The organism is Psychrobacter halotolerans (genome assembly GCF_039680845.1).
Lineage (GTDB): Bacteria > Pseudomonadota > Gammaproteobacteria > Pseudomonadales > Moraxellaceae > Psychrobacter.
In genome coordinates this window covers 519,044-699,397 of record NZ_JBDKWD010000002.1, presented here as the reverse complement: position 1 = coordinate 699,397, position 180,354 = coordinate 519,044, and the positions used below count along the sequence as shown (strand labels likewise).

Sequence of the window (180,354 nt, the reverse complement as noted above, 5' to 3'; positions counted from 1 at the left end):
TCTTCGTCATCAACCATGTCGCATTTGTTCATGAATACGATGATGTATGGTACGCCAACCTGACGTGATAGCAAGATGTGCTCACGAGTCTGTGGCATTGGGCCGTCAGTGGCTGATACGACTAGAATTGCGCCGTCCATCTGAGCGGCACCAGTGATCATGTTTTTAACATAATCGGCGTGACCTGGGCAATCAACGTGGGCGTAGTGACGGCTATCTGTGTCATATTCTACGTGTGAGGTGTTGATGGTGATGCCACGTGCTTTTTCTTCTGGTGCTGAGTCAATAGACGCGTAGTCTTTGGCTTCGCCACCAGAGGTGATTGCAGCAACGGTTGCGATAGCAGCTGTTAGGGTTGTTTTACCGTGGTCAACGTGTCCGATTGTACCGACGTTGACGTGTGGCTTGTTACGTTCAAACTTGGCCTTTGCCATGGGTAATTCCTCTTTTTTTAGTGAATCTTTATCAATCAAAGATCGGTGAATAGCTGTTTGACGGTCTATGATATATATAAAACCATCAAACCGTTGACGCTATGGCTTATCTATCTAAACTATTTTACAAAAATTACTTATTGCTCTGCTACTGTCTACGTCTTGAGCCAGTATTTTTGTGAACACTGACTTTATGAACATTATCTTTCTTTATGAACACTATCTTTATGAACACTGACTTTGTAAACACTAAATAGGCAGATACCGATATTATACGTGTTTTTTAATCTATTGAACAATGTAAGGCATTATACGCGATAGCAGTGATTATATTTGTCTTATCTTTCCATCAATATTAAAACTGTCTTACCAATCGGTTTACTATTTATTAATAATTTGACAGCACTAAAAGGCAACACCTCAGTGTCACCTTCGAATCATTACCTGCCACACTGTATTTATAATTTTCAATATTTTATGAATTCGATATCAACGCAAAGTATATATAAATAGCAAAACAAGCAAGGAGGGTTTGTATAATAAATGGAGCTCATATCGAGAATTGAACTCGAGACCTCTCCCTTACCAAGGGAGTGCTCTACCGCTGAGCTATATGAGCGTATATCAAACCTTTGAGCTGCACTAAAAAAAATATCACGATACAGCAATAATAACTGTGGTCGTGATGAATAATTGATAGGCTTTGCGACGGTGTATATATGGAGCGGGTGGCGGGAATCGAACCCGCGTCATTAGCTTGGAAGGCTAAGGTGTTACCATTATACCACACCCGCATTGGCTCTTATTCAGACTAACTCTAATCGAGAGTTACTAGCTATAAGGAGCATGCTTGGCGCTATGACAAACTTTAAAAAAATATGGTGGTGGGGGAAGGATTCGAACCTTCGAAGCTTTCGCGACAGATTTACAGTCTGTTGGGTTTGACCGCTCCCCAACCCCACCTTAGGTTGCTTTGAACAAAAATGACTTTCATTTAAGACAAATTCATAAAAAGCTACTTTGAGAGAGATGGTGCCGACTGCCGGGATCGAACTGGCGACCTACTGATTACAAGTCAGTTGCTCTACCAACTGAGCTAAGTCGGCTTGTTCTCTCAAAGTGGTGGCTATTCTATCAAATATTTTGAGAGACGCAAGTCCTTTTTTATCTTTTTTATGATTATTTTAATAAAAATTTTCAAGTATTTGATTACGCTGCACTTTTTTTATAATTAAAATAGCCTTTTTTAGCGTACTTATGGCCTAGCAGGTTTTTCTCTGTCACATAGCTAACGAATACGTAAACCATTACAAGCCATTTCGACTGCTTTTACCAGTGCCAGTGCTTTTTTATTGGTCTCCTCCCACTCTGCTTCTGGTATAGAGTCGGCGACCACGCCTGCCCCCGCCTGAATATGAATCTCGCCGCGGCGCATCACAGCGGTACGAATGGCAATGGCGGTATCCATATTGCCATGCCAGCCAAGATAACCAACTGACCCACCAAATACCGTTCGACGAACGGGCTCTATCTCATCGATGATTTGCATGGCACGAATTTTGGGTGCGCCTGATAGTGTTCCTGCTGGAAAGGTCGCACAGAACACATCTAGCGCATCTTTATCGGGCAATACGGTTCCTTCAACGTTAGAAGCAATGTGCATCACTTGTGAATAGCGCTCAACAAACATCTTTTCGGTGACCTTGACACTGCCATACTCGCAAACACGGCCAATATCATTACGACCCAAATCAATGAGCATCAAGTGCTCAGCGATTTCTTTCTCATCAGTCAGCAGCTCTTGCTCGAGCGCGAGATCTTCTGCTTCATCCTGTCCGCGTTTGCGAGTCCCAGCAAGCGGCCTTACCGTCACTTTGCCGTTTTCAATACGCGATAGTATCTCAGGTGATGCACCAATGATGTCAAAGCGCTTATGATCGTCAAGCGTATAGCCATGTACCAAAAACAGGTACGGCGATGGGTTTAAAAACCGCAGAGCGCGGTAGACTGCCAATGAGTCGCCCATATACTCAGCGGTCAAACGCTGGGCTGGAACCACTTGCATCACGTCCCCTGCGGCGATGTACGCTTTGATTCTATCAACATCATTGCGATATTTATCCGCGCCTGTGTGCGAAGTAAATGTCGGCGTTGGCATAATCGGCGCGTTCAAATTTGGCATCTCTGTCAGTTTGTCTTCAATTTTTTCAAGCTCACGAATGGCAGTCCCGTATCCATCTTCTGTCTGACAGTCGGCATAGACAATAATAGACAAGGTGTTCTCTAACGTATCAAAGACGATCACACTCATCGACAGCATGAGCCACATATCTGGCATCGACATAGTATTGGGCGCATCAGACAAACCTACCGTAGGTTCAATGACGCGCACCATGTCATAACCAAAATAGCCAACCAAGCCACCACTAAAACTGGGTAACGCATCGATGTCATCCACCGTTGGCATCTGGTACTGTACCATCAGTTTACGAATATAATCAAAAGGATCCTCTACCGAGACGACATCAGTATGATCATTTTTTTTAATAGTCATGTTGCCATCTGCATACTGCAAAATCAGCTCACTACCCAGACCAATCATCGAATATCGCGCCCAGCGTTCACCGCCGACGACGGATTCAAACAAATACGCAGAACCGTTTAAATCACGTACTTTAGAAAAAACGGATACCGGCGTTTGTGCATCCATCAACCGTTTTTTTATGAGCGGCGCATGACTAAATCCGCGGTCTTTAAACGCTTGATATTCTTTAAAGGTCATCATAGTAACGCTCTCTTAACAACATATTGGCAAAAGATAAGAACTGTAAAAACAATAGTAAAACGACAAACAAAATATAGCGTCAACACTCTACTGAATGTTGACGCTATAAAAAATCGTATGGGGCAAAACAGGTATCGGAAAAATACAGGTAACTGATGATACTAGGCTAGTATATCAAAGCCCATTAACGGTATTGTGATTCAACCCGACTACTCAGTTACCGATTTGTGCGTCTTTTTTATCCCTACTTAATCTGCCTTCGCTAGCCACAATACAATATACAGCTGACTTTTATCAGCGCTTGCTACTAAGCACCGGCGCCAGTACCGCCCATGTTAAACAACCATAGCGCCACACCAATAATAATCAAAGCAATAAATACCCATATAAACCAGCCGCCGCTTGGTTTTTTATCTGCTCGTCCACTTGTGGCTGGGTTATCAACGGCTTGATCCATTGCATTGTTGCCTTTGGTACCAAGATCATGCTCTTGACCTAGGTTGGCGGTGCCTGAAAACTGCGCCGTAGCGGCTTGCTTGGCGCGTAAGACTTCAGGGTCAGCCTCTTCTTGTAACTCAGTTTTGGTCGTTTTATCATGCTCTGCTTGAACCCTAGACTCGTCACTTAAAACTGCCTCGTCACTTAAGACCGATTCTTTAGGTGTCGTAGACTTTTCACTGATGACTGACTCTTCATGTACAAGGGGTTGCTCCACCGCCGCTGGCTCATTCTTAACAGGCGCAGTGGTGGTAGTCGCGGCGGCAGGCTCAACCGCTACCGACGGCTCCTCTGTCATAGGGTTTGTAGCCGTTTTGGTGGGTGCAGACGCTGCATTTTCTTCGGTAGATAGTATCTCTTCGATATCTGTTTTTTTCACGACAGGCTCCTTAGTCGTTGGCGTTTCGACGAGACGCTCAGTTGCTACCGTCTCCGTCTCCTCAGTATTAATATTAGTATCAGCATTCGTACGAGTATTCGTATTTAGGCTATTGGTTGAATCTCCAGTTACTGGATTCAGTGTTTCATCATCCATATCAGTAGCTGATGTATTCACCTGAAAGTTCAAACCAGCAAAACCAATCTTATCGTCTACCGTTAGCAGACTCGACTTGTTGCTTTCGATGCGCTCATCATTGATAAACGTGCCATTCGATGAGTCTAAGTCTTTTACGTACAACTGACCATCTAGCACACTTAATACTGCATGATTGCGCGATACTTGCTTGCTGCCGAGTACCACATCGTTGTCGCTACCACGCCCGATGGATAAGCTGTCACTGATCGTGACACTCAATTCACCCAATGCTTGGGTGAGGGCATTCAGCTCCCAACTGTCTGACTCTATTGTCTTGTACCCACTATCTATAGGATTTTCCATGTTGTGACTCCTTGTTTTTCTGTTAAATACCAAAAGATTCTAAATAAATACTGCCAATTTTCTAAAGATTTTACGATTATTTTAATAGGATTGACCACGTATTATAAACCGAGCCTGCAACTTACAAGCTGTCCATGCAAGCTACTTAGGAATAAAGCGAGGCTTTATGACACCATCGAGCTGGCTATAGGGGACACTCAATATGGGCATACCAGAGGCATAAGGGCCAATGGCATACGGCTGATAAAGAATATCAATCCCTTTGTCAGTCAACGTCACATTATCACTCAACGTAAACGGCCAGTTTTTCTCATAACTGCGTACGTTTGTGTCAAACGTTTTAACCCAAGCCTGATAAGCATCGTAAGCAAGTGTCTTAAAGCGTGATTTTTTTCCTGCTACCAGCATATCATCTAGCGTGATTTGTTTTTTAGCGCTTGGATCAAATATCAAATATTCGCTATACGACATGCCATGAGCGCCGCCTGTATAAAGGTAAGATTCTATTTCAAATAGCTCAACATCCCCAACATGACCCAAATATTTGGGAGTAACCATCAACTCATACGCCCATTGTCTGTCTTCGGGCGTATCTGTAAATTGTGAACGAACAAAATCATTGAGAGCCGCTTGCACGTCTGCCTGACTGCTTTTTGTTTTGATAGGGGCAGACTCGGTGGGCTTACTATTGACAAGTAAATAGTCAATACGAGCATTGGTAATCTCATTTATCCAAGTATGATTGGTTTTTAGATACTTGGCTTCAATCTTTGGACAGTTATCGCGCTCATTGCAGATGTCTTGTATTTTTTCGGGCAACTGATAATCAATATAAGTGGTACTGCTGATCACATTTGCTGCATTCGCGGACGCACTCATCGTCCCTGCAAGCAAGCCACTTGCCAGCATCACTATTAGACGCATACGACCTATCTTCTTTAATAAATGAATAGAATGGATGGGCAGCATCGATGCATCGCTATTAAATTGATTCGCAGCGTCCATATGTCCTCTGTCAAAAAATAGAAATATAAAATGTCATTCAACAGTCTAGCGTAACAATAGTGATGTATTGTAGGAACACTGTTGGAGTTTTTAGGATGTTGTAGCCAACTCATGCTCGCTTTGCCGTACCTTTTTATAAATGAGAGACAATAAAAAAGACACGGCTGGCGTGTCTTTTATTACAAACATTGCAATTAGTACAAACAGGGCGATAAAATAAATAATATTAATGCTCGCGCGTACTGCTAAACGTCACCTCTGGATAGCGATCTTGCATAAGTTGCAAGTTAACCCGTGATGGTGCGAGGTACGTTAAGTAACCACCGCCATCTAACGATAGCTGGTCATGGGCTTTACGCTTAAACTTAGCCAGCGCTACTTCATCATCGCAATGAATCCAGCGAACCGTCGCAATCGATACCGGCTCAAACACGCACTGTACTTTATATTCCTCTTTGAGACGATGCGCCACCACTTCAAACTGTAGTACACCCACTGCACCCAAGACTAAATCATTATTAATCTGCGGCATAAATACCTGCGTGGCACCCTCTTCACTCAACTGCTGCAAGCCTTTTTGCAGGGCTTTGGATTTTAGCGGGTCTTTGAGTACCACACGGCGGAACAATTCAGGGGCAAAATGCGGAATACCTGTAAAGTTCAGCGCTTCGCCTTCGGTAAAACTGTCACCGATCGAGATTGTGCCATGGTTATGTAGACCGATAATATCACCCGGATAGGCTTCTTCTAAGGCTTCACGGTCGCCTGCAAGGAATGTCAAAGCATCGGCAATGCGCACGTCTTTGCCCAAACGCACATGCTTGAGTTTCATGCCTTTTTCGTACTTACCTGAACAGACGCGCAAGAAGGCGATGCGGTCACGGTGACGCGGGTCCATATTGGCCTGAATCTTAAACACAAACCCCGTAAAGTCTGTCTCTGTGGCCGCTACTTCACGCTCTTGCGTGGGATGCGCTTTTGGCGGCGGCGCGTACTTCACAAGCGTATCAAGCACCATATTAATACCAAAGTTACCCAGCGCCGTACCAAACAAGACAGGTGTCATCTCGCCTGCCAAAAACGCCTCAACGCTAAACTCCTCTAGCGCCATTTGTACCAGCTCAAGCGACTCTTCAAAGGCGTCAAACATGAGCGTGCCCAAACGTTCGCGTATGTCAGGATAGTCATACCCTTCGCGCGTTTCAGCAACCGTCATTTTACCGCCGTTGCCTTTTTGATAAAAATACGTTTTATTTTCGGTCAAATGATACACACCGATAAAATCCTGCCCCATGCCAATAGGCCACGTCACCGGAATACATTTGATTTTTAAAACGGCTTCAATTTCGCTGAGTAGCTCAAGCGGCTCACGAATCTGACGATCAAGCTTATTGACGAAAGAAATAATAGGCGTGTCACGCATTCGGCACACTTCCATCAACTTGATGGTACGCTCTTCAACGCCCTTTGCACCATCAACCATCATGAGCGCGCTATCGACAGCGGTCAAGGTACGGTAGGTGTCTTCACTAAAATCGGCGTGACCTGGGGTATCTAGTAAGTTAACGATATGATCTTGATAAGGAAACTGCATGACGGACGTGGTAATAGAGATACCACGCTCTTGCTCCATGCTCATCCAGTCTGAGGTGGCATGACGATCTGTCTTGCGGCCTTTGACTTCCCCAACCATTTGAATGGCCTGTCCCCACAACAGTAACTTTTCCGTCATGGTGGTCTTACCAGCATCGGGATGCGAGATGATGGCAAAGGTACGGCGTTTGGCAACTTCTTTATTTAACTTTTTTGGATCTACGCTCATAGTTTTTGACTTCAACAGTGGTGATATTTAGACGTCAGTCTAAATAAATAGAATAAATAATGGACGTATTGTAGCGGATTTAGCGTCAGGGTGCAGAATTAGCGCATAAAAAAACACTCTCGAATTTTTGACTAGAGAGTGTCGTTGGTTTTTATATTGCGACGCTTATATCAATAGTAGCGACTGATTTGTTCTGCTAAAAAATCTGCTGCCACTTCATTGACGATGGTACAATCCACCACACCGCGAATACTATCCGTGTTCGGATTTGTGGTGCCAGAGGCGACATAATCTGCTTCATAAATGGCATTATCGCTGTTATTACTATTGAGATGCTCGACCCCATTGTATTGATAAGCGGGCTGATTTCTGTATTCAAAGAACGTTACTTGCGCCGCTTTTTGTTTGTTGTCAACCCCAGTCCCAAACTGGGACGTTCTATAATCCCTGTCATCTCTAAAGCGATCTTCGGCGGCTTCAATCCATCTATTAATCGAGGTATATCCGGTTCTGTTTTTTTCATTGAACGCCAAAAACGAACGATCGCTTTTGACAACTGGGATATAGCACACAGAGCCTGCTGGGAACTGGGCATCCACTGGTATACGGGAATAATTATTCAAATCTGTGATAATACCGCGACTGCTATCTATTGTCGTACCAGCGCTATAACTGTTCGCGCGCAATCCTGATAGGTTGAGCGTTTTATAAGTGGTTTCGTAGGTGAGTTTATTATTGCTGTTTTTTTCATAAATGGGACGTTCGACGGTGCGACCATTTACTTCTATGTCTTTGTTTTCGAGGCGTCCTTCAAAATTGTCCGCCAGTACTGTCTTGTCTAAATTATTCAAATTTTGATTGCTATAATTATTAACAATATTTTCTATTTTAATCTCATGCGCGCCAGTGCGGTAGATCTCATCAATACGAGCAGTCGCACTATCATTGGCTAGATTGTCATAACTGTTGGCAAAGCGTGTTAGTACGATCTTATTACTACCACCATCCGACCCATAAATATCCTCTTCTTCACAGCCGACCAGCGACAAAACGAGTATAGAGAAAATACTAGGTATCACAATCAATCTGTTCATCGAGCATGGTCCTTATGAGGGTAGAGTTTTTTATCGTCATTGTTACTAACGGTAGTAGGCGTCCATATATTATTAGTTTATATTAATACCGTGAGCGTTCATACCTAAAGCTGGGGCTAAATCTCACTTTATTAAGCTTATAGTTCACTTTAGAAAAATCAGTAAGAAACATTCTGCTTACAAAGACACAGTATATACTTACGACTGCTTTATACTAATAACTTAGTAGTTTGTTATGCTAAGTTTCTGACAACAAGTATCATATAAAAACTCAAAATAAAGGATGTGTTATGAAAACTCTATATTCTACTAAATCTACCGTTACTGGTGGTCGTATGGGTACGGCTACTTTGAGCGATAGCGATCTTGAAATAAAAATGTCTCCACCAGGTGGCAACCAAAAAGGCAACAATCCTGAGCAGTTACTGGCGATGGGTTACGGTGCTTGTTTTGATAGCGCCTTAGGTGTGGTCAAAAAAATGGAAAGCGCAAGCTTTGGTTCGACCACTGAAACCTCTGTTGATTTATTACAAGGTGACAACCACGAATATAAGCTGTCTGTGAAGATTCACGTGATTGCCGACAATACTGACTTGTCTGCTGACGATATTCAAAAATTGGTCGAAAAAGCACATGAAGTATGCCCATACTCTAAAGCCACACGTGGCAACATCGATGTCGAAGTCTCTTCAGAAGTAAAATAATAGAGTAGAAAGATTCTCATCGCTAATATTTTCTAATTAATAATAAAAGAACTCAGCTTATCTGGGTTCTTTTTTTGTTTTGGCTTTCAAAATAAGACCATGGACATAAGAACATCTCGTAACAGTCAAGCAGTTCGGCACACGCTGATTTTATCGTTATAATAAGCGTATATTTTATCTAATAGCTGATAAGTGACCTTTATGACTGACAACATGACCGATGCCATCACAGACAACGACCACAACTCTCACCAAGCCATAGACCCTAAAACCTTACCGAACTTTGACGCCATGCCCAACGTCGCGACAATGGACACCAGTCATGTGGACAAAGACCAGCCGCCGTTTATCTTGGTTGATGGCTCTTATTATCTGTTTCGCACCTATCACGCCCTGCCCAAAACCATGCAAAACTCGCAAGGGCTAATCACTAATGCGATTCGTGGTACGCTCAATGCCTTATTAAAGCTGATGCGTCGTTATCATCCAACCCATATGGCGGTGTGCTTTGATACCAAATCCCCCACTTTTCGTCATCACATGTCAACCGATTATAAGGCAGGGCGTCCCCCTATTGATGTAGAGTTGGTCGAACAGATTCCTTATATTCACCGTTTGGTGACTGCATTGGGTATTCCACTATTGCGTATTGAAGGCGCTGAAGCCGATGACATTATCGGCACCCTTGCTCACCGCGCGGTTGAACAAGGTCATCATGTGGTCATCTCAACGGGCGATAAAGACATGATGCAGCTCGTCAATGACTGCGTGCTCTTGGAAGACAGTTTTACGGGTAAAGTAACCGATACCCAAGCGGTCATTGATAAATTCGGTATCAATCCAAACCAGATGATCGACTTTTTGACCTTGATGGGCGATACCTCTGATGGTATCAAAGGCGTACCGGGTATCGGTAAAAAAACGGCCAAAGACTTGCTGGTTGAATATGGCACCATCGATAATATGTTAAAGCACATTGGCTTTATTAAAGGACGCGGCGCTAAAGGCTTGATTGAGCATGCGGACGAGATTCCATTTAATGCCAAGCTTGCCACTATCATCACGGATTTGGAAATCGGTCAAGATTGGAATGACTTAAAAATCAATACCGATCCTTGTGCCCACATAGATGAATTACGCGCGCTATATAATGAGCTTGAGTTTAAAAATGAGCTGGCATCGCTCGATCATCCAAACCATCCTGCCAATGCCAACGGCTCACAAAGCATCACTGACAGCCAAGCGGATGCTGAATCGCAAGCGCAAGTCGCTAAATACTTACAGTCAACCAAAATCACGGACACTAAAGACAGCAAAAGCCTTGAGAAAGCATGGCACACAGTCTTAGATGAACCCGCCTTTGACAACTTGCTCAAAGTTTTAGAATCTGCCCCGCATTTTGTCATTGATACGGAAACCACCAGCGTCCATTGGCGCGAGGCGCAAATCGTCGGCTTGTCGTTTGCCGTACAAGCGCATGAAGCTTATTACATACCGCTTACGCACCGCTTAGAAAGCGATGAGCTGACAGCCAAGCAGCTCGACTGCGATACGGTATTGGCGCGCTTAAAGCCTATTTTAGAAAACCCAAACATCGGCAAAATTGGTCAACATCTCAAATACGACGCGCATATTCTCAATCACTACGGTATTGATCTTGTCGGTGCCATTCATGAACGCCCTAATAACTGGGCCATGGATACCATGCTTGCCAGTTATGTGATTAATGCGGCAGTCACCCGCCATGGCATGGACGACTTGGCACGGCATTATTTGCAAACCCAAACCATCAGCTATGAAGATGTCGCTGGTAAAGGTGCCAAACAAGTCACCTTTGATCAGGTCGCTATCGACATCGCTATTGACTATGCCTGCGAAGATGCCGATATTACTTATCAGTTATTTGAAGTATTCAGCGTAGAGCTTGCCAATGACAGCAACAATGCTAAGTTGCTCCACGAGCTTGAGATTCCAACCGCCCAAATACTTTGCCAAATGGAAGCGCACGGTATTCTTATCAAGCGCCCCTTCTTAAACGAGCTGTCAAAACGCTTTGATGAAGAGATCATCGCGCTAGAAAAACGCGCTTATGAAGTCGCAGGCGAAGAATTTAATTTAGGCTCTCCAAAGCAGCTTGGTGAGATATTATTCGAGAAGCTCGGCGTTGCTGGCGGTAAAAAAACCAAGTCTGGTCAATACTCGACGGGCGAAGCGGTCTTGTCAAAGATTGACCATCCATTGGTGGAGATCGTCCTTGAATATCGCGGGCTGTCTAAATTAAAAAGTACGTATACCGACGCCCTTGATAATGTTGCCGATAGCGAAACGGATCGCGTTCATACCAGCTATCATCAAGCATTAACCAGTACAGGGCGCTTGTCTTCAACCGAACCCAATTTACAAAACATTCCGATTCGTACCGCGACTGGTCGTCTGATTCGCCAAGCCTTCATCGCGCCAGAAGGCCGCGTGATATTGGCAGCAGATTACTCGCAAGTTGAGCTGCGTTTGATGGCGCATTTTTCCGGTGATAATCACTTGACCCACGCCTTTAATGAAGGGCTGGACATTCACGCAGCGACTGCCGCTGAAGTACTTGGTAAAGACGTTGCGGACGTGACGCCAACCGAGCGCCGTAATGCCAAAGCCATTAACTTTGGCTTGCTTTATGGCATGAGTGCTTTTGGACTTGCCAAGCAGCTGCAAATGAGCCGCGGCGAAGCACAAGACTATATCGATATGTATTTTGAGCGTTATCCTGGCGTCAAAAACTATATGATCAATACGCGTGCCAGTGCTTATGAACACGGCTATGTCGAGACCATATTGGGCCGCAAGCTCTACACGCCTGATATCAATCACAGCAATCGCATGGTCAAGCAAGGTGCTGAACGCGCGGCAATCAACGCACCGCTGCAAGGCTCAGCCGCTGATTTGATTAAGCTTGCGATGATTGCGGTCGATAAAGTATTGCCCAAAGATCAAGCTAAGATGTTGCTACAAGTCCACGATGAATTGGTGTTTGAAGTGGATGCCGATAAAGTGGATGAAATCAGTCAATTGATCACTGATGCCATGCAAGATGTATTGACGACGACCGCGGTAGAGAAAGGCTGGAACGTCGACTTTGCGGTGCCGTTGCTGGTCGAGACTGATAGTGGTCAGAACTGGGATGAGGCGCATTAAAGATCATCGATGCCGTCAATGGGTTTGTTGACGGCATTTTAGTTCATTATATGACGTATTTCATCTTTATTATTTCTAATGACCCATTAGTGGCAGGAAGCGCATAACATAAGTATACAATTGGCGTTATAATACGTCTTCCTCAAAAGTCAGTACGATAAGTTTTGATATAAAGTGAGTCTTTGTGCTCACTTTTTTATTTTGAAAAGTTAGGAGGTTATTATCACAGGTCCCGAAAGCATGATTGAAATCCCCGGAAATATAATTTTACTGATCTGTTTGCTACGCTGCGGACAGTATCTGATGAAAAGTTCGCTCAAATACGCCCGTGCCTTTTGGTTGGCAGGGATATTGATATTCGTCGCCGTACTGCGTCGAGAGTTAAACTATCTACCTGATTTGTGGGTGCCAAGTGATTTCACTTTACTTAGCCAGTCTTATTATTGGTGGGAAGATGTGGTACTCACGATCATTTACTTGACGATCATTGGTCTGCTGGTTTACGCAAGGCGCTATACTTGGGCGATATTAAAAAAAGTCCCTTGGTACTTATACGTGAGTGTCGCTATATTGGCGGTATTACAGTACATGGGTGAACGCGCCATTGTCATCCCTGAAAGTATTGGAGAGCTGGTTGAAGAACTATCAGAAACGCTGATTTATACGATTGCGCTGGTGTATTTATGGCGGCTTTCTCTACCTTATTATGAGAAAAAAGTCCTTAATAAGCAACGTGATGAGTCGAACTTAGTATAGCACTTAAGTTTTTTGTACGCGGTTTGACTGAAGCGTTAAACGTTGAGTATGAGGCGCGCGGTATTAAAGTGATTGATGTCATGCCGCTGTGGGTCAAGTCGGATATGACCGAAGGGATAAGTGTCACCAGTATTGAGCGAATGGGCATTCGTCTCACCGTTGATGATGTGGCAAAAACCTTATGTAAACTCGCTGACCGTCCTAATCAAAAGATTTCTTTTACCCATTATCCTGTTGGCTTGCCAGCCAAATTCTTACATCGACTCACTCAGGTCAGCCCTGACCCGCTCGTGCGCTGGATCAATACCAAGATTGGTGCCAAATAGGCCTATACGTTTCTTGCCATCACTTTATTAGCATAAATTATTTCCCATAACGGCTACTCAATACGAGTGGCCGTTTTGCTTGCTTCTCGAACCTTTATCGCCTGTTCGGTTGTCTTATCGATAAAAACATTGTCTCTAACCACTGTCCCTTTTACCGCGCCTGCCTGACTCTCTTCACGTATCTCAGAGCCAATGCTGATAGGCGCGCTGACCGTTGCTGCAAACTGATTGCCGCTAATGAGCGTGTCGTCATCTTCGATAATAATCCCCTGCTCTACGTGCTCAAAACGATTATCGATAATCTGATTGTCTTTGGCACTGTCCATGTGATAACTGGCAAATGGGGTTTGTTTAATCAAATAAGCGCCGCATTCAAACCCTTTTAAATTGCGTGATTGTCTTGAAGCGACCCAAACCCCAACCGGCTCCTCTTGAAAAATATTGTGACGGATCATATTGTCACGGCTCGATTCAGTCCGCTTAAAATGATTGCTCCTCGATTCATCATCAGCATGCTCAAAACAATTGCGATATAAAAGTACGCCACCTGCGCCATTATGGATAAAACGATTGTGCTCAATAAGGTTGTTGCTAGAAGAATCAACCGCAATGGCCTCACGGTTGGGCTTAAATTTTCGAAAGCCATTTCCCACAAAGACTGAGTTTTTAATCACATTATCGCGGCTACCGAATTCTAAATATAATCCGACCGTACCTGCGTTTTGAATACGTATTTTATCAAAAGTGACGCCATGCACATGGTCACCCACGAACATACCGCTATTGATACTGTTGCGGCTAGTGACATTACTGATTCGAATATCACTTGGTGCAAGCGCTCGATTGGTAGCAGGCGCAATCAAACCACGCGCATAACGCTGGTTAGGATTGCTATATTGGCGAATATGGAGGGCATGACCATAGCCATCTATATGGCAATTGGCCACAGCGATATTATGTATCGCGCCATCGGTCTTAGGCTGGATGGTAATCGCACTTGCCTTTGACAAATCATCCTCCGCCGTACTAAGCCGCGCACCTTGGCAATCAAGCGAGCTGTCCGAGGTATCCAGCTCAAAACGTATTGATTTTTTTGTCAAGTCACAGCCTTGGCTAATGACACTATGACCTTTTACGGTCACTGTTTGATTAGGAACTAGCGCTGCACAATCTATCGTTGCACTGGCAGTGGGTAGTTTGGCATCGATGACAAGCGGCTGCTCTATATCAACATTACTGTTAGAGCCGCTATAGGTAAAGGGCAAACGCTCGCAAGCGCTTAAGCTCGCTACGCCGCCTATGGCTGACAATGTAATGAGTAATTGACGAACAGCTCGCATATTAGGCCTTCTTGGTTTTTTGGTTGTCTTACATTTTTTGAACATGCTGTGACACCTTACCACTATTAGCCATCATCATAACCCGTCAAACTGACCTTGATAAACAAAACAACCTATTTGCCATCAATAATAATAAGGACTCCAACATGGACAACACCAAGAACCCACTCCCAGAAGAGATGGATCGTATCGATAGTAACACTCGTCGTAGTGACAACTCTGACAATAACAATTCTGACAATCAGGACAATCAACTGGTCGATTTAGACAACCCTATGCTGCATACCATTGATAACGATGATGTGATTGATAATAGTGCTGGATTTGATAATTCAGAAGTGGGTACGGATGCGACTCAAGGAGCAACGCCTATGCATCGCCAAAATGTCGATGAAGCCCGCATTGATGAAGTGTTGGTTCAAGACAACCTCGATGATCCTGATTATCCAGACGTGGTCGATATTGCAGATACAGAAGCCGCCGAACGAAGTAACGATGATAATTTTTAACTTCTAACTTCTAACAACAGCCGCAACCTGTCCTAACGTAAAAAAAGCCTGCTCTCTTATTGAGCAGGCTTTTTTATGGTTAAATGACTTGCCGTATTACCAAAAACCAGCGTATCAAAATCTGTCTTAACAACGATTTTTTATACATCTGATAGTGGTTGGTCAGTCCAAACGTCTCGGTAGCTGGTGTAATAGGTAATCATCCCAATTGGCACCAACACCAATACAGCCAGTCCCAGCGTGAACAACGCACCCAGTAGTGCAAGAATAGGCCCTACCAAGAAGAAGATAGATAGGGGCCATATGTTTTTCAGTGACCCATCAAGGCTCATTTTCATTGCCTCAGTAGGACGAATATTGTGTAGCACGATTAAAGCAGGGGCAAACCAGATAGCCATCATTAGCGGAAAAAGAAGGATCATAGTGAATAGCAATGTCAGTAATAGAGTTGCGATTGTACCATTGGTCATTTGCTCGGATGCCAGTACCATATCGTCCGCACTGGGCATACCGTTCAATAAATACATGCCAATAAAAAATATAAAGATAATAAGCACAAAAATAATAATTAATTCGATGACGTAGAGTAACAACAAAACAATTAATGGCCATAAATGCGTACTAAATGCGGAAAAGAGATGATCGAATCTAAGCGCTTTGCCTGTGGCTTGTGCATCAGCGCCTTTTATTATGCCACCCACAAAGACAAATGAGAGAAGAGAAAAAACTAGGTTAAGAAAAGGGATAGCGCTCGCAATCGCCATAATAATTAAGTAGACCGTCCCAATGCCTATCCATAATAAAAAATGATCTTTAAAAATCGATAACGCATTGGTAATCCAGCTGACACCCCAGCCAGCGCTACCAGATCTAGGCGCGGACAGTAATTGTGGCAGCAGATTGCCATACTCATCCATTGGCGGTAGCTCTGGCGGTTGACCGCTTGGCTTTTGTAATGAGATATCGTGGGACGAGCTGTTGGAGACTGACATCTTAATCCTCAAAATGAATAACGGGAAACTGTGTCATAGTTTTGCACATTGCTAATGACAATCTCAACTTTTTTTCACTATAGCTATTTGGTCTATTTGCATCAAATCTCTTTAGACAGAAACTATTTAGACAGAAACCGTTTTGACAAAAACTTTTTAGACAAAAAAATACCGAACCCTAGGCAGGCTCGGTATTTTTACATCAGACTGGCGCTCATTTGACTGGTTTATGCCCAACCATCCAAGGTTCCCGCCCAGCCTTTAACCAACGGTGCACTTAGGGCTTCGAGCAAATCAATATGTATCTCATCCAAGTTCAATGCTGGGATATAGTGATATTCTTGCCCGCCTGCATTCAAGAAATTATCACGGTTTTCAATCGCCAGCTCTTCTAGGGTCTCTAAACAATCGGCTGAAAAAGCTGGACTAATCACTTGTACTGAGCGCACGCCTGACTGACCCCAGTCTTCTAACACCACATCAGTATAGGGCTTGACCCATTCTTGTTTACCAAAGCGTGATTGAAAGCTGATGATCCATTCATCCGCTTGCAAACCAAGCGCATGCGCCACTTGGGCTGCTGTACATTTACAACGCTTAGGATACGGATCGCCTTTGTCAGCATAAGGCTGCGGAATACCGTGAAAGCTAAACATCAACTTGTCAGGCTTGCCATGTTCCGCCTGATAACGGCGTATGGATTCTGCCAACGCCTGAATATATAGCGGATGGGCAAAGTAATCTTTGACAATGGTATAGTTTGGCAAATTGCGTTGCTTCAGCGTCCATTTCGTCAGCGCATCATACACCGCACCACCTGAAGACGCAGAATACTGCGGGAACAAAGGCAAGATGACAAAATGATCCACCCCTTCGCTTCGCAAATTATCCATCACATCCGGCAAACCAGGATTACCATAGCTCATCGCTGGATGCACAGAGACCCGAAACGGTGCGGCCGTATTGGCCAAACGCGGCTCTAATAGCTCCACTTGGCTTTTTAGAATCTTACGAATGGGCGAATCCCCTTCCCAAATACTGGCATAAGCTTTTGCCACACGTTTGGGACGACTGGGTAAGACAAACAGATTTAGAATAATCGCCCATAAAAATTTTGGAATTTCAATGACGCGAGGATCTGATAAAAACTGTTTTAGGTAACGACGTACGGCAGGGGCAGTCGGCTCATCAGGGGTACCAAGGTTGACTAATAGGACGGCAATACGTGGGGGCAATTCAGGTTTCATAGCAGCACTATTTCATGTTTGGGTTTATGTTTAGGTTAATGAGAAAAAAACACCCTAAGATGTCAGACGTTATCTGATCAGAGATGGTTAAAGCACGGTTGCATCAACGGTTTGTCAGTAAGGTTTTCAGTAAGGCTTGTTAGTGTAGCATTTTATCTATTAATAAGGCATGACGAAAGTGCCCTTATACAATTTGACACCCAAGGGTCATTAAGGTATTGGAGTATTGGGGCATTGTCCGCTCTTATATAACCATAATGAAAACTAAGCGTGAAAGACCTCGCGCGAAGGTTGTACTCATATGCGCATCACCATACAATAGGCTGATATAATTTGGTTAAAAGCCACTTACGTAAAAAACAATATCGGCAAAACAGTCTACCGATATATTATCCTCCTTATTTTATTCATGATTGTTGTCTTGCGAGGTAGTTTTGAACGCACGCCCTAATAATACCAGTAATCCTCTTTCCAAAGAGACAGCCGATTCGACTGAGGCTCACGATTTAGCGGGCTCAGTTGGCTCAGTGGGTATCGTCACGCCTCAAGTTTTTCATTTCGCCGAGCCACTAACTTTAGAGTGTAATCGAACTTTGCCCTCTTTCGATCTCATCATTGAGACTTATGGGACGCTCAATAGCGATAAGTCAAATGCGGTGCTTATTTGTCATGCCTTGTCAGGCAGTCATCACGCCGCCGGTTTTCATAGTAGCGACGATAAAAAAGCAGGCTGGTGGGACAATATGATTGGCCCCAATAAGTCCATCGATACCAATCAATTTTATGTCGTGTGTGTCAACAACATCGGTAGCTGCTTTGGCTCAACGGGCCCAACCTCAATCAATCCAGACAGCGACCATTCAGAAGGCAGCACCTCAAACAAGCATAGCGACTCGCCCGTCTATGGTCCTGACTTTCCTTTGGTTACAATTAAGGACTGGGTAAAAACCCAAGCCATGCTCTCAGACCGCCTTGGGATTGACGTTTGGCATGCGGTCGTTGGCGGCTCTATGGGCGGAATGCAAGCATTGCAGTGGTCGGTCGATTATCCAGATCGTCTCAAGCGCTGCGTGGTCATCGCCAGCACGCCTAAGCTATCGGCGCAAAATATCGCCTTCAATGAGGTCGCCCGTCAATCGATTCTCTCTGACCCTGATTTTAAGGATGGTCGCTACTTACAAGCTGGTACGTATCCTCGGCGCGGTCTTATCTTAGCGCGCATGGTCGGTCATATTACCTATTTGACAGACGATGCGATGAAAGCCAAATTTGGTCGCGATTTAAAATCGGGCAAATTTATGTATGGCTACGATGTGGAGTTTCAAGTTGAGAGTTATCTGCGCTATCAAGGCGAGCGCTTTAGCGAAAACTTTGATGCCAATACGTATTTGCTGATGACAAAAGCGTTAGATTACTTTGACCCCACGCGTGACTATTCATCCGCGCAATCTGAGGTGACAGAGTCATCAATTGACCAGCCACTGAAACAGCCACTTGATCAGTCAATCGCCGAATCATTAAACGCTACCAAAACGGTCTCTCAAGATGCGTTAGATGACGATCTAGCGGTTATCACTGACAATATAAATAATAGCGAACATAACCGCCAGCAAGAACTATCGGCGCTTAAAGCCGCTTTTGCTCATACACAATGTCAGTACTTGGTGGTGTCATTTACCACGGACTGGCGTTTCGCTCCAGAACGCTCGCAAGAAATCGTCGATGCCCTGATGGCGACGGGCAAACCTGTCAACTACATCAATGTCGACGCGCCGCATGGTCATGATTCGTTCTTATTTGATATCCCACGCTACATGGGCGCTGTCAAAGGGTTTTTAACCGCACCATTTATTACCGATAGTCAGCCAAGCAATAGCCATAAAAAAACAGGAGCGCGCTCATGAGAATGGATCATCAATTGGCTGAGCGCTGGATTGCCCCGCAGTCACATGTACTCGATTTGGGCTGCGGCAATGGCGAGTTGCTCGCGCATTTGCAGCAAAATCGCGGCGTGACAGGTTATGGACTTGAGATTGATGAAGAAAAAATCAATGATGGCATTGCCAAAGGCTTGTCTATTATTGAGCAAGATCTCAATGATGGTTTGGCGCGTTTCGCTGATAACAGCTTTGATACGGTCGTTATGGCGCGCGCCCTACAAGCCGTGAAATCGCCCGATGTATTGCTTCTCGATATGCTGCGAGTTGCTCGTGAGGCCGTCATTACCTTCCCAAACTTTGCTCATTGGCAAAACCGTCTGCATTTGGGATTAAAAGGATTGATGCCCGTCTCAGAAGCGCTGCCTTATGAATGGTATAACACCCCAAATATTCATCTTTGTACATTTAAAGACTTTGAACAGCTGTGCGCGCAGCACGACATACATATTATCAATCGCTTCGCGGTCAGTGATTCTGAAAAAGGTCATAATCCCTTGATGAAAACCTTAATACGGCAAGCACCTAATCTGTTGGCAGATGTTGCTATCTATCGCGTCACCAAACGCCAACCAAAATAATATCACCGCTTATTTAACTTTTAATAAAAGTGGTTTTGGCTCAATAAATAGTTTTGCAATATCTTGGTACAATTATTAACCTTAACGAAGTGTTATTTTATTTTTACAATTAAGTAACCTTTTGATTTTATTAGGGACAATGAGGTATAACTAAGGGCAACTTCGTGTAATTAGTATTTGAGTTTCGTAAGTATGGGTGTTAAGCTAGCAAAATAGTGTCGACCGCATCCCTAAAATGACCGTTCGTCGGATTCATTGGGATGAGCGCCACACTACCCCGACAAATTATATTGCTAACGATTAGGTAAGCTGGTATTGCAAGATTCCACCTAATTGTTATAACCGCCCAATCTGATCTGGCGGTACAATTTTTTATTTGCTTATTAACTGCCTAATTTTGGAGCTGCTATGAAATTATTAAAAGCCGCATTATTTACTGCTTTGTTCTCTTGTGCAGGTTTTGCCAATGCTGAGTTAATATCAAACGTGCCACTGGATACTTCACGTTTTGAGTTAATGCCTGTCAGCGAGTTATCTAGTCGTGCTGCTCAAGGTAACGATCACGCTCAGTTTTATCTGGCCAAACGTTTGCAAAAAGGTGAAGGCATTGCTCAAAATACTCAGCAAGCTGTCCAGTGGTACACCAAAGCCGCCAACCAAGGCGTAGCTCCAGCTCAGTTAAACCTTGCGATCATGTACTTACGCGGTGAAGGTGTCCAGCCTAACTTGCAACAGGCGCGCCTTTGGTTAGAAAAAGCAGCAATGCGTGGCGATAACCGTGCCAGCTATACGCTTGCCTTATTAGACGAGAAGCAAAAAAATCTGGTTGATGCTTATAAATGGTATGACTTGGCGGCTCGTGATGGCATGTTAGATGAAAAAGTTCGCAACAAAGCACGCGGTAAAATTGGTCAGTTAGCATTGAACTTATCAAGCGCTGATATTGCTAGTGCTCGCAACAAAGCAGATACTTGGTTCCAGAGTAAGTAAGCCCAGCGCTTACTTTACGCAGCGAACAATAAAAAAGCTCAGTATTTTACTGGGCTTTTTTGTTGTTTATTATCTAGGCAATCAGCTCAATATTTATAAAACATTTCAATACAACCCATTCAAAATACTATCAAAATTTGCTACACTACGCGCGCATTGGCGAATTCCACAATTGCACCAATGTTTTTATCACCTCAAAAAACTTAACGTATTGCACTGGGTTTGCGACCCAGCCAGCAGGAGAAAGACATGAGCACCACTCAAGATAGCAATATCCAAAATAGCGCTGTGACCGATAACAAATCAGCCCCCACTTACGACAGCATCACTAACAATATCGTGGTTGCCGCTTTATATAAGTTCACGCGCTTTGCTGACTTTGAGCAGTACCGCAATCCCATTTTAGACACCATGCTCGACAATGATGTCAAAGGCACGTTATTGATTGCTGCTGAAGGCATTAACGGGACGATTTCTAGCACACGCCAAGGTATCGACAATGTCCTTGAGTATCTGCGTAGTATCGAAGCCATAGGTACGTTTACTTTTAAAGAATCTTATACCGATGCGCAGCCGTTTTATCGCACCAAAGTAAAACTCAAAAAAGAAATCGTGACCATGGGTGTCGAAAATATCGATCCATTACAATCGGTCGGTCGTTATGTCAAGCCAAGCGAGTGGAATGCACTCATCTCAGACCCTGATGTTATCTTAATTGATACGCGTAACGATTATGAAGTGCAAATCGGTACGTTTCAAAACGCAGTCAACCCCAATACCGAGACCTTCCGCGAGTTTCCAGAATACGTTGCAAAAGAGCTAGATCCAGCCAAGCACAAAAAGGTCGCCATGTTCTGTACAGGCGGCATCCGCTGTGAGAAATCTACGGCCTATATGCGCGAACAAGGATTTGAAGAAGTCTATCATCTAGAAGGCGGTATCTTGAAATATCTAGAAGAAATCCCAGCTAGCGACTCTATGTGGCAAGGCGATTGTTTTGTCTTTGACAATCGCGTTTCGGTCAATCACAACTTAGAAAAAGGCAATTACGAGCAGTGTTTTGCTTGCCGTATGCCCATTACTAGCGATGACATGCAAAGCCCTGCTTATATTAAAGGCGAGTCATGCCCACATTGTATTGACAAAGCCACGGACGAGCAAAAGGCCCGTTTCCGCGAGCGCGAGCATCAAATGCAATTGGCAAAGGAGCGTGGTGAAGCCCATATCGGTAGTGACGTCATGGATGTGATAGATAAACGCAAAGCGGCCAAGATTGAAGCGCGTCGTCGTGCAGAAGAAGCCAATAAAAGCAAAGTAAAATAAATTTACTGCCAATCAAACAAAAAAGATGCCGCCATTAATTCGTTAATGGCGGCATCTTTTTTGTTTGTATAGTCGATTCACTATGAAAATACGGGAATAATGGCGTACATTTTGCGCAGTATTTGTCTGCGCAGGCACAGCAAGCAAGCAAGGGAAATGTATGCCAGTATCACATTCTCATGCGCGTCTCTTTTTATTTAGACTTGATTATATATTTGCTTATAGTACTGACATAAAGTATGGCAAAAAAATAGCAGGCTATTATATCAATGGCCTGCTACTGCTTTATGGACTACAAATTTTGAGTATAAATATAACTTAAAACAAAATACGTACGCGAATCGTTTCTTCTACGTCTTTGAGTTGGTCTAGTGCCGCATCTGAATCATTGTAGTCAACATCCATCACCAGATAACCGACATCGCCTTCAGTCATCAGACTCTGGGCTAAAATGTTGATACCTGCTTCTGCAAACAGACGGTTGATCTGCGACAGAACGCCCGGTACGTTTTTATGAATATGAAGCAGACGGTGTGAATTTTCTTTAAACGGTACAGAAACTTCTGGGAAGTTAACAGCGGTCGCTGTATCGCCTTGATCAGAGTATCTGACGAACTTCTCAGCAACTTCTAATCCAATATTGGCCTGTGCTTCTTGCGTTGAGCCGCCGATATGCGGCGTCAAGATGACATTGTCAAACTTACGCAGTGGCGATTCAAACTCTTCGTCAGCTGATTTTGGCTCTTTTGGGAACACATCAATGGCCGCGCCTAATAATCTGCCAGATTCAAGCACAGCGGCAAGATCGTCAATCTCGACGCACGTACCGCGAGCGGCATTAATAAAGTAACTGCCCTCTTTCATCTGAGCGAACTGCTCCGCTTTCATCATATAGCGTGTGCTTGGCACATCAGGTACGTGCAACGTCACGATATCAGCCGTTGACAACAGCTCTTCTAAGCTACCGACTTGCACCGCGTTACCAAGTGGCAATTTGGTCACAGCATCATGATAGATGACTTTCATACCGAAGCTTTCTGCCAATACAGACAACTGCGAGCCGATAGAACCGTAACCGACGATACCGATAGTTTTGCCACGTACTTCATGCGAGTTGGTCGCAGACTTACCCCAGCCGCCGCGATGTACGGTGGCATTTTTTTCAGGGATGCCGCGATACAGCATGATGGCTTCTGCCAATACCAATTCAGCCACTGAACGTGTGTTCGAGAATGGCGCGTTAAAGACAGGAATACCTAAGTCACGGGCGGCGTCTAGATCAACTTGATTGGTACCGATACAAAAGCACCCAATTCCGATAAGCTTTTGGGCATGCTCTAGGACTTCACGGGTCAGCTGAGTGCGCGAGCGAATACCGATAAAGTGAGCATCTTTGATCTTTTCGATCAGCTCGTCTTTATCAAGCGCGTGACTGATATTCTCGATATTGTGATAACCCGCGCCTTCCAATACTTTTAACGCATTGTCATGCAGACCTTCAAGCAATAAAAACCGGATTTTGTCTTTTTGTAGTGATAACGCCATGTGAGAACTGTCCTATAATTGTCTTATAAGATTATCTAAGGGATAATCTATGATGAATGAAACGAAAACAGTCTAGATATCTTACACAAAATCTAGCGTCGATGTTAGCTGATTAGATGAATTATTGATTATCAAGCCTGAAAACTTTTTATGGTATAGTGAACTATTATGTTCACAATTTATTAAGCGGCTCTTTACTGTTAGTGTCCTCTTAGGTCAGACTGTTTTGCCAAGCTTAGTTTAAATAGATATGATTGAAACGAATTATGATTGAAACGAATATAGTCATTTCACCTTATCACTATCCCAACAACCAACTTTCCGTTATATATACACAATTATATAAACATAGTTATATAGATTTCGTTATATCAATTTAGCGATATAATAATCCCCTTTATGCATAGCGCTTACGTTTTTACTGAGATTTGACCATGACTTCTTTATCTAGCCAAAGCCCATCTGAGACCAATACAGCCGCTGTCCAAACGATACTCAGCGCCCTACTTGATGCCCATCAGTTTGACCCAAGCCAAATAAAAACCGATGCCGAGAGCTTAGAGCATTGGGGCAAAGATTGGACCAAACACTTTCCGCCCAATGCCGCCGCCATCGTCTTTCCAAAGACCACCGAACAAGTACAGACCATCGTCCTACTTGCCAATGAGCATAATGTGGTTCTCACCCCAAGCGGTGGACGTACTGGTCTGTCTGCGGGCGCCGTCGCTGCCAATGGCGAAATGGTGGTCAGTCTCGATAAAATGAACCGTATCGGCCAATTTTATCCAGCCGATCGCATGGTTGAGATTGAAGCGGGTGTCGTAACTGAGCAATTACAGCAGTTCGCCGAAGCAAAAGGTCTCTACTATCCGGTCGACTTTGCCTCAGCAGGTTCGAGCCAAATGGGCGGCAATATTGGCACCAATGCTGGCGGCATTAAAGTCATCCGCTATGGCATGACCCGTCAATGGATCATGGGGCTGACGGTTGTCACGGGCAAAGGAGATATCTTGCACCTCAATCGTGGCATGGTCAAAAACGCCACTGGCTATGATTTGCGCCAGCTCTTTATCGGTGCTGAGGGCACACTTGGTTTGGTGACCCATGCCCAAATCAAACTTGAGCGTCAGCCGCAAGACTTGAGCGTTATGGTGCTGGGTATGGACAGCTTTACGGATGTGATGAATGTGCTATCGGCCTTTCAAGCACAGATCGATTTGACCGCGTTTGAATTCTTTGATGATGTTGCCATTGATAAGCTGATGGCGCATGGTCAAGTACAAGAGCCGTTTGAGTCGCGTACCAAGTTTTATACCCTGATTGAATTTGAGGCCTCTTACGAGCCTATCATGGATAAAGCCATGACCATCTTTGAGCATTGCCTAGAGCAAGGTTGGGTCGTCGATGGGGTGATGAGTCAAAGCCTGTCACAAGCGGCAGAGCTGTGGAAGCTGCGCGAATATATCTCAGAGACCATTTCTGTGTTTACGCCTTATAAGAATGATGTGTCTGTCCTGATAAGCTACGTGCCGGACTTTATCAAAGAGATTGATGAAATTGTCAGCAGTAACTATCCCGACTTTGAGGTGTGCTGGTTTGGTCATATTGGCGATGGTAATTTGCATCTGAATATCTTAAAGCCTGAAAATATGGACAAAGACGCTTTCTTTGCGGAGTGTCAGATCGTCAATAAATATGTGTTTGATACGGTGCAGAAGTATGGTGGCTCGGTGTCGGCTGAGCACGGCGTGGGTATGACCAAAAAGCCATATCTACACTACAGCCGCAGCGAGACTGAGATTGAGTACTTAAAAGCGGTCAAAAAAGTGTTTGATCCGAACAATATTATGAACCGTGGTAAGATTTTTGATATGTAATCGGCTGTTTTATAGCCAATTCCAAATAGAATTGATACATGAATAGCGAGGCTGACTATAAAACCTTGCAAAGGTGATTATAAAGCCTCAAAAAAAGACGCGACCTCAAAAAGGTTGCGTCTTTTTTTCATTTTATACAACATACAATTTATAAAAACATCAAGGCTGCTCTATTTGACTTACCAATAATACAGCAGCACCAGACCCATAATAAGCAATACACTTAAAAAGCCTTGGACGATTAAAAACGCTTGATGCGGTGCAGCGACATGACGAAACATATTACCCATCGCATTATAAGTAATACCTGCTGCTTGGATGTGCGGCGGGTGATCAAAAGTTTTGATAAGCTCTAAAAAGTGCTCAGTACGACTCGGCGACCAATCATGTGGAAAAAACGGCAAGTATGGCGATAACAGCGCGGCTTGCTTTTTGCTTGCAGGTGACCACAGCCAGCGCTCCAAAAATAACATACGCATACGCCAATCGCTAAAGCTGCGGTGCTCTATGGTACGCAGTAATAATGTCTCAACGTTTTTGTGACGATCATCAGCAAAAATACGCTCCTTTAATGCAAACACGTGCGCTTTTTGACCTTCGATGCATTGTAAAAATTGACCATTGCCATAACATAAGATACCAGTGATGCCATGCTGCTGATTATAATCGCGTGCATGACGTTCTACGTCCTCAAATATTGAGGCATTTAGACGTGAAACAAACGTCAGGCTACTGACGTAGACCAGTTGAATCAGCGCTGAGTCTTCTATCTCATCATCCATACTGATTCTATTATCATGATTTACGGGCATAACAAACCATCCTAAAAAGCCGCCGTTAAACGGTAAATTGAAACAAAAAACAAAACGATGCCCAAAAGAACAAAGAATACTGACTCACAAAATCGCAGCAAATAATTACCACGTTAGACTGTCATTGAGGAGGTAGCTTGTTATGATAGCGAGCAAAATAAAAGGCATTTGGAACGAAACGTACTGAGAAATGCTATGTAAAAGTTTTGCGATTCTAGGGCGTGTTTGATTATTCAACCATGGCACTGACAGAGACGATTTTTTAGACAATTCGAAGATAAACAGAGTAAGTATAGTCATTCTATACGTCTATTTTTATCAATGAAGTGGCAAAAAAGCGTTCTGTCCTTTTAGGCTGATGCTAAAATCATCTCATACTGCGTTACCACTCTTGCTAAGGCATGAGCATTATCTTCGATTGGTGCCTTGTCTGAAATGATTTTAGCAATCAGCAGTGCCTATTTGTGAATGATCAACACGCCCTAATATAGAGAAATGACAAAGACCATTCGTTTGAAAACAGCTATAAATATCGGATTATGTTAACCACGGCTGTCATTCGTCGTAAATTTTAAGGTCGATTTAATAATGATTCTGACCCATACATTCATCCAATCAGAGCCAATAACGCCAAAATCGATGAGCTAAATGAGATAGAATATCGTTATAACGTATTGTAAATGCAAAGATAAATCATTGTAACGATAATATTCAATCATTGAAATCTATTTATCGTATCTGTTACACAAAGACTTGCTAGCTCAAATCTTGTGACGCATTCACCTTTGATATCCCTACCACCAGTAAAGAGCCAAAACAGGAAGATTATGAGCAAAATAGAAAAATTAGATGACTTTCACCTAACAATCGCTGAAATCAAGAAAAAAGACTATCCGCAGTTAAAAGAGCTGATGGATCGTGTCTATGTCAACCTAGGCGGCGCTTGGTCAAAGACCACTATACACACCTTGATTGATGCTTTCCCTGAAGGTCAGATTGCCTTGTTTGACCATGATCAGTTGATTGGGATTGTCCTATCCATGCGCGTTGATTATGCCAAGTTTTCAAACCCGCATACCTATGATGATTTGATTGGTCAAAAAGAGATCATCAGAGACAATCCAGAAGGCGATGCCATCTATGGTTTAGATGCCTTGATTGATCCAGAATATCGCGGTTACCGTTTAGGTCGCAGGCTTTATGATGCGCGTAAAGAGTTATGTCGTCAGCTTAATTTCCGTGCCATTTTGGCCGGTGGACGCATTCCTAATTATCACAATCACCAAGATCTAACACCGGGCGAATATATCGATGCCGTCGCGTCACGTGAAATTCATGATCCGGCGCTGTCTTTTCAATTGTCGAATGGCTTTATCGTCAAACGTATTCTAACCGCTTATTTGCCTGATGATACGCAGTCGAAAGGATTTGCCACCCTACTTGAATGGGCCAATATTTATTACGAGCCAAAAGACTATAAGCCAAACACGCGCAAGTCAGAAGTGCGTATTGGTGGTATCCAATGGCAGATGCGTGAGGTGGAGTCACCTGAAGAGCTACTACAGCAAGTTGAATTCTTTGTCGATGTCATGGCGGATTACAACTCAGACTTTGCTTGTTTACCAGAATTCTTTAACGCGCCATTGATGGGTCTATGCGAATCCACCGATCAAAACATCGCGATTCGCTTTTTGGCAGGTTATACCGAATGGTTCAAAAACGAGATTTCGCATTTAGCCGTTAGCTATAACGTCAACGTCATTACAGGCTCCATGCCATTACTGGATGAAGACGATACCTTATACAATGTCAGCTATCTGTGTCGCCGCGATGGTACGGTTGAAGAGCAGCGCAAAATACATATCACGCCTCACGAGCGTAGCGCTTGGGTCATCGAAGGCGGTGACGAGGTCAAAGTATTCGATACAGATGCTGGTCGCATTGGTATCTTGGTCTGTTATGACATCGAATTCCCAGAGCTTGCCCGCCTACTAGCGCTTGATGACATGGATATTTTGTTTGTTCCTTTTTGGACCGACACCAAAAACGGCTACTTGCGTGTGCGCCACTGCGCCCAAGCACGAGCAATTGAAAACGAATGTTACGTTATGATTTGCGGCTCTGTAGGCAACTTACCACAAGTTGAGAGCTTAGATATTCAGTACGCGCAGTCTTCTATTTTCTCACCATCAGACTTCGCGTTCCCTCATGATGCGATTATGGCAGAAACAACGCCCAATACTGAAATGATCTTCTTCTCAGACTTGAATTTAGATAAGCTCACGCATGTGCGTAACGAAGGCTCAGTACATAACCTCATTGATCGCCGCGATGATTTGTTTAGCCTAAAATGGAAACGAAAAGCGAAAATTCCAGCCAGCAAATTGAGCGATGAAGAGCGCCTTGAAAACTCAGGTAGCGTATTAACAGGCGACCCATTACAAGATCGCGCCCAAAAGCCTTAATGGGTTTGAGTTTGTGTTAGTTAGTTAAGATTAACTGTCTAATACTATTAAGCTTGTATCACTCATATAGTAAGAGCGTCATATAAAACATAGTTCAATAATACGGCTGACCACTCAGCCGTTTATTTTTATCTGTTTAAAACATTTATTATGAAAAAGCGACTATCATGACGACCAATATGAGTAAGAAAAAACAGGCGATGACAAAACAGTCTGACACGAAGGCACCGACACAAAAAATGTGGTCTATCTTTAAAACGGTACTGCTATATGGTCTGATGTTTATCGTGATTTATACGGCCATTAACTGGTGGCGACAACCTGTCATGCCCGCCAGTCCGCAGCTGCAACTAACTGACTATCAAGGACAAGTGGTTGATTTGGCAGCCTTGAGTCATGACAAGCCAACATTGGTATATTTTTGGGGTACGTGGTGTTCTGTTTGCCGTATCACCTCTCCTACCATAGAAAAACTTGCCGCAGCGAATACTTATCCAGTCGTTACGGTTGCTGTGCAATCCGGCACGGATCAAGAATTGCATCGCTACCTTAACCAAAACGAGTATGGTTTTACCACGATAAATGACCAACAAGGGAGTATTTTTGACGATTGGCAAGGTCAAGTCACACCGTCATATGTGGTTTTGAAAGAGGGTAAAATGACTCAAGGTTTGACAGGTATCCAGCCACTTTGGTTGTTAAAATTACGACTATGGTTATCATCGGTTTTTTAGCGTTTTGCCATGGTATTACCCCTCATCCGTAACCACTTTTAGTCGGTTAAACATAGGTTTTTATCAGTGCGCGGCTGATAAGGTCAGCCATTAATTTAGGGTAAAGTAAAGGCAACACCGGTCAGCTCTTTTTACCCCATCCTTTTTGTCATATAATAGCTGCCCTTATTCTCATATTGTTTTACTGGGCTTTATGATAGCCCTTTATCACTGATAACGACATTTTAGGTTGCATTCGTCGCGTTAGCATTTATTATTGACGTAACCCTATTTGCAAACCACCGATATTCAGCTTGCGACTTGTAAATAAGATACGAAGCTGCAAAACATTCTTTTGACCCGCTTTTAAAGCGCTTTAACGTTATTAATAAGAACGCGATGATGAATGTCTAAGCGGTAAGCTGAGCCCTGTTTTAAATATTATCCCTGATGTTGCACCATTTTTCTCATCCACTTCTACCTTTTAAAAAGACACCTTTATGACTGATAAAAGTACTGATACACCAAGCCACGATTATAAAGACACCTTAAACCTTGCCGATACCCCCTTTGCCATGCGTGCAAACCTTGCCAAACGTGAGCCTGATTGGCTGGCGGCTTGGGAAGCGGACGACGTGTACGGCAAAATTCGTCAGGCACGCGCGGGTGCGCCCAAGTATATTTTGCACGATGGCCCTCCATACGCTAACGGTCAGATTCACTTAGGTCACGCGGTCAATAAAGTACTCAAAGACATTATTGTAAAATCAAAGACCTTATCGGGATTTGATGCGCCATACGTGCCTGGCTGGGACTGTCATGGTTTGCCTATCGAGCAAAAGGTTGAAACCAAAGTCGGCAAAGTCGGACAAAAAGTCTCGGCTACTGAGTTCCGTGGTCTGTGCCGTGAGTATGCCAGTACACAGATTGAGCTACAAAAAGCCGACTTCAAACGTTTGGGCGTGTTTGGCGATTGGGACAATCCTTATCTGACCATGAACTTCCATCAAGAAGCCAATATCGTACGCGCGCTCGCTAGAATTCATGACAATGGTCACGTGACTCGCGGTATGAAGCCTGTTAACTGGTGCTTGGACTGTAGCTCTGCCTTGGCAGAAGCCGAGGTCGAATATCAGGATAAAGTCTCTGATGCCATCTATGTCAGCTTTGATGTACTCGGTACTGACAAGGTTGCCGCTTTGGATTCGATAGAGGACAACATTGCCGCTGTTATCTGGACGACGACGCCTTGGACATTGCCTGCCAACCAAGCCATCTCAGTACATCCTGAGCACGACTATAGTGTAGTCGCCACCGAAAAAGGCAACTTGCTATTGGCGGCTGATTTGGTTGAAACCGCACTGACCGCTTTTAAATTAGAAAACCAAGGTGTTCTTGCGACCGTATCAGGACGTGAGCTGGAAGGTCTAAAGGCTCAGCACCCACTCATTGCAGAGCGTCAAGTGCCGCTTATCTTAGGCGATCACGTCACCACTGACAGTGGTACTGGTCTGGTTCATACCGCGCCCGGTCATGGTTTAGACGATTATATCGTTGGGCTGAAATATAACCTGCCAGTTGAAAACCCAGTCAGCGGTACAGGCGTTTATTTAGACAGCGCCGCGATATTTGCAGGCGAGCATATCTATAAAGCCAACCCAAAAATCATCGCCGCCCTGCATGATAACGGTCATCTAGTCAGCCATACCAAGATTGAGCACAGCTATCCGCATTGCTGGCGTCATAAATCACCCATTATCTTCCGTGCGACCCCGCAGTGGTTTATCAGTATGGAAGCCAAAGGCTTGCGCGAGCGTGCGCTTGCTGATATTCCTAAAGTCAACTGGACGCCAGCATGGGGACAAAACCGCATTGAAGCGATGATGACAGGCCGTCCTGACTGGTGTATCTCACGCCAGCGCACATGGGGTGTGCCGATTACTTTCTTTACGCATAAAGAAACAGGTGAGCTGCATCCAAACACGCTTGAGCTAATGGAAACGGCGGCGCAAAAAATTGAAGCTGGCGGCGTTGAAGCGTGGTTTGATGCCAGCTGTGAAGACTTTTTAGGTAGCGAAGCCGCTGACTATGACAAAGCGACTGATACGCTAGACGTCTGGTTTGATTCTGGCACGACACACTTTGCCGTTCTTGATCAGCGCGATGAGCTGACCAATCCTGCTGACATGTATTTAGAAGGCTCAGATCAGCATCGCGGCTGGTTCCAAACCTCTTTATTGACGTCTGAGGCCATCTATGAGCGTCCGCCGTTTAAGCAAGTATTGACTCACGGTTTTGTCGTTGATGAAAACGGTCGCAAGATGAGTAAGTCACTGGGCAATATCATCACCCCGCAAGAAGAGATCAACAAAACGGGCGCGGACATGCTGCGTTTATGGATCGCGTCTAGCGATTATCGTTATGAGATGAGCGCGGGTAAAACGGTCTTTAAAGGCGCGGTCGATATGTATCGCCGTATCCGTAATACTCTGCGCTTTTTATTGGCCAACACTGACGACTTTGATCCAGCGACAAACAGCGTCGATGTCAATGAGCTTGTGAGCTTGGATAAATTTATTCTTGAGCGTGCGCAAACGGTACAAGCACAGATCATCAGCGCGTATGATGCGATGGACTTTCACCAAGTCACGCAATATGTGACGGCGTTTTGTTCACAGGACTTGGGCAGCTTTTATTTAGACATCATTAAAGACCGTCAGTACACCACGCAGGCGGACGGTCAGCCTCGCCGCTCAGCACAAACGGCGATCTATCATATTACTCATGCGCTTATTCGCTGGATCACACCGATCTTGTCATTCACCGCGCAAGAAGCATGGGAAGTATTACACGGCACTGATAGCTATGTGTTTACGGAAGAGTGGTACACCTTCCCTGAATTTGAGCTAAGCGCGATTAGCAGTGACGACTGGCAACGTATCATGCTAGCTAAAGACCTAGTCAATAAACACATCGAAACAGCACGTGGCGAAAAAATCATCAATGCCAACTTATCTGCTGATGTAAGCCTATACGCAGATGGTGCGATGCAAGAAAGCTTAGCCAAGCTGGGTGAAGAGCTGCGTTTTGTCCTTATTACCAGTAAAGCCACGCTAAAGCCAATGAGTGACGCGCCTACTGATCCTGCCAAACAGGCAAATGAGCAAACGGACAGCGAGACGGAAGCATTGGTAGACTTAGTGGTAGAGGTTAGCGCGGCGACTGGTACTAAATGTGTGCGCTGTTGGCACATCCGTGATGACATCGGTATAGATAGCGCACATCCTGAAATCTGCGGTCGCTGTGTGACCAATGTCAGTGGTGATGGCGAGGTACGTCACTATGCCTAATTCAACAGACAATAACTTGCCGCCTGCTGACGTCGATCATTCGCCGAAGCCTGCGCATGCAACAACGGGTAGCTCGACCACGCCAAGAAGCCGCTTGACCAAAACGCCAAAAGTAATCGCTAACGGTCGTCACGCTTTTATGTGGTATCTGTTGTCGCTGGTCGTGATCATGATCGATCAGTGGACAAAATGGCTGGCGGAAACCAAGCTGACCTTTCACGACCCCGTACCCGTAATTGAACCGTTTCTTAACTGGACGCTTGCTTACAACTACGGCGCTGCTTTTAGCTTTTTGGCAGATGCAGGCGGTTGGCAAAAGTGGTTTTTTTCAGGCTTGGCGCTGGTAATGTCGCTGTTTTTGATTATCTATTTAATCAAAGCGCCGCGCAAAGCCACGCTGCTCTCGTTCGGTCTGGCGTTGGTGCTTGGCGGCGCAGTTGGTAATTTGATTGATCGTTTGCTACATGGTCATGTGATTGACTTTATCCATGTGCATAATGCCGACGTTTGGCATTATCCAATCTTTAATATTGCCGATATGGGCATTAGCATTGGCGTGGCACTCATTGTTATTGATATGCTATTTTTGGAGAAGAAACGCGGCGTTTAACGCTTATCGTTCTAGATATAGTGCTTCACTTTGAAAGCGATACAGAGCGACTGGGATGAATTTTTAGTAGCCTCTGTATTAGCAGCAAGCGAGGAAAATTGATACCAGTCGCTTGTGGCTATTAATGTATTGGTTTTATTTTGAACGACCTATAATGCTATTAATATAAAAGGCGAGTTACGTATAGGTAACTCGCCTTTTTTTGTCTATCATTTTTAATTAGAACTCTTTCTATTTTTAGTCTACTTTTAAAAAATACAGAGTAACGCTGTTTTAACTATAAGGTTTTACCATAGATGGCCTATAAAATCACTTCCTGTACCCCAATCTCGTGAGCAAAACCGCCCACTTTCACCTGACAAATATCTTTACCATTTAGTTCAACGGATGCGGTAATGATTGAAACACAATCCATTGCCCTTCCTTGCTCAAAGACAAAGCTTTTAGGCCGCTTGTCCCCAAGATGCTTAGTCAGATAGCACGCTAATGCCCCACTCGCACTTCCCGTCGCAGACTCTTCTGGAATACCAACCAAGGGCGCAAAATTCCGACAACTTGCTGTCAGCTCAGAGTCTTTTTCGCATAGCTCAAAAGCATGAATACCAATTATGCCATGCCTCTTACAAAACTCCGTAAGCAAAGGCTCATTTACTTGGAGTTGATCGAGATAGCCACGAGGCACAGGAACGATCATATCATGCAGCCCTGTTGAGACAACCTCAATAGGAAGCTGAGTGGATTCAAGCGTCGCAGCGTTAATACCGATCAACTCTGCTATCTTCTCGTACTCATAGCTACCGAGATATTCTGGTAATTTTTGTTCCATCACTATATGTCCGTTAGGCTCTATAGCGACCGTGAGCAGCCCTGCTTTTGTCCTCTGAACATACTCCCCTTGAGCAATAATCCCTTGTTGAAACAATGTTGAAAACACCGCTAAGGTTGCATGACCACAAAAATCCACTTCCTCTGTGACGGTAAAAAAAGACACATTAAAATCGACTTCATCGTCGCAACATACGAAAGCCGTTTCTGAATAGCCAACGGCTTTCGCGATTGCTAACTTTTCTTGATTAGATAGTTTCTCTGCGTCTAGTACTACGCCAGCGGGATTACCGCCCGTTCCATTCTTTGTAAAAGAATTAACTAAGTAAGCGTCGATTTTCATTATTACTACCCTTTTATTTTCTGTAAATTATTTCTTATGGGCTTATGTGACAAAGAAATGGCTTTTTCTGACCCATGTATATAAATCTCAACTTATTATACTCATACCATATACAAGTCACTGCCGAAACATCCTTTAGACTCTATCAATAAATGATTATTGAATAAATCAAAAAGGACTTTTTTATGTCAAGCAATCGCACAAACCCTATTTTTCAAAAGCAAATCCAATTATCTGATTCTGCAAACGATGAGCAGATGATTACTCTAACGGTATTAAAAGCAGATATTACCACGTTGAGTGTTGATGCCATCGTCAATGCGGCCAATTCAAGTTTGCTGGGTGGCGGCGGTGTGGACGGTGCGATTCATCGAGCCGCTGGCCCGAAGCTGGTTGAGTACTGCCGTACGTTAAATGGCTGTCAGACGGGCGATGCCAAAATCAGTCCGGCGTTTGATTTACCCTCTCAGTATGTGATTCATACTGTCGGCCCTGTTTGGCATGGCGGTAATAATAATGAAGAAGCCTTGCTTGCCAGCTGTTATCAAAAGTCTCTGACATTAGCCACTGAGCAAGGTCTGGCTAGCATCGCTTTTCCGTCTATTAGTACAGGCGTTTATGGTTATCCACTAGATAAAGCCACCGAAGTCGCTATTGAGTCGGTGTATCAATACGTAAAAGGCTATGGATCAGATGACAAAAAAATGTCTGAGTTCTCAATTCGTGAGGTCATTTTTTGCTGCTTTTCAGACATAGATGCGTCTATTTATAAGCAGGTATTAGAGCAGAAGTAATGAAAATCATCTAAGATTTTTCCATTTATGGTCAGTCGATGTAGAATCGATACATTAATAGCCACGTGCTACTGATATAAATTTTCCTTGCGTGCTGCTAAACAGAGGCGACAAAAAATTCATCTCAGTAGCACTATATTTGATTGTTCTTAAAGCAAACCTACTATTAAGTAGGTAACGTTTAATGTACTAAGAGTCTTATCACTCTACAATTAGGCTAAAGATAATTTTAACGTTAGCTTACAATGATTAATGCCTACAACAACTCTTCCAAAAACCCTAAACCGCCACCTGCTAAGACAAACAACAAACCTGCCATATTAATCACAACCGTCAGATAATAGGCCATTCGAAAGTCGGGCTTTTGTGATTTATGGCGTAAATAAGTCTGTGCCACCATGGCACCAACCCAGCCACCAAGCGCACTGAGCAAATGCAATGTGGACTCAGGTGTTCGCCAGTCGCCACTTTGCGCGGCGGCTTTGTCTTTGGCATACATCCCATAAGTAATGATGCCTAAAATTGCATACCAAGCAACGACCAGCCAGCTTAATTTATCGGTTAATACCAACAATATGAGAACGCCATAAAATCCTGCGCCAAGAAATAGCCGTTTCTTTTGTCCCGACTCAAAGCTCGCTTGGGCGCTACGTTTGGCATTACGCTGACGGATTTGCTGATTTTTCTGTGCCATTTTTTGTTGCACAAATTGCAGCTCTTGCACTTCTTTTGCCTGCGTGCGCCCTTGATTATCTCGCCCAACGGTAAAAACCACTTGCTCACCAACCTCAGGGCGACGGCGTGCTTTGAACTCATTAATATGAAAGAAAACGGACTCACCATTATCCGTTTCAATAAAACCAAAGCCTTTATCGTCTTGCCACTTTTTGATCTGACCTTGTTGCTTATTTGCCATAAATACGCTTATCCTCTTTTAGCCTTCAAATATAGTACACTATTTGCGTTACACTATTTACGCTTACAACGTTTTCCAGATGACTTATCATCTTTAGCATCACTGAAACCCTCAGTTTTTTACTCAAGCAATAGATGGCTTTTATTATGACCGACTCGCAATTTATTAACCCCAATGAAGACACACGTATCACTTATGGCAGCCTTGTTAAACTGCATTTTGAGGTCTCGCTAGAAAACGGCACAGTGATTGACTCTACCTTTAGCCGTGACGCGCCTGTGAGCTTGACCATTGGTGATGAGAGTTTATTACCAGGTTTTGAGCAAGTTCTGATGAATCTACGCGCAGGCGATACGCGTACGGCTCACCTTGAGCCAGAGCAAGCCTTTGGCGAGTGGAACCCTGACAATATCCAACACTTTAGCCGCCCGCAGTTTGCGCTCGTCGCTGACAACCCTGAGATTGGCATGATGGTTGAATTTGAAGACAAGGGCAAAAATACCTTGCCCGGTATCATTAGCGCCATCGATGACGACGAAATCGAGGTGGATTTTAATCACCCTCTCGCTGGACAAGACGTGCTATTCAAAGTAAAAGTCTTTAAAGTGACGCCACCTGGCGTTACGGGTATCAAGTTAATGTAATTAATTTAGTACCGTTATATCAACCATCCTCTATAAGCTATAAAAGAGACATAGTGCTACTAAAATGAATGTTGCGCAGCTTCTATCAACCACGGCGCAACAACGGCGCAACAACGGCACAGTAAGCAAGAAAAATTTGTTTTAGTAGCGCATTACAGTGTGCATTTTTACTTATAACGAATTGTATAGACGCTCCAATACCTTATTAACGATCACCAAAAAACAAAAACGAATTCAAAAAGGACAACCGTATGCAATATGAAACGCTGCCACAACTCGATGAAAAAGTCTCAAAAATCTGTCTTGGTACCATGACATGGGGACAGCAAAATACAGAATCTGACGCCCACGAACAAATGGACATGGCACTGAGCGAAGGTGTGAACTTTTGGGATACCGCTGAGATGTATCCATCACCGCCGGATAAAGATAAGCAAGGCGCGACCGAGCGATTTATGGGTACGTGGTTTAATAAGACCAAACAACGCGACAAGGTCATTCTGGCTAGCAAAATATCACCGATGGATTTTTTACGTGACGGTCAGACGCGTTTCAACGCTGATCATATCAGCAGTGCGATCGATAGCAATTTGAAGCGTCTGCAAACTGATCATATTGACATTTACCAGCTACACTGGCCTGAGCGTAAAACGAACTTTTTTGGTCAGCGCGGTTATACTGAAGAGATGGCGGCTCAATCGACTGATGATTTAACACCGTTTTTAGAAACCATTCAAGCGTTAAACGATGAAATCAAAAAGGGACGTATTCGTGCTTACGGCTTGTCAAACGATACCGCTTGGGGTCTGATGCGCTACCTTTGGGAAGCGGACAAAAACGGTTTAATCGCACCCATCACGGTTCAAAACCCTTATAGCTTACTCAACCGTCTGTATGAAGTTGGCATGGCGGAGATGGCGCATCGTGAAAATGTTGGTCTGCTTGCCTATTCGCCACTTGGTTTTGGCGTCTTGTCTGGCAAATATCTTGATGGTAAACGCCCAGCTGGCGCACGCCTAACCATGTATGATCGCTTTGCCCGTTATACCAATGGTCAAGCCATATCAGCCACTGAGCAGTACGCCAAAATCGCAGCCGATGCAGGGTTGGACATGGCGCAGATGGCATTGGCTTTTGTCAATACACGCCCGTTTGTCACCAGCAATATTATTGGTGCAACCACGACCGAGCAGCTTAAATCTAATATTGATAGTGTCAATGTTACGTTAACCAAAGACGTATTGGATGCCATTGAAGCCGTGCACACACAGCACCCAAATCCGTCACCTTAGGTTGTTGTCTATCAAATATTTATAAGTTGGTTCTAACCTACTTATGGTTAGTTCATAATAGAACCGATACGTGACGATACGTGACGATACGTGAATAGTCATGTGCGACTGGTATAAATTTTCTTTGCTTACTGCTAAACAGAGGCTACACAAAATTCACCCCAGTCGCACCGAATCAAGTAGATAGTCACATAAAAAAAGCGCCGATCGCGAGCATTAAAACTGCGATTAGCGCTTTTTTTTATGTCTGCTTACTTTCTAATGAAACGATCAGCTCTATAATTTCGGAGCTGTTGTTAACACGCGTGAATGCAATTTGGTCAACCCTTCTTGCATACGCGCTTGTAATAAATTGGTCAACTCGCTTTTATTCAATCCTTTAGGATCTATCGGCTCAAGTGGCAACACATAAGCGGTAACGTCTTTACTATCGAGCACTTTTTTTAGGCTCTCTTTCATCGTAAGTTTGCCGTAATATGGTAACGCTTCGCTTAACGTACCATCTTTATTGACGTAAGAGAGAACGAGCGGGCGAATAGGCACGTTAGCATCGATGGCGGCTTGTAGCAAGGTACCGTGAATACGTTTGATCTTTTTGCCATCGGTCGTGGTGGCTTCTGGAAAAAAGATCACTGAGAACCCTTCGGTTAAAAAACTGGCAATTTGCGCGGCAACCGAGCCTGCATCACCGGAACCACGCTCAATAAATACGGTACCAGCGGCTTGAGCGAGCTTACCAAATATAGGCCACTCACCGATTTCCGCTTTGGATAAGAAAAAAGCGGGACTGAGCGTACCCACCACAGGGATATCCATCCATGACACATGATTAGAAACCCATAAGCCATGATGCTGCTGTACGGGCTCAACGGCGACAACCTTTACGCCAAAGGAACCTGCCATTTTGCGACAAAAGGTTTGAATGTAACGGGGTAAGGTTTCGCGTGGCGGTTGCTTGAACGCCCCAATACGTTGGGCGGCGCGCATGCCACCAGCGATGGTTGTGGTCATGCCTGCAATTTGTCTGCCGCGACCCAATTGCTGTTTGAGTGAAAAGCCTGACTTAGATTGGCTCATCTGTATCCCTCGTGATTAAAAACGTATGATTATATAGCTTAAACAAGCGTCATAAGTATAACAAAATTCAGTCAGCCAGTGATGAATTGTACACTGAAATTATGGATTGCCTTTGTTACGCTATAAATGCTTTATCTGCCTTTCCCTGTTTACTTTTTCATCAATAAAAAACTCAATCATGCTGGTAGTTTTTTTGACCCTAGATTATTTAATCATCATCTTTGTAACATAAAGCCATTACTAATTATGCCGATACCCTTTAATATCAAGTGATAAGACCACATATATATGGTCATATGAACGCTGCGTTAAGAGCTGACTTGATACGGTTAAAAGTTTATTAGTAAGTAACATTCTTTTAGGCAATCAAAATGGCATCGTGGCGATTTATTTACTTTATAGAATAGGTGATACTCTTTGGATTATTTTGAAAGACATGAAGGTGGCGAGCGCGCCATTATTGTACATTTAGACATCCGCCAAATCCAAGATCCAGATGATCTTAGCGAATTTGAGCTACTGGCCGACTCAGCGGGTGCTGATCGTTTGGCATTGGTGACAGGCTCGCGTCAAAGACCTGACGCCAAATATTTTGTGGGTAGCGGTAAAGCCGAAGAAATAGCCGAATTGGTGCGCGAGCACGATGCCGACATCGTCCTTTTTAACCACAGCTTATCGCCTTCACAAGAGCGTAATATTGAAGCGCTGGTCAAATGCCGCGTCCTTGACCGCACTGGTTTGATTTTAGACATTTTTGCTCAGCGCGCCCGTACCTATGAAGGTAAGCTACAGGTAGAGCTGGCGCAGCTTAATCATCTGTCAACGCGTTTGGTACGCGGTTGGACGCATTTGGAGCGTCAAAAAGGTGGTATTGGTTTGCGTGGACCGGGTGAAACCCAGCTTGAGACCGATCGCCGCTTATTGCAGACTCGTGTCAATCAGCTAAAAAGCCGACTAGAAAAGGTGCGTCAAACCCGTGCTCAAGGCCGCGCCCGTCGTCAGAAATCTGATGTACCGACCATCTCGCTTGTGGGTTATACCAATGCGGGTAAGTCCACGTTATTTAACCGTTTGGTCGATGAAAACATCTACGCCGCTGACAAGCTATTTGCCACGCTTGACCCTACCTTACGCCGCTTAGACTGGCAAGGGGTTGGCCGAGTTGTCTTGGTCGATACGGTAGGTTTTGTGCGTCATCTGCCCCATGAGTTGGTTGAATCGTTTCATGCAACGCTTGAAGAGACGTTAGAGGCCGATTTATTGTTACATGTTATTGATTCTTCTAGCGAAGACATGCATGAACAAATTCAGGCGGTCAAAGACGTGTTGGCTGAAATCGATAATGATGTGCCAGTGCTCAATGTTTATAATAAGATTGATTTGACCGATGAGCCTGCCCACATTGGTTATGCTAGCGAAGGTCAGCCTAACCGTGTTTATGTTTCCTCTAGACAAAACCTCGGTATGGAAGGATTGACACTCGCCGTCCAGCAGTTACTAACTGGTAAATTGACTACGTTTGATTTAACCTTGCCTTATAGCGCTGGGCAATTCAAGAATACCTTGTACGAGTTGGGTGTTATTTTAGAAGAAAGCTATGATGATAACGGGCATGAGTGTTTGACCATTCGTTTGCCAAGCGAGCGCCTCAGACAACTACTTGGTCAAGCCAACTTAAATCCGCTCGATGTATTGCCATTAGCGCAAGCTACCTTGCTGATGCCCGTTCTTGAAGAGTTTGAAAAGTCCGACGAAGATGTCGAAGAACAAACCATGACCGACGCAGAAGAGCAAGCATTTGATGAATTCAATGCGCTACATGCGGCGAGTGCAACTACTGATACTGCTGCCAAAGAAGCCCCTGTATCTGACTCACAGACGTAAATTAATCTTCTTTTTTAAGTCACTTATTAAGTAACTCACTATTTAAAGCAGCTTTTTATCTATGACAAATGAGCGATATCAAACGATATCGCTCATTTTTTTATATGGCGTATCCCCTTGGTTTGCTGTAATCTTTTTAGGGTCACAAAAAACGTTATTATCCTATGGTCTTTATTAGTTTGTCTGCTCTATATATAATCGCTTGTAGTATTCAATAAATATCGACTATAGGACGTGATTAGAACGCCCTAGCCCTCTCCGACTTGGCCACAAACTTTATGCAAGCTACTCCTTCTTCCTCCCTCCCCTTATGGCTGGCGTTAATTCTAACGCTGGCGATGGTAATCTTTGTTCGTGAGTCTGCTGTCATAGTTTGTCAGTGGGCGGGTATAGAAAAAGCGGCCAATATCGTTGGATTGGTCGCGATGTTCTTTATTTTAATGGCATGGCGATTGCTAAAAGGGTTACCCAGTTGGCTGACCAAGGCCAGTAATACCTTGCTGGTCGATAGCGGCTTTGCTTTTTTGCCTGTTTCGGCAGGTGCAGGTTTGCTACTGTTTGCTCTAGGCGATGAGCTGTGGGGCGTGATGCTAACCATGATTATCAGTACCTTGATTCCACTTTGGGGACTGGCGCTACTCGCCAATCATTGGTTAAATCACAAGAATAATAAAGCCACCATTGATGAGCATAAGGGACAGCTGTGAGCTGCTGGGAGATGTCATGATTTTTGATAGCGTATTGATGGCGACCCTTGCGGCAATACTATTAACATTGGCGGCACACGTCATTGCTCGCGTATTGGCACGTAAGCTCTCATGGCTACCCATGGTGATTACTGCCCTAATCTTAGTCCTTTTGTTCTTATTCATCTTACAGTGGGATTACGATAACTATTACCGTGTGGCCAAACCTGTGTTTGATCACCTGCTCGGGTACGTCACCGTATTATTGGCTGTACCATTGGCAGCGATGAACTTCAAAGGGTTACCTATAAAGAAACTCACCCTTATCGTGATCATTGCGAGTGTCGTTGGTGCCCTGCTTCCTATGTCGTTGGCGTATTTATTTTCATTGAGTCATGACACCATACTGGCCTTTGCAACTCGTTCCGTGACCACCCCCATTGGTCTGAGTGTGGCAGATTTGATCAAAGCGCCATTAGCGATGGCAAACTTGATTATTATTGTCTCAGGATTGCTCGGTGGTATGTTAGCGCGTTTCTTATTCCGCGGTATCGATGATGACCGGGCCAAAGGTTTAGCGCTTGGCTTGGCCGCTCACGCTTTTGGTACAGTAGAAGCATGGCAGATTAGTCACACTGCTGGCCGTTACGCCGCTTTTGGACTAGCCGTTAATGGTCTGGTCACTGCCGTGTGGGTACCGATTTTTATCAGTACGTTTGGCATTTAGGTATGTGATTATCCATAGCTGAATGAGTGAGCTTTTTTCACAATTTTTATAGTAATCTTATTATACAAATACATAGCCGCTAAGTACCCTATTTGAACCGCTTTAAATACCATCGTATTGATTTGTTTGTCATTATTTAAAAATTAATTCAATAATTTCATGCTTAATGCCACAATCAAATGTGTTGAAAAGGTATTGTATGTTATAGTAAGCAACTATTGTTTTTTGTATCTATCGCAAGTGGTTTTTAGTTAGACGTGGTTTTTGCTAGGTCGCTATGTCTCTCATGGCTATAAATCCTACGAACACAATGACCGCTTAAATGCGCCAAATAACACGCCTATAAGCAAAGCAATTTGCTACTACTAGAGAAAAAGTGATAACCCTATGATAAATATTGTAACCTTAGTTAATCGCTGCTTGTCTCCTGTCCTACTCACCACACTCGCCCTCTCAGTCACTCCTTTTGCTGCTCAAGCTGGCAATATGTATATTTATAAAGACAAAGGTGGTCAGGTGCTGCTGACGAACGTCAATCCCAGTGGTAACTTTGATAAATTTACCAAAAAAGTAAAAGTCACTTATTATAAAGACTCAAAGATGTATGACGGCAGTAGTAGCAGTAATGACTACGGTGGCAGCGCGGCCAGCAATAGCGCGAGTCGCAATGCTTATGACAGTTATATTCGCGCCTCTGCTGCGCGAAATGGCGTGGATCCAGCGCTCATGAAAGCCATGATGCATACCGAATCGGCGTTCAATCCAAATGCTCGCTCCCCTGTTGGGGCGCAAGGTCTCATGCAGCTGATGCCAGCAACGGCGCGCCGCTTCAATGTGAGCAATCCTTGGAATCCTGCTGATAATATCGAAGGCTCGGCCAAATACATCGCTTGGCTCATGCGCCGTTTCAACAACAATGTAGAACATGCAGTCGCCGGTTATAATGCAGGTGAAGGAAATGTCGATAAATACGGCGGTATCCCACCTTTTAAAGAAACCCGCAATTACGTCCAACGCGTGATGAGTCGCTACCACAGTTTGTACAAGAATGACGCTGGACTTTCTGATGCTAGTATCAATGCCAATAACCAAACGTCCAATGCCAGCATCAATAATGGTCTACAAAATGTCAGTTACGGTACTGCCAGCTATGGGACTACCAGTAACATCAATAGTGCCAGCTATACCAATTCAGCTTATGCCGCATTACGCTAAAATAAGAATCTGAGCAGCAATTGACTTAAAGCGCCAAACCTCAGACATAAAAAAGCCCGTTAATAAATTAACGGGCTTTTTTATGCAACTGCATTCAGTATCATGACTTGTTTAAGTCAATATTTACTTGTTAGCAGCCTGAGTGGCAGCAACTTCAGCAGCGAAATCTTCTTGCTTCTTCTCGATGCCTTCACCAACTTCTAGACGTTTGAAACCAAGTACTTTTACGCCTTCAGATTTTAGTACATCACCGACTTTTTTCTCATTGTCCATGACATATGGCTGACGTAGCAAAGTTACTTCGTCTAGGTACTTACGTAGGCCACCTTCGATCATTTTTTCAACGATATTGTCAGGCTTGCCAGACTCTCTTGCTTTAGATTCAATGATGTCTTTTTCACGTGCCAATACATCAGCAGCAACGTCTTCATCATCAACCGCAACAGGGTTGAACGCAGCGATGTGCATAGCAAGGTTTTTACCAGTGTCAGCGTCGCCACCTTCATAAGAAACGACCACACCGATACGTAGACCGTGACGGTATGAAGCGATGTTAGTGCCTTCTAGTGTTTCAACACGGCGAATCTGAATGTTCTCACCGATTTTTTGTACCAATGATACGCGTGCTTCTTCAACGGTTTGACCATCGCCATAAGGCAATTCAGAGATAGCAGCAACATCAGTCACATTGTTTTCTAGTGCAAGGTTCGCCACTTTTTCTGCAAACGCAGTGAAGCTGTCATCTTTTGCAACGAAGTCAGTTTGGCAGTTAACTTCTAACAAAAATGCTTTGTTGTCGCCTTGAGCGATGATGATAGCGCCGTCAGCTGCGATGTTACCCGCTTTTTTAGCTGCTTTTGCTTGACCAGACTTGCGTAGGTTGTCGATGGCAACTTCAACATCACCGTTTGACTCTTCTAACGCTTTTTTACATTCCATCATGCCAAGACCAGTACGGTCACGCAATTCTTTTACCATTTTGGCAGATACTTTTACTTCTGACATAAGAGTTACCTTAGTATTGTTATGTATGGGAGTGCTTAACTGATATTTGATGTTTTTTACGGTCTATGTTTGCAAATTCAAAATACAACGAAGAAAAATAAAAACAACAATGCCCGTTTATTTACGAGCTGTCTATCAATAAGAAGGCATGACGAGTAATACTACATCATGCCTATTATAAGCTTACTTATACGCTGTTAATAACCTTGTATGAATTAAGACGGCCAAGCCATCAAGATATTCTTACAAGGTTAAAACCGTTAGGTCAGCCATTACTCTGCTGGAGTTGCCGCTTCTTCTGTTTCAGCTGGCGCTTCTTCAGTAGTAGGTGCTTGTTCTTGCTCAGCTTTACCACCAGCTTGAGTCTGTGCGTACTCTTTACCAGCGATGATCGCATCAGCCATAGAAGTTACATACAAAGACACAGCACGGATAGCATCATCGTTAGCTGGGATGATGTAATCAACGTTGTCTGGGCTTGAGTTTGTATCAACGATACCGATAACTGGGATACCCAAGTTCTTGGCTTCTTTGATAGCAATCGCTTCGTGATCAACGTCTACAACGAAGATTGCGTCAGGTAGGCCGCCCATGTCTTTGATACCGCCCAATGAACGCTCAAGTTTTTCCATATCACGAGTACGCTCTAACGCTTCACGCTTAGTTAGCTTAGCGAAAGTACCGTCTTCTGATTGCTTCTCAAGCTCTTTTAGACGGTTGATTGACTGGCGAAGAGTTTTCCAGTTAGTCAACATACCACCTAACCAGCGATGGTCAACGTATGGCATGCCAGCGCGAGTCGCTTGCTCACGAACGATACCGCTTGCAGCGCGCTTAGTACCAACAAACAATACTTTGTTTTTCTTAGCAGCTAGGCCGTTTACGTAAGTCAACGCTTCGTTAAACGCTTTTACAGTGTGCTCTAGGTTAATGATGTGAATCTTGTTACGGGCACCAAAGATATATGGACCCATTTTTGGGTTCCAAAAACGTGTTTGGTGACCAAAGTGAGCGCCAGCTTGTAATAAGTCGCGCATCTCGATTTTGGTTGGATTCTTTGTAGCCATGTGAAAATATCCTATTGGTTGGGTTATGCCTCCACATCACAAAAACTGCCTATCTGGTGACACGCATTTGCTAACGGTTAATGTTTATTAAAAACAACCTTTTGCAAATTAATCAAGTCACCAAACACCCAGCAATTTTTTGCCATGATGTGTGTGTCATTGGTTGGTTTAAAAAAAGCTATTGTCAGATATGAGCGAAAGGCTCGTATCCAGACGATAAATAAAACGATAAAAATAGCTGTGCCGTATTTTATCATACAATGGATTGAAACCTCCAGCAGTTTATCGCTCTAAAAACAGGCACATAGCCCTAAAACGTGAAGGCAGCAAATGATAAAAGGCGATACTCATCGTATCGCCTCTTTTGGTTCATCATCAATGCTTAGCTAACCAAGCTTCAAGCCATTTGACTGGCAAAAACCTGTCATCTTTTAGAGTGGCTTTATCTTTAGCTTAAGCAATACAAATACCGATTAAGACTTTACAATCAATTTGTGCCGTTTTTTGCTAATAACACTCCAGCACTAATCATTAAACCACCAGTAAGACGATCCCACCATTGACGCACTAAAGGTTTTCGCAAAACACCTGCGACTTGCTGCATTATTGCCACTACACCCCACCACCATACAACGCCGATTACTACATCCAGCACCCCTAGAACCAGTATCTGACGTACAGCATCAGCAGCAGGATTCATAAACTGTGGTAGAACACTAAGAAAAAATACAATAGCCTTGGGGTTCAGAAGATTGGTCAAAAACCCATTGACGAAAGCGCGACGGTAATTATTTGAAAAATCCTCTTTTTGAACCTCGTTTGAGGCTATCGGATGACGACTCTGCCGTAGCACATTTATACCCATCCAAACGAGGTAGGCTGCACCTAACCATCGTACTATATTAAAAAACTCAGCAGACTGCGCAGCAATGGCAGAAAGACCGACAGCAGCTATCAACATATGTATACATAAACCACTTTGAGCGCCGAGCGCTGCTATTAATCCAAGGCGCCTTTCCTGTACAGCGTACCGACTAACAAGTAGAAAGTCCGGTCCTGGGATTAGATAGGCCAGCAGGACAACAGCGATAAATCCGACAAATTCAATTTCCATTTAGTGCTCCAAATCTTCTAATCTTTGTTCAGCGTAGATTTTAGTAACAGGCGCCAAAAATATATGGACACACTTTTAAATTCTTTTTAGCTATATAATAATATTTTATTGACTAGGTTATGTATTCTCTTCATAAAGATCGACTACTTGGTAATACGTATTCAATAAAGGTTGATAATTATACTATCATCACCTCCTATCGATTGAAACCTCCAGCAGTTTATCGCTCTAGAAACAGGCGTCAGATAGCAGTGGCTAAAGCTATTAAACGACAAAAAGCGACACAGATTGTGCCGCTTTTTTGAGGTGTTATTTGGATTTAGACAGGGCGTACCAAATCCCTCAATAGCCAAACAACCAAGACTTAAAAACGCTACGTTAATTGATACAAATGCCTATCACTGCTTTATAACCACGCCACGTAAATGGCGTAATGTAGCTTTGACGATCTTTTGGTAAATAAGACACACTTGGTGCGCCCTCAACAATATGCGGCGGAGAAATAATAAATTCCGAGCCAAAATCAGTACGAGCATTACCAGAAATAGTGTTGGCCATCTCACCCAACAAATCTTTCATCATCGTGATTGAAGAATCAGGCTCTTCCATCACTTTTATAACCTCTCGCAACATGGCGCTAGGCGCGCTCACATAGACACAGCCTTCAAGCGGGCCTGATATTTTGATGATACCGCTATAGTCAAAACCAATAGCACTTTTATTATTACTCAAATAAGGGGTGTCAATAGACACTTCTGAGCCTTCAATCTGTGCAAAAAATGCGTTGATTGAACTCAAAAACACGCCCAATTTTTCTACTTTAACCATGATATATTAGTATCCATCTTTATTACGCGACAGGTTTGTTAATCCTGCAAACAAACCACAATTTCGCCAACTTGATCATGCCAAGTGATAGGAATGATAAAGGAGCGCTGATCGTTCGGCAATACAATACTTTGCGGTGAGCCTTTGAACACAAAGGGTACAGAGATATGAAACTCTGAACCAAATTCTTTACGCGCATTGCCCGCAATGGTATTGGCCACTTCACCCGCCAAATCTATGTAGTTCTCTTCACTCTTATCAGTTTCGCCCATTTTGTCTAAAATAAATGACAATAGCGCATGGGTTGCTGAAAAATACACCACCCCTTTTTGCTCACCAGAGATACCGATGACGCCAGTATAGTCATGAACTTTTGGCTGTTTGTTTTCCAATAAGTAGGGAGTATCAGCGATAAGCTCCTCTCCCCCAAACTGATTGAAATAATGACTAATAATACTTAAAAAAATCTGTAGCTTTTGTTCTTTCATAATGACATCTACTTAAATCGTTGAATAGTATTAGTCTTGCATCAGCTCATACAAAGACTCAACAAGCTCCTCTTCTGAGAAGGGTTTGCATAAAAACCCGCTGGCACCCAACGACAATGCTTCAATACCAGTGGCTTTATCAGACAAGGCTGAGACCACTAAAATACGGACGTCGGGATCAATAGCAATGAGTTTTTCAATACATTCAAGTCCATCCATTTGCGGCATGGTTAAGTCCATAGTAACCACATCAGGACGATGTATATTGAATTTCTCAATGGCTTGCACACCGCTGGTGGCCGTAGCAACCAACATGAACTTACCTGAGTCGTATGCGCGCTGAATACGATTTCTAATAATATTTGAGTCATCAACAATCATTAACTTATGCATAATTTATCTATTACCTTTAATGAAGTGCTTGTCGTCCTTGACAAATATACCTACGGTTTCTAATTAAGCTTTTGGTAACGTAATGACAAACCGTGTCATCTGACCCAGTTTACTATTTACATTAAGCTTGCCATTATAGTCTTTTACTTTTGCTTTAATGATATCGAGACCAACGCCGCGGCCGCCATCTTCATCTGTCTGCTCTTTAGTAGAAAAACCTGAAGAAAACAGATGTTTAAGCAGATCATTCTCACCAAGCTGATTTGCCTCTTCCGTACTAAAGCGACCTTCTTTGCTCAATTTTGTACGGATACTGTCATAGTTAATACCTTGACCATCGTCTTGTACCATCAGTACGATGTCTGACCCATTGTCTTTCACTTCTAAGTCAATGGTTCCAACCGCATTCTTATCAGTCGAATGACGAGTCTCTGGGGTTTCAATACCATGGACGACTGCATTACGTACTAACTGAATGCTAATCTCTTTGATTGGCTTAATAAGGTGATCAGGTATCTGCACTTGCGTCAACGACTCGCTCTTGAGCTGTACTTGCTTGCCCTGTCTTACGGCGATGTCTTTTGCAAAATCTTTATAAAAAGACAATTGCTCATCATTTGCATCACTATCCAAATCGATACTCTGACCAATATCAGTATCCATACCACCGATTGCATGGCTTGATGCTGCATTGTCAGTCATGATACTTTCTGAAGCACCCGTTTCTGAAAAGCCAGCTTCTACAACTTCAGTTTTTGCAACTTCGGTTTTTGCAACATTAGTATTCAATGCCGCTGACGCTTGCGCAGGCTTTGCACTTTTCGGTGCAACGCGGTTGATACGCTCACCCAAGGTCGAAATAGTATTTGATAAGCTTAGCAAGTCATCTAAGTGAACCGCCAACGGTAAGAAATCATTACCGGATAGCTGACCTTGGTTTTGTAATGTATGCAACTTGTCTTCTGCTTCTGATGCAATTTTGGTAAAGCTGTGCAGTTTTAGGGCAGAAGCTTCGCCTTTTAAGCTATGCATTTCACGGTAGATGGCTTTTAGCTTACCTTCAAGCTCGTATTGTGAGCTACCAGGGTTTTTCAAGATGTTGTTCATCTTTTCGATGTGCATCTGAGTATTGGCAATAAACTCGTTAATGATTTTCGGGTTTACATTCAAAATAGTGGTTAGCATCTCAATCTGCATGTCATTTTGCGAACGCTCTTTCTCTAAACGCTGCTCTAAATAAACCGCATCCGATACATCGTTCACGTTGACCAAAATACGGGCAATGTCTTTATTGTCATAAACGCGCGAGAACTTAAAGTCCAAGAAGCGATCATTCAATCCTTTGTTATCAGAAGTGTTGTGTAGCATGACTTTGTGCAATGGATTGAGAGAGTCCACCAGTTTTTCTTTGACGCGTGGATTATAGAGCTGCTCAATGAACTGCTGGGTGGTCTTTAGATCTTTATCAGAGATACGGCCACGTAGGACGTTGGTAAAGTTTTCTCCAGCCAAATTGTCCGCACCAATAATGTTGTTCAGTGCTCGAGAATGCTGTTGACCAATACGTAAGTCTTTATCAAGCAAGAATAGACCAGTATTGACCGTTTCCATAATTTCTTGCGTCTCACGACGAGCCGCTAGCGCCTCAGCATCCGTCTCACGCAGACGGCGTACAAAGAAGAATACGAAGATCAAGAAGTAGGCAAAGATTGCGGCAACCCCTAGCGCCTGAATAAGACGAATGGTGTCAGCTTCACGCTCTGCGGTGTTAAACACATCATTAGTCAAATTGTCTAACGAGTCGTTGATCAATAGACTTGATGTCTTTGCTTGCTCAACGGCTTGCGTCAAGTTATCTGCAGAAGGCACCATGATATTATCAGCATCTTTCAGATACGTCTGAATTTTAGGCTCTAACGCTTCCCATTGTTCGTTAGCAGCAGCGATATTTGCTTGGGCATCACTATCAATTCTTGGCAAAGTATAACTTCTGCCTTCGGTATCAGTAATCTCTCCACCTTGTTCAATCGCCGCGATAGAGCTGGTAATTGACGCGGTATTTTCCTCTAAACGAGTCAGTACGCGTTGGATGTGAGGAGAGTTGGTATCTTCACCATAGCTGGCATCTAAGTCAAAAAGATCTTTAATAACCGCTTGCGCGTCATTCGCCACTTTGTTGGTTTGGTCGATGAGAGCGGTGTTTCTTTCTAAAAGACTTGAGGTATAAAACGTAAACGCAAGCAAAGCACCAATCAATGTTAAAAATAGTGCAATTGAAATGATGAGACCTTGATAGCGCTTGTTGTCAATATTCGGTGTGGTTGCCATCTTCAGAATTCCTTAGTTCAATTGCTTAGTAGTAGTATCAGAAGCGCTCACATTAGCAGAGGTATCTCCACTGCCAAGCCAGCGATTTTCAATCTCTTTAAAAGTCCCTTTTGCTTTAAGCTTGGCAATACCTTCGTTGACAGTATTGATAAGTTGCGTGTTTTCTTTGGCCATCAATATGACTTGCTGCGCTGAAGGCGCATCTGCCGCTTCATAAGGTACAATCTTAACTTTATGTTCTGGATAGCCTTTTACAATATATTGTAAAACTGGCAGATCATATAAGAACACATCGGTATTGCCTTGCACCAAGTCCTGATACGCTAAGAATGCCGTCGGTGTTGAAACGAGCTCGACCGAATCGCCCATCTCTTTTAACGTATCTTCTTCTTTAGAGCCTTCCAGCGTACCAGCTCTTAAGCCTTTGATATCTTCCAAACCATTGATGTCAAACTTACCATCCAAATACATGATAGTCGCTGGGTTAAAGAAGTAAGGCGTTGACAGACCATATCTTACTGCCCGATCGTCTTTATAAGAAATACCAGAAATCGCTAAGTCACGTCGTCCTGACTCCACACTATCAAACATGTTTTGCCAAGTTTCTTTATAAAACTCGACTTTAAAGCCCTGCTCTTCACCAATGGCACGAATAGAATCGACATCGGTGCCTTGCATATTGCCATAATCGTCTTGGAACGAGAACGGTGGTAAATCACCAGTCATCGCAACCTTAACAACAGGCGCCGTATCAGGCAGTTTACTAACGAAAGTGTCTGTGTTTTCTGTTCCTTGTGTACCAGTTGCACTCGCATTTTCTTGAGTGGGTGAGTTACCGCAACCAAATAGGCCAACGCTCAACAAAATGGGTAACGCTCGATATAACTGCATCATAATCTATCCTTGAAGCTTAACGTTGTTGTACATATTGATAAATGACAATCTAGCAAGGTTAGGTAATATTTTAACAATATTATCTTACAGAAAGTTACGTAGATAATACTTATCTGTCTTTACGATTGCAATAATTATGTTGGGTTATCGTACAAAATTTACGCTATCTAGTCGTTTTTGCATACAATTTGTCTATATAAATTAAGATTTTCTAATTTATGGCTATTTAATAAATAATTTCATAAGGTTATAAGGTAGGAAGCTCAAAAAGTGATAGACACAAAAAAAGCATTCATACATCGAAAATGTATAAATGCTTTTAAAATTACACTATAAAGCTATTGGATTTTGGATTTTGGATTTTGGGTTTTGGATTTTGGGTTTAGCCTGCTTCATCAAGATTGAGATTGCGATCGATTTTCCAAACTAAAAAAGTACCAAGGCTCATCAGCGCAAACATAGCAATACCGACCTTAAGGACGGGGTTGACCGGAAACAGATTTAATAATAAACCGCCAAAAATACCCACAGAAAACATAAGCGAGCCTTGCAGCGCGCTTGCCATACCAGCGCGGCGTTTTTGGAAGGCCAATGCAATCGCAGAAGCGTTCGGCTGAGTCAAACCCAAACCTGCAATGCAGAAGAAAATACAAGCCAGTACCAGCGGCAGCCATGCGTCTGTACCCAAAAGCAAACCGATGACAAATAACACGCCAGCGGAGATAACCTGCATCATCGCACCAAAGCGTAGAATGCTTAAAATACGAAAGCGATTGGTGAGCCACTGGTTTAATTGGGTTAAGGCCACAAAGCCTGCCGCATTCATTCCAAACAGCCAACCAAAGTGAGTAGCTGATACACCGTAAGTATCCATAATCAACTCAGAGGCGGAGCTGATATAGACGAACATCGCCCCCATCAATAAACCACCGCCAATCGCTGGGTAATTGAAGGTAGGGTCTTTTAATAAATCCCAATACTGGCTCAATACTTCTTTGGCTGGACGTACATTGCGATTTTCTTCGGTTAAAGTTTCAAAAAAGAAAAACTTAGTCAGTAGTAAGTTAAGCCCCCCAAAGGCTGCCAAAAACCAGAAGATAGAGTGCCAGTTAAAAAACTGTAAAAATAACGCGCCAAGTGACGGTGCCAAGATGGGTGCTAAACCCATGACCAAAATCATGATAGAAAAGGCTTTGGCCGTTTGTTTGGCCGTTAAACGATCGCGAATGGCCGCGCGTGTTACCACCGCACCCACACAAGCACCAAGCGCTTGCAGCGTCCGTCCAACAAATAACACATATTCATTGTTCGTTGTGGCACAAATAACCGAGGCGATGACATATAACGTCATACCCATATATAAAGGCTTCACGCGACCAACACGATCACTAAATGGTCCATAAAACAGCTGCCCAAATACCAACCCTAAAAAGTAAGCGGGGACAGAGTTAGCCATAAAAGCGGTTGATACCCCAAAGTCATCTGCCATAGACGGTAATGCTGGCAGATACATATCAATAGACAATGGCCCTACTGCGACAATAAGTCCAAGCATCATAATCCATGCAACGGGCAAATCAGCAGAACGTACGCGCTCAGAGGCAATCGGTTTATTGGGTAGAGAAGATTTTGGAGCAGACATATTCAGACCATTTTCTATAGTGAGTATTTTATTCTTTACGCGTGCGGGATGGCTAACTTCGCTTTAATATTGAAACAACCACCCTCAATAATAGTGCATAGTTACATGTATCTGCGTAAGCGAACACTGTTATATTGTACTTTTCGCTTATATTTCAATAGCGGTATGATATGAACAAAACAAACCCGAGCAACAATAGGATCATGACATCGAAAACTTAATCCATTTCATTAAAAAGGTTATTAGTTAAATTGACGCTTGGCAAACGCGGTACTCGCTTGCTTGGCTTTTCTTAGCGCAAGCTTACGGTTATGTCCGAGCATCATTTTTAGCTGCCAGACTTTTTCTTTATATAAGGTCGTTGTTGGCTGCTGGTACATGGCGTTGATAATACGCTTGCTTGCCAGCACGGCATCAGGGGAGCGCTCTGCAAATTCGGCTGCTAGCGTTTGTGCGTGCTCAAGGGGCGTATCGCTACAGTGGCTGATCAAACCCAAGGTTTTCCCTTCCTCGGCATCAATGATACGCGCACTCATTGCCAGCTCTTTTAGCGTATCTGCTGGCACAACGCCAAAGGCAGATTGGGTCAATCCCATATCTGGCACCAGACCCCACTTAGCTTCCATGATGGACAGCTTACAATCAGAACGACTGATACGAATATCACAAGCCAGCGCCAGTTGTAATCCTGCACCAATACAATAGCCTTCTAAAACCGCAATAACAGGTACGGGTAATTCGCGCCACACAAGACAGACACGCTGAAAGGCGCTCTGCCATGGTTTTAGCAGCTCCCACATTGCAAATACTTTGTTTTTTGGATGATTTAAGTCACTGAGGTCGATACCAGCACAAAACGTCGCTTCTGCTCCTTTTAAGATAACCGCACGTATGGTTTTATCCTTGCCAATACGCCCTGCCAACACGATCATCTCATTTATGAGCTCAAAGCTCATGGCGTTTTTTTTGTGAGGACGATTTAGGGTAACCGTTAGTATTTGGTTGGTGATACTCACTTGTAATGTCTCATACTGATAAGCTGCAATCGCGTTCATAATCGTCCTTTTCAAAAATTAATATTCGTCCCGCTGTCTCGTTTTTATACTGAATTCACTATATCCATGAAGCAGACATAACCTTTTCTTAATAAAAAAAGCAAAGCCTTTTATCCGCCATTCAATGGGATACCTTGAGATAATAGGAAAAAGCGCTGCTAATAAGCTAGCTTATATCATCTTCCACGTCATGTCGTTTTCACTTAAACGGTGATAGTTCAGCTGAGGATAGGCTGACAGATCCAGCATTTGTAAGTTATTCAGAGCGCTCAGTAGCGCTACATAATAAGGCTCAAGCATAGCAAACTGAGCGGGTGTGGTATGTTGGATATTCAATAAACATTTATCTTCCAAGTCCTGACTGGCTTGACGCAATTGCGGTACGCCTGTGTATCGACTACCGCCCAAGATACGGTGGGCGATTTGCGCTAACATAGGACGATCGCGCGCCTCCCATGCTTGGGTTAGGGCCTGTTTTTCATCATTGATGGTATCGATCATCATAATGATCAATTTGGCCGCCAGATCTGGCTTGTTCGCTGAGCGCGTGAGCGCATCTTGCCAATCTAAAATAGCTAACGGCTTGCCGTCTGAGTCTTGTTTATTTTGCTCATAAGGTGCTGACTCTATATTTACTGCGTTCTCATTGCGGGGGCTGTCAGCTCTATCATTTGCAACCCTATTATTTGTAACCTTGTCATTTGCTGGATATAGTAAGGGCATTTCTTCTTGATTTTGCAAACGAAAGTTTTCGTAACGCGGCTGGGTGACACGCGGTGTTTCTCGTCTATAATCCTCACGCGGCTGACTGTCACGCAAATAATCATCTCGAATTTTTTTGAGCGACAAAGGACGAGTGATTTTTCGCGGGTTCACTGTGTCAGACATATCATCCCTACCACTTTGCTCACCTTTAACGATAGGATAGGCCATGATGGTGGAGTCTGACGGCCACGACGAATATTCTTCAGTGTTTTCATTTGGCGCATAGCCGCTTTGTACATCTGTAAACGGCGTCTCTTCTTCTTGCAAGTTCGCACTTTGTAGCGTCGTATCTGGCAATGCCGTTAACTGCGGCGTGGTCGTTGTGCGCCCAAGCCATTTTTGCAATACTTGTAGCAATTGTGGCTGGCTAATGGGCTTACCCACATAGTCGTTAATGCCGCTTGCGATAAGCTTGTCCCGTTCATCAGCCAATCCATGCGCGGTCAAGGCGATAATAGGAATACGGCTGTCTTCATTTTCGATATTGCGAATCTGTCTTGCGGCTTCATGCCCTGACATACGCGGCATCTGAATGTCCATAAATATTAAGTCAATGCTGCCTTTATCGTGCACAGCGCCTTTGTCTTCAGTACCCACCTCTTCGGTATAAAGCCCATTGTTTGACTTTTTGCCAACCTCACGGCGTGCCTCTGCTTTGGAGCGCTGCGTTTTATTCGATAGACTTTGTTTGTCACCTTTGGCCGTTTTGAGCGTTTTGGTTTGTTGCTTACTGATAATCTCGATGGCATCAAAACCGCTACTTGCGGTAATAACTTGAATACCAAGCTCACTTAGTAAGGCGTCTAGTACCAACAGGTTTGGCAGATGATCGTCGACCGCCAGCACTGTTACTCCTTTCCAGCGCGGTTCTTGCAGACTCTTTGGCATACTGCGATTTTGCGTATCAAGCATGGCATAGAGCTGTCTTTTATCCAAAGGCTCATACAAGACATTGGCATGATAGCGGTTTAACAAGGCTTGGTCAGCCGCCACTTGATAGCCAAATACCGCAAGCTTACCTTGATAATGCAGACGAATTTGCTTGAGAAGCGCCATCATATCGTCTTGGGTATCGTCGTCAACGATCACCCAATCCCAATAATTGCCGCGCTCTTTTAGAGACTCAAGAACACCCGGTAAAGAGTTGGCTTGCGTCAATTTAATCGGTAAGTATTGCAAACTGGCCTTGAGCACTTGGATAGAGGCGGTATGATTGATCCATACCAATACATTAAACTCATCGGTGTCACTTGCCAGCGGCGCTAATACGGGCAGCTCAATCGTCTGACCTGTGGCCGCTTCCAACACATCCACATGCGCTGGCATGCGGAACCAAAACGTCGCCCCTTGATTGGCAATATTTTCTTGAGCATTGTCATGAAAACCAATGTCACCGCCCATCAATCGGGTCAATTGCTTGGAGATGACCAGTCCCAATCCTGTGCCGCCATACTGACGCGTGATGGATGGATCGCCCTGACTAAAGCTTTGGAACAGCATTTTTTGATCAGCAAGTGAGATGCCTTTACCACTGTCTTGCACGCTAATCATCAGATAATTGTCACGGTGATCATCCAAACTGACGCGCACCACTACATCGCCGCTGTCGGTGAACTTAATCGCATTGCCGACGATGTTGGTCAGTACTTGCTTGAGGCGTAGCGCATCGCCATTGATACGCATCGGTACATCGTTATAAAACAGCACCGCCATACGCAGGCCTTTTTCTGCGGCCACCGGTGAGAGCATATCAACCACATCATAAATAGTGTCATAAAGATCAAACTCATGACGATCAAGTACCAATTTCCCCGCTTCAATTTTCGAAAAATCGAGAACATCATTCACAAGTGCCAGCAGGTGAGCTGAGGATTTGCGTATGGTCTGTACATACAAGTCTTGTTCGGGGTTCAATTCACCATGGCGCGCCAGCAGATTGATAAAGCCATCGATACTGTTTAAAGGGGTGCGTAGCTCGTGACTGATATTCGCCAAAAATGCTGACTTGGCTTGGCTGGTTGAGATAGCCGCATCACGCGCGTTACGAATAGAAATGTTTTGCATTTCCATCTCATCAAAAGCGAGCCGCAAATCATCCTCGGTTTGCTCGGCATGGTCTTTTAGATCTTGAAAACTTCTGTGCAGGCGGCGCAATGTTTTGACAAGGTCTTGCTGCAATAAGTTGAGCTCACCGTCCGACTCCACGGGAATAGGCTGGTACAGATTATCGACATCGGTACGTTGTAGCTGCAAACGTAGCTCATAAATGGGCGCTATCCAGCGTTTTGAGTAGATATTTAAGCTTAGTAATAAGATTAAAATAGTAAATAAACCAGTAATCACCAGCGCCATGGCAATACGATAGCGGGCAATATAGAGCGGCTCATTGTCCATATCCACCAACAACCACAGCCGTTGCCCTTCAAACTCTCCTAATAAACGTCCATAAGCCGTTCCGATAGGCGTGGGTTTTTGTGATAACGACATCTCTTTTACATTTATGTCTAGGGGTGGCCACTCTTCATTCAGTCCGTAGCCCACTGCCATGAGCACTTGATTGTTCTCATCGATAATGGCGATACGCTGTACATGTTGCTCAGACTGTATGCGGCCAAGCTTATCTCGAATACCTTCAAGCTCCATCGCCGTCTTATCGGTATTGGCGTCGCTATCATCTTGCTGACCTGCTTGCTCTAATAGTTCAGGAATCAGCTCAGCAATGGCTGGGGTATGACGAATCAACACCGCTTCAGCCAATACTTCTTGTTCGGTATTGCTGGCACGCGTGGTTTCATAGAAGACCAAAATACCGCCCACGGCCGCCAACACACAGATTGGTAAAAAAACCAATATAATGAGCTGTCCATACGCGCTACTGGTATCAAAACGTTTTTTGTATGCCATGCAATCTCTACTCTCTACTGGGTTTTTTGCTGTGTATAAATAGTCGTACTCAGTTGCTTTTGCTCGTATTACTCTATCTATTGTCAGTATTTTAGCAGCATTTATAAACGCGAATGCCATCATTGTTACTCATGACTGATAAATGAGAGTGAATCATGGTTTTAAACACGGTTTTAGATAGAGTTTTAAATAAGGTTTTAGAGACAGTTTTAGACAAGGTATGAAACGTCTCGTATTTATCAAAATCTCTTGATGCCTCAGCGGAGCCAAAAACAAAGTGATATAATGAGACAACCTCTTACCAATTAGCAGATTTGCACGTCTATCATAATGTAATTACTCGTGAAATCCTTGTATTGCCTCTATTTTCACTGTATTAAAGTATAAAAGCAAAATTACCGTCAAAAAACTAATGACTATTTTAAAAGTTATTTTAAAAACCAATAAGGATACTGTATGTCCACTACGGCCATGTCGAACGCTAACTTTATTACCCAAGTCACAGTCCTCGCCGATTGCGTCGGTCAAACGCCATTGGTCAGATTGCAACGCTTACCTGAGCAAGCGCACATTACCAATGGAGCAACCTTACTGGCGAAGCTAGAAGGTAATAACCCTGCAGGCTCCGTCAAAGATCGTCCCGCTTTTAATATGATTTATCAAGCAGAACAACGCGGTGATATCAAGCCTGGCGATATGTTGATAGAAGCCACCAGTGGTAATACAGGGATTGCGCTGGCCATGGTAGCCGCCATGCGTGGTTATCCCATGACATTATTGATGCCTACCAATTCTACTCAAGAACGTAAAGACGCTATGATTGCTTACGGCGCCACTTTGATTGAAGTAGATGAAGGCATGGAAGCGGCACGTGATTTGGCATTACAGATGCAAGCGGATGGCAAAGGGATTGTATTGGATCAATTCAACAATCCTGATAACAGCCAAGCGCACTACCTGACCACAGGGCCTGAGTTATGGGCGCAAACGGAAGGTAAAATCACTCATTTTATTAGCTCAATGGGCACCACAGGCACTATTACAGGGGTGTCACGTTACCTAAAAGAGCAAAACCCAGACATCAAAATCATCGGTCTACAGCCGGATGAAGAGGCTTCTATCGCTGGTATTCGTCGCTGGCCAGCCGCTTATATGCCAGGTATTTTTGACGCAGACTTGGTCGATGACATTATGGATGTCGATCAAAGTATTGCTGAAGTTTACATGCGCAAATTGGCAAAGAACGAAGGTATTTTCGCAGGCGTCTCTTCCGGCGCAGCAGCATGGGCGGCGATACAGGTTGCTAAAGAAAATCCTGATGCCGTCATCGCTTTTATTGTGTGCGATCGCGGTGATCGTTATTTATCAACCGGTTTATATAATGTCGATGACAGCGTAGCAGTTAATTAACGCACAAACCGTTAGGATTATCTATGTCACAAGCTCTACCATCTGACCCCATCTTAGTCTTTGATATCGAGACAGTCGCTGATATTCAAGCGGCTCGCCGTATTTATCCGCAATTGGCCGATCTCAATGATGCGGATACGCTCAGCGCCTTAACTGCGATACGCACACAAGAAGCAGGGCATGATTTTATGCGCCTGCCTTTGCAGCGCATTGTTTGTATTTCTGCCTTGTATATTAAAGACGGCAAGTTGTCATTATTTTCATTGACGGCAGATAAGTTCAGTGAAAAAGACATTCTTGCCAAATTTTTTCGAGCTTTCAGTGACCTTGAAAAACTGCCGCAGCTTATTAGCTGGAACGGCTCAGGTTTTGATATACCTGTATTGATATATCGCGCCATGCAGTATGACTTATCAGCGCCGTGGTTGTTTGAAGAAGGCGAACGTATCAAAAACATGCGCTTTGATAATTACGTCAATCGCTTTCATACTCGCCACCTCGATTTGATGGATAGATTTAGCCAATACGGTGCCAGTCGCCGCGAAGCCATGGATGTGGTCGCCAGCTTATATGGATTACCCGGCAAGACGGATGTCGATGGCAGCATGGTCGGTGATTTGGTTATGAATGGCGATTGGCAGACCTTGTCCATTTATTGTGAGTCTGACGTCATGAATACTTGGCTGATCTATCTACGCTGGTTACGTTTAACGGGGCAATTATCCTCACCAGACTTTGAGTCTTGGCAACAACGAAGCCATGATTACTTGGTCAACTATACCCACGTCGATGGCAGTGCACGTCATCAAGAATTCATTGCTGATTGGTCTACTGCACCCAAATTATAGTATGTATCGTCGGTTCTAAATAAAATAGATACGTTATTTTATGACGCGGAACGTATATAAATTTTTCTACCTTACTGTGCCTTCGCAGGTAAGGGCTGCAAAAAATTCATATCCGTCCCGCTGTATCGTTTTTATACCGAACTCACTATAGTAGAGCAAGTAATGACTTTTACTCTTATTTTTCAGTTATTTATTATTTATTAAGGCAGGTTTATGCAACCCACCGATTCAAAAACGTCTACAACACTTGATGCGGCGCAAAATGTCAGCGAGACCCAAACCATTGCGATTCCCCCCAATAAGAAAAAATCTAAACCTTCATCAAAGACGCGTCGTCGTCTAAAAGATGCTGAGCCATTGCCTTTTACAGTAGATGGCTTATCGCATGATGGTCGCGGCGTTGCCGTATATGGTAATGGCTTTGGGACAGCAGACGGTCATGCCGAAGACAAACATGGCAAAAAAGTCTTTGTGAGCTTTGCATTACCCGGTGAAAGTGCGATGGTCAGATTGACCAATGTGCGCAATAGTTTTGAAGAAGGTGACGCTATCAGCATCACTGCGAACCCAAACCCTGAGCGTGCTGTACCGCCCTGCCCGCATTTTGGCGTCTGCGGTGGTTGTAACCTGCAACATTGGGAGCCTGCAGGACAAATCAATTTTAAACAATCGGTACTGGCTGAAATGCTCATGCATCAAGCCAATGTAGCACCTGATCATTGGCTTGAGCCAGTCGTTGGCGACCGCCTTGGCTATCGTACCAAAGCTCGATTGGGCGTGCGTTATGTTGTCAAAAAAGAGACGGCCCTAGTTGGCTTTCGTGAGCGCTCAAGCAATTTTTTAGCAGAATTGAATGAATGTCATATTTTAGATCCGCGTATTGGTTTTGAAATTGAAAACTTAAAAACGCTCATCGGTAGTCTAGAGAGCCGTGACAAAATTGCTCAGCTTGAATTGGCGATGGGTGAGCAAATCCCTGAGCTACCAGATGGCAATCAACCCGTTGCTCTGATCGTGCGCAACTTAGAACCCTTATCAGACGCTGATATCGATAAATTAAAAGCATTTTTTGCTGCGCGTAATTGGCAGTTATATCTGCAATCTAAAGGCATTGACAGTATTGAACGTATCGCCTTAACAGACGCTGACGATATGAGTCAGCAGTTTGGGCGTCTGTATTATCAGTTGCCAGAATATGATCTGACTTTTGAATTTATTCCGACTGACTTCACTCAAGTTAACTTGTCTGTAAACCGCCAAATGACGAAGCTTGCTTGTGACTTACTGGATTTAAAAGCAGGCGAACGCGTACTGGATCTATTCAGCGGTCTTGGTAACTTTAGCTTGCCATTAGCACGCCTTGTTGGGGAAACCGGCTCAGTTGTTGGGGTTGAAGGCAGTGAAGCGATGACGTTACGGGCAGCCGATAATGCTCGTCGTAACGGTATCAGTAATACAGAGTTTTATAGCCAAGACTTGACGCAAGACTGCACCGACAAACCTTGGGCCAATCAGGGCTTTGATGCATTATTGATTGATCCACCGCGTTCTGGTGCTTGGGAGATTATGCAGTATTTACCCAAATTCAACGCCGAGCGCATTGTTTATGTGTCTTGCAACCCAGCGACACTTGCTCGCGATACCAAAGCTTTATTAGAGCAAGGCTATCGCTTGACTCATGCGGGCGTGATGGATATGTTCTGCCACACAGGTCACGTTGAATCGATTGCTCGTTTTGAAAAAATAGCTATAGTTGATCCTAAATAAACTGGATACAAGAAAGGATAGAGCGAGACTGGAACCAATTTTTCTGGCTTGCTGTGCCTCCGCCGACAGAGGCATCAAAAAATGAGTCCCATTCTCGCTGTGCCTTTTTTATATTGGATTGACTATATTTGATATTCTTTCAAACAATGTTAGACGATAAAAGATTCTAATCAACAAACAGTCACATTTTTACGTAACTTATATTCTTTTAAAACTTGGATTAAGTTTTACTAATAAATGACGACTGTTTATCGTGATTCACAACAGACACTACACATAGCCTCGCTTGATTTGTCTCCTTAAAATGAGATAATAACAAACAATCTTCCTATATTTGTTTATACAAAAAATAATGAATATATGCACCCCTAGCTTTGTATATTGCACATGCATTTTATGACTGTTAAGAGCGGAAGCTTTTAGCAGTTGTCTTACTTTATAGTTGATATTTTTTGTCAAAAATAAATGTAAAGTGTATACATGATAGACGAAGCTATACCCAATTTAGGATCGCTAAAAGGAGTCGGCTATGGTAAAAATTCGAGAAGGATTGCCGCTAGTGGATGGGCAGACCACGCAAGCCGATAGTGCTGCGCTTGCCGCACAACTGGTCGCAAACCAACGCTCTCATCAGTCTGCCAATAGCTATGCTCAAATTCCGCTCGATATCAAATACCAGCTGTCAACCAACAAGCTACACACTACATTCGATCGCTCAGCGTTGCATTCTTATCACAGTGACGATCTCAAGCTTGAGAATGACTACGCTGATAACCCGTTTTTAAGTAAAAAGCTGACACTCACAGAAAAAGATCTTGAAACGGTTGATTTAGATCAAGTCAATATCGATGTGCCCACTTGGCTCGACAACGTAGCCAAACGCATCGGACAAGATTCTGTACCCAACCTAAGTAATGCCTGTGAATTTATTCGTGATCATATGAATACCAGTGAGTCTGAGCGCTCGGGTGCCTATGTCACTGGTATTGGCATGACCGATATATTGACTTATCTATACCAAGATGAAGATGCGCTAGTGGCGGCCATGCTCTATCGCAGCGCCCGCAAATCCATCATCAGTCTGACTGATATTGAAAAAAAATTCGGTGCTGATATATCAACGCTGGTCAAAGATACGCTGGCAATGGGTAAATTGTCAGAAATTATTGAAAATAATAAGCGTTTAGAAGATCACTTCGTCAATAATCAGCGTGACCAGCTCTCCAATATCTACAGCATGTTGATCTCTGTCACCAATGATGTGCGCGTGGTATTGATTAAGTTGGCTGAGCGCACCTTTGCCATGCGTGAGTTGACCTTTTCTAATGAGGAGCGCCAAAGCCGCGTGGCCCGTGAAGTCATGACGATTTATGCGCCATTAGCACATCGTTTGGGAATCGCGCAACTTAAGTGGGAGCTTGAAGACTTGGCGTTTCGCTATCTTGCGCCTGAGCGTTACAAAGAAATTGCCAAACTATTGTCTGAAAAACGTAGCGAACGTGAGTCTTATATCCAGCGTGTGCAAGACAAGTTAAATGAAGCCTTGGTCGCCGCCAATATCGAAGGTGAAGTGTCTGGACGCGTCAAACACATCTACTCTATCTATCGAAAAATGAAGCTCAAAGGTCTATCCTTTGATCAGCTCTACGATATTCGTGCGCTGCGGGTGCTCGTGAACAATCCTTCTGACTGTTATCATGTGCTTGGCTTGGTACATGGTTTATGGCGCTATATCCCTGAGCAGTTCGACGACTATCTTACCAATCCCAAATCCAACGGTTATCGCTCCCTACATACCGCCGTGATTGCCGAAAATAAATCGCTAGAGATACAGATTCGTACGCATGAAATGCACTTCGAAGCTGAGCTTGGTATGTGCGCGCATGTCAATTATAAAGAAGGTTTGAAGAATAAAAAAGACAACTACCTCAACCAAAGAATCAGCTCGCTACGTCAGTTGTTGTCTATCAATAACGAAACACGAAACCAGCCGCGCTCGTCTTTATTAACAGGCGAAGACATCGATGAGATGGGATTCGATGAAGAAGAGCAGCTTGTTGATTTTGATGAGCTTGAACGCATCTACATTTTCAGTCGCGATGGGGATATTACTGAGCTACCAAAAGGCGCGACGGTCCTTGATTTTGCCTATTACGTGCATACGCAAGTGGGTAATCGGGCGCAAGCGGCGCGAGTCAATCAGCGTTATGTACCCCTGACCTACCAGCTCAAAACCGGTGAACAAGTCGAAATCATTACCAAGGCCTCACGTGAGCCCAACCGAGATTGGCTGGTCGCCTCATTAGGCTACATCCATACCAATCGAGCGCGCTCAAAGCTGCGTCAATGGTTTAACAAACAAGATCGGGATAAAAATATTGAGATTGGGCGCCAAATGCTCAGCAAAGAGCTTGAGCGCTTATCCGTACATCCAAACAGTATTGATTTAAACGACTACACTCAGCATTTTAATGTCAATAATACCGATGATATTGTGGTTGGATTGGTGACTGGCGACATTGGCCTCAACCAATTGACCAGCCACATTTCTCGGCAACTGCATTTAGAACCTGAAAGGCCACAAGATGACTTTGTGCTCAGTGTGGATACCAGAGATGTCGGTAAACTTGATGCTTATAAAATCCGTATTGATGGTTTGGACAATATCGAAATCAATTTAGCAGGCTGTTGTCATCCTGTGCACGGTGAGCCTATTGCTGGTTATATCACCTTATCACGAGGTGTCAGTGTCCATAATCGTGGATGCCCTGAGTATTTGCGCTTGATCGAACGTGACCCTGAACGCGAAATTCCAGCATCATGGCGGGTTCAGTCTGGTCGCTATCAACCAGTCGATATTCATGTAGAAGCGTATGACAGACGTGGATTATTGCGTGATTTGACCCAGATTATTGATAAAGAAAACGTCAATATTCGTCAAGTTGAAACGCTGAGCAACGATGATAATATTGCCTTTTTAAAATTTCATATTGAAGTTTCCGGATTGGCGCATTTATCTAAGCTTTTGGCTAAGTTGGAGCAGCAGCACGGCATATTGCACGCTCGCCGTGCTGTCGCCTAAGCCTTAGTCAACACCCATTCATTTAATAATAGAGTCACCATAAGATATCATGCCTGAATTACCAGAAGTAGAAACAACGAAGACCAGCCTGACCCCATTGTTAGGACAGAGAATCACTGACATTAAAGTATTTCAGCCAAAGCTACGCTGGGTCATGCCAGACGATCTAAACACGTTAGTTGATTATGTATTAGACAGCGTCGAGCGACGAGCAAAATACTTGATACTTAATTTTTTGCCACGGGTGCCTGAAGACGGGCGTTTTGATGCTCAAGATGAAGCGCCCGTATCGCGGCAACTATTGGTGCATCTCGGTATGTCGGGCAGTTTGCAGCAGCTCAGCTATGGCACTGAAAAACGCAAACATGATCATTTGCTAATTGAATTTATTGATAACAACGACAAAAAATCACAGCTACACTACTATGATCCCAGACGTTTTGGCTCAGTATTGTGGTATAGAGATTATGGTGTAAAGCTACTCGATCATCTCGGTCCCGAACCGCTTTCGGATGACTTTACAGCAGATTACTTATATCAATTTATTCAACGTACAAGCCTAGCTGATAAGAATAAATTAAGCAAACAGCGCCAACCTATTGCCCGTCCCATCAAATCGGTCATTATGGAACAACAAGTCGTGGTTGGTGTTGGCAATATCTATGCAACAGAAAGCTTATATCTTTCTGGTATTCACCCAGCTACCCCCGCGCACCAGTTATCCTACGACCAGATAACCATTTTGGTTGGTCACATTAAAGTTATTCTACAAAAAGCCATCAAGCTAGGTGGCTCAACGTTAAGAGACTTTACGGTAGCGGATGGTCAAACGGGTTATTTCCAACAAACCTTAAACGTTTATGGTCGGCAGGGTGAAACTTGCCTAGAGTGTGAAGCGGTGCTAGAAAATATCAAGCTTAATGGTCGAGCCAGTGTTTATTGTCCCAGTTGTCAGCCACTTATATAAACAGTAGCGGCGCGCTAGTAATCTCTTCTTACCAATAAGCGCAGCAAGATAGCGATAAGATGTTGTTAATTAAACTTCCTACATTTTTTTCTATCGACGCTACATCTTGCGTATTTTTATTGCTTATTTATACACATATTGCTTTAATAGAGGGAATATTTATATAGACAGCATATACTGCTGATTTGTCTGTACTGTCTTCTCTGTTTATCAGTGCTGTCATATTTCTGAGTAGAAATAGCACCAGCCAGTAATCATACTCATTATGAATTTTAGGATATCGTTATGATTGTTAAAGCCAAGAACCAACGCACGGTAAAACAGAGATTGTTTACTGTTGCTGCAAGTTTAAGTTTACTGGCCGTTAGTGTGAATCCTGCCTTGGCAGCAATAGAAATTGATGAGTCAGATTTCGGGCCTTCCTACGGAACAATGGTCGTGGATACCGTCGTGGGTAAACCTCTACAATTGGTCAATGCTGTTGCTGGTACGGCTGCCTATTTGGTTAGTCTGCCCTTCTCTCTTGTCGGTGGCAATGCAGATCAGGCACAGCAAAAGCTGTTCGTGGAGCCTTGGAATGCTATGGGTCGCTGCCTTGGGTGTACGGTCGCGGAAGACAACTATTATAAGTCGCAAGTCGTCAGCAATGACAACCTAGTACGTATCGTCGTCGATCGACCATCAGAGATTCTAATCAATACCAATGATAATGTCGTAGTGACGCCTGTAGTGAATCCTTAACTCACAAATAAATACTTAAAGTGTCATCTAACGCACTTATAGCTGCACACTGACTGTTTGAATAGACAAAAAAAAGGCTAACATCGCGTTAGCCTTTTTTGTTGCTTGACTTTAATTAAGCCAAACGATTAAGCACCTTTCTTACTACGACCATGACGCTTACGCTCGCTTTCGGTTAGATAGCGTTTGCGAATACGAACGGCTTTTGGTGTTACTTCGACCAACTCATCGTCTTGAATAAACTCAAGCGCTTGCTCAAGTGTAAACTTGACTGCTGGTGTCAACGTTAGCGCTTCATCAGTACCACTAGCACGAACGTTGGTTAACTGCTTAGCAGTGGTAGGGTTGACAACCATATCGTCGTTACGAGAGTTAAGACCGACAATCATACCTTCATAAACTTCAAGCTGCGGCTCAGCAAATAGCTTACCGCGCTTTTGTAGGTTAAACAGGGCAAAGCCTAGGCAAGTACCGTTTGCCATAGAAACCAATACGCCGTTTGAGCGACCACCAACATCACCGATCTTTTGTGGACCGTAATGTGAGAAGCTTGACGTCATGATACCACTACCTGAGGTCAGCGTTAAGAACTCTGAACGGAAACCAATCAAACCACGAGCTGGTATCGTCGCTTCAATACGCATACGACCTTTACCGTCAAGTTCCATGTTAGTCATTTCACCTTTACGAAGGCCAACCTGTTCCATGATAGAACCTTGATGCTCTTCTTCAATATCAAAAACAACATTCTCATACGGCTCTTGAAGTTTACCATCCACTTCTTTTACGATAACTTCTGGACCTGATACACCAAGCTCAAAACCTTCACGGCGCATGTTTTCGATTAATACAGATAAGTGAAGCTCACCGCGACCTGAAACTTTGAATTTATCAGGAGATTCAGTATCTTCAACACGTAGTGCTACGTTGTGAATCAGTTCACGCTCAAGACGCTCACGAATATTACGTGACGTCACAAACTTACCATCACGACCAGCAAAAGGTGAGTTGTTTACTTGGAAGTTCATCGAAACTGTTGGTTCATCTACCGTTAGTGCGGGTAATGCGTCAACATGATTAGGATCACAAATCGTGTCTGAAATATGAAGCGCATCAATACCAGTGATACAAACAATATCGCCTGCCTGTGCATCTTCTACTTCGATACGATCAAGACCATGGTAACCCATAATCTTAAGAATACGGCCGTTACGCGTTTTACCATGCTTATCGATGACAGTCACTTGGGTATTTGTCGAAATCTTACCACGTTGAATACGACCAATACCGATAACGCCAACGAAGCTATTATAATCCAAGCTTGAGATCTGCATACGGAATGGTGCATCTGCATCAACCTGTGGTGGCTGTACAACATCAACGATAGTTTTGAAAAGCGGGGTCATGTCATCAGCCAAATCGTCAGCTTCTAGACCTGCAATACCGTTCAATGCTGAAGCATAAACAACTGGGAAGTCCAACTGCTCATCACTTGCGCCTAGATTGTCAAACAAATCAAAGATTTGATCCATTACCCAGTCAGGACGTGAGCCAGGACGGTCAATTTTATTGATAACAACAATCGGCTTTAGACCTTGCTCGAATGCTTTTTGCGTTACAAAACGAGTCTGAGGCATTGGACCATCAACCGCATCTACAACGAGAAGTACGCAATCTACCATCGACATTACACGCTCAACTTCACCACCGAAATCGGCGTGACCTGGGGTATCAACAATGTTAATGCGATATTCAGTTTCTGAAGTCTGATCTGTCCATCGGATGGCGGTGTTTTTCGCCAAAATAGTGATACCACGTTCTTGCTCAATATCACCTGAGTCCATTGCGCGTTCAGCAATGTTTGCGCGGTCACCAAAAGTACCAGATTGATGTAATAGCTTATCAACCAAAGTTGTTTTACCGTGGTCAACGTGGGCAATAATTGCAATGTTACGCAGGTGTTTGATATCGTTCGCCATATAAAATGCTCGTTTTGTCTTAAGAAGGTGCAGTAGCAATAAGCGTCGCTGGATAAACGTTTGTCATAAATCAGATAGAGATTGAATGTCTACTCATCATATGACCTACAATAGATAGGCCTTCAGAATAGAATAAGTTCAATACAATCATATATCTATATAGATAAAGTCATCATACAGATAGCTATGCTAATGTACATTCTGTCAATCTACAGAATGTTTCGGGAGGTAGTATAACATTATTGTTTCATCTATTTATGTAATAACTTACTTTTCTCAAGCTATAGACAAAAAAAAGCTACCCATTGGGTAGCTTTTTTTGTAACTTTATATTTTATAATATAATCAATCAGTTATTACTTACTGAACAACCATATCTTTAGTTTGTTCAACAGTCATTGTTTTGTCACCAGTGATGATGGCATAAACACGACGGTTCATAGCGCGACCTTCTTCAGTATCGTTTGGCGCGATTGGTTGGTCATAACCATAACCAACAGTTGATAAACGGTTTGGAGCAATACCGAATTCGTTAGTTAGCATAGATTTAACTGCAACGGCACGAGCTTCAGATAGACGTTGGTTATAACGTGCTGAAGGACCAGTTTTAGAAGCATGACCTTCTACGCGTGCTGTAGAGTTAGGATACTCGCGCATCTTCTCAGCTACTTTAGCGATTTCTGGTTTGTATTGGTTTTTGATAGCCGATTTGTCGTTATCAAAGAATACACGCAATTCCATTTTTAGCTCATCAGTGATGTCTACTGGTACTGGGCAACCAACTTCATCAACAACAACGTTCATTGGAGTGCCTGGGCACTGATCGATGCTGTCAGGTACGCCATCGCCATCAGAATCAAGATCAGATTCAACGATTACGACTGGAGTATTGTCAACTACTGGCTCTTGCATTGGTGGAACAGCTACTGTAGGTGCTAAATGGCCACCAAGAACTACTTCTAGGCCAGCCAAAGCCATGCCTTCCCACCAGTTATTGTCAAAGTTGTGAATCGCACGAGCTTCACCACGTAGGCTTAGTGCATCGTTGATACGATACATAGCACCTAAACCTAGGTTACCGATAGTGTCTTTAGAGCTTGATACTTCAGTACCAGCGCTTACTGTCTCGCCTGTAACGTCAGAAACATAAGTTTCTTGGTTTTCTACTTTGATCTTAGACTGACCAGCACCAACCAACACATATGGCTTAAGTGCATTATCAGTGTAACCAGTAAATTCTTCAGTTCCGATTAAGAAGTTACCAGAAAGCATGGTTTGTTCTACGTCAAAACGGTTAACACCAGCATCAGCTGAATCTTCAGAAGCTTCGCCATTGGTGTTTGTAACGCCATACTCTACTTGGAACTGAGTAGAAGGAGTCAATTCGATACCTAGCGCAGCACCAGTATATAGACCACTTTCTTGAGCGACGCCGCCATTAGGATTACCAACACGGTCGCCAATTTGCTGACCATTAGCATTTTCATACAGGTTTTTACCAGTACGAAGGATATCGCGCTGCTTATCAGATGTATCACTGAATTCTTCAGTCATGTGATAACCAAGTAACAATGGGCTGATCGTTACACCAGCGTTAGCTGCTACCGGTACAGCTGCTACAGCAACTAGGGCTAGAGCAATTTTATTCAATTTCATGGACTTCCTCCAAAGGATAATTTTAGTGATGCGTTAAGCAAAACCGATTTTCAAGACGCTCTAAATTAGACATCTTTTACGCATTTCAAGTTACAAAGCAAAACCAATTAAGGAGTAGCTTAGCGATTATCAATTCAGTTTACAACTTTTTTCGTTAACCAGCTACACATTATTACACGATAATGTTGTAACTAAAACACAATAATCAGCTGAAGTTACCTAGAACTAACACACCTTACGCTTTTTATCTTTTGTATGTCAGTTCGCAATAGATAGTGAACGTAACTGTATCTATTGTTTGATCATATTTTAATACAGTTATTATTTTTTCTCTATTGCTAAAATACTTCTTTCACTAATTGAAACATTTTTTGACAATAGACACATATTGTGTTTATATTATATTAGTCAACATTGTTTCATTTATAAGAAAACTTAGTTTAACTGACCCTTATTAAACTATCACCGTTATAAGCCAGATAAAGAAGCGCAGATTGTGGCAAAAAACTATAGGTGATAAAGCCATAAACCGTATGTCCCTACTTTCTAGGAAGTTGTCATGTTTTAGAAAGTTATTCAAGACTGTTTACGCTTGTCTCATTTTATGAAAATTACCTTGAGCAGCGCTAAGTTATTTTTTACCTATACCAAGACTTTATTTTCTCTTTTCAGATTGCTCATCTTTGGGACGTTATGCTTTATAGGAATTTATTGAGAAATGACAGCGGTGTTAGAAGGGGTCGTGAACAAGGTTTTACACTGTTTGAGCTTATTATTACGGTATGTGTATTGGCCATTATTACGACTATAGCGACCCCAGCGATTCAAACACAACTGGCACGTATGGAAGCCAAACGCATTAAGAACCAAATAGAAAATGCTCTCTCCTTAGCAAAGGCTGAGAGTTATATCAGAAAAAAGAACGTGGTCGTTTGTCTGTCTAATGCTAAGAGACGCTGCCATAGAGATGCGGATAAAACGCTTTTGGTATTTATCGATAAAAATGACAATAAAAATTTTGATTCTCAAGTAGATGTATTGATAACCCAAAAATCATTGAACCCTAAATACGGCAAGCTGAGCTTGCGAGTAGGAAACAGACGTCATTACACTAAGTTCTGGGGCGATAGCGGTACGCCGCGGGGTCACTTTGGTCATATCAAATATTGCCCCACTGTCACCTACAATAAAGCCATGTATCTTATCTCTTTTAACCAAGGGGGCATTGTTAGGCAAAAACTCAACGAGAATCATCCCACTGAATGTGATAAATAACTTGGTTTATTCTATTGTGATTTCCCTTCATGCATAGCATTTTTCAGCATAACAACCGCTTGTTCAAGTCCGACGAATATAGCATCGGCAATAAGGGCATGTCCGATATTCAACTCATAAATACCATCAATTTGTGCGATGGCATTGACGTTATCACGTGTCAGACCGTGGCCAGCATTAATCAATAATGTATGATTAAGACGTTGCGCGGTGGCAACAGCTTGTTTAATCCGTACAAGCTCCGCATCTTGCCTCTCCACCTTGTCCGCCAAGCCTGCCTCTGCATAAGCACCTGTGTGCAGCTCAATGGCATCGGCACCGCATTCTATAGCCGCAGAGATTTGTGTTTCTTCTGGATCAATAAATAAAGAGACTTTGATGCCTGCTGCTTGTAGCTTATGAACATACGCTGTCAATTCACTTACCTGTCCTGCAACATCAAGCCCTCCTTCTGTGGTGAGCTCAGCGCGCTTTTCAGGTACTAAACACACCCAAAACGGTTTTACTTTGCACGCAATCGCTAGCATTTCTGTGGTCGCTGCCATCTCCAAGTTCATTCTAGTGGTCAACTGATCGGCCATCTCATATACATCAAAGTCTTGAATATGACGACGGTCTTCGCGCAAGTGTATGGTGATGCCGTCTGCACCCGCCTTCTCGCACAACAAGGCGGCGTCCAAAGGACTTGGGTAATTAACCCCTCTTGCTTGACGCAATGTGGCTACGTGGTCAATATTGACGCCTAATAGCGGTAGTTTCGACGCATTTTCTGATAAAGAGATGGTCATAAGAAATCCTTTTGATAACGAAACCTATTTGACGACTAAGTAATAGTGAAAGGTAATACTATTTGTGGCTTTTTATCTACAACGATGGCAAGGAGCGCCAGAGTTCTATTGGTAACGTTGCTGCTGCTGCCATAACAATCGACTTTGCAATGGTTGATAATCAAGCAAGTGATCAATCAGATGACGATGTAACTTTGACCAATGATTCAATGTCACCTCGGTAATACCCAACTGTGCCATTGCAATGATATCAGCACCTATAAAGACGCTCTGTCCCGTCGCGCTTTCTAAGTGTTCAGACTGTATATTATTTTGCAAAACAGGTACCAAACCGACGTCTGGCAAAAACCGATAATAACGGTCAGGCTCAATAGTCTCTTGCATATTGTCATGTGTCAGTGCCAACGTAAAACCTAACTCCTTGAACAAGTATTGCTCAAACTGGCGCAAACATAAACGCAGGTCATTGGCACTCAAAGGCTGCCTAAGTTGTTGCAGGCTGTTTTGATAGTGCTGCCATAATATAGGCATTGGGTCTTCAGTAGGCAATAATCGCCAAAGAATTTCATTTAAATACAATGCCGAATATTGATGTTGGCCAGTGATATTTTCATAAGGTAACGACGTTATAGCCGCAGCATCCGCTTCTTTTATCCCACTCTCGTACACAGGATACTGCGAGGCAATACCGATTTGGCTGAATGTTTTGAGATCACGTTTGCCTGTGGCAAAGAGTTGTAACGGCATAAATAGAGGCGCACCTTTTTTCCCAACACCATGTATGACACCATGCTGCTGGGAAAACAAATAATATAAGGCACGTTTTTCTTGATAAGGACGCTGATGTAATAAATAACCGACTAACGCTTCATTACGCATGGTTTGTTACCTCAGCATCGAACATTGTGAGCATTGATACAATTTTCGAAAGACTGTAATCCAATCGTTATTAGTATCCTAGACTGGTCAATGCACGCTCATCATCAGACCAACCACGTTTGACTTTCACCCATAGTGTCAGCATGATTTTTTTATCAAAAAGTTGCTCCATATCTTTACGCGCATCCATACCAACTTGTTTGATACGTTGACCTTTATCGCCAATAACAATGGCTTTTTGACCACCGCGCTCCACATAAATAGTCGCATCGATAAAGGTGCAAGCCTTACGTGGGCGACCGGTTTTTGGATCAGTATGTGCAGGCTCATCTTTGAAGGCATCGATCTGTACCGTTAAATCATAAGGTACTTCGTCACCCGCACTGCGCATGATTTTTTCGCGGATGATTTCACTGGCCAAAAATCGCTCTGAGCGGTCAGTGATTTGCTCTGTATCGTAGATAGGATCAGCAATGGGTAGATGAGAAGCAATCACTTCTTGCAGACGATCTAAGTTTTGATTTTTTAGAGCCGATACAGGTACGATATCCGCAAAATCAAAGCTGTCGTTAAAGGTTTCAATAAGCGGCAACACGCTACCTTTGTCTTTTAAGGTATCCGATTTATTGATGACCAATACCACCGTCAAATTCGTTTCACCAAGTTTTTGTAGGGTTAATAAGTCATCCTCACGCCATTGATCTGAATCAACTACGAATAGCACCAAATCAACGTCGACTAAGGCCGACACCGCTGCTTTATTCATGCGCTCATTGATAGCACGCACTTCATTGCGATGAATACCTGGCGTATCAACAAACACCGCCTGCATCTCATGATTGGATAAAATACCATGAATGCGGTGACGAGTCGTTTGCGGCTTACGTGAAGTAATGGACAGCTTTTGACCCAATAAATGGTTCATCAAGGTTGACTTACCCACGTTTGGACGTCCAACAATCGCCACATAGCCCGCTTTGAAATCGTCAGCAAGGCGTTTATTACTACTAGGCGCGAAAAACTCTTCAATGGCTAGATCGTTCTCTGAGGTAACGTCTTCTAAATGAGTGGTATCGGTATTATCTTGATTTTGCATCATATCTGTATTTTCGGTCATGTCGTTGGCACTGTCTTCATTGTTTGAGGGCAAATCAGTACGATTGTGCATAGGTAAATCCTATAGGGTTTATAGTAGCTGCATATGGTCTTGGTTATACCAGCCATCAAAAGGCGAAACCAATATCAGCTGGAGAATTTGTAAACTTTAAAATAAGCGGTATGTCAGATAAGTAGAATAAGGGTAACTTAATTAAAGGCCGCTTAAACTATATCGTCATTTACCTATCTATTTGTAGCGAATCTGATACCTATTAAGACCGTTTTTTGGCGGAATTAGGCAGTTTATGCAATTGATTGATCATAAGCTCTGCCGCTTTTTGTTCAGCGATACGGCGGCTTTCACCAGATTCAGTAATATCCGGACAGTTATGAATATTCACATGACAACGCACGACAAAAATCTGATTCGGCGCGTTACCCCGTGTTTCCATCAGCTCATAGGTTGGTAGATCGAACTGCTTAGATTGTAGCCACTCTTGCAACCGACTCTTGGCGTCTTTCAATGCCTTTTGATCATTGACACTATCAATCAAATCACCATACCAAGACAGCACACAATGGCGCGTAATTTCCATATCTTGGCTGTCTAAATAGATGGCACCGATGAGGGATTCTACCGCATCAGCCAATATAGAGGCTCGATTGCGACCGCCGCCTTTACGCTCACCCACGCCCAATATAAGATGATTGGACAGCTCTAAATTTTGAGCAATGATCACCAACGACTCTTGGCGAACCAACGTTGCCCGCATACGAGTCAGTCGCCCTTCATTCTGCGTGGGATAACGATGGTATAAGGCTTCCCCAACAATCATCCCTAAAAGAGCGTCACCCAAAAACTCTAAGCGCTCATAATTTTTTTTGCTATCAAACGATCGATGCGTCAATGCAAGTTTTGGCAGGCTCAAATCATTAAAAACATAGCCCAACTTGCGCGTTAATACCGCTAACCGTTGAATAAACTCTGAGCTAACAACAAGCGTGTCAACAGACGTGCTATTTTTTTGGGGAATAGGAACCGCTTGGGAATGTTGCGAAGTTGGTTTCATGCGTGGCTTATGGTTATCCCTTCTGTTTTGCTGGCTGAGTATGATGGTATCTAAAAAGTGGGTTTATCAAAGAAATTTAAGCTTCGTTGGAAAGAGTATGATCAGCTCTAAACGAAATCGGTACGTGAGTAGATAGATGCTACTGATAAAAATTGTGCTTAATGGCTATTAAACAAGGTCTACGAAACCTTGTTGTCATTAATACTGTTATTAAAGTTGTCATTAAAATAGCATTTTAGTCGCCCGCTACCTTTTATAAAATATATCGACTATAAAAGGGGCATCACGCCCTGTTGTCTATTTGGTAACTGCCATATCGATATTGTCCTCAAAACGATTGAGGATATCCACATTACCAAAGAAATTTTTGGTAACCGTATACTGTTTACGAATGGCCAGTTGTCCCGTTTTTTTATCAGTAAAGGTAATGACATCTTCAGCTTTCGTATCATAATCAGCGTTGATAGACAGCTGTTTATTAACACGCTCAATAAACTGCTTGGCTGTCTCGTTATTGTCGTTCGCTTGTCTGAGCTGTGAACTCAGGGTTTTGGTCAATTGATAGTCGCCAATTTGAGCAGGTACAATTGCAATCATCAGCTTAATCGCAATGCCTAGCACTATAATGATTAACACGATACTTGTCACACTAGCACCGCGTTGTGTGCTCAATCCAAATAACTGCTGCATTACCGTACCCTTCTGCTGATCAGTGACTGTTTTTTTAACCGTCATCTAAGTGCTAAGCTAACATAACTATTTAATAAATAGTCATAATATTATCATAAAACTATCTTCGATAAATCAATCAATAGAGACGCTTGCGGTCTTAATTAATAGCACCTTTTGATCCGTAGTACTTTTCAATCAAGAATACTCTTCAATCAAGAATACTCTTTAATCAATCGTTCCATTGCGCTCAAAGGTAGGTAAATTCAATCCTGGTGGCTTATGCATCCAAATATAAACCGCTTTGCCCGCTAAGTTCTCATCCGGAACAAAGCCCCAAAAACGACCATCAGCACTGCGATCACGGTTATCACCCATCACAAAATAATGGCCTTTTGGCACTTGAATACGCCACTCAGTACCTTCTGAGCTCACTACTTCTGGTGATTGCTGTTGTAAAAATGGTGCATATTGCGAGCTATTCATACCGTCTAGATAACGAACAAAGTGCGTATTATCCCCTTGTGTTTCCTGAAAGTATCGTGCCTGCCCTTCTTCTTGTTGACCCATCGCTGCAGCACTTTCTTCTGTAAGCACTTGTCCCGGACCCATTTGTCCTGGTAAATACAGCTGTGAGGTCAATTCAGGATTTGCTGAGAAATCGGCGGGACTGGTTTCAACCGGAACATCATTAATAGCCAATGTGCCTTGATCGTAGCTTACGGTATCGCCCGGCAAGCCAATAACCCGTTTGATATAGTAAATGCTAGGATCCTCAGGATAGCGGAACACAGCAACATCGCCATGTTCAGGCTCGCCTGTATCCAATACTTTATTGTAAGTTAGCGGTAATCGCACGCCATAGGCATATTTATTAACAGCGATAAAATCGCCTGTATATAACGTCGGCACCATGGAAGAGGAAGGAATATTAAAAGGCTCGATCAAAAACGAGCGCACGATCAATACCACTGCCAAAACTGGGAAAAAATCATAGGCCCAGCGTACCAATAAGCTTTCTCGACCAGGGCCACGTGTTTTACGCTGTTTGAGCGCCAGTTTATCTAATAGCCAAACAATACCTAAGCCTATAGTTAACGGCACTAAAATTAAATTAAAATCAAAATCCATACCAAATTGCCTATTAACGTGCGGCTTATCTCACTGCTTTGAAAGCACTACTGTGAGAATAAGGCCAGCTAAATTTGACGTATTATGTGCAAAAATCAAATAAAACGAGTGTCACCACTAGCTATCCGCTTTTATTCTCTAACTATCGGCTTTCAACACTGCCAAAAAGGCCTCTTGCGGGATTTCTACATTGCCCACTTGCTTCATACGCTTTTTACCAGCTTTTTGCTTAGACAATAGCTTTTTCTTACGCGAGACATCGCCACCATAACACTTGGCTAGTACGTCTTTACGCATGGCTTTGACCGTACTGCGACCAATAATCTGACTGCCAATCGCGGCTTGAATGGCCACGTCAAACATCTGACGCGGAATCAGCTCTTTCATCTTAATCACCAGCTGATTGCCACGGAAACGGGCTTGGTCTTGATGCACAATCATCGCAAGCGCATCCACCTTGTCACCGTTGATCAGCACATCTACTCTGACCAGTTTATCGACTTGATAACGCTCAAAGTTATAATCCAATGACGCAAAGCCGCGAGAAACCGATTTTAGGCGGTCAAAGAAATCCATGACCACTTCACCCATGGGAATATCAAAAACCAGTTGAACTTGCTTGCCCATGAATCGCATATCAACTTGCACGCCGCGACGCTCGATACAAAGCGTCATAACGTTACCCAAGTAATCTTGCGGTACCAAAATCTGACAACGTGCTATCGGCTCGCGGAACTCTTCGATATTATTCGGTTCAGGCAATCTTGATGGATTATCAATATGAATCACATCGCCATTTTTCTTTTCAATCTCATAGATAACGGACGGTGCAGTGGTAATTAAATCCAAATCATACTCGCGCTCTAGGCGCTCTTGGATAATCTCCATATGCAGCATCCCTAAGAAACCGCAGCGAAACCCAAAGCCCAAAGCGTCTGAGGTATCAGGTTCAAAGAACAATGACGCATCGTTAATCTGTAACTTTTGCAGCGCTTCACGGAATTTTTCGAAGTCATTAGAATCGACTGGGAACATGCCAGCATAAACTTGCGGAGTAATCTGTTTAAAACCCGGAATGCGCTCAACGTCAGGCGTTTTAGAATGGGTAATCGTATCACCAACGGGCGCGCCAGCAATGTCTTTAATACCAGCAATAATGAAACCCACTTCACCTGCTTCTAACACACCTGTATCTAAAGGCTTGGGCGTAAACACACCGATAGAGCTAACCGGATGCGCTTCTTTGGTCGATTTGATATAAATTTTATCGCCTTTTCTGACCGTACCTTGGCGCACGCGTACTAAAGATACCACACCCAAATAGCTGTCAAACCATGAATCAATGATCAGTGCTTGCAGCGGTGCTTCGCGGTCGCCAGTCGGTGCTGGAATAAACTCCACCAAAGCTTCCAATAATTTGTCAACGCCCAGACCTGATTTGGCAGACACGCGCGGCGCATCCACAGCATCAATACCAATGATGTCTTCAATTTCTTGAATCACGCGCTCAGGCTCAACTTGCGGCAAGTCAATTTTGTTAAGTACCGCCATGACTTCTAAGCCCTGATCGACAGCGGTGTAACAGTTGGCCACGGACTGAGCTTCTACGCCTTGTGCGGCATCGACGACCAAAAGCGCACCTTCGCAAGCCGCTAATGAGCGTGACACTTCATAAGAAAAATCGACGTGTCCTGGGGTATCAATAAAGTTAAGCTGATAACGCTCACCATTTGGGTGATCGTAGAACAAAGTAACTGACTGCGCCTTAATAGTGATACCGCGCTCACGCTCAATATCCATGGAGTCCAGTACTTGCGCCTGCATCTCGCGATCTTGTAAGGCACCGCACATTTGAATAAAACGATCAGCAAGTGTCGACTTGCCATGATCAATGTGGGCAATGATTGAAAAGTTACGAATATTGGCTAATGCAGTCACAAAGCGCCTACTAATTTAAGGGTGATAGAAAAATAAAACCAACGGGTATTCTAGCAGTTTTCCACTACAAAGTAAGGCGATTTTATTAGGAGAGGTGTGATTGGTCAATGCAACACTAAGCTAATGCGGCGTCTTGGTTTCAGAGAGCTCAATAGAATCACTTTCAGCTTGCTGTAGATATTTATACATCCATGGCGAGCGACCGTAAAAAGCCCCATTTAGCTGTGTTTGTTCTATCAAATACTCACGAAACCGTAGATAAAACTCATTGTCTGGCTGGCTAGGTTGCTGCCAGAAATCCTTGAGTTCTTTTTGGTCTATCAATTTAGGCGTATCGTAAATGGCGCGGCCCATGACTTTGGTGGGTTTTTTATGATAAACCGACTGTAGACCTGTTGTACTATTAATGGTGACCATGCCAATACTGTGCTTCATGAGCGTTGGTAGATGCATATCACACCCATAAAAAACACGATGCGTAACGTGGTAACGTTCGGCTAGACTCATGACCAGTTCACGATAATCTCGGTGCCCGCGGTCTAATGGATGATGCTTAAACACCAGTAAGTGCTTCTTGTCAGCATGATCTGCAAAACTTGCTATAGATTCATCAATGAACTGTACCACATCGCGATAATCACTGTGATGGGTAATCTGAGAGTCATTGTGTACTTGTAAGCTAACCAAAAAATAATTGTCGCTGTCTTGATTGGTCAATCTATTTTGCAGCTGTTTATCAGGCAAATAACCACGCAGCTTGCGCCACGGTGCTTTTAACCAAGCGATGGCTTCTTGCCATGCCGTCATACCGCGATGATGCGAATAATGGGGATAACGACTTTTATATATCCATGCAATGATGTAGTAGACAATGGCAGCAATACTTAATCGATAAAAACGATTGTGAGTGTAAAGCGGCTTATCATTGGCTTTTTTAAGCGCTTTAATATCAGCCGTATTTAAGCGTGAATAGCCATTGATACCATATTCTTGCAAGGTAACATAATCAGGGCGCAAATATCCTTCTTCAAATACGAAAAAAGAGATGCCTAGTTGCTCGCTGATACAAGCAGCTTGCGTGTGATGGGGACGACAATCACCAAAGCAAACAATCCCATCAATACCATGTTCTTCAATAAAGGCCTGCAACCAAGCAGAGAACTGCGCCAACGTATCGGTATACTCGTAGGTATTAGGATGATGATAAAAAAATGCATCGCCAGCATTAAAGTTAATCTTGCTTACCTTAATGTCTTGCGTTTGCAAAAATGCTGAAAAACGGTTAAAAAATCCGCCCATCTTTCCTTGAAGCAGTAAGACATGTCGATGAGTAAGCAAGTGAGACATCGAAGCTGCCATAGAATTGGGTTACCATTAAATGAAGGATAAAAAAGAGAGCCGTGCGTAATTATGAGCACGCAAAAAAATGCCAAGTATTTGATTATACCGAAAAAACCCTTGTTTGTCGCAATGGATTTGCGCGGCTAATGTAGAATTGCTTAGCGAGGCGTTTTACGTAAACGTTGTTGCAGGCGATGACGTTGCTGCATAAAGTTTGTGGCCATTCGGCGTTTAAACTGCGCGGGTTTCAAGAAAGCAAACGGCGCCGATTTTGACGTATTATCTGTACGAGTAGGCGTTCCGAGTTGAGATGTTTCTTTAACAGTTTCTTCAAGCGGATACAAATAATCAATCACCTGCTCTACTTGCGCAAGCCCATAACCATTTGGTAAACGATAAAGTGGATAACGGATTAAAGCGCAATAGATTAATTGCTCAAGCGTCAACGAGGTGTCGCGTTTTCGTCTTTCTAAATACATATTGTTGGGTGGTAGTTGCGCATCAATATCCGTCGTTAAGCCCCACCCTGCATAAAAAGGCAAACCATAGCAAGTCACCTTTAAACCGCGAAGTAATGCCTCAAAACCAGTCAATGAGCTGATGGTGTGTATCTCATCAACGCAATCTAAACAATCAGGCATGGCCGTATTATAAGCAACGGCTTGTACTTGGTGCAGACACGCATCGGTTACCTTGCCTGCTCGTAGCCCTGCTTCCACATCAGGATGCGGCTTATAAATCAAATAAGCATTGGGATTATCTTGGCAAACACGCTCAATCAGTGCGCTGTTGGTTTTAATTGCTGAGCCACAATACTGCACGGACAAATCATCTTCTACTTGACCGATAATGAGTATGCGAGGTTTGCCAGATAACTCGGCTTCTTGCATCCACGAGGTCTGTTGACTATTATCAGCACCCTCTTCACTTTCCCCAACATTGTATTTGCTTACCCGCTGAGTCAGTAGTTTGGTCTGAAGGTTTTGCACCCGTGTCTTTTGTTCTGCGCTCAGTGACTCACACTGACACAACAGCGTTTCCAAATCTGAGGGCTTGGTAGCATCATAATAAATGCCTTGCTCGTCTATCACTACAGACAATGGCGCCAATAACGTCGCACCCAAGCCATTTGAGCGAATAAATCCATCTTCCATACAATAGATAGCAGGCAACGCTGCAGGCGAATTAACAAACTGACTCTGTCTTTTTGTCTCTAATTGCTGACGTTTGGCTAAGCCCCAGACCAGTAAAGGCTGCTGATAATTGACGCGAAAATGATCTGGGTGCAGTAAGTTTTTTAGACGCGGTTTTGGTTTAATAAATAACGCGGTGCGCGGTAGCTCGACGAACGCTTTAACAAAGGGCAATTTCCAGCGACTAAACTCAAATACGGTCAGACTGCCTTCAAGACGGGATTGCCAATAACGATTGGTCATTAGCCACTCAATCGCCGTTTCAATATCACATGCCTGTTTGGTTGCCGGATCCACATAGCGGCTATAATCAATATAAGCACTATAAAACAATGTCTCTAGCGTTGCATCAATACGGTTGGCAGAGGACAACGCAAACAACGCCGCCTTTGTTTTCGTAGGACGATTTTGTGTGGTGGTTGCAGTGACAAGGGATTGACGGCGTTTTTCAACCATTTTTAACAAGCGCTTTGGTGCGCCGCTGTCATCGGTAAGACCCCAACCACTATACCAATTGACCCCAAAACAGTGGACGGTCTTACCAAGCATCAAGGCTTCAAAACCCATATGCGAGCTGACGGTATAAACATGATCTACTTGCGCTAGCAATGCAATAGGATTAAGCGCTTGGCTCAATAAACGGACGTTTTTAGGAAGGTTTAGAGAAGTGAGATATCCTGATTTTGCGGCAGGGTGTGCTTTTATCCAAATATGAGCATTTGGATGATTGCGACAAGCCGCTTTTAGCATACGTCTAAACTGGCCTTTGTTTGCACCAGCGCCTTGAACAGAAGCATCGCCAGCGACCTGATCAATCAATAAAATATGGGAATTTTGAGCCGTTTTTTTCTTATCCCCATTGTTGGTATCAACCAATGTGTCTAACGACGGACAGTCCTCTACTGCATTATATTTACTAAGTCGCTCTTTACAGATACGTCTCATTAATTGCTGGGCATGTTGGTCATCTAGTACACGTTGTTCAGATTTGGCATAACTGTTAGCACGGGCAATGATTAATTGCTCTAGACGTGAACGTTGCGTCAAATCAAAATAAATCCCAATATCATCGACGACCACGCTTAATCCATGACGACTACTCATACCTGAATCTAACGACCGCAGAAACCCATCTTCGAGACTCAACGTATTAAGTTTCTGATGTGTGGCGGCTTTATTGGCTCGTTGATAGCTTTTTTTGTGGCCCCAACCGATAAAGGCATCAGGTTGCTGCTTTGATAGATGAGCCATTTGCTGAGGTAGGAAACTCGATGACAAGCTTTGCTGCAAACGAGTCCATGGATACCAGCGCTGGATATCCGCTTGTAATACTTGGGATAGCAGTACATTATTGCGGCGCATCCCTTTACCAACGACCGCTAAGCGCTTCGGCAATCGATACTGGTCTGATAGCAAAAGTGTTGCATTATCAGAATTGGGTCCGGCTGCTCCCTTCATTCCATCTGCGCCGCTTTTTGCCATCTTTACCACCTGTAGTCACTGTGTTTGCATCAATCAATAGAGCTGCTATTACTCGTTAGAAATCTAAGACAACTTTCGCGGCCACTGCCAACTGATAAACAATCTGTGCTAAACCACGGGTAATTTCTACGCGTTTGGTTTTGACTTTCGGTAAGACCATAATCTCATCACCCTGCTGGATCCGATAGGCGGTATTAACCACCTCACTCGCGCCATTTTGATGAATAATTAAGATATCTTCGTCATCCGCATTATCAGAGAAACCGCCAGAATTGGCAATGTAATCACCAACGGTATAATCTGGGTTGAAGGTCAGCGCTCCTTGCGCTCGTACTTGACCATTGACCGAAATGACTGATGTTTGGGCTGGTATCTCAATGATATCGCCTTGCTGTAAAATAATATCCTGCCATGAGTTTGGCACAACGACGATTTGACCATCAGTCTGTACGTTACGAGCTTTGGCCACAAATTGTTTGACCAAGTTGGCATCATCCTGACGAAGGGCGGCTTCTTCACGAGTGGTCGACTGAGTGGCAAGCGTTAGCTCTTCTAAGCGATCAAGCGACTCGTTAATCATACGTTTTTGTTGTTCAGCAACGGACTGACGGTAAATAGTCAGATGATCCATTTTTGCCAATGGACCCGGTTGCAATTGCGGAACGATGTCTTTGAGACGTGCGCCATATGGTACTACCATCGCCCCATTACCCGTATGAGCACCTTGTACCTGTACCGCAATGGTGCCAGCATAACGATCTGAGGTCACGACCATCTGATCACCGTTATAAACGGGGACGTTTTGGGCCTCACTTAGTGAGTAATATTCTGCTGTTTGTGCACGGCCTGCACTACGCGTAATGCTAACGTTGGTCGCATTTGCGGCTGGACTAGCAACTTGTAGCACATCACCAATGGTCAGATCATTCACATCAAATTCAAACGTATATTCATTTTGAACCTCTCCGCTCACTTCAAACGTTTTTTTCTGCGGCGCAACGGTAATGACATCACCATCACGGAATGAAAACGCCTGCAATTTACCGGCTAGCAAAAAATCATATAAATTGACTTGCTGTAACATCTGCCCGTTACGTTTGATTTGAATATCAATATAGCTACCGCGAGTTGGATCAACACCGCCCGCTCTATCTAAATAAGACAATACCGAGTCTGCTGCAAGCCCACCATAATAACCTGGCTGTTTGACAAATCCTGTGACGAATACCTTGACAGGTTGCGCTTGTTCTAAAGACGCATATACGCCTACGTTTGAGCGATAAATACGACTGACCGCATTTTTGACCACGTTTTGCAAATTGCCATTCTGTACACCAGAGATGCGTACTGGTCCGACATTAGGCAAGAAAATATTACCTTGCGGATCAACCGTCATGGTCGCTGCATATTGATAAGCGCCCCACATTCTGACTTGTACATTGTCGCCTGGGTTGATCACATAGCTGTCATTAAACGTAGAGCCTGAAGTGGTCGAAAATGCACCGCGAAACAACTGCTCACCGAACATCATATCTTGCGTATTAATATCTTGATAAGGGCGGGTGGTATTGATGACCGATTGACTTGGCAAACTTGCCGCATCAACAGCTTCTTGCGTCGTGGCCTGACCTGGCACACCGCCCGCAAACGCTTGCGTTGAGACGTTAATATTGTTGCGGTTTTGGTCCTGACTCATATTATTATTGCTAGTGCCAAATCCCGTCCCTGATACTTGGTCAGCGTAACTGGTGGCTGCCATAATCGGCATACTCGTCGCAGCCATTGCCAAGCTTATCATTGTCACGATAGCACGTGGTTTCATATTCATGCGTTGTATTCCTTTGCTGATCTATCGATCATTACTGAAATCTGGTTGAAAACTAGCTGCGATGGTCACGAACAACCGCCATCACCAAGCGCACAAATCCATAGAATATCAATAGTAAAACCAGTGATGTCCAGATTATATAAGCACGACGTGGATATAAGGCTTCTTCAGCTTCATAAGGGGTTGAGATCACAATTAAGTTCTTCATCTTTTTGAAGGCTTCTAAACGCGCCTTTTCAAGCGACGATAAAGACAACTTATAGAGCTCAGTGGCAAACTCAACATCGGCTTTGATGGTTTCAAACTGTACCGCTTGACGGTTTAGCTTAGTCGTATTAGGTGAGGTCAGTTTGGTTTGCTCTTGCGCAATCTGTTCTTCAACCGCTTTAATCTGACTTCTTAAGGAAACCACTTGCGGCGCGTCTGGATTTAAGTAACTAAGCAGTTGCCGCTCTTCGGTACGTAACGAGCTAAGCTGCGCTTGTAAGCTACCAATCAGCTGATTAACAACTTGAGCATTCGATTCTGGATCATAGATCTCGTTTTCGTTTTGGTAATTTAATAGTTGCTCTTTGGCATCATTTAGACGATCTTCTGATTCATCCAATTGAGTCTCAGCAAATACCAACTGGTCACGCGCAACTTCCTGAGAAATTCGGTTTACGAACTGTTCTGACTCATTCAAAATCGTTTTGTTCAGCTCAAAAGCATATCTTGAATCAAAAGCTTCTGTTGACACTGAGAGCACATAACTTTGTTCATCTAAATCAATGTGAACGCGTTTTTTGAAATACGCCAGTAATTCTTCTTGGGTCGCATCAGGATCAATCTCATTAAAGGGATCTGAGCCATCGACATGGTAAGCTTCACGAAACTTAAATTTGTTATCAAGGCGCTTCACCATATCATTGGATAAGATGTACTCTGTCAGATACGTCGCATCTTCTTTACTGGTGCTATTGACGCCCAGTAATGCTGATAGGCCACCACCGGATGGTACACTGGTATCACTCACTTGTTTGACCACCACATCAGCGGTTGAAATAAAACGTGGATGTGCAAGCGTCATGACATAAAATATGACAAGAACCCAAGGAAGGATGACCAAGCCGATAAACAGCGAGAAGTTAATTACCTTACTTTTTTGCTTTGTGGATATGCTTTTCATAAACCTCAATCGCTTCTGTTGTATCGTCAAAGACGTGTGCTGTTTGATCCATTAATACGATACCAATATCGCAATTACGCTTAATATCGCCAATATTGTGCGATACGATTAAAAATCCTGCTTGTGCACGGCGTGCCGCTAAAATCTCTTCGCTACGCTTACGAAAAGCAGCATCACCAACCGCACCTGCTTCATCGAGCATATAGTAATCAAAATCAAAGGCCAAACTCAAACCAAAGGTTAGGCGTGCTTTCATGCCCGAAGAATAGCTCTTGACTGGCATATCAAAGTAACTACCGATATCAGCAAACTCTTCTACAAATCTGATTTTTTCATCAATATAAGGACCGCTTGAATACAATCGGCAGACGAAACGGACATTTTGTCTGCCCGTAAGACTGCCTTGAAAGCCACCTGCCACGCCCACTGGCCACGAGATGGTCGAATCAGTGATAATTTCACCCTGATCTGGTTCATCAAGTCCGCATATGATACGTAGCAAAGTCGATTTACCCGCCCCATTACGACCTAATAAACCCACACTTTTTTTATCACCAATGGTCAGATTGAGATCTTTAAACAGATAGTGCCGACCTTTTTTGGTCATAAATGACTTAGAAACATTTCTAATTTCAATCATTTATTCACCTTGTATGTTATGTCTTGTGTAGTCACATTTAACGAGAACGAATCATGTCACGTTCAGCATATTTATAGAGCAACAATCCTAAAAAATTTACCGCAAACATCCATTTCAAAAAGTAGCTTATATCAATATGATAAGCAGGGTAGTTAGGAGCAAATGCATGACGCATTAATTCAATATTATGAATAAACGGGTTATAAAGCAGATAGCTAAAGTAAGGCTCAGGAATGATATGTATGGGGTAGATAATCCCAGAGGTAAAGTAGAGTATAGTAAAGAATATCGTGATTACTTTGCTTATTTCACCACCGTAAAATCCAATAACCATCATAATTAGAGCAATACCAAAGCTAAATATGAAAAAGGTTACCCAGCAAAATAAAACGACGTGCAGACTTTCTAGATTGGCATAAATATCAAAGAAGGCCAGACCCACTAACAGTAGTATCGATGTAAAAAAGTAAATAACCAATTCTAGGAAGGAACGGGCAATAATCACATCAATGTGCTTGATGGATCGGTACATCAGTAGTCCTTTATTGGCATCAGCAGCCCCTAACGCTCTTGTGGCTATTTTCTGAAACATACGGAACGGGACCATACCGGCAACTAGAAATAAGGAATAGTCCATTCCCGGAACTAAACGTTCGCGAATAGCACCAAATATCACTAAAAATATTAATACCTGAAGAAGAACTTCCAACGGTGCCCATAAATAACCCAAACGATACCCACCAAAGCGCGTTTGCAGCTCACGCATCAGTAATGCATGAAATGCTGCGCCCATGACTTTAAGGCCACTGCGGTGCTTAATAGGACGATAAGGAGGAAGTTGTACAGACATAGCGTTACAGGACTTTACCGAAAACAATCCCTATGATAAGTAAGCGGGACATAAGTTACAACAATTAATCTGTTCCTAAACAGATAAACCTATAATTGAGCAAGGAATCCGTAGGGAATGAACACTTAGCACGCCGATATTTTAAAAGTGTTTAACGATACTACCTAGGGTTCACTCTTTTCTTAAGGCAAAAAAAAACCAATCTCAAAGGATTGGCTTTTTAAATACTACCGTCTTACTATAAATGGTGGCGATGAAGAGACTTGAACTCTTGACCTCACGATTATGAGTCATGCGCTCTAACCAGCTGAGCTACATCGCCATTTTAGGATGCACATTATGCCCAAGCTGTTGAACATCGTCAACCCCTAATTGGCACATTTTGCAAAAAACGTCATTTTTATTCAATATAAATGCAATTATCACTATAAAGAACAAGAAAAAGGTTTGGTAAACCGATAAGCCGGGTTCTGTCGTGGACAATCATTCCTCTAGGCGTATCATCGCTGATACGCTCAAGCAACCTACCCGCATCGAACGCGGGCCGCGCCATGCCGATGCCTATTTGGTCTTGCTACGCGTGGAGTTTACCATGCCGTGAGATGTTGCCATTCACGCGGTGCGCTCTTACCGCACCCTTTCACCCTTACCGATGACATTGACGTCTTGCGACAATCAACTACGTCAAAGGCGGTCTCCTCTCTGCTGCACTGGTCGTCAAGTTACCCTGCCCAGCCGTTAGCTGGCACGCTGCCCTATGTAGCCCGGACTTTCCTCCCCTACTCAATCTGTTGCCAGTGAGCAGCGGCGATTGCCTAGTCTACCAAGCGCGCTAGTATAGCAAACCTCACGCTTGGCTGGGAATCTCTTTTTGGTTTATTTTTTATATGAGCGTAGATCAGTTGAGAAAGGATTAAATAGCATCTCTGTAGGTAGCGTTTCTGCAAGATAGATACTGGCCGGATATGGGTTCTAAGATGTTTTATACCTAGCCTACATTGGTATATTTTAAACAACTTATTGACCCGTAATGCGTTTGTATTTAGCCAATAAATCATTTTCGGTTTCGACATGGTTTGGATCGTGAGGAATACAGTCAACAGGGCAAATCACCACACATTGCGGTTCATCAAAATGACCCACGCATTCGGTACATAAATCAGGGTCAATGACATAGATATCATCGCCTTCTGAAATCGCCTCATTTGGGCAGGCAGGCTCGCAAACGTCACAATTGATACATTCATCAGTGATTAATAGCGCCATAAACTGCTCCTTTTATATGGTGTATATTATCGATAACAAATAATATATGACGGTTTTAGTCAGTATTATTAGCAAAAATCCTATATCTATTCAGAAACTGAATTTACAAGACCCAGACCTACTTAAGGTTCAATTTTTCCACAAAAGCTTGCGACACACAGGAAGGAACAAATTTATTGACATCGCCGCCAAGCTTGGCAATTTCGCGAATCATGGTAGACGAGATAAACGAGTAGTTCTGAGAAGGCGTTAAAAAGACTGCTTCAAAGTTTTCATCCAACTCACGGTTCATATTGGCCAGCTGAAATTCATACTCGAAGTCTGACATGGCGCGTAGTCCGCGTAAGACGGCGGTGGCATTTTTTTCACGCATGAAATCGACCAGTAAACCCTCAAAGCCAATCACTGATACTTGCGGTAAGTCAGCAAATACGGTCTCAACTAGGTCGACACGTTCCTCAAAGTTAAACAATGGCTTTTTGTGATGACCCAAAGCGACTGCGATTACTACCTCATCGAACAGTTTGGTGGCTCGCGTGACCAAGTCCACATGACCATTGGTGATGGGATCAAAAGTACCAGGATACAAAATCTTGGTATGTAGCTTTGAAGAATTGGCAGAAGTGGAATGGTTCATAGCGTGACTATTCATAGAGTGACTAGTAAGATCGATAATATTAGGGCATATGCTAGCAAATTTTGCTCAAACTTAATACTTATCTGCTACATTTGTCCTAACAGCTCACTTACCTTTTCACCAGCGACTTTGCTACAATACTTGGTTCGACTCATCCGTCTTATCAAGCAACGGTAAGACACTCCAAATCATGGAATTAGGATGAGGAATTAGTAGGACTAGTCAGATAAGAGCATGGTATTTTTCACCCTGTTCTTATGGAGAAATTATGTCAAAAAAATCAAAAAAGCCTGACAATCAAATCTGTGCCAATAAAAAAGCGCGCCATGAGTACTTTATCGAAGAGACGTTTGAAGCTGGTCTGTCGCTACAGGGCTGGGAAGTCAAAGCCATTCGTGCCGGAAAAATGACCATTACCGAAGCGTATGTCATCTTCCGTAATAATGAAGCCTTCTTATTTGGCGCGCATATCCAGCCGCTACTTAGTAGCTCAACGCACGTCAGCCCAGACAGCATTCGTACGCGTAAACTGCTACTCAATCGCCGTGAGATTGAAAAACTGTTTGGCGCGGTCAATCAAAAAGGTTATGCCTGCGTGCCTTTGTCTTGTTACTGGAAAAACTCATTGGTGAAATGCCAAATTGGCTTGGCACTGGGTAAAAAGCAACATGACAAACGTAAAACGCTAAAAGACCGCGACTGGGAGCGTGATAAGCAGCGCGGCTTTAAGCAGCATTTGGGTTAAATGCGATTGATTATAAGTCGAAAAATTAAACCCATCTATAATTACAATACTTTAAAAGCGCTACAGTACTGCTGATACCAATTTTCGCAGCCTCTTTTTAGCAGCATGCAAGAAAAATTTATACCAATAGCACTAGGCGATTAATGTATCGATTTTATTTCGAATCAACGATAACGTAAAAAGGACGACTCAATTTAATTGGATCGTCCTTTTTTATTGCTATGTCTTAAACAGCCTTAGCCATTTTTGTCATTTGTATATTTTTACGAGCGCGGCACAATTGACGTATACCATGGGTCATCAAGCAAGCAATGCCAAGCCAAATCAACCCATAACTATAAATCATGGCAGATTCAAAAGGATTACCCAGCACGGTTATTGCCAAAATAAACAATAACGCAGGTTCCAAATAACTCATCATGCCGTAAAGGTTCACAGGCAGCATTTGACTGGCATCAATATTGGTTTTCATGGCCAAAACGCTGAGTAACCCCAACCCTGCGAGCATCATGATAAAAAAACCAGAACCGGTCACCAACACTAGACTGCTGGGCGCAAAGAAACACAAATACCCCAAGGCAAATGGGGCAAAAATAGTCAGATCAACCAACAATCCAGTAATCGCGCCGATGTCTTGCAAGCGGCGTAAGATATAATAAATAGGATACGTACCGCACACCCAAAGCGTGGCCCAAGATACGCTTTGCGTACGCACAATTTCACTACCCACGCCCAGTACAGCCAACGCCACAGCCAGCCACTGCAATCGACTGAGCTTTTCGCCAAACAAGACGCAGCCAAATATCACCATCATCAGTGGAAATAAAAAATATCCCATCGCTGTTTGAACTCCTTGCCCATTCACAGGCGCCCATACAAACAACCACAGCTGACTGAGAAATATTGGTGTCGGTAGCAGCAGCCAAGCCCATTGCTTGACCGTGCGCAACGCTTTTAGCTTACTCAAGTGCAAACCAAAGCTGCCACTCATCAATAAATAACCCATCAGCACCGCCCACATGGCCAGCATTCGCCAAATGAATACTTGCGTACCGGATAACGGTGCTAAAAAGCTGCTATAAGCATAGAGCACACCGAACAAGACATTTGACAGTACCGCCAGTATTACGCCTAGTATCAATGTGCGTTGCTGAGTACTGCCTGCTGTCCAAATCAAAGGCAACGGTAAGCGCGAGACTGTGTTTGCTAGCGTGTTAGTAACTACTTGGGACAACATTGAGGTAGACATACAAGCACCATAGGTTTGAGATAGGTATTAAAATGCGTATTAAAAAGATCAGTGGTTATTTTTACAACCATGCGTCCTTTGTTAATATCTATTCTACGGCAGTGCTTTGATAAATTTTCTCTAGATATGAGTTTTTTAGAATCTATTTATCAGAAAAGCTATTAATAAATGAACTATTTATCATTTTTAAAGTTATAGTGATAATAACGACTAAATTCGCTAGCAGCGATAGCCTTTGGAGAACCGATGATGAGTCATGAATTAGATGATATCGATAAAGCCATTTTAAACTTACTACAAGATGATGCGACTCTACCGTTGAAAACAGTTTCGGAACGTGTGCATGTCTCTGTCGCAACCGCGCAGCGCCGTATTCAAATGCTACTCAGCAATGGGGTCATCACCAAGCAAGTCGCTATCGTCAATCCCAACAAAGTGGGTTACGGTTTGACTGCTGTGGTTATGATAGAAATGGAGCGCTCCAATACCTCGATGCAGCAGCGGTTTGAGCGCTTGATGGATGCACAGCCGCAAGTCATGAGCTGTTATGAAGTATCAGGCGACTTTGATTTTATGTTGATGGTCAACGCCAAAAACATGAGCGACTATCATCGGTTCACTCGCCGCTTACTGACGTATGAAAACAACGTGCGCAACTTTAAAAGTCAGTTTGTGATGAACTTTACTAAAAGTGGCACAAAGATTACGTTAGATTGAATTTATTTATGAACTTAAATCCATTTTTAATGTCAATAATGAGTAGATATATATCGATCAAACGAGTTACGATAGGCATGAAAGTCTGGTCATAAATACTAGATAGTAGATGAGTCATCCATTAATAGTCGTCAACAATTTTAGACATAGACAAGGAAACCTGCGATGTCCCAGAATCATAAAAACCCTTTGCAAGTAAAAGTTAGTTTTAAAGCTGTGATAATAAGCGCCTCACTGACTGCATTATTGGTCAGCTCAGGCTGTGCCACCAGCTCTCTTTTAGAGAGCAGTAACCGAGTCAGCACGACAAGCGTCAAAACTCCCTTGTCCGAAGATCAGATTGTCGCCTTTGGTCGTCCTGCGCAAGCATTACCCAAAATGCCAAACGCGACAATGGTCATTGTGGGCGAAAAAAACAGTTGTGTGTTAAGCCAAGGTGGTACGGAGATGGTCAATTTATTGAGCAACTTAACGCCAAAAAATATCCAAGTCAGTAATGATATGAGCTTTTATGTGCCCAATAACGACGGTTATTTTCAAGGCGAAATGAAGCTTTCTTATGCCAAACTAAAGGATGAGTTTAAGCGCTCAGATTATCAATTCTTTTTGCAAAATAACGGGCGTGACTGCACAACCGACAGTGATGAACGTATTAACGCCCAGCGCTTTTGTTTTAGTGTTCCTGTGAAAGGGGCTATTTATCCGCAAGTCAGTAATTTGAGTATGATTCAGTCGCAGTATCGCGCTTTGAGCAAACCTTATACGGTGAGCTTTTATACGCAAATAAAGCAAGATGAAGTGATTCGTAGTGGTAAAAGTAGCGCAGAAAAACTGGTGCTACTGCCCTTTGCACTTGCCTTCGATGTTGTCACCTTCCCCTTACAATTATTAGATAACTAGCAGATTAATTATGACTTCCAATTTTTACTAGAACTTAGTCTAATGTAGGAGCGGTTTTTGAGCAAAAATTCCGTTCCTACATCTATATTATCTTACGCTATCAATAACTTATCCGCCATCCTTATCACATCGTGAGTTGAATTCATGATAAAATGAGCGCTTTTAAATTAGCCATTAACTTTAGCATTAATACAATCGTTAATAATGGCTGTCTTTTTAGTACATTTTATCTAATCAACAGGTCCGCCCATGTCTGCCGATACCATCGCCCGCACCGCCTTTAAACAAGGCACTAAAGCCCTTTACGACTACGACAAACACTGGGCGAGCTGCTACGAGCCTGCCCCTTATCTGCCCATGAGCCGAAAAGAGATGGACGATTTGGGCTGGGATGCCTGTGATGTGATTATCATCTCAGGCGATGCTTATGTCGATCACCCAAGTTTTGGCATGGCGATCATCGGTCGTTTGCTCGAATCACAAGGCTTTCGTGTGGGTATCATTGCTCAGCCAGATTGGAAGAGCAAAGACGCTTTTATGGAGCTTGGCAAACCCGTTTATGCTTATGGCGTGACCGCGGGTAACATGGACAGCATGATCAACCGCTATACCGCGGACCGCAAGATTCGTAGTGATGATGCTTACTCCCCAGGTAATGTGGCGAATAAACGCCCCGACCGCGCCGCTATCGTCTATAGCCAGCGCTGCCGCGAAGCCTATCCTGATGTGCCGATTATCTTGGGCGGCATCGAAGGTAGTCTGCGCCGTATCGCGCATTATGATTATTGGTCGGACAAAGTGCGTCGTAGTATCTTGATGGATGCGCGTGCCGATGTTTTATTGTACGGTAACGCTGAGCGTGCCATCGTCGATGTGGTACACGGTCTATCAAAGGGTTATACCTTTGAGCAAATGAGCAAATTGCGCGGCACGTCTTATCTATTGACCCCAACGCGCCGTCATTGGCAAGCAGGCATGACTGAGGTTGCGAGCAACGATGTCGATACCGTGGGCCGCGTTGATCCTATTATCAACCCGTATGTCATGACCGAAGACGTCGATAGCTGCAAAATCGAACAAGAAAAACCGTCTGATTCGCCGGTTGGTCAAGCGATGCCAGCGCTATCGTCAATGTCGTCACAGTATCAGGGCTTTGTGGCAGAACCCGTGAGCAATAAAGTCATCAATGCTGACCAAGTCGATGAAGAAACCCAAGTGGTGCAAATGCGCGGCTTTGATAAGCCCATGACCGCCCGTAAGCATAAAATCAAAATGCCACCACGCGAGCAGACCGTGATTCGTTTGCCAGACTACGAGCACGTTAAATCTGATCCGGTGCTTTATGCCCATGCCAACCGTATCCTACATCTAGAGACCAATCCGGGTAACGCGCGAGCACTTGTCCAGCGTCATAGTAGCGGTGCGGGTAACTCTCACACTTCTATCGATGTCTGGCTCAATCCGCCACCAATTCCGCTCTCAACTGAAGAGATGGATTACGTGTTTGACTTACCATATGCGCGTTTGCCGCACCCAAGTTATGGCGATGCGCGCATTCCTGCTTATGACATGATTAAGTTTTCGGTTAATATCATGCGCGGCTGTTTTGGCGGTTGTACCTTCTGCTCAATCACAGAGCATGAAGGTCGTATTATCCAAAACCGCTCAGAAGATTCAATCTTGCGTGAAGTAGAAGCGATTCGCGATACCGCGCCGAACTTTACAGGCGTTATCTCTGATCTTGGCGGACCCACTGCCAATATGTATCGTCTGAGCTGTAAAGACGAGACGATTGAAAAGAACTGCCGTAAGCCCTCTTGTGTCTATCCTGATGTCTGCGAAAACCTGCTGACCGATCACAGCAATTTAACCAAACTCTACCGCAAAGCGCGTGATATCAAAGGCGTCAAAAAAATCCTTATCGCATCAGGCTTGCGTTATGATCTAGCGGTGAAAGACCCTGAATACGTCAAAGAGTTGGTCAGTCATCATGTCGGTGGTTATCTAAAAATCGCGCCTGAACACTCAGAAGATGCGGTGCTATCGAAAATGATGAAGCCGGGCATGGGCAGCTATGACCAATTCAAAGCCATGTTTGAGCAATACAGCCAAGAGGCTGGCAAAGAGCAATATCTGATTCCTTACTTTATTGCTGCCCATCCCGGTACCAAAGATGAAGACATGATGAACCTTGCGCTTTGGCTCAAAAGTCATGGCTACCGCGCTGACCAAGTACAGGCATTTTATCCAAGCCCAATGGCGACCGCGACCACCATGTATCACACGCACAAAGACCCACTACACAAGATTAGCCGTAGTGAAGGTGACATGGACATCGTTAAGTCCGGCAAACAGCGTAAACTGCACAAAGCCTTCTTGCGCTATCACGATCCCAAAAACTGGGTCATGCTACGTAAAGCATTACAAGATATGGGACGCAGTGATTTAATTGGTAAAAACCGTGGTTGCTTGATTCCACCATTTAACGCCAGTCTAGAAGGTCGCGATGCGGCGCAAGACAGCTATCAATCTGCGCGCAAAAAGAACAGTCGTCAGGGCAATGACTCGGTCAAACGTAGTAATAACTCAGCGAGCAACAATGGGTCAAATAATACGAGCAAAAACGCTGCTAGCAAAAACACCAAAAAGCGCGTGAGTAAAGGCAACTTTCAGACTCAGCATACGGGCCTACCACCGCGTAAAACCAAATAGGTAAAACGTTTTAATTTACTTAACAAAAGCGCCTATCGACCAAGTAATCGATAGGCGCTTTTTTATTAACTGTATTTTATGGCTTATTTAAAGTTCTCATTTCTTAAGTACCATAACAAGTCAGATCGCACGTTACATTAGATAGCGATTAAGTAAGGAAGCCAACAGGTAACAAACAATTTCTAACATTCTCCGATAGCCGTTTTGATTACCATATGTGACATATGCTTAATGCATCATTAAAAAGAAATACATTATCATCTCGATATTTTTGGAGAAAATTATGAAAACATTGACTAAAATTGCTACTGCCTTGCCTGCTCTTGCCTTACTGAGCGCTTGTGCCACGACCGCGCCGACTGCCCCAAATGCCTCAGACACGCCAGTTAAAGACAGCATGCCAGACGCCGCTTATGACCGTATGGCAGCAGCGCCTTATACCTGTACTGACAACAGCACTCTGCAAGCCAAACAGTCTATCAATAAAAAACAAGCCATGGTCAATGCCACGTTGCCAAAAGTAGGCTGGAACGAGCAACCTATTACCTTAAATGGTGGCGTACAAGGCGATACCGCAAGCTATGTCAATGATTCAAACCCAGAAGCAACCTATGCTTGGCATATGAAAGGCGACAAAGGCATTTTTGCTATCAAGTGGGCAAATGGTAAAGAATACCAAGTAAACTGCCAAATCTAATAAGCAAATTGTTTGAAAAAACCTCTATAAATGCAAAACAGTCGTCTTAGCACGGCTGTTTTTTTATGCATGATTAGGGCGTGTCCTCATGTCAAAAATAGTGGTAATCGATGGACTAAAATGAACGGTTTGGCGCTTTTATCTAGAGAAGCATTGGGAAACCTGTCAAAATAGCGCTTACACAAAAGAATTTATGACGAATGATACAGAGGATACCTCGATGGCCAACCGCCTCATGACTACGATAATAATCGCGACTGCCAGCATGTGGTTACTAGCTGGATGTGATAACCAAGCTGAGACGACTGACCAAGCCTCTGAGCCAGTGCCAAAAACCATGACAGCAGAGACATCACAGACAGACACTCATGCGATCGATTGGTCATTGGTCGCTAGCGGCGAAACGCCTGTTGACCGCGCCAATTATAACTATCCGTTCGCACTTGATAGCCAAAACGTGCGCAATTATGCCGATTATGTCGGGGTAGATAATGCCACTGCTCAGCATAACATCACCATTAGTATGGCCAGTAATGAGGCACTATCGAAAGTTTTGGATCAACTGAGCGAAAAATACGTATCGCATGAGCTGACTGATGGCAACGATATGGAGCTTATCATTCATACCACGCCCGATGTCACGGCCAGCAGTTATGATTATGTGATATCCGATGACTTTGCAAAAGGGCTGGTATTACCTATCGTCATTCAACCAGACGGCAAAAAAAGTGAAGCAAAAGCGCATGGGGAAATGGCAGAGTAGCGCAATCTACAAACTTACTTAAATACTCTGCATACTCAAACCGTATTCACATTGAAATGTAGATTAATAGACATCGCGCTAAGTAAATAACGTCTTTTATTCGCGCTACGAAACCATTATTTATAGCAAAGCGCGAATGAGCATATAACCACCCATCCCAAACATCATGACATTTTCTGTTAAAGAAATAGCGCCCAACGGTACGTTACTGTCACCGCCGACACAGGCACACTTTAGCTCGCGCTTATCGATGTATACGGCCTTAATAACAGATATACCACCGATTAAGCCAATAGTAAAGGCGACGATACCCGCAATCGGATTGAGCCAAGGTTGATCGGCAAGCATAGCGATACCCGCAAAGGCCTCTAAAAACGGATACACATAGGCATAGCGTACCACGCGGCGTGCCAGCAAATCATAGCCCAAAAACCCAGTGGTAAATCCTTCTAAGTCTTCAAGCTTTTTAATCGCCAATACACACATAGACAGCGCGACAAACCACATGAGCGCTTGTATCGACAAGACGCTGACGGCAAACGCCCAGCATAATGCCAGTGTCATCAGTGCGGTGACAGCAAATATCGCAATGATGGGCGCGTAGGTCTTATCGTCTTCTTTTTCAGGTTCGCTGTTGCCTAAAAATACCTGTAAATCGTCATTACCGCCAACACGTTTGCCATCAATAAAGGTCTGCGGCGTGGTCTTCATCCCAAGCGTTTCTTTAACCAGTTTGTTCTCATCTTGGGTGGTAATGTGGCGATCGATGATGTCATAGCCTGCGTGCTTGAGCGCATCGATTGATTTGAGGCCAAACGGGCACAGATGGTCAGGCATCACCATACGAAAGATGATGGCAGACTGTCCGCCTTCTTTGCTGATATGCTCACCTTGTAGGGTATCGATGAGATGCTGTACTTGTTGGCTTTGGCTATTGTCGATGGTATCAGAATCAGACTGATGATTGGTATGGTCTGCCATGACGCGCTCCTTACGTGTTGCTTATTCACTTTTTTCTAGTCATCTTACTGATAACTATGACTATTATTTTATAAGCATTGGTAAGGGCAATCTGAATCAATCTTGTTAACTTTGTTAGGTTTAATGATAAAGTAAAATTATTCTTTAACGAGATATTCTTACTTATTGATAAAGGCTAAACACTTAAATACTCCAAGCATGATTACCAATAGTTTTATATTGAACGATGAATTTGCTAAAGAGTTGATACTTCCTATCTTGTTCAGATATCTTACAATAAACATGAAGTAAAAACTTGTTGTAAGATATTAGACTAAAATTTAGTAGAATAAATATTCAAGAAAGTTAATATCTCTGAAGATCAAGTAAATAAGGAATTCAATGTTTAAATCATATTATCAGCAGCATTCTTTGCTTAGCTCAGATGAAATTTACGAGGGTTTATTAAGTTATGGAATGTTTAGCGACAATTTACCATCCTTCTTACAATCTGTTGATTTTTTTGCTTGGTGCAAAGTACAGAAGCAAGCTACTTTTCAGAGAACAGAAACTATTCCCGTTTACTATGAAAGTATAAGAAATATAAATATACCAAGAATTATTACAATTCCAAACCCTATAGCATATAGAAATCTATGTTTCAATTTGAAGAATAATTGGAATGATATTCTATTACACTTTCAAACCTATACAAGTAATCAAGATTGGAAAGTAAGTAGAATACACATAAGAAAAACTAAAGAAAATAAGAAGATCTTAGTTTTAGGAAAGTATGACACACTAAAAATTATAAACCGCCAAATAGATAAAGAACAACTGTTCGATATGGGTTTTTCAGACTATAAAGAAGACGATGATCCATTATTAAAGTTTAAAATAAAATCGAGATTTCAAGCACATGCCGATATATCTAACTGTTTTGGAAGCATATATACACACTCTTTAACTTGGGCAGTTGCTGGTAAAGCCAATGCAAAAGTCAATCGTAGCGGATTTTGGTTTAATGAGTTAGATACACTTTTGATGAATACAAATAATGGTGAAACACACGGTATTTTAATAGGTGCACATGCATATAACTTAATTTCTGAAATTATATTAGTAGTAGTCGACTATCAACTAGCTAAAAAAGATTATAAATTTATAAGACATATTGATGACTATGTTTGTTTAACAGAGAACTATGAAACGGCAGAAAACTTTTTAGCTGACTTGTCTAATGAATTGCGAAAATTCGGTCTAATCCTTAATGGTAAAAAAGTTTCTATAGAAGACTTACCAGCGATAAGAAGCTCAAGTTGGATTGTTGACATTTCCAATCATCCAGTAAGCTTAGTAGATTATCTGAATTATAATTTAATGGTTAATTATTTAGACTTCCTATTGAGTTTGCTTAAAAAAAACAACGATGATGCTACTATATTGAAATATGGCATAAAGGTTATAACTGGAAAACGTGCTTCTAATAATGCTGTTCAATACCTTATCGATACGGTGCATCATTTAGTTATAATTTACCCATACCTTGTAGGTTTACTTGAAAACCAGCTATTTGAAAGGTATAAAGTGAATGTTTCCACAATCAAAAATATATCTGTGAATCTTCTTCACTATGGTACTGAGCGTAATAGTTATGAGCTTGTGGCATACTCAATATATTTTTCATTGAAATATGACTTTGAATTCGACATAAACTCATCTCTACTGGAAAAAGTTGGTAATTTAGATGACTGCTTAACGTTGTTACTTGCCTACTTGTATGACAAAAAGAAATATGGAGCCCGCAGCAATGTTGTTAAACAGCATAAAATAGTAGCTGAACACTTATATGACAATAATGAAGATGATTATTGGCTATATTACTATGAAGTACTGCCAGCTAACAATTTGAAAAACTATTGGAGTAAAATGAAAAAGGATAAAATTAGTTTCTTAAAGCAAGCTTTCAATAACTAGGATAGTTGTTCATTAGAATACAATGTTGGTGGGTTCTACTCTCATAAACCCACCATTCATACTCTACAGTTTTACACTTTTTCCAACATCGCCAAAAACTCTTCCTCAGCTACAATTTTGACACCCAGCTTCTCCGCCTTTGCCATTTTCGAGCCAGCCTTTTCGCCTGCCAGTAGCGCAGTCGTTTTTGCCGAGATGCTACCTGAGACTTTTGCGCCTAGCGCTTGTAGTTTGGCTTTGGCTTCATCGCGTGCCATGCTACCAAGCGCACCTGTGATAACCCATGTTTGTCCATCAAGGGGCAAACCCGTTGTCGCTTTTTGCTCGACTTTATCCCAATGCACTCCCGCTTCTCGTAATGCGGTGATGACTTCGATATTGTGCGGTGCACGGAAGAACTCATAGGTCAGCTCAGCAGTGATTTCTCCGACATCAGGGGTTTTTATCAAGGTCTCAATACTAGCATTCATTAAGACGTCAAGATCACCAAATTGCTGCGCAAAGTTCTGTGCCGTACCTTCACCGACACCGCGAATACCAAGCGCATAGATAAAACGTGCCAGCGTGGTGTGTTTACTCGCTTCAATGGCACTGACAATGTTTTGTACTGATTTTTCGCCCAGTTTTTCAAAGTTAATCAGCTCGTCTTGATGCTCATGCAATTTATAAATATCAGCGACCGTCTTGACCAAGCCATGCTCAAAAAAGCTAATGAGCCAGCTTGCGCCTAAGCCATCGATATCCATCGCTCGGCGCGAGACAAAGTGAATGAGCGCCTCGGTCTGCTGCGCGGGACAAAACAACCCGCCCGTACAACGTGCCAGCGCTTCGTCTTCAGGTAAGACCACAGGTGAGTCGCAGACAGGACAAGTCGATGGCAATGTGACAGGTGCAGAATCCTTTGGACGCTGATCTGTCCAGACGCGGGTGACTTTGGGAATGACGTCGCCTGCACGGTGGACGCTGACCATATCGCCTGCGCGTACATCCAAACGCTGAATCTCACCAAAGTTATGCAAGGTGACATTGCTGACAGTGACGCCGCCGACCTTGACCGGTTCAAGCTTACCGACTGGAGTGATTTGTCCTGTCCGTCCGACTTGCCATTCGATAGAGTGCAAGCGCGTCATGACCGTTTCGGCAGGGAATTTATAGGCGGTTGCCCAGCGCGGTTCACGCGATAAAAAGCCGAGCTGCTGTTGTAAGGCGAGGCTGTTGACCTTAATCACCATACCATCGATTTCAAACGGCAAATCGCTGCGCGTCTCAATCACCGACTCATAGTAAGCTTGCGCCTCGCGTGGATTTTTTATCACCTTTATGGCACTGACGCTAAAACCTAGCGTCTCTAGCCATGCAAGCGCGTCTGATTGGGTAGCGATATTTTCAGGCAAGCCTTGATTGACAGAATACACATAAAACGCCAGCGGGCGACTGGCGGCCACATTTGAGTCTAGCTGGCGCAAGCTACCAGCAGCGGCATTGCGAGGATTGGCAAAGGTCTTGTCACCACTGTCGGTTGCTAAGCGGTTCAGACGCTCAAAGCCTGCCTTGGGCATCAACACTTCACCGCGCACTTCTAGCAGCTCGATGTCAGCAGCATCAGCCAACCAAAGTGGCAGATTGCGAATGGTTTTGGCATTTTGAGTAATGTCCTCACCCGTTTGCCCATCACCGCGCGTGACGGCTTGGACAAACTTACCGTACTCATATTTTAGTGACACAGCCAAACCATCAAGCTTTAGTTCCATCTCGTATTCAGGACTTTGCTGGGCAGCGCTTAGACGGTCATTGACGCGGCGCATAAAATCTTGCAGATCATCGTATTCAAAAACATTGCCCAGCGATAACATCGGAATGTCATGCGTGACTTGGGTAAAGGCGGAGAGCGGTACATCACCGACTTGATTGATCGGACTGTCAGGCTGTACCAAATCTGGATAGGCTTCTTCTAACTCAAGCAACGTGCGCCGCAATTGATCGTATTCGCTGTCTTCTAACATGGGATTATCGAGCACATAATAGTTATAGTTATTCGTCTTAATGGTCTCAATTAGCGTACGCATTTGCGCCACGATATCGTTTTGAGAATTGGGTTCATTAGAAGGGTCTACAGTCGTTTTTTGACTGGTATTGTTTTGCATGGCAGTCGGTAAAATAGGATCAGTCATAGTCGGCGTCTTTGTCATTCAAGATGACGATATGATAACAAGTTTGACCGATGCTCAGATAATAAAATTTATAATATTAAACCCACACGAAAAGTACATAACACTGTTCAAATTATCATAGTTACAACACAATATTTTTTGTTTATTTCTATACTGTTAGTACCTAAACACAATTTAAATGGAGAAATTATATGAGACTTAATACGATTGACTGGATTGCCTATGCATTAACCATTATTGGTGGCTTAAACTGGGGTTTAGTGGGGGCCTTTGATTTTAATTTGGTTGCAGCTATTTTTGGTGACCAAACTCTTTTATCACGTATTGTTTATATTTTAGTTGGTTTGTCAGCAGCCTATCTAATTTATATGGCTACCAAATTACGTGTAAACCACACCAATATCGCACATTAATACTATAAAGTTTTTAAACTCTTCAACTGTGTCGTAAAATTTTGGTGGCTAAATTGCAACCCTTGTAAATAGCCACCAAAAGTTTAGGCATAGTTAATCAACTTCTTGTCCGAGCTGTTATAATCCTTTCTTTGACCCGTTGGTGGATAATATTACGTTTCATTCTAAGAATGTGTAACTGTTCATCAATGACTCCGTGAAGTGCACTACAATTATCTAAACAACTCAAACTATTGCTATTATTAGCCGATACTTGAAAAGTAAAAAAAAGCAAATAACGTCAATCGCTATTTGCCTTTTAGAATATGGTTAACATTAAACAGTCTTTAACGCTTAGCCTTTAAGCGCTTAACCCTCATAATCGCGAACTTGGTTACGTAGCTGCTGCTTATATTCCGACGTGATTGGTTCGTTTTCTTCATCGAGCATAATGGCGTCCAAATCGCTTGCCATCATGTAAGCAATGCTCATCATACTATCAAAGCTACGCAGAGCTTGGGGATGCGGCAGAGACAAGAACACCACGACGCCATTGTAATTATTGGTCGCCACGCTGTGCGGATCAAAAGGCGCAATACCATCGTCAGTGATGCCCATCATACTGAACCATAACATGCCTGTGCCGTCTTTTTGCTCATAACGATGGAACATGTTCATCGCGCCATAGCGCAGACCGTATTTGTCAATCAATGCCAATAAATCACGACCGCGAATGATAGACACTGGACGATCACGATATTGATGCGGCAGGATGGTGATATTGATATTGTCTTTGGCGTTAATCAACGGACCATTTTGGGCTTCATCAACTGGCTCGGACAAATGCTGATCGAGGATCGGGCTGTTGTTATCAAAACTTGGCTCTTCTGCAGTGTCAATTGCTGGCATCAAGCTGTCGGTCGCTGACATCAAGCTTGAAAACGCATCCGGCTCTTGCTCACTATGCATTTGCTCAGCGGCTTCTACAAACTCAGCATTATCAGCACGCTGTTGCTCAGCCTGCCAGCGCGCATAATCAGCGCTTTCTGCCCCATCGTTATCATGACTGGCTTCACCGCGCCCAGCTGTGAGCTGTGCATCGACGTTCGTATGCGCTTGCGTCAGCGGCTCTTCTTCAACAACCGCATTCAAATAACTGCGGTCAGGGCCAATACTCGTCTCACCAGCGACTGCATCATCCAAGTCTGGCTGATCGATAAGATTGCGCTCATGACGCGGTATGATAGGAATACCGTTTTTATCATAATTGACCGCTGCCCTTTCAACGTCTTTGCGGCGCTTAAAGCTACGAATGACCATAAATAGCCCTGCAAGCACGATAAATGCAGCAATGGCAATCAATACAAACTGAATAGCGGTCATGAGAAATACATCCTAATATATGACAAAAGAGAATACACAAGAGAGGATAAATGGCAATAGTCTAGCATGGCTAAATCCTATCGTCACCATATAGTCATCGTTTATCATCAGCCCGATACACTTGTGTGACGTTGTCCTCTCAGCCTTTACCCTATAGTCGATACTAAGGCATGTCCTCAATTCAAGCGATAGTCATCTAAATGGGCTAAAAATGGCTAAATCTTCCTTGCTTGCTGTAACTTTGTAGACAGAGGCTATGAGAATATGTCGTTGGCAGCACTGTATTTATTTTCTATTGGGTTGACTATATTTATTGCTTTTATTTAGAAATGTAGCGTTCGGCCTCGTCGAGCGAGACACTGACTAAGGTAGAAATGCCAGCGCTTGGCATGGTCACTCCTTTTAGCTCATCGGCAATCTGCATCGTCAGCTTATTATGACTGATAAAAATAAACTGCAAGTCATCCGCCAATTCATGAATCAAACTGGTAAAGCGAGCGACATTGGCATCATCAAGTGGCGCATCGACTTCATCGAGCACACAAAATGGGGCGGGATGCTGCTTAAAGATCGCAAAAATTAAACTCAAGGCGGTCAGGGTTTTTTCACCGCCTGAGAGCACCGCAAGGCGGCTATTGCGTTTGCCTTTTGGCTGTGCCATCAAGGTCAGACCTGCCCGCCACTGCTCTGACTTGTGTTTGTCCGCAGGGATATTGGCTGGCATGTCATCGATGTTTAAGGTGAGACTCGCTTGCCCACCGCCAAAAACTTTGGCAAACAAATTGGACAGTTCCTGATTGACGGCATCGAGCGTTTGCATAAACAGCGCTTTGGTCGTCTCATCAATCGATGCAATCGCTTGGGTCAAGGTTTCCATACTGGCAGCGATGTCTGTCGTTTGTTGCTCAAGCGGCTCTAGGCGCTCGTTGACCTCTGCCAATTCTGCCACTGCCGCCAGATTGACTGCACCAATTTTACCCAATTGCTGCTCAAGCGTTGTCCGCTCTTTTTCAAGCTCAGCGATTTTATCGGGGCGCACACGGCGATCATGGGCAATAAAATCTGCCAGTAAGTTTGAGACACTCACCTGTTGTTGCGGCGACTGTTGTGAGTTCGGCGGTGCTTGATACTTATTACTTGCAGCATAATAAGCGGCTAGCGCTTCTTGCGTCTGATGACTGGCATCTTCCAAACGCGCCGCGCTTAGTGCCAGTTCGGTGGCGTGCTGCGCAAGGGCGCTTTGTTGGCTTTGTAGCGTGTCTTGTCGTGTCTCAAGCTGACTTTGCTGCCCAGCATAATCTTGTTTAAGCGCCGCTAGCGCTGTTTCGCATTCTACTACTATGGCTTGCTGCTCATCTCGCGCGCGCTGTGCGGTTTGTAATGCTGCTTGCAAGGCGGGCAGTTTACGTTGCTGCTGCTCATGACTGACGGTTAGATCTTGTTCGCTTTGCAGCGATTTATCATATTGCTGAGTTGCGCGAGTAAGACTGCTGACGCTATGCTCCAAGCGTATCTCGCTTTGTTGAATACGCAGCTGTAATGCTTGCCACGCCTCATCGTTTGCTTGACGCGTGCGGTTAAGCTCACTGCGCTCAGCCTGCAATTGCTGACTGATTACTCGCGCCTCGGCTATTTTAGGTGTTAGCGCTGCCATCTCGCTTTGAAGATGCTGCTGCTCATGATTGAGCGTTTGCTGCTCTTGCGCCAATTCTTGCTGCTCTTGTTCAAGCGCGGCTTTGTCGCTTGTGAGACGTTGACTGTCCGCTTGTAAGCGCTCGGCATTGGCCTGCTGGGTCGTGAGCTTTTGCTGACACTGATGTTTATCACGCGTCAATTGCGCCATTTGAGCGCGCGTTTCTTCGACATTGACTGTCAGGGCATCGTAGTCGCGCTGGTTTTTAGCGAGGGCAGTTTTTTGATCTTGTATAATTGTTTCAAGCTCATCAAGTTTCTCTTCTAATGCTTGCAGACGGGTACGCTGCTGCAAACGTTGCGTTAAAAACTGACTGCTTTGATCGTTTTGCGTACCAGCAAATTTGCCAAGATTAATTGTCCCTTGACGACTGAACAACCAACCATCAGTGGTCAGCAAAATAGCGGAAGCGGGTAGTATTTTTAACACGTCCGCAAGCACGTCTGGGGTTTGCTTATCATATTCCTCAGCCGATGCAGCATACAAATAACAATGCTGAAAAAGCGCCAATGTTGGCCGTGTAATTAGCTCAGATAAAGGCCACACTTTATCGACCAAGGTATCAGGTAAAGTATGAGTGAACGAATCTACTTTACGCTCGCTATCCTCATTGTGCTTAGTAGCTGATAACCACAAGCTATGGCCTGTCTCTATTGCTGATTTATTTTTTGTATTGGTGAGCTGGTTTTGCGCCGCTTGATATGTCAATAAATCGCTCACATCATGCTTGAGCGCTTGCCATAAGCTATTTGCTGGTTGAGACTCGCTAATATCGCCACTATAGTCTTTATCACTTTTAACACTCGATTGATCGGTTTTATGGGTAGTCAAAACATGACTGTCTAACCACAATGCCAAGACGTCATCGAGCAAGGGGGCATACTCTCGCCCTGTTGCGCTCAGCTCAATCTGCTCACGCAACGTTGTAATGTTCAGTTCATTGTAATCGCTAGCGGCGTTATGTGTTGACTCAGTCTCAGTCGTTGCAATGGCTTTTTGCTGGGATTGCGGTGCAGACTTAGGGTGCAATATTTGATGCAGCGTGTCGTACTCACCTGCCAGTAATGCATGGCGTTTTTCGTTCTCGCTTAACTCGCGCTGCTGCACTTGTAGGCGTTGTTGTAAATGATGCGCTTGCGGTTGCAACTCGGACAAACGTTCATCGACGTTATCTTGTTGCCGCTCAATCTGCTGCAATTGTTGGTTTAGCTCAGCAACTTGCGCTTGTAATGTCTGATTTAAGACTCGGCTATCTGACTTCTCTGGCGATTCGGTATTATCGGAAGGCGACACAGACTGCTGCAACTGCTGCCATAGAGTCTGCCAATGTGATTGACGGCGTTGCCATTTATCGTGGCTTTGCTGGTAGCGTTTTTGCGACTGGGCGTTAATCGCTTGCTGCTGTTCAAGCGCGCGCGCATGATCCTGCAAGCGGTTTAACTGGTTTTGCGCCTCATGCCACGCACGCTGCAATGGTTGCTCATTGCGCTGATGCGCGTCGCGTCTTTCTGTCAGCTCAGCCAGCTGCGGGCGTAATGTATCTAATACATTCTGCTGCTCAGATTGCTCGGCCTTTAAACTATCCATCTCGCTTATTGCTTGCTTGCGCTGCTGATCTAAGCTGGCCAATTGCTGCTCGATAGCGGTCAGCTGCGAGGTGGCATCACTTAATTGATGTTCGGTTTTTTGATAAGCAAGCTGCTGCTGATAATGCGTACTTTGCGCCTCATCTTTTAGCCATTGCTCTTGGTTGATATGAGCGGCAAGCTTATCTTGTTTGGTCTTTAGCATCTCATATTGCGCTTGCAAGGTTACGACTTCGGCTTCGCTACGCTCATGAGCGATTTTTTGCTGCTGTTGATTGTGTTTGGCTTGATAGAGCTGTTGAATGGCGAGCTGCTGTTTGATATCGGCTAATGTCAAAGCCAGCTCTTCATAACGCTGGGCACTGGCCGCTTGCCTTGATAAGGTTTTTTGTTGGCGTACCAGCTCGCTTTGCATATCGTGCAGACGTGCCAAGTTTTCTTGGGTTCTCTCTAACTTTTTTTGCGTCTCTTCACGACGTGCTTGATAGCGCGAAACGCCAGCCGCTTCTTCGATAAATTCGCGCAGCTGCATGGGACTGGACTCAACGATGCGACCAATCATCCCTTGCTCAATGACCGCATAACTGCGCGCGCCAAGCCCTGTGCCTAAGAACACATCGACCACATCGCGGCGGCGACAGCGCGTACCATTGATGAAATAATCCGAGCGTCCCTCCAGATTTACCTGACGACGTACGGACAGTTCTTGGTAGAGATTGAACTCATGGCGAATGCCATTCTGCTCATCTTGTGTGTGCTCAAAGGTTAGCTCAACGCTGGCAACGCTTTTGGCCGCTTTGTCTTGCGTCCCTGCAAAGATGACATCGCTCATCGCCCCGCCGCGAAGTTGCTTGGCAGAGGTCTCGCCCAGCACCCAGCGAATGGCATCAATCACGTTGGATTTGCCGCAGCCGTTTGGCCCGACAATGGCGGTGATGCCATGGCGAAAGGTGAAAGTTGTGGGATTGGCAAAGGATTTAAAGCCTGCCAGCTTAAGAGATTTTAAACGCATGAATAATCAATGAACTTAGCGAAAACAGGCGGCTATTCTACCTGAAATTGTGGCAGGTTTTTAGGGTTAAAATTATAAGTTCATAAACGATTTCGATTGAAGCGCTTGATTGAATCCTTGGAGCAGTTTTTGTTCAACTTGGCAGATGTCATTTTCTTGTAAATAGCGATTATTAAACGTGACCAGATCCGCCCAAGTCATGCTCATAACCTCTGAACGCGCAACAATCTCCAGCAACTCTTCTCTCAACAGATTTTTATACTTTTTAGGTTTTCTTTGACACATTGTAATTTCTTGACTTACAAGAGATTGTTTGTCTTTTTCTAACGTGCTATTGCCAATAAATAGTAATAGAAATTTTGCGCCCTCATCAATAAAGCCTTTTTTTAATAAATACTCATACATCAAGCAGTACTTTAAAATTTGATCAGCGTTTTTCTTACCGTTGAGCTTTAGCTCATTAGCAACCAGTATATTTGCTTGATGGTTATAGGCTAAATTGTCCATATACATAACTTTTAGTTCTGTACTAAATTCAAAAATACCGCTGTTACCGTGTGTTGACCATGAACCACCTTGAACAAAGGTTATAAATTGCCCATAAAGCTGATCTAGATAGTTATCACTACACAAACTTAAAAAAATATCGAACTCTTTGTTCAGATAATCTTCAGAAAAAAACTTTACTCGACGTACGGCTTCTCTAGCATTGCAGATACCTATCGTTTGCTTTGAATAAGGGTCTAATTGCTCAGACTCACTCATTTTTTGATTCAGCTTTTTACTAATATCTTTTTCCATTTCTTCTAAGCTTTTGCCTGCCAGTTCAGGAAGTGTAGCCCATTCAATGATTTGTCTTACATACTGTTTTTTACTAATACCAATAACACGCTGCGGCTCCCATACCAGAAACTCCACCATGTTGGATAAACCAGTCGTCCATGGCAATGGCTCTTTTAGATGTTCAATTGAGCCAAAAACACGACGATACTTTTCTGCAGCCTTCATACCAATAATCATTCCAATTTAATAGTTTAGTCTGTATGACAATCCGATTGCGCTCAATAGTGTCTAACCGCAAACGCCATTTTGATCACGAGCCTTATCTATAAGACCAATGAATTATATTTGCCAAATTATAACCCGACCTTTATGCTGTTGACTCTATATTCTCTACCACTCTTAAATCAATCACATCGACCACATTTATGCCGTCAATTAATCATTTATCTGAATCTGAGTCACTCACCCTTAACCATCTGCCCGAGCTCAATCACCGCCATCTTGTCAGCAGTGGTTCTACCAACAGCGAGCTCATCAGCGACATACAAGCTGGCACGTTAGATCCTACTCAGATGCATCTATTGACCGCTGAAACTCAACGCTCAGGTCGTGGTCAGCATGGGCGCTCGTGGCAATCGCCGCGTGGTAATGTCTATCTGTCGTTATATCACCCAGTGCATACGCCCATTAGCGGATTGCTGTCCTTAATCATCGGTGTAGAGCTGGCAAAAATGCCTGTCATCCAAATGTTGAACGAGCAATTGCAGGCGCAAAGTCTAACGCCTATTGGCATAAAATGGGCGAATGACTTGGGCTTTTATCAGCGTTCAAACTCGTCCAAAAGCGCGCTGCAAGATCCGTCTGCTATCAACGAAAACACAAGAGTCGAACAAACGCGACCCTTTCATAAACTGGCGGGCATTTTAATCGAGCCGGTCACGCAAGCTGGTAAATTGGTTGGCATCGTCATAGGCGTGGGTCTCAACGTACAAACCACGCCCACACTCACCGTGCAAACCTGCGAAGGCATGAGTTATCAAGCCATCAGCTTACAAGATATCTGTAAAATATTAGCGCCACAAGCACAGGCTACCCCTCTACCAAGCTTGCGAGTGCTTTATCAACAAATGAGCAAAGCGCTGATGGCGGCAATGGCACGCTTTGAGCATTTGGCGTTAGAAGTACCCACAGGTCATACCTATTATGTAGACAGCTTTTTAAAGCAGTTTGATGCGATGGACGCATTGAGCGGTCTGCGCTTGTGTGTCACTCAGGACTATAATAATAAAGTGGACGTGGTAACGGGCCTTGCTTGCGGTATCGATACACATGGATGTTTGCAATTGCGTCAAGATAACGGTAAGATTTCTGCGCTTTTTACGGGACGCGTTGACGTTATTCAGTAGGCTCAGACAAAAGAATTGACGAGCACTATATAAAGGGACTTTTATGCTCTGGCTTGACCTTGGAAACACCCGCCTAAAATACTGGCTGACCGATGACATCGGACAGATAGTCGCTCACGATGCCAAGCAGCATCTGCAAGCACCTGCCGAATTATTAATGGGTCTGACTGATCGCTTCGAGCGTTATGCGCCCGACTTTATTGGTATCTCCTCTGTGCTAGGCAATGACCTTAATCTTAAGGTCTCTGACACCTTGGGTCGTTTGAACACGCCGTTTGAGTTTGTCCATGTCGATGCCGCGCATACGCTTATGAAAAGCACCTATAATGACAAACAATTAGGCTGTGATCGCTGGTTACAGATGCTGGGCGCGGTTGATAAGAAAAAACGTCAATGCGTTATTGGCTGTGGCACCGCTGTGACGATTGATTTGATCGATCATGCGGAGCATTTGGGTGGTTATATCTTCCCCAGTATCTATCTACAACGTGAATCCTTGTTTTCAGGCACCAAGCAAATCACCATCTCTAATGGCACCTTTGATAGTGTCGGTCAAGGCATGACCACACAAGACGCTGTCCATCGCGGAATCCTATTATCAATTGTTGGTGCGATCAATGAAATCAGCCATCGTCATCCCAACTTTGAGCTGATTATGACGGGCGGTGATGCAGCCATTATTGCTCAGCACATCAATCGTCCAGTACGCTTGCGTGATGATTTATTATTAAATGGGCTGGCACGGTATTTTGATCATACCAAGCAGTCTTAATACTCAAAAAACACTTTTACATTGAAAATAAAAAAAGCAGTACGTTTTGAGCGTGCTGCTTTTTTGTTGTTTAAGCTTTAGTAATACTTAAAGCTTATTGGAATGGTTACTTTACCTACTACTGTTTTACTATCTTTTCTAAATGGTTTAAAAAGACTTCGGCGCAGTTCTCTTATAAACTCACTATCAATTTTCTCGGAGCCACTACTCTGCAATACGGTAATATTTGCAACTTTACCTTCCTGATTTACAGTTAATAGAAATTTCATTTCCACACGTTTGAGTTTGCAAGGTTCTTCCGGATCACAATTACCCCCTAAGTTACGAATGTGACGACTATCAAACTTTGGTTGATGTACCCACTTCGCATCAGAAGTTGCAAACTGAATGACGGGTTGCGATGGTGACATGTCTGCTAACTCAGCACTTGCTGAGTGTACTGCAAATATACTTAGTACAAGTAGCGCTTTTGTCAGCACAGAAACAATGGTTAATCGAAGTTTTATTTTTAAGCGTATTTTAAGTGCGGTCGGCATCATAAGCGGTATCTTATAAATATGGCTATAAAAAAGGCTAAGGAGTGGCTTCATTAATCGATTATTGTTAATCAAAAAATAAAACCATACCTTAGCACAATTGTTCATCATTAACTAGCGCTTGTTCTAAGCTAGTATAGTTGAACCACATTCAAGAAATCACTAATAAGACCGTCTTACTTTAATACTACTTAGTCTCATTAAACAGCTCACGACCGACCAGCATACGACGAATCTCGCTGGTGCCAGCGCCAATCTCATATAGCTTGGCATCACGCCAAAAACGTCCAAGCGGATATTCATTGGTATAGCCATTACCACCAAAGATTTGAATGCCCTCACCTGCCATCCATGTGGCTTTTTCAGCGCACCATAGGATCACGCTGGCACAATCTTTACGCACTTCTCGGCTATGACCGGCACCACGCGCATCCAGCATATCGAGGTTTTTGCCTACCGTGTATAAGAAGCTGCGTCCTGCCTGCAGTATGGTATACATGTCGGCGACTTTACCTTGAATCAGCTGGAATTCACCAATCGCTTGGCCAAATTGCTTACGGTCATGGATATAAGGCACGACATTGTCCATGACCGCTTGCATGATGCCAATTGGACCTGCGGCCAATACGGCACGCTCATAGTCTAGCCCGCTCATCAGCACCTTAACGCCTTCATTGAGACCGCCCAAGATATTGTCTTTAGGCACTTCAACATTGTTAAACGTCATCTCACCTGTATGACTACCGCGCATACCGAGTTTGTCGAGCTTTTGCGCCGTACCAAAGCCTTCCATACCTTTTTCAACGATAAAGGCGGTCATGCCTTTAGCACCAAGCTCAGGATTGGTTTTAGCATAGACCACCATCACATCGGCATCAGGGCCGTTGGTGATCCACATTTTGCTGCCATTTAGCACATAATGTCCGCCTTTTTCTTCGGCTTTAAGTTTCATACTGACCACATCTGAGCCTGCGCCCGTTTCACTCATTGCCAGCGCTCCGATGAACTCACCGCTGATGAGCTTTGGCAAGTATTTTTGTTTTTGCGCCTCAGAGCCATTACGTTTGATCTGATTGATGCATAAATTAGAATGGGCGCCATAGCTCAACGCCACAGAGGCTGAGGCACGGCTAATCTCTTCCATTGCGACCATATGGGCGACATAACCCATATCAGAGCCGCCGTACTCTTCAGGGACGGTGATACCGTGTAGACCGATTTCGCCCATTTTTTGCCATAAGTCCATTGGGAATTCATCACTGCTATCAATCTCGCTCGCACGCGGAGCAATCTCATTGGCGGCAAACTGCTGGACGACGTCACGTAACGCGTCAATATCTTCGCCAAGCTGAAAGTTCAATCCGGGTAAACTCATAACCATTCCTTGTTTTTAATGTTTCATCTTTGAAATTTGAATTCTTATTTATTTAGCGCTATTTTATAGTCGATTGTAAATAAAGAAGCACAATTATTATGACGTACTGCTAGGATAATTTTTCTTGCTGGCTGTGCCTTCGCAGACAGAGGCTGCGAAAACTCATCCTAGCAGCACTGTCTATCTTTTCTAATAAATGTAATTAAGAATAATTATAATTAAGACTGGCGCTTATTAATTAAAGCACGCGCCACGTTTGAGCCATTGGTGCGACCTAAAAATTCACTAATACGCTCGCCTGCCACGACCAATTTGTCCAAATCAATTCCCGTACTAATTCCCATGCCATGTAGCATGTACACCACATCTTCAGTGGCGACATTGCCCGTGGCACCTTTGGCGTATGGACAGCCGCCAAGCCCAGCCACTGATGTATCAAATTCGCTGACGCCCATTTGTAGCGCTGCCAAGGTATTACTCAAGGCTTGCCCGTAAGTATCATGAAAGTGCCCTGACAACATGGCAATATCAGCATACTCTAACGCTGCTTGTAGCGCTCGCTGCACTTTGAGCGGTGTGCCAACACCGATGGTATCGGCAATACCAATTTGCTCTGAACCAATCTCTACCAAACGCTTGGTCACATACGCCACTTGGCTCGGATCAATTTCGCCTTCATAAGGACAGCCGACTGTGCAAGAGATGACGCCGCGTACTTTGATGCCTTGGGCTTTTGCCGCAGCAGCAACAGGCGCAAAACGCTCAATGCTTTCATCGATACTACAATTGATGTTCTTTTGGCTAAAGGTTTCGCTGGCTGAGCCAAAGATAACGATTTCGTCTGGGCGGTGGAGGATGGCATTATCAAACCCGCGCATGTTGGGCACCAGTACCGAATAACAAACCTCTGAATGACGCGTGGGTGCAAGCGCTTCAAGTAACGCGCTATTGTCACCCATTTGCGGCACCCACTTTGGCGACACAAAACTGGTCGCCTCAAGCTTTTTGACACCAGCGTCAATCAAATCATTAATCAATGCTTGTTTGACCGCGGTCGGCACCGTCATCGATTCGTTTTGCAAGCCATCGCGTGGACTGACATCGACGATTGAAACGTGGTCTGGGTACGAAATACTCATTTTTATGATCCTTTTTACTAACGCTTATTACTCACTGGCTTCGCTGTCAATACGCAGTAACTCATCACCATCAGCAACCACATCGCCCGCGGCAAACAATAGCTCTGCTACCACGCCATCGGTCGGCGCAGTAATGGTGTGCTCGATTTTCATCGCTTCGATGACGGCAAGCGGTTCACCTTTTTTGACCGTATCTCCAACAGTGACTTTAAAAGCCACCACCTGCCCCGGCATGGGTGATTTTAAGCTGCCAACGGCTGCTGTATCCTCCCCCACATGCGCCATAATATCAATCAAGGCAATCTCATCACGACCAGCATCTGTAAACACATAGACCGTCTCATTATTCACCCAGCTTTGCGCACTGATACGAGCACCATCTAACCACAAGGTATGAGTATTAGCATCCCGACTGTCATAGCTTACCTGCCCTTCATAGACGGTGTTTTTTGACGCCTTTGTACTGATCGTTTGAGTATCTATATTGCTATCATCATTGGCTTTCTCAATGATAAGATCAAAATGACTGAGCGTTTTTGCGCCTTTTTTACTGTCAGAACAATTTGCATTATGCCAGTTGCTGATACGTGCGTGATAAGCCTGCTCATCGTAAACTAAGCTAAATGCGCGGGTATAATCACTATAGGCACGAAAGCCCGTCGCTTTACTAAATGGATCGTTGTTTGTCTTTTGCGACATGGCCTCACCAGCTAGTTGCTGAGCAATTGCTGTCACCACCAATGTTGATAAACCCACAGGATGCTGGTCAAAAAGTACGTCATGCTCGCGTTCAATCAATGCGGTATCCAGATTAGCCCCGCTGAACGAGTCGGTATTTAGAATATGACGTAAAAACGCCACGTTGTTTGGCAAACCCACGATACGCGTCTGCGCCAAGGCGCGATCAAGCTTTGCCAACGCTTGCGCGCGTGTGGGCGCATGTACGATGAGCTTGGCAATCATAGAATCGTAGAACGGACTAATCACATCACCCTCGCGCACGCCATCATCGATACGTACGTCTGCGCCATCTTTATCAATGACAAAAGTGCTGTGCTCAGGCTTTTGATAAGTGAACAATGTTCCCGTCGCTGGCAAGAAGTTATTGTCAGGGTTTTCAGCACAGATACGCGCCTCAATCGCATGACCGTTAATCGTCAGCTCATTTTGCGTTTTTGGCAAAGGCTGACCTGCTGCCACCAACAATTGCCACTCAACCAAATCGACACCTGTAATAGCTTCGCTGACGGGATGCTCAACTTGTAAGCGCGTATTCATCTCCATAAAATAAAAATTCATCGCGCCCGCGCGCTGCTCAACGATGAATTCAACCGTGCCAGCTCCCACATAATCGACCGCACGCGCCGCTTCGATGGCGGCTGTACCCATTGCTTGACGCATCGTATCATCGACACCGGGTGCGGGCGCTTCTTCTAATACTTTTTGATGGCGACGCTGCACGGAGCAATCACGCTCAAACAGATGTACGTAGTTGCCATGTGTATCGCCGAATACTTGGATTTCGATGTGACGTGGTTTTAGGGCGTACTTTTCGATCAATACTTGATCGTTACCAAAGCTGGTAATCGCTTCACGGCGGCACGAGTCTAATAGATCAACAAAGTCACTGCTTTGCTCAACGATACGCATACCTTTACCGCCGCCCCCAGCGCTCGCTTTAATCAAGACGGGATAGCCAATGCTATCCGCTTGCGCTCGTAAAAACGCTGCGTCTTGGTTGTCACCATGATAGCCCGGTATTAACGGCACGCCAGCGGCTTGCATCAAACGCTTGGATTCTGACTTACCGCCCATCGCTCGAATGGCATCGGCAGATGGCCCGATAAACACCAAACCTGCATCCTGACAAGCTTGCGCAAAATCCGCGTTTTCACTTAAAAACCCATAACCAGGGTGAATGGCTTGCGCCCCTGTTTCCTTAGCAATTGCAATGATAGCATCGGCTTTAAGATAGCTATCTTTGGGTGCTGAGCCGCCCAAATAAATCGCTTCATCACAAATCGCCACATGTTTGGCGCTGCGATCCGCATCAGAATAAACAGCGACGGTATTGATACCCAGACGCTTGGCGGTCGCTGCAACACGGCAAGCAATTTCACCACGGTTGGCGATTAGAATTTTAGAAAACATAACGATCCCTGTGTCTTGTCGTTTTTATCCATTATCAATAATAAAAACAAATCCTGATGGTGGCGTATGACTGTTTTATCTAAAACAGTATTTATTGCTCATACATTTTGAATTTACCAAACGCTTTTTTTATGATGCATCTGTCGTTAACCAATCCGGCTTACGCTTTTGCAAAAATGCTTGTACGCCCTCTTTACCTTGAGTGGAGGCGCGAATATCCGCAATTCCTTTAACCGTATCCGCAATCAGCTCATCAGTGATCGGCGCACCTGCGATGTCATGTAACAACTGTTTGCAGGTTTTGACCGCATCAGGACTGTTTTTGACCATTTTGGCACAAAGCGTCGCCACCTCATCCTTTAGCCATTCTTCACTAACGCGTTCATGAATAAAACCGAGCTGACGGGCCTTTTTGGCATCAAACACCTCAGCACTCAGGAAATAACGCTGCGCGGCACGAGCGCCCATCGCTCTGATGACATAAGGGCTGATGGTGGCAGGCGCGAGTCCCAAACGTACTTCGCTAAGACAGAAGTTTGCAATCTTGACCGCGATGGCGACATCACAAACGGCGACCAATCCCATACCACCTGCATAAACATCGCCTTGAATGGCAGCAATCGTTGGTTTAGGACAGTGATAAATGGTCTTGAGCATTTGCGCCAGTTTGTCCGCATCGGCTAGGTTTTCTTCATAGCTGTACTCTGCCATGGCGCGCATCCAATTAAGATCGGCACCCGCGCAAAACACTTTGCCAGCAGCGGCTAAGACAATGACGCGCACATCGTCATCCTTACCTAGCTTGGTAAATGCATCGGTCAATTCACCAATCATTTCATCGTTAAAAGCATTACGTATTTCAGGACGGTTCAACGTCACCGTAGCCGCGTGCTCCTCAATAGTAACCAATAAACTTTTATAATTGTTTGTTTCTGTTTGCATGACTCTCTCTTTCTTTCACATTATTATGTTTTTTTGATAAAAACTTTATGACTGAGAAATGTTAGGTTCTCAGCCCCATTTGTCGACCACACGTCACTATAAACATAAATTCTGACTTTTTGATGACGGACATAGCTTAATCACTCACATAGCCAACTGACATAGCCAATTGTAATTTTCAGACAAGCCTTCCTATCGTCGATTCTAAATAAAACAGATACACTACATGTCAATGCTGAACTGAAATAAATTTTTCTTGCTTGCTGTGCCTTCGCAGACAGAGGCTACGAAACATTTATTTTAGTCCCGCTGACTCGTTTTTATACTAAACTCACTATATAAACCGCTACATTCTAAAGACACCAAAAGTCGTCTCTTCTATCGGTGCGTTGTAAGCGGCACTTAGCCCTAACGCCAGTACATTGCGTGTGTCAGCAGGATCAATCACTCCGTCATCCCACAGTCGCGCGGTCGCATAGTATGGATGACCTTGTTCTTCATACATCTCACGAATGGGCGCTTTAAAGGCAGCTTCGTCTTCCTCACTCCACGCCTCGCCTTTACGATCAAAGTTATCACGTTTAACCGTTGCCAACACCGAGGCTGCTTGCTCGCCGCCCATGACAGAGATACGGGCATTTGGCCACATCCATAAGAAACGCGGACTATAAGCGCGGCCACACATGCCGTAGTTACCTGCCCCGAATGAGCCACCGACGATAACGGTAAATTTGGGCACTTTGGCATTGGCCACTGCCATCACCATTTTGGCACCATGACGAGCGATGCCTTCGTTTTCATATTTACGGCCAACCATAAAGCCTGTGATATTCTGCAAAAATATTAGCGGAATTTTGCGCTTACAGCACAGCTCAATGAAATGCGTGCCTTTTTGGGCTGACTCGCTAAATAAAATACCATTATTGGCAATGATACCGACTGGCATGCCTTCGATATGCGCGAAGCCGCAGACCAAGGTTGTCCCAAAACGCGCTTTGAATTCATCAAAAGCACTGTCGTCAACGATACGGGCGATGATTTCTCTGATATCAAATGGCTTGCGCTTGTCTGTGGGAATAATGCCGTACAGCTCTTTAGCATCATAGCGCGGTGGACGCGGCGTAATTTGATTGGGAATATTTTTCGCAGGGCGATTGAGATGACTGACGATATTGCGAGCAATCGATAATGCGTGCGTATCATTTTGCGCCAAATGATCGACCACGCCCGACAGACGGGTATGCACATCGCCGCCGCCCAAATCTTCTGCCGTGACCTCTTCACCTGTGGCGGCTTTGACGAGTGGCGGCCCGCCTAAAAAGATGGTGCCTTGGTCTTTGACAATAATGGACTCATCGCTCATTGCTGGCACGTATGCCCCGCCAGCGGTACAGCTGCCCATCACCACCGCGATCTGGGGAATGCCTGCCGCACTAAGATTGGCTTGATTAAAAAAGATACGGCCAAAATGTTCTTTATCAGGGAATACGTCATCTTGATTGGGCAAATTAGCGCCGCCCGAATCAACCAGATACACGCAAGGCAGATGGTTTTCTTGGGCAATTTCTTGCGCGCGTAGATGCTTTTTGACGGTCATTGGATAATAAGTGCCGCCCTTGACCGTGGCATCATTACAGACAATCATGCACTCAGTGCCATTGATGCGGCCAATACCCGCAATCACACCAGCCGCTGGGATATCTTCACCGTACATGTCGTGCGCCGCCATTGGCGCTACTTCTAAAAACGGCGTACCGACGTCAAGCAGACGCTCAACACGTTCGCGAGGTAAGAGTTTGCCGCGTGCTAAATGCTTGGCTCGTGCCCGCTCTGATCCACCCTGAGCGACTTTACGCAAGTGCACATACAAGTCATCAACGATTGCTTGCATCGCAGCACTGTTTTGCTGAAATTCAGTAGAGTTCGGACTCAGTTTACTGGTGATAATAGTGCTCATGATATCCCTTTCTGTCATACATAAATGCGAGTAACTTTTTTATTTTAATCTTTACTCATCGTGTTAGTTTTTACTTGTATCGTCAGTCCAAAATGAAAAAGAGACATAAAAATTGTTATGCTGGTATGAATTTTTCTCGCTTGCTGTGCCTACGCCGACAGAGGCTTTGAAAAATTCATACCAGCAGCACGGTACTCTTTGTAAATTAAATCGACTATATAAAGTCTTCAAGAAGGTAAAGTAGATAATGGATCTTTTACAATCATATTTCTACAATCCCAGCTCTTCTTTCATTTGCTCAATAATTTTATACTTTTGGATTTTGCCCGTGATGGTCATGGGATATTCGGTCACGAAGCGATAGTAGGCGGGCACTTTATAATGGGCGATGTGCTCACGGCAGAACTCACGCACTTCGTCCTCAGTCAAACAGCCTGGCTCTTTTGGAATAATCCAAGCAGCCAACACTTCGCCATAACGCTCATCTGGTACGCCCACGATTTGTACGTCTCGAATTTTGGGATGACGATATAGGTAATTTTCGATTTCTACTGGATAGATGTTTTCGCCGCCGCGAATGACCATGTCTTTGCTGCGACCAACGATTTTGACATAACCGTCTTCGTCCATGGTGGCCAAATCTCCCGTCAGCATCCAGCCATCTTGTATCGCTTCACGCGTCTTAAAACGACTGCCCCAATAGCCTTTCATCACTGAATAACCTCGGGTTAATAGCTCACCCGTCTCGCCCAATGGCAAAATATCGCCCGTGTCAGTATCGACGACTTTTACCTCAAGCGCTGGCTGCACCAATCCGACAGTGGATACTTGTTTTTCAAGTGGCGTGTGCTCGTTGGTCTGACAAGAAACAGGACTGGTCTCGGTCATGCCATAGGCAATAGTAACTTCCTGCATGTGCATCTTATCAATGACGCGGCGCATGACTTCAATCGGGCAGCTAGAGCCTGCCATGATGCCGGTACGCAAGGTTGATAAATCAAAATTTTCAAATTCAGGATGGTCAAGTTCGGCGATAAACATCGTGGGCACACCATGCAAACCGGTACATTTCTCATTTTCAACGGCTTGCAAAACGGATAACGGCTCAAAACCATCGTTTGGATAAACGATACAACCGCCATGCGTTAAAATAGCCAAGTTACCAAGCACCATCCCAAAACAATGATACAGCGGCACAGGAATACAGAGTCTGTCCTCCTCAGTAAGGTTCATGGCCTCACCGATAAAGTAGCCGTTATTTAAGATATTGCGATGACTTAAGGTCGCGCCTTTTGGTGTACCCGTTGTGCCACTGGTGAACTGTACGTTAATGGCATCGGTATTTTTAAGCTGGGCTTGACGCTCCGCGACGCGCGGATCATTGGCATCGCCTTCACTCATCCACGCTGAGAATTTTTGCATAAAACCAAATTCTTCATCGCTACCCGGCTCATCAATCCAAATAATGCGCTCAATCGTTGGAATCTCGACCAAATCAAGCTGCGTATAGTTTTTATGATAAATCTCAGGACACAATTCTCGAATCAAGCTGGCATAATCACTGCTTTTAAAATGGCGCATAAGTACCAGTGCCGAACAGCCCAGTTTGTTCAACGCATATTGCAGCTCAAAGGTACGATAAGCAGGATTGATATTGACAAGGATCACGCCAACTTTGGCAGTGGCCAATTGCATCAATAGCCATTCTGCATTGTTGTGTGACCAAATACCGATACGATCACCAATCTCAAGTCCCATCTCGATCATGCTGCTGGCCAACTGATTGACCTGTTGTTGTAGCTCACGGTACGTCCAGCGGATATTTTGATGACATGATACCAGTGCTTCACGCTCAGGATACTGAGATACGATGGCATCAAAGAAGTCCCCGATCGTCGCTTCAATCAGCGGTACGTCAGGACCTTTATCATAGCTTTGGGTGAGAGGCGCGTTTGCTGAGCGCGCGCCCATATTGACACTCGGAATATTTTTGAGAATGGTATCGAAATCAGGGGTATACGTCATAACGAGTCCTTTCGTTGTGCTTTTTATGGTGCTAATTGACGGCCTGTAAACACATCGCTCTTCCTTGAACAGACCTGACATAGCATTAACTACTATAACGCCATCAATGAAAGCCTGTCAATAATATCAATACACTGCGTATCATTTAATTGAATTTAAAAAATAGGGTTAACTCTAAATAAAATAGATACACGACATTATGACGCTCAACTGGAATAAATTTTTTCTCGCTTGCTGTGCCGTTGCCAACAGAGGCGACAAAAAATTTATTCCAATCCCGCTATATTGTTTTTATATTGACCTGATTATTTAAGCTCAATTAAAGATAGCACAAAAGTATGGCAAGGATTTGACACAAAAAAGCCAGCTATACTATGCCTAGTATGGCTGGCTTAACGCTAAAACTGATTGGAAATCATTTGATTAACATATGACTTATAGTCAGTTTAAAAGATGAAAGTAATACCAAAAACGCGTTCTACTGCTATAAATTTTAGTGTTTACGCTTTAACAGCTGGCGGCGCTTTGATTGTTACGGTGGCGCAGACATCATTGTTATCGTCCAGCAATTCCATAATCAGCTCATCATCGCTTTCGCTGGTGACTTGCCAATTGCCATTTGCTTGTGGCGTGCCTGTTGCCATCACCGAGATGGCTTTGTTTTTCAGGCGAATCATCGGCGGCTTATGATCATAGCCGCCGTGCTCATGACCCAAGATATCATCAGCGATGGTGGCAGCCTGTGCACGTAGCGGCGCAACATAACGACAAGCCACCCCATTGATCGACATACAGTCGCCAATGGCATAAATGTTGTCCGCCGTGGTACGCAGCGTTGGTGCATCCACCGCGATACCAGTACGACGGTTATAATCAATACCCGCGGCAGTTGGCAAGGTATCATCGACGGTCAGACCCGTACTGGCAATGACATGGTCAACGATTAAGGTATTAGCCTGACTATTAGCATCAGCATTGACATTAGAAGATGAAGCGACTGGTGCATAGCTGACTTGTAGCTGACCGCTGTGCTCGCCATTACTAATACGATTGACGCCAGATACCTGATAGCCACCTAAGAAGTTAATGCCTTGCGATTGTACCGCTTTGGCGATACGAGCAGTCGCTTTTGCTGGTAGCATTTGCGAGAGTGGCGCGTCATTGAGATCTATCAATGTGATCTGATGACCTGCTTTGAGTAAGTCTTCGGCAATCTCAGTCCCCACCATGCCTGCGCCTACAATAGCCACATGCTGACTGCCAGTCGCGAGTTTCTCTTGCAGCTGCCCAAAGCGCTCGATATGGTTAACATGCCAAACTAAATCCTCTGGCAAGCTTTTTGGAAAAATAGGATGAGCGCCCATCGCCAATACCAACTTGCCATAACTGATAGTCGCATAATTCGTGTTGGCTGGATCTGGCCTGTTAGCAGAGATGAGCTGTAACTGTTGAGTGGTCGTATCAATATCTGTGACCTGTGTATTGGCAAGCAAAGTCACTTGCGCCGCCTCTGCCGCATCACTACCTGTCGCGCGCACCAAGTCGGAGGCGCGTTTGTTTTGACTGATCGCCATGGTCAGCATGGGCTTGTGATAACGATCGCCGTTATCGGTCGTGACTAACGTGATTGGAATGTCTTTATCTTTTGCACGAATGGCATCAATGACGTGCCAACCTGCCAAGCCCGCCCCGATAATGACCACACCTTTTGTCACTGATGTCGTCGATGCTACAGATGAATTTTCTACGCTCATATTCGCTCCAGTATCAATAAGGAATTATTTTAATTATCAAAAATCATAACAGCCATTGTACCAGTAAACAGACATTCACTCACCTCAACAGTGAGATGTACTCAGTGCAAATAGTGAGTCACACAAAAAAGCGCCTATAAATAGACGCTTTTTATTAGGGCGTGTGGAATATTCTCAAATAGACACTGCAAATATCAACGTATAGACAATCCACTATAAAATAAGTACAGCGCTACTGAAATGACTTTTTCGTCGCCTCTGTCTGCGAAGGCACAGCAAGCAAGAAAAATTTGTTTCAGTAGCGCGTGTTAATGGGCGCACTTTTTCTATTTAGGACTGAATATAACGCAAGTTATTAATGATTGAGAATCTTCGATAAGAACATCTGCGCGCGCTCACTTTTTGCGCCTTCAAAGAACTCATCTTTACTACAGTTTTCAACGATATTGCCTTCATCCATAAAGATGATTCGATTGGCTACCTGACTGGCAAAACCCATTTCATGCGTCACACACATCATGGTCATGCCGTCACGAGTCAGCTCCACCATCACATCCAGCACCTCTTGAATCATCTCAGGATCGAGCGCCGACGTTGGCTCATCAAACAGCATCGCCACCGGATCCATTGCCAGCGCACGGGCAATGGCGACCCGCTGCTGCTGACCACCAGATAACTCTGCTGGGTATTTGGCGGCTTGTACCGTCAGACCGACGCGATCTAGATATGCCATGGCTTTTTGCTTGGCTTCAGACTCTTTACGTCCCAATACTTTGACCTGCGCCACTGTCAGATTGTCGATGATGGTCAGATGCGGAAACAATTCAAAATGCTGAAACACCATCCCGACGCGGCTACGCAATTGAGGCAAATTGGTTTTTGGATCGCCAACAGAGATACCATTGACCATGATTTTACCTTTTTGAAAAGGCTCCAGTCCGTTGGCCGTCTTAATCAAGGTTGACTTACCACTACCAGAAGGACCACAAACGACAACCACATCGCCTTTATGAACGTGGGCGGTACAGTCCTTTAGCACTTGAAAATCGCCATACCATTTGCTGACTTCACTCATTTGAATGACGATCTCGTCGCTCGCATGACCATTGTTGGTGACCAGTCCACCAAAAGCGTTTGTATACGTATCAGCATTACTCATCACTGGCTCCTAACCACATTATTTTTGATAATTGTCATTGATAGTCGTTACTCAATAAAAGTTTTACACTAAAAAGCTGGTACAAAAACACTGTTAAAACCTCAAGCGTTTTTGTAGCTGCTGTACACCAATAGAAGCGCTCAAACTGATGACAAAGTAAACCGCACCAGCGCCCAAAATATAAGGCGTCAGTAAACCCATCAGCTCACCGCGAACATAGGCGGCGCGGAAGAAATCCGTCAAGCCAATGGCAAATACCAATGTCGTGTCTTGGAATAAAATAATACATTGCTGCAAAATCAGTGGCAGCATTTTACGAAACGCTTGCGGTAAAATCACCAGACGCATGGTCTGACCGTAAGTCATGCCCAAAGCTTTTGCGGCATTGACCTGCCCACTACCAATCGACTGAATACCCGCTCGCACCACTTCTGAGAAGTAAGCGGCCTCAAACATCATAAAGGCAACCACACAAGACGCAAAAGCGGCATCAAGTTGCAGATATTTACCCGCTATCCAAAAATAAATCATCGGTACGGCAAAATAAAACCAAAGCAATACCAGCAGCAGCGGTACTGAACGAAAATAATTGACGTAGAGCTTAGCGGGTACTTCGAGCACTTTGATACCAGACAAACGCATCAGCGCCAGCACTGTCCCTAAGCTAATACCACCAATAATGGCCAAAAACAGCACTTTCAAGGTGGTCATCATACCGCCCATCAAGCCTGGATAGGCGGTTGCCAATTCGGTCATCATAGTCATTTGCGACCTCCTGCAATCAGTCCAGGTACGCGCAGCTTACGTTCAATGAAACCCATAATCGCAATCAAAGACAGATTGAAAACCAAATAGATAATGGTCGCGTACGTATAGATCTCAATACTATTTTGCGTATACTCACTAATGGTTTTGGTTTGACTAATCAGCTCCATCACCCCAACCAGCGATGCGACAGACGCGTTTTTAAAGCAGTTGGTCAACTCCGAGCTGAGCGGTGGCAAAATGATACGAAAGGCTTGGGGTAATAGCACTTCCTTATAGACTTGCGGAACACTAAAGCCAAGCGCATAAGCAGCATTGAGCTGCCCTTTAGGTAATGACTCGATACCCGTACGTACCTGTTCAACGATACGAGCAGCAGTAAACAAACCAAGACCAATACTGGCCGATAGCATGGCTGATGTATTTGGCGATAAGTCTTTGTACCACCAGTCTTGAATCGCAGGCGTGAGCCAGCCTGGGGCAATATAAAACCAAAAAAACAGTTGAACAAGCAAAGGAATATTACGAAAAAATGTCACATAAGCCGTACCGATTGCACGAGCTGTCTTATTGGGTAAGGTGCGCATGATGCCAAAGATCGTACCCACGACCATGGCGATTGCCCATGCGATACTACCAATCAACAACAGCCAGCCAAGACCGGTAATTATCCAGTGGATATAAAGCTCATTACCGATACCAGTTTGCTCAAAGAGCACACCCCAGTTCCAGCTATAATTCATGATTGTCTCTCCGAACAACGTTTAAAAAGCTTACGTGCCAGACTGACGATGCTGTCAGGCTGACACGTAAGCGGCGCTATAGTGAAGGACAAAGAAATTATTGGGCGGTCGCCGTTTGTGGCTGCGCACCATCATGCGGATTGGCAATCAACGCTTTTAAGTTGTCTGACATCTCAAAGTTTAGATTGACGTTTTTCGGTGGCACTGGGTTTAAGAACCACTTGTCATAAATGCTGTTGATCTCGCCTGAGCTAAAGACATTATTTAAGGCTTCATTGACCACCGCTTTAAATTCAGGATCGTCTTTACGCATCATACAACCATAAATCTCGAATGATTGCGGCTCGCCTACGATGACCCACTCATCTGGGTTTTTGGCTTTGGCTTTTTCGCCTGCTAGTAGTACATCATCCATCATAAAGGCATCAGCGCGGCCATTTTCTAGCATCAAGAATGCTTCGCCATGGTCTTTTGCTGAGATGATATTCATACCCATCTTGTTGTCATCATTGTACTGACGGATGTAGCGCTCTGACGTTGTACCTGCGGTTGTAACCAACGTCTTGCCTTTTAGATCAGCAAAATCTTTAATGCCTGAGTTTGTGTTAGTCAGTAGACGTGTGCCAATTTCAAAGAAACCATTAGAGAAGGCCACTTGTTTTTGGCGCTCTTCATTATTGGTGGTTGAACCACACTCAAAATCTACCGTACCGTTTTGTACCAACGGGATACGCGTTTGTGAGGTAATCAAGTTATAACGGACTTTTAGATCTGGCATGTCAAGCTTTTGCTTAACGGCTTCGACTACCTTCATTTCTAAGTCGTGGGCATAACCGATAGGCTGATTCGGGTCATCAGCAATATAAGAGAATGGAATAGAGGAGTCACGGTGACCGACAACGATGGTGCCAGAATCTTTGATTTTTTGTAGCGTACCGTTAGTACTTGCTGCAGGCTCTGTTGTAGCGGCAGCGTCATCAGCTGGTGCTGTTTCAGTCGCAGTCTGGCTGCTATTATTACAACCTACTAAGCCTAGCGCCATGAACGCAGCTAGAGTCAACGGCTTGGAGAGTAAATAGCTCATTAAACACATCCTTTTATCACATTACACAAGATTGAATGAGTGAGTGCTTTGACGACACGGATCTCAGTTTCCGACCCTATGGTCACGCATCCCTGTGGTTGTTGCTGCTGTTTATCACAATGCAACTTAATGTTACTGTACAACAAATTGGCTCAGGTGGGTAAACTTTTTTTAATGATACTGTCATTTTATCGATTATTTATTTTAATGAATAAGAAATGAAACAAGCATGATAGTTAATAATGGCAATCTTTAGACAAAGCTTTTCAATTACAATTATCTTTTAAAATACTCTTTTAGCTACCGAGCAATCGCTCAGTGTCAATTAATAAGTACCAATTGATAAATGCCAATGAATCCCCATAAAGTTAACAACTTCCCAATAGTAAAAAATACCTATGACACAAGATACGCAAGTTCCAAATACCGATAGCCAAACCGCTGCTCACCATGGCGACAACGATGTACGCCAACGTTTCTTTATCGAAGATTCACCGGTACGCGGGGACGTGGTGCGCCTGTCACGCAGCTATGCCAGCACCATTGCGCAAAAGCCCTACCCTGAAGCCATCAAACGCCTATTGGGCGAGATGCTGACCGCAGCCAGTTTGCTCATCAGTACGGTCAAGATTAATGGTCGCTTATCGATTCAACTGCAATCATCAGACAGCGACAGCTTGCTCAATTGGGCGATGGCAGAATGCGATCAAGACGGTATCATTCGCGCGCTCGCCAGCTGGAAAGCCGACACCGATGAGCAAGTACAAGCGTGGAATAATATGATCCATGCCAAAGACGCATTTAGCGAGCTGGGCGCACCCGGTCAAGGCGTGTTGTTTATCAATATTCAGCCTGAAGGCGGCGAGCCGTACCAAGGTATCGTTGAGCGCAGCCATGACAATTTGGCAGATTGCTTGGCGCATTATCAGAAGCAATCGGCGCAGATTCCAACGCTGATTAACTTGGCCTCTGATGGCTTGCAAGCGGGCGGTATACTGGTACAGATGTTGCCTCGTACCGCTGAAGAAACGTATGAAGTCGAGCAAAACGAAGATGCAGGTATCGATGATGATTTGTGGATACGCCTAAGCGTTTTGACACGCACGCTCAAAGCAGAAGAGCTGACCACGCTGGATACCAATGAGATTCTGTATCGCTTATACCATGAAGAAAACGTGGTCGCACCCGATTCTGTGCCGTTAGCGTTTGGTTGTACTTGCTCACGCGAGAAATGTGAGATGGCCATTGAGCAAATCGGCGAAACCGAAGCGTTAGAGATCGTGGAAGAACAAGGCGGTACGTTTGAGATGGACTGCGGATTTTGCGGTGAAGTCTATAAATTCGATAAAGACGATGTGGCAGCGATATTTGCTGAATAATGTTGTACAAATAATTTAAGTATAAACGTATATTGAAAAACCCCTAAGTGTGATACTTGGGGGTTTTTTGTTTTTGCAATTTTAAAAAGGTGAAACGACTTTACGCTGAACTACCTTTATTCTTGGTGCCATTTTTTCATATAATTAATAGCCATCGTATTAATTGCCTGCCAAAAGATTTTTTGCGAACTGCGATCAAACGCACACTTACAACACCAACGCCAAACTCTTAGGATAAGAATAGATGCGAGATCTGCCCGCATAATCACTGCGTCCATTGTCTAATAACCACTCCACCACTTGCCCGCGTACTCTTCGACTGTTGATTAAGTTCATATGACTCACGCCATAAAACACTGCTTTGTGACCGTCTGGCACGAATAACGAATGCTCGTCTTCGTCCTCACCGAGTGCGGATGCGACCGACACCAAACCATCTCCCAATAGGCTTGTCATCTTAGAATCATAGTGCGTTTCAATTAAAGCACTGGCGGCAAAGTAGGTTTTGATACCACTAGGCAAACTTGCCGGATGGCGAAAATCTTGCGGCAGCACGCTACGACCTTCTAGAGATTTCCAGTCAGCATCACGAATACTGCCATGACGCAGATCGATAATACCCGCACTCCGCATATCACCGAGCTTGGCGAGTGAGCCTGCAAACGGCAACTTGGCAATAATCTCTTGTACATGATTGCCAATACGCTCCAGTACTGCCCCATGATGCGGTGAGCCAAGCGTGATCAGATTGCCCACGCGCATGATCCAATCGAGGTGTTCTTGCTCGGCATAAAACAGCGCACTACGAGACACCAATCCGCCCATACTGTGACCGACCAAATCTATCTGACTGATATCGGGATTGTCATCGACCAAATTTTGCAGCAAGTGCGAGAGCTTATGCCCGCTACGCGAGATACGTCGACCCGTATTATAATCCAGATATAAAACTGTCGTATCAGGCTGGCTTTGACTGATGGCATCGCCTAACCCATGACCGTCGGTTGATTGCCAGCTCAAGTGACTCATACACAGACCATGACATAAAATGGTGATACGACCTGACAGCGTATTAGATTGCGTATTGCCGTCTCTATCATAGAGCGTCATCGGCACAGCAAGCGCATTTTGGTGAGTGACCAGATGATCGCCCATGACGCCATTTAGGACATTCACCAGTTTTTTAAGCGAGTCCGGTAGTGGTTGAGCGGGTTTTTGACTCACATAGTTTTTATATAGGCGTAGTACGGATGCTAGATTGTTGCCCACCATCAGCATGAGTTGGCGAATCGTACCGTAAATACGCCCTGTAAATCCGCGCGGCCAGCGGTTAAGATAACTTTCGTTAAAATGACCCAAAGGCCGCAAAATCACTTCGCGGTGGATGGCCTCTACAATGTCGGTCACCTCCACCACGCCCATCGTGGCAAGCTGCGCCAAGCCTTCAAAAAAGTCAGCAAACGTGACAGGCTTAGTGGTTATGCCGTTACCATCATCGGCCATTAGTCTGACCAGCTCATCCACATTGATGGCCTCGAGCTGGTCTATTTGTTCATATAAATCGCTGTGTAGCGGTACGCTCGTGTCTCGAGCGAAATGCGCCTCAAGCTCATGGCGATCAGTGGCATTACTGCGAGCGCTACCATGGTTAACACTGTCGTTATAAAATAAGTCTGTACTGCTCATAGTGTTCATCATGTAGGCACAGTTATCAAAGAGAATAGTTGCCTATACTATCCTGTAAATACAAAAAATAGAAGAGAAGGTTTTGACGCGTAAGTAGTTTATTATCAAGGAGATTTTAAAAACCGCTTAGCAATTTTAATCCTAAAAGAAATCAAAGATACTCACAACAAAAATCCCAAGCGAGCACTTGGGATTTTTAGTAATTGGACTAAACCAGCTTAAACATTAAGCCACTTTTTAGGTCGTACTTTCTGCTGACTCAAATGACTCTGCCAGTATGACACCACCATCTTCTTTAGTAATCATGACTGTTGCTGAGCGCGGTGTACTGCCTCCTGCGACTGCACCCCATGTATTACCTGGATGCTGAATGTTGATAAAGAGGGTTTTAAAGTCAGGCGTCAAAGTAATGCCCGTCACTTCACAACCTTCAGGACCGACAAAGAAACGTTTGATATTGTCGTTGCTGGCAGGCATACCAATACGCGTTTGTTGCCCGGCTGAGGTGGTGATGGTTGTGCCGTCGCTGACTTTACCAGGTAGTGCTGCCAATAACATACAACTAGTAGTATCAGTATAAGCGCCGTCATCCGTCTGAATCCACAACACGCCACGTGGATCAAAGTACAGACCGTCCGGAGAAGACAGATCATTGCTGTCAGTCAACTGCGATAAGTTTTCTGCGGTTAGATCAGAAGGCGCGGCAAACAGATAGATATCCCACTCAAAACTGGTGGCTGCATGATCGCCGCCCGTTTCTGCCCAGCGAATGATGTGACCGTTGTCATTACCGCTTGGTCTGCCATTGACGTCATAACTACGCGGGTTGGCCGCAGACAGCGGTTGACTCTCTTTCACACCGCGATTGGAGTTGTTGGTCAAGGTGACATACACATCGCCTGTGATCGGACTGACTGATACCCATTCAGGTCGATCCATTTTGGTTGCGCCAAGTACATCCGCCGCTGCACGAGCAAAGATCAATACTTCATCTTGTCCACTAAAAGGCAGGTCACTATTAGACGCGTCCAAACCGTTTTGACCATGGATCAGTGGTTTCCATTCACCGCTACCATCTTCATTGAAAATAGCCACATATAGCGTACCGTCATTTAAATATTTGTCACCCGCTTTTAGGCCGCCACCGATATCGTTATTTGACCACATGGCTTTAGACACAAACTTGTAGATATATTCCCCTTTAGCATCATCACCCATATAAAAGACCACAGGCTTGCCTTGCTCGACTGGGGCATAGGCACAGTTTTCGTGAGCAAAACGTCCCATGGCTGTACGCTTTTGAGAGATAGAGTTTTGATCGAACGGATCGATTTCTGTGATATAGCCAAACGTATTGAAGTTATTACGGTAGTCCTCAGCAGCGTTCGCGCCAGCCGCGGTCATGTCCCAACGTGAGAACTCATCAGTGATAATGGCATCCGTCGCATTAGGAGTGTGCCATAGATATCTTGAGCCTGGAGAGTTTTCTGGTGCGCCGTAACGCTCGCGACCATAGTTATGCCCAGCGCTTAACTGACTGGCGTCTTGTCCACGTGCGAATACACCTAAGAAGTTCTCTTCTGTGGTTAAGTACGTACCCCACGGTGATAAGCCTGCGCCGCAGTTATTATTGATGCCGCGCGTCTGGTAGCCTGTTGGGTCAAATTTGGTTTTTACCAAATCAGAGCCTGCCACAGGGCCAGTCAATTGCGCGGTCGTACTACTGGTGACGCGGCGATTGTATTTTGAATTGGGCACCATCTCATAGCCTTTGCCATCAGCGCGGCGAGTCATCTCAACCACGGCCACACCGTGACAGTTGACTTCACGGCGCACATCGCTGGCAAGACGACGGCTTTGGAATAAAGGCGCGGCATCAGCATCTTCGATGACATAATAACCAAATGGGCTAAGCTCTTCACTATTGACATACTCGTGGTTCATTACTAGCAAACCGTTCTCTGAGGCTTTTGGATCATAGTTGCTGCCTTTTTTGCCAAAGAACCACATGCCGTCATGGTTATCACCCATACGCCATTCAAACGACTCGGCTGATTGCTCACGATTGTCTTTCCAATCCTCAATGCCAGACATAAGCGGCGTGCCAAGTGGCAGTATTATTTCTGCGTTGTAGCCCTCTGCGACGCTCATGGTTTCAGCAGTTGAGTGTGCTACTGCCGTGAAATTTAAGGTTTCAGGACGTGCTAGATCGCCCTGCGCTGGAATAGCCGCATTGTTGCCATTGTCTACAATTGGGCTGCTGCTATCATCATCGTCGCTACAACCAACCAACGGTATTGCCCCAAAGAAGGCGGCAGCCGTCAATCCTGTACCGCCTTTTAAAATACTGCGGCGGTTGAGACGACGACTAACAATGGTTTGAAATTCAGTGTTGTTGGTAGGGTTTGAATCTTCAACGATCTCGTGAGCATGTTCTGGCTTATTTAATAGTGTCATTATCAGTCACCTTGCTATTAGGCTGGATTGGCATGAAAAGTTAGAGTGCGGCTGAATCCTTCTGACCGCCAAAGTACGAACTATGGCTAAGTCTACTCACGCTTTGTGACAGTTCGTTGAAATTTTGAATGTGATTTAACAAAAAATACTATCTTTAGAAACTTATAGGCATAAAAAGTCCCAAGCCATGGCTTGGGATTTTTGCGACGCTTACTCTAAGAATCGATTTATTAAGAAAGGAATACGTAAAGCTAAGGCAGAGTGCTTAGCGAACTTTTACCTGCCATTCGTGCGCACCAAGCGTTAATTTGAGTACATCGTTCTCATGCAAGATGCCCACGCCGCTTGGCGTACCTGTCATAATCACATCACCTGCTTGTAGGCTAAAAGCATGGCTTATTTCTGCCAATAAGTCATAAACGGAAAACAACATTAAAGCACTATCGCCATCTTGTCTCAGCTCATCATTGATAACAAGCTGATAGCTCACCTGACTAAAATCGCCAAACGCTTGTGGCTCAAGCCAATCAGCAAGGACACAGGCGCCATCAAAGCACTTGGCACGCTCCCACGGATGACCTTTTTCTTTTAGCTTGCTTTGAAGATCACGTAAGGTCAAATCAAGCCCCACCGTCACACCGCCAATCGCTTGCTGCGCTTGTTCAGGCGTTGCAGCAGATAAATCCGCCGCCAGCTGAATGCAAAGCTCCGCTTCGTAATGCGTGTCACCATATACTGCTGGATTAGGACGCACAATATCGTTGCGTACACTCACCACTGAGGAGGCCGGTTTCATAAACAAAATGGGTGATTTTGGTACTTCGTTACCAAGCTCACGCGCATGCTCGGCATAATTGCGACCAACGCAGACCACTTTACCAATAGAGGCACGGATGCTGTCATTCATGTTGGCAGAGTCCGCTTCATCGTTGACGTTCGCGGCAATGGCATCGACCAAAGACATGTGTGGAGATTGACTCATATTAGGTACTCACCGTAAATTATTGAGAGGGCAATGAAAGAGACGGACTACCCTGTCTGTCTCTCTTGGTCTGTGACACAGTCTGACACGACCTTTTTTGGATTGGTATTAAAATCAAATACTAAGGGATGGTATTGGTAATCACATCTGGCGGCACATAGCTTGCGTGGCGATTCATTCTTTTTTCAAACAATCTAAAGCTAAATAAAATCACCCACGACAATAAGAGATACACGATACCCGCGGCAAAAAACAACTCCATCAAGGTATAAGTACGCGCACTGATCGTACGAGCAACCCCTGTGATATCCATCAATGCGATGGTCGAGGCCAGCGCGCTGCCTTTTAGCATAAAGATCACTTCATTGCTATAAGCGGGAATCACGATACCAAAAGCACGCGGTAACGTCACGCGAGTGAGTTTTTGCCACTTTGACATACCAATAGCATCAGCCGCTTCTAACTCACCGACCGGAATCGTCTGAATGGCGCCGCGAATGATTTCTGCCAAATAAGCGCTGGTATTCATGGTAAAGGCAATAATAGCACACCAATACGCTTGGCTTAGTACAGGCTCCCATAAGAACGAGTTACGCACGGCCTCAAACTGTCCCAAACCATAATAAATCAAAAAGATCTGTACCAGTAGCGGCGTGCCTCGAAAAAAGAAAATATAGGCAAATGGCAACGCTTGCACCGCCCAGCTTTTCGATAACCGTAGCTGCGCCAAAATCAGACCAAAAAATAATCCAATAATCCCTGAGACCACCACCAACTGCGCGGTCAATACCGCACCGCCTAGTAAGTCAGGAATATGATCAAAAATAACCTGCCAATTCCAATCCATAGTAGCTCTCCTCTATCCTATGGTCGATTGACGATGGGTTGATTGACGGCTTATTTTTTTGGCATAGCGCGCGGCCGGATTGGCACGCCATTCAAGCCACATCATAAAACCAGTAATCAGCATGGTCAAACCCAAATAAATAATCGCCGCTGCCATATAAAAGGTAAACGGCTGCTGCGTTGATTGCGCCGCACGCGATGACTGATACATGATGTCTTTTAGACCCACAACCGATACCAGCGCCGTATCTTTGAGCAATACCAAAAACAGGTTACCAAGACCGGGTAGCGCAATTTGCCACACTTGTGGCAAGGTGATGCGAAAAAACGTCTGCAAAGGACGCATCCCAATCGCTTGCGAGGCCTCACGCTGCCCTATTGGAATCTCTTGAATCGACATGCGAAAGATTTCAGTCGCATAAGCGCCAAAGGCAATAGACAGCGCCATCACGCCGCCCCAAAAGGCACTGATCTCAACGTATTCGTTATAACCGAATTTTTTGAGAATCGTCATGAGCAGTATAGAACCGCCATAATAGATAAATAGTACCAATAGTAATTCTGGAATACCACGCATGGTCGCTGTATAGACAGTCGCAATCTTACGCAGCAGCCAAATATTAGACAGCTTTGCTGTGGCACCGAGTAGTCCCAACGCCATACCGATGACTAAGCTGGTCATGGCAAGCTTGATGGTGACGGTAGCGCCGCTCAGTAATAGCGCGCCAAATCCTTGTAAATCAAACACAATTATCCACTCAGTCTCTTTATATTAGCAATTTGCAAAATATGAGTTAAAAGAATCAGCATCAATGGCTGAGCGCTGCTAACAATCGTATTGATACCAAATAGACCTTGGCTCTTCTAAATATTGGTTCATGGCGTCATAGAATGACGTCAAACCCATACGATTGTGGCGGCGAAAATTGACACAGTAGAAATGAGCGCTGATTTTATCATAATCGCTACGCGCTATGTTAATACTCAAATATAAAAGCCGTGTTTAAATGCACACTCATCCGCTTAAAAACGAATCAAATCAGCCATATCGCGACAAACTAAGCCGCTAGTATTACCCCATCAAACGCTGACATGAGACATCAAAAAAGGATACCGCCACGAAGACAATATCCTTTTTCACCAACCAGCTTCAGTATTGTGGTTCGTTCGTGCTGGCCAAGCAGATTAGTTGGTCGCTGTTTCGACAGGTGCTTCTGGAGTGCTCGGTGCAGTCGTATCAACAGCCGTCGTACCGGCTGGTGCTACCTCAGTGGTTGGCGCTGCTTTTTGAGCGGCAGCCGTTGAGCTGGTACCAAAGTAACTGCCTGTGATTTGGTCATAAGTACCGTTGTCTTTTAGCTCAGCCAAGGCTGCATTGAACTTAGCAATCAGCGGATCACCTTTACGGAAAGCGATACCCATGGCATCTTCGTCCGTGCTGATTTCCTCACCTTTTACTTCATAGTTCTTGCCAGCGTCGGTTTTTAACCAATCAATACCAGTGACTTTGTCAGACATCATGGCGCGTACACGACCTGACGTCAAATCTAAATACGCGTTGTCTTGGGTGTCATATAACTTGATATCAGCATCAGCGTGCTCATCTTGCAAGTACTGAGCAGAGACGGTTGAACGCTGTGAAGCAATAGGTTGACCTTTTAGGTCTGAGACACTGATGTCATCGCCTTTTTTACCGATTAAGATAATACCAGTATGGAAGTACGGGTCACTAAATTCGACCACTTCTTTACGCTCAGGCGTGATCGACATGCCAGCGATAATCGCATCAAATTTTTGGGCGTTCAAGCCTGGAATCAGACCGTCCCAATCTTGTGAAATCAATTCACATTTGGCCTGCATTTGCGCACATAACGCATCAACCAATTCAATCTCATAACCAATCAGCTTGCCATTTGCATCGGTATAACTAAAAGGCTTATAGCTTGATTCGGTAGCGATTTTGATGTTCATTGGTGCGTCGGTACTGGTATCAGTGGCCGCTGCCTCTTCTGGTGCTGAGCTGTTATTACAACCCGCCAGCATAAGCATAGCGGCACTTAGCGGCGCCAGCCATAGCGTTTTGTTTTTTAGCGCTTTATTCTTTAGTAACGGTGTCATAGATATTGTCATATTTGCTATTCCTTCATTTTTTAATAAGAATATTATGAATTAATAAAAGTTATTGACTAAAGTTCGCTTGCTCAAGACGGGCCAGCTCACCGTTACTACGGATTTCGCTAAGCGCTTTATTAAAGTCGTCTCTGAGTGCATCACCTTTACGAACAGCAATGGCAATATTATCGTCATTGTCAATTTCATCGCCCACAATACCAAAGCCTTCAGGATTGTCTGCAAGCCATGAGTTGGCAGATACTTTTTCGGCCAGTACCGCATCACTACGACCTGATTTTAGATCCAAATAGGCGTTGTCATAGTTGTCATACAACTGCACGGTGTTGCCGTTTTTGCCTTCATAGTTGTCTTGTAGATAAGCACCAGGCGTGGTTGAGCGCTGACCGCCTAGGGTCAAGTTACTAATCGCCGTCGGATCAAATTGGTTTTCGGTGTTGGTCAACCAAACCATGGTGTTAGCAAAGTACGGTTCAGTAAAATCGACCTTTTCTTGGCGTTCAGGGGTGATCGACATACCAGCCACCACCGCATCATATTTCTGTGCCAATAGACCGGGGATGATACCGTCCCAATCTTGAGCAACGATTTCACATTTGGCTTGCATCTGCTCACACAGCGCGTTGGCTACGTCAATATCGTAACCTGCCAAGCTACCATCAGCATTGGTATAGTTAAACGGAGGATAAGCGCCCTCGGTGGCAATACGGATGGTTTTGCCTGATGTATCAGCGGCTGCAGCATCAGCATTGGTATCGGTGGCGTCAGTCGCAGATTGATTACAAGCGCTTAGCATTAACGCTGCGGTCATGGTCACTGATGACCACAGTAGGCGAGAATTCGACATCATACATTCCTTAAATTCTGATGGGTTTTAGTATGGGGTTCTGGTATTTCGTTTTCTGACGTCCTTGCCAGACAAGCAATATAGAGGGTAAAAGCATATAGTGTATAACAGCAGCCGTGATGATTGGCTGTCTATCAGCTTTCTGATAATACCTGAGTAAAATACCAAAAACAAACATTTTGCATACCGACTGTCATTAAAGTGTAATAAACAGTGAGCCTGACTTGTTGAGCGCTGATTGACAGATTTTGAATGGCGATAGGATGATCACTCTTGGGTCATCCTATCTGTTTGAAGCGGAATTAGTGTTGACGGTGCGATGCCATAAAATCTTTGACACGCTCAGAGGTAGGATTATCAAATACTTGTTCAGGGGTGCCGATCTCTTCAACCACGCCTTGGTGTAAGAAGACGACTTTGCTGGACACTTCGCGGGCAAAGCGCATCTCATGAGTAACGATAAGCATGGTACGCCCTTCTTCTGCCAACTCTCGCATGACAGCAAGCACCTCATTGACCAGTTCAGGATCTAATGCTGAAGTTGGCTCATCAAACAACAGCACTTGCGGCTGCATTGCAAGTGCGCGCGCAATAGCGACACGTTGACGCTGACCACCAGACAAGTTGGCTGGATAGGCGTCTTTTTTGTCCAGTAGGCCCACTTTATCAAGTAGCTTTTCAGCGTCACTAATGGCTTGGTCTTTTTTGATCTTTAAAACTTGGGTTGGCCCTTCGATGATGTTTTGCAAAATCGTTTTGTGCGGCCATAAGTTAAAGTTTTGGAACACAAACCCCACGCGCGCGCGCAAGCTTTCTAGTTGTCTCGTATCTGCTGCTTGTAGCTCGCCTGACTTGGACGGTTTTAGGATAAGCTCGTCATTGCCGATGATGATCCGACCTTGATTGGGATTTTCAAGCAGATTGATGCAGCGCAGCAATGTGGATTTGCCGGAGCCAGATGAGCCCAAAATGGAGATAACATCGCCGTCATAGGCGGTGAGCGATACCCCTTTTAGGACTGCTAATGAGCCGTAGCTTTTATGGACGTCTTGTAAATCTAAGGCGATTGGCCGAGTCGGATTTTTTGCAGTATCAAGCATGGTTTAGCAGACTTCCAATAAATATGAGTGAAAACATGAATAAAAAATAGTGGTATATGCTGTCTATAGAATAAAATCATTTGGCGCAGCATAGTGATGATACTGCCATGATTTGTAAGACAAATACAAAAATGGCATATTGTCTCTTATTCCGCGTCCAAAAGGCAAATCTTGTATAAGCTTCATCAATAATCAAGACGCTTGTCCGTCTCTAAAACCATCGACACAAAAAAGCTCAGACTGTCTTAACAGCGCTGAGCTCTATTTTATCACTTAAATGTATAAGGCGTGGTTTTATCTGAGCAGTGACCTGCTAACCCGTGAATGGCTAAAGATTAACTTAATAACCAGCAGTTTGCCAAGCAACAAATTAGTAGGTTGAGATGTGCTCTGACTCTTCCGTCCCATCTAGGACTTCTGCATTGTCCTCTGTACCGACTGCAACCGCATCGTTGTTAGTCACATCCATAGCATCAGCGCTGGCAACCGCCACATCTTTGTCGCCTACCGCTCTGCCATCATTGGCACTAGCAACCGCTACATCGTCGTTATCACCTACTGACATGGTACTACCGGGGCCAACATCGACATCATCAGCACCGCCTGTAATGGCAGAATTACTGGCCTGCTCTTCTACTTCTGTCTGCGCATCAACAGGCGATTCTGTTTCCATTGGCGCTTCATCTTTTTTACCACAAGCACCCAAGGTTAATGCTGCTGCGACCAGTCCAACGGTAAGCCAATTTTTTTCGATAGCCATTTTTATTCTCCCTTAATAACACTTTATACTAGATTGGTATTTAAATAGGTTGATATTTTAATGAGAAGTTATTTTATGAGTTAACCTATTATCAATTAACAGTGTTCCCTCATAACATCTCCACGGATAGTATTTTCACTAGGAATGTTTTAGCTAACAATGTTCTAACGAATAATCTTTTTATTAACACTATTGGTCTCTACTATAATCATGATTGCTCATGGCTACCTTAGTAGTTACAGCGCAGTTCTGTTAAGGCACGTAACGACAAATTGCTTTTTTATTGGTTTTTTCAAGACCACGTGTGCTCCAAAAGACTGGCAATACAACCAGTCAACCCGCGCTTAGAAAATGCGGCTGCATACTTTTTAGAGCAGTTACTGTTCACAAATTCGTCTTTACTATCGCCTCAATCTCCTCTATGTTAAATAGCATAATGCCTTTATAACCAATCAAGCTTTATAACGGTTCAAGCTTTATAAATGTTCAAGATAGGATAGATATCCAACATCGGCATTCAAAAATTTTGCAACATTTTCGCCTTTTTGGCGTTTTTCTGTTTTAAACACTTCTTCATTATAAGGAAAAAATTTATGAGTCAATCGAATGACACAGATGTGACCGCATATATGCAATCTGTCGGCAAGCAAGCAAGAGCGGCCTCGCGTGCACTCGCTGCTGCCAATACGGGTGATAAGAACGCCGCGTTAATGGCGATTCACGATGTGTTAAAAAATGCCAAGTCAGATATTTTGGCGGCCAATAAAATCGATATGGATAAGGGTCAAAAAAACGACTTAGATGCCGCCCTACTCGACCGTCTTGAATTGAACGACGCACGTTTCGATGGCATGCTCCAAGGTCTCAAAGACGTGGCTGCGTTACCAGACCCTATCGGCGAGGTCACTGACATGACTTACCGCCCATCGGGTATTCATTTAGGCAAAATGCGCGTGCCACTCGGTGTGGTCGGTATGATTTATGAATCGCGTCCTAATGTGACGTTAGAGGCGGCCTCTTTGGCGTTAAAATCTGGCAACGCCATTATTTTGCGTGGCGGTTCTGAAGCGTTTGAATCGAACCAAGCGATTGCCAAGTGCATCTTAGAGGCCCTACAAAAAGTCGGTCTGTCTGAGCATAGTGTCCAAGTATTACAAACAACCGATCGCGCCGCCGTTGGTGAACTAATCACCATGACCGACTATGTCGATGTCATCGTGCCGCGCGGTGGTAAAGGACTTATCGAACGCATTAGCCGTGATGCCCGTGTGCCTGTCATCAAACATTTAGATGGCAACTGTCATACCTTTATCGATAGCGACGCCGATGCCCAAATCGCCATTGACGTCAGCGTCAATGGCAAAACCCATCGCTATGGTACTTGCAATACGATGGAGACATTATTGGTCGATGAGCCAGTCGCCAATGAGATGCTACCAAAAATTGCTGAAGCCATCGTAGCCGCTGACGATGCCATGCAACTGCGCCTTGATGAAAAGTCACAGGCCATCTTAAAAGACAATGTAACCCTCAACGGTCATTTATCTGACGCGACTGCCGAAGACTGGGACACAGAATACTTAGCGCCTATCTTAGCGATCAAAGTCGTATCAGGTATCGATGAAGCGATTGAGCACATTAACACGCATGGCAGCCATCATACGGATGTCATCATCACGGATAACTACACCAAATCACAACGCTTTATACGCGAAGTGGATTCGGCCAGTGTGATGATTAATGCTTCTAGTCGTTTTGCCGATGGTTTTGAGTATGGGCTTGGTGCTGAAATTGGTATTTCAACCGATAAGATTCACGCCCGTGGCCCTGTCGGACTTGAAGGTTTGACCTCACAAAAATGGATCGTCTATGGACATGGTGAGACACGGGCTTAACTCACGGCTTATTCATTTTGTTTTGCATTCTATGACATCGTCTCTCACTTACCGTATAATTCACAAAAAACGTCGGCTTAATGGCTGGCGTTTTTTTATTGAAGTTATTTACTATGTTAATAAAAACCGTATGTACCCAATTCATATTAGCCAAAATCATATTAGCTAAAGTCTCATTAACCAAAACGGTACAGCACTGAGCGCAAGCGTTCCAGCACAGGCTGTTAACATACCTGTAGGTAAAGCACTGAATAAAAAAAGCTTAATCACCAATCAACACCCCAACCTGAATTCGAGATAAAACCATATTTATCCCGAATTCAGGTTCATTCATTTGTATAGAAAGGATTGATATATGGAAATTACCTTAAACGGTTATTACACGCTGATATTGGCCACTCTGGTGCTACTGCTTGGACGAGTTTTGGTAAAAAGGGTTAAGTTTTTAGAAGACTTTAACATTCCCGAGCCTGTGGCTGGCGGTTTGGTTGCCGCGATTGTGGTTTATGCGCTCAATATTATTTGGGGATATAGCTTTAACTTTCATCAAGGATTGCAGACAGCGACCATGTTGATGTTTTTTGCGTCCATTGGCTTGAGTGCTGATTTTAGCCGATTAAAAGCAGGCGGCACACCGTTATTGATCTTTACCGTGGTGGTATCCATATTTATCGTGCTACAAGATATCGTTGGTGTGGCAATGGCAAGCGTATTGGGGCTTGATCCATTACTGGGACTGGTGACAGGTTCGATTGCCTTGACTGGTGGTCATGGCACGGCTGGTGCATGGGGCATTACGCTAGAGCAAGAGTACGGTGTGGTTGGCGCGACAACGCTTGGTATTGCTGTGGCGACGTATGGTTTGGTCGCTGGTGGTATTGTCGGTGGCCCTGTGGCGAAGCGTTTGATTCAAAACCTTGGTCTAAAACCAACCCCTGCTAACCCAAATCCTAGCGACATCGAAAAAGTGGCCAATGCACAGTCGCTGTATAGCACCAAGCACGACGAAGATAGCGCCCACAGCAATAAAGAAATCTTTGAAAGACCGGATAGTATGCGCTTTATCACGGCCTCCTCTACGATTGAGACGTTGGCATTGTTTGCAGGCGCATTGGCATTTGCTGAAGTAATGACGCTGGTGGCTGAAGGCACATGGTTTGAGCTACCCACCTTCGTTTGGGCATTGGCAGGTGGCGTTATCATTCGTAACGTCTTAACCACGGTATTCAATTTTGACATGTTTGACCGCTCTATTGATGTATTCGGCAACGCCTCTTTAAGTCTGTTTTTGGCCATGGCGCTATTGTCTTTAAAACTGTGGCAATTGACTGATTTGGCAGGGCCTGTACTGGTTATCCTACTCGTCCAAACTGTCATTATGATTATTTACGTCTACTTTATTACTTTTAAAGTCATGGGCAAAAACTATGATGCCGCCGTTTTATCAGCTGGTCATTGTGGGTTCGGCATGGGCGCAACGCCAACAGCGATTGCCAATATGCAGGCAGTCACTGACCGTTATCTGCCCTCGCCCAAAGCGTTTTTGATTGTCCCGATGGTTGGTGCATTCTTTGTCGATATCGTTAACGCTACGGTATTGCAGATATTTACCAAATTGCCGTTTATGTAAGATTCAATCACTTTACAGCCGCTGTCGTTGAACCCCATAAGCCCCGATCATCTTGTAGATGGTTGGGGTTTTTGTTTGCTAACATTTTTATTTACAGGTATCGGCGCTAGTGTATTGGTTACGCAACTTATAATGACATAAAAGCTTCCGCATCATTAATATCAACGCTAAAAAATAAGGAACAAATTATGTTGATGTTTGCAATTATTATTGTGGTCTCAGGCGCACTTATTATAGGAGCGCTTTGGGGTTTGTATGGTCATCTACCGGCTTGGTTAGAAGGTAACCTATTGGCCATCGCGGGCGGTGCGCTGATGATATCGGTCGTGATAGAGCTGGTACAACCCTCCCTCGCCGATAGTGGACTTTGGCTCACAGCAGCTTTTACTTTACTCGGCGCTTTGGTGTTTGCAGGCGTTGATTACCTGATCGACGAAAAACTAAATTCGGGCGGTGGCGGCGGACTATTGGCTGCCATCACGCTTGATGGTGTACCTGAAAACCTAGCGCTGGGCGTGTCACTCATCAGCGGAAATGTGATGCAAGTTGCCGCACTGGCAGGTTCTATTTTGCTGTCCAACTTGCCGGAAGCTGCAGGCGGCGCCAAAGAGATGCGTGAAGGCGGCAACAGTCATAAGAAGATATTGATGCTTTGGATTGGAGCTGCCATTTTATTATCGCTTGCAGCCATCTTGGGTAAGATGCTACTTGCGGACGTCGATAAAGGGATACTAAGTGCCATCAATTGCTTTGCCGCTGGTGCTGTCATTGCCTCACTTGCGACCGAAGTCTTTCCGACAGCGTTTAAACGCGATAACCATTGGGCTGGCATCAGTACTGCTATTGGTTTGATTATGGCGTTGGGCTTAAGTCAGCTTGGGGGTTAGTATTCATTCGATAAACTGACTCTTATTGAACTAATACATTGGTCAGTTTTCGTTAGAATAACAGTGAACCGTCACAATCATTTAGGAGAGTTCGTTCAGGACGGTTCGTCTAAAACAACCGCTCCCGTTGAATGACACCTCGTCTGAGTGATCATAATAATGTCTCAACCCATTCCACATACTTCGTGCCATTTTTGGTATCAAACGATGATTTTTTTGGTATGTAATAACAAAGCTGAGTTTTGATCGATTGAGTTTGAAAGCGCTTCAGTAAACCTGTTTTTAAAAGCCGTGCAACCAATGTTGAAGAGCAAAAAACAAGACACCCCTCTGCCATAGCCTGTTGAATAGCAAAAAATTCCTGATCAAATTTTTTTATCATAACCCTAGTAAGAGGAATATTATTCAAAGCAAGCCATGCTTCTAGCGATGGTAAGGGTAATATATTGTTTTTCCATTCAGTGGTGTATATGGTTATTTTTCCTTGAGTATTCCAAGTATCAGCAACCTGATTCGCACCAAATACATCAAAATATTCTTGTTTGATAACATCTTCAGGCGCTACAGTTGCTACATTACCTAAACGAATGGCAATCACATAAGGTTGATTGTTTAGAGTCTCACCTGTCGAAATTTCAACGCCTATTTTTGGATAAATTCTTGAAAACTCATGCTGATAAGGAATGAGTAACATAGCAGCCAAAGATGAGGTCGTTGTCACTCGTACCACACTCGCAGTGTTAGCAACTTGATCTAAAGCGTTATTGATTGTCGTAAACCCTTCCGTTGTTGCTGTTGCCAAAAATTGTCCTGTGTTTGTCAACACAATACATCGATTCTTGCGATGAAATAAACTCACTCCCAATCTGCTCTCTAAATTGGCGATGTGGTGCGACACTGTGGTCGGTGTAAGCGATAATTCTTCTGCTGCTTGTTTAAAGCTACTCAAACGGGCTGCGGCTTCAAACGCTCTTAGCGCCTGTAGTGAAACTTGCATGCTTGTCTTCCCTTTACTGCGTCAAAAAAAATACCTTATTGATGAATTAAACACATCTATAGATGCAATCTATCCGTTTGTAAGCCCCTTATATAATCAGACAAAATAGTCCTCGTTATCCATCAAACAACAGGAAAAAACATGACTATTTTACTGCATATTGACGCAAGCGTAAGAGCACTGGAAAATGAAAACGCCAGTCATAACTCCATATCTAAAGGTATTGCCAAAAGCTTTGTCGATACGCTACTGGATAAAAATCCCGACATAGCCTATATCTATAGAGATGTTGGAATCAATCCGCCGCCATTTATAAACCAAGAATGGATTGGTGCTGTATTTACCCCAGAGCATAATAGAACAGGGCAACAACGCAATATATTATCGATATCTGATGAACTTATTAATGAAGTGACAGAAGCTCATATTATTCTGATCTCCTCACCCATGTACAACTATGGTATGCCAGCTCAACTCAAAGCTTGGTTCGATCAAATTGTCAGAATCAATAAGACTTTTGACTTTGATTTAGCTCGCGGTGATTTCCCACTACAACCTACGTTATCAGGAAAAACATTAGTCATAGTAACTTCAAGTGGTGAGTTTGGCTTCGATCCTAAAGGTATAAGAGCAGAGGCAAATCATCTAACCCCTCACCTAAAAACGTTAAGCAAATATTTAGGAGTTGACTCTATATATGAGATCCATTCAGAGTATCAAGAGTTTACAGACGAACGTCATTTTCAGTCAGTAGCCAACGCTCATAGCCGTGCTATAACAGTGGCAGAAAACATCTCTAAGGTATCTGCTAATGTTTCTTTAGATATGATTGAGTAGTCAACACTAAACAAGATATTAGATTTAACATTACTTTTTTCTTGAATACTGCCTTTTTGCTGTTCATTGTCTAAATTTTCAAAACACCTATGCTTATACAGGTGTTTAGTTATCCAGCTCAACAAGCAAATAAGGAAAAATCAATAAAAAACCGCCTAGTAAATGCTAAGCGGTTTTTTTGTAACTCTAAGTCACTTACTTTTCTGTCATTCTTCCCATGCTTTTATATTGAAAATACTTTCTTCATAACTCATTGATATCATTTTGCCAAGTTATCTAGCATTGTCGAGAGCCATGCATTGTTATCCTCGATGTAATTATTACCCAGTTCTAAGATCTCATCGGGCGCTTGCACAGAGTCAGGATAATCAACCTTGGCATCTTGTATATAAGCCTGTCCCGGCGCCACCATATCAACCATACTTTTTGCAGTCACTTCAAAGTGACATTGCCAACCAATTACCCAAGTATCTAGCTCGGCATGTTTTGGTGTTTGATAAATAAAACCCTGATTTGCCCACGCTTTTGACGTTGCGATTGGCGTAGCATTTTGAGGACATTCAAAACCATCACCATGCCAATGGAACACGGTAAATGCCTCTTTTGGTAAGTCTTTTAACAATGGATGCGTTAGTCCTTGTTTGGTTAATTGAATAGGCATCCAACCAATCTCTTTCACACCTGATGGCGCAACTTTTGCGCCCAAACGGTCTGCGACTAACTGCGCCCCTAAGCAAACACCAATCACCGTTTTTCCTGCATCAATACTTTGCTGAATGAAGTGTTTCTCGTCAACAAGCCACGGAAACTCTGTTTCATCATGAACGCCCATTGGGCCACCCATAATAACTAGCCAATCAAAACTGTCTTGAGCGGGCAATGAATCATTTTTATAAAATCGAGTCACCGTAATGCTATGATCTTGACTGTCTGCCCATTGTTTAATATAGCTAAGCTCTTCAAAATCGACATGATACAAAGCATGAATACGTAAGCTCATCAAATTATCCTTTTATTATACTATTAATAAAGTAAAAAACCGCCTAGCCAAAGCTAAGCGGTTTTTTATACAACTTTTAAAAGAGCGAATTAAAAATTACTGATTTTTTGCGTACACTGGCAGCTCTTTGCAGATCGCTTCTACTTTTTCGCGTACTTCATTAGCCACTTTTTCATCACCGCGGCTGTCTAGCACGTCACAGATCCAACCCGCCAAATCACTTGCTTGCGCTTCGTTGAAGCCGCGAGTGGTGATCGCTGGCGTACCGATACGAATACCAGAGGTCACAAATGGAGATTTTGGATCATTTGGTACCGCGTTTTTGTTGACCGTGATGTGTGCATCGCCAAGCCATTTATCCGCTTCTTTACCCGTCATTTCTTGCTTAACCAAGCTGATCAGCATCAGATGGTTTTCAGTGCCGCCAGAGATGATTTCATAACCGCGATCTTGGATGACTTTTGCCATTGCTTGCGCGTTTTTGACCACTTGCTGCTGATACGATTTAAAGTCGCCGTCTAATGCTTCTTTAAAGCACACCGCTTTGGCAGCGATGACATGCATGAGCGGGCCGCCTTGGTTGCCTGGGAATACGGCAGAGTTTAGCTTTTTGGCAAGTGCTTCATCACGCGCCAAAATCATACCTGAACGCGGCCCACGTAAGGTTTTGTGCGTTGTCGTCGTGACCACATCAGCGAACGGTACTGGACTTGGGTAAACGCCACCAGCGACAAGGCCAGCTACGTGCGCCATGTCTACCAATAGGTAAGCGCCGACTTCATCAGCGATATCACGGAAACGCTGCCAATCGACCACTTGCGAGTACGCTGAAAAACCTGCAATAATCATTTTAGGCTTGTGCTCACGCGCTAAGCTGTCCACTTGATCATAGTCGATAAGGCCAGTGCCATCGACCAATCCGTACTGTACCGCATTGTAGTTGATACCTGAGAAGTTGATGTGCGCGCCATGCGTCAAGTGACCACCTGCGTCTAAGCTCATGCCCAGTACGGTGTCATTTGCTTCTAGTAAGGCTAAAAACACCGCAGAGTTTGCTTGGCTACCTGAATGCGGCTGGACGTTGACATACTCAGCACCGAACAGCTCTTTTGCACGGTCAATGGCCAATTGTTCAATCACGTCAACATGCTCACAACCACCGTAGTAACGCTTACCCGGATAGCCTTCAGCGTACTTGTTGGTTAGGTCTGTGCCTTGGGCTTCCATTACTGCTTGTGAGCAGTAGTTTTCAGAAGCAATCAATTCGATATGGTTTTCTTGGCGAACGCTTTCTGCCGCCATCGCTTCAGCAAGGGCAGGATCAAAATCTTTGATAGAAATATCTTTAAACATAGTGATGTCCTAGGTAATGATTGTCATTGAAAAACGGTCATTGAAAAGAAGCTGATAGCCTGCCCACAATAAAATAACGACGGTAACAACCTCGCCCAAAGTACGATCAATACTTTGAGCGAGGTTTTGTGGCATTACATTATTGTGAATGAAGTCTACTAGCAAAAATGAATGGGAGTCAGCGCAGGCAATTGGCCTGTCATCAACTGGTTCAATTCGGCAATAAACCCGATACGCATTTGCACGTTGGCATTTACACCACGTTGGCATCTACACATTGGCATCGAAATCATCGCTAAAGATTAAGTGTAACATGAAAATTTGTACGGCGAGCGCAAAAAAACCTCACCGTAAGCTGAGTGTATTAAATCCTCTTATAATACAAATAAATAGCCTATAAAAAAGGTGGTGTTTTGGATAATACGGCGATACAAACCATTATTTATCGCATAAAAAGGCCATCCTAAGATGACCGTTTTTAATTGATATTTTAATCCATAAAGGTAAGCACTAACCATAAGTCCAATGGACTGCTGAATATCGGTGTTGATGAAATACGCAGTCATTACTTACTTGTTTGTCAGTAAAATTTTTTATTTTGTTCACCGTAATAGCGATTTTTTAGAGTCTACTGGCCAAAAACTCAGGCAAAAATACCTCGCTAATCATAAAGGTTCGGCCATACCAATCATATCGCGTTTGCCGCTGCCACCCTTCGCTTGTCTGCTGTATAACGCGTTGATTGGGTAAGGTACGTTTGCGCTTAAACAATACATAGCCGATGGGCGTGCCTTTGAGCTGCTGCAAGCGCCGCGCCCGCCCTATCAAACTGGGTAGTGGAAAGAGGCTTTGCGCTTTTACCCATGGCTCCTCATCATTGCCATATAGCTGCACTTCACGCACCCAAGCCAGCATGGGACGACCCAGCATCGCCCCTTGTACGCCTAACTGCTTTTTTTGCGTTAATGATAAGGGGCGATAGCCTTCAAACACACGTTCAACGCGCAATGGCTGTCCTGCTTTGACCTCTAGCGCCGCGGTTAAAGAGCCTTCGACCTGTAACCAAGGGAGTAATGCTGCTGGAGGCGGTAAAAGATGAGTAGAAGAAACGTGGGTGCTGGACATAGTTAGTGACTAATTAAGAAACGTTAAAAAAGAGATTTAAAAATCAGGCATATTATCGGCGTTAAATGGCAAGGCTTCAAAGGCTTGCTGGCGATACTGCGCCATATGCAGGCGATCTTGGGTACAAAACTCACTAATCGCAGGTACAAAACGCGGATCATAAATGCGATGCAAAGAATGCGTTGCCGTTGGAATAAACCCACGAATCAGTTTGTGCTCGCCTTGCGTCCCCGGATCAAAATAGGTTAACCCTTGCTCAATGGCAAACTCAATGCCTTGATAATAACACAGCTCAAAGTGCAAGCTATCGTACTCACCAAGTGCGCCCCAATAGCGTCCGTACAAGGTCGCACTATTATCAACATTACCATCAACACTGTCGTTGTCGCTATTACTGGCAGGCGTATCATATAAGAACAAACTGCTGGCGATAATCTCGCCCTGCGCGTCGAGCGCTTGTGCCAACATAAGATGCTCAGACAGGGTTTGCGCCAATGCCATAAAAAAATCAATCGTTAGATATGGCTGCTGACCGCGCACTGCATATGTCATCACATAACAATGATAAAAGGCTTTCCAGTCCTCATCGGTGATGGCATCCCCGCATTTGCGCTGGCAAGTAATGCCTTGTTCGGCAACTTTGCGGCGCTCAGCACGAATGGTTTTACGCTTCTTGGCTTTTAACGTCGATAAAAACGCCTCAAAGTCGGCAAAAGGCTGACTGTCTTTGAGCAAGTCTTTATTTTGCCACAAAAACTGACAGCCTTGGCGCTCCATTATCGGCATCTCAATAGGCACAGGCTCCATTCCTTCGTCATGAGCAGCTATAGCAAGCGCTATGTCCTGCCCCGTCGGCATAGAGGAAGTAGTAATAGAGGCCAGCTCAGGCGTGACAAACAGTCCATGCCAGCTCGATGCGCCCACTTGCTGCGCAATGTCATCAACCCCTGCAATCGCGGTTTTGACAATATCTTCATTTAAGGTCTCACCTTTCGCCAACCAAAAACGCTGACCCGTAATTGGCGTATAAGGAACGCTGGTAACCAGCCGCGGATAATAATCAAGGCCGTAACGCGCATAAGCTTCTGACCAAGAATGATCAAATACAAACTCACCGCGATGATGACCTTTTATAAATATGGGCATTACCGCAATCGGTTTGGCATCGCCTTGCTCTGTGTCGTCGGTTTCGTTGCTAATTGCATCACTGAATTCACCGTCAGTTGCATTATCTGCTGAGTGATCGGCAACGCGGTACACCAAAATAAATATCGGCAACCAACCAGCTTTCTCCCCTATCGCCCCCGTATCGCTGAGCGCCTGCCAAAAGGCAAACGACATAAAAGGGGTGTCTGGTGTTTGCCAGTCAGTCTCATTTTGCCAACTGGTGTCATTAATCAATGCGTATTCTAGATTCATACTGATGGTCACTGTAGTCGCTATAGGGTTGCCGAGCGTCTATCGTTTGATAAATTCTATCGTTTAATAAAGTCTATCGTCTGATAAATCTTATCGGCTCATCACCTAGCCTAGCAAATTTTTGCCAGTTTGCTGTCACAATTTGCAAAAACGTTTTTCAGTGAAGCAAAGAGCAGATTCAAGATTGACTATAGTAAGATTACTATAAAAAAGCGTCAGCGTGGCTGGGATGAATTTTTTGCCGTCTCTGTCGGCACAGCAAGCAAGCAAAATTGTTACCAGTCACATATGATAATGTCGTGTGCCGATTTTATGGAGTATCGACTATAGAAGTGACTAAAAGATTGTGCCGTAAGATTAAAGCAACGCGTCAATCCAAAATAGGCAGTCAACCCAAAAAATAGTTGTAAACAAGATAACGTAAAGCCGATATCAGTGTATCGCGCTTACTACGTGCTTTTCACACAAAAAACTGGCGGGATTTTGTCTTAATAGAGGGGTATTTTTTTCACGCAAAAGCAGAGTAGTTGTATGGAAAAGATGATATCGAAGCGGATGGCTGGTAGAATAACGTTGTTGTTAGCTTAATATAATTCAAATACATAGGATATGAGCGAAAACAGTATACTTAGTTCACTATACGAGATTGACATCAACGCTGCTTTATAGTTGATGGATGGCTAGTGAATTGACATCTAAATAATATCAGCATCCGGTCTTATAACGCTGTTTCGATGAAGATTAACAAAAAAAGCGTTAAACCATTATAAAAGCGCTTAAGAGACCAGATACGAGAGAGTTAACGACATCGCTTATCATCGCATAGTACTATTTATCTATACTTAACATCATATTTGAGCCTTATTTTAACTCTAGCCTAAAGGAAGACACTACTAACATGTCAAAAATTATTTATACAAAAACTGACGAAGCCCCAGCGCTTGCCACCCTATCATTTTTGCCTATTGTTAAGGCATTTACAAAAACAGCTGGCGTCGATGTTGAAACCAGTGATATCTCAGTTGCGGCGCGTATATTGGCAGAATTTCCTGAGTACTTATCTGAAGAGCAACGTGTGCCTGACAACTTAGCTGAGCTAGGTCGTCTGACCCAAGACCCAAACACTAACATCATTAAATTGCCTAACATCAGTGCCTCTGTACAACAGTTAAGAGCCGCTATCAAAGAGCTACAAGGCAAAGGTTATGCGATCCCTGATTTCCCAAGCGATCCTAAAACGGATGAAGAAAAAGAGATTCGTAAACGCTATGGCAAAAGCTTGGGTAGCTCTGTTAACCCAGTTTTGCGTGAAGGCAACTCAGACCGCCGTGCACCAAAAGCGGTCAAAAACTACGCGCGCAAGCATCCACATTCAATGGGTGAATGGAAACAGTGGTCGAGCACGCACGTATCGCACATGCATCATGGCGACTTTTACGATGGTGAGCAGTCTATGACCCTAGACAAGGCGCGCACTGTCCGCATGGAAATCTTGACTGACGCAGGCGAAACTAAAGTATTGAAGCCTAAACTTGCTTTGTTGGACAAAGAAGTTATCGATCTTATGTACATGAGCAAAAAAGCGCTGCTTGAATTTTATGAGCAAGAAATGGAAGATTGCCGCGAAGCGGGTATTCTCTTCTCATTGCACGTAAAAGCGACGATGATGAAAGTATCGCATCCTATCGTGTTTGGTCATGCGGTTCGCATCTACTATAAAGATGCTTTCAAAAAGCACGCAGCACTGTTTGACGAGCTAGGCATTAACGTCAATAACGGTATGGCAAGCTTGTACGAAAAAATCGCCGAGCTACCAGCCAGCAAACGTGAAGAAATCGAAAACGACTTACATGCTTGCCAAGAGCATCGTCCACGTCTTGCCATGGTTGACTCAGCCAAAGGCATCACCAACTTCCATTCGCCAAGTGACGTCATTGTTGATGCTTCTATGCCAGCCATGATCCGCGCAGGCGGTAAAATGTGGGGCGCTGATGGCAAAATGTATGATTGTAAAGCCGTCATGCCAGAGTCTACCTTTGCCCGCATTTATCAAGAAATGATCAACTTCTGCAAATGGCACGGTAATTTTGACCCAACCACCATGGGTACCGTACCAAACGTTGGCCTAATGGCTCAAAAAGCAGAAGAGTATGGCTCACACGATAAAACTTTTGAGTCTAATGATTCAGGTATCGCTCGTATCGTTGATGTTGATACCGATGAAGTATTGATGGAGCAGCGTGTTGAAGAAGGCGATATCTGGCGCATGTGTCAGACCAAAGATGAGCCAATCCAAGATTGGGTAAAACTTGCGGTCAGCCGTGCACGTGAGTCTAACACGCCAGTTATCTTCTGGTTAGACCCATACCGTCCACATGAAAACGAATTGATCAAAAAGGTGCAAACTTATTTAAAAGAGTATGATACTAAAGGTCTACATATCGAAATCATGTCTCAGGTTCGCGCCATGCGTTACACCCTAGAGCGCGTTGCTCGTGGTCTTGATACGATTTCTGCCACCGGTAACATCTTACGCGATTACCTCACTGATTTATTCCCAATTTTAGAATTAGGAACCAGTGCCAAAATGCTGTCAGTCGTACCATTAATGAAAGGCGGCGGTTTGTTTGAGACAGGCGCTGGTGGTTCTGCACCGAAGCATGTACAGCAGCTTATCGAAGAAAACCACTTGCGTTGGGATTCGCTAGGTGAATTTTTGGCCTTGAACGTATCTTTGGAGCATTTGGCCAAAAACGACAACAATGCCAAAGCCCAAATTCTAGCGGATACGCTTGATAAAGCCACTGAAAAATTACTGCTAAATGATAAGTCACCATCACGCAAAACGGGTGAGCTTGACAACCGTGGCAGTCATTTCTATCTAGCGATGTATTGGGCAGAAGAGTTAGCTGCTCAAGATCAAGACGCTGAGCTAAAAGAGAAATTCTTATCGTTGTCAAAAGACCTTGAGAGCAAAGAAGCGGCTATCGTTAAAGAGCTGAATGATGCGCAAAACAAATCAGTAGATATCAAAGGCTACTACTTGGCTGATGAAAAAATCGCTGAGCAAGTCATGCGTCCAAGCACCACCTTTAATAACGCTTTGGCCTCTTTATAATGGTCTGATTGTACTGGATATAACTCGTTGTTGAAGCTCGCTTTAATGACGAGCTTTTATACCCAATCAAGTCAGAATGAATAAGAAACACCTCACAGTTCTTAGAGCTGTGGGGGTTTTTTTTGGATGATAAAAAAGTCTCCATAACTATCATAACCGCTGCGATAGTCGATGGAAAATCATATGCATACCTCATTCTTGAACACCCGTTTTATATAAACGGTTGCTATATAAATGGTTGCTATATAAAAAGTCGCTTTATACAATAGTGTCAGTCCTAAATAAAAAAAGCATACGCATTATCAAATGCTACTGACACAAATTTTTCTTACTTGCTGTGCCTTTACAGACAAAGGCTACGCAAAATTTATGCCAGTAGCACTGTCCTCTTTTTAAAATGGATCGCCTATATGTCGGTTGTAGTAGTTTCAACCTGACCGCTTTTGCTATATTTATAGCTTCATTGACAGCTTCAACGACTGCTTGCTTGATTGTCTGATTTACCCACGATTTGCCTTAGGAAACCCTGCATTATGTCGACCTCTAGTCTCGTTTTATTTAATAAGCCTTATGGGGTACAAAGTCAATTTCGTGATGACAGTAACAATGACCATACTACCCTGTCTGACTACTTTACGGACAAGTCACTACGTGTTGCTGGTCGGCTCGATGCTACCTCAGAAGGTTTGCTTATTTTGACCGATGATGGACGAATCAATAAAGCCATTACCCATCCACCCAAAGCCAATGCGGGTCGTAAACAAGGCAAAACCTACTTGGTGCAAGTGGAAGGAGTCCCTACGACTGAGCAACTTAATCAGCTTCGACGTGGCGTGATTCTCAAAGACGGCAAAACCCTGCCCGCCGATGTCACACACGTCAGTGAAGAGACATTACCCATGCCACTGTGGCCGCGTAACCCACCGATACGCGAACGGAAAAGCGTGCCAGACTCATGGCTGATGCTCACGATTTATGAAGGCAAAAACCGTCAAGTGCGACGTATGACGGCGCATGTTGGCTTGCCTTGCCTACGTCTTATCCGCTGGTCGGTTGCTGAGTTTGAGCTGGGAGATTTGGCCGTTGGCGAGTCTGTGCGTATTCAATTAAACAATGAGCAATACCAGCAATTGGGAATTACCCAATAGTTTACTTGGCTGTTTATTACGGGTTGTTGCATGATAAAAAAGGGAGCGTTCCATGGAAATAAAAGAAATAAGCACGACCTCGGGTCTGGTCGAGCAACTACGTGCATTGCTAGTGGATTGTATCGAGAGTGGCGCATCGGTTGGTTTCTTAACGCCAGTCGATGGGCAAGAAGTGACATCATATTGGTCGTCGGTAGAAACAGAGCTTGCCTCCGGTCTTAGAAAATTATTTGTTGCCTATGACGACGAGAGGATCGTGGGTGCCGTCCAACTCTCACTCTGTGCAAAGCCTAATGGCTCACATAGAGGGGAAGTTGAAAAGCTCATGGTTCATACGAGTGCTCGCGGTAAAGGCGTCAGTAAAAAGCTAATGGCATTCATGGAAGGTGTGGCTGCTGAAATCGGTTTGTCCTTGCTTGTACTTGATACTCGTCTGGGTGACGTTGCATCGATACTATATCGCTCCATTGGTTACAACGAAGCGGGGCAAATTCCGCAATTTGCCCGTAGCTCTACCGGAGAGCTTGAAGCTACTGTCTATTTTTTCAAGTTATTATAAGTTAGACAGTACTAAAAGACAGATTCGTTAAGGCCAGTTATATCAGAGAGAGTTATGTCAAAAGTAATATTGAAAGGGTTTATCTTAGTTCCTGAATCGGCGCTTGAAATAGTCAAAAGTGAGCTGGCAAACCATAAACGCCTGACCCTCGAAGAGCCTGGTTGTATAACGTTTAGTGTCACTGAACATCCAGAAAACCCACTTCGCTTTGATGTTTACGAAGAATTCATCGATAAATCGGCATTTGAATATCATCAGAATAGAGTCAAAGCCTCTCATTGGGGCAAAGTGACAATGGATGTTGAACGTCATTACGAAGTCACAGCGTGAATGACTAACAATTAAACGGTAAACGAGTGAATATGGATCCTATCATCGGGCTGGTAAAACAAGACCCACTGAGAATCAAAGCGTTGCATTAATTTATGTGCCGTCCTACACGATAAATATCCTCCCGTTACGAAGTTTTAAACACTGCGTCTCGAACTGGCAAGATTTATCTGATAAGATTCAAACCCTTATTACCTACGTGTAAATATGCGCCCTTCAGTTTATACGGTTTGTTCTAGCTAGGGTTTTAGTTAAGGATAAAGGATACCTCATGACTTGCTCTCACCGTTTTGCCCTTCTTGCCATTTGCACGTCTGCTGCATTGACGCTGAGTGCCTGTCAGCCAGCAACAGAGGACGATCAACCCGTTCCTGTAGAAGAAACCTCCCCGCCAGTGACTGAAATGACGCATGCCGAGCATGAAAACATGTCTGACGATGGATTGGCAGAGGGTGACGATGTTGCCGATGAGTCTCAGATGTCTGATATGCTCAGAGACTATACAAGGTCAATGACAAGAATGCATGACGAGATGATGATTGGCATGGGTTATAACGATCCCGATACTGCTTTTGCTAAGGGCATGCTAGGCCATCATCGCGGCGCGGTAGACATGGCAAAAATCCAGCTGAAATATGGTAATGATGAAACCATGCGCCAGCTTGCGCAAGAGATTATAGACAATCAGCAAACTGAGATTGATATTTTGAACAAATGGCTTGCCAGCCATCCTGATACCGCCAAGCCTAAGCCCAATACCGAAGCAATGCAGCAAGCATACGCTAGAAGTATGGATGTCTTGCATGGCGATATGGTACTTGGTATCGCTGATCCTGTGCCTGATGTTGCCTTTGCACGTGGTATGTTACCGCATCATATGGGCGCGGTAGACATGGCAGAGATTGAGCTCAAATACGGAACAAACGAAGAGATGCGTAAGCTGGCGCAAGAGATTATTGATGCTCAGCAACCTGAGATTACATTGATGAAAAATTGGCTGGCAGAGAATAAGACAGAGGATAACCTCGATACAGATGGCAACTCTAGCTCAGATGATAAGCTCGGCAATGCCCATGATGAGCACATGAGTCATACCGATAACGCCCAATCGCCAGCCTCTTAGAGACTTATTTGCTTTTAATTGATTGCCCAAATCCTCTCGAAACCGCCAGTTTAGATTGTCAGTTTAAAATCATTGTTTTAAAAATGACAGTTTAGAACAGCGCCACGAAATCAATGAAAAAGGCCATATCAAAGAAAGTTCAGCGTCATGGTCTTTATCCATTTTCAATAAAAACCCCCTGCTAAATAATTTTTAGCAGGGGGTTTACGTTTATGAGTCGCACGCGATTATTAATCTAACGATTGTTACTTACCCTTGATGACGATCCATCGCGTTGAGCCATATCTGTGATAACTCGTCATTGTCTGCTAAAGCGCTCTCCTCCTTGATATGCAAACTGACTTTATACGGTGTACTTTCTTCATCATACGGTACGCTTTCTTCATCAGTATTGCTCGCGGCCTTAGGCTGCACTTTGACAGACATTAGCTCGTCACGGCGAAACAGATGACACGCAACATCGCGTTCAGCTTGGCTAAGCGAAACCAGCTGTTTATTGGTGGCTTTGATACCATCAATTGCGATAATAACATCGTGCGCCGAAATCCCAGCGTTAGCCGCAGCACTATCGCGCAGTACGCGATTGACTTTGAGTCCTAATGGGGTTTCGGTACAGCGCAGTCCCCAAGGCACATGCTTGGCAGCCGTCTCTTTGGTATTGGACCGCAACTTGACGCCATTTGCTGCCAGCAGCGTGTCAATAGGCAACTCTTCAACACCATTGACATAACGACGTTCAAAATCTTCCCAATCTGCGAGTGGCATAAACTGCCCGATTACCTCACCCATATCAGCACTGCTGATACCGATGCGTTTATTGTCGTTTTGTTTGGCTCGGCCATAAAAAGCTTTTACCACGTCGAACAAACGATAGCGACCTGCGCTTTTTTGTAGCAGGGTCAAATCCAAACATAGCGCGACCAGCGCCCCTTTATTGTAGTAACTGATACCTGCATTGCCCGTATTCTCGTCACTGCGGTACAGCTTAATCCATGCATCAAAGCTTGACTCTGACACACTTTGTTGCGCGCGGCCTGGTGTTTGATAATAGCGGTTGATCTGTTCAGAGAGCAATTTAAGGTAACTGGCTTGATCAATCACCTTTGAGGCCTGCAACATAAAATCATCGATATAAGACGTAAACCCTTCAAATACCCACAGCAGTGGCGTAAACGCTTCACGGCGCAAATCAACGTCAAGCATCACATCAGGACGGACTGTTTTGACCCACCATGAGTGAAAATACTCATGGCTACAGAGTCCTAAAAACCGCTGATAATCAGCGCTTGGTATGTTTGGTTCGTCAACCTTTGGCAAGTCAGCGCGCGGCGTAATCAGACTGGTAGAGTTGATATGTTCAAGACCGCCATAATCTTGGCCGCTGGCAAACGTCATAAAGGTGTAATCATCAAAAGGCGCGTCACCCAGCCAATCTAAATACGTCTGGCAAATCTGCGTCACATCTTGTTGTAATCGGCCCATGTTGGCATGGTGCTTTCCTGAGAGATAAAACTTGTGCGGCAATGTCTGATGCGTCTCGTCATGGACGATAAAATCGGCAATGTCTTGTTCTGCAATTTCAAAGGGATAATCGATAAAATCGTGATAACTGCTGGCTTGTAGTCCATAGCTGTGGTGCCCGTCATTGTTCGCATCATCGGAACGCAAATGGGTCGATGTTAGGCCACAGGCTAAGACCACACGGCTGTCATCGATATCAGTCAAAAATGCAGCTGGAACCATCAAGTTTGCTTTGATTGGTGCCGTTTCCTGCCCTTCTACGGCAAGCGCTAGGGACGTAAAATTTCCATATAGGCGCTGCTGATCGACATAAGCGGTACGCACTGATAAATCGTAACAGTAGACTTCATATACCGCTGTGACGGTTTGTCCTGCCTGCACCTCTGGCAATCGCCATGTGTTTTTATCTATTTTTTGAGCGCGATATCTCTCAGATTGTTTTTCGCCATCCGTTATTTGATACTGCACCGCCGTAATGTTTCGAGCAAACTCACGCATCAAATAGCTGCCCGGTATCCAAGCTGGTAACCACAGTTCAGGCGCATCAGTACTTGCTGTAAAGCTGAGCGTCACATCCACCAAATGCTCATAAAAACGTTCAAAATCGAATCGATAATGGATAGCAGCCATAGGGCTGGTATTTGTATTGGTCGTCGTGTTGGTAAGAGAAGCCATGTTTTTTTGATCCTTATTTTTATTATTATGGTAGAAGTACTGACGCAAAAACGCAACCGACAAACCGTAAACCATTTATCTCGATTATTAAATCGCAAAAAAATGGGTTTATTTTTATAAGATAGGACATTTATTGGCATTAAATAACATTTTTTCTGTTTCTTGCCTTGAAAGTTATATGACCCATCGCAATTAAAGAGGCTAACTGCTAAAGTTACTTTAATAAACTGATGATAATTGACTAATGACGTGCCTATTGGGCTTGCTGATTGGGTTTTTTAGGTTTATTGCAACCGCATTTAATTTTTTACACAGATATATTTAGGATAATTTATGACTACTATCGCAAAAGACACCGCCGTCAAATTCAATTACACACTAAAAGACGACGAAGGCAACATTCTTGATCAATCACCAGAAGGTCAACCACTTGCGTATTTGCATGGCCATAGCAACATTATTCCAGGCCTTGAGCAACAGCTAGAAGGTAAATCTGCAGGCGAAAAAGTCAACGCCGTTGTAGAGCCTGCTGACGGTTATGGCGAATATCAAGAACAAGCAGTACAACACGTACCACGTGAAAACTTCCAAGGCGTTGATGACATCCAGCCTGGTATGCAATTCCAGTCAGAAGCTGGCGGTCAAGTGATGCTAGTGACGGTGACTGACGTTAACGATCAAGAAGTAACCGTTGATGCAAACCATCCATTGGCTGGTAAGCGTTTGACTTTTGATGTTGAAATCCAAGAAGTACGTGCAGCAACTGAAGACGAGCTAAACCATGGCCACGTACATGGCGCTGGTGGCGTTGAGCACTAATCTCTAACACAGTATTAGAGAATGAATTGGATGACGCGCTATAACTGAGTGCATCATCTGATTCAAAAAAGGTCAGTGGCTATGTCTGCTGGCCTTTTTTTATGGGTGCTTTTTATGGACACTTTTTGCTGAAGCAATTTATGCGCTTATAAACTTGCTCTGGTATACATTTATTTTTTGATAGACATAACAAAGCCGCATAACGACAAGCATTATGCGGCTTTTATCACTAACCATCCATGTTAACGTTACACGATACCTAATCCCGAGATATCTTATAACTGGCGGGCATCTTGCCCTATCATCCTTGATCTATAAAACACCTATCCCTGATTCGACTTTGTAGATACCAATCCCTAGTACCAATGAACCATTTCGTTCATTCATGTCGTGCATTTATAATCGCAGATTGACCGAGTGTTAGTAAGAGGTCTAAGCGTCAATTCGTGTAAGCATATGCTTACACTGATTAATAAAATGCTTTTTATCACCCATCATGCAAGAGTTACAGCTTTTCGCTAGGACTTAATAATGTTTCAGGCTCAGCACTTAGCATCAGATAAGCGGCTTCATTAATAAAGGCTTCGTCTTCAGGCAGCTCTGGGCGCTCATTGGCTTTCATGCGACTACGCTCCTCGAACTTGGCATCCATGGCGGCTTGGTAGGTATTCCAATTCGCATACGGGCGCTCGCCTGTGGCAATCAAGCGTCTGTTTTCAGCTTCTAACGAACGCTTTTCGATTAGCTTCATTTTTGCGCGGCGACTATTGATATCAAGAAGGATAGGCTTTTTCTCATCTTCCATATCTCGAATGTCATTTAGTGCGGATAAATAGACAAACTGAGGGTTTTTCTCTTGACGAATTTTAGACTGCTGATTGAGTGTCGCAAGCGTTGAATCAGTGAATTTGCCTTCAGGCTTGTAAGGGGCAGTTTTGATGGTATCCCAAGGTAAGGCATTCTTTTGCGCACGCTCACCAAAGGTGGCGTCATCATAGATGTTGACCAATTCTACATCAGGCACCACGCCTTTGTTTTGCGTACTACCACCAGTGACACGGTAGAATTTACGCTGCGTCAATGTCGCTGAACCCAATGCCAAACTGTCGAGCTGAATCTGAGCAGAGCCTTTACCGGTCGTCGTACTACCTACAATCAAACCACGACCATAATCTTGGATTGCAGCGGCAAAGATCTCACTGGCTGAGGCTGACGCTAAATTGGTAATCACCGTCATCTTGCCATCATACAGTTGCTCACCACCATCGTCATCACGGTAGACTTGTACATTACCGCGATTGTCACGGATTTGAACCATAGGTCCACCTTTGATGAAGAAGCCGAGCATTTTGGCCACTTCATCTAACGAGCCACCTGGGTTGTTACGCAGATCCACCACGAGTCCATCGATGTCTTCTTTATTCAATGCTTTTAGCGCATTTTCGGTATCGATACTGACGCTGCGATAATCCTCTCCATTGCGGCGCGCACGATAGTTCAAATAAAAACTTGGTATCTCAAGTACCCCAATACGTTTTGGTGTCTTATCAATATTGGGACGCTGCACTTCTACCACGCGATGAGAGACACCCGACTCTTCTTGCTGAATGATGTCACGAACCACGGTAACATTACGAGCACTGGCATCAGGCGTATTGGGTTGACGCACCTTGATTGTCACTGATGTACCACGTTTGCCGCGAATCAAGCTGACAATTTCACGCGTTGACCAGCCGACCACATCGGTCATATTCTCGCCGTCTTTTGCGATACCAATGATTAGATCATTGGGTTTAATCTGACCCGACTTAGCCGCTGGACCACCATCTACTAGAGTGACAATGCGAGTGTAATCTGGGTTTTTACGGTCAGGACGAATAGAGACGCCAATACCTTCTAGTTGCAAGCTTGACTGGATTTGCAGCTCGTTGGCTTGGATGGGTGCATAATAATTGCTGTGTGGGTCGTAAGTCAGCATCGCTGTGTTTAAGATAGTCTCCATGATCTCGTCATTGGTGAGACGCGTAAACTGCTCATGCTGGCGTGATAAACGGTTTTGTAAAATCTCACTGGGTGTGCGTTGATCGTTACGCACCAAATCCTGTCCGCGCGTGATGTCTGGATTGCTTAAGAACACCTCTTCTTTGGCCTTTTCGTCTTCTTGGCCTAAAGTGATACTCATTAACTGAAACTTAAGCTGACGTGTCCAATAATCGCGCTGCTCTTTTTTGGTTTTAAAATGATTGAGCTTTTCACGGTCAAGTACGATCGTCTCTTTGCCCGTCAAATCAATCTTTGTTTTTAGCATTTTATTTGCCATCGTAAAATACTCGTTCGAGCGCGTGCGGTAGCGCTCAAACACGTCTACGCCGGCGGACAGATCACCACGTTTGAGACGAGCACCGAAGTCGTCGGCGTATTTTTTCTTAAACTCATCGACATCAGATTGCAAAAACAGCGTATGGTTTGGATCAAGGCTGTCGATATACATAGATAAAATCTCGCTGCCAGTCTTGCTGTCTAGCGGCTGATTAAGATAATGACTACGATCCAGCAAAGCCGCTACTTGACGAGTAGTGATTTTTTGTTCGGGAGTCTGTACAAAGCCTTCCGTATTGGTATCCGCTACGGCTGTGCCATAGCTTTGGGTAAGAATAATACCGGCGATGCCCACTGACGCGGCACTGAGTAACCACTGTGCTGGTTGTTTTTTCATCGTATTTACCTAGTTGTCTTAAGTTAATAATGTTAATAATGTGAGTTACGTTGGTAGGTTAGTTATTTGGTTAGCCTTACAAATTAGTGAGTCAGCTGTTATGGATGAATATAAGCTTTGTTTTTCTACTTATAGTCGATACTAAATAAAATGGATACACAATATTAATGCGTAATTGGTAAAAAAATTTTAAAGCCTTTAAATGGCTGTTTTCTAAGCTAATAGATTTTAGAATCTATCGCCTCTCAATTTTATTGGTGACAGTTAATATAGCGTCAAAAATCAAGCAATATTATCATGAGTATCAACGGCAAACTGTCTCAAACTGTATAAGCAATCTTACACCCTACGCCTGCACATACCAAACTTTCTATCATATTTATTGTGGCTATCATCATCAATATTTTGGTTATGATTATTGTGCTGAGCTTACTTATGCCAGCGACCATTTTTATCTCATTGCCCCATCAGATTATACGCATGCCCTAATAACTGTCATAATAAGCCAATCGCGACACTGATATGGCGCATTGGTTTTATTCGCGCGTGTCCATAAACTTATAATACAACACGACATAACACAATAAGGATTACGCTATGTATGGCGTTTTAATGATCGATATCGGTAGTACCACCCTGACGGCTGAAGACGTCAGTTTAATCAAACAAGCACAAGTTGGCGGCGTGATATTGTTTGCGCGTAATGTCATCGATGCCGCACAGGTGCGAGCATTGTGTGATGATATTCGCTACCACAATCCTGATATATTAATCGGCGTCGATCAAGAAGGCGGCCGCGTTGCACGCTTGCGAGAAGGCTTTACACCGTTGCCTGCGATGGGCAAGCTTGGGGATTTATTCAACAAAGACCCAAATCGAGCGCTCAGCTGTGCTTATGACTGTGGCTATCTGATGGCAGCAGAAGTACTGGCCGTGGGTATCGATTTAAGCTTTGCCCCTGTGCTTGATAGAGATGGTATTAGCCAAGTTATCGGCGATCGCAGCTTTCATCACGAGACACCCACCATCGCAGCGTTGGCAACTCAGTTCATGCGCGGCATGAAAACGGCGGGCATGGCAACCACTGGCAAACACTTTCCCGGTCACGGTGCCATCGCGCCTGATTCACATGTGTCAGAGGCCGTTGACACACGTAGCTTAGATGACATTATTAACAGTGACATGCAACCATTTGTACAAACCCTGCCATGGCTAGATGCACTCATGCCAGCGCATGTGATTTTTTCGCAAGTGGATAACCAGCCAGCAGGGTTTTCTAAGATTTGGTTAAAAGACATTCTTCGTAAACAGCTCAAGTTCGATGGTGTGATTTTCTCTGATGACTTATCGATGGCAGGCGCAAAAGCGGCTGGTAATATCAGCGCCCGTGTCAACGCGGCCATTAAAGCAGGCTGTGATATTGCACTGGTTTGCAACGACCGTGTTGCCGCCCACGAAGCGGCAGAAGCAGCGCAAGAGCTGCCTTATCCACATCAAAGTCGCATTAAAACCATGTGTGGCAATATTCCTCTATGGCAAGGCGACCTTGCCTCTACTTGCCAGCAGTTCGACTATTGGCAGCAAGCCAAACAAAACGTCACTCAGACTTTTTTTGAGACACAAACCTCAGAGCAAGCAGATGATAAGAAGGATGAAACAGCAGATCCTACCAATTATAAATAATAGTTGATTGGTTTGGATCAACGCTAAATCCATACCTATCCTCTGGCATTTGCAATATCATGCTTGTTGCCTATTCAATCCTAAATGAAAAAAGGTCATTTATTATCACGCGCTACTGAAACAAATTTTTCTTGCTTGCTGTGCCTTCGCAGACAGAGGCAGCGCAAAATTTATCTCAGCAGCGCTGTATTTATTTTATAGTGGATCAACTATAGATTTACCCACAAAAAAACCGCTCCTTTATAAGAAGCGGTTTTTTATCATGGATAAACGGTTAATACCTTAAAACGAACAACAGACGTTTAGTTGGTTGGATCTAATGCTGTGCCTTGAGTGGCATCATCACCGTCTGGTAATAAATCATCGTTGTTATTATCCAGTGGGTTCAAATCTGGATCCATTACCGTACCATCATCTGAGGCAGTATCACTACCTAACGCATTATTACTAATTACCGTATCATCAGTGGCATTAACATCTTGGTCATTAACAATGAACTCAATGCGGCGGTTACGGAAGCGGCCCTGCTCGGTTGAATTGTCTGCAACAGGTTCAGTCTCACCCATGCCTTTGGTAGACAGTTTGCTTGCATCAATACCTTGAGATACCAAGTAGTCTTTTACAGATTCAGCACGCTCTTGTGATAGCTCCATATTATAAGCATTCGACGCTTGGCTATCTGTGTGACCAACGATCATCAAGTTTAGATCTGGTACTTCGGCCATTATTTTGGCAGCACGGTCAAGGAATGCTTTATTAACATCAGGAATAATCGCTTTATCCAACTCGAAGTTAATGACCTGTATGCTCAGAGCGCGAGCGACATCACGTGGATCTGGATTTTCTCCAAGATTCATCATCGCAGCATCAGCTGCTGCTAAGCTATCATCGATCTCACCTTGTAAGTCTAGTGGACCTTCTGCTTGTACCGTCATAGCTGGCGCGGCTGCTTGTAGATCAGCCACCAGTTGCTCTAATGCCGCTGCATCTAGCGCATTAACAGTAATGTTGTCGCCTTTGATAATCATGCTAGCATTTGGTACGTTTTTGACGATAGGTAGGATAGTGGCAAGCTGCGCTGCTGCTGGCATATCAACGGCAAAGTTATCATCGACATCCGCACGGCATTTATTGGCTTCATCGCCAAATGCACTGGTTAATGCGTCCATCACGTTGGTTTGTAGCGTTTCATCACCCACGTTCATGCGGCAAGCGTACAATTCGTTGTTTTCGCCTGTCGCAATGCTTAATGAGGCAGCTTCGACGTCTGATGCCACGGCTACTTGTTCATTATCGTTATTGGCTTGTTGCTCAGTAACAACTGGCGTCGCTACAGGTTCTGGGTTGTCTTGGCAACCGCGTAATAGTGCCCATGCGAGTGCACCTAAGATAATCAAACCAATGATGGGCAATAAAGCTTTCATAAAGCTGCCTTGCTTTTCTTCTTCATGCTGTAGTGGCGCGGTGCTCACAGTATCAGATATGCGCTCACCCGCAGGTGCAGCAGCCAACATACCAGCGGGTAGCACTGTACTTGCCCACGCAGGGATATGATGTTGATAGCTATTGAGGTTGTCATTTAGAAACTGTGGTACTGGCGTATTGCCTGCCAAGCTTTTGATTTCGTGAAAGGCAAGCGGCGCTGCCATCGCAATCAAACCACGAGCAGCGGTCTGATCAACGTTGTGTTTGGCCGCCAACTCGCGGGCGATCTGATCACGGTGAGTATCGTCTGTCCAAACGCGATCGTAGAATTTTTGATCGTCACGGGCGATATTTTCGTGACCAAAGCGGTCGTATGTCTCTTGATCAGACAAGCGAGCCGCAAAAATAGCATAAAACTGCTCAAGCAAGTTTTGTTTGGCTGGACTGCTATCGTCCCCTAATACGGCTGGACTAACCGTTCGAGTCAAATGATTGATAATATCCATAATAGGTGTTCTCCATTACTTATAAATATAATTTGGATGATGAAAAATAAAATCACACCACAAAATTGTGGTGAAAAAGCGTTTCTACGTTTCTATCTACGTTCCTATCTATCTACATTCCTATAAGATAAGAACAAGATAAAAACTATAATAGTTAGAGCTCTTAGAGCCTATGTTTCGACTGTTGTTATTATAGGAATTTTAAGCTCAAGTTCACAATCCACACGTTGTTGTGCAAATGATACGTTAAGTAATGTTTCAGTTATGACACGTAACCAAAACCGAGAATAGGTACAAGTCCATAACATATTCCCTACTCATTATGAGGGATAAGTCTCAAAGTACATTGTGAGGCACCGCAAATAAAAAATAAAGGCAGGACGCGAACCCTCTCGTACTGCCTTTATGGTTACCAAAAGGGTTGGCTAAATTAAATAACCGCTATCTTACTTGCGCTGGTTCAACGACAATGACGCTATTGGCCATGTCATCGACTTCTGATAACGAGATAGGCCCAGAGGGTCTGGTCGGTGCATTATTAATTGGCCTATTGTTGTTGGGTACATTGTTATTCGGCAAATTATTATTCGACGAATTGCTATTTGGTGAGTTATTTGGAATATTATTCGCTGCATTATTTGAGTTATTGGTTGGGACATTATTGCCGTTATTATTAAAGCTGCCATTGTTGGGCGCAGGCAGGTTCGGTGCAGGTATGACCCTATCACCCGTATTGTCATCAGCTGCTTGGTATTGCGCTGATCCGCCATTATAGTCGTTGTTGTATTGATTATTTGACCGATCCCCTCCGAACTGACTGCTGTCTCCATTCATACCTACTACATTGTTCACCGCATCGCCACTGCCGCTGTTAGGCAAAGGTAAGGGCGCATTGGTATCAATCGCCATGGTCGGTGCTAAAGTGCGTACGTCTGTAATCAGCCGTTGTAGCAACTGGCTGTCTGGCGCCTCTAAGGTTAAGCGATCATTTTGTAAATGTAGACGCGCAAAGGGTACGGATCTGAGTGAGGTAAAGACATTGGACAAAATCTCTGTTGGCATGCCAGCTATGCTACTCGCCACGCCCTCTCGTATCGTCAATTCACAAATACTCGCTTGTTCACCAAAGCTGGTATTGAGCGCCTGCTGTAGCGAGCTTTGCAGCGCGGCATCGCCAATGGTTGCGCTACAGTTGTATAGACTGCCTGTATTGTCTACCGCAACGATGAGCTCAACTGGCGTCGTCACTTGAGCGGGCGGTTCAACCGCTGGCGTTACGACTACAGGCTCAGCCGCAACTGGTTCTACTGGCGGCACGGCATTGGGTCTAAATAGTAGCGCCCAAGCCGCCAATGCAAGCGCCGCTAGGGCTACTATCAATAAAAATACGCGTATCAATAGATCGTTTCGTTGATTACGAGTGCGTATCTTTTCGTGCTTCATGCTGCTGTTTTCGGCCCAGTGATGCGCCGATGGATTGACATGAATGGCATCAGTATTGGTTTCAAGGTGAGTCGCTGGACTGTCTATATAAGTACGTTCTATATCAGGGTTTTCTACAAAAGGCGGAACAATTTTATTTTTAGCGAGATTCGGCTTAGAAGGATTGGCAACAGAAGTATCCACGGGCGTGGTAGTGCCATCTGCTGCACGCCCTTCTGCTGCCCTTCCTATGGTGGGATTTGGATAATTGGAATTGAGATAGTTTGAATTTGGACGGTTTGAATGTGGCGTCAAGTCCGATTCCAGACTGGGGTTTTGGGTTGCAGCGATAGCTGTGATAATAGGGGCTGACCATATTGGTAGATAAGGACGTAAGGCTGCCTGCTGACCCTGTAAAAACGCTGGTAAAAACTGTCCATCCGCCAGTATTTTGAGCTCACGATAGGCCAAGGGTGCCGCATTATTGAGCAACTGCGAGGTTGTCAATGGGTCAATGTGATGGGTGGCTGCCAACTCGTTGATGATCGTCTGCTGCATGGCTTGGTCTTGCCACAACTGTTCGAATAGAGGCCTGTCTACCGCGCTATCAGCAGTGAGCACATCATCACTACGAATAAGGTCTGAGTAAACGTGCGGCAACGCCAGACGCGCCGCTAAAAGCGCATAAAACTGCTCAAGTAAACTGACGTAAGCCACGCTATCCTGACTGTCACTATCGCCGACAATAGCGGGCGTTACGGTTTTCTCTAATTGCTCGATAATGCTCATAAACTATTGCCTCTGCCGGCTGTCTTTTTAATGCTAAAAAAAGGAGGTATCTATCTTATTTAACATAAATAAGTACGGTTCATTAATATGGTACTCTGAGATACGTCTGTTATTTATCGTGACCGTCAAAGTACGACGCCCGACTTATTTTTTATCATATTGCTATATTATTCACTATAAAAGCCTATAAGTGCACTGTTTTGTCACATAATAAATTTTTATGGGGTTCTAACTGCTGTTAGTATTACTCTATTATTAAGGCGTAAGGTTTAGTAATTCGTCATTGGTTATGTTTATTTTTCATTCAGCCGTAACGCTCAGGCGTTGAACATTTGTCATTTGTAACCATCTCTAATATTGCCACATATCAGGCGCGGCCTAAGGATTTTCCTTTGTTTAACCATACGACTCTTATCATTATTATTACTGTTATAGTCAGTTTATTGGCGTGGCAAAATAAGGCGTTATTTAATCGACTTATTTTTTACCCACCCGCTGTCAATAATGGTCAGTGGGATCGTTTTGTCACGCATGGCTTCATCCATGCCGATAGCATGCACCTGCTTTTTAATATGTTTACCTTATACTTTTTTGGGCGCGCTATTGAAGGCCTATATCAACCATTTTTGTTTGGTTATGGTTTTGTGGTTTTTTATGTGTTGGCAATCATTATTGCGATGATTCCAAGTTATATTCACAATAAAAATAACGCCAGTTATTTAAGCCTTGGGGCATCAGGCGGTGTATCAGCCGTGTTGTTTGCGTTTATTTTGCTAGCACCGTGGGAAAAAATCTATTTATTTGCCATTATCCCTATTCCGGCGATTCTGTTCGCTATCGCCTATGTCGCTTATAGTATCTACGCTGACAGACGTGGTGGCTCAAACATCAATCATATGGCTCACCTCTGGGGCGGCGCATTTGGTGTTATTGCCACTATTATATTAGAGCCAAGGGTATTGCCACACTTTATCAATGCGCTGTTGTCGCCTGGTTTTTAGATCAGTTGCTTTTGACAGGCTACTTTTGATAAATAGTTTTTAATAATACAACACTCAATAACCCGAGTATTTAACAACATTGAGATTTAATAGTTCATTATGATTATAGATATTATTGGTGATATTCACGGTTACGCAGACAAGCTGGTGGGCCTACTAACACAATTGGGCTATCACCATAATGGACAGCATTTCGTGCCGCCAGCGGGTCATCGAGCGCTGTTTATTGGAGATTTGATTGATCGCGGACCACAGCAACTAGCGACGTTAGAAATCGTTTTTGCCATGTTGGATGCCGACGTAGCCGATGCGGTAATGGGCAACCATGAATACAATGCGTTGGCCTTTGCCACACTTGATCCCAATGACAATACCCAGTATTTGCGCTCACATAGTGACGCTCATGTACGCCAGCACGAGGCATTTTTAGCCGAAGTACCGTTTGGCTCAGAGCTGCATCAGTACTGGTTACAGCGTTTTTATGAGATACCTTTATGGTTTGAAAGTGAGAATGCGTGCTTTGTACATGCTTGCTGGGATGTCGATAGTATGGCTATATTAAAGCCGTTACTGACAGAAGATAACTGTCTGACACCTCATGGACTGATCGCCACCGCTCACGAACCAAGTGCGCCGTTTGATGCGCTAGAGCGCGTGCTAAAAGGCGTCGAAACCCCGCTACCTCATGGTATGGCCATGGTTGATAAAGAAGGCACTAAGCGCACGCGAGTACGGGTTCGCTGGTGGCTCGATGCGCTCAATACACGCACGCTTTATGAAGTGGCGCGCGCGCCTGTCTCTGCTTTGGCACAAATTCCAAGCGATGCGCTCGCTGAAAACATCGACTTTGCACTCAAAACTCATAAACCTGTGTTTGTCGGTCATTATTGGCTGACGGGTACGCCTGAGCCGCTAAGTAATCAGGTAGCCTGTACCGATTATTCGGCAGCGGTAGACAGTGGCTATTTGACTTGCTATCAGCTTGATACTGAGCAGCCGCTGCCCTTACAGCCTAGCAATTTTGTCCAGTATCGCCATGATCTTACTAGCGATAGCGATCAGTAAATCTCGTGCTATTCTTACTACTTTGTGACTAAAGCGCAAACTTGGCTTTACGAACGCGTCAAAATTTTTGTATGATGGTCTTTTTGAGGATATGAGCGCATGAGCACAACATCGGCTACCGTCAATACTGCTGAGCAAAATGGACCTATCACCTCCCCTACGGGCCAACCAAAAGTTGGCATTATCATGGGCTCACAATCTGATTGGGCCACCATGAGCGCCGCTGCACAATTGCTAGTAGACTTTGATATTGCCTTTGAGTGTGAGGTAGTCTCAGCACACCGTACGCCTGATAGATTGTTTGATTATGCCAAAAGCGCCAAAGATAATGGCTTACAGGTCATCATCGCGGGCGCAGGCGGTGCGGCTCATTTGCCCGGTATGTGTGCCAGTCAAACCCCCTTGCCTGTCTTTGGCGTTCCGGTCAAATCCTCTATGCTCAGCGGTTGGGATAGCTTATTGTCTATCGTACAAATGCCTAAGGGCGTTGCGGTCGGAACGTTGGCCATTGGAACGGCAGGCGCATATAACGCCGCGCTGCTAGCGATTCAGGTATTGGCATTGCATGATCAATCGATTGCTACTAAGCTCGATGATTTACGTACCACGCAAACTGACACGATTCTTGCCAGCCCAACACCCGGTATTATCAATCACTAACACGCATTGAGTGAGGGGTAATAGATGTCGGGCATAGGTAAAAAACCGAGATATCTAACAGAGACAGTCCCAACTATCTGACTTTGATTGGTTTGGTTAGAAAACTATCATTAGAAGACAATGATTAGGAAACTAAGATTAGATAGGTTTTGTTTAACCCAAGGTGCATACAATGCACCTTTTCCTATTTCAATGACTGAACCTTCCCATCTTACTACACTAGAAACGTCACTCACTATAAACGTCACTCATTTTCAACTTAAAGAGCCTACCATGACTACAGCAAACGCTTATCCTATTACCCAAACCATTCGTACCATCGGTATTTTAGGCGGTGGTCAGCTTGGTATGATGCTTGCCGAAGCCGCCATGCCACTTGGCTATCAGTGTGTGTTTTTAGAAGACAACGCAGATTGCCCCGCCAGCTTATATGGGCGCGTCTTTCATAGCGAACAATTAGAAGATTTTATTAAAGCGGCAGATGTTTTTACGCTCGAGTTCGAAAACACGCCGACAGCGACGGTCGAGCAGCTGACGCACTTATCCAAATCGGGCAACAAACAAGGCATGTTTCCGCCGCTGGTGGCCCTTGATATCGCCCAAGACCGCTTAAAAGAAAAGCAGATGTTTCAGGCGCTTGATATTGCTACTGTGCCTTTTATGGCCGTTAACTCTGAAGCTGAGTTGCAGCAGGCGTGTCAAGAATTAGGATTGCCCATTGTCCTCAAAACCAGTCGTGGCGGTTACGACGGCAAAGGCCAGTTTGTCATCAAACAAGACAGTGATATCAAAGCGGCGTGGCAAGCGCTCAAGGATGCCGTCAGTGGCAAAGGGTCATTGACACCCACGCCTGCTCCCTTGATTGCCGAAGGCTTTATTAATTTTAGCCGTGAAGTATCCATCATTGCGGTACGAGGCCAAAGCGGTCAGGTACGCTGTTATGATTTGGTCGAAAACCACCACCATAATGGTATTTTGGCCAAGACTCAAGCGCCCGCCATTGGTACGAGCCATTTGTTTGAGCAAGCAACTGACGCCATTACCACTATCATGAATCACTTAGACTATGTTGGGGTCATGGCGCTCGAGCTGTTCGTCGTCAAAGACGCGCGCGGTCACAATACCGTACTGGCCAATGAGATTGCGCCGCGCGTGCACAACTCTGGTCACTGGAGTATCGAAGGCGCTGTCACAAGCCAATTTGAAAACCATATTCGTGCCGTCGTTGATTTACCATTGGGTGATACCGACAATGTCCATCCAGCCATTATGATCAATGTACTGGGCCAATATCCAGACATCAGTGCGGTGCTCAATATCGATGGCGCGCACTACCACAGTTATCACAAGGCTGAACGTGACGATCGAAAGATTGCTCACATTACCTTGATGCCCAATGACGTGGCCGATTTAGAGCCTGCGCTTGCCAAGCTGGTCGCCGTACTACCGAATAAAGTGGGTCTTGATAAAAAAGTAGCGGCTGTTGATATCCAGTCAGAAACTGCAAACAACGCTACTGACCCTGAAACGGAGCTCGAATCTAATACGTTATCAGACAGTACCAATATCAAGGCTACAGAAAATAAAATAAATGATGAAGTCATTAGCAAAGCCCAAACCGACAACGCTCAAATCGACAACGCTCAAATCGACAACGCTCAAATTGATAAGGCTCAAAAATAATGCAAATTTGGGTAGATGCGGACTCAGTGCCCTTGATTGCCAAAGATTTGATTATCAAGACCGCTGAGCGTACGCAAACGATGGCGATATTTGTTGCCAATCAACCGATTAAACTACGCAAATCGCCGCTACTTATCATGACAGTGGTTCCATCTGGATTTGATAAGGCTGATGACTATATCGTGGAACAAATACAACCGGGTGACCTTGCCATCACCAGCGACATTCCTTTGGCCAATGATATATTGGATAAAGGCGGGCTGGTATTGACAACGCGCGGTATGATTTATGACAAAAATAACATCAAGCAAAAGCTCAACATGCGTGATTTTATGGACACCATGCGTGGTACGGGTGTGCTAGAGCTACAGGAAATGAGCGGACAAAAACCTTATGGCGACCGTGATAAAAAAGCATTTGCCGATGGTTTAAACCGCTTGGTTCGCTAATATAGTGAGTTCAGTAAAAAAACGAGTCAGCGGGACTGGCGTAAGTTTTTTGTAGCCCCCTGTCTGCAAAGGTACAGCAAGCAAGAAAAATTTGTACCCGTTCAGCGTTGGAATATAACGTATCTGTTTTATTTAGTATTCACCATACGTTTTTCACTGATCACGTGACTTATCTCTAGTTTTAGTCTGCTTAAATTTTCTGTTTTTTGCTTCCTTGCAAACGGTATACACTCTATAACCAAACATCATGCAATCGGCACGTATCATAACGAAGCGTGTCGTTTATTCTTGTTACGCTATGGACAGTTTTTAGAACAACGATACTTTTTAAAATACGGTTCTCTTTTTAAAACAAGACTCTCTTTTTAAAATACCTGTATCTTCTAGAAAAACTCTCTATAAAAATAGGAATGACTATGAAAATTTTAGTGATTGGTGCAAGTGGCCGCGTAGGCACAGAACTGGTTAAGCAATTATTAGCCGATGACCATCAAGTTATTGGTACGACTCGTCAAAAGAAAACCTTATTTGATGCTGACAATTACAGCCAACTTGATTTAGATATCACTGCTGAAAAAGACGCCATTCAAGCACAAATGGATCAAGACATCGAGGCGGTCTATTTTGTGGCAGGTTCTGGCGGCAAAGACGTGTTAGAAGTTGATTTGCATGGCGCGGTTAAGACCATTCAAGCCACGCAAGACAAAGGCATCAAGCGCTACATTATGCTTAGTGCTGCGTTTTCTTTAGATACTAGCAAATGGGACAGCCCCGGTATTGCGCAGTTAAAAGAATACTATATCTGTAAGCATTATGCCGATCAGTGGTTGGTCAATAACAGCACGCTAGACTATACGATCGTGCAACCAGGCGCATTAAAAGAGCGCGCTGGCTCAGGCAAAATTGCCATTGACGAAAGTGCGGGTGAAAACTCTATTGAGGACGTGGCTACCACATTGGCCTCTGTTCTTAATGCAAGTAACACCATTAAGAAAGCGTTTAATATGCACAACGGCGACATTGCCATTGAAGAAGCTATTGCTACTGTTTAATCGTATGACGCGATAAATCTGTGAGTCATAGATTGATCGCAAAAATAAAGCAGTCAAAACTGCTTATATAAAATGGTCGTTTTTCGCTCAGCAATGTTTAAACAAGCTGATTGAAAAACGACCATTTTTTTGTCTTAAGTTTGGTAAGTGAGTGTTGTACGTGACTCGTTTAAGCCAAGCCGCTAGGGAAAGAAATAACCTCTTCTAAGCTGCTCGCCCCGGTTATCACCATAAATAGCCTGTCTATACCCACGGCGATACCACTACAAGGTATTAGATCATCTGAAGCCGCGATTAAACGCTCATCAATTGGCATGACTGGCAGATGATGACGCTGGCGCAATTGATTGTCTTTTTCAAAACGTGCTTTTAGTGCTGGCCCATCCGCCAACTCATCATAAGCGTTGGCAATCTCAGCGCCGTTAATATAAAGCTCAAAACGCTTGGCAACCTCGTTCCCTTCTTTATCGATAGCCATTTTCGCCAAGGCTGCGGTGGCAGGCGGATATTCCATAATCAGCGTTGGCAAATCATGACCCAAATGCGGCTCTACAGCGTGGCTGAACAATAAATCCAACCAGCTTTGCCGGCGATCTTCCTCACTATCGCTGGCACAATTTGCCTCACTATTAAAATCAAATCCCATCAAACCTTTGTCTTCTGCCACCGCTTGCAAGGTTGCAAGACTTGCTGTCAGCGGATGTATACCAACAAAATCCATAAAAGCATCGACATAACGATAGTGATTCATGATTACTGGATAACCGTACAGCACTTCTAACAGCTCACCGACCTCAGCGGCCATATCTGCCAAGCTATAACTGGGCTGATACCATTCGAGCATGGTGAATTCTATGTTGTGCCTCACGCCTATCTCGTTGTCTCGAAATACCGGACAAATCTGATAAATAGGCACTTGCCAGCTTGCAAGCAAACGCTTCATGGCAAACTCAGGTGAGGTATGTAAATAATAGGTGCATGGCTTATCTTGATACGTCACTTGGGCGGCGACGGACTGCAAAAAAGTATCCGTATTGCCAGCTTGCGACAGTAGCGGCGTCTGTACTTCTAATACATGACGGCTGGCAAAAAACTGCCGAACACTACTCATAAACTGCGCCCGTTTTTGCGCCATTGTCAGTGACATGGTAGGTGCATAGCTCGGCTGAGAAGAAGGCTTGGAAAAAGGATTGGAAGTTTTAGATGCTTGAGTCATGGTTATCCATAGCGACTGACAAAAAAGAAAGTATTAAATTAGGGCGTGTATCAATTGTTCTAAAAACTTTACCATTGCCACTCACGGCGCAAATGATAATCGCGTCTTAATTGATCAAAGTCGGCACCATTAACTTGACCATCTATAGCCCTGTCTCGTAGCGCTGCATCGTCTTGCAAGATGTCATAAAACTTATCCAACCTGTCTGGATGCGCCTTTAACTCTGACCACAAAAACATATTAAGCGGTAATAATGTCTGCATAGACTGAGCAGATGGGACCGATAATTTCTCACACAGCGCATCATAGATGATCTGTGTGCCGCGCAATTTTCCCTCTACGGTATAGCCTGCGATATGCGGGGTGGCAATGGCAAGTTTGGACAATAAGCGCTGCGAGATTTGTGGTTCGTGTTCAAACACGTCCAGCACCACCTCCCGCTGCGTACGCGCAATATCCGCCTCAAGATCGCTTGCATTGATGACCGGCCCGCGGGCGCTATTGATCAACATCGTCTGTACTGGCATCATTGCCAATGTCTCTGCATTGATGAGATGGCGCGTCGGATAATCACTACTATTGCCAAGGTACTTATCGTCCTTTGTACTCGCACTCTTTTTGCTGGTAAGCGGCACATGCAGACTGATGACGTCGCTTTGACGCAACACTTGCTCAAGGCTGGCATTGTTTGTCTCTGAAGGTGGTAGCAATGGATCATAACCCCGCACTTGCCAGCCCAAGTCGCTTGCGTAAGCCGCAAGCGTGCTACCAATATTGCCAAGACCAATAATACCAAGAGTCATTGACTGCTGCCAATAATGCGGGCGTAAGGTCAAAATAGCCGTCAATACATACTGAGCAACAGAGTGCTTACTACAACCAGCCGCATTGGCAAAAGTAATCTGACGCGCCGCCAAATAAGCCTGATCGACGTGGTCGGTACCGATGGTTGCAGATCCTACAAATTGCACACTTTTATTATCCGCCAACAATGCCTCATTTACGGGCGTTACAGAGCGTATCAATAAAATCTCAGGCTGTAGCTCTGCCAGTAATGCGGCGGTGATATCACGTCCAGCGGCAGTAACAATATGAATCGTCTGCTTCGACGCTTGCCCAAGCATTGAGGCATTAAAAAAATCGTCTACGCTTGCGATATTGCTATCGGCAACCACAGTAATAGGTTTCATCGTATCTATTGTATTCTTCATAGTCATTGCAACATCATTATCAATCGTTAGGTGTTTACTCTATTTTATCTGCTGGCGGCGAGACTTGGCTATCAGACAATTCCCTCTCTTGCGAGGCAAATAGCTCATTTTTATGGTTTGAGATCCATTCGCGCCAGACGGCAAGGCCGATTGCAAGGACAACGGGGCCAATAAATAACCCAACGAAGCCAAAAGCGGTTAGCCCGCCTAATACGCCAATAAAAATAATAATAAAAGGAATCTTGGTCGCGCCGCTAATCACAATAGGACGAATTAAATTATCAACCCAGCTAATCACCAAGGTTCCCCACAATCCCAAACCGATGCCTTCTACGGTGTGACCTTGGCTTAACAACCAAATAGACACGCCGCCCCAAACGAATGGCGTACCAAACGGAATCAGCGCAATAATAAAGGTGACAATGGTCAATAAAATAGGACTTGGCGCCCCAGCAAAGTAATAACCGACACCCGCAAGCAAAGACTGTGCTAAGGCAGTCAAACCAATACCATATACCACAGCACGTGTGGTTGTACCCACTGAGTCAATGTAACCATCGATACGATTGCCAATGATATTGCGTAACGCTTGACGAATTTGGCGAACCAAACTGGTACCATCACGGTAAAAAAAGAACAGCGTCATTAGTGCCATACCAAGCTTAGCAAGCATACTAAACACGACATCAAGCGCCACTTTGCCATAATACAAATGCGACTGTACCCAAAGGCGAAAAGCTTCAAGCGTTCCCTCGGGGTTTTTATTGATGCGCCACAGCACGTCTTTCACTTGCTGACCGACGATAGGCAGGTCTTTAATGGAACTAGGAACGTCTAAGTAGCCAACTTTTATACGATAAACCAAGTTGGTAATTAAGCTCAACGCTTCTTGTTGCAGAATAAACACACCAATAACAAGCGGCACCCCTATTATCAAAGAGATACTCACCGTCATGATAGCAGCGCTAAAATTGGGACTCAGCTTTACTTTTTCATAAAAAAAGTTATAAATAGGAAAAGTCACATACGCCAAAATGGCCGCCCAAAGTGCCGGTACAATAAAAAACTGTACCACTTGAAAACACAATACAAACAGCGCCACCAATAAAGTAATGGCCAATAAGCGCTGGATAATAAATTCTTTTGTCCAATTTTCAATCATAGGGCATAAACCAAGAGCAAACAGCAAGGGTTTGTCGCAGCCTTGCTGATAAGTTTATAAATATATGATGAACCTCGATTGATAGATCTTATCCATAAATCGCTGTCCATTAGCGAAGGTCGTGACTGGTCAATATAAGCATCATTAATACAGGCATCATTAATATAGGCATGACCAATACAGGTATATAAAACTGGCTTTAGAAGCATCGATACAACAGCTGGCACATGATAAATCCAGAATAAAAAGAGGACATACCATTATCTTGTTTTATTGGTGAAATTTGCCGCACTGGCTATCCCCAAGCGAGACAAGTACTTCGCACACTGCTAGCCAGTAAACCCGCATTTTCTCTAAAATAACCCAATCATGCCAATATTGTCATCCATAAAGACCATGAAAACAGTTTTAAAATAAAGCTGTCTTCATGTTTCATTATGCTATAAAACCAAACAACTATATAAGATTATGTTGTAATTTTTACTTACAACTTTTTCGAGCCAATCTTACTAGATGATGACAATACTGAATAAAATGGCCTACATAGATTTAGTAAGTAAAAACAATCGCTCTAAAGCGGCTTTTATCTTTACGCTTTCAACCTTTATCTTGACAGGTAATTCACTGGTGCATTCTATTTGTCACAACAATTGATGTTATACTAAAGGTATTATTTTAAATTTTTCAACAGCGTTACGTGAGTTTGACCGGATTTATTTTGATGGCTATGAAGACATAACGAAGATATAGCATCTGTTGAGCCACTAACCCAAACCCGCTTTTATCGCCCCTCTCTGAATTCATAAGATTTGATCTTTAGAGTAGCGCCATAATTTTGGATGTAATGCGTAAGCCCGTCAGGGAAACTTATACCAGTAGCAAGTCGCCCTCAGCGTAGTGATTGTATGTCGAGCGGACTAGAGAGCGTTCAACATTAGAACTGAATAAGAAAGGGTGCTATTTTGAGTGAATTTCTGAACGACTTTGATTTTATTTTAGAACAACTCTGACCGACCAAATTTTAGAGAGCATTTTTTAGAGACTATTTTTAAATTTTAAATACCATATCGATAGGAAAAACAACAATGTCAAAAGACACTGATAATATCAATACATCAAATGAGAGTAACAAAACCAATAAACCACAAGAAACCGTCACTTTTGCATTGGCGCAGTCACACTTTTTAGTGGGTGATATCACTACCAATACTGAAAAAATGCGGACACTTGCCTTGCAAGCGCGTGAGCAAGGGGCCGATGTTATTGTTTTCCCAGAGCTTGCCCTATTGGGTTACCCTCCTCAAGACTTATTATTGCGTCCAAGCTTATCGGGTCGTGTAAAAAGCGCCTTATCTACCCTTAGTGATATCGACGACATCGTTATGATCGTCGGCTATCCGCACGTTGACCATCATGGCACGTTTAACTCTGCCGCAATTTTGCACAATGGTCATCAAAAAGGCTTTTATCATAAGCAGGTTTTACCAAATTATGGCGTGTTTGATGAGCGCCGTTACTTTGATAGAGGTCGTAACCAAGTATTGTTCGACTATAAAGGCATTACCATCGGTCTGCTCATCTGTGAAGACTTGTGGGAAAAAGACCCGATGGCCGAGCTTAAAAAGCAAGGCGCTGATCTGATTGTTAGCTTGAATGCCTCACCTTTTGAGATTGAAAAACAAGGTAACCGCAAAGCGATGCTTGCCAAGCGCAGCCGTGAAAACAACTTACCTATCGTTTATGTCAACGCGGTTGGTGGCCAAGATGACTTGG

139 protein-coding genes, 5 tRNA genes and 1 other RNA gene (1 of these 145 running past the window's edge) are annotated in these 180,354 nt (G+C 44.1%); 57 read left to right on the top strand and 88 right to left on the bottom strand.

Features of this window, described 5'->3' with window-relative positions; all coding sequences use genetic code 11:
• The 10 genes from AAJP47_RS06590 to AAJP47_RS06545 form a co-directional block, all read right to left on the bottom strand.
• Positions 1-434: GTP-binding protein (locus tag AAJP47_RS06590; RefSeq protein WP_346717090.1), on the bottom strand; the 434-nt coding region annotated here is incomplete at its 3' end.
• Between the two features lie 544 nt (positions 435-978).
• Positions 979-1,053: transfer RNA gene (locus AAJP47_RS06585), tRNA-Thr, on the bottom strand.
• Positions 1,054-1,154: 101 nt separating this feature from the next.
• Positions 1,155-1,228: transfer RNA gene (locus AAJP47_RS06580), tRNA-Gly, on the bottom strand.
• Between the two features lie 85 nt (positions 1,229-1,313).
• Positions 1,314-1,397 (bottom strand) — tRNA-Tyr (locus AAJP47_RS06575).
• A 67-nt stretch (positions 1,398-1,464) separates the two neighbouring features.
• Positions 1,465-1,540: transfer RNA gene (locus AAJP47_RS06570), tRNA-Thr, on the bottom strand.
• Positions 1,541-1,722: 182 nt separating this feature from the next.
• Entirely contained in the window at positions 1,723-3,219 is a 1,497-nt protein-coding gene (gene trpE, locus AAJP47_RS06565) for an anthranilate synthase component I (RefSeq protein ID WP_346717089.1), read from the bottom strand.
• Between the two features lie 307 nt (positions 3,220-3,526).
• Positions 3,527-4,597, bottom strand: coding sequence for an FHA domain-containing protein (locus AAJP47_RS06560; RefSeq protein WP_346717088.1), 1,071 nt, complete (start codon positions 4,595-4,597; stop codon positions 3,527-3,529).
• 141 nt (positions 4,598-4,738) lie between these two features.
• On the bottom strand, positions 4,739-5,602 hold the full coding sequence (locus tag AAJP47_RS06555) for an RsiV family protein (RefSeq protein ID WP_346717087.1): 864 nt from the start codon (positions 5,600-5,602) through the stop codon (positions 4,739-4,741).
• A gap of 226 nt (positions 5,603-5,828) precedes the next feature.
• On the bottom strand, positions 5,829-7,424 hold the full coding sequence (locus AAJP47_RS06550) for a peptide chain release factor 3 (RefSeq protein ID WP_346717086.1): 1,596 nt from the start codon (positions 7,422-7,424) through the stop codon (positions 5,829-5,831).
• 170 nt (positions 7,425-7,594) lie between these two features.
• A complete protein-coding gene (locus AAJP47_RS06545; RefSeq protein WP_346717085.1) occupies positions 7,595-8,518 on the bottom strand; it encodes a hypothetical protein in 924 nt (307 codons plus the stop codon).
• A 290-nt stretch (positions 8,519-8,808) separates the two neighbouring features.
• Between AAJP47_RS06545 and AAJP47_RS06540 the strand changes: the two genes are divergently transcribed.
• The 4 genes from AAJP47_RS06540 (at position 8,809) to AAJP47_RS06525 (ending at position 13,490) form a co-directional block, all read left to right on the top strand.
• Complete coding sequence (locus AAJP47_RS06540) at positions 8,809-9,222, top strand: Ohr family peroxiredoxin (protein WP_346717084.1); 414 nt, start codon at positions 8,809-8,811, stop codon at positions 9,220-9,222.
• Between the two features lie 201 nt (positions 9,223-9,423).
• Complete coding sequence (gene polA / locus AAJP47_RS06535) at positions 9,424-12,408, top strand: DNA polymerase I (RefSeq protein ID WP_346717083.1); 2,985 nt, start codon at positions 9,424-9,426, stop codon at positions 12,406-12,408.
• A 303-nt stretch (positions 12,409-12,711) separates the two neighbouring features.
• Positions 12,712-13,164: a hypothetical protein gene (locus tag AAJP47_RS06530; protein ID WP_346717082.1), complete on the top strand. Its 453-nt coding sequence runs from the start codon at positions 12,712-12,714 to the stop codon at positions 13,162-13,164.
• Between the two features lie 23 nt (positions 13,165-13,187).
• On the top strand, positions 13,188-13,490 hold the full coding sequence (locus AAJP47_RS06525) for an SDR family oxidoreductase (RefSeq protein ID WP_346717081.1): 303 nt from the start codon (positions 13,188-13,190) through the stop codon (positions 13,488-13,490).
• 53 nt (positions 13,491-13,543) lie between these two features.
• Here the strand turns inward: AAJP47_RS06525 and AAJP47_RS06520 are convergent, their stop codons facing one another.
• Complete coding sequence (locus tag AAJP47_RS06520) at positions 13,544-14,830, bottom strand: right-handed parallel beta-helix repeat-containing protein (protein WP_346717080.1); 1,287 nt, start codon at positions 14,828-14,830, stop codon at positions 13,544-13,546.
• Positions 14,831-14,976: 146 nt separating this feature from the next.
• Between AAJP47_RS06520 and AAJP47_RS06515 the strand changes: the two genes are divergently transcribed.
• Positions 14,977-15,339 (top strand): hypothetical protein, encoded by a 363-nt coding sequence (locus AAJP47_RS06515; RefSeq protein ID WP_346717079.1) that lies wholly within the window; start codon positions 14,977-14,979, stop codon positions 15,337-15,339.
• A gap of 140 nt (positions 15,340-15,479) precedes the next feature.
• Here the strand turns inward: AAJP47_RS06515 and AAJP47_RS06510 are convergent, their stop codons facing one another.
• Both AAJP47_RS06510 and hemH read right to left on the bottom strand, forming a co-directional pair.
• Entirely contained in the window at positions 15,480-16,331 is an 852-nt protein-coding gene (locus tag AAJP47_RS06510) for a BPSS1780 family membrane protein (protein WP_346717078.1), read from the bottom strand.
• Positions 16,332-16,558: 227 nt separating this feature from the next.
• A complete protein-coding gene (gene hemH / locus AAJP47_RS06505; protein ID WP_346717077.1) occupies positions 16,559-17,578 on the bottom strand; it encodes a ferrochelatase in 1,020 nt (339 codons plus the stop codon).
• Between the two features lie 527 nt (positions 17,579-18,105).
• Between hemH and metX the strand changes: the two genes are divergently transcribed.
• From metX to trhO, 4 genes are all read left to right on the top strand, one after another.
• Entirely contained in the window at positions 18,106-19,482 is a 1,377-nt protein-coding gene (metX, locus tag AAJP47_RS06500) for a homoserine O-acetyltransferase MetX (protein WP_346717119.1), read from the top strand.
• Positions 19,479-20,096 (top strand): methionine biosynthesis protein MetW, encoded by a 618-nt coding sequence (gene metW, locus AAJP47_RS06495; protein WP_346717076.1) that lies wholly within the window; start codon positions 19,479-19,481, stop codon positions 20,094-20,096. The genes metX and metW overlap by 4 nt, the downstream gene beginning before the upstream one ends.
• A gap of 408 nt (positions 20,097-20,504) precedes the next feature.
• A complete protein-coding gene (locus AAJP47_RS06490; protein WP_346717075.1) occupies positions 20,505-21,086 on the top strand; it encodes a tetratricopeptide repeat protein in 582 nt (193 codons plus the stop codon).
• 249 nt (positions 21,087-21,335) lie between these two features.
• The gene (gene trhO, locus AAJP47_RS06485) at positions 21,336-22,409 is read left to right on the top strand and encodes an oxygen-dependent tRNA uridine(34) hydroxylase TrhO (protein ID WP_497198692.1); all 1,074 of its coding nucleotides are present in this window, start codon (positions 21,336-21,338) and stop codon (positions 22,407-22,409) included.
• A 318-nt stretch (positions 22,410-22,727) separates the two neighbouring features.
• On the opposite strand, the gene serA is transcribed toward trhO, so the two are convergent.
• On the bottom strand, positions 22,728-23,954 hold the full coding sequence (serA, locus tag AAJP47_RS06480; RefSeq protein ID WP_346717074.1) for a phosphoglycerate dehydrogenase: 1,227 nt from the start codon (positions 23,952-23,954) through the stop codon (positions 22,728-22,730).
• 434 nt (positions 23,955-24,388) lie between these two features.
• Here serA and AAJP47_RS06475 point away from each other — a divergent pair, with 434 nt between their 5' ends.
• The gene (locus AAJP47_RS06475) at positions 24,389-25,831 is read left to right on the top strand and encodes a D-2-hydroxyglutarate dehydrogenase (RefSeq protein WP_346717073.1); all 1,443 of its coding nucleotides are present in this window, start codon (positions 24,389-24,391) and stop codon (positions 25,829-25,831) included.
• Between the two features lie 179 nt (positions 25,832-26,010).
• Here the strand turns inward: AAJP47_RS06475 and AAJP47_RS06470 are convergent, their stop codons facing one another.
• The gene (locus AAJP47_RS06470) at positions 26,011-26,643 is read right to left on the bottom strand and encodes a BLUF domain-containing protein (RefSeq protein WP_346717072.1); all 633 of its coding nucleotides are present in this window, start codon (positions 26,641-26,643) and stop codon (positions 26,011-26,013) included.
• Between the two features lie 827 nt (positions 26,644-27,470).
• Here AAJP47_RS06470 and AAJP47_RS06465 point away from each other — a divergent pair.
• From AAJP47_RS06465 to lspA, 4 genes are all read left to right on the top strand, one after another.
• Positions 27,471-29,108, top strand: coding sequence for a carbon-nitrogen hydrolase family protein (locus AAJP47_RS06465; protein ID WP_346717071.1), 1,638 nt, complete (start codon positions 27,471-27,473; stop codon positions 29,106-29,108).
• Positions 29,109-29,275: 167 nt separating this feature from the next.
• Complete coding sequence (locus tag AAJP47_RS06460) at positions 29,276-29,842, top strand: protein disulfide oxidoreductase (protein ID WP_497198691.1); 567 nt, start codon at positions 29,276-29,278, stop codon at positions 29,840-29,842.
• Positions 29,843-30,321: 479 nt separating this feature from the next.
• Entirely contained in the window at positions 30,322-33,171 is a 2,850-nt protein-coding gene (gene ileS, locus AAJP47_RS06455) for an isoleucine--tRNA ligase (RefSeq protein WP_346717070.1), read from the top strand.
• On the top strand, positions 33,164-33,781 hold the full coding sequence (gene lspA / locus AAJP47_RS06450) for a signal peptidase II (protein WP_346717069.1): 618 nt from the start codon (positions 33,164-33,166) through the stop codon (positions 33,779-33,781). Before ileS ends, lspA begins: the two co-directional genes overlap by 8 nt.
• Positions 33,782-34,082: 301 nt before the next feature.
• Here the strand turns inward: lspA and AAJP47_RS06445 are convergent, their stop codons facing one another.
• Positions 34,083-34,949, bottom strand: a complete 867-nt coding sequence (locus tag AAJP47_RS06445) for a PhzF family phenazine biosynthesis protein (RefSeq protein ID WP_346717068.1) — start codon at positions 34,947-34,949, stop codon at positions 34,083-34,085.
• A gap of 185 nt (positions 34,950-35,134) precedes the next feature.
• Here AAJP47_RS06445 and AAJP47_RS06440 point away from each other — a divergent pair, with 185 nt between their 5' ends.
• The gene (locus AAJP47_RS06440; protein ID WP_346717067.1) at positions 35,135-35,743 is read left to right on the top strand and encodes an O-acetyl-ADP-ribose deacetylase; all 609 of its coding nucleotides are present in this window, start codon (positions 35,135-35,137) and stop codon (positions 35,741-35,743) included.
• A 256-nt stretch (positions 35,744-35,999) separates the two neighbouring features.
• Here the strand turns inward: AAJP47_RS06440 and AAJP47_RS06435 are convergent, their stop codons facing one another.
• Complete coding sequence (locus AAJP47_RS06435) at positions 36,000-36,659, bottom strand: DUF1294 domain-containing protein (protein WP_346717066.1); 660 nt, start codon at positions 36,657-36,659, stop codon at positions 36,000-36,002.
• 146 nt (positions 36,660-36,805) lie between these two features.
• Between AAJP47_RS06435 and fkpB the strand changes: the two genes are divergently transcribed.
• Complete coding sequence (fkpB, locus tag AAJP47_RS06430) at positions 36,806-37,303, top strand: FKBP-type peptidyl-prolyl cis-trans isomerase (protein ID WP_346717065.1); 498 nt, start codon at positions 36,806-36,808, stop codon at positions 37,301-37,303.
• Between the two features lie 251 nt (positions 37,304-37,554).
• Complete coding sequence (locus tag AAJP47_RS06425; protein ID WP_346717064.1) at positions 37,555-38,595, top strand: aldo/keto reductase; 1,041 nt, start codon at positions 37,555-37,557, stop codon at positions 38,593-38,595.
• Between the two features lie 276 nt (positions 38,596-38,871).
• Here the strand turns inward: AAJP47_RS06425 and AAJP47_RS06420 are convergent, their stop codons facing one another.
• Positions 38,872-39,672, bottom strand: coding sequence for a lysophospholipid acyltransferase family protein (locus AAJP47_RS06420; protein ID WP_346717063.1), 801 nt, complete (start codon positions 39,670-39,672; stop codon positions 38,872-38,874).
• Positions 39,673-40,089: 417 nt separating this feature from the next.
• On the opposite strand from AAJP47_RS06420, the gene hflX reads away from it, so the two are divergent.
• The 4 genes from hflX (at position 40,090) to AAJP47_RS06400 (ending at position 44,184) form a co-directional block, all read left to right on the top strand.
• A complete protein-coding gene (hflX, locus tag AAJP47_RS06415) occupies positions 40,090-41,556 on the top strand; it encodes a ribosome rescue GTPase HflX (protein ID WP_346717062.1) in 1,467 nt (488 codons plus the stop codon).
• A gap of 278 nt (positions 41,557-41,834) precedes the next feature.
• Positions 41,835-42,263 carry a CidA/LrgA family protein gene (locus AAJP47_RS06410; RefSeq protein WP_346717061.1) on the top strand — a complete coding sequence of 143 codons (429 nt, stop codon included), beginning with the start codon at positions 41,835-41,837 and terminating at the stop codon, positions 42,261-42,263.
• A 16-nt stretch (positions 42,264-42,279) separates the two neighbouring features.
• Complete coding sequence (locus tag AAJP47_RS06405; RefSeq protein WP_346717060.1) at positions 42,280-42,969, top strand: LrgB family protein; 690 nt, start codon at positions 42,280-42,282, stop codon at positions 42,967-42,969.
• Positions 42,970-43,356: 387 nt separating this feature from the next.
• On the top strand, positions 43,357-44,184 hold the full coding sequence (locus AAJP47_RS06400) for a lytic transglycosylase domain-containing protein (protein WP_346717059.1): 828 nt from the start codon (positions 43,357-43,359) through the stop codon (positions 44,182-44,184).
• 123 nt (positions 44,185-44,307) lie between these two features.
• On the opposite strand, the gene tsf is transcribed toward AAJP47_RS06400, so the two are convergent.
• From tsf to AAJP47_RS06345, 11 genes are all read right to left on the bottom strand, one after another.
• Positions 44,308-45,189, bottom strand: a complete 882-nt coding sequence (gene tsf, locus AAJP47_RS06395; RefSeq protein ID WP_346717058.1) for a translation elongation factor Ts — start codon at positions 45,187-45,189, stop codon at positions 44,308-44,310.
• A gap of 272 nt (positions 45,190-45,461) precedes the next feature.
• Positions 45,462-46,256 carry a 30S ribosomal protein S2 gene (gene rpsB / locus AAJP47_RS06390; RefSeq protein WP_346717057.1) on the bottom strand — a complete coding sequence of 265 codons (795 nt, stop codon included), beginning with the start codon at positions 46,254-46,256 and terminating at the stop codon, positions 45,462-45,464.
• Positions 46,257-46,743: 487 nt separating this feature from the next.
• A complete protein-coding gene (locus AAJP47_RS06385) occupies positions 46,744-47,370 on the bottom strand; it encodes a LysE family translocator (RefSeq protein WP_346717056.1) in 627 nt (208 codons plus the stop codon).
• A gap of 378 nt (positions 47,371-47,748) precedes the next feature.
• Positions 47,749-48,174 (bottom strand): chemotaxis protein CheX, encoded by a 426-nt coding sequence (locus tag AAJP47_RS06380; protein ID WP_346717116.1) that lies wholly within the window; start codon positions 48,172-48,174, stop codon positions 47,749-47,751.
• Between the two features lie 62 nt (positions 48,175-48,236).
• A complete protein-coding gene (locus AAJP47_RS06375; protein WP_346717055.1) occupies positions 48,237-48,686 on the bottom strand; it encodes a chemotaxis protein CheX in 450 nt (149 codons plus the stop codon).
• Between the two features lie 30 nt (positions 48,687-48,716).
• On the bottom strand, positions 48,717-49,079 hold the full coding sequence (locus tag AAJP47_RS06370) for a response regulator (RefSeq protein ID WP_346717054.1): 363 nt from the start codon (positions 49,077-49,079) through the stop codon (positions 48,717-48,719).
• A gap of 63 nt (positions 49,080-49,142) precedes the next feature.
• A complete protein-coding gene (locus AAJP47_RS06365) occupies positions 49,143-51,407 on the bottom strand; it encodes an ATP-binding protein (protein ID WP_346717053.1) in 2,265 nt (754 codons plus the stop codon).
• A 12-nt stretch (positions 51,408-51,419) separates the two neighbouring features.
• The gene (locus tag AAJP47_RS06360; RefSeq protein ID WP_346717052.1) at positions 51,420-52,301 is read right to left on the bottom strand and encodes a transporter substrate-binding domain-containing protein; all 882 of its coding nucleotides are present in this window, start codon (positions 52,299-52,301) and stop codon (positions 51,420-51,422) included.
• A gap of 382 nt (positions 52,302-52,683) precedes the next feature.
• Complete coding sequence (locus tag AAJP47_RS06355; RefSeq protein WP_346717051.1) at positions 52,684-53,943, bottom strand: multidrug effflux MFS transporter; 1,260 nt, start codon at positions 53,941-53,943, stop codon at positions 52,684-52,686.
• A 242-nt stretch (positions 53,944-54,185) separates the two neighbouring features.
• A complete protein-coding gene (locus AAJP47_RS06350; protein ID WP_346717050.1) occupies positions 54,186-54,998 on the bottom strand; it encodes a crotonase/enoyl-CoA hydratase family protein in 813 nt (270 codons plus the stop codon).
• 171 nt (positions 54,999-55,169) lie between these two features.
• Entirely contained in the window at positions 55,170-58,667 is a 3,498-nt protein-coding gene (locus AAJP47_RS06345; protein ID WP_346717049.1) for a hybrid sensor histidine kinase/response regulator, read from the bottom strand.
• Between the two features lie 456 nt (positions 58,668-59,123).
• Between AAJP47_RS06345 and cysM the strand changes: the two genes are divergently transcribed.
• The 6 genes from cysM to AAJP47_RS06315 all read left to right on the top strand — a co-directional run bounded on the left by cysM (position 59,124) and on the right by AAJP47_RS06315 (position 67,482).
• Positions 59,124-60,077 (top strand): cysteine synthase CysM, encoded by a 954-nt coding sequence (cysM, locus tag AAJP47_RS06340; RefSeq protein WP_497198690.1) that lies wholly within the window; start codon positions 59,124-59,126, stop codon positions 60,075-60,077.
• 23 nt (positions 60,078-60,100) lie between these two features.
• Positions 60,101-60,925, top strand: coding sequence for a 3'-5' exonuclease (locus AAJP47_RS06335; RefSeq protein WP_346717048.1), 825 nt, complete (start codon positions 60,101-60,103; stop codon positions 60,923-60,925).
• Positions 60,926-61,138: 213 nt separating this feature from the next.
• A complete protein-coding gene (rlmD, locus tag AAJP47_RS06330) occupies positions 61,139-62,692 on the top strand; it encodes a 23S rRNA (uracil(1939)-C(5))-methyltransferase RlmD (protein ID WP_346717047.1) in 1,554 nt (517 codons plus the stop codon).
• 529 nt (positions 62,693-63,221) lie between these two features.
• Positions 63,222-65,774, top strand: a complete 2,553-nt coding sequence (locus AAJP47_RS06325) for a RelA/SpoT family protein (RefSeq protein WP_346717046.1) — start codon at positions 63,222-63,224, stop codon at positions 65,772-65,774.
• Between the two features lie 49 nt (positions 65,775-65,823).
• Positions 65,824-66,741 (top strand): bifunctional DNA-formamidopyrimidine glycosylase/DNA-(apurinic or apyrimidinic site) lyase, encoded by a 918-nt coding sequence (gene mutM / locus AAJP47_RS06320; RefSeq protein WP_346717045.1) that lies wholly within the window; start codon positions 65,824-65,826, stop codon positions 66,739-66,741.
• Positions 66,742-67,026: 285 nt separating this feature from the next.
• Complete coding sequence (locus AAJP47_RS06315; protein ID WP_346717044.1) at positions 67,027-67,482, top strand: hypothetical protein; 456 nt, start codon at positions 67,027-67,029, stop codon at positions 67,480-67,482.
• A gap of 128 nt (positions 67,483-67,610) precedes the next feature.
• Here AAJP47_RS06315 and typA read toward each other — a convergent pair whose 3' ends face one another.
• Both typA and AAJP47_RS06305 read right to left on the bottom strand, forming a co-directional pair.
• Positions 67,611-69,461: a translational GTPase TypA gene (typA, locus tag AAJP47_RS06310; RefSeq protein ID WP_346717043.1), complete on the bottom strand. Its 1,851-nt coding sequence runs from the start codon at positions 69,459-69,461 to the stop codon at positions 67,611-67,613.
• Positions 69,462-69,821: 360 nt separating this feature from the next.
• Positions 69,822-71,117, bottom strand: a complete 1,296-nt coding sequence (locus AAJP47_RS06305; protein WP_346717042.1) for an OmpA family protein — start codon at positions 71,115-71,117, stop codon at positions 69,822-69,824.
• A 693-nt stretch (positions 71,118-71,810) separates the two neighbouring features.
• Between AAJP47_RS06305 and AAJP47_RS06300 the strand changes: the two genes are divergently transcribed.
• Entirely contained in the window at positions 71,811-72,392 is a 582-nt protein-coding gene (locus AAJP47_RS06300) for a GspH/FimT family pseudopilin (protein ID WP_346717041.1), read from the top strand.
• An 11-nt stretch (positions 72,393-72,403) separates the two neighbouring features.
• Here AAJP47_RS06300 and pdxJ read toward each other — a convergent pair whose 3' ends face one another.
• The 17 genes from pdxJ to coaD all read right to left on the bottom strand — a co-directional run bounded on the left by pdxJ (position 72,404) and on the right by coaD (position 90,370).
• Complete coding sequence (gene pdxJ / locus AAJP47_RS06295) at positions 72,404-73,180, bottom strand: pyridoxine 5'-phosphate synthase (protein WP_346717040.1); 777 nt, start codon at positions 73,178-73,180, stop codon at positions 72,404-72,406.
• Positions 73,181-73,285: 105 nt separating this feature from the next.
• Positions 73,286-74,059 carry a DNA repair protein RecO gene (recO, locus tag AAJP47_RS06290; protein ID WP_346717039.1) on the bottom strand — a complete coding sequence of 258 codons (774 nt, stop codon included), beginning with the start codon at positions 74,057-74,059 and terminating at the stop codon, positions 73,286-73,288.
• 70 nt (positions 74,060-74,129) lie between these two features.
• A complete protein-coding gene (gene era / locus AAJP47_RS06285; protein ID WP_497198699.1) occupies positions 74,130-75,155 on the bottom strand; it encodes a GTPase Era in 1,026 nt (341 codons plus the stop codon).
• 274 nt (positions 75,156-75,429) lie between these two features.
• A complete protein-coding gene (gene rnc / locus AAJP47_RS06280; RefSeq protein ID WP_346717038.1) occupies positions 75,430-76,227 on the bottom strand; it encodes a ribonuclease III in 798 nt (265 codons plus the stop codon).
• Positions 76,228-76,524: 297 nt separating this feature from the next.
• On the bottom strand, positions 76,525-76,962 hold the full coding sequence (locus tag AAJP47_RS06275) for a DUF4845 domain-containing protein (protein ID WP_346717037.1): 438 nt from the start codon (positions 76,960-76,962) through the stop codon (positions 76,525-76,527).
• 162 nt (positions 76,963-77,124) lie between these two features.
• On the bottom strand, positions 77,125-78,027 hold the full coding sequence (gene lepB / locus AAJP47_RS06270) for a signal peptidase I (protein WP_346717036.1): 903 nt from the start codon (positions 78,025-78,027) through the stop codon (positions 77,125-77,127).
• 138 nt (positions 78,028-78,165) lie between these two features.
• A complete protein-coding gene (gene lepA, locus AAJP47_RS06265) occupies positions 78,166-79,965 on the bottom strand; it encodes a translation elongation factor 4 (protein WP_346717035.1) in 1,800 nt (599 codons plus the stop codon).
• 120 nt (positions 79,966-80,085) lie between these two features.
• Positions 80,086-81,324, bottom strand: a complete 1,239-nt coding sequence (locus AAJP47_RS06260; RefSeq protein WP_346717034.1) for a capsule polysaccharide biogenesis protein — start codon at positions 81,322-81,324, stop codon at positions 80,086-80,088.
• A gap of 140 nt (positions 81,325-81,464) precedes the next feature.
• Positions 81,465-83,981 carry a capsule polysaccharide biogenesis protein gene (locus AAJP47_RS06255; protein ID WP_346717033.1) on the bottom strand — a complete coding sequence of 839 codons (2,517 nt, stop codon included), beginning with the start codon at positions 83,979-83,981 and terminating at the stop codon, positions 81,465-81,467.
• A 55-nt stretch (positions 83,982-84,036) separates the two neighbouring features.
• A complete protein-coding gene (locus AAJP47_RS06250; RefSeq protein ID WP_346717032.1) occupies positions 84,037-85,809 on the bottom strand; it encodes a polysaccharide biosynthesis/export family protein in 1,773 nt (590 codons plus the stop codon).
• 52 nt (positions 85,810-85,861) lie between these two features.
• On the bottom strand, positions 85,862-86,977 hold the full coding sequence (locus tag AAJP47_RS06245; RefSeq protein WP_346717031.1) for a KpsE/RkpR family capsule polysaccharide export protein: 1,116 nt from the start codon (positions 86,975-86,977) through the stop codon (positions 85,862-85,864).
• A complete protein-coding gene (locus tag AAJP47_RS06240) occupies positions 86,946-87,617 on the bottom strand; it encodes an ABC transporter ATP-binding protein (RefSeq protein ID WP_346717030.1) in 672 nt (223 codons plus the stop codon). The genes AAJP47_RS06245 and AAJP47_RS06240 overlap by 32 nt, the downstream gene beginning before the upstream one ends.
• 37 nt (positions 87,618-87,654) lie before the next feature.
• Complete coding sequence (locus tag AAJP47_RS06235; protein WP_346717029.1) at positions 87,655-88,467, bottom strand: ABC transporter permease; 813 nt, start codon at positions 88,465-88,467, stop codon at positions 87,655-87,657.
• A 245-nt stretch (positions 88,468-88,712) separates the two neighbouring features.
• A tRNA-Met gene (locus AAJP47_RS06230) sits at positions 88,713-88,789 on the bottom strand.
• Positions 88,790-88,910: 121 nt separating this feature from the next.
• Positions 88,911-89,294, bottom strand: an RNA gene (gene rnpB / locus AAJP47_RS06225) — RNase P RNA component class A.
• 190 nt (positions 89,295-89,484) lie between these two features.
• Positions 89,485-89,733: a YfhL family 4Fe-4S dicluster ferredoxin gene (locus AAJP47_RS06220; protein ID WP_058024492.1), complete on the bottom strand. Its 249-nt coding sequence runs from the start codon at positions 89,731-89,733 to the stop codon at positions 89,485-89,487.
• Between the two features lie 118 nt (positions 89,734-89,851).
• Complete coding sequence (gene coaD / locus AAJP47_RS06215; RefSeq protein WP_346717028.1) at positions 89,852-90,370, bottom strand: pantetheine-phosphate adenylyltransferase; 519 nt, start codon at positions 90,368-90,370, stop codon at positions 89,852-89,854.
• 268 nt (positions 90,371-90,638) lie between these two features.
• Here coaD and smpB point away from each other — a divergent pair, with 268 nt between their 5' ends.
• A complete protein-coding gene (gene smpB, locus AAJP47_RS06210) occupies positions 90,639-91,115 on the top strand; it encodes an SsrA-binding protein SmpB (protein WP_087042099.1) in 477 nt (158 codons plus the stop codon).
• 226 nt (positions 91,116-91,341) lie between these two features.
• Here smpB and rarD read toward each other — a convergent pair whose 3' ends face one another.
• On the bottom strand, positions 91,342-92,364 hold the full coding sequence (gene rarD / locus AAJP47_RS06205) for an EamA family transporter RarD (protein WP_346717027.1): 1,023 nt from the start codon (positions 92,362-92,364) through the stop codon (positions 91,342-91,344).
• Positions 92,365-92,613: 249 nt separating this feature from the next.
• Between rarD and AAJP47_RS06200 the strand changes: the two genes are divergently transcribed.
• From AAJP47_RS06200 to AAJP47_RS06180, 5 genes are all read left to right on the top strand, one after another.
• Positions 92,614-93,081 carry an Lrp/AsnC family transcriptional regulator gene (locus tag AAJP47_RS06200; RefSeq protein ID WP_346717026.1) on the top strand — a complete coding sequence of 156 codons (468 nt, stop codon included), beginning with the start codon at positions 92,614-92,616 and terminating at the stop codon, positions 93,079-93,081.
• A 165-nt stretch (positions 93,082-93,246) separates the two neighbouring features.
• A complete protein-coding gene (locus AAJP47_RS06195; protein ID WP_346717025.1) occupies positions 93,247-93,981 on the top strand; it encodes a YidX family protein in 735 nt (244 codons plus the stop codon).
• A gap of 249 nt (positions 93,982-94,230) precedes the next feature.
• Positions 94,231-96,693 carry a YgiQ family radical SAM protein gene (locus AAJP47_RS06190; protein WP_346717024.1) on the top strand — a complete coding sequence of 821 codons (2,463 nt, stop codon included), beginning with the start codon at positions 94,231-94,233 and terminating at the stop codon, positions 96,691-96,693.
• 283 nt (positions 96,694-96,976) lie between these two features.
• Positions 96,977-97,390, top strand: coding sequence for a hypothetical protein (locus AAJP47_RS06185; protein WP_346717023.1), 414 nt, complete (start codon positions 96,977-96,979; stop codon positions 97,388-97,390).
• Between the two features lie 193 nt (positions 97,391-97,583).
• Positions 97,584-98,153, top strand: a complete 570-nt coding sequence (locus tag AAJP47_RS06180) for a hypothetical protein (protein WP_346717022.1) — start codon at positions 97,584-97,586, stop codon at positions 98,151-98,153.
• 120 nt (positions 98,154-98,273) lie between these two features.
• Here the strand turns inward: AAJP47_RS06180 and AAJP47_RS06175 are convergent, their stop codons facing one another.
• Positions 98,274-99,134, bottom strand: a complete 861-nt coding sequence (locus AAJP47_RS06175) for a MauE/DoxX family redox-associated membrane protein (RefSeq protein WP_346717021.1) — start codon at positions 99,132-99,134, stop codon at positions 98,274-98,276.
• A 381-nt stretch (positions 99,135-99,515) separates the two neighbouring features.
• Here AAJP47_RS06175 and AAJP47_RS06170 point away from each other — a divergent pair, with 381 nt between their 5' ends.
• Complete coding sequence (locus tag AAJP47_RS06170) at positions 99,516-101,090, top strand: RNA-directed DNA polymerase (protein ID WP_346717020.1); 1,575 nt, start codon at positions 99,516-99,518, stop codon at positions 101,088-101,090.
• Positions 101,091-101,161: 71 nt separating this feature from the next.
• Here AAJP47_RS06170 and ligA read toward each other — a convergent pair whose 3' ends face one another.
• Positions 101,162-103,261, bottom strand: coding sequence for an NAD-dependent DNA ligase LigA (ligA, locus tag AAJP47_RS06165; RefSeq protein WP_497198689.1), 2,100 nt, complete (start codon positions 103,259-103,261; stop codon positions 101,162-101,164).
• A gap of 191 nt (positions 103,262-103,452) precedes the next feature.
• Between ligA and AAJP47_RS06160 the strand changes: the two genes are divergently transcribed.
• The gene (locus AAJP47_RS06160; protein ID WP_346717019.1) at positions 103,453-103,674 is read left to right on the top strand and encodes a DUF378 domain-containing protein; all 222 of its coding nucleotides are present in this window, start codon (positions 103,453-103,455) and stop codon (positions 103,672-103,674) included.
• 348 nt (positions 103,675-104,022) lie between these two features.
• Here the strand turns inward: AAJP47_RS06160 and AAJP47_RS06155 are convergent, their stop codons facing one another.
• The 3 genes from AAJP47_RS06155 to AAJP47_RS06145 all read right to left on the bottom strand — a co-directional run bounded on the left by AAJP47_RS06155 (position 104,023) and on the right by AAJP47_RS06145 (position 110,335).
• The gene (locus tag AAJP47_RS06155) at positions 104,023-105,036 is read right to left on the bottom strand and encodes a cell division protein ZipA (protein ID WP_346717018.1); all 1,014 of its coding nucleotides are present in this window, start codon (positions 105,034-105,036) and stop codon (positions 104,023-104,025) included.
• A gap of 319 nt (positions 105,037-105,355) precedes the next feature.
• Positions 105,356-109,327: an AAA family ATPase gene (locus AAJP47_RS06150; RefSeq protein WP_346717017.1), complete on the bottom strand. Its 3,972-nt coding sequence runs from the start codon at positions 109,325-109,327 to the stop codon at positions 105,356-105,358.
• Between the two features lie 72 nt (positions 109,328-109,399).
• Positions 109,400-110,335: a hypothetical protein gene (locus AAJP47_RS06145; protein ID WP_346717016.1), complete on the bottom strand. Its 936-nt coding sequence runs from the start codon at positions 110,333-110,335 to the stop codon at positions 109,400-109,402.
• A gap of 200 nt (positions 110,336-110,535) precedes the next feature.
• Here AAJP47_RS06145 and AAJP47_RS06140 point away from each other — a divergent pair, with 200 nt between their 5' ends.
• Both AAJP47_RS06140 and AAJP47_RS06135 read left to right on the top strand, forming a co-directional pair.
• A complete protein-coding gene (locus AAJP47_RS06140) occupies positions 110,536-111,516 on the top strand; it encodes a biotin--[acetyl-CoA-carboxylase] ligase (protein WP_346717015.1) in 981 nt (326 codons plus the stop codon).
• Positions 111,517-111,559: 43 nt separating this feature from the next.
• Positions 111,560-112,288 (top strand): pantothenate kinase, encoded by a 729-nt coding sequence (locus AAJP47_RS06135; RefSeq protein WP_346717014.1) that lies wholly within the window; start codon positions 111,560-111,562, stop codon positions 112,286-112,288.
• A gap of 77 nt (positions 112,289-112,365) precedes the next feature.
• Here the strand turns inward: AAJP47_RS06135 and AAJP47_RS06130 are convergent, their stop codons facing one another.
• The 12 genes from AAJP47_RS06130 to AAJP47_RS06075 form a co-directional block, all read right to left on the bottom strand.
• Positions 112,366-112,827, bottom strand: coding sequence for a TonB family protein (locus AAJP47_RS06130; protein WP_346717013.1), 462 nt, complete (start codon positions 112,825-112,827; stop codon positions 112,366-112,368).
• A gap of 184 nt (positions 112,828-113,011) precedes the next feature.
• Positions 113,012-114,199 (bottom strand): isovaleryl-CoA dehydrogenase, encoded by a 1,188-nt coding sequence (locus tag AAJP47_RS06125; protein WP_346717012.1) that lies wholly within the window; start codon positions 114,197-114,199, stop codon positions 113,012-113,014.
• 218 nt (positions 114,200-114,417) lie between these two features.
• Positions 114,418-115,338: a hydroxymethylglutaryl-CoA lyase gene (locus AAJP47_RS06120; protein WP_346717011.1), complete on the bottom strand. Its 921-nt coding sequence runs from the start codon at positions 115,336-115,338 to the stop codon at positions 114,418-114,420.
• Between the two features lie 27 nt (positions 115,339-115,365).
• Positions 115,366-117,489: an acetyl/propionyl/methylcrotonyl-CoA carboxylase subunit alpha gene (locus AAJP47_RS06115; RefSeq protein WP_346717010.1), complete on the bottom strand. Its 2,124-nt coding sequence runs from the start codon at positions 117,487-117,489 to the stop codon at positions 115,366-115,368.
• 129 nt (positions 117,490-117,618) lie between these two features.
• Positions 117,619-118,431, bottom strand: a complete 813-nt coding sequence (locus tag AAJP47_RS06110) for an enoyl-CoA hydratase/isomerase family protein (RefSeq protein WP_346717009.1) — start codon at positions 118,429-118,431, stop codon at positions 117,619-117,621.
• Positions 118,432-118,777: 346 nt separating this feature from the next.
• A complete protein-coding gene (locus AAJP47_RS06105) occupies positions 118,778-120,388 on the bottom strand; it encodes a carboxyl transferase domain-containing protein (RefSeq protein WP_346717008.1) in 1,611 nt (536 codons plus the stop codon).
• A 270-nt stretch (positions 120,389-120,658) separates the two neighbouring features.
• A complete protein-coding gene (locus AAJP47_RS06100) occupies positions 120,659-122,413 on the bottom strand; it encodes an AMP-binding protein (protein ID WP_346717007.1) in 1,755 nt (584 codons plus the stop codon).
• Positions 122,414-122,913: 500 nt separating this feature from the next.
• On the bottom strand, positions 122,914-124,167 hold the full coding sequence (locus tag AAJP47_RS06095) for an FAD-dependent oxidoreductase (RefSeq protein ID WP_346717006.1): 1,254 nt from the start codon (positions 124,165-124,167) through the stop codon (positions 122,914-122,916).
• Positions 124,168-124,522: 355 nt separating this feature from the next.
• Positions 124,523-125,242 carry an amino acid ABC transporter ATP-binding protein gene (locus AAJP47_RS06090; protein ID WP_346717112.1) on the bottom strand — a complete coding sequence of 240 codons (720 nt, stop codon included), beginning with the start codon at positions 125,240-125,242 and terminating at the stop codon, positions 124,523-124,525.
• Between the two features lie 177 nt (positions 125,243-125,419).
• Positions 125,420-126,091: an ABC transporter permease subunit gene (locus tag AAJP47_RS06085; protein WP_346717005.1), complete on the bottom strand. Its 672-nt coding sequence runs from the start codon at positions 126,089-126,091 to the stop codon at positions 125,420-125,422.
• On the bottom strand, positions 126,088-126,834 hold the full coding sequence (locus tag AAJP47_RS06080; RefSeq protein WP_346717004.1) for an amino acid ABC transporter permease: 747 nt from the start codon (positions 126,832-126,834) through the stop codon (positions 126,088-126,090). Before AAJP47_RS06080 ends, AAJP47_RS06085 begins: the two co-directional genes overlap by 4 nt.
• Before the next feature lie 97 nt (positions 126,835-126,931).
• A complete protein-coding gene (locus AAJP47_RS06075) occupies positions 126,932-127,918 on the bottom strand; it encodes a glutamate/aspartate ABC transporter substrate-binding protein (RefSeq protein ID WP_346717003.1) in 987 nt (328 codons plus the stop codon).
• Between the two features lie 398 nt (positions 127,919-128,316).
• Here AAJP47_RS06075 and hslO point away from each other — a divergent pair, with 398 nt between their 5' ends.
• On the top strand, positions 128,317-129,297 hold the full coding sequence (gene hslO, locus AAJP47_RS06070) for an Hsp33 family molecular chaperone HslO (protein WP_346717002.1): 981 nt from the start codon (positions 128,317-128,319) through the stop codon (positions 129,295-129,297).
• A gap of 207 nt (positions 129,298-129,504) precedes the next feature.
• Here hslO and AAJP47_RS06065 read toward each other — a convergent pair whose 3' ends face one another.
• The 10 genes from AAJP47_RS06065 to AAJP47_RS06020 form a co-directional block, all read right to left on the bottom strand.
• The gene (locus tag AAJP47_RS06065; protein ID WP_346717001.1) at positions 129,505-130,995 is read right to left on the bottom strand and encodes a PGAP1-like alpha/beta domain-containing protein; all 1,491 of its coding nucleotides are present in this window, start codon (positions 130,993-130,995) and stop codon (positions 129,505-129,507) included.
• 225 nt (positions 130,996-131,220) lie between these two features.
• Positions 131,221-133,440: a PhoX family protein gene (locus AAJP47_RS06060; RefSeq protein WP_346717000.1), complete on the bottom strand. Its 2,220-nt coding sequence runs from the start codon at positions 133,438-133,440 to the stop codon at positions 131,221-131,223.
• A gap of 265 nt (positions 133,441-133,705) precedes the next feature.
• The gene (locus AAJP47_RS06055) at positions 133,706-134,335 is read right to left on the bottom strand and encodes a fumarylacetoacetate hydrolase family protein (RefSeq protein WP_497198698.1); all 630 of its coding nucleotides are present in this window, start codon (positions 134,333-134,335) and stop codon (positions 133,706-133,708) included.
• 208 nt (positions 134,336-134,543) lie between these two features.
• The gene (locus AAJP47_RS06050; protein ID WP_346716999.1) at positions 134,544-135,269 is read right to left on the bottom strand and encodes an ABC transporter permease; all 726 of its coding nucleotides are present in this window, start codon (positions 135,267-135,269) and stop codon (positions 134,544-134,546) included.
• A 12-nt stretch (positions 135,270-135,281) separates the two neighbouring features.
• A complete protein-coding gene (locus AAJP47_RS06045) occupies positions 135,282-136,016 on the bottom strand; it encodes an ABC transporter permease (RefSeq protein WP_346716998.1) in 735 nt (244 codons plus the stop codon).
• A 78-nt stretch (positions 136,017-136,094) separates the two neighbouring features.
• On the bottom strand, positions 136,095-136,256 hold the full coding sequence (locus AAJP47_RS06040) for a hypothetical protein (protein WP_346716997.1): 162 nt from the start codon (positions 136,254-136,256) through the stop codon (positions 136,095-136,097).
• A gap of 197 nt (positions 136,257-136,453) precedes the next feature.
• A complete protein-coding gene (locus tag AAJP47_RS06035; protein WP_346716996.1) occupies positions 136,454-137,398 on the bottom strand; it encodes a transporter substrate-binding domain-containing protein in 945 nt (314 codons plus the stop codon).
• A gap of 49 nt (positions 137,399-137,447) precedes the next feature.
• Entirely contained in the window at positions 137,448-138,248 is an 801-nt protein-coding gene (locus tag AAJP47_RS06030; RefSeq protein WP_346716995.1) for a transporter substrate-binding domain-containing protein, read from the bottom strand.
• Between the two features lie 299 nt (positions 138,249-138,547).
• Complete coding sequence (locus AAJP47_RS06025; RefSeq protein WP_346716994.1) at positions 138,548-139,345, bottom strand: ABC transporter ATP-binding protein; 798 nt, start codon at positions 139,343-139,345, stop codon at positions 138,548-138,550.
• Between the two features lie 370 nt (positions 139,346-139,715).
• Positions 139,716-140,105 (bottom strand): hypothetical protein, encoded by a 390-nt coding sequence (locus tag AAJP47_RS06020; RefSeq protein WP_346716993.1) that lies wholly within the window; start codon positions 140,103-140,105, stop codon positions 139,716-139,718.
• Positions 140,106-140,698: 593 nt separating this feature from the next.
• Between AAJP47_RS06020 and AAJP47_RS06015 the strand changes: the two genes are divergently transcribed.
• The 3 genes from AAJP47_RS06015 to AAJP47_RS06005 all read left to right on the top strand — a co-directional run bounded on the left by AAJP47_RS06015 (position 140,699) and on the right by AAJP47_RS06005 (position 144,517).
• Positions 140,699-142,000: a glutamate-5-semialdehyde dehydrogenase gene (locus AAJP47_RS06015; protein WP_346716992.1), complete on the top strand. Its 1,302-nt coding sequence runs from the start codon at positions 140,699-140,701 to the stop codon at positions 141,998-142,000.
• Positions 142,001-142,355: 355 nt separating this feature from the next.
• Positions 142,356-143,630 carry a sodium/glutamate symporter gene (gene gltS / locus AAJP47_RS06010; protein WP_346716991.1) on the top strand — a complete coding sequence of 425 codons (1,275 nt, stop codon included), beginning with the start codon at positions 142,356-142,358 and terminating at the stop codon, positions 143,628-143,630.
• Positions 143,631-143,818: 188 nt separating this feature from the next.
• The gene (locus tag AAJP47_RS06005; protein WP_346716990.1) at positions 143,819-144,517 is read left to right on the top strand and encodes a ZIP family metal transporter; all 699 of its coding nucleotides are present in this window, start codon (positions 143,819-143,821) and stop codon (positions 144,515-144,517) included.
• Positions 144,518-144,668: 151 nt separating this feature from the next.
• Here the strand turns inward: AAJP47_RS06005 and AAJP47_RS06000 are convergent, their stop codons facing one another.
• A complete protein-coding gene (locus tag AAJP47_RS06000; RefSeq protein ID WP_346716989.1) occupies positions 144,669-145,514 on the bottom strand; it encodes a LysR family transcriptional regulator in 846 nt (281 codons plus the stop codon).
• 141 nt (positions 145,515-145,655) lie between these two features.
• On the opposite strand from AAJP47_RS06000, the gene AAJP47_RS05995 reads away from it, so the two are divergent.
• Complete coding sequence (locus tag AAJP47_RS05995) at positions 145,656-146,351, top strand: FMN-dependent NADH-azoreductase (protein ID WP_346716988.1); 696 nt, start codon at positions 145,656-145,658, stop codon at positions 146,349-146,351.
• Between the two features lie 259 nt (positions 146,352-146,610).
• Here AAJP47_RS05995 and AAJP47_RS05990 read toward each other — a convergent pair whose 3' ends face one another.
• The 4 genes from AAJP47_RS05990 to AAJP47_RS05975 all read right to left on the bottom strand — a co-directional run bounded on the left by AAJP47_RS05990 (position 146,611) and on the right by AAJP47_RS05975 (position 151,248).
• Positions 146,611-147,351, bottom strand: a complete 741-nt coding sequence (locus AAJP47_RS05990) for a type 1 glutamine amidotransferase (protein WP_346716987.1) — start codon at positions 147,349-147,351, stop codon at positions 146,611-146,613.
• A 96-nt stretch (positions 147,352-147,447) separates the two neighbouring features.
• On the bottom strand, positions 147,448-148,704 hold the full coding sequence (glyA, locus tag AAJP47_RS05985) for a serine hydroxymethyltransferase (protein WP_346716986.1): 1,257 nt from the start codon (positions 148,702-148,704) through the stop codon (positions 147,448-147,450).
• Positions 148,705-149,325: 621 nt separating this feature from the next.
• Complete coding sequence (locus tag AAJP47_RS05980; RefSeq protein ID WP_346716985.1) at positions 149,326-149,829, bottom strand: chorismate--pyruvate lyase family protein; 504 nt, start codon at positions 149,827-149,829, stop codon at positions 149,326-149,328.
• A 36-nt stretch (positions 149,830-149,865) separates the two neighbouring features.
• Positions 149,866-151,248, bottom strand: coding sequence for a GNAT family N-acetyltransferase (locus AAJP47_RS05975; RefSeq protein WP_346716984.1), 1,383 nt, complete (start codon positions 151,246-151,248; stop codon positions 149,866-149,868).
• A gap of 898 nt (positions 151,249-152,146) precedes the next feature.
• Between AAJP47_RS05975 and AAJP47_RS05970 the strand changes: the two genes are divergently transcribed.
• The 5 genes from AAJP47_RS05970 (at position 152,147) to copM (ending at position 157,526) form a co-directional block, all read left to right on the top strand.
• Complete coding sequence (locus tag AAJP47_RS05970; RefSeq protein ID WP_346716983.1) at positions 152,147-154,366, top strand: NADP-dependent isocitrate dehydrogenase; 2,220 nt, start codon at positions 152,147-152,149, stop codon at positions 154,364-154,366.
• Positions 154,367-154,899: 533 nt separating this feature from the next.
• Positions 154,900-155,514, top strand: a complete 615-nt coding sequence (locus tag AAJP47_RS05965) for an rRNA large subunit pseudouridine synthase E (RefSeq protein ID WP_346716982.1) — start codon at positions 154,900-154,902, stop codon at positions 155,512-155,514.
• Positions 155,515-155,626: 112 nt separating this feature from the next.
• Entirely contained in the window at positions 155,627-156,073 is a 447-nt protein-coding gene (locus AAJP47_RS05960) for a GNAT family N-acetyltransferase (RefSeq protein WP_346716981.1), read from the top strand.
• Positions 156,074-156,127: 54 nt separating this feature from the next.
• Positions 156,128-156,403, top strand: coding sequence for a putative quinol monooxygenase (locus tag AAJP47_RS05955; protein ID WP_346716980.1), 276 nt, complete (start codon positions 156,128-156,130; stop codon positions 156,401-156,403).
• A gap of 271 nt (positions 156,404-156,674) precedes the next feature.
• The gene (gene copM / locus AAJP47_RS05950; protein WP_346716979.1) at positions 156,675-157,526 is read left to right on the top strand and encodes a CopM family metallochaperone; all 852 of its coding nucleotides are present in this window, start codon (positions 156,675-156,677) and stop codon (positions 157,524-157,526) included.
• A 249-nt stretch (positions 157,527-157,775) separates the two neighbouring features.
• On the opposite strand, the gene AAJP47_RS05945 is transcribed toward copM, so the two are convergent.
• Positions 157,776-159,722, bottom strand: a complete 1,947-nt coding sequence (locus AAJP47_RS05945) for a M61 family metallopeptidase (RefSeq protein WP_346716978.1) — start codon at positions 159,720-159,722, stop codon at positions 157,776-157,778.
• 333 nt (positions 159,723-160,055) lie between these two features.
• Here AAJP47_RS05945 and AAJP47_RS05940 point away from each other — a divergent pair, with 333 nt between their 5' ends.
• Complete coding sequence (locus tag AAJP47_RS05940) at positions 160,056-160,541, top strand: FKBP-type peptidyl-prolyl cis-trans isomerase (protein WP_346716977.1); 486 nt, start codon at positions 160,056-160,058, stop codon at positions 160,539-160,541.
• 505 nt (positions 160,542-161,046) lie between these two features.
• On the opposite strand, the gene AAJP47_RS05935 is transcribed toward AAJP47_RS05940, so the two are convergent.
• Positions 161,047-163,257 (bottom strand): carboxy terminal-processing peptidase, encoded by a 2,211-nt coding sequence (locus AAJP47_RS05935; protein ID WP_346716976.1) that lies wholly within the window; start codon positions 163,255-163,257, stop codon positions 161,047-161,049.
• A 597-nt stretch (positions 163,258-163,854) separates the two neighbouring features.
• Here AAJP47_RS05935 and nagZ point away from each other — a divergent pair.
• A complete protein-coding gene (nagZ, locus tag AAJP47_RS05930; RefSeq protein WP_346716975.1) occupies positions 163,855-164,940 on the top strand; it encodes a beta-N-acetylhexosaminidase in 1,086 nt (361 codons plus the stop codon).
• A 302-nt stretch (positions 164,941-165,242) separates the two neighbouring features.
• On the opposite strand, the gene AAJP47_RS05925 is transcribed toward nagZ, so the two are convergent.
• Together AAJP47_RS05925 and AAJP47_RS05920 are read right to left on the bottom strand one after the other, a co-directional pair.
• Positions 165,243-166,871 carry an OmpA family protein gene (locus AAJP47_RS05925; RefSeq protein WP_346716974.1) on the bottom strand — a complete coding sequence of 543 codons (1,629 nt, stop codon included), beginning with the start codon at positions 166,869-166,871 and terminating at the stop codon, positions 165,243-165,245.
• A gap of 441 nt (positions 166,872-167,312) precedes the next feature.
• A complete protein-coding gene (locus tag AAJP47_RS05920) occupies positions 167,313-169,082 on the bottom strand; it encodes a hypothetical protein (protein ID WP_346716973.1) in 1,770 nt (589 codons plus the stop codon).
• 392 nt (positions 169,083-169,474) lie between these two features.
• On the opposite strand from AAJP47_RS05920, the gene AAJP47_RS05915 reads away from it, so the two are divergent.
• The 6 genes from AAJP47_RS05915 to AAJP47_RS05890 all read left to right on the top strand — a co-directional run bounded on the left by AAJP47_RS05915 (position 169,475) and on the right by AAJP47_RS05890 (position 174,992).
• On the top strand, positions 169,475-170,083 hold the full coding sequence (locus AAJP47_RS05915; RefSeq protein WP_346716972.1) for a rhomboid family intramembrane serine protease: 609 nt from the start codon (positions 169,475-169,477) through the stop codon (positions 170,081-170,083).
• 99 nt (positions 170,084-170,182) lie between these two features.
• Positions 170,183-171,148, top strand: coding sequence for a metallophosphoesterase (locus AAJP47_RS05910; RefSeq protein ID WP_346716971.1), 966 nt, complete (start codon positions 170,183-170,185; stop codon positions 171,146-171,148).
• A gap of 99 nt (positions 171,149-171,247) precedes the next feature.
• Positions 171,248-171,808: a 5-(carboxyamino)imidazole ribonucleotide mutase gene (gene purE, locus AAJP47_RS05905; protein ID WP_346716970.1), complete on the top strand. Its 561-nt coding sequence runs from the start codon at positions 171,248-171,250 to the stop codon at positions 171,806-171,808.
• 273 nt (positions 171,809-172,081) lie between these two features.
• A complete protein-coding gene (locus AAJP47_RS05900; protein WP_346716969.1) occupies positions 172,082-173,491 on the top strand; it encodes a 5-(carboxyamino)imidazole ribonucleotide synthase in 1,410 nt (469 codons plus the stop codon).
• Entirely contained in the window at positions 173,491-173,940 is a 450-nt protein-coding gene (locus tag AAJP47_RS05895; protein ID WP_346716968.1) for a YaiI/YqxD family protein, read from the top strand. The genes AAJP47_RS05900 and AAJP47_RS05895 overlap by 1 nt, the downstream gene beginning before the upstream one ends.
• A 416-nt stretch (positions 173,941-174,356) precedes the next feature.
• Positions 174,357-174,992 (top strand): NAD(P)H-binding protein, encoded by a 636-nt coding sequence (locus AAJP47_RS05890; RefSeq protein ID WP_346716967.1) that lies wholly within the window; start codon positions 174,357-174,359, stop codon positions 174,990-174,992.
• Positions 174,993-175,161: 169 nt separating this feature from the next.
• Here AAJP47_RS05890 and epmA read toward each other — a convergent pair whose 3' ends face one another.
• From epmA to AAJP47_RS05875, 3 genes are all read right to left on the bottom strand, one after another.
• Complete coding sequence (gene epmA / locus AAJP47_RS05885; RefSeq protein ID WP_346716966.1) at positions 175,162-176,208, bottom strand: EF-P lysine aminoacylase EpmA; 1,047 nt, start codon at positions 176,206-176,208, stop codon at positions 175,162-175,164.
• A 68-nt stretch (positions 176,209-176,276) separates the two neighbouring features.
• A complete protein-coding gene (locus AAJP47_RS05880; protein WP_346717110.1) occupies positions 176,277-177,398 on the bottom strand; it encodes a 4-phosphoerythronate dehydrogenase in 1,122 nt (373 codons plus the stop codon).
• Positions 177,399-177,453: 55 nt separating this feature from the next.
• Positions 177,454-178,581 carry an AI-2E family transporter gene (locus AAJP47_RS05875; protein ID WP_346716965.1) on the bottom strand — a complete coding sequence of 376 codons (1,128 nt, stop codon included), beginning with the start codon at positions 178,579-178,581 and terminating at the stop codon, positions 177,454-177,456.
• A 1,085-nt stretch (positions 178,582-179,666) separates the two neighbouring features.
• Between AAJP47_RS05875 and AAJP47_RS05870 the strand changes: the two genes are divergently transcribed.
• A protein-coding gene (locus AAJP47_RS05870) for an NAD+ synthase (RefSeq protein WP_346716964.1) crosses the window boundary here: on the top strand, positions 179,667-180,354 show its 5' portion. 998 nt of this gene lie beyond the right edge of the window; 688 of the gene's 1,686 nt are visible here — the first part of the coding sequence; its start codon is at positions 179,667-179,669; its stop codon lies off the right edge, out of view.

Excerpts from the sequence above, each read along its gene's own strand:
- recO (WP_346717039.1), bottom strand. The coding sequence starts at position 74,059 with ATGCGTAATGAAGCGTTAGTCGGTTATTTATTACATCAGCGTCCTTAT.
- trpE (WP_346717089.1), bottom strand. The coding sequence starts at position 3,219 with ATGATGACCTTTAAAGAATATCAAGCGTTTAAAGACCGCGGATTTAGT.
- AAJP47_RS06305 (WP_346717042.1), bottom strand. The coding sequence starts at position 71,117 with ATGAAATTGAATAAAATTGCTCTAGCCCTAGTTGCTGTAGCAGCTGTA.
- AAJP47_RS06465 (WP_346717071.1), top strand. The coding sequence starts at position 27,471 with ATGAGCAAAATAGAAAAATTAGATGACTTTCACCTAACAATCGCTGAA.
- epmA (WP_346716966.1), bottom strand. The coding sequence starts at position 176,208 with ATGACTCAAGCATCTAAAACTTCCAATCCTTTTTCCAAGCCTTCTTCT.
- AAJP47_RS05955 (WP_346716980.1), top strand. The coding sequence starts at position 156,128 with ATGTCAAAAGTAATATTGAAAGGGTTTATCTTAGTTCCTGAATCGGCG.
- AAJP47_RS06235 (WP_346717029.1), bottom strand. The coding sequence starts at position 88,467 with ATGTCTGTACAACTTCCTCCTTATCGTCCTATTAAGCACCGCAGTGGC.
- serA (WP_346717074.1), bottom strand. The coding sequence starts at position 23,954 with ATGGCGTTATCACTACAAAAAGACAAAATCCGGTTTTTATTGCTTGAA.
- AAJP47_RS06050 (WP_346716999.1), bottom strand. The coding sequence starts at position 135,269 with ATGGATTGGAATTGGCAGGTTATTTTTGATCATATTCCTGACTTACTA.
- typA (WP_346717043.1), bottom strand. The coding sequence starts at position 69,461 with ATGGCGAACGATATCAAACACCTGCGTAACATTGCAATTATTGCCCAC.
- AAJP47_RS05875 (WP_346716965.1), bottom strand. The coding sequence starts at position 178,581 with ATGATTGAAAATTGGACAAAAGAATTTATTATCCAGCGCTTATTGGCC.
- AAJP47_RS06300 (WP_346717041.1), top strand. The coding sequence starts at position 71,811 with ATGCTTTATAGGAATTTATTGAGAAATGACAGCGGTGTTAGAAGGGGT.
- AAJP47_RS06475 (WP_346717073.1), top strand. The coding sequence starts at position 24,389 with ATGACTTCTTTATCTAGCCAAAGCCCATCTGAGACCAATACAGCCGCT.
- cysM (WP_497198690.1), top strand. The coding sequence starts at position 59,124 with ATGTCCACTACGGCCATGTCGAACGCTAACTTTATTACCCAAGTCACA.
- AAJP47_RS06145 (WP_346717016.1), bottom strand. The coding sequence starts at position 110,335 with ATGAAGGCTGCAGAAAAGTATCGTCGTGTTTTTGGCTCAATTGAACAT.
- AAJP47_RS06035 (WP_346716996.1), bottom strand. The coding sequence starts at position 137,398 with ATGACAATATCTATGACACCGTTACTAAAGAATAAAGCGCTAAAAAAC.
- AAJP47_RS06255 (WP_346717033.1), bottom strand. The coding sequence starts at position 83,981 with ATGGCAAAAAGCGGCGCAGATGGAATGAAGGGAGCAGCCGGACCCAAT.
- AAJP47_RS06420 (WP_346717063.1), bottom strand. The coding sequence starts at position 39,672 with ATGAGCCAATCTAAGTCAGGCTTTTCACTCAAACAGCAATTGGGTCGC.
- AAJP47_RS06170 (WP_346717020.1), top strand. The coding sequence starts at position 99,516 with ATGTTTAAATCATATTATCAGCAGCATTCTTTGCTTAGCTCAGATGAA.
- AAJP47_RS06275 (WP_346717037.1), bottom strand. The coding sequence starts at position 76,962 with ATGACGGTTAAAAAAACAGTCACTGATCAGCAGAAGGGTACGGTAATG.
- AAJP47_RS06355 (WP_346717051.1), bottom strand. The coding sequence starts at position 53,943 with ATGTCTGCTCCAAAATCTTCTCTACCCAATAAACCGATTGCCTCTGAG.
- AAJP47_RS06175 (WP_346717021.1), bottom strand. The coding sequence starts at position 99,134 with ATGGCAGACCATACCAATCATCAGTCTGATTCTGATACCATCGACAAT.
- AAJP47_RS06530 (WP_346717082.1), top strand. The coding sequence starts at position 12,712 with ATGAAAAGTTCGCTCAAATACGCCCGTGCCTTTTGGTTGGCAGGGATA.
- AAJP47_RS06460 (WP_497198691.1), top strand. The coding sequence starts at position 29,276 with ATGACGACCAATATGAGTAAGAAAAAACAGGCGATGACAAAACAGTCT.
- AAJP47_RS06445 (WP_346717068.1), bottom strand. The coding sequence starts at position 34,949 with ATGAAAATCGACGCTTACTTAGTTAATTCTTTTACAAAGAATGGAACG.
- rarD (WP_346717027.1), bottom strand. The coding sequence starts at position 92,364 with ATGTCTACCTCAATGTTGTCCCAAGTAGTTACTAACACGCTAGCAAAC.
- AAJP47_RS06005 (WP_346716990.1), top strand. The coding sequence starts at position 143,819 with ATGTTGATGTTTGCAATTATTATTGTGGTCTCAGGCGCACTTATTATA.
- AAJP47_RS06470 (WP_346717072.1), bottom strand. The coding sequence starts at position 26,643 with ATGCCCGTAAATCATGATAATAGAATCAGTATGGATGATGAGATAGAA.
- AAJP47_RS06020 (WP_346716993.1), bottom strand. The coding sequence starts at position 140,105 with ATGGCTATCGAAAAAAATTGGCTTACCGTTGGACTGGTCGCAGCAGCA.
- AAJP47_RS06345 (WP_346717049.1), bottom strand. The coding sequence starts at position 58,667 with ATGGCATACAAAAAACGTTTTGATACCAGTAGCGCGTATGGACAGCTC.
- AAJP47_RS05925 (WP_346716974.1), bottom strand. The coding sequence starts at position 166,871 with ATGGATATTATCAATCATTTGACTCGAACGGTTAGTCCAGCCGTATTA.
- AAJP47_RS06240 (WP_346717030.1), bottom strand. The coding sequence starts at position 87,617 with ATGATTGAAATTAGAAATGTTTCTAAGTCATTTATGACCAAAAAAGGT.
- AAJP47_RS06335 (WP_346717048.1), top strand. The coding sequence starts at position 60,101 with ATGTCACAAGCTCTACCATCTGACCCCATCTTAGTCTTTGATATCGAG.
- AAJP47_RS06190 (WP_346717024.1), top strand. The coding sequence starts at position 94,231 with ATGTCTGCCGATACCATCGCCCGCACCGCCTTTAAACAAGGCACTAAA.
- AAJP47_RS05965 (WP_346716982.1), top strand. The coding sequence starts at position 154,900 with ATGTCGACCTCTAGTCTCGTTTTATTTAATAAGCCTTATGGGGTACAA.
- AAJP47_RS06435 (WP_346717066.1), bottom strand. The coding sequence starts at position 36,659 with ATGGCAAATAAGCAACAAGGTCAGATCAAAAAGTGGCAAGACGATAAA.
- AAJP47_RS06425 (WP_346717064.1), top strand. The coding sequence starts at position 37,555 with ATGCAATATGAAACGCTGCCACAACTCGATGAAAAAGTCTCAAAAATC.
- AAJP47_RS06540 (WP_346717084.1), top strand. The coding sequence starts at position 8,809 with ATGAAAACTCTATATTCTACTAAATCTACCGTTACTGGTGGTCGTATG.
- AAJP47_RS05900 (WP_346716969.1), top strand. The coding sequence starts at position 172,082 with ATGACTACAGCAAACGCTTATCCTATTACCCAAACCATTCGTACCATC.
- AAJP47_RS06260 (WP_346717034.1), bottom strand. The coding sequence starts at position 81,324 with ATGGCAGCTTCGATGTCTCACTTGCTTACTCATCGACATGTCTTACTG.
- AAJP47_RS06405 (WP_346717060.1), top strand. The coding sequence starts at position 42,280 with ATGATTTTTGATAGCGTATTGATGGCGACCCTTGCGGCAATACTATTA.
- AAJP47_RS06250 (WP_346717032.1), bottom strand. The coding sequence starts at position 85,809 with ATGAATATGAAACCACGTGCTATCGTGACAATGATAAGCTTGGCAATG.
- AAJP47_RS06515 (WP_346717079.1), top strand. The coding sequence starts at position 14,977 with ATGGACAACACCAAGAACCCACTCCCAGAAGAGATGGATCGTATCGAT.
- copM (WP_346716979.1), top strand. The coding sequence starts at position 156,675 with ATGACTTGCTCTCACCGTTTTGCCCTTCTTGCCATTTGCACGTCTGCT.
- AAJP47_RS06115 (WP_346717010.1), bottom strand. The coding sequence starts at position 117,489 with ATGTTTTCTAAAATTCTAATCGCCAACCGTGGTGAAATTGCTTGCCGT.
- polA (WP_346717083.1), top strand. The coding sequence starts at position 9,424 with ATGACTGACAACATGACCGATGCCATCACAGACAACGACCACAACTCT.
- AAJP47_RS06025 (WP_346716994.1), bottom strand. The coding sequence starts at position 139,345 with ATGCTTGATACTGCAAAAAATCCGACTCGGCCAATCGCCTTAGATTTA.
- smpB (WP_087042099.1), top strand. The coding sequence starts at position 90,639 with ATGTCAAAAAAATCAAAAAAGCCTGACAATCAAATCTGTGCCAATAAA.
- gltS (WP_346716991.1), top strand. The coding sequence starts at position 142,356 with ATGGAAATTACCTTAAACGGTTATTACACGCTGATATTGGCCACTCTG.
- AAJP47_RS06095 (WP_346717006.1), bottom strand. The coding sequence starts at position 124,167 with ATGAGCGTAGAAAATTCATCTGTAGCATCGACGACATCAGTGACAAAA.
- AAJP47_RS06400 (WP_346717059.1), top strand. The coding sequence starts at position 43,357 with ATGATAAATATTGTAACCTTAGTTAATCGCTGCTTGTCTCCTGTCCTA.
- AAJP47_RS06150 (WP_346717017.1), bottom strand. The coding sequence starts at position 109,327 with ATGCGTTTAAAATCTCTTAAGCTGGCAGGCTTTAAATCCTTTGCCAAT.
- AAJP47_RS06360 (WP_346717052.1), bottom strand. The coding sequence starts at position 52,301 with ATGATGCAGTTATATCGAGCGTTACCCATTTTGTTGAGCGTTGGCCTA.
- AAJP47_RS06130 (WP_346717013.1), bottom strand. The coding sequence starts at position 112,827 with ATGATGCCGACCGCACTTAAAATACGCTTAAAAATAAAACTTCGATTA.
- AAJP47_RS05890 (WP_346716967.1), top strand. The coding sequence starts at position 174,357 with ATGAAAATTTTAGTGATTGGTGCAAGTGGCCGCGTAGGCACAGAACTG.
- AAJP47_RS06090 (WP_346717112.1), bottom strand. The coding sequence starts at position 125,242 with ATGAGTGAAGTCAGCAAATGGTATGGCGATTTTCAAGTGCTAAAGGAC.
- AAJP47_RS06385 (WP_346717056.1), bottom strand. The coding sequence starts at position 47,370 with ATGGAAATTGAATTTGTCGGATTTATCGCTGTTGTCCTGCTGGCCTAT.
- AAJP47_RS05995 (WP_346716988.1), top strand. The coding sequence starts at position 145,656 with ATGACTATTTTACTGCATATTGACGCAAGCGTAAGAGCACTGGAAAAT.
- purE (WP_346716970.1), top strand. The coding sequence starts at position 171,248 with ATGAGCACAACATCGGCTACCGTCAATACTGCTGAGCAAAATGGACCT.
- AAJP47_RS06105 (WP_346717008.1), bottom strand. The coding sequence starts at position 120,388 with ATGAGCACTATTATCACCAGTAAACTGAGTCCGAACTCTACTGAATTT.
- AAJP47_RS06060 (WP_346717000.1), bottom strand. The coding sequence starts at position 133,440 with ATGACACTATTAAATAAGCCAGAACATGCTCACGAGATCGTTGAAGAT.
- AAJP47_RS06030 (WP_346716995.1), bottom strand. The coding sequence starts at position 138,248 with ATGATGTCGAATTCTCGCCTACTGTGGTCATCAGTGACCATGACCGCA.
- AAJP47_RS06555 (WP_346717087.1), bottom strand. The coding sequence starts at position 5,602 with ATGGACGCTGCGAATCAATTTAATAGCGATGCATCGATGCTGCCCATC.
- mutM (WP_346717045.1), top strand. The coding sequence starts at position 65,824 with ATGCCTGAATTACCAGAAGTAGAAACAACGAAGACCAGCCTGACCCCA.
- AAJP47_RS06065 (WP_346717001.1), bottom strand. The coding sequence starts at position 130,995 with ATGATGAACACTATGAGCAGTACAGACTTATTTTATAACGACAGTGTT.
- pdxJ (WP_346717040.1), bottom strand. The coding sequence starts at position 73,180 with ATGACCATCTCTTTATCAGAAAATGCGTCGAAACTACCGCTATTAGGC.
- AAJP47_RS06490 (WP_346717075.1), top strand. The coding sequence starts at position 20,505 with ATGAAATTATTAAAAGCCGCATTATTTACTGCTTTGTTCTCTTGTGCA.
- AAJP47_RS06520 (WP_346717080.1), bottom strand. The coding sequence starts at position 14,830 with ATGCGAGCTGTTCGTCAATTACTCATTACATTGTCAGCCATAGGCGGC.
- AAJP47_RS06120 (WP_346717011.1), bottom strand. The coding sequence starts at position 115,338 with ATGAGTATTTCGTACCCAGACCACGTTTCAATCGTCGATGTCAGTCCA.
- AAJP47_RS06155 (WP_346717018.1), bottom strand. The coding sequence starts at position 105,036 with ATGACCGCTATTCAGTTTGTATTGATTGCCATTGCTGCATTTATCGTG.
- AAJP47_RS06195 (WP_346717025.1), top strand. The coding sequence starts at position 93,247 with ATGTCCCAGAATCATAAAAACCCTTTGCAAGTAAAAGTTAGTTTTAAA.
- trhO (WP_497198692.1), top strand. The coding sequence starts at position 21,336 with ATGAGCACCACTCAAGATAGCAATATCCAAAATAGCGCTGTGACCGAT.
- AAJP47_RS05920 (WP_346716973.1), bottom strand. The coding sequence starts at position 169,082 with ATGAGCATTATCGAGCAATTAGAGAAAACCGTAACGCCCGCTATTGTC.
- AAJP47_RS05945 (WP_346716978.1), bottom strand. The coding sequence starts at position 159,722 with ATGGCTTCTCTTACCAACACGACGACCAATACAAATACCAGCCCTATG.
- AAJP47_RS06365 (WP_346717053.1), bottom strand. The coding sequence starts at position 51,407 with ATGGCAACCACACCGAATATTGACAACAAGCGCTATCAAGGTCTCATC.
- AAJP47_RS06080 (WP_346717004.1), bottom strand. The coding sequence starts at position 126,834 with ATGAATTATAGCTGGAACTGGGGTGTGCTCTTTGAGCAAACTGGTATC.
- AAJP47_RS06550 (WP_346717086.1), bottom strand. The coding sequence starts at position 7,424 with ATGAGCGTAGATCCAAAAAAGTTAAATAAAGAAGTTGCCAAACGCCGT.
- AAJP47_RS06180 (WP_346717022.1), top strand. The coding sequence starts at position 97,584 with ATGACGAATGATACAGAGGATACCTCGATGGCCAACCGCCTCATGACT.
- coaD (WP_346717028.1), bottom strand. The coding sequence starts at position 90,370 with ATGAACCATTCCACTTCTGCCAATTCTTCAAAGCTACATACCAAGATT.
- AAJP47_RS05895 (WP_346716968.1), top strand. The coding sequence starts at position 173,491 with ATGCAAATTTGGGTAGATGCGGACTCAGTGCCCTTGATTGCCAAAGAT.
- glyA (WP_346716986.1), bottom strand. The coding sequence starts at position 148,704 with ATGTTTAAAGATATTTCTATCAAAGATTTTGATCCTGCCCTTGCTGAA.
- AAJP47_RS06000 (WP_346716989.1), bottom strand. The coding sequence starts at position 145,514 with ATGCAAGTTTCACTACAGGCGCTAAGAGCGTTTGAAGCCGCAGCCCGT.
- lepB (WP_346717036.1), bottom strand. The coding sequence starts at position 78,027 with ATGGATTTTGATTTTAATTTAATTTTAGTGCCGTTAACTATAGGCTTA.
- rnc (WP_346717038.1), bottom strand. The coding sequence starts at position 76,227 with ATGAAACCAACTTCGCAACATTCCCAAGCGGTTCCTATTCCCCAAAAA.
- AAJP47_RS06200 (WP_346717026.1), top strand. The coding sequence starts at position 92,614 with ATGAGTCATGAATTAGATGATATCGATAAAGCCATTTTAAACTTACTA.
- AAJP47_RS05980 (WP_346716985.1), bottom strand. The coding sequence starts at position 149,829 with ATGTCCAGCACCCACGTTTCTTCTACTCATCTTTTACCGCCTCCAGCA.
- AAJP47_RS06325 (WP_346717046.1), top strand. The coding sequence starts at position 63,222 with ATGGTAAAAATTCGAGAAGGATTGCCGCTAGTGGATGGGCAGACCACG.
- AAJP47_RS06410 (WP_346717061.1), top strand. The coding sequence starts at position 41,835 with ATGCAAGCTACTCCTTCTTCCTCCCTCCCCTTATGGCTGGCGTTAATT.
- hemH (WP_346717077.1), bottom strand. The coding sequence starts at position 17,578 with ATGAAACCTGAATTGCCCCCACGTATTGCCGTCCTATTAGTCAACCTT.
- AAJP47_RS06015 (WP_346716992.1), top strand. The coding sequence starts at position 140,699 with ATGAGTCAATCGAATGACACAGATGTGACCGCATATATGCAATCTGTC.
- AAJP47_RS06350 (WP_346717050.1), bottom strand. The coding sequence starts at position 54,998 with ATGAACGCGATTGCAGCTTATCAGTATGAGACATTACAAGTGAGTATC.
- AAJP47_RS06545 (WP_346717085.1), bottom strand. The coding sequence starts at position 8,518 with ATGAACAGATTGATTGTGATACCTAGTATTTTCTCTATACTCGTTTTG.
- AAJP47_RS06375 (WP_346717055.1), bottom strand. The coding sequence starts at position 48,686 with ATGAAAGAACAAAAGCTACAGATTTTTTTAAGTATTATTAGTCATTAT.
- AAJP47_RS05990 (WP_346716987.1), bottom strand. The coding sequence starts at position 147,351 with ATGAGCTTACGTATTCATGCTTTGTATCATGTCGATTTTGAAGAGCTT.
- AAJP47_RS06370 (WP_346717054.1), bottom strand. The coding sequence starts at position 49,079 with ATGCATAAGTTAATGATTGTTGATGACTCAAATATTATTAGAAATCGT.
- AAJP47_RS05970 (WP_346716983.1), top strand. The coding sequence starts at position 152,147 with ATGTCAAAAATTATTTATACAAAAACTGACGAAGCCCCAGCGCTTGCC.
- AAJP47_RS05975 (WP_346716984.1), bottom strand. The coding sequence starts at position 151,248 with ATGAATCTAGAATACGCATTGATTAATGACACCAGTTGGCAAAATGAG.
- AAJP47_RS06160 (WP_346717019.1), top strand. The coding sequence starts at position 103,453 with ATGAGACTTAATACGATTGACTGGATTGCCTATGCATTAACCATTATT.
- AAJP47_RS05940 (WP_346716977.1), top strand. The coding sequence starts at position 160,056 with ATGACTACTATCGCAAAAGACACCGCCGTCAAATTCAATTACACACTA.
- AAJP47_RS06245 (WP_346717031.1), bottom strand. The coding sequence starts at position 86,977 with ATGAAAAGCATATCCACAAAGCAAAAAAGTAAGGTAATTAACTTCTCG.
- AAJP47_RS06185 (WP_346717023.1), top strand. The coding sequence starts at position 96,977 with ATGAAAACATTGACTAAAATTGCTACTGCCTTGCCTGCTCTTGCCTTA.
- AAJP47_RS05910 (WP_346716971.1), top strand. The coding sequence starts at position 170,183 with ATGATTATAGATATTATTGGTGATATTCACGGTTACGCAGACAAGCTG.
- AAJP47_RS06100 (WP_346717007.1), bottom strand. The coding sequence starts at position 122,413 with ATGACGTATACCCCTGATTTCGATACCATTCTCAAAAATATTCCGAGT.
- AAJP47_RS06220 (WP_058024492.1), bottom strand. The coding sequence starts at position 89,733 with ATGGCGCTATTAATCACTGATGAATGTATCAATTGTGACGTTTGCGAG.
- AAJP47_RS06440 (WP_346717067.1), top strand. The coding sequence starts at position 35,135 with ATGTCAAGCAATCGCACAAACCCTATTTTTCAAAAGCAAATCCAATTA.
- rpsB (WP_346717057.1), bottom strand. The coding sequence starts at position 46,256 with ATGGCTACAAAGAATCCAACCAAAATCGAGATGCGCGACTTATTACAA.
- hslO (WP_346717002.1), top strand. The coding sequence starts at position 128,317 with ATGACACAAGATACGCAAGTTCCAAATACCGATAGCCAAACCGCTGCT.
- tsf (WP_346717058.1), bottom strand. The coding sequence starts at position 45,189 with ATGTCAGAAGTAAAAGTATCTGCCAAAATGGTAAAAGAATTGCGTGAC.
- AAJP47_RS06110 (WP_346717009.1), bottom strand. The coding sequence starts at position 118,431 with ATGCAAACAGAAACAAACAATTATAAAAGTTTATTGGTTACTATTGAG.
- AAJP47_RS06085 (WP_346717005.1), bottom strand. The coding sequence starts at position 126,091 with ATGACTATGATGACCGAATTGGCAACCGCCTATCCAGGCTTGATGGGC.
- AAJP47_RS06135 (WP_346717014.1), top strand. The coding sequence starts at position 111,560 with ATGCTCTGGCTTGACCTTGGAAACACCCGCCTAAAATACTGGCTGACC.
- nagZ (WP_346716975.1), top strand. The coding sequence starts at position 163,855 with ATGTATGGCGTTTTAATGATCGATATCGGTAGTACCACCCTGACGGCT.
- AAJP47_RS06075 (WP_346717003.1), bottom strand. The coding sequence starts at position 127,918 with ATGAGCTATTTACTCTCCAAGCCGTTGACTCTAGCTGCGTTCATGGCG.
- ileS (WP_346717070.1), top strand. The coding sequence starts at position 30,322 with ATGACTGATAAAAGTACTGATACACCAAGCCACGATTATAAAGACACC.
- rlmD (WP_346717047.1), top strand. The coding sequence starts at position 61,139 with ATGCAACCCACCGATTCAAAAACGTCTACAACACTTGATGCGGCGCAA.
- metW (WP_346717076.1), top strand. The coding sequence starts at position 19,479 with ATGAGAATGGATCATCAATTGGCTGAGCGCTGGATTGCCCCGCAGTCA.
- AAJP47_RS06560 (WP_346717088.1), bottom strand. The coding sequence starts at position 4,597 with ATGGAAAATCCTATAGATAGTGGGTACAAGACAATAGAGTCAGACAGT.
- AAJP47_RS06125 (WP_346717012.1), bottom strand. The coding sequence starts at position 114,199 with ATGAGTTTACCCGGATTGAACTTTCAGCTTGGCGAAGATATTGACGCG.
- AAJP47_RS05935 (WP_346716976.1), bottom strand. The coding sequence starts at position 163,257 with ATGAAAAAACAACCAGCACAGTGGTTACTCAGTGCCGCGTCAGTGGGC.
- fkpB (WP_346717065.1), top strand. The coding sequence starts at position 36,806 with ATGACCGACTCGCAATTTATTAACCCCAATGAAGACACACGTATCACT.
- AAJP47_RS06510 (WP_346717078.1), bottom strand. The coding sequence starts at position 16,331 with ATGTCAGTCTCCAACAGCTCGTCCCACGATATCTCATTACAAAAGCCA.
- ligA (WP_497198689.1), bottom strand. The coding sequence starts at position 103,261 with ATGACTGATCCTATTTTACCGACTGCCATGCAAAACAATACCAGTCAA.
- AAJP47_RS06315 (WP_346717044.1), top strand. The coding sequence starts at position 67,027 with ATGATTGTTAAAGCCAAGAACCAACGCACGGTAAAACAGAGATTGTTT.
- AAJP47_RS06140 (WP_346717015.1), top strand. The coding sequence starts at position 110,536 with ATGCCGTCAATTAATCATTTATCTGAATCTGAGTCACTCACCCTTAAC.
- era (WP_497198699.1), bottom strand. The coding sequence starts at position 75,155 with ATGCAAAATCAAGATAATACCGATACCACTCATTTAGAAGACGTTACC.
- AAJP47_RS05880 (WP_346717110.1), bottom strand. The coding sequence starts at position 177,398 with ATGAAACCTATTACTGTGGTTGCCGATAGCAATATCGCAAGCGTAGAC.
- lspA (WP_346717069.1), top strand. The coding sequence starts at position 33,164 with ATGCCTAATTCAACAGACAATAACTTGCCGCCTGCTGACGTCGATCAT.